General features: G+C 39.3%; 231 protein-coding genes, 1 other RNA gene and 1 pseudogene (2 of these 233 only partly in view). 51 read left to right on the top strand and 182 right to left on the bottom strand.

The window, feature by feature from the left end:
- Positions 1-588, top strand: partial view of a murein hydrolase activator EnvC family protein gene (locus tag P8610_RS09530; RefSeq protein ID WP_394604190.1) — the end only. It extends 741 nt beyond the left edge of the window; the window shows 588 of its 1,329 coding nt (coding positions 742-1,329); its start codon lies off the left edge, out of view; it ends in the stop codon at positions 586-588.
- A 44-nt stretch (positions 589-632) separates the two neighbouring features.
- On the opposite strand, the gene P8610_RS09525 is transcribed toward P8610_RS09530, so the two are convergent.
- The 3 genes from P8610_RS09525 to P8610_RS09515 all read right to left on the bottom strand — a co-directional run bounded on the left by P8610_RS09525 (position 633) and on the right by P8610_RS09515 (position 3,352).
- Positions 633-1,409, bottom strand: a complete 777-nt coding sequence (locus tag P8610_RS09525) for a protein-glutamine gamma-glutamyltransferase (RefSeq protein WP_394604188.1) — start codon at positions 1,407-1,409, stop codon at positions 633-635.
- 63 nt (positions 1,410-1,472) lie between these two features.
- Positions 1,473-2,498 carry an ABC transporter permease gene (locus tag P8610_RS09520; RefSeq protein WP_394604186.1) on the bottom strand — a complete coding sequence of 342 codons (1,026 nt, stop codon included), beginning with the start codon at positions 2,496-2,498 and terminating at the stop codon, positions 1,473-1,475.
- Complete coding sequence (locus P8610_RS09515; protein ID WP_394604184.1) at positions 2,495-3,352, bottom strand: ABC transporter permease subunit; 858 nt, start codon at positions 3,350-3,352, stop codon at positions 2,495-2,497. The genes P8610_RS09520 and P8610_RS09515 overlap by 4 nt, the downstream gene beginning before the upstream one ends.
- A gap of 257 nt (positions 3,353-3,609) precedes the next feature.
- On the opposite strand from P8610_RS09515, the gene P8610_RS09510 reads away from it, so the two are divergent.
- Together P8610_RS09510 and P8610_RS09505 are read left to right on the top strand one after the other, a co-directional pair.
- A complete protein-coding gene (locus P8610_RS09510) occupies positions 3,610-4,437 on the top strand; it encodes a hypothetical protein (RefSeq protein WP_394604182.1) in 828 nt (275 codons plus the stop codon).
- Between the two features lie 395 nt (positions 4,438-4,832).
- Complete coding sequence (locus P8610_RS09505) at positions 4,833-6,296, top strand: NAD(P)/FAD-dependent oxidoreductase (protein WP_394604180.1); 1,464 nt, start codon at positions 4,833-4,835, stop codon at positions 6,294-6,296.
- Between the two features lie 81 nt (positions 6,297-6,377).
- Here the strand turns inward: P8610_RS09505 and brnQ are convergent, their stop codons facing one another.
- The 6 genes from brnQ to P8610_RS09475 all read right to left on the bottom strand — a co-directional run bounded on the left by brnQ (position 6,378) and on the right by P8610_RS09475 (position 11,194).
- Positions 6,378-7,688, bottom strand: a complete 1,311-nt coding sequence (brnQ, locus tag P8610_RS09500) for a branched-chain amino acid transport system II carrier protein (protein ID WP_289494567.1) — start codon at positions 7,686-7,688, stop codon at positions 6,378-6,380.
- A gap of 185 nt (positions 7,689-7,873) precedes the next feature.
- Positions 7,874-8,419 carry a YhcN/YlaJ family sporulation lipoprotein gene (locus P8610_RS09495; RefSeq protein WP_289494566.1) on the bottom strand — a complete coding sequence of 182 codons (546 nt, stop codon included), beginning with the start codon at positions 8,417-8,419 and terminating at the stop codon, positions 7,874-7,876.
- A gap of 134 nt (positions 8,420-8,553) precedes the next feature.
- The gene (locus P8610_RS09490) at positions 8,554-9,168 is read right to left on the bottom strand and encodes a DedA family protein (protein ID WP_394604178.1); all 615 of its coding nucleotides are present in this window, start codon (positions 9,166-9,168) and stop codon (positions 8,554-8,556) included.
- 132 nt (positions 9,169-9,300) lie between these two features.
- Positions 9,301-9,816 carry a GNAT family N-acetyltransferase gene (locus P8610_RS09485; protein ID WP_394604177.1) on the bottom strand — a complete coding sequence of 172 codons (516 nt, stop codon included), beginning with the start codon at positions 9,814-9,816 and terminating at the stop codon, positions 9,301-9,303.
- 33 nt (positions 9,817-9,849) lie between these two features.
- Positions 9,850-10,764: a Nif3-like dinuclear metal center hexameric protein gene (locus tag P8610_RS09480; protein WP_394604175.1), complete on the bottom strand. Its 915-nt coding sequence runs from the start codon at positions 10,762-10,764 to the stop codon at positions 9,850-9,852.
- Positions 10,739-11,194, bottom strand: a complete 456-nt coding sequence (locus P8610_RS09475) for a GNAT family N-acetyltransferase (RefSeq protein WP_394604173.1) — start codon at positions 11,192-11,194, stop codon at positions 10,739-10,741. Before P8610_RS09475 ends, P8610_RS09480 begins: the two co-directional genes overlap by 26 nt.
- A 71-nt stretch (positions 11,195-11,265) precedes the next feature.
- On the opposite strand from P8610_RS09475, the gene P8610_RS09470 reads away from it, so the two are divergent.
- The gene (locus tag P8610_RS09470) at positions 11,266-11,577 is read left to right on the top strand and encodes an MTH1187 family thiamine-binding protein (protein WP_394604172.1); all 312 of its coding nucleotides are present in this window, start codon (positions 11,266-11,268) and stop codon (positions 11,575-11,577) included.
- Between the two features lie 268 nt (positions 11,578-11,845).
- On the opposite strand, the gene P8610_RS09465 is transcribed toward P8610_RS09470, so the two are convergent.
- Together P8610_RS09465 and P8610_RS09460 are read right to left on the bottom strand one after the other, a co-directional pair.
- On the bottom strand, positions 11,846-13,411 hold the full coding sequence (locus tag P8610_RS09465; RefSeq protein WP_289494560.1) for a flotillin family protein: 1,566 nt from the start codon (positions 13,409-13,411) through the stop codon (positions 11,846-11,848).
- A 14-nt stretch (positions 13,412-13,425) separates the two neighbouring features.
- A complete protein-coding gene (locus tag P8610_RS09460; RefSeq protein WP_394604171.1) occupies positions 13,426-13,959 on the bottom strand; it encodes an NfeD family protein in 534 nt (177 codons plus the stop codon).
- A gap of 234 nt (positions 13,960-14,193) precedes the next feature.
- On the opposite strand from P8610_RS09460, the gene P8610_RS09455 reads away from it, so the two are divergent.
- Positions 14,194-14,874: a DNA alkylation repair protein gene (locus P8610_RS09455; protein ID WP_394604169.1), complete on the top strand. Its 681-nt coding sequence runs from the start codon at positions 14,194-14,196 to the stop codon at positions 14,872-14,874.
- 13 nt (positions 14,875-14,887) lie between these two features.
- Here P8610_RS09455 and P8610_RS09450 read toward each other — a convergent pair whose 3' ends face one another.
- Positions 14,888-15,655, bottom strand: coding sequence for a hypothetical protein (locus P8610_RS09450; RefSeq protein ID WP_394604167.1), 768 nt, complete (start codon positions 15,653-15,655; stop codon positions 14,888-14,890).
- Between the two features lie 196 nt (positions 15,656-15,851).
- On the opposite strand from P8610_RS09450, the gene P8610_RS09445 reads away from it, so the two are divergent.
- The 3 genes from P8610_RS09445 to thrB are packed head-to-tail and all read left to right on the top strand — an operon-like array spanning position 15,852 to position 19,119.
- A complete protein-coding gene (locus tag P8610_RS09445; RefSeq protein ID WP_394604166.1) occupies positions 15,852-17,144 on the top strand; it encodes a homoserine dehydrogenase in 1,293 nt (430 codons plus the stop codon).
- A gap of 1 nt (position 17,145) precedes the next feature.
- Positions 17,146-18,204, top strand: a complete 1,059-nt coding sequence (gene thrC / locus P8610_RS09440) for a threonine synthase (protein ID WP_394604164.1) — start codon at positions 17,146-17,148, stop codon at positions 18,202-18,204.
- Entirely contained in the window at positions 18,205-19,119 is a 915-nt protein-coding gene (thrB, locus tag P8610_RS09435) for a homoserine kinase (protein ID WP_394604163.1), read from the top strand.
- Positions 19,120-19,144: 25 nt separating this feature from the next.
- Here thrB and P8610_RS09430 read toward each other — a convergent pair whose 3' ends face one another.
- The 5 genes from P8610_RS09430 to P8610_RS09410 form a co-directional block, all read right to left on the bottom strand.
- Positions 19,145-19,309 (bottom strand): hypothetical protein, encoded by a 165-nt coding sequence (locus P8610_RS09430; protein WP_394604161.1) that lies wholly within the window; start codon positions 19,307-19,309, stop codon positions 19,145-19,147.
- A gap of 214 nt (positions 19,310-19,523) precedes the next feature.
- Positions 19,524-20,702: a glycosyl hydrolase family 18 protein gene (locus P8610_RS09425; protein ID WP_394604160.1), complete on the bottom strand. Its 1,179-nt coding sequence runs from the start codon at positions 20,700-20,702 to the stop codon at positions 19,524-19,526.
- Between the two features lie 86 nt (positions 20,703-20,788).
- Complete coding sequence (locus P8610_RS09420) at positions 20,789-21,628, bottom strand: 2-phosphosulfolactate phosphatase (protein ID WP_394604159.1); 840 nt, start codon at positions 21,626-21,628, stop codon at positions 20,789-20,791.
- Between the two features lie 376 nt (positions 21,629-22,004).
- Entirely contained in the window at positions 22,005-23,240 is a 1,236-nt protein-coding gene (locus P8610_RS09415; protein ID WP_394604158.1) for an aminopeptidase, read from the bottom strand.
- Between the two features lie 109 nt (positions 23,241-23,349).
- Entirely contained in the window at positions 23,350-24,273 is a 924-nt protein-coding gene (locus P8610_RS09410; RefSeq protein ID WP_394604156.1) for a GAF domain-containing protein, read from the bottom strand.
- 436 nt (positions 24,274-24,709) lie between these two features.
- Here P8610_RS09410 and P8610_RS09405 point away from each other — a divergent pair, with 436 nt between their 5' ends.
- Positions 24,710-27,085: an immune inhibitor A domain-containing protein gene (locus tag P8610_RS09405; RefSeq protein ID WP_394604155.1), complete on the top strand. Its 2,376-nt coding sequence runs from the start codon at positions 24,710-24,712 to the stop codon at positions 27,083-27,085.
- 83 nt (positions 27,086-27,168) lie between these two features.
- Complete coding sequence (locus tag P8610_RS09400; protein ID WP_394604153.1) at positions 27,169-27,531, top strand: hypothetical protein; 363 nt, start codon at positions 27,169-27,171, stop codon at positions 27,529-27,531.
- 43 nt (positions 27,532-27,574) lie between these two features.
- On the opposite strand, the gene P8610_RS09395 is transcribed toward P8610_RS09400, so the two are convergent.
- The 4 genes from P8610_RS09395 to P8610_RS09380 form a co-directional block, all read right to left on the bottom strand.
- Positions 27,575-28,087 (bottom strand): DinB family protein, encoded by a 513-nt coding sequence (locus P8610_RS09395; protein ID WP_394604152.1) that lies wholly within the window; start codon positions 28,085-28,087, stop codon positions 27,575-27,577.
- Between the two features lie 441 nt (positions 28,088-28,528).
- A complete protein-coding gene (locus P8610_RS09390; RefSeq protein ID WP_394604151.1) occupies positions 28,529-29,551 on the bottom strand; it encodes an LLM class flavin-dependent oxidoreductase in 1,023 nt (340 codons plus the stop codon).
- Between the two features lie 97 nt (positions 29,552-29,648).
- Positions 29,649-30,647, bottom strand: coding sequence for an LLM class flavin-dependent oxidoreductase (locus P8610_RS09385; RefSeq protein WP_394604150.1), 999 nt, complete (start codon positions 30,645-30,647; stop codon positions 29,649-29,651).
- Between the two features lie 119 nt (positions 30,648-30,766).
- Entirely contained in the window at positions 30,767-32,002 is a 1,236-nt protein-coding gene (locus P8610_RS09380; RefSeq protein WP_394604149.1) for an EAL and HDOD domain-containing protein, read from the bottom strand.
- A 221-nt stretch (positions 32,003-32,223) separates the two neighbouring features.
- Here P8610_RS09380 and P8610_RS09375 point away from each other — a divergent pair, with 221 nt between their 5' ends.
- Positions 32,224-32,754 carry a general stress protein gene (locus tag P8610_RS09375; RefSeq protein WP_289494542.1) on the top strand — a complete coding sequence of 177 codons (531 nt, stop codon included), beginning with the start codon at positions 32,224-32,226 and terminating at the stop codon, positions 32,752-32,754.
- A 17-nt stretch (positions 32,755-32,771) separates the two neighbouring features.
- A complete protein-coding gene (locus tag P8610_RS09370) occupies positions 32,772-32,978 on the top strand; it encodes a CsbD family protein (protein ID WP_289494541.1) in 207 nt (68 codons plus the stop codon).
- A gap of 52 nt (positions 32,979-33,030) precedes the next feature.
- Here the strand turns inward: P8610_RS09370 and P8610_RS09365 are convergent, their stop codons facing one another.
- The 13 genes from P8610_RS09365 to P8610_RS09305 all read right to left on the bottom strand — a co-directional run bounded on the left by P8610_RS09365 (position 33,031) and on the right by P8610_RS09305 (position 44,768).
- Complete coding sequence (locus P8610_RS09365; RefSeq protein ID WP_394604148.1) at positions 33,031-34,461, bottom strand: LVIVD repeat-containing protein; 1,431 nt, start codon at positions 34,459-34,461, stop codon at positions 33,031-33,033.
- Positions 34,462-34,681: 220 nt separating this feature from the next.
- Positions 34,682-35,518, bottom strand: a complete 837-nt coding sequence (locus P8610_RS09360) for an undecaprenyl-diphosphate phosphatase (protein ID WP_394604147.1) — start codon at positions 35,516-35,518, stop codon at positions 34,682-34,684.
- Positions 35,519-35,684: 166 nt separating this feature from the next.
- Positions 35,685-36,746, bottom strand: coding sequence for a M42 family metallopeptidase (locus P8610_RS09355; RefSeq protein ID WP_394604146.1), 1,062 nt, complete (start codon positions 36,744-36,746; stop codon positions 35,685-35,687).
- A gap of 125 nt (positions 36,747-36,871) precedes the next feature.
- Entirely contained in the window at positions 36,872-37,624 is a 753-nt protein-coding gene (locus P8610_RS09350; protein WP_394604144.1) for a hypothetical protein, read from the bottom strand.
- 230 nt (positions 37,625-37,854) lie between these two features.
- Positions 37,855-38,215: a transfer-messenger RNA gene (gene ssrA / locus P8610_RS09345) on the bottom strand.
- A 140-nt stretch (positions 38,216-38,355) separates the two neighbouring features.
- Positions 38,356-38,823, bottom strand: coding sequence for an SsrA-binding protein SmpB (smpB, locus tag P8610_RS09340; protein WP_066239234.1), 468 nt, complete (start codon positions 38,821-38,823; stop codon positions 38,356-38,358).
- Positions 38,824-38,927: 104 nt separating this feature from the next.
- Positions 38,928-41,219, bottom strand: a complete 2,292-nt coding sequence (gene rnr / locus P8610_RS09335) for a ribonuclease R (RefSeq protein ID WP_394604238.1) — start codon at positions 41,217-41,219, stop codon at positions 38,928-38,930.
- A gap of 57 nt (positions 41,220-41,276) precedes the next feature.
- Complete coding sequence (locus P8610_RS09330) at positions 41,277-42,023, bottom strand: alpha/beta hydrolase (protein ID WP_394604143.1); 747 nt, start codon at positions 42,021-42,023, stop codon at positions 41,277-41,279.
- Between the two features lie 12 nt (positions 42,024-42,035).
- Positions 42,036-42,725 (bottom strand): alpha/beta hydrolase, encoded by a 690-nt coding sequence (locus P8610_RS09325; protein WP_394604142.1) that lies wholly within the window; start codon positions 42,723-42,725, stop codon positions 42,036-42,038.
- A gap of 142 nt (positions 42,726-42,867) precedes the next feature.
- Positions 42,868-43,107, bottom strand: coding sequence for a preprotein translocase subunit SecG (gene secG, locus P8610_RS09320; protein WP_066239244.1), 240 nt, complete (start codon positions 43,105-43,107; stop codon positions 42,868-42,870).
- Positions 43,108-43,196: 89 nt separating this feature from the next.
- Positions 43,197-43,526, bottom strand: a complete 330-nt coding sequence (locus P8610_RS09315; protein ID WP_394604141.1) for a hypothetical protein — start codon at positions 43,524-43,526, stop codon at positions 43,197-43,199.
- A gap of 54 nt (positions 43,527-43,580) precedes the next feature.
- A complete protein-coding gene (locus tag P8610_RS09310) occupies positions 43,581-43,835 on the bottom strand; it encodes a hypothetical protein (RefSeq protein ID WP_394604140.1) in 255 nt (84 codons plus the stop codon).
- Positions 43,836-44,066: 231 nt separating this feature from the next.
- Positions 44,067-44,768 carry an FHA domain-containing protein gene (locus tag P8610_RS09305; protein WP_394604139.1) on the bottom strand — a complete coding sequence of 234 codons (702 nt, stop codon included), beginning with the start codon at positions 44,766-44,768 and terminating at the stop codon, positions 44,067-44,069.
- 315 nt (positions 44,769-45,083) lie between these two features.
- On the opposite strand from P8610_RS09305, the gene P8610_RS09300 reads away from it, so the two are divergent.
- Positions 45,084-45,170 carry a putative holin-like toxin gene (locus tag P8610_RS09300; protein WP_225218726.1) on the top strand — a complete coding sequence of 29 codons (87 nt, stop codon included), beginning with the start codon at positions 45,084-45,086 and terminating at the stop codon, positions 45,168-45,170.
- A gap of 133 nt (positions 45,171-45,303) precedes the next feature.
- Here P8610_RS09300 and eno read toward each other — a convergent pair whose 3' ends face one another.
- From eno to cspD, 9 genes are all read right to left on the bottom strand, one after another.
- Positions 45,304-46,596 carry a phosphopyruvate hydratase gene (eno, locus tag P8610_RS09295; RefSeq protein WP_394604138.1) on the bottom strand — a complete coding sequence of 431 codons (1,293 nt, stop codon included), beginning with the start codon at positions 46,594-46,596 and terminating at the stop codon, positions 45,304-45,306.
- Positions 46,597-46,692: 96 nt separating this feature from the next.
- Entirely contained in the window at positions 46,693-48,225 is a 1,533-nt protein-coding gene (gene gpmI / locus P8610_RS09290; RefSeq protein WP_394604137.1) for a 2,3-bisphosphoglycerate-independent phosphoglycerate mutase, read from the bottom strand.
- Positions 48,222-48,980, bottom strand: a complete 759-nt coding sequence (tpiA, locus tag P8610_RS09285; RefSeq protein WP_394604136.1) for a triose-phosphate isomerase — start codon at positions 48,978-48,980, stop codon at positions 48,222-48,224. Before tpiA ends, gpmI begins: the two co-directional genes overlap by 4 nt.
- Positions 48,981-49,191: 211 nt before the next feature.
- A complete protein-coding gene (locus P8610_RS09280; RefSeq protein ID WP_394604135.1) occupies positions 49,192-50,376 on the bottom strand; it encodes a phosphoglycerate kinase in 1,185 nt (394 codons plus the stop codon).
- 126 nt (positions 50,377-50,502) lie between these two features.
- On the bottom strand, positions 50,503-51,510 hold the full coding sequence (gene gap / locus P8610_RS09275) for a type I glyceraldehyde-3-phosphate dehydrogenase (protein ID WP_066292564.1): 1,008 nt from the start codon (positions 51,508-51,510) through the stop codon (positions 50,503-50,505).
- An 81-nt stretch (positions 51,511-51,591) separates the two neighbouring features.
- Positions 51,592-52,614 (bottom strand): sugar-binding transcriptional regulator, encoded by a 1,023-nt coding sequence (locus tag P8610_RS09270; protein WP_394604134.1) that lies wholly within the window; start codon positions 52,612-52,614, stop codon positions 51,592-51,594.
- A 276-nt stretch (positions 52,615-52,890) separates the two neighbouring features.
- Complete coding sequence (locus P8610_RS09265; protein ID WP_394604133.1) at positions 52,891-53,136, bottom strand: glutaredoxin family protein; 246 nt, start codon at positions 53,134-53,136, stop codon at positions 52,891-52,893.
- A gap of 286 nt (positions 53,137-53,422) precedes the next feature.
- Positions 53,423-54,748, bottom strand: a complete 1,326-nt coding sequence (gene rpoN, locus P8610_RS09260) for an RNA polymerase factor sigma-54 (RefSeq protein ID WP_394604132.1) — start codon at positions 54,746-54,748, stop codon at positions 53,423-53,425.
- 274 nt (positions 54,749-55,022) lie between these two features.
- On the bottom strand, positions 55,023-55,223 hold the full coding sequence (gene cspD, locus P8610_RS09255; RefSeq protein ID WP_066245685.1) for a cold-shock protein CspD: 201 nt from the start codon (positions 55,221-55,223) through the stop codon (positions 55,023-55,025).
- A gap of 337 nt (positions 55,224-55,560) precedes the next feature.
- Between cspD and yvfG the strand changes: the two genes are divergently transcribed.
- Complete coding sequence (yvfG, locus tag P8610_RS09250) at positions 55,561-55,776, top strand: protein YvfG (RefSeq protein ID WP_066245683.1); 216 nt, start codon at positions 55,561-55,563, stop codon at positions 55,774-55,776.
- A gap of 218 nt (positions 55,777-55,994) precedes the next feature.
- Entirely contained in the window at positions 55,995-56,597 is a 603-nt protein-coding gene (gene clpP, locus P8610_RS09245; RefSeq protein WP_137791692.1) for an ATP-dependent Clp endopeptidase proteolytic subunit ClpP, read from the top strand.
- 58 nt (positions 56,598-56,655) lie between these two features.
- Here clpP and P8610_RS09240 read toward each other — a convergent pair whose 3' ends face one another.
- The 19 genes from P8610_RS09240 to P8610_RS09150 all read right to left on the bottom strand — a co-directional run bounded on the left by P8610_RS09240 (position 56,656) and on the right by P8610_RS09150 (position 73,826).
- A complete protein-coding gene (locus P8610_RS09240) occupies positions 56,656-57,633 on the bottom strand; it encodes a zinc-binding dehydrogenase (protein WP_394604130.1) in 978 nt (325 codons plus the stop codon).
- A gap of 148 nt (positions 57,634-57,781) precedes the next feature.
- Positions 57,782-59,314: an anthranilate synthase component I gene (gene trpE, locus P8610_RS09235; protein WP_394604129.1), complete on the bottom strand. Its 1,533-nt coding sequence runs from the start codon at positions 59,312-59,314 to the stop codon at positions 57,782-57,784.
- A 236-nt stretch (positions 59,315-59,550) separates the two neighbouring features.
- Positions 59,551-59,850, bottom strand: a complete 300-nt coding sequence (locus tag P8610_RS09230) for a hypothetical protein (RefSeq protein WP_394604128.1) — start codon at positions 59,848-59,850, stop codon at positions 59,551-59,553.
- A 142-nt stretch (positions 59,851-59,992) separates the two neighbouring features.
- On the bottom strand, positions 59,993-60,250 hold the full coding sequence (locus tag P8610_RS09225; protein ID WP_394604127.1) for an HPr family phosphocarrier protein: 258 nt from the start codon (positions 60,248-60,250) through the stop codon (positions 59,993-59,995).
- A 41-nt stretch (positions 60,251-60,291) separates the two neighbouring features.
- Positions 60,292-61,233, bottom strand: coding sequence for a DNA-binding protein WhiA (gene whiA / locus P8610_RS09220; RefSeq protein ID WP_394604237.1), 942 nt, complete (start codon positions 61,231-61,233; stop codon positions 60,292-60,294).
- Positions 61,234-61,273: 40 nt separating this feature from the next.
- Positions 61,274-62,224 (bottom strand): gluconeogenesis factor YvcK family protein, encoded by a 951-nt coding sequence (locus P8610_RS09215; RefSeq protein WP_289494517.1) that lies wholly within the window; start codon positions 62,222-62,224, stop codon positions 61,274-61,276.
- On the bottom strand, positions 62,225-63,100 hold the full coding sequence (gene rapZ / locus P8610_RS09210) for an RNase adapter RapZ (RefSeq protein WP_289494516.1): 876 nt from the start codon (positions 63,098-63,100) through the stop codon (positions 62,225-62,227).
- Between the two features lie 51 nt (positions 63,101-63,151).
- The gene (locus tag P8610_RS09205) at positions 63,152-63,610 is read right to left on the bottom strand and encodes an NUDIX hydrolase (protein WP_394604126.1); all 459 of its coding nucleotides are present in this window, start codon (positions 63,608-63,610) and stop codon (positions 63,152-63,154) included.
- Between the two features lie 581 nt (positions 63,611-64,191).
- Complete coding sequence (gene trxB, locus P8610_RS09200) at positions 64,192-65,148, bottom strand: thioredoxin-disulfide reductase (RefSeq protein WP_289494513.1); 957 nt, start codon at positions 65,146-65,148, stop codon at positions 64,192-64,194.
- Between the two features lie 84 nt (positions 65,149-65,232).
- On the bottom strand, positions 65,233-66,858 hold the full coding sequence (locus P8610_RS09195) for a tetratricopeptide repeat protein (RefSeq protein WP_394604125.1): 1,626 nt from the start codon (positions 66,856-66,858) through the stop codon (positions 65,233-65,235).
- Between the two features lie 242 nt (positions 66,859-67,100).
- Positions 67,101-67,313 (bottom strand): hypothetical protein, encoded by a 213-nt coding sequence (locus P8610_RS09190; protein WP_394604123.1) that lies wholly within the window; start codon positions 67,311-67,313, stop codon positions 67,101-67,103.
- Between the two features lie 53 nt (positions 67,314-67,366).
- On the bottom strand, positions 67,367-68,011 hold the full coding sequence (hisIE, locus tag P8610_RS09185; protein WP_394604121.1) for a bifunctional phosphoribosyl-AMP cyclohydrolase/phosphoribosyl-ATP diphosphatase HisIE: 645 nt from the start codon (positions 68,009-68,011) through the stop codon (positions 67,367-67,369).
- Positions 68,008-68,766: an imidazole glycerol phosphate synthase subunit HisF gene (gene hisF, locus P8610_RS09180; protein ID WP_394604120.1), complete on the bottom strand. Its 759-nt coding sequence runs from the start codon at positions 68,764-68,766 to the stop codon at positions 68,008-68,010. The genes hisIE and hisF overlap by 4 nt, the downstream gene beginning before the upstream one ends.
- On the bottom strand, positions 68,766-69,497 hold the full coding sequence (gene hisA, locus P8610_RS09175) for a 1-(5-phosphoribosyl)-5-[(5-phosphoribosylamino)methylideneamino]imidazole-4-carboxamide isomerase (RefSeq protein ID WP_394604119.1): 732 nt from the start codon (positions 69,495-69,497) through the stop codon (positions 68,766-68,768). Before hisA ends, hisF begins: the two co-directional genes overlap by 1 nt.
- A complete protein-coding gene (gene hisH, locus P8610_RS09170; RefSeq protein WP_394604118.1) occupies positions 69,494-70,135 on the bottom strand; it encodes an imidazole glycerol phosphate synthase subunit HisH in 642 nt (213 codons plus the stop codon). The genes hisA and hisH overlap by 4 nt, the downstream gene beginning before the upstream one ends.
- Positions 70,136-70,732, bottom strand: a complete 597-nt coding sequence (gene hisB, locus P8610_RS09165) for an imidazoleglycerol-phosphate dehydratase HisB (protein ID WP_394604117.1) — start codon at positions 70,730-70,732, stop codon at positions 70,136-70,138. It lies immediately after the preceding gene.
- Positions 70,733-72,004 (bottom strand): histidinol dehydrogenase, encoded by a 1,272-nt coding sequence (gene hisD, locus P8610_RS09160; protein WP_394604115.1) that lies wholly within the window; start codon positions 72,002-72,004, stop codon positions 70,733-70,735.
- Positions 72,001-72,645: an ATP phosphoribosyltransferase gene (gene hisG, locus P8610_RS09155; RefSeq protein ID WP_289494505.1), complete on the bottom strand. Its 645-nt coding sequence runs from the start codon at positions 72,643-72,645 to the stop codon at positions 72,001-72,003. The genes hisD and hisG overlap by 4 nt, the downstream gene beginning before the upstream one ends.
- Positions 72,642-73,826 carry an ATP phosphoribosyltransferase regulatory subunit gene (locus tag P8610_RS09150; RefSeq protein WP_394604113.1) on the bottom strand — a complete coding sequence of 395 codons (1,185 nt, stop codon included), beginning with the start codon at positions 73,824-73,826 and terminating at the stop codon, positions 72,642-72,644. Before P8610_RS09150 ends, hisG begins: the two co-directional genes overlap by 4 nt.
- Positions 73,827-74,079: 253 nt before the next feature.
- Between P8610_RS09150 and cax the strand changes: the two are divergent.
- Positions 74,080-75,136, top strand: a pseudogene (cax, locus tag P8610_RS09145) (calcium/proton exchanger).
- A gap of 249 nt (positions 75,137-75,385) precedes the next feature.
- On the top strand, positions 75,386-76,402 hold the full coding sequence (locus P8610_RS09140; RefSeq protein WP_394604112.1) for a peroxiredoxin family protein: 1,017 nt from the start codon (positions 75,386-75,388) through the stop codon (positions 76,400-76,402).
- 256 nt (positions 76,403-76,658) lie between these two features.
- On the opposite strand, the gene P8610_RS09135 is transcribed toward P8610_RS09140, so the two are convergent.
- The 19 genes from P8610_RS09135 to P8610_RS09045 all read right to left on the bottom strand — a co-directional run bounded on the left by P8610_RS09135 (position 76,659) and on the right by P8610_RS09045 (position 91,943).
- Positions 76,659-77,201 (bottom strand): histidine phosphatase family protein, encoded by a 543-nt coding sequence (locus tag P8610_RS09135; RefSeq protein WP_394604111.1) that lies wholly within the window; start codon positions 77,199-77,201, stop codon positions 76,659-76,661.
- Positions 77,198-77,686, bottom strand: a complete 489-nt coding sequence (locus tag P8610_RS09130) for an SRPBCC family protein (protein WP_394604110.1) — start codon at positions 77,684-77,686, stop codon at positions 77,198-77,200. Before P8610_RS09130 ends, P8610_RS09135 begins: the two co-directional genes overlap by 4 nt.
- A 24-nt stretch (positions 77,687-77,710) precedes the next feature.
- Positions 77,711-78,226, bottom strand: coding sequence for a hypothetical protein (locus P8610_RS09125; RefSeq protein ID WP_394604109.1), 516 nt, complete (start codon positions 78,224-78,226; stop codon positions 77,711-77,713).
- A gap of 69 nt (positions 78,227-78,295) precedes the next feature.
- Entirely contained in the window at positions 78,296-78,604 is a 309-nt protein-coding gene (locus tag P8610_RS09120) for a hypothetical protein (protein WP_394604108.1), read from the bottom strand.
- A gap of 72 nt (positions 78,605-78,676) precedes the next feature.
- A complete protein-coding gene (locus P8610_RS09115) occupies positions 78,677-79,117 on the bottom strand; it encodes a GNAT family N-acetyltransferase (protein ID WP_394604107.1) in 441 nt (146 codons plus the stop codon).
- A 115-nt stretch (positions 79,118-79,232) separates the two neighbouring features.
- On the bottom strand, positions 79,233-80,702 hold the full coding sequence (gene putP / locus P8610_RS09110; RefSeq protein WP_394604106.1) for a sodium/proline symporter PutP: 1,470 nt from the start codon (positions 80,700-80,702) through the stop codon (positions 79,233-79,235).
- Between the two features lie 401 nt (positions 80,703-81,103).
- Positions 81,104-81,694 (bottom strand): hypothetical protein, encoded by a 591-nt coding sequence (locus P8610_RS09105; RefSeq protein ID WP_289494496.1) that lies wholly within the window; start codon positions 81,692-81,694, stop codon positions 81,104-81,106.
- A gap of 89 nt (positions 81,695-81,783) precedes the next feature.
- Entirely contained in the window at positions 81,784-82,299 is a 516-nt protein-coding gene (locus P8610_RS09100) for an acyltransferase (protein ID WP_394604105.1), read from the bottom strand.
- Positions 82,300-82,941 (bottom strand): pyrophosphatase PpaX, encoded by a 642-nt coding sequence (gene ppaX / locus P8610_RS09095; protein WP_394604104.1) that lies wholly within the window; start codon positions 82,939-82,941, stop codon positions 82,300-82,302. It abuts the gene before it with no gap.
- On the bottom strand, positions 82,916-83,884 hold the full coding sequence (locus tag P8610_RS09090; RefSeq protein ID WP_394604103.1) for a nucleoside recognition domain-containing protein: 969 nt from the start codon (positions 83,882-83,884) through the stop codon (positions 82,916-82,918). Before P8610_RS09090 ends, ppaX begins: the two co-directional genes overlap by 26 nt.
- A 15-nt stretch (positions 83,885-83,899) precedes the next feature.
- Positions 83,900-84,715 carry a prolipoprotein diacylglyceryl transferase gene (lgt, locus tag P8610_RS09085; protein ID WP_394604102.1) on the bottom strand — a complete coding sequence of 272 codons (816 nt, stop codon included), beginning with the start codon at positions 84,713-84,715 and terminating at the stop codon, positions 83,900-83,902.
- A 22-nt stretch (positions 84,716-84,737) separates the two neighbouring features.
- A complete protein-coding gene (hprK, locus tag P8610_RS09080; RefSeq protein WP_066245618.1) occupies positions 84,738-85,673 on the bottom strand; it encodes an HPr(Ser) kinase/phosphatase in 936 nt (311 codons plus the stop codon).
- A gap of 74 nt (positions 85,674-85,747) precedes the next feature.
- Positions 85,748-86,254 carry a GNAT family N-acetyltransferase gene (locus tag P8610_RS09075; protein WP_394604101.1) on the bottom strand — a complete coding sequence of 169 codons (507 nt, stop codon included), beginning with the start codon at positions 86,252-86,254 and terminating at the stop codon, positions 85,748-85,750.
- A 63-nt stretch (positions 86,255-86,317) separates the two neighbouring features.
- A complete protein-coding gene (locus tag P8610_RS09070; protein ID WP_394604099.1) occupies positions 86,318-86,821 on the bottom strand; it encodes a cytoplasmic protein in 504 nt (167 codons plus the stop codon).
- Between the two features lie 355 nt (positions 86,822-87,176).
- Entirely contained in the window at positions 87,177-89,597 is a 2,421-nt protein-coding gene (locus tag P8610_RS09065; RefSeq protein ID WP_394604098.1) for an immune inhibitor A domain-containing protein, read from the bottom strand.
- Between the two features lie 299 nt (positions 89,598-89,896).
- Positions 89,897-90,268, bottom strand: coding sequence for a phage holin family protein (locus P8610_RS09060; RefSeq protein ID WP_394604097.1), 372 nt, complete (start codon positions 90,266-90,268; stop codon positions 89,897-89,899).
- Positions 90,269-90,457 (bottom strand): PspC domain-containing protein, encoded by a 189-nt coding sequence (locus P8610_RS09055; protein WP_394604096.1) that lies wholly within the window; start codon positions 90,455-90,457, stop codon positions 90,269-90,271.
- 14 nt (positions 90,458-90,471) lie between these two features.
- The gene (locus P8610_RS09050) at positions 90,472-91,551 is read right to left on the bottom strand and encodes a DUF4097 family beta strand repeat-containing protein (protein WP_394604094.1); all 1,080 of its coding nucleotides are present in this window, start codon (positions 91,549-91,551) and stop codon (positions 90,472-90,474) included.
- Positions 91,552-91,640: 89 nt separating this feature from the next.
- The gene (locus tag P8610_RS09045; RefSeq protein ID WP_394604092.1) at positions 91,641-91,943 is read right to left on the bottom strand and encodes a hypothetical protein; all 303 of its coding nucleotides are present in this window, start codon (positions 91,941-91,943) and stop codon (positions 91,641-91,643) included.
- A 180-nt stretch (positions 91,944-92,123) separates the two neighbouring features.
- Here P8610_RS09045 and P8610_RS09040 point away from each other — a divergent pair, with 180 nt between their 5' ends.
- Both P8610_RS09040 and P8610_RS09035 read left to right on the top strand, forming a co-directional pair.
- A complete protein-coding gene (locus P8610_RS09040) occupies positions 92,124-92,324 on the top strand; it encodes a hypothetical protein (RefSeq protein ID WP_394604091.1) in 201 nt (66 codons plus the stop codon).
- A 105-nt stretch (positions 92,325-92,429) separates the two neighbouring features.
- Positions 92,430-92,633, top strand: a complete 204-nt coding sequence (locus tag P8610_RS09035) for a hypothetical protein (protein ID WP_394604090.1) — start codon at positions 92,430-92,432, stop codon at positions 92,631-92,633.
- A gap of 289 nt (positions 92,634-92,922) precedes the next feature.
- Here the strand turns inward: P8610_RS09035 and uvrA are convergent, their stop codons facing one another.
- A complete protein-coding gene (gene uvrA / locus P8610_RS09030; RefSeq protein WP_394604089.1) occupies positions 92,923-95,793 on the bottom strand; it encodes an excinuclease ABC subunit UvrA in 2,871 nt (956 codons plus the stop codon).
- Between the two features lie 6 nt (positions 95,794-95,799).
- On the bottom strand, positions 95,800-97,776 hold the full coding sequence (gene uvrB, locus P8610_RS09025) for an excinuclease ABC subunit UvrB (protein ID WP_289497578.1): 1,977 nt from the start codon (positions 97,774-97,776) through the stop codon (positions 95,800-95,802).
- A 253-nt stretch (positions 97,777-98,029) separates the two neighbouring features.
- On the opposite strand from uvrB, the gene P8610_RS09020 reads away from it, so the two are divergent.
- Positions 98,030-98,902 carry a sulfite exporter TauE/SafE family protein gene (locus P8610_RS09020; protein WP_394604088.1) on the top strand — a complete coding sequence of 291 codons (873 nt, stop codon included), beginning with the start codon at positions 98,030-98,032 and terminating at the stop codon, positions 98,900-98,902.
- 16 nt (positions 98,903-98,918) lie between these two features.
- On the opposite strand, the gene P8610_RS09015 is transcribed toward P8610_RS09020, so the two are convergent.
- A complete protein-coding gene (locus P8610_RS09015) occupies positions 98,919-99,149 on the bottom strand; it encodes a DUF2198 family protein (RefSeq protein ID WP_289494479.1) in 231 nt (76 codons plus the stop codon).
- 244 nt (positions 99,150-99,393) lie between these two features.
- Here P8610_RS09015 and P8610_RS09010 point away from each other — a divergent pair, with 244 nt between their 5' ends.
- Positions 99,394-99,579, top strand: a complete 186-nt coding sequence (locus P8610_RS09010) for a hypothetical protein (RefSeq protein WP_066245589.1) — start codon at positions 99,394-99,396, stop codon at positions 99,577-99,579.
- Between the two features lie 26 nt (positions 99,580-99,605).
- Positions 99,606-100,400, top strand: coding sequence for a serine/threonine protein kinase (locus P8610_RS09005; protein WP_394604087.1), 795 nt, complete (start codon positions 99,606-99,608; stop codon positions 100,398-100,400).
- Between the two features lie 43 nt (positions 100,401-100,443).
- On the opposite strand, the gene P8610_RS09000 is transcribed toward P8610_RS09005, so the two are convergent.
- The 9 genes from P8610_RS09000 to P8610_RS08960 all read right to left on the bottom strand — a co-directional run bounded on the left by P8610_RS09000 (position 100,444) and on the right by P8610_RS08960 (position 108,764).
- A complete protein-coding gene (locus P8610_RS09000; protein WP_394604086.1) occupies positions 100,444-101,826 on the bottom strand; it encodes a DUF2254 domain-containing protein in 1,383 nt (460 codons plus the stop codon).
- Between the two features lie 166 nt (positions 101,827-101,992).
- Positions 101,993-102,478, bottom strand: a complete 486-nt coding sequence (locus tag P8610_RS08995; RefSeq protein WP_394604085.1) for a GNAT family N-acetyltransferase — start codon at positions 102,476-102,478, stop codon at positions 101,993-101,995.
- Positions 102,479-102,501: 23 nt separating this feature from the next.
- Complete coding sequence (locus tag P8610_RS08990) at positions 102,502-102,825, bottom strand: MGMT family protein (protein ID WP_394604084.1); 324 nt, start codon at positions 102,823-102,825, stop codon at positions 102,502-102,504.
- A gap of 78 nt (positions 102,826-102,903) precedes the next feature.
- Positions 102,904-104,523, bottom strand: coding sequence for an ABC-F family ATP-binding cassette domain-containing protein (locus P8610_RS08985; protein WP_394604083.1), 1,620 nt, complete (start codon positions 104,521-104,523; stop codon positions 102,904-102,906).
- A 577-nt stretch (positions 104,524-105,100) separates the two neighbouring features.
- The gene (locus P8610_RS08980; RefSeq protein ID WP_394604082.1) at positions 105,101-105,538 is read right to left on the bottom strand and encodes a Dps family protein; all 438 of its coding nucleotides are present in this window, start codon (positions 105,536-105,538) and stop codon (positions 105,101-105,103) included.
- Positions 105,539-105,547: 9 nt separating this feature from the next.
- Positions 105,548-105,997 carry a TlpA family protein disulfide reductase gene (locus P8610_RS08975; RefSeq protein WP_394604081.1) on the bottom strand — a complete coding sequence of 150 codons (450 nt, stop codon included), beginning with the start codon at positions 105,995-105,997 and terminating at the stop codon, positions 105,548-105,550.
- Between the two features lie 71 nt (positions 105,998-106,068).
- The gene (locus P8610_RS08970) at positions 106,069-106,611 is read right to left on the bottom strand and encodes a peroxiredoxin (protein WP_394604080.1); all 543 of its coding nucleotides are present in this window, start codon (positions 106,609-106,611) and stop codon (positions 106,069-106,071) included.
- A gap of 548 nt (positions 106,612-107,159) precedes the next feature.
- Positions 107,160-107,834: a TVP38/TMEM64 family protein gene (locus P8610_RS08965; RefSeq protein WP_394604079.1), complete on the bottom strand. Its 675-nt coding sequence runs from the start codon at positions 107,832-107,834 to the stop codon at positions 107,160-107,162.
- A gap of 75 nt (positions 107,835-107,909) precedes the next feature.
- Entirely contained in the window at positions 107,910-108,764 is an 855-nt protein-coding gene (locus P8610_RS08960) for a VOC family protein (RefSeq protein WP_394604078.1), read from the bottom strand.
- 205 nt (positions 108,765-108,969) lie between these two features.
- On the opposite strand from P8610_RS08960, the gene P8610_RS08955 reads away from it, so the two are divergent.
- Positions 108,970-109,095: a hypothetical protein gene (locus P8610_RS08955; RefSeq protein ID WP_394604077.1), complete on the top strand. Its 126-nt coding sequence runs from the start codon at positions 108,970-108,972 to the stop codon at positions 109,093-109,095.
- 25 nt (positions 109,096-109,120) lie between these two features.
- Here the strand turns inward: P8610_RS08955 and moaA are convergent, their stop codons facing one another.
- Complete coding sequence (moaA, locus tag P8610_RS08950) at positions 109,121-110,140, bottom strand: GTP 3',8-cyclase MoaA (protein ID WP_394604076.1); 1,020 nt, start codon at positions 110,138-110,140, stop codon at positions 109,121-109,123.
- Positions 110,141-110,516: 376 nt separating this feature from the next.
- Here moaA and P8610_RS08945 point away from each other — a divergent pair, with 376 nt between their 5' ends.
- Positions 110,517-110,717 (top strand): cold-shock protein, encoded by a 201-nt coding sequence (locus P8610_RS08945; protein ID WP_066397748.1) that lies wholly within the window; start codon positions 110,517-110,519, stop codon positions 110,715-110,717.
- 177 nt (positions 110,718-110,894) lie between these two features.
- Positions 110,895-111,782: an STAS domain-containing protein gene (locus P8610_RS08940; protein WP_289494466.1), complete on the top strand. Its 888-nt coding sequence runs from the start codon at positions 110,895-110,897 to the stop codon at positions 111,780-111,782.
- A 22-nt stretch (positions 111,783-111,804) separates the two neighbouring features.
- Here the strand turns inward: P8610_RS08940 and P8610_RS08935 are convergent, their stop codons facing one another.
- The 3 genes from P8610_RS08935 to P8610_RS08925 all read right to left on the bottom strand — a co-directional run bounded on the left by P8610_RS08935 (position 111,805) and on the right by P8610_RS08925 (position 114,538).
- A complete protein-coding gene (locus tag P8610_RS08935) occupies positions 111,805-112,428 on the bottom strand; it encodes a methanogen output domain 1-containing protein (RefSeq protein WP_394604075.1) in 624 nt (207 codons plus the stop codon).
- 127 nt (positions 112,429-112,555) lie between these two features.
- Positions 112,556-113,047 carry a GNAT family N-acetyltransferase gene (locus P8610_RS08930; RefSeq protein ID WP_394604074.1) on the bottom strand — a complete coding sequence of 164 codons (492 nt, stop codon included), beginning with the start codon at positions 113,045-113,047 and terminating at the stop codon, positions 112,556-112,558.
- Between the two features lie 90 nt (positions 113,048-113,137).
- Positions 113,138-114,538 carry an amino acid transporter gene (locus tag P8610_RS08925; RefSeq protein WP_394604073.1) on the bottom strand — a complete coding sequence of 467 codons (1,401 nt, stop codon included), beginning with the start codon at positions 114,536-114,538 and terminating at the stop codon, positions 113,138-113,140.
- 245 nt (positions 114,539-114,783) lie between these two features.
- Between P8610_RS08925 and P8610_RS08920 the strand changes: the two genes are divergently transcribed.
- Positions 114,784-115,683, top strand: a complete 900-nt coding sequence (locus P8610_RS08920; protein WP_394604072.1) for a LysR family transcriptional regulator — start codon at positions 114,784-114,786, stop codon at positions 115,681-115,683.
- On the opposite strand, the gene P8610_RS08915 is transcribed toward P8610_RS08920, so the two are convergent.
- The 14 genes from P8610_RS08915 to P8610_RS08850 form a co-directional block, all read right to left on the bottom strand.
- Positions 115,684-115,869 (bottom strand): Spo0E family sporulation regulatory protein-aspartic acid phosphatase, encoded by a 186-nt coding sequence (locus P8610_RS08915; RefSeq protein ID WP_394604071.1) that lies wholly within the window; start codon positions 115,867-115,869, stop codon positions 115,684-115,686.
- Positions 115,870-116,229: 360 nt separating this feature from the next.
- Positions 116,230-117,132, bottom strand: coding sequence for an AEC family transporter (locus tag P8610_RS08910; protein WP_394604236.1), 903 nt, complete (start codon positions 117,130-117,132; stop codon positions 116,230-116,232).
- Positions 117,133-117,251: 119 nt separating this feature from the next.
- Entirely contained in the window at positions 117,252-117,887 is a 636-nt protein-coding gene (locus tag P8610_RS08905) for an FMN-dependent NADH-azoreductase (protein WP_394604070.1), read from the bottom strand.
- 41 nt (positions 117,888-117,928) lie between these two features.
- Entirely contained in the window at positions 117,929-118,075 is a 147-nt protein-coding gene (locus P8610_RS08900) for a hypothetical protein (protein ID WP_394604069.1), read from the bottom strand.
- Between the two features lie 186 nt (positions 118,076-118,261).
- Positions 118,262-118,450, bottom strand: a complete 189-nt coding sequence (locus tag P8610_RS08895) for a small, acid-soluble spore protein, alpha/beta type (RefSeq protein WP_394604068.1) — start codon at positions 118,448-118,450, stop codon at positions 118,262-118,264.
- A gap of 536 nt (positions 118,451-118,986) precedes the next feature.
- The gene (locus P8610_RS08890; protein WP_394604067.1) at positions 118,987-120,531 is read right to left on the bottom strand and encodes a malate:quinone oxidoreductase; all 1,545 of its coding nucleotides are present in this window, start codon (positions 120,529-120,531) and stop codon (positions 118,987-118,989) included.
- 383 nt (positions 120,532-120,914) lie between these two features.
- Positions 120,915-121,493: a DUF4256 domain-containing protein gene (locus P8610_RS08885; RefSeq protein ID WP_394604066.1), complete on the bottom strand. Its 579-nt coding sequence runs from the start codon at positions 121,491-121,493 to the stop codon at positions 120,915-120,917.
- 105 nt (positions 121,494-121,598) lie between these two features.
- Positions 121,599-122,087, bottom strand: coding sequence for an HIT family protein (locus P8610_RS08880; protein ID WP_394604065.1), 489 nt, complete (start codon positions 122,085-122,087; stop codon positions 121,599-121,601).
- A 127-nt stretch (positions 122,088-122,214) separates the two neighbouring features.
- On the bottom strand, positions 122,215-122,730 hold the full coding sequence (locus P8610_RS08875; RefSeq protein ID WP_394604064.1) for a GNAT family N-acetyltransferase: 516 nt from the start codon (positions 122,728-122,730) through the stop codon (positions 122,215-122,217).
- 63 nt (positions 122,731-122,793) lie between these two features.
- Entirely contained in the window at positions 122,794-123,966 is a 1,173-nt protein-coding gene (locus P8610_RS08870; RefSeq protein WP_394604063.1) for an FAD-dependent monooxygenase, read from the bottom strand.
- A 242-nt stretch (positions 123,967-124,208) separates the two neighbouring features.
- Entirely contained in the window at positions 124,209-124,358 is a 150-nt protein-coding gene (locus tag P8610_RS08865) for a hypothetical protein (RefSeq protein WP_394604061.1), read from the bottom strand.
- Between the two features lie 230 nt (positions 124,359-124,588).
- Positions 124,589-124,735 carry a hypothetical protein gene (locus P8610_RS08860; RefSeq protein WP_394604060.1) on the bottom strand — a complete coding sequence of 49 codons (147 nt, stop codon included), beginning with the start codon at positions 124,733-124,735 and terminating at the stop codon, positions 124,589-124,591.
- Between the two features lie 269 nt (positions 124,736-125,004).
- Positions 125,005-126,204 (bottom strand): PDZ domain-containing protein, encoded by a 1,200-nt coding sequence (locus P8610_RS08855; RefSeq protein ID WP_394604059.1) that lies wholly within the window; start codon positions 126,202-126,204, stop codon positions 125,005-125,007.
- Positions 126,201-126,380 (bottom strand): hypothetical protein, encoded by a 180-nt coding sequence (locus P8610_RS08850; RefSeq protein ID WP_394604058.1) that lies wholly within the window; start codon positions 126,378-126,380, stop codon positions 126,201-126,203. The genes P8610_RS08855 and P8610_RS08850 overlap by 4 nt, the downstream gene beginning before the upstream one ends.
- 196 nt (positions 126,381-126,576) lie before the next feature.
- Here P8610_RS08850 and P8610_RS08845 point away from each other — a divergent pair, with 196 nt between their 5' ends.
- A complete protein-coding gene (locus P8610_RS08845; protein ID WP_394604057.1) occupies positions 126,577-126,738 on the top strand; it encodes a hypothetical protein in 162 nt (53 codons plus the stop codon).
- Positions 126,739-126,791: 53 nt separating this feature from the next.
- Here the strand turns inward: P8610_RS08845 and P8610_RS08840 are convergent, their stop codons facing one another.
- The 5 genes from P8610_RS08840 to P8610_RS08820 all read right to left on the bottom strand — a co-directional run bounded on the left by P8610_RS08840 (position 126,792) and on the right by P8610_RS08820 (position 132,539).
- Positions 126,792-128,252: a S41 family peptidase gene (locus tag P8610_RS08840; protein WP_394604056.1), complete on the bottom strand. Its 1,461-nt coding sequence runs from the start codon at positions 128,250-128,252 to the stop codon at positions 126,792-126,794.
- Between the two features lie 134 nt (positions 128,253-128,386).
- Positions 128,387-129,601, bottom strand: a complete 1,215-nt coding sequence (locus P8610_RS08835) for a murein hydrolase activator EnvC family protein (protein ID WP_394604055.1) — start codon at positions 129,599-129,601, stop codon at positions 128,387-128,389.
- A gap of 71 nt (positions 129,602-129,672) precedes the next feature.
- Positions 129,673-130,566, bottom strand: a complete 894-nt coding sequence (gene ftsX, locus P8610_RS08830) for a permease-like cell division protein FtsX (protein ID WP_289494444.1) — start codon at positions 130,564-130,566, stop codon at positions 129,673-129,675.
- Complete coding sequence (gene ftsE / locus P8610_RS08825; protein ID WP_289494443.1) at positions 130,556-131,242, bottom strand: cell division ATP-binding protein FtsE; 687 nt, start codon at positions 131,240-131,242, stop codon at positions 130,556-130,558. The genes ftsX and ftsE overlap by 11 nt, the downstream gene beginning before the upstream one ends.
- Positions 131,243-131,678: 436 nt before the next feature.
- Positions 131,679-132,539, bottom strand: coding sequence for a YitT family protein (locus tag P8610_RS08820; RefSeq protein WP_394604053.1), 861 nt, complete (start codon positions 132,537-132,539; stop codon positions 131,679-131,681).
- Between the two features lie 449 nt (positions 132,540-132,988).
- Between P8610_RS08820 and P8610_RS08815 the strand changes: the two genes are divergently transcribed.
- Positions 132,989-133,990 carry a nuclease-related domain-containing protein gene (locus tag P8610_RS08815; protein ID WP_394604052.1) on the top strand — a complete coding sequence of 334 codons (1,002 nt, stop codon included), beginning with the start codon at positions 132,989-132,991 and terminating at the stop codon, positions 133,988-133,990.
- A gap of 25 nt (positions 133,991-134,015) precedes the next feature.
- On the opposite strand, the gene tatC is transcribed toward P8610_RS08815, so the two are convergent.
- The 3 genes from tatC to P8610_RS08800 all read right to left on the bottom strand — a co-directional run bounded on the left by tatC (position 134,016) and on the right by P8610_RS08800 (position 136,755).
- On the bottom strand, positions 134,016-134,780 hold the full coding sequence (gene tatC / locus P8610_RS08810) for a twin-arginine translocase subunit TatC (protein WP_394604051.1): 765 nt from the start codon (positions 134,778-134,780) through the stop codon (positions 134,016-134,018).
- 127 nt (positions 134,781-134,907) lie between these two features.
- Entirely contained in the window at positions 134,908-135,093 is a 186-nt protein-coding gene (gene tatA, locus P8610_RS08805; RefSeq protein ID WP_197129014.1) for a twin-arginine translocase TatA/TatE family subunit, read from the bottom strand.
- Positions 135,094-135,123: 30 nt separating this feature from the next.
- On the bottom strand, positions 135,124-136,755 hold the full coding sequence (locus P8610_RS08800; RefSeq protein WP_394604050.1) for a PhoX family protein: 1,632 nt from the start codon (positions 136,753-136,755) through the stop codon (positions 135,124-135,126).
- 363 nt (positions 136,756-137,118) lie between these two features.
- On the opposite strand from P8610_RS08800, the gene P8610_RS08795 reads away from it, so the two are divergent.
- Complete coding sequence (locus P8610_RS08795) at positions 137,119-137,271, top strand: hypothetical protein (protein WP_394604049.1); 153 nt, start codon at positions 137,119-137,121, stop codon at positions 137,269-137,271.
- Between the two features lie 134 nt (positions 137,272-137,405).
- Positions 137,406-137,579: a hypothetical protein gene (locus tag P8610_RS08790; RefSeq protein WP_394604048.1), complete on the top strand. Its 174-nt coding sequence runs from the start codon at positions 137,406-137,408 to the stop codon at positions 137,577-137,579.
- Here P8610_RS08790 and prfB read toward each other — a convergent pair.
- Positions 137,558-138,656, bottom strand: a protein-coding gene (prfB, locus tag P8610_RS08785; RefSeq protein WP_394604046.1) for a peptide chain release factor 2 whose coding sequence is annotated in 2 segments (ribosomal slippage) — positions 137,558-138,592 and positions 138,594-138,656 — 1,098 coding nt in all. Because the reading frame shifts where the segments join, the coding sequence is not laid out codon by codon here. The genes P8610_RS08790 and prfB overlap by 22 nt on opposite strands.
- A 137-nt stretch (positions 138,657-138,793) precedes the next feature.
- Positions 138,794-141,310 (bottom strand): preprotein translocase subunit SecA, encoded by a 2,517-nt coding sequence (gene secA, locus P8610_RS08780; RefSeq protein ID WP_394604045.1) that lies wholly within the window; start codon positions 141,308-141,310, stop codon positions 138,794-138,796.
- A 214-nt stretch (positions 141,311-141,524) separates the two neighbouring features.
- Here secA and P8610_RS08775 point away from each other — a divergent pair, with 214 nt between their 5' ends.
- Complete coding sequence (locus tag P8610_RS08775) at positions 141,525-142,148, top strand: hypothetical protein (protein ID WP_394604044.1); 624 nt, start codon at positions 141,525-141,527, stop codon at positions 142,146-142,148.
- A gap of 365 nt (positions 142,149-142,513) precedes the next feature.
- Here P8610_RS08775 and P8610_RS08770 read toward each other — a convergent pair whose 3' ends face one another.
- Complete coding sequence (locus P8610_RS08770; protein ID WP_394604043.1) at positions 142,514-144,142, bottom strand: long-chain fatty acid--CoA ligase; 1,629 nt, start codon at positions 144,140-144,142, stop codon at positions 142,514-142,516.
- 213 nt (positions 144,143-144,355) lie between these two features.
- Between P8610_RS08770 and P8610_RS08765 the strand changes: the two genes are divergently transcribed.
- Positions 144,356-146,221: a dihydroorotate dehydrogenase gene (locus P8610_RS08765; RefSeq protein ID WP_394604042.1), complete on the top strand. Its 1,866-nt coding sequence runs from the start codon at positions 144,356-144,358 to the stop codon at positions 146,219-146,221.
- Between the two features lie 26 nt (positions 146,222-146,247).
- On the opposite strand, the gene P8610_RS08760 is transcribed toward P8610_RS08765, so the two are convergent.
- The 4 genes from P8610_RS08760 to P8610_RS08745 all read right to left on the bottom strand — a co-directional run bounded on the left by P8610_RS08760 (position 146,248) and on the right by P8610_RS08745 (position 148,590).
- A complete protein-coding gene (locus P8610_RS08760; RefSeq protein WP_394604041.1) occupies positions 146,248-146,730 on the bottom strand; it encodes a DinB family protein in 483 nt (160 codons plus the stop codon).
- 342 nt (positions 146,731-147,072) lie between these two features.
- A complete protein-coding gene (hpf, locus tag P8610_RS08755) occupies positions 147,073-147,627 on the bottom strand; it encodes a ribosome hibernation-promoting factor, HPF/YfiA family (protein WP_066245427.1) in 555 nt (184 codons plus the stop codon).
- Positions 147,628-147,950: 323 nt separating this feature from the next.
- Positions 147,951-148,151, bottom strand: coding sequence for a cold shock protein CspC (cspC, locus tag P8610_RS08750; RefSeq protein ID WP_034314312.1), 201 nt, complete (start codon positions 148,149-148,151; stop codon positions 147,951-147,953).
- Positions 148,152-148,392: 241 nt separating this feature from the next.
- A complete protein-coding gene (locus tag P8610_RS08745; RefSeq protein ID WP_066245425.1) occupies positions 148,393-148,590 on the bottom strand; it encodes a cold shock domain-containing protein in 198 nt (65 codons plus the stop codon).
- A gap of 397 nt (positions 148,591-148,987) precedes the next feature.
- Here P8610_RS08745 and P8610_RS08740 point away from each other — a divergent pair, with 397 nt between their 5' ends.
- Together P8610_RS08740 and P8610_RS08735 are read left to right on the top strand one after the other, a co-directional pair.
- Positions 148,988-150,022: an acyltransferase family protein gene (locus P8610_RS08740; protein ID WP_394604040.1), complete on the top strand. Its 1,035-nt coding sequence runs from the start codon at positions 148,988-148,990 to the stop codon at positions 150,020-150,022.
- 168 nt (positions 150,023-150,190) lie between these two features.
- Complete coding sequence (locus tag P8610_RS08735) at positions 150,191-150,454, top strand: YqhV family protein (protein ID WP_289497575.1); 264 nt, start codon at positions 150,191-150,193, stop codon at positions 150,452-150,454.
- Between the two features lie 140 nt (positions 150,455-150,594).
- On the opposite strand, the gene P8610_RS08730 is transcribed toward P8610_RS08735, so the two are convergent.
- Complete coding sequence (locus P8610_RS08730; protein ID WP_394604039.1) at positions 150,595-151,473, bottom strand: LysR family transcriptional regulator; 879 nt, start codon at positions 151,471-151,473, stop codon at positions 150,595-150,597.
- 118 nt (positions 151,474-151,591) lie between these two features.
- On the opposite strand from P8610_RS08730, the gene P8610_RS08725 reads away from it, so the two are divergent.
- Entirely contained in the window at positions 151,592-152,695 is a 1,104-nt protein-coding gene (locus tag P8610_RS08725; RefSeq protein ID WP_394604038.1) for a citrate synthase/methylcitrate synthase, read from the top strand.
- An 89-nt stretch (positions 152,696-152,784) separates the two neighbouring features.
- The gene (locus tag P8610_RS08720) at positions 152,785-153,579 is read left to right on the top strand and encodes an AAA family ATPase (protein WP_394604037.1); all 795 of its coding nucleotides are present in this window, start codon (positions 152,785-152,787) and stop codon (positions 153,577-153,579) included.
- 43 nt (positions 153,580-153,622) lie between these two features.
- Here P8610_RS08720 and P8610_RS08715 read toward each other — a convergent pair whose 3' ends face one another.
- Genes P8610_RS08715 through flaG form a run of 4 tightly spaced genes read right to left on the bottom strand, consistent with a single transcriptional unit; the run spans position 153,623 to position 156,292 of the window.
- A complete protein-coding gene (locus P8610_RS08715; RefSeq protein ID WP_394604036.1) occupies positions 153,623-153,973 on the bottom strand; it encodes a hypothetical protein in 351 nt (116 codons plus the stop codon).
- Positions 153,973-154,374, bottom strand: coding sequence for a flagellar export chaperone FliS (gene fliS, locus P8610_RS08710; protein ID WP_394604035.1), 402 nt, complete (start codon positions 154,372-154,374; stop codon positions 153,973-153,975). The genes P8610_RS08715 and fliS overlap by 1 nt, the downstream gene beginning before the upstream one ends.
- Positions 154,375-154,405: 31 nt before the next feature.
- Positions 154,406-155,932: a flagellar hook-associated protein 2 gene (locus P8610_RS08705; RefSeq protein ID WP_394604235.1), complete on the bottom strand. Its 1,527-nt coding sequence runs from the start codon at positions 155,930-155,932 to the stop codon at positions 154,406-154,408.
- A gap of 21 nt (positions 155,933-155,953) precedes the next feature.
- The gene (gene flaG, locus P8610_RS08700) at positions 155,954-156,292 is read right to left on the bottom strand and encodes a flagellar protein FlaG (RefSeq protein ID WP_394604034.1); all 339 of its coding nucleotides are present in this window, start codon (positions 156,290-156,292) and stop codon (positions 155,954-155,956) included.
- A gap of 260 nt (positions 156,293-156,552) precedes the next feature.
- Between flaG and P8610_RS08695 the strand changes: the two genes are divergently transcribed.
- Positions 156,553-158,508, top strand: a complete 1,956-nt coding sequence (locus tag P8610_RS08695) for an acyltransferase family protein (protein ID WP_394604033.1) — start codon at positions 156,553-156,555, stop codon at positions 158,506-158,508.
- A 45-nt stretch (positions 158,509-158,553) separates the two neighbouring features.
- Here P8610_RS08695 and P8610_RS08690 read toward each other — a convergent pair whose 3' ends face one another.
- The 10 genes from P8610_RS08690 to P8610_RS08645 form a co-directional block, all read right to left on the bottom strand.
- Positions 158,554-159,360, bottom strand: a complete 807-nt coding sequence (locus tag P8610_RS08690) for a hypothetical protein (protein ID WP_394604032.1) — start codon at positions 159,358-159,360, stop codon at positions 158,554-158,556.
- Entirely contained in the window at positions 159,347-159,958 is a 612-nt protein-coding gene (locus tag P8610_RS08685) for a PilN domain-containing protein (RefSeq protein WP_394604031.1), read from the bottom strand. The genes P8610_RS08690 and P8610_RS08685 overlap by 14 nt, the downstream gene beginning before the upstream one ends.
- Positions 159,952-160,935: a type IV pilus biogenesis protein PilM gene (gene pilM, locus P8610_RS08680; RefSeq protein ID WP_394604030.1), complete on the bottom strand. Its 984-nt coding sequence runs from the start codon at positions 160,933-160,935 to the stop codon at positions 159,952-159,954. Before pilM ends, P8610_RS08685 begins: the two co-directional genes overlap by 7 nt.
- A gap of 167 nt (positions 160,936-161,102) precedes the next feature.
- Complete coding sequence (locus P8610_RS08675; protein ID WP_394604029.1) at positions 161,103-161,507, bottom strand: type II secretion system protein; 405 nt, start codon at positions 161,505-161,507, stop codon at positions 161,103-161,105.
- A 32-nt stretch (positions 161,508-161,539) separates the two neighbouring features.
- On the bottom strand, positions 161,540-162,748 hold the full coding sequence (locus tag P8610_RS08670; RefSeq protein WP_394604028.1) for a type II secretion system F family protein: 1,209 nt from the start codon (positions 162,746-162,748) through the stop codon (positions 161,540-161,542).
- A gap of 1 nt (position 162,749) precedes the next feature.
- Positions 162,750-163,790, bottom strand: a complete 1,041-nt coding sequence (locus P8610_RS08665; RefSeq protein ID WP_394604027.1) for a type IV pilus twitching motility protein PilT — start codon at positions 163,788-163,790, stop codon at positions 162,750-162,752.
- Positions 163,791-163,798: 8 nt separating this feature from the next.
- Complete coding sequence (locus tag P8610_RS08660; RefSeq protein ID WP_394604026.1) at positions 163,799-165,463, bottom strand: GspE/PulE family protein; 1,665 nt, start codon at positions 165,461-165,463, stop codon at positions 163,799-163,801.
- Positions 165,460-166,869, bottom strand: coding sequence for a VanW family protein (locus tag P8610_RS08655; RefSeq protein ID WP_394604025.1), 1,410 nt, complete (start codon positions 166,867-166,869; stop codon positions 165,460-165,462). Before P8610_RS08655 ends, P8610_RS08660 begins: the two co-directional genes overlap by 4 nt.
- A 10-nt stretch (positions 166,870-166,879) precedes the next feature.
- A complete protein-coding gene (locus tag P8610_RS08650) occupies positions 166,880-167,617 on the bottom strand; it encodes a PRC-barrel domain-containing protein (RefSeq protein ID WP_394604024.1) in 738 nt (245 codons plus the stop codon).
- Between the two features lie 47 nt (positions 167,618-167,664).
- A complete protein-coding gene (locus tag P8610_RS08645) occupies positions 167,665-169,029 on the bottom strand; it encodes a hypothetical protein (protein ID WP_394604023.1) in 1,365 nt (454 codons plus the stop codon).
- A gap of 173 nt (positions 169,030-169,202) precedes the next feature.
- Here P8610_RS08645 and P8610_RS08640 point away from each other — a divergent pair, with 173 nt between their 5' ends.
- The 3 genes from P8610_RS08640 to P8610_RS08630 are packed head-to-tail and all read left to right on the top strand — an operon-like array spanning position 169,203 to position 171,875.
- A complete protein-coding gene (locus tag P8610_RS08640; protein ID WP_394604021.1) occupies positions 169,203-169,631 on the top strand; it encodes a type IV pilus modification PilV family protein in 429 nt (142 codons plus the stop codon).
- The gene (locus tag P8610_RS08635) at positions 169,621-170,094 is read left to right on the top strand and encodes a PulJ/GspJ family protein (RefSeq protein WP_394604020.1); all 474 of its coding nucleotides are present in this window, start codon (positions 169,621-169,623) and stop codon (positions 170,092-170,094) included. Before P8610_RS08640 ends, P8610_RS08635 begins: the two co-directional genes overlap by 11 nt.
- Before the next feature lie 2 nt (positions 170,095-170,096).
- The gene (locus P8610_RS08630; protein ID WP_394604019.1) at positions 170,097-171,875 is read left to right on the top strand and encodes a hypothetical protein; all 1,779 of its coding nucleotides are present in this window, start codon (positions 170,097-170,099) and stop codon (positions 171,873-171,875) included.
- A 30-nt stretch (positions 171,876-171,905) separates the two neighbouring features.
- On the opposite strand, the gene P8610_RS08625 is transcribed toward P8610_RS08630, so the two are convergent.
- The 14 genes from P8610_RS08625 to P8610_RS08560 all read right to left on the bottom strand — a co-directional run bounded on the left by P8610_RS08625 (position 171,906) and on the right by P8610_RS08560 (position 185,778).
- Positions 171,906-172,220 (bottom strand): DUF5658 family protein, encoded by a 315-nt coding sequence (locus P8610_RS08625; RefSeq protein WP_394604017.1) that lies wholly within the window; start codon positions 172,218-172,220, stop codon positions 171,906-171,908.
- A gap of 614 nt (positions 172,221-172,834) precedes the next feature.
- Positions 172,835-176,119, bottom strand: a complete 3,285-nt coding sequence (locus P8610_RS08620; protein WP_394604015.1) for a glycosyltransferase — start codon at positions 176,117-176,119, stop codon at positions 172,835-172,837.
- 82 nt (positions 176,120-176,201) lie between these two features.
- Positions 176,202-177,428: a flagellin gene (locus tag P8610_RS08615; RefSeq protein WP_394604014.1), complete on the bottom strand. Its 1,227-nt coding sequence runs from the start codon at positions 177,426-177,428 to the stop codon at positions 176,202-176,204.
- 157 nt (positions 177,429-177,585) lie between these two features.
- Positions 177,586-177,813 (bottom strand): carbon storage regulator CsrA, encoded by a 228-nt coding sequence (gene csrA, locus P8610_RS08610; protein ID WP_394604013.1) that lies wholly within the window; start codon positions 177,811-177,813, stop codon positions 177,586-177,588.
- Between the two features lie 3 nt (positions 177,814-177,816).
- The gene (gene fliW / locus P8610_RS08605) at positions 177,817-178,260 is read right to left on the bottom strand and encodes a flagellar assembly protein FliW (protein ID WP_394604012.1); all 444 of its coding nucleotides are present in this window, start codon (positions 178,258-178,260) and stop codon (positions 177,817-177,819) included.
- A gap of 26 nt (positions 178,261-178,286) precedes the next feature.
- Positions 178,287-178,841 carry a DUF6470 family protein gene (locus P8610_RS08600; RefSeq protein WP_394604011.1) on the bottom strand — a complete coding sequence of 185 codons (555 nt, stop codon included), beginning with the start codon at positions 178,839-178,841 and terminating at the stop codon, positions 178,287-178,289.
- A 62-nt stretch (positions 178,842-178,903) separates the two neighbouring features.
- A complete protein-coding gene (gene flgL, locus P8610_RS08595; protein WP_394604010.1) occupies positions 178,904-179,809 on the bottom strand; it encodes a flagellar hook-associated protein FlgL in 906 nt (301 codons plus the stop codon).
- 10 nt (positions 179,810-179,819) lie between these two features.
- The gene (gene flgK, locus P8610_RS08590) at positions 179,820-181,355 is read right to left on the bottom strand and encodes a flagellar hook-associated protein FlgK (protein WP_394604009.1); all 1,536 of its coding nucleotides are present in this window, start codon (positions 181,353-181,355) and stop codon (positions 179,820-179,822) included.
- Between the two features lie 20 nt (positions 181,356-181,375).
- Entirely contained in the window at positions 181,376-181,834 is a 459-nt protein-coding gene (locus P8610_RS08585; RefSeq protein WP_394604008.1) for a flagellar protein FlgN, read from the bottom strand.
- A gap of 10 nt (positions 181,835-181,844) precedes the next feature.
- Entirely contained in the window at positions 181,845-182,111 is a 267-nt protein-coding gene (flgM, locus tag P8610_RS08580; protein WP_394604007.1) for a flagellar biosynthesis anti-sigma factor FlgM, read from the bottom strand.
- A gap of 87 nt (positions 182,112-182,198) precedes the next feature.
- Positions 182,199-182,594 (bottom strand): TIGR03826 family flagellar region protein, encoded by a 396-nt coding sequence (locus P8610_RS08575; protein WP_394604006.1) that lies wholly within the window; start codon positions 182,592-182,594, stop codon positions 182,199-182,201.
- A gap of 82 nt (positions 182,595-182,676) precedes the next feature.
- Positions 182,677-183,387: a ComF family protein gene (locus P8610_RS08570; RefSeq protein WP_394604005.1), complete on the bottom strand. Its 711-nt coding sequence runs from the start codon at positions 183,385-183,387 to the stop codon at positions 182,677-182,679.
- Positions 183,384-184,880, bottom strand: a complete 1,497-nt coding sequence (locus tag P8610_RS08565) for a DEAD/DEAH box helicase (RefSeq protein WP_394604004.1) — start codon at positions 184,878-184,880, stop codon at positions 183,384-183,386. Before P8610_RS08565 ends, P8610_RS08570 begins: the two co-directional genes overlap by 4 nt.
- A 49-nt stretch (positions 184,881-184,929) precedes the next feature.
- On the bottom strand, positions 184,930-185,778 hold the full coding sequence (locus P8610_RS08560; RefSeq protein ID WP_394604003.1) for a DegV family protein: 849 nt from the start codon (positions 185,776-185,778) through the stop codon (positions 184,930-184,932).
- Positions 185,779-186,396: 618 nt separating this feature from the next.
- Here P8610_RS08560 and P8610_RS08555 point away from each other — a divergent pair.
- A complete protein-coding gene (locus P8610_RS08555) occupies positions 186,397-188,190 on the top strand; it encodes an ATP-binding protein (protein ID WP_394604002.1) in 1,794 nt (597 codons plus the stop codon).
- A gap of 465 nt (positions 188,191-188,655) precedes the next feature.
- On the opposite strand, the gene P8610_RS08550 is transcribed toward P8610_RS08555, so the two are convergent.
- Both P8610_RS08550 and P8610_RS08545 read right to left on the bottom strand, forming a co-directional pair.
- Complete coding sequence (locus tag P8610_RS08550) at positions 188,656-189,387, bottom strand: response regulator (RefSeq protein WP_137792006.1); 732 nt, start codon at positions 189,385-189,387, stop codon at positions 188,656-188,658.
- 12 nt (positions 189,388-189,399) lie between these two features.
- Complete coding sequence (locus tag P8610_RS08545) at positions 189,400-190,548, bottom strand: sensor histidine kinase (RefSeq protein WP_394604001.1); 1,149 nt, start codon at positions 190,546-190,548, stop codon at positions 189,400-189,402.
- 512 nt (positions 190,549-191,060) lie between these two features.
- On the opposite strand from P8610_RS08545, the gene P8610_RS08540 reads away from it, so the two are divergent.
- The 3 genes from P8610_RS08540 (at position 191,061) to P8610_RS08530 (ending at position 193,075) form a co-directional block, all read left to right on the top strand.
- On the top strand, positions 191,061-191,246 hold the full coding sequence (locus P8610_RS08540) for a hypothetical protein (protein WP_394604000.1): 186 nt from the start codon (positions 191,061-191,063) through the stop codon (positions 191,244-191,246).
- 16 nt (positions 191,247-191,262) lie between these two features.
- Positions 191,263-191,901 carry a YigZ family protein gene (locus P8610_RS08535; protein WP_394603999.1) on the top strand — a complete coding sequence of 213 codons (639 nt, stop codon included), beginning with the start codon at positions 191,263-191,265 and terminating at the stop codon, positions 191,899-191,901.
- Between the two features lie 148 nt (positions 191,902-192,049).
- Positions 192,050-193,075 carry an LCP family protein gene (locus P8610_RS08530; RefSeq protein WP_394603998.1) on the top strand — a complete coding sequence of 342 codons (1,026 nt, stop codon included), beginning with the start codon at positions 192,050-192,052 and terminating at the stop codon, positions 193,073-193,075.
- A 47-nt stretch (positions 193,076-193,122) separates the two neighbouring features.
- On the opposite strand, the gene P8610_RS08525 is transcribed toward P8610_RS08530, so the two are convergent.
- The 3 genes from P8610_RS08525 to P8610_RS08515 form a co-directional block, all read right to left on the bottom strand.
- Complete coding sequence (locus tag P8610_RS08525; RefSeq protein ID WP_394603997.1) at positions 193,123-194,184, bottom strand: glycosyltransferase family 4 protein; 1,062 nt, start codon at positions 194,182-194,184, stop codon at positions 193,123-193,125.
- Between the two features lie 160 nt (positions 194,185-194,344).
- Positions 194,345-195,436 (bottom strand): glycosyltransferase family 4 protein, encoded by a 1,092-nt coding sequence (locus P8610_RS08520; RefSeq protein ID WP_394603996.1) that lies wholly within the window; start codon positions 195,434-195,436, stop codon positions 194,345-194,347.
- A gap of 1,013 nt (positions 195,437-196,449) precedes the next feature.
- On the bottom strand, positions 196,450-196,635 hold the full coding sequence (locus tag P8610_RS08515) for a hypothetical protein (protein ID WP_394604239.1): 186 nt from the start codon (positions 196,633-196,635) through the stop codon (positions 196,450-196,452).
- Here P8610_RS08515 and P8610_RS08510 point away from each other — a divergent pair.
- From P8610_RS08510 to P8610_RS08500, 3 genes are all read left to right on the top strand, one after another.
- Entirely contained in the window at positions 196,610-197,311 is a 702-nt protein-coding gene (locus P8610_RS08510) for an O-antigen ligase family protein (protein WP_394604234.1), read from the top strand. The genes P8610_RS08515 and P8610_RS08510 overlap by 26 nt on opposite strands.
- Positions 197,274-197,927, top strand: coding sequence for a hypothetical protein (locus P8610_RS08505; RefSeq protein ID WP_394603994.1), 654 nt, complete (start codon positions 197,274-197,276; stop codon positions 197,925-197,927). Before P8610_RS08510 ends, P8610_RS08505 begins: the two co-directional genes overlap by 38 nt.
- A 287-nt stretch (positions 197,928-198,214) precedes the next feature.
- Positions 198,215-200,485, top strand: a complete 2,271-nt coding sequence (locus P8610_RS08500) for a cell wall-binding repeat-containing protein (RefSeq protein WP_394603993.1) — start codon at positions 198,215-198,217, stop codon at positions 200,483-200,485.
- Between the two features lie 51 nt (positions 200,486-200,536).
- On the opposite strand, the gene P8610_RS08495 is transcribed toward P8610_RS08500, so the two are convergent.
- The 9 genes from P8610_RS08495 to P8610_RS08455 all read right to left on the bottom strand — a co-directional run bounded on the left by P8610_RS08495 (position 200,537) and on the right by P8610_RS08455 (position 211,353).
- Positions 200,537-201,247: a DapH/DapD/GlmU-related protein gene (locus P8610_RS08495; protein ID WP_394603992.1), complete on the bottom strand. Its 711-nt coding sequence runs from the start codon at positions 201,245-201,247 to the stop codon at positions 200,537-200,539.
- 75 nt (positions 201,248-201,322) lie between these two features.
- Positions 201,323-202,438 (bottom strand): DegT/DnrJ/EryC1/StrS family aminotransferase, encoded by a 1,116-nt coding sequence (locus tag P8610_RS08490; protein ID WP_394603991.1) that lies wholly within the window; start codon positions 202,436-202,438, stop codon positions 201,323-201,325.
- 79 nt (positions 202,439-202,517) lie between these two features.
- Positions 202,518-203,645 carry a glycosyltransferase family 4 protein gene (locus tag P8610_RS08485; RefSeq protein ID WP_394603990.1) on the bottom strand — a complete coding sequence of 376 codons (1,128 nt, stop codon included), beginning with the start codon at positions 203,643-203,645 and terminating at the stop codon, positions 202,518-202,520.
- Positions 203,642-204,883: a glycosyltransferase family 4 protein gene (locus P8610_RS08480; protein ID WP_394603989.1), complete on the bottom strand. Its 1,242-nt coding sequence runs from the start codon at positions 204,881-204,883 to the stop codon at positions 203,642-203,644. Before P8610_RS08480 ends, P8610_RS08485 begins: the two co-directional genes overlap by 4 nt.
- Positions 204,884-204,911: 28 nt before the next feature.
- Complete coding sequence (gene wecB, locus P8610_RS08475; RefSeq protein ID WP_394603988.1) at positions 204,912-205,964, bottom strand: non-hydrolyzing UDP-N-acetylglucosamine 2-epimerase; 1,053 nt, start codon at positions 205,962-205,964, stop codon at positions 204,912-204,914.
- 192 nt (positions 205,965-206,156) lie between these two features.
- A complete protein-coding gene (locus P8610_RS08470; protein WP_394603987.1) occupies positions 206,157-207,494 on the bottom strand; it encodes a nucleotide sugar dehydrogenase in 1,338 nt (445 codons plus the stop codon).
- A gap of 32 nt (positions 207,495-207,526) precedes the next feature.
- The gene (locus tag P8610_RS08465; protein WP_394603986.1) at positions 207,527-208,540 is read right to left on the bottom strand and encodes a Gfo/Idh/MocA family protein; all 1,014 of its coding nucleotides are present in this window, start codon (positions 208,538-208,540) and stop codon (positions 207,527-207,529) included.
- 218 nt (positions 208,541-208,758) lie between these two features.
- Entirely contained in the window at positions 208,759-210,078 is a 1,320-nt protein-coding gene (locus P8610_RS08460) for a flippase (protein WP_394603985.1), read from the bottom strand.
- Between the two features lie 3 nt (positions 210,079-210,081).
- Positions 210,082-211,353: a glycosyltransferase gene (locus P8610_RS08455; RefSeq protein WP_394603983.1), complete on the bottom strand. Its 1,272-nt coding sequence runs from the start codon at positions 211,351-211,353 to the stop codon at positions 210,082-210,084.
- Between the two features lie 259 nt (positions 211,354-211,612).
- Here P8610_RS08455 and P8610_RS08450 point away from each other — a divergent pair, with 259 nt between their 5' ends.
- Positions 211,613-211,852 (top strand): cell wall-binding repeat-containing protein, encoded by a 240-nt coding sequence (locus tag P8610_RS08450; protein WP_394603982.1) that lies wholly within the window; start codon positions 211,613-211,615, stop codon positions 211,850-211,852.
- Positions 211,853-211,974: 122 nt separating this feature from the next.
- Complete coding sequence (locus P8610_RS08445; RefSeq protein ID WP_394603981.1) at positions 211,975-213,084, top strand: N-acetylmuramoyl-L-alanine amidase; 1,110 nt, start codon at positions 211,975-211,977, stop codon at positions 213,082-213,084.
- A 42-nt stretch (positions 213,085-213,126) separates the two neighbouring features.
- Here the strand turns inward: P8610_RS08445 and P8610_RS08440 are convergent, their stop codons facing one another.
- Positions 213,127-215,298, bottom strand: a complete 2,172-nt coding sequence (locus tag P8610_RS08440) for a N,N-dimethylformamidase beta subunit family domain-containing protein (protein WP_394603980.1) — start codon at positions 215,296-215,298, stop codon at positions 213,127-213,129.
- A 20-nt stretch (positions 215,299-215,318) separates the two neighbouring features.
- Entirely contained in the window at positions 215,319-217,037 is a 1,719-nt protein-coding gene (locus P8610_RS08435) for a cell wall-binding repeat-containing protein (RefSeq protein WP_394603979.1), read from the bottom strand.
- A 194-nt stretch (positions 217,038-217,231) separates the two neighbouring features.
- On the opposite strand from P8610_RS08435, the gene P8610_RS08430 reads away from it, so the two are divergent.
- Positions 217,232-217,666 carry a hypothetical protein gene (locus tag P8610_RS08430; RefSeq protein ID WP_394603978.1) on the top strand — a complete coding sequence of 145 codons (435 nt, stop codon included), beginning with the start codon at positions 217,232-217,234 and terminating at the stop codon, positions 217,664-217,666.
- A gap of 44 nt (positions 217,667-217,710) precedes the next feature.
- Here P8610_RS08430 and P8610_RS08425 read toward each other — a convergent pair whose 3' ends face one another.
- Entirely contained in the window at positions 217,711-219,129 is a 1,419-nt protein-coding gene (locus P8610_RS08425; RefSeq protein ID WP_394603977.1) for a cell wall-binding repeat-containing protein, read from the bottom strand.
- A gap of 219 nt (positions 219,130-219,348) precedes the next feature.
- On the opposite strand from P8610_RS08425, the gene P8610_RS08420 reads away from it, so the two are divergent.
- A complete protein-coding gene (locus P8610_RS08420; RefSeq protein ID WP_394603975.1) occupies positions 219,349-220,275 on the top strand; it encodes an LCP family protein in 927 nt (308 codons plus the stop codon).
- 33 nt (positions 220,276-220,308) lie between these two features.
- On the opposite strand, the gene rfbD is transcribed toward P8610_RS08420, so the two are convergent.
- The 10 genes in view from rfbD to P8610_RS08370 are tightly spaced (at most 31 nt apart) and all read right to left on the bottom strand, a layout consistent with a single transcriptional unit that may run on beyond the window.
- The gene (rfbD, locus tag P8610_RS08415) at positions 220,309-221,157 is read right to left on the bottom strand and encodes a dTDP-4-dehydrorhamnose reductase (RefSeq protein WP_394603974.1); all 849 of its coding nucleotides are present in this window, start codon (positions 221,155-221,157) and stop codon (positions 220,309-220,311) included.
- A complete protein-coding gene (gene rfbB / locus P8610_RS08410) occupies positions 221,157-222,167 on the bottom strand; it encodes a dTDP-glucose 4,6-dehydratase (RefSeq protein WP_394603973.1) in 1,011 nt (336 codons plus the stop codon). The genes rfbD and rfbB overlap by 1 nt, the downstream gene beginning before the upstream one ends.
- Positions 222,168-222,182: 15 nt before the next feature.
- A complete protein-coding gene (rfbC, locus tag P8610_RS08405; protein ID WP_394603972.1) occupies positions 222,183-222,728 on the bottom strand; it encodes a dTDP-4-dehydrorhamnose 3,5-epimerase in 546 nt (181 codons plus the stop codon).
- A 6-nt stretch (positions 222,729-222,734) separates the two neighbouring features.
- Positions 222,735-223,628, bottom strand: coding sequence for a glucose-1-phosphate thymidylyltransferase RfbA (gene rfbA / locus P8610_RS08400; protein WP_394603971.1), 894 nt, complete (start codon positions 223,626-223,628; stop codon positions 222,735-222,737).
- 16 nt (positions 223,629-223,644) lie between these two features.
- On the bottom strand, positions 223,645-224,799 hold the full coding sequence (gene cps2T / locus P8610_RS08395; protein WP_394603970.1) for a beta 1-4 rhamnosyltransferase Cps2T: 1,155 nt from the start codon (positions 224,797-224,799) through the stop codon (positions 223,645-223,647).
- Positions 224,796-226,187 (bottom strand): glycosyltransferase, encoded by a 1,392-nt coding sequence (locus tag P8610_RS08390; RefSeq protein ID WP_394603969.1) that lies wholly within the window; start codon positions 226,185-226,187, stop codon positions 224,796-224,798. The genes cps2T and P8610_RS08390 overlap by 4 nt, the downstream gene beginning before the upstream one ends.
- The gene (locus P8610_RS08385; protein ID WP_394603968.1) at positions 226,184-226,897 is read right to left on the bottom strand and encodes an acyltransferase; all 714 of its coding nucleotides are present in this window, start codon (positions 226,895-226,897) and stop codon (positions 226,184-226,186) included. The genes P8610_RS08390 and P8610_RS08385 overlap by 4 nt, the downstream gene beginning before the upstream one ends.
- A gap of 31 nt (positions 226,898-226,928) precedes the next feature.
- On the bottom strand, positions 226,929-229,325 hold the full coding sequence (locus P8610_RS08380) for a CDP-glycerol glycerophosphotransferase family protein (RefSeq protein ID WP_394603966.1): 2,397 nt from the start codon (positions 229,323-229,325) through the stop codon (positions 226,929-226,931).
- Positions 229,326-229,336: 11 nt separating this feature from the next.
- Entirely contained in the window at positions 229,337-230,266 is a 930-nt protein-coding gene (locus P8610_RS08375; protein WP_394603965.1) for a hypothetical protein, read from the bottom strand.
- A gap of 30 nt (positions 230,267-230,296) precedes the next feature.
- Positions 230,297-230,686 carry the end of an oligosaccharide flippase family protein gene (locus P8610_RS08370; RefSeq protein WP_394603964.1) on the bottom strand. Its footprint extends 882 nt past the window's final position, so 390 of the gene's 1,272 nt are visible here — the last part of the coding sequence; its start codon lies off the right edge, out of view — the gene reads right to left on this strand; it ends in the stop codon at positions 230,297-230,299.

Raw genomic sequence — 230,686 nt, 5'->3', positions numbered from 1 at the left:
GAAGAAGAACGTAAAAAGAGAGAAGCGGCAGCTAAAGCAGCGGCTGAAGCAGCAGCTGCAAAAGCAAAAGCTGATGCAGCAGCAGCGGCAGCTAGAGCGAAAAGCAGCTCGTCAAACTCAAGTTCTTCAGCAGCACCAGCACCTTCATCACCACCGCCTGCACCAGCACCAGCTCCTGTGCCTGTCAGCCGTGATTTTATCATGCCTTCTCAAGGAATGATTACCTCAGGCTTCGGTCACAGAAGTGCGGGAATGCACTATGGATTGGATATTGCAAAAGGCGGAAGCGCGGTACCAATCGTTGCAGCAGCATCTGGAACAGTAGCAAGAGCTTATTATTCAAGCAGTTACGGAAACGTTGTCTATATTACGCACTATATTAATGGGCAACTTTATACAACGCTATATGCACACATGAGAACAACACCAGCTGTTCGTCAAGGTCAATCTGTTTCTCAAGGTACGTTCCTAGGCTACCAAGGAAACACTGGTGAATCGAGAGGTCAGCATTTACACTTCGAATTGCACAAAGGACCATGGAACGGATCCAAGTCAAATGCAGTTGATCCAAGACCATATCTTCAATAAAAAAGTAAAAGACGCAGAGAACATGATTCTTCTCTGCGTCTTTTTTATATGACTCCAGCAAGCAGTCTTCGAATTGGATGACGAGTGTATTCGGACATTAAACGATAGTTTGGTCTGATAATTTCTGGTGTTAAAAAAGCTGAGACTGTAGCACCAGGCATTCTCTTTTTATTAAGCACTTCAATAACCTCTCCAATCGTACCCGTACCAATTCCGTGGCCGAAGAATTGCCCGTTTCCAAGATCAATCAAATTTTCACCTTGCCATTGAGGCGTGTTTGGGTGATGCTCTGGATTTTTAACATATCTCACATCTCCAGGCAAGGAATCTCCAGACGGTACCTGAATAATTTGAAGGTCCTCATCATGTTCTGTACTGTAGAGAAGCAATCCGTTAAACAATTGATCAAACATACTCGTTCCAATTGTTTCAAGAACTGCTTTATAAAACATGATCATAATGGCGGTTGTACATTCGAATCCGTATTTTTTCCCGTTAATGAAAATGTCTGAAATGGCATCAGAAGGACGGACTCCCGATCGAAGTAAAAAACCGCCATAAGCTGTTCTTCTCCAATATTGAGGATTACAGCGAGAATTAACAAACGTAGCAAATCCCGCTCCACTATCACGCATTGCGTTTGCAGCTGCAACGATATTTGCACGCATAACAACTTCAAATAAAAATTGGTGAGGACTTCTGTAATAGAACGATTCTCTAGAATTTTCAAGCTTTTCACCTATTTGTTTCTGAGTTGATGTAAGCCCATTAAAACCAGAGATTTGAGCTGTATTTACTGGATACCCATTAACAAAAATCATTTCTCTCCCCCCTGTCTGCACAGGATATGATATTGTATGGCAGGATGAGAAAAGTGGTGTTTTTTATGCTCCTCTGTTTTGTAAAAATGCAAAAGGTGTTTTAAGCGGTAAAGGTTTGCTTTCTTCTAGCGTCAAAATTTCTTTTTTATCCTTTTTTACATGTCTCATTTCAAGGTGCTGCTGAAATCCTTCTCCCATAAGCTGAAACGCATAGATGGCGATGGCGAACATGATGATGGGTCCTAACGCAATATATGGATTCGATTGGATCATGAAATAATAATCCCCTATTAATCCAGACCACTCATTTGATACCGATTTTGGAGGATCATTAACCATAGGCGTGAAATCAACATCTGTTCCTCCAAAAAAGAGCTTAAAATACCCAAGGTGTGTAAAGATAATTAATACTTGAACACATTGCTGACACCACACAATAATGAGTTTGGGAAGTGTATGAGGCAATACATGTTTAGAGAAGATTCTCCATCGGCTGGCTCCTAAAACCTTCGCACCCTCAATAAAATCTTCTTTTAAAGTTGCAGCCATCAAGTTACTGATCATAGAACCAAGCAGCGGAACCACAAGTACAGTTAAGATGATGATTTCAAGTCCGATTCGCAGAGCAAATGAATAAATAAAATATCCTTCCATTTCAGGAATTTTCAATTGTTCTCTTAGAATGGGTGTGAGGACAAATACAGCTATGATTGTAAGCGGGATAAAATAAAAAGAACTGAGCAATTGATCTAGACTTTTTCTGATTTTTTCAGGCATGTAAAAGGTTAAAGGGATTGAAGCCAGGAGACTGATAAGAACCCGTAAAAACCCAATTGCGATGACGCTCAATAATGTAAATTTCGCACCTTGCAAAACTTTTAATGCAATATCATAACCAAGGGGATCGGTACCCATCGGAAACCTAAAGGATGGTTCGAATGGAGCTGCCTTAATCGGACTCATATTTTCATCATAAAGCACTTGGACTTGACGGATTTGGCTATCAAAAAATACAGAAAAGATAAGGCTCGAAACAATCAATCCCGAAATAATGCTAAAACCGATCCAAAATTTGTAGCTTCTTATCATACCAACTCACCTCTATTCGTAAAACGCCTAATGAACCATTCGAATACGGCAAAGATAAGAAAAAACGGAATCACAAGTAAAATGAGACAAGCCGCAAGCATTTCAGGTCTGAAATCATGGTACATATAATGTGTGATTCCATGGATATTGAAAATGATCTCGACTAACAATAAGTTGGAGATCATGAACCAAAGAACAGATTTTGAAAAATGAAAAATGCCTTCACTTGTGTTTCTAGTTACATGGACGATCAAAACATAAATCCTTCGCATCCCCTTCGCCAAACTCGTTTCTACGTATGGTTTCCCCATCTCTTCTTCTGTCATAAGAATCATCATTTTGTAAAAATAAACGAAAGGCAAAATCATGAGACACGCAATTGGCACTAGGTAGATTCTGCTATCCCCTCCTAATGCGGCAACATTTGAAACAAGGATTCCTGTCTTTTTATAAATTAGAACGATCCCCATCTGTACAAGTGCGAACACGAGGAGATCCGGTAAAGATTCTAAAAAGGTGAGAACATTTTTAATAATTTTTCTCAAATACATAGGAAGCATAAGTGTCCCCCATGTCAATAACTGCGCAGCGCAAAAAGCGATGAACAGTGCACCAAAAAGAATCGTCAATGAGTAAAAGTAAGGACTCCAGATGTCATCCAAAAATAAGCGCTCTTTTCCTTGATTGAAATAGATCATCTCGTTCATTTTAAGTACTTCATTAAATACAACTGCAATCTTATCTCCATAAGCAGAAACATCTTTATTAATGATCAGTTCCGGTAGCCCGCTTATAAGAATAATGGAAATAATCGTTAATAATAGCTGCAGTAATAGTTTTTTTATGATTTCCATCTAGCTCCCCCTTCTCTTACTTACATAGACGTTTACGATGGAACAAATCATTCAACTCTTTTTATTTTTCTTAAAGAATATAGGTACAAAGCGACAGGGGGCTCACCGGACGTCACGCGTAAAGCGAGCATCTGGAACGGAAATCAACGACTTTAAAGAGCACCAAAGTGTACGAAAACAGCTTTTCTTTTTTTAAGGATAAAAAGGAAAAAACAATCCATATTAAGGAAGAGAAAACATGGAATCGAGGATTTAATATGTGGAATAAGATCATGATCGGAGTTCTGCTTGCTGCTAGTATCAGCTTTTTATCTCCCTCCACTTCTGAAGCAAAAGAACCCCTTACTTATTTCCCTATCGTGAAAAAGGGGGAGGTCTTGGAGTGGAATCAAGTTAACAAACTCATCCCTAAAGGTGCTACGTTTAAAGTCATTGATTTGGAGACCGGTTTTTATTTTCAAGTTCAAAGAAGGGCTGGCAACAAACACGCAGATGTACAGCCGCTGACTCATGATGATACTGCTGTTTTAAAGCATCTGTATAACGGTAAATGGAGCTGGAACCGGCGGGCCATACTGATTCCTGTTAAAGGCAGAATGTTAGCTGGGAGCATGCACGGAATGCCGCACGGAGCAGGAGCCTTAGAAAACGGGTTCCCAGGTCACTTTTGTATTCATTTCTTGGGAAGTTCTACACATCGTTCCCGTAATATTGACCCCTCCCACCAATACATGATTTTGAAAGCTGGAGGACAATTAGCAAAATTCGCTTCTGGTGCAAGTGCAAAGCAAGCGGTATCCATGTTTTTAGTCGGTATGAAACAGCAGGATATTAAAATTGCTAAACCTGTACTTTCATCCATATTACTACAGGACAGAAGCATCACTTCACTATTCAAAGGCATTACAAGCATGCAATATGAAATCAGGACGCCAAGCAGCAGATACCCTCCTATCGTAAGAACTGAAATAAGGGCGAAAATCAAAAAATACGGTGATGACGGCTTGCATTCTGATACCTACACGTTTTTATTAGAAAGAAAATCAATGACAGACGGTTGGAAAATCATAAAAATCAGACTTTAATAACCTTAAGATGTGTGAAGTCGCGTCTTGGGGTTTTTGTTTTTGGCTGTTTATTGGAAGTGGTTGATTTCCGTTCCAGGTGCTCGCTTTCCACGGGGCAGGACGGACAAGGAAGGCTACGGCAGCGAAACATCGCAAGAAGAAAATTTGAAGTTCAATTTTCGAGGAGTCTCCCACCTTGCACTCCAATCAACTGTCATAGAGGACAAAATTTGAAAGCAACAAACTTTTAGAAAAGAGCCTTTAGAAAAAACATTTTTCAGTTAAAACCGAATGAAAATAAAATATTTTAATTAATCGTTCGTATTTTACTTGAAATACCTTTGAATAATTGTTATATTTACCAAGGGAAAAACAGTTCAAGAAAAACTACCAAGAATTTCAAGGGGGATAATATGAATACCCATTATGATGTAATTATTGTTGGCGCAGGTCCTGCAGGTATTTTTACGAGCTATGAATTAACAAGACAGCTTCCTGAAGCGAAAATTTTATTAATAGATAAAGGGCACGATATCTATGCCCGATCATGTCCAATTTTAGAGAAGAAAATACAAAAATGTCCCCCTGCAGCAGGGAGAAAAGATTTTGCTGGCTGCTTACCTGCTTGCTCTATTACGAATGGTTTTGGGGGAGCTGGTGCCTATTCCGATGGAAAATTCAATATTACGAGTGAATTCGGCGGATGGATGACCGATTATCTTTCTGAAGAAAAAGTAATTGAACTTATTAAATATGTGGACGAAATTAATTTAGAGCACGGTGCAACGGATTCGATTACTGACCCGCTTACACCTGAAGTAAAAGATATCGAAAAACGTGGATATGCTGCATGCTTAAAGCTATTGCGCGCTCAAGTTCGTCATCTTGGTACTGAACAGAACCTTGAAATTCTTAAAAGCATCTATGAATTTTTAAAAACACGCATTGAGATGAAATATAAAGCCGAAGTTGAAGATCTTATAACAGAACGCGCTGCTGAAGGACATGTTGCAAAAGGAATTCTCTTAAAAGACGGAACTTCCCTTTCTGCTGAAAAAGTTGTAATCGTTCCCGGTCGTGATGGTTCTTCTTGGCTGACAAAGATTCTAAAAAAACGCCGCATTAAAATGACAGCAAACCAAGTCGATATTGGTGTTCGTGTAGAGACATCTAATCTCGTAATGGAAGAAATCAATAAGCATCTGTACGAAGGCAAATTTGTATTCAATACTTCTGTAGGCACAAAAGTGAGAACGTTCTGCTCAAACCCTTCTGGTCACGTTGTTGTAGAGAATCATTCCGGAATCATGCTTGCTAACGGTCATGCTTATAAAGATCCTAAGCTTGGCAGCGAGAATACAAACTTTGCACTTCTTGTTTCTCACCAATTCGCTGAACCGTTCGATCAGCCGACTGAATACGCTCATGAAGTATCTCGATTAGCGAATCAGCTTTCAATGGGCGGACTAGTTGTTCAAAAGTACGGAGATATCTTAAAAGGGCGTCGTTCTACTGATAAACGCATAAAAGAAGGTTTTCTGCGCCCTACTTTAAAAGAAGCTGTTCCTGGTGATTTAGGGTTAGTGCTTCCGTATAACACGATGAAAAGCTTAATTGAAATGACAGAAGCGTTAGATAAAGTTACGCCTGGTATCGCGTCAGAACATACATTGTTTTACGGCGTAGAAGCAAAATTCTATTCTGCACGTCCGAAGCTTGATGACAAGTTTGAATCTGAAATCAGCGGATTATATGTCGGCGGAGATGGAGCTGGAATAACAAGGGGTCTTGCACAAGCGAGCGCTTGCGGTGTTTGGATTGCTCAGAATGTAGCGGCTAAGATTAAAGAAAACGAAAGAATACCAGCGATGGTTTAAAATTTTTTGACCTTTCTGCTCAAAAGATTCTAAACAACAAAAAGCAAGATGCCTAATCTTCTGGCATCTTGCTTTTCTTGTTTATGTGGAGAAAATTACGATTCTTCCTCTGATCAGTGCAATAATGAATCCTACAACAGCTCCGATTAGAGCTGGTAAAAGCCAGCCGATTCCGTCTGCATATAAAGGGATATGAGAGTAGATCTGTTCGATTGAACCTAGATTAAAGCCAAATGCTTTTAATCCATCAGCAATAGAAATTAATGCTGTCGCAATAATTCCACCAAGGTATACTTCTTGTCTTCCTGAAAATGCTTCATGAAAATAAGACAAAATGATGAGCACGATTGCCACTGGATAAATAGCTGTTAATACAGGCACAGAAACTTTAATCAACTGACTTAAACCAAGATTCGCTACACCTGCACTAAAAATGCTTAATACAAGAATAACGGTTTTATAAGGTAGCTTCGGAAACATCTTGTTTGCAAACTCACCACAAGCAGTTACAAGTCCAACAGAGGTTGTTAAACAAGCGAGTGCTACAGCAAGACCTAGAAGTAAGTTTCCGGGCTGGCCAAACAGTTGTGAAACTACATTTGTTAAGATTTGTCCGCCATTATCTGATTTCCCAAGCGCTTGACTTGTTGCGCCAAGGTAAGCAAGGATTCCGTACACTGCTGCTAAACATAAAGCGGCAATAACACCTGCTTTGATAACCATTTTAGTCACTTGTTCTTTCTTCATACCAGGTTGCTTTACAGCTGTAATCACAACGATTCCAAACGCAAGTGCACCAAGTGTATCCATCGTTAGATAGCCGTCCATGAACCCTTTGATTAACGGACTGCTCGCATATTCTGGAGTTGCCTGTCCTAATTTCCCAACTGGTGTAATAATCGCTTTTACAAGTACAGTACCGATAATAATCAGCAATAAAGGCGTTAAGATATTACCGATACGGTCCACGAGCTTGGATGGATTTAATGCTAGCCAGTAAGTTAGAGCAAAAAATACGACTGTGAATAAGAATAATGGCAGTCCGCCATTCATACTTTCAGGCAAGAATGGCATAGCCGCCATCTCGTATGCAACTGTACCTGTTCTTGGAATTCCAAAGAAAGGACCGATTGCTAAATAAAGAATGATAGCAAATCCTGCACCAAATAGAGGGTTTACGCGTTCAGTCAGCGTCTGCAGTCCACCACCTGATCGAGCTAAAGCGATAACACCTAATAAAGGTAAACCTACCCCTGTTATAAAAAAGCCAATCATGGACTGCCAGACCATATCTCCTGCTGACTGACCCAAAGCTGGCGGAAAGATTAAATTTCCTGCTCCAAAAAACAAAGCAAATAACATTAAGCCCACCGAGAGCGTTCGTTTTTCCATGTTATATGTCCTCCTCCGTGGTCATTTATTTAAGATAGTATTTATCGAAATTTGTCGAAATATTTTAATCCATATGTATTTGTAACATGATATTTGATTGGAGTCAATATTCAGATATAATGAATTTTCTAATAAATTGTGACATAAGAAAAGGACTGAAATTTTCTCAGCCCTTTTTTAGGTAATTAACGGTTCGTTGGGAACACACGTTGAATCGTATCATTGAACTCTTTGATGAAACCTGAAACTGGATTTCCTTTGTTGATCTCATCTGCATAGCCTCTCATACGGTCCATAAAATCAGGGTTTGTGGATACAAACACATCATTGATGTCTTGATCTGTACTTCTTACAGCGTCCCCGATCTTTTTCTCTGTTTCCTTCGTAAGCTTCATGCTTTCTCCACCTTCAAGCATAGCAGCAACATAAGCATTATTATCTGTAACGATAACTGTAGCGTTCTGGACTTCTTTTAAGTCTGTAACTTTGTTAGCAGCCTCATCAGCAACATCCATTCGCGCATTTTCATCATAACGGTAGTTGTCTGTCCCCATATTCATGTTGTTGTTCATATCGTTCATGTTACGATCAGCACGATTGTCATAATTTACTTCTGTCATGTTATTACGCGCTTCTCTTCCCATGTCTTTATCGTTGTTGTTCATACCGCAAGCACCTAAAAAGGAAGCAAGCATTACGGCCATTGAAGTAACGAGAATAGTCTTTTTCATTAGATGACACTCCTTATAAAAATTTTTGACTGTCATCTAATAAAATTTGTAGGGACAAGAGAAAATATACATGAGGGTTGATTGTTGTTAGGAAATGGTTATAAAAAAACGCCTCCCAAAAAGGAAGACGATTTCTATTTAAAACCTTCGTTTGAATATGAACTTTTGTTTTTCGGTTTAAAGATTAGCCATGCAACAACACTTAAAATAACAATAGTGAATGCATACAACCCGATCTTATGGATCACATCCATCACAAGTGCCCATCGTCCTGCAAGCTGATAGCCAATTAGTATGAAAAAGGAACACCAGAAAATAGCTCCACTGTATGCGAAAAGTGCAAATTGCCTCAAGCTCAATGAATACATTCCTGCAAAATAAGCAGTCAGATGTCTAACACCTGGCATGAAGTATCCAAAAAACAAAGCAGCCTTTCCATATTTCAAGAAGAAATTTTGTGTTTTATTTATTTTATCTTCGGAAATTCCAATCTTCGGACTAAGTTTTTTTAACAAAGGCTTACCGCAGCTTGTTCCGATGTAATAACTCCCCGTAATACCTGTAATCGCACCGAAAAAAGCACTTAATATAGCAGGCACTGCTTCAAGATCTCCTGCAAAAATAAAGTAGCCTACTGTGGCCAAAAGGATTTCATCAGGAATCGGCAGCCCAATAATACCTAATGCCAATAATAAAAAAATGCCAAAATAGCTATATTGATGAATGATATTTATTAAGTCAAATTCCATGACGTCACCAACTTCTTTTTTTACACCTTCTACCATTGTAACGATAAATTGGGTAACTTGGGAAGGGGAAAATACATTTTAGTAAAAAGAACTCTATTTAATGTAGCATATGCTTGTGGGACGAGATGGACACTATGTGCATATCGTCGCTAAATCATCCCATCCAAAACATTCTTCTATCAGCTTTTGGTTTCCAATCATAATTTGTTCTTCATCTATTTTTTTCCCGCCTAATGAAAGATATGCTTGTTTTGACGGATTATCTTTCAAAACCCAAACAATCATACTGTTCTTTTCATTTGCTGCAAGTTCAGCCGCAAAAGTTCGTAGCATTTTCGTTCCATATCCCTTTTGCTGGACGTGTTTTAATAAGTAAAAGGCATATACTTCTCCCGCGTATGGATGATGAGATCGAATAGCGCCCCCAGAAATAAAACCGCAAAGATTTCTTTCTTCATCTTCTAAAACTAAAACAATGTGTGAGTCTCCTTGCCTCAGCCATTGTTCCCATTTTGCTGTTCGTTCCTCAACCGACATTTGTGACAAGTATTCTGAATCAACTAATCCTTTGTACGATTGCTGCCAGCTTTTCACGTGAACATGCGCAATGTTCGCTGCGTCTGTTAAAAGAGCCCGCCGTATGTTCATGTTGTACACCTCTTGTTAGAAATTTTTTATATGCTAAATCCACCATTTGCTCTGTGGCAATAGCGTTACAGGCAATTGAAATCGCTCTTCAAACCATGGTTTCATGTGCGTTACATGCACTAAATACTCTGAGGCTGCATGGGATACACCTATTAAACTCATAGATGTTGTATCGATAAAATCTTTCATTTGATCATATTTCTTTCTTCCATAATCATTATCGATATGACAATGCACTTCTCCAGTCAAATAAGCTTGTGCTCCCAACTTTTCAGCTTCTTTCATCGCATCCACTTTATCACCACAGCCTGCTATGATTGCTAGTTTTGTAATGTTAGAGCGTGAATTTCCATGTACATCTGCATAAGGAATAGAGAAAATTTCTTTTGATACAGCAATCAGATCTTCTGTAGATATGGGTTCAATCTCACAAATAACACCACATGCTCCTTTTTCATCTTGATAGAACTCACCAATTACTTTCGCATTGAGCGCTTCAGCTATTGCATCACTCGTACTGATCACTCTGGAATAATCCAGTGGAACATGAAGAGTATATACAGATAAACTCTTTTTCTTCATTTGTTGAATATAACGCGGCGGAATAGGAATAAACCCGCTTCCCCACTTCCCGCGTGGATCTCCACACTCCATGACGAGAGGGTGGTGCATAAATAAGAGATCGCCAGGGCTGCTTTTTTCAATAAAACGAGTTAATACTTCGTCCGATGGAAACACAGCCAGGAAAACACGGTTAACTTCTTCTTTTCCTCTTAACATGAGTCCGTTAAAAAGTTGTGTGAATTCTGTTTGAAATTCATTTCTCCAATCAAACCCGATTGGGTCATAAACCATTGGGATAAAACGGCTGAACGCTGGGTCTTTGCCGATCTCCCTATAATGGAAAAGCTCATCAATTGCGTTATCTATTTCTTTCAATTGAACCATGTTGTTCGGCACCTTTCCTATTAATAAAATAAATAATCTCAGGATCTCCCTCATCTAAGTTGTCAACCTTACCACTTTTACTAAACCCACTTTTCGTGAAGACCCTTTTCATAGACTCGTTTGATTCATTGGTTGAAGAAAACAGTTTTTCTGTTGGTGAAATCTGTGTCATGCGGCTCAGCAAGGAACTAGCCAGACCTTTTCTTTGATGTGCGGGATCAATCATAATGAGAGATATAAAGCAGCACTCAAAGAATTGAAGATGATAGATAAGAAACCCACATATTTCATTTCCAGAAGATATAATCAAACACCTTTCCTGTTTTATCGCTTGATCTATTTCTTCTTTTCTTCGGTCACTTCCGATCATTTTTTGATCTATATCTACTATTTCGTTAAGATCGTGTTCATTTGCTTGCCGAATTTCCATATGTATCATCCTTTTATTTGTGATTATGTATGGGTTTGCTACAATAAAGAAAAAGTAGAGGTGTTATTCTTATGGCTATTGTAGATATTACAATTATTCCAATCGGTACTGAAACGCCAAGTGTCAGTTCTTATGTAGCAGAGATTCAAAAAGTCCTTCAACAAAACGAAGATAAAGTAATCTATCAGCTTACCCCAATGAGCACATTGATCGAAGGAGAACTTTCGGATCTTTTTGATGTCATCCAACAGCTGCATGAAGTACCGTTCTCTAATGGCATTCAGCGGGTTGCGACAAACATCCGAATAGATGACCGCCGCGATAAGAAGTCCACGATGGCTGGAAAACTCCAAGCTGTTGAGGCACAGATGAATAAGAAGTAGTGGCTGGTTTACCCGGTGCAGTAAACTGAGTGTAAATCTTGGATGGCACTCGTATTTTTCATATGGCGCTCGTATTTTTCATATGGCGCTCGTATTTTTCATATGGCGCTCGTATTTTTCATATGGCGCACGTATTTTTCATATGGCGCACGTCCAGCGTGCTTGTCAGCCGCTGGACGAGCATAAAATTGCACCACCAGCGACTTATTAAGAAAAAAGCTTACTCCCCAGGGTAGTTTCATCCCGTTCGGAGTAAGCTTTACTCTATTTATTCTCCCTTTGAAGCTTTCACTTCAGCCTTTTCCTTTGTTGCTACCGCATTCGGCTGCTTTTTGGCAAAATCAATGCGAAGATCGTCAATGCTTTGACGCACGTTGCCTTTGCCAGAGAAGTTTTCTAGTAATTCTTTAACATCAATGCCAGATGAAGCTTTTAATGATTCTTGCAGAGAGGACATCAAGTTTGTCGCATAACCTGTAATACGGTTCGCTCCGCCGTTCTCACTGCCGCCTGTATCCACGACTGTGATTTTATCAATGTTAGAAAGTGGTGCTGCCACTTGCTTCGCGTATTCCGGAAGCATCTTAATCATCATATCCATCATCGCAGCTTGGCCGTACAACTCGAACGCTTCGGCAATCTTCTGCTTTGCTTCGGCTTCAGCAAGACCTTTCAGACGGATAACGTCTGCTTCAGATTCCCCTTTTGCACGTTCTGCTTCTGCTCTTGAAAGACCGTCTAAACGTACTTTTTCAGCCTCGGCTTTTGCCATTGCTTCAACACGATACTTATGAGCATCTGCCTCTGCAACTTGTTTGCGTTTGTCGGCTTCCGCGGACTGTTCAACCGCATAACGGTCTGCATCAGCTTTCTTCTTCACTTCTGAGTCATACTGCTTTTCACGGCGCAGAATCTCTTTTTCTTCAAGTTCAATCTGTTTTTGACGCTCGATGATTTTGATTTGCATCTGCTGTTCCGTAACTTGTTGTTTTGCGATTGCTTCTTCTAGATGGTAAGCCTGGTCAGCACGTGCTTTTGCAACATCTTGCTCACGGCGGAACTCAGCTACTTTTAACTGATTCATCTTTTCAGCTTCAGCTACTTCCGTTGCACGGCCTAGCTCTGACTGCTTCGCTTCTTTATCTGCTTCAGCACGCTTGATGCGCGTTTCTTTTTCCGCTTCCGCCATTGCCATATCAGCATCACGTTTAATTTGTGCGATACGCGGTTTACCTAGTGCGTCTAAATATCCATTCTTATCACGCAGATCCTTAATCGTAAATGAAACGATAATCAATCCCATTTTCGCAAGGTCTTGAGAAGCAACACGCTGAACTTCTTGCGAGAATTTTTCACGATTTTTATAAATTTCTTCAACGGTCATAGAACCTAGAATGGAACGCAAATGACCTTCAAGTACTTCACGAGCTTCGTTTTCACGATCTTCTTTCAACTTTCCTAAAAACTGTTCAGCTGCAGTCGCGATTTCGCCAATAGAGCTTCCGACCTTTATGATTGCTGTTCCATCAGCCATAACCGGAACCCCTTGCTCTGTATATACCTCAGGTGTTTGAACATCCAGTTTACTCGTTAACAAGCTCAGTGGCTTTGCTTGTTGAAATACCGGCAGAACGAACGTACCGCCACCGCGTACAATTTTAATCCGGTTTCCAGATTCGTCGATATTGACGTTCTTACTTCCTAAGAAACTTCCTGTTACGATTAATGCTTCATCAGGACTCGCTGTACGATATTTCGTAATAAAAACACTAATAAGAGCAACGATTAAAAATACAACAATCCCAATTACAATAAATAACGGTGAAAAACTCATAACAACCCCTCCAATTAATGAATATATGTTTGTTCCACTTGCTCATAGCGCATGACGGATACAACACCTTTTTGGATATCGATGATCAGCACTTTTTCCCCTTGTGAAATCGGCTTGTTATCCATGCTTATAGCAGATTTAGAGATTCTTCCGCTAATGCCTTCAATTAATATTTCGCCAAACCCATCTGGAGGAACAGAAGTTAGTACTGTGCCGACTCTTCCCTTTAAATCTTCGTCACGATATGCCAGTGATTCTTCGGAAGATCGAATAGGCATAAGAACGAAAACATTTAGAAGAGTAACGAGCAACAACGCCAGCAGCGCACTAAACACCATAATGAACCAGCTGTTAATATTGGTCATAATCTCTAATAAATATCCTGAAGCAGATCCAATTGTTAAAAAGGATAAGATGAGCGATGGATGTAAGAAATCCAATGCCGCTTCAAGCATGTCACCAAAAAGAATATACACAAAAGTAATGCATCCAAAAATGATAAAACTGCCCAAATAGATTGTAGACAACGGATACCCAAACAGCTCCATGGTCATCTCTCCTGTCTTAATAAACTTTTAAAACCAAAGATATTTGGAAACCACACCCCTCTTGTCAAACTTCTTCAACCTTAACAAAATGGACCTAAATATATTGTAATATTTTGTCGACTTATAAATATTTTCCAATATTGGATGTATATAGTTTATTACGTGAACACATCAAAAAAGTTTCAGTTTGTTAACAAAATTTTGTATAATTTTGTTAAGAAGGGTGGTATTCATTTGTATATTGATCGGTTAAGAATGACATTGGAAGCGCAGAAAAACCTAGAAGAAGCAGAAAAGATGAGTAAATATATGCGCGGGCAGTACGAGTATTTTGGGTTGCGTGCACCCATTATGAAAGAAACGATGAAAGCCTTCATAAAAGAAAACGGACTTTTAGCTCACAATGAACTTTTTCCCTTTTTAAAAGAAGTGTGGGCTATGCCGGAACGTGAAATGCAGATGGCAGGTCTATCACTTGCAGACAAGTTAAAAAAACAGATGACAATAGAAGATATCGAGTGGATTGAATATATCATTGTAAATAAAAGCTGGTGGGACACTGTTGATCATATTGCAAAACACATTGCCGGGTATTACTTTTTAAAATTTCCTGAAGAAATTACACACGTAACTGAACGTTGGATTGACTCTAAAAACATTTGGCTTATGCGTTCTGCGATTCTGTTTCAACTTGGGTATAAAGATAAAACGGATAAAGAGCTCTTGGCACACATCATCAAAGAAACGAAATACGAGCAGGATTTCTTTATACGTAAAGGGATTGGATGGGCACTTAGAGAGTACGCATATACGAACGGAGATTGGGTGTGGGAGTTCGTACATAAAGAAGAATTAAGTCCACTTTCATATAAAGAAGCCATCAAAAATATTAAGAAAACAAAGCAGCCGAGTTAATACGGCTGCTTCATTATTTTTCAAACCGGTAACCCAACTCGGCTACAACATACCGAATCGCATTGCGAAATGATACAAATGTTGGCTGATTCGTATGAACACCTAGTGAGACCATATTTTTGACCATGTCTTTAGGGAAGCCGCAGTACAATACCTTTGCCCCCATTAACTCAATAGAATCTGTCAGCTTCTGAATTTCCTGTCCTAGTTCAGCATCCTTAAGCGTCGTTACGCCAGAAAAATCTAATATGACATATTCAGCTTGATTGTTTAAACACTCGTTTAATAGTTTCGTTGTTAATGTTTCAAGCCGTTCCAATGTTAGTTCTCCGATTAATGGAACAAGAAGTGTATGTTCTGCGATTGTTTGCAGAATAGGCGTAGACAATTCATCGAACATTGCTTTCGTTCTTTCCTTTTCTTGTTCACGCTCCGTTACATCTTTCCACGTTAAAAGGTAGCCAAGTTTCTGTCTCTTCACAATTAGTTCTTTAAGAATTAATCGCGTTACATATGTACGGAAGAGAACGAGCTGCACATCAATTGGAAACTCACCGTTTAAAAACATATCTTTTTGATAAGAGGCCTTATAAAAGGTTGAGATAGGAGTGCCAATGATCTCTTCTGCAGAATGGAGTCTAAAATGTCCCTTTAAAGTTTCGAGTAATCTCTTGCCACTATTATTAACCCATGCTATTCGTAAATCTAAATCTATGAAAAAGATATTTTCTTCTAAACAATTCAGTGTATCTTTAACACTCTCATCTAACTGATCAGTCATTGTAAGGTCCCCTTTAATATCGTCCTCTCTCTATCATATCTAAGTTTTTGTAAATACTCTATCAATTCCCATCTCACTATGTAAGCGCTGTCTAAATCTTTACAAAAATCCCTGTTGTGCGATTGATAATCTCCATGTAATATGTCCATATCAAACAAACAAGTGTATTTTCCATAAAAACAAAGGGGCGGATAAAATGGTAACTCATGTTTCAGTAGGACTTCTAGGATTAGGAACAGTCGGCAGCGGTGTCGTTAGAATGATTGAAGGAAACCGTGAAGAATTACAGCATCGTGTTGGATGCCCTGTTTTTATTGAAAAAATATTAGTTCAAAACGTTGAGAAAGAACGGCTTGTCTCGATCAATAACGAATGGCTGACTCAACATCCGGAAGACGTACTTCAAAATCCAAACATACATGTAGTGATTGAAGTAATGGGGGGTATCGAGTTAGCAAGAGAATACATCTCACTAGCACTGCAAAATAAAAAGCATGTGATTACAGCAAACAAAGATTTGATGGCACTTCATGGAGCAGAACTTTTACAGCTCGCGCATGAAAATGAATGTGACCTTTTCTATGAAGCAAGTGTCGCAGGCGGAATACCGATCATTCGCTCACTTGTTGATGGGCTAGCGTCTGACAGGATCACAAAAATGATGGGAATTGTAAATGGCACAACAAACTACATCCTTACAAAAATGGATAAACAGCAGCGCAACTATGAGGAAGTATTAAAAGAAGCACAAGATTTGGGATATGCAGAAGCTGACCCCACTTCTGATGTAGAAGGAATCGATGCAGCTAGAAAAATGGCAATCCTGTCAACACTCGGGTTCTCCATGCACATTCATCTGGACGACGTAAAGGTTTCTGGTATCTCTAAAGTGACGCAAGAGGACCTAGAATATGCGCGTCAGTTCGGCTACACGCTCAAGTTAATCGGAAACGCTAAAAAGGACAACGGAAAAGTGGAGATCAGTGTTGAACCGACATTGCTTCCAGACTCCCACCCGCTTGCGAGCGTTCATAACGAATACAACGCCGTGTATGTGTATGGTGAATCTGTTGGAGAGACGATGTTCTTCGGCCCAGGTGCAGGGCAGCTCCCGACCGCTACATCAGTTGTTTCCGATTTAGTTGCTGTTGTGAAGAACATGCGGTTAGGGGTTAACGGAAAGAGCGTGATCGCTCCTCAGTTCGATAAACAATTAAAGCAGCCTAATGAGATCGACGGGAAATTTTTTTACCGATTGTACATTAAAGATGAGGCAGGTGCTTTCTCAGCAATCACTTCCCTATTCGCTCTGCATGACATCTCACTTGAAAAATTGATTCAAAGTCCTGTCGATCATAAAGGAGTCGCAGAAGTTGTCATCGTGACACATGGCACAAACAAACATCAAGACAATCAAGTATATAGCCTGCTTCGCGACTCAGAAGTTGTTCAAGAAATCAAAAGTCATTATCGTGTGGAGGGTGCTTAACATGCCATATAACGGTCTCTTACATCAATACAAAGAATACTTGCCAGTCAGTAAATCTACTCCCCTTCTATCCTTGAATGAAGGGCACACTCCACTCATTCAGTTAGAACATCTGTCAAAGGAATGGGGCATCAAGCTATACGCCAAATACGAAGGAGCGAATCCTACAGGTTCTTTTAAGGACAGAGGCATGGTGATGGCTGTTGCAAAAGCAAAAGAAGAGGGCAGCAAAGCAATCATCTGTGCATCTACAGGAAATACATCAGCCGCTGCCGCTGCCTATGGAGCGAGAGCTGGCCTCAGATGTATCGTTGTGATTCCGGACGGAAAGATCGCCCAAGGGAAACTCGCTCAAGCCAAAATGTATGGCGCTGAAATCTTTGCGATTGAAGGAAATTTTGATGAAGCTCTAAAGATGGTGCAGCAAATGAGCATCGAGGATGAATTCACACTCGTTAACTCAGTAAATCCATACCGTTTGGAAGGCCAAAAAACAGCTGCATTCGAACTAGTTGATGCACTAGATCAAGCACCTGATATTTTAGCCATTCCTGTTGGGAACGCAGGCAACATTAGTGCTTATTGGAAAGGCTTTAAAGAGTATGATGCTGTAAAATCTTCTGGCCTCCCTCGCATTCATGGCTTCCAGGCATCAGGTGCTGCACCAATCGTGAACGGATCTGTAGTAAATAATCCAGAAACGATCGCGACAGCTATTCGAATCGGAAACCCTGCAAGCTGGAAACTAGCATCAGCTGCATTAGAAGAGTCAGGTGGTGTCATCGATTCTGTAACGGACGAAGAAATTTTAGAAGCGTATCAGATGCTTGCCTCAAAAGAAGGTGTTTTTGCTGAACCGGCTTCATGCAGTACCATTGCGGGTTTGTATAAGCAATACAAACAAGGTGTTCTTCCGAAAGGAGCATCCGTTGTGGCTGTTCTTACAGGCAACGGTCTTAAAGATCCAGACATCGCCTTAAAAACAGTCGCACAAGAACCTGTCGTCATACCGAACGATCTTGAATTATTACGTCAGCAGCTAAAAGGATGTGTTGTATAAATGAAAGCAGAGCCATTTTCTATACATGTTCCAGCAAGTACAGCAAACTTAGGCCCAGGCTTCGATTCCGTAGGGCTTGCCATGAACCGATATTTAACCGTACACGTTCAGCCATTCGCACCAAGAAAAACGACTTTTCATGGTGAAGAACTGCAGGCGTTAAACAAAGACGAAAATAATCTTATTGTTCATGCTGCGCATTTTACAGCGGATGCTTACGGGCAGAAACTGCCTCCTTGCCAATTAGATGTCGTAAGCACATTTCCGACTTCAAAAGGAATGGGAAGTTCTGCGTCTGCAATCGTTGCAGGGATTGAGCTGGCAAACATCCTTTTAGATCTAGATCTTTCAAAGCAGGCAAAAGCACTTTTAGCGAGTTCCTTAGAAGAACACCCTGATAATGTGATTCCTGCCATTTTCGGAGGACTCACGATTAGTTTTTTCAATGGACAAGAACTGGAGACGGTGCATGTACCTGATGTCGCTGTTGAAATGATTGTTGCGATTCCTGATGGTGTTCTACATACCAAACACTCTAGGGGTTCACTGCCCAATCTTCTCCCCTTCAATAAAGCCGTTGAAGGCAGTGCGATCAGCAACGTGCTTGTTGCGGCTCTAATGAAGAACGACTGGAAAAAAGCTGCTGATATGATGAATCGGGATTTATTTCATGAGCCCTTTCGTTCAAAATGGGTACCTATGTATGCGGAGCTTAAGCAAAAAGCAGTAGAACTCGGGGCATATGGTGCGGCAATTAGTGGATCAGGACCTTCTATCGTCTGCTTTACACCTCATCAGAAGGCAGCTGGGATTACAGAACAACTGTCGCTGTTGTTTCCTCAATACAACTTTGAAACGGTTTTCCCTGACCGAAGAGGTGTTGTAGTGGAGAAATGTTTGTCAGCTGCTTTATAAAACGCTGTTATCGAAAGCTCTGTTGCTATTGAAAGTAGTTAATTTCCGTTCCAGATGCTCGCTTTCCGCGGGGCAGGCGGTGAGCCACATTCGTACGTTTCACTTTTAAGTGTCTCACCTGCCCGCCTGTCCCGCAGGACAAGGAAGGCTTCGGCAGCGTCGCATCGCACGAAGAAAATTTGAAGTTCAATTTTCAAGGATCTCGCATCTTACACTCCAATCAACAATCATAGAAGACAAAATTTGAAAGCAACAATCATTTAGATAAGAGCAAATAAGAGCTTTCTTAAATGGACGAAAAACTTACTGAACTCCCTTCAGATTTAGATGCTTTGAACGCACATAATTAAAACACATCTTTATTAAAGAAAGGATTAAGCTGATTCAGCTTAACCCTTCATTTTTTATTTATGTGCAATTTTAAATTCATCTCTTAACAGCGTCCAGTTCTCTGGGAATGGTTCACCTAGAACCCAATACGCAAGGCCTCTTAACTTATATTTCTTTACGAGTTTATTTTTTGCTTCTGCACTCTGTTCATTTTCAAACCATACAACGTGTTCTTTTCCTGCATCATCTTTGTAATTAAAGAACGGAGCTTGAGCATCGTTGTCATACTTTACAGTCGCTCCTTCTTTTAACGCCAAATCATGTGCTTCAGCCGGTGCCACGCGTTTAGCAAATTTATTGCCTTTTTTATAAGGAAGTGTCCAATCATAACCGTATAGTGGAGCTCCCATTATAATCTTTTCCGATGGAATGACCGATGTTGCGTATTTAACTACTTTTTCTACTTGTGGTACAGGTGCTACAGCCATCGGAGGTCCACCAGACCAGCCCCACTCATATGTCATTAATACAACAAAATCTGCAAGTTCTCCATGACGTTTATAGTCATGAGCACCATGCCAAGGACCTTTTTGCTCATCACTTGTTTTAGGAGCTAATGCTGTTGAAACCTTAAAGCCTTCTTTTTGTACGAGTGGAATAATTGTTTCCAAAAATCCGTTGTATAGCTCACGATCTTTTTCTTTAATATGCTCAAAATCAATATTTAATGATTTGTATCCTTTTTGTTTCATTGTGCTGATAACACTGCCAATCAGTGTTTTGGATGCAGTTTTATCAGTAAAAATGGTGTGCGCAATCTCAGGAGAGAAGTTTCCATCAATAAAGTTTGTTAACACCATCATCGGCATAGCTTTTGATTTCTTTACCTCTTGTAAAGCAGCATAATCCTTAATGGGCTTAAGAGAACCATCTTTGTTAACTTGATAGCTAAAAAAAGCTACGTACGTTAAATCATTTACAGCTTCTTTTACATCTTTCACGGATTGTTTCGCTTCTAGTGGTTCTAAAAACCCAAGCGTTTCAATCTTTGTTTTGCTGTGAGTAGTTTCTGCTTTTGAGATGTCCTGTTGTTTTTTCTGTGGCGAATTGATTTGTTCCAATCTTGGACTATTTCGCGTTTCGTTACTCATATTCTTTGGTGCTGCTTCGCTCTCTTTCATATTGTTGGAGCCACCGCCGCAACCGCCTAACACAATGGTGAATGCCGCTAATAGCGCGACTGCTTTTTTCATATACAAACCTCCTCAGTTTTCGTTATTTTTCCAAAAAGAGGTTTGTACTATTCTTATTTTTTTAAAGACTGTTTTCACATACTTTATCAATCTTTACATTGGCTGACTTTCAAGATGCTCTCTTTCCACAGGGCGTGCGGTGAACGACTCACATCCGGCGGCAGAGACTTAAAGCAAATGAATTGATTCTTAGACAGAATGGGAACGGTAGAACTCTTGTTATATTGCATACAAAAGTGTACATCTTCTTCAAAACCTCGTTCGATTAGCTCTTTTCCGCTTCCGCAGTTTTTAATGAGTGATGGCAGGTTGTGTTTCGATGCCTCGAAAGCTTGTTTGCAAACAAAAGCTTCAGGTGATAAAGATCCTTTTAGAAAAGAAATGATGGCTCCTGCACCTAAATAATCCTCTATTCCAGGTCGAAGCTCATTTTCATCATGAGCTGCATTTTCCCATCTTTCCCCACATGCGATCACTGAAATTGGTGCATTTAATTTATTCTTCATGAACATCGCAGCTTCTGCAACAGCCTTTGCATTTAAAAGAGATCCTGCAAAAAGAGCTGGTACTTTTTTAGAGACATCAACGCATGCCGCACCATTTAATGAACAAAGAACAAAAAATTCCCCTTTGCTTTTTCCTGAAAAAGATAAAGGGGAAAGTGATGGTTTTCCTGTTTTTATAGCTTCAGCCCTTCCCACCACTAATTCAGCTCCAAGTTCACCAGCGTATACTTTTGCTTTTTCATGTTGATTAGGCGGAAAAGGGTAAATGACTGCACCATTCTCAACAGCAGTGGTTACAGTTGATGAAAAGCTTAAAACATCGACGATTATGATGATTTCATTTCTTTTTGCAGCTTCTCTCGCGCCTTTCATTCCCCATTCCATTTTAATGTCGTAAGGTGATTGATCAAATACGTTCATTAGTTTCCTCCTCGCTATATATACAAAAATCTTAACGAGAATGTTTTAAAAAATATAGACTGTTTTTCTAAAATTCGGTAGAATTTAGATTGAGGTCTGTACATTAACTAATTAAAATAAAAAGGCTGTTTTCTAAACTTTGTTGTTATTGAAAGTGGTTGATTTCCGTTACTGATGCTCGCTTTCCACCGGGCAGGACAAGGAAGGCTGCGGCTGCGACACATCGCACGAAGAAAATTTGAAGTTCAATTTCGAAGAGTCTCGCACCTTTCACTACAATCAACTGTCATAGAAGACAATAAAAATAAAGTTGAGAACCTATCTCTTAGAAAAGAGCCAATAAAAAAGACTCCAAACAAATGGAGTCTTTTCTTCTTTATATCGCCCAGTTACCATTTTTAAATAACGGAATGCGTTTTCCATCTGCATACTCAGCCTCAATATCAAGATCTGCTGAGCCAATCATAAAGTCAGTATGCCCTCGGCTGAAGTTAATTTCCTTCTCTTCCATCTGTTCAGGCGTTAAGCTGCCAGCATCTTTAACAGACATCGTAATAGAAGTTCCGATCGCTAAATGACATGAAGCATTTTCATCGTATAATGTGTTGTTAAAAATGATGCCTGAGTTCGAAATTGGTGAATCGTGAGGAACTAATGCAACCTCTCCTAAATAACCCATTCCATCGTCAATGCTTAACAATTGCTTAAGCGTGTCGTACCCTTCCTCAGCAGTGAAATCTACCACTTTTCCGTCTTTAAACGTCAAACTAAAATTATTAATCAAATTCCCCATCGCTGAAAGTGGTTTAGAACTTGTGACCTTACCGTTCACACCATATTTTCTTGGAGTCGTGAAAACTTCCTCAGTAGGAAGGTTCGGAATATAGTACGTACCGAACGTAGAATGATGCCCTCCACCGATCCAAGTATGGTCAGGGTGTAAGTCGATGCTTAAATCTGTCCCTGTTGACTTATAATGAAGCGTCTTAAATTGCTGTTCGTTTAAGTAATTTACTTTATCACTTAATGTTTTTACGTGCTCATCCCATGCAGCAACAGGATCTGCCTGATCCACTCGAACTGTTTTAAAGACCGCTTCCCATAATGCTTCTACTGCTTCTTCATCTTTCATTTCTGGGAATACACTTTTCGCCCAGCCAACTGTAGGTACACCGGCAATAGCCCAATGCATATCTCCTCTTAATTGACCTGCAGAAAAGGCTTGGAGTTTTTCACCGCGGTTCTTTTGTACAAACATCATTCGCTCAGAAGGAACGCCTTTGTAAGCATTAGGATCGTTCCCTGTGATCATTAAAAAGCAATCATGATTTTCAACAAGGCTGTTATATTTGTCAATCTCCCATGATGGAAGATCGTCTTTCAGGATTTCTTCATCTGCATGAGTAAGATGGATGCGGTTTGTTTGTGTATCATTCCAATCCACCATCACTCGCTTACAGCCATTTTCATATGCATACTTCGTTACCTTACGTGTAAACTCTACAGCTTCTATAGGAGAACTAATTAATAACCTTTGTCCCTCTGATAGTCCTAATCCTATTTTGACAACCAACTCAGCATATTGATCTAACTTCTCTTCAAACGACTTCATACATTTCCCCTCCGATTGGTTAAACATAAAAACGACTGATAAGTTTATATTATTACTATTATATAAAAAAAAGAAAATTTAGACTACTATTTTTCTTCAAAATAAAAGATCACACGACAGGCTGTGATCTTAAATGTTTGTTCTCCGTTTTATTCAAGATAAACCCAATTTCAAAAAGTGCACTTTCTAAGTTATTCGTAATCATAATACCGTTAAAATCCACATCGATCTCGAGTGTTTTCATCGCTAAATCAGGCCTAAATCCTGTAAGAATCGGAGTTACACCGATTAATTTTAACAGCTTAACGATGTTTAAGAGATATTCACTAACCTTGTTATTGATTCTGCTCACTCCAGAAAGATCAATAATCATATACTCAAGTTCTAAGTTTGTACTGCTCTCCAAAGTGCTTTGAATAATGATATCAGCTCTATATTCATTGATATGTCCAATGATTGGGAGGATTGCAACGCCTTTCGTTAGAGGAACAATCGGTACTGATAAATCTTTAATCTCTTTGTTTGCCTTATCTAACTCTAGTACATACGTTAAGAGTGATGACATCGTCTGAAAAAGTTCGATATGCTGCTCCGTAAATTCAAATGACTCGGTATCTAAACCACAGATGGTTCCGTAGTTTTCACCATCTTCATAATAAATCGGAATAGCGATAAAACTTCCTCCACCTAAGCTCGCTGTGACATTCAGATGCTTAGTCTGTTCATTCTCAATAATATCTTCAATAAGCAGAATTTCGTTGCCTTTATCAACACTAACTTTACAAAAGGTTTCATCAAAAGGCAGAGTTGAACCTGTTTCGAGCAAAACAGCATTTTTGTTTACCGCTTTTTTTATTTCATTGGTTTGCTTGTCGTTTTTCGCAACAAATAAAGTATTGATGTTAATAAGCTTACTCATAAAATGAAGAATGTTTTCTGTTGCTTCTTCAAAGTTTCTGACTGATTTATTTTTAAGAGCAGAAGTAAGATGAATAGACAAAATATATGACCAACCTTTCATTATTTGTAACATTTTATTGATGGTCCACCCATTTACTTACCCTAAGCTTTATAAACTAAAACTTCTTTAGGTAAATCTTTCGTTTCTTCAAACTGAATTCAAGCCACCTAAAAAACTATTTGTATTTTAAAAGAATCGAACAGCAACTTAATGATTTATTTTAAAAATAATAGTTCTTCTTTTAAACAACTCTAACTCCAGAGTCGTTTTGTGTCTAAAGAACTAGTAGAAAACTCGCAAAAAAGAACACTTTTCTTCATTTTTCTCAAATAATCTTCATTTGAAAATAGTGCTTTAAATAGTAAAAAATCCCTATTTTAATATATAAACACGGGATAAATCACCTATTCTAGTATTTTACATTACGTGGTAACATTTTGAATACGCGGAATTATCCGACAATTTTTGTCGGATAACGGTTATTCCAATACTTCTAGGGGGGATTATGATGAAAAAAGGAAAATGGGTTTCTGCTGCCCTCGCAGCAATGTTGAGCTGCAGCGCTTTTTCCAGTGTAAGTGCAGCACCTGTTAATGTGCTGTCAGATGTAAAAGCATCTCATGATCATGAAGGACATAAGCATGTTGGTGGTCCGTTTGATTTAGGAATTGCGAACGATGAAAGATTAATAGAAATGCTCAAGAAAAAAGGCGAAATCAGCAAGAATGCATCCGAAGCAGATGCCCAGAAAAAGTTGCAACAATATTTACACAAAAAACAAGAGAATGCTTCTAAGTTCTCTGAAGGTTCATTAGAAGATGAACATAGTGAAAAACGTAAAGAAATTAGAAAAAAGCATAAAAAAGAAGGACTTAAAAAAGACGGTAGAAAAGAAGACAAGATCAAAAACGTGAAAGAAGAAAAGTGGAAAGGACAAAAGCGTGTAGATAACGTTCTTGTACTTTTGGTCGAGTTCCCTGACTATCCTGCTACAAACATAACAGCTGAAGAAACAGACATGTTCTACGATGAGTATACAAAGAAACATTATGAAGATTTAGTCTTTGGAAATAAGGGTTATGAAGGACCTAACGGCGAAAAGTTAATCTCTATGAAACAATTTTATGAACAGCAATCCGGCGGGAGCTATTCTGTAACGGGAAAAGTAGGCGGATGGTATAAGGCGAAACATCCAGCTGCCTATTATGGTGGAAATGATCCTGCTCCAGACGGCAATGACAGAGATGCACGTTCATTAGTAAGAGAAGCATTAGAAGCTGCTGCAAAAGATCCTAATATTAATTTAGGAGACTATGACCAAGAAGATCGCTACGATCTAGATGGTGATGGCAATACGCGTGAAGCTGATGGTTTAGTAGACCACCTTATGATCGTTCACTCAAGCGTTGGTGAGGAAGCTGGCGGAGGCGCATTAGCAGGAGACGCAATTTGGAGCCACCGTTGGAACCTAGGATCTGTTTTCCCGATTGAAGGTACAGAATCTGAAGTAGGTTATTGGGATGGTGCGATGGCAGCCTACGATTACACAGTTCAGCCTGCTGACGGTGCTGCAGGAGTATTCTCTCATGAATATGGTCATGATCTAGAGCTTCCAGATGAGTATGATACTCAATATACTGGTGCTGGTGAACCCGTTGCTTATTGGTCCATCATGTCAAGCGGAAGCTGGGCTGGTAAGGTTCCAGGAACTGAGCCAACTGGATTCAGTGCTTGGTCGAAAGAATTCTTACAATCATATGTTGGTGGTAACTGGTTAAGTGGAGAAACGTTTGTGTTAGATGAAATCAATAAAAAAGGCATTGACGTTCTTTTAGATCAAGCGAACACAAAAGGAACAAACAACGATGCAGTTCGTGTTGATCTTCCGCAAAAAGAAACAGTCGTTAACAAGCCGTATAGCGGTGAATATCAATATTTCAGCGGTAGCGGAGATGATTTAGATAACTCATTAGTCACATCTCTTGATCTATCAAAAGCTTCAACAGCTTCGTTAAACTTTAAAACGTGGTACGACATTGAAACAGATTGGGATTATGCTTCTGTAGAAGTTAAAGAAGAAGGATCTACAAAATGGGTAACAGTTCCAGGAAACCTTACAACTGAAACTGACCCGCATGACCAAAACCCTGGCCACGGAATTACAGGAAGTTCTAACGGTAAATGGGTAGATGGAGCATTCAACCTTTCTGCATACGCTGGTAAGAAAATTGACTTGAAATTCAACTATTGGACAGATGTAGCGGCAACAATGCCAGGATTCTTTGTGGATGATATTTCGGTAAATGTTGATGGATCAGAAGTATTGTTTGATGATGCTGAAGGCACGTCTTCATTTAAAGAAGAAGGATTTACAAAGAACCAAGGTAAGTTCTATTCTGATCATTACTACTTATTAGAATGGAGAAACCATCAAGGTGTTGATAAAGGATTAGCTCATATCGCTCGCGGTAAAAGCTTAATGTCTTATGATGGCGGTCTTGTGGTTTGGTACGTAGATAACAGCTATTCAGACAACTGGACAGGAATTCACCCTGGAGATGGTTTCTTAGGAGTAGTAGATGCTAACCAAGAAACGCTTAAGTGGAGCGATGGAAAAGTTGCCTCTACTCGATATTTAGTTCATGATGCAGCATTCAACATAGAAAAAGGTAAACCAATGTTTTTAGATTATAAAGCAGTGAATGGCACAACTCTAACAGATTACGCTGTACATCCAAATCCTGTTTTCAACGATAAAGACGATTACAGCAACCCTGGTTTATTAGACGCTGGACGTAACGTTCCACAATACGGATTAAAGTTTGAAGTGACAGGAAAAAGTAAAGATGATTCAGTAGCAAAGATTAAAATTTCACGTAAGTAATTGATATTTGTTAAGCCCAACTGTACATATGCAGTTGGGTTTTCTTTTAAAAGGGTAAACTGTATCTGTAAGGAGGGTGAATGATGAAAACGTTCATGCGGGTTTTTCTATTAATAAGTTTATCGTGCATTGTAGCAAGCTGCAGCTCTCAAACAGAACAAAAGAATTCCGTTCAACAAAATGAGAAAGAAGATAAAGAAGAAGCCGTCCATTCGTCGGATTCAGAAGTTAATAATGAGGTGAGTACGATGATTGCTAACGATGAAAAAATTATAGAAATGCTTAAGGAAAAAGGCGAGATTCCTGAAAATGCTACAGCTGAGGAGATCAATCAGGCTCTAAAAAAATATTTACAAAACAAGAATCCTGGGAATCTACAAAATGAGAAGGAAAAGAAGAAATATATTAATGACTTAAAAGAAAAAATCCAAAAAGGACAGAACTAGAAAAGGACATTCATCCGAACGTCCTTTCTTTTTGTGTTAAAGCCTAATTTTGATGCTGCAGTGAATAGAGATAAAAAATATAATCCGTTGAGGCTCCTTTATGTCCCAGTTGATTTAATATAGCAGATATATGGCCGCGGTGATATGTACCATGATTCACAATGTGCTGTATTAGATCATTATAGTTTGAGTGGAGTGTACCAAAGTAAGGGTGATGAACCGTTGTCTCTTGAGATAAATCTACTTTATGAAGTATGAACGTCTCGTAATCTGATCCCATCTTCTCAAATTTAATCTGCAGATCATTTAAATCCATTTCCTTTAATTCCTGGTATATAGGTTTGACAGAAGCAAGAATATCTTCAAACTTCTCCCCTTTTAATGCCTTAAGCCAAACATAATCCACTTGATACATGTGAATGAGAACGTCTGCCACAGAAGGAAAGACGCTATCTACTTCTTTACGATACACTTCTGCCGGAAGACTCTTTAACTGCTCAAAAACTTTACTATTTGCCCATGTATTAAATTGATATAGCTGTAGAGATTTATCCATTTCTACCTCCAACGGGTTTTGGTTATACATACACTTTAAAACTTCTAGCTTTTTTAAATAAATCCTTTAGATAATACCAATTAACCGAACAAACGTTTTATTATTGGAGCTTGCTTTGTAATAAGATTCATTTTGATAGATGCAATAATGAGGAAGTGCTTGAAATGTATTCATGGAACGTACACTTTGAGTATTTGTTTGTATAGAGAAGCCACTAAGATTTAATTACGAGGTAATTTTATTTTTTTACGAGGTAATTGCTAATAATTCCGCGCATACGCCTCATAATTCCGTGTATAAAAAAATTTATCCGATTTTCGACAAATTAAAAGATGACTAATCAAAACAACGAGTCATCTTCCTTCCATTACACCTACAAAATTAGCCGATACATTGCATCAAAAAAAGCGCACTCCAATATTTTAAAAGTGCGCCAACGTGCTAATTCTCTTTTACAATCTCAGCCAACATCTCAAATGAACGCAATCTTGCTTTGTGATCATAGATTTGGCCATTGACGATAATCTCATCAGCCTGAGTTTCATCTAAGAATGCTTGCAGTTTTTGTTTAACTGTATCTGGACTTCCTACAAATGTAGTACGTAATTGCTGATCAAGTGCAGCTTTTTCATATGGACTCCAGATGCCATCCATACTTTCAACTGGCGGCTTAAGTTTTGATGGCATTCCTCGAACTAAGTTTACGAATTGCTGCTGCAATGACGTAGCGATTTTAGCTGCTTCTTCATCTGTTTCTGCAACGACCACATTAGCACCTACCATTGCGTACGGTTCATCAAGAACTTCCGATGGCGTAAATGTATTTCGATACAACTCTAGAGCAGGAAGCGTATTATCAGGTGAAAAATGACTGGCGAAGGCAAATGGAAGACCTTCACGTCCTGCTAAACGTGCACTAAATCCGCTTGAACCTAGAAGCCAGATCGGTATATCTTGGCCTTCCCCTGGAACCGCTCTTATTTTCATAGGAGTTTCAGAGCGTTTAGGATCCAAATACGTACGTAATTCCTCTAATTGGTAAGGAAAATCATCCCCCATGCTGCCTAGATCACGGCGTAGTGCTTGTGCCGTAATTTGATCAGTTCCAGGTGCACGCCCTAATCCTAAATCTATTCTTCCTGGGTATAGAGCATCCAATGTACCGAATTGTTCAGCAATCACGAGTGGGGCATGGTTAGGAAGCATAATCCCACCAGAACCTACACGTATTTTAGAAGTACCTCCAGCCACGTGACCGATAACAACCGAAGTCGCTGAACTCGCGATTCCAGGCATATTATGATGTTCTGCAAGCCAGTAACGGTTGTAACCCCATTTTTCAGCATGCTGTGCAAGGTCTAGTGTATTTTTGAATGAATCGGATACCGTTCCGCCTTCTATTACCGGTGCCAGGTCAAGAACAGACCACTTTATATCACGTAAACGTTTTGTATTGGACATCATAACGTCCTCCTTATATAAAGCAATAAAAAATTAGCTACTATATTTTAATAATCGGTAATAGTATAACAATCTTGCTTGATGAAATAAAAAATTATGCTTACTTTCTTATTTCATTTGCAAGTAGCTCATAGGATCTGGTTCTGTCTTCATAACGATGTGTGATGGTAACGATCATCATTTCATCTGCTTCATAAATTTTTTGAAGCTTGTTTAATTCCTCTATTACCTCAGATGGGCTGCCAATAACCATTTTTCTTTTCGCCTCATGTAAAAGTTGAGTTTGTTCGTCTTTTGAAAAATGATTCTGAGCTTCTTCTATGGAGGGAATGCCTCTATCCCCTTTACCCTCTGCACTTTGTTTTTTCCAAAGAATCATCGGCAAAGCAAACTGTTCCGCCTTTTCGGTTGTTTCTGCACAGATGACAGAAACGGCAATAATGGTTTCTGGCATCTCTTGTGTTTTACTGTGATTAAATTGTTTTTTATATGACGCCACAATTTCCGGACCTGGTTTATCACTCATAAAATGACCAAACGCATAAGCAGTCCCGTACTCTGCAGCCAAATCAGCGCTTTTTTGACTCGTCCCTAGAATCCATGGAACAGGTGCAATTTCAGGAACTGGAGAGGCTTGTATCTTTGAAAATAGACCATCCGGCGGAAAGTCATGATGTAAAAATTGGAGCAGCTGTTTAACCGATTTCGGCATTTGGCGGACATTCTCCAAAAAGTTCTCAGATAGAGCCATAGTTGCTTCTGCAGAACCACCAGGAGCGCGGCCGATTCCAAGGTCAATTCGATCTGGGAAAAGAGTGGCAAGCATATTGTAAGTTTCTGCAACACGGTATGGTTTATAATGAGGCAGCAATACAGCTCCTGCACCTAAACGTATCTTTTCTGTATGCGCACCAATGTACCCTAACATCACTTCTGGAGCAGAACAAGATAAGCCTGAAAAGTCGTGGTGTTCAGCAATCCAATATCTCGAATAGCCAAGCTGTTCGCCTGTTTTAGCAAGTTCCATTGAAGCTTGTAGAGCTTCACGCGCATTTTTTCCGAAAGAGATAGGTGATTGATCTAAAATGCTCAATTTCATAAGTCTTCTCCTCGTTTTTTACTAAGTCATATTTTACTCCAAAACTGCTGATTTTACTTTGAACAAAACTTCTCTAAAAAACACCAAAGGACCTCTACCGAATTAGAGGTCCTTATAACTTATATGGATTCTATAATATTTTTCTCAGGTTCAGCTTGTAAAAATTGATTTGAAGCTACGATACTTGCTTGATACTGAGTTAATAGTTCATCTTCGGTCATTTTTAATGAACGGCATAAAGATTGAATTTCAATCCAAGCGCCACGTTCCATATGCTGTACGATAGTTAAAGCAAGATTGTACTTCTCATTGTTTCCAATGAGTGCCTCAGCAAGCTCATTCGTAATGGGGAGATCATCGATGATATCTTTCATATCCTTACTAAGAAGTGTATCTATGAAAGAAAACATGCCAAACATATAGAGATGATTTTTTGAGACACCTACAATGTGTGCAATCCGTTCAAAAAAGACAGCTCTCGTTAAGCTAAGTTTAACGATTTCCAGTTGGTTATCCGCCCTGTTCAAGCTGGACATCATGAGGATCATAATCAATTTCTTAATCTCGTAAAGTCCTACTAATACTACCGCTTGTTTAATCGATGTTATCTTGCTCTTAAAAAAATAGGTTCCGGAATTCATAACTTTTAACAGCTTGTACGAAAGAGATAAATCGCGCTGAATGAGACTGCTGATTTCATTAATATCAGGCTCTCCGCTGCTCAGCTTTTCTAAAAGCAAAATATAGTTTGTAGGAATAGGTGCTATATCTTTTCCTTGTAAGATGATAGGCTTGCTAAAAAAGTACCCTTGAAAATATTCGAAACCTAATCCTCGCGCCTCTTCAAATTGCTCTCGTGTTTCAATCTTTTCTGCTAAAAAAGTTATTTGGTCCTTATAGGTTTCTATCATATTCTTCATTTCTATGTAGTCCATCACTAAATAATCGACCTTAATAATATCTATGAACGGCAGCAGCGATTCCAGATCTTTGTTTACTGAAACATCATCAAGTGCAATGATATACCCTTTATTCTTCAACTCTTTACAGACGGTTAGTATCTCTTCACTTAAACGGACATCTTCTAAAATCTCTACCACAATATATTCTGGTGATATGTAAGTCGGAATTCGGTTTAGCAAAAGGTTTTCCGTAAAGTTGATAAAACACTTTTTTCGTTCCCCTACCTCTTTTATCCCGATTCCTGTGAAACTGTTCACCATGACATCGATCGTAGCACTGTCATGATCCAATCCTTCATATCTGTTTGTTGCACTATTTCTATATAACAGTTCATAAGCGACAACATTCTCATCTTTATCTAAAATTGGTTGCCTGCCAATAAAAATATCCATCTTAATCACCATTTCAGTATCTATTCTTATTTTCCTATATATAGACATCAAACCATAAATTGTAAACATGTACAATATTTGTTTTGTTGTTAAAATGTTCCAAATACCTGCAAAGTAGTACAAATGCCATATTTTTCTCTCAAACTGCATGGTTATGTTTCGATTTATAACACTGTGGGAACACAAACAAAGTAACAATCTTCTACAAAAGGAGGCAGTCCATGGATACACATAGTAAGGTGGTAGGCGTTTTCCGTACAGAAGATGATGCAATTGATGCAATCAAAGAGTTGAGACATCAAGGCTATGACGAAAATGATATCTCGGTGATTGCAAAAGACAGAAAAGAAATGAAACATATTCATGAAGAAACAGGTTCCAAAGCCCCTCAAGGCGCTGCGACTGGTATGGCTACAGGCGGTATTCTTGGCGGCATTGGCGGTTTACTGCTAGGTGCAGGTGCACTCGCCATCCCTGGGATCGGCCCGATCGTAGCAGCAGGACCAATAGCAGCCGCACTCGGCGGAGCAGCAGTTGGCGCTGGCGCTGGCGGAATTGTTGGAGCTCTTGTAGGGTTAGGAATTCCTGAAAATGAAGCAAAAGAATATGAACAATCTGTTGAAGCTGGGGACATTCTAGTTCTGGTTGATACAAATGAAGTAAGCAGACATAGGCAAGTAAACGATACATTCCGTAACTACCGTTCAACAAATGCACATCGTTATGAAGATTCATATTCCAACAAATATTAAAAGGAGGATGATTCAACATGAAAAACGATACAATGGAAGGTAAATGGAAACAGTTCAAAGGTGAAGCCAAAAAACAATGGGGCAACCTAACGGATGATGATTACGATCAAGCACAAGGTGACCGTGAAAAAATGATCGGCAAGATTCAGGAGCGGCACGGCAGATCAAGAGAAGATGCTGAACGTGAATATGACGACTGGTACAGCCGAGTTGGACAATATTAAAAAAGGACCCGCTAAGGTTAATACTTAGCGGGTTTTCCTATGTTTGTAATTCTTATTTAAATAAATCTGATTGTAAGTTCAACTTACTTACATTTTGATCAGCTTTTTTCTGCAGGACTTTTAACCCTTGGCCCATATCAGAAGCTAATATATAGTTTCGATCCACGAAAACTCCCCATACGTTTGCTTTGTCTGATACATATGAACCTACTTCTACCGGATTTGATGGATTTGTAAGATCAACCATACGTATGCCATCTGAATAATGAGATAAGTAAAGCGTGTTCCCCCTTACTTTCGGATCATGAACGGTATATGTTCCAGGTTTGCGCTCACCTGCTTTAATCTGCACCATTGAGTTTAACGTTCTAAAGGTACTTAGCAAAACAGGGTTGCTCTTATCCTTAATGTCATATACACGAACATATCCCCAACCTCTTTCAAATCCTGGATCATGAGGATCTGGATTAAACACTTCTCGTGTTTCAATCAAGATGTTTCCACCGTGTGCTAAAGCTGCCGAATGCGCTGCTCCTTGAACATCACGTTCGAATTTTGTTCTTCCTACAAACTTTGGATTTGCAGGGTCTTCAATATTTAAAATGATTGTACCTAAATCCCAATAAGAGAGATATGCATATTTACCTGTTTCATCTGTAATGATACTATGTAAAAATGCAGTTCGCTGTGCCCCTGTTTGGTCTTCATATTGATAATCACCATTAAAGTCATCGCCTACTTCTGTTGGATCCCAGTTTGAGAGTTCCTTCGGGTTACTAGGGTCTGTTACATCCACGATTGAAAAGTCATGAACATCGACCCCTTTGTCCTTATAGCGATGAGCTTGATAATTAGTAGCTAATAATAAGACTTTGTTATTTTGTTCGGTCAGCCAATGTTCATGCGTCCCAGTAGGCAAATTAGATGGCGTTTTCCAAAAACCCAGCTTCTTCGGCTCTTTAGGATTCGTAACATCGTATAACACCACTCCACCATTTTCAGAGGTTTCCCCCTCATAGCCATATCGCTCTTTATCTACTCGCTGAACACTCACAGCAGCTAAGTCTCCTTTAAATGACGGAGTACTTACAGATTGAACAATAACTTTTTCCTGCCATGTTCCAGGAATATCATTCGCAAGAACGGCAACTTCTTTAGGATTAGCAGGATCCTTCATATCAAAAATTCGAACGCCTTCATTTGTCATCTGACCACGGTGTGTACCCAGATAAGCATAACCCTTGTATGCATATACATCTGCCGTAGTAGCAGGTTTTCCTTTAATGTCTTTTAGAGGAACAGCAGCCACTTCTTTTAGATGCTCAAAGTTTTTGGAACCTTCCACTTTTGGAATACCGCCAAAAGTAGATTCTCCCGCTTCAATATAGCTTTTTTGCCCGTTTTCACAAGCAAGAGCGATTCCGCCTCCTGCCAAAGAAAGTGCAAGTGTACTTGATAAAATTTTTGATGTGAATTTGTTCATATCCCTATATCCACCTCCATAATATTAGTTACTAGAATATAGGAGTTGACTCTTTGATAGAAGTGGGAAATTGACTAAATATTACAATATTTCCTTGTGTACATTTACGTATTTTTATCAATATACATAAGGACTATCTACCTTGAAAAAGTAAATCATCCTAAATAAAAAACCTGAACCTAGGGACTTATTCTTAGCCCATGGTTCAGGTTTAACATTTTTACATAATTACGATAAGAATAACAGCCACTAGTACCAAACGATAAATCGCAAATGGTGTTAACTTTACTTTTTCAATAACATTTAAGAAGAAACGGATCGAAAGCATCGCGAAAATGAATGCACTGATGAATCCAACCACAAAGAACGGCATAGCGTCCATCTTAAAGTATTCCAGGTTCTTTAGAAGCGAGATGCCACTTGCTCCAGCCATGATGGGAACAGCCATAATAAATGTAAAATCCGCTGCTGCACGGTGGCTAAGTCCTAGGAGAACACCACCTGAAATCGTAGCACCTGAACGCGAGAATCCTGGCCAAAGTGACAAACATTGGATAAGTCCGATTGAAAAAGCTTGTTTATAAGTGATTTGATCAACACTATCAATAACAGGATTTTGATTTTTAGCAGCAAATTTATCTGCAAAAATCATAAGAACAGCACCAATTGCTAGTCCGATAAGCACAGTATTCGTAGTGAAAAGGTGCTCATCAATATAGTCCTCGAAAAGTAAGCCAAAAATACCAGCAGGCAGTAAACCTACGATGACTTGAGTTAACTTTAAGCGACCACCAGCAACTTCATTTGTCGCCTTATTTCTTCTAAAACCAAGCATGTCGATAAACCGCTGTCTGAAGACAACGACGACTGCCAAGATTGAGCCAAGCTGAATAACAACTTTAAATGTATTGGCCGGGTATTTCCCTAAAAAGTCCTGTGATTTTAGCCACATGTCATCGACAAGAATCATATGTCCCGTTGATGATACCGGAGCGAACTCCGTCAAACCTTCAACCATCCCTAAAATAAGGGCTTTTAACAACAATAGGATGTCCATAAAAATTACTGATCTCCTTTTACTACTTTTAATCTCATCTCTCTATAATAGACTTTTTTACCTCATTAGCAAAGAATGATGTGATTATTTTATAACACTTTAACATATTGCGTAAAAGGGAGAAACCCCGTTGGAAGCAAAAATCCAACGGGGTTTCTTTTAGAAATCAATAATCAAGCAGCGATTGAAGCTTTCCTTTGTCGAGAACCTTAACGAGCTCTACAAGTAGTTTCGCACTGTTTTCGAGGTCGCTCTTGCTGATCATAGACGTGTGGCTATGGATATAACGTGCCGCTACACCGACAACAAGACTCGGTATTCCCTTTTTATGGAGATGGAATTTCCCTGCATCTGTTCCTCCTCCAAGCATTACATCCACTTGGTAAGGGATATTATTTTTTTCAGCAACCTCAATGATCATGTCGCGGAATCCAGTGTGCGGTATCATAGACGAATCAAGGAACGTTAAAAGCGGTCCTTCTCCTAGCTTTGCTTTGTTCTGGTTTCCACCAGGTCCATCTTCTGCAACTCCTACATCTAGTGCAATCGCCACGTCAGGTTCCATGATAGCAGGTGCTGTTATTGCCCCTCGAAGCCCTACTTCTTCTTGAACCGTTGCACCGCAATAAACGGTGTTTGGGTGGTCTATGTTTTTAAGCTGCTGCAGAACTTGTAATGCCGTATAACATCCAGCTCTGTTATCGAGAGCTTTAGCGAGAATCGTATCGCCATTTGGCATTAGCTCAAAAGGACATATCGGAAGAATCGGATCGCCTACTTTAATTCCCCATTCTTTTACTTGATCCTTATCGTTTGCTCCTATATCAATAAACATTTCTTTCATCGGATACACTCTGTTTCGTTCATCCGCTGTTAAAATGTGAGGAGCTTTTGACCCAACAACACCTGTGAAGGTTTTACTTTTCGTTTGCACATGTACGCGTTGTGCAAGGAGAACTTGTGACCACCAGCCTCCAAGGGGAACAAAGCGAAGATAGCCATCCTTAGTTATTTCGCTCACCATGAATCCAACCTCGTCCATGTGACCTGCGAGAAGAATTTTTGGGCCATCACTGGCTGAACCTTTTTTCTCGCCAAATACACTGCCCAGGTTGTCTGTAACAAGACTTGCTCCTGTTTGCTCTATTTCACGTTTCATGATGTCCCGGATTGCTTTTTCAAACCCAGGTGCACCGTTTGTTTCCGTCAATTCTTTTAACAAATCCACCTACATCACCGTCCTATACATATAGGATGGGAATATTTTTATGAATTATTACAGGAATGATGAGAATTTCTTTACTAAAACGTGCAAAAAAATGCCCTGTTTTAAAAAACAGGGCATTAATCCTATTACAGTTTAAACCAACCTCTTGATTCTAAATCTTCACAACATCTTTCCTTGTGCTTTTTCTTCTTTTTCTTTTTCTTCCAATAATAATCGCTTGAAGAAGATGAAGATGATGAGGATGAAGATGATGACTCTTTTTTACACCAAAGAGCTATTGAGCTAGAAGATGAAGATGACTCTTTCTTACAGCAGCTAGAAGAAGATTCCTTTTTACAGCTGCTAGAAGAAGATTCTTTCTTACATTCTTCTTTCTTTTTTCCGCAAGGATTTTCTTTCTTACAGCATAAAATTCTGCAGTTGCTGCTCTCGTCGTCACCAAGTTCGCCAGCTTGCTTAATAAAGTTAATGGAACCAATCGGTACTAAAACAATATTTCCATCATCGATCTCAACGATTTGAATCGATTGTCTGTTAACCGAAGTAAGGACGCCTTCAATTTCTTCATCGCCACCATCGTTAACGGCTACCCTGCAATTAACCAATTTATTTAAAATTCTTCTGAAAGTATCATTACATACTTTCTTACGGTCTTTATTGCAACAGCTTCTGTCAGATACGACTGTAATGTTTCTGACATTGTTTAGCGGTAAGTAGAACACCTCTTTATCATCTGTTTTGATTGCGATAAAATCTCTTCCAACACAGACTAGCTTACCCTCTATTTCAATGTCGCTAAATCCTTCATTGGCTATTACACGCTTACATAATAATTGGGCAACCTCTCGTGCTGAGAGCTTGTTGTTTTTACAGCTCAAAAAATTTCCTCCTGAAAATTAAATATTGACTATTCTTGTCCATGCATTATATGTTAGAACACCCTAAAAAGGCATAGGTAACTCGTCTATATTTTGATTTTTTCAGGCATTTGGATTCTTTATCATGACTATATATACTTTACGTAAGCTAAGTTACGGTTGGAAGAAGCTTTTTTTGACATATAAAAAAGACCAACAAATGAATGCTGGTCTGTTATCCACCTATGTATTGGTGGAGACGGTGGGAGTCGAACCCACGTCCAAAGATATTGGCACTTAAGCTTCTACGAGTGTAGTCGGTTTATTCGCGTTTCGCGAATCCATCTGCCAGCCGACAGGCGTCCAGATCGCTAGCCTGATTATTCTCTTCCATCGTCCTCAGGCGGAGGACAACCGGCGTAGCCCACTAAGAGTGAGTCCCTTACCCTACCACATGGGCGATGGAGGGAGGAACAGCTAAAGTGCTATTACGCAGCTAAAGCTAAGTTGTTGTTTGTTTTGCCAGTTATTGGCTTTGGCGTTTTAACGAGGCCGACCCCCTCGACTCGCAACTTAAGCTCAAACTACCCCTGTCGAATCCGTAACGTCCCCATTATAAAATGGTAAGCAAGAAGTTAATCCTGCCGAACCTCGGAAAGAGATAAAAGCTTATTTGCTCTTATTCACTTGTAAACTCAGTATAACATTTTCACCCTACGGCCTCAATTGTAAGTTCCTGTAAGAAGAACCAATTATGCTTTTTGACGATCTCGGAATGCACGCTCAATTTCGCGCTTCGCATCCTTTTTCTTCAGGTCATCACGCTTATCGTAATGCTTTTTACCTTTTGCCAAACCAATCAATAATTTAGCAAAACCATTCTTCAGATACATTTTCAAAGGAACAATAGAGTACCCTTGTTCTTTTGTAGCACCTAACAGCTTGTTAATCTCTTTGCGATGCAAAAGCAGCTTACGTGTTCGCAGCGGATCATGGTTGTAACGGTTTCCCTGTTCGTAGGTGCTAATGTGCATGTTGTGTAAAAACAACTCGCCATTTTGCACACGTGCAAAGGAATCTTTTAAATTTGCCCTGCCTGCGCGAATGGATTTAATCTCCGTGCCCTGAAGGACAATTCCAGCTTCAAATGTTTCTTCAACGTGGTAATCGTGCCGCGCTTTCTTATTCTGTGCGACTACTTTCCCTTCTCCTTTTGGCATGTAAAACTCAATCCTCCCCACAGCAAGTGAACTTTAATTATAGCAATATGGTCAAATAACGTCAAGGTTCACCACTTGAGATGAACCTTGACAAGTCAACCTGCTTATTTCTTCTTTTTCTTGCCTTTCTTTTTAGCCACAGGCTTATAGAAAGGTTTTTTCTTGCCCTTCTTTGAATCTTGTGGACCGCTGGAACGGTCGGACTCATTTTTGCGATTCTTGCTGCGTCTGCCCCTGCCTCGTTTTGGAGTATCACCAATGTCGATTACCTGCTGACGATCTTTATGACGCTTGCGAGGCGTGCCTTTCATACCCACAATTTCAAAATCAATCGAGCGCTCATCAACGTTTACGTTTACAACACGAATGGAGATCTCATCACCGATACGGAATACGTTACCTGTTCGTTCACCGATCATCGCCATAAACTTTTCGTCAAAGCGGTAATAGTCGTCTGTTAAGTAGCTAACGTGAACAAGTCCTTCAATCGTATTAGGCAGTTCCACAAACAATCCGAAGTTTGTAACTGAACTGATGACACCATCAAACTCTTCACCAACTTTATCGAGCATGAACTGTGCTTTTTTGAGCTCATCTGTTTCACGCTCTGCATCAACTGCACGGCGTTCCATCGCTGACGAGTGCTTCGCGATCCCTGGCAGTTCTGCTTTCCAATGACTGACCGTTTTTGGGCCAGTATCTTTTTTGAACAGATACGTGCGGATCAATCGGTGTACGATTAAGTCCGGATAACGTCTGATTGGTGACGTGAAATGCGTATAGAACTCAGTTGCTAAACCATAGTGGCCAAGTGACATATGATCATATTTTGCTTGCTTCATGGAACGAAGCATGATTTTTGAGATTACCATTTCTTCAGGCTCGCCTTTTACGGTCTCGAGAAGCTGCTGAAGACTGCGAGGGTGAATATCGCTCGCGGTTCCTTTTAAAGCATAGCCGAACATGCTGATAAACTCTAAGAAACGCTCTAGCTTGCCTTCATCTGGGTCTTCATGAATTCGGTACATGAACGGAAGCTCGAGTTCATGAAAATGCTGAGCAACGGTTTCATTCGCACAAAGCATGAACTCTTCAATCAGCTTTTCAGCAACTGAACGTTCGCGTAGAACAACGTCTTGCGGATCGCTATTCTCATCAACAAGCACTTTTGCTTCTGAAAAATCAAAATCAATCGCACCGCGGGCAAAACGTTTTTTACGAAGAACTTCTGCAAGCTCTCCCATCAGTTTGAAAAACGGAATCAATGGTTCATAACGTTTTGAAACTTCCTCATCTTCATCCTGCAAAATCTTACGGACATCTGTATACGTCATTCGCTCTGTTGTTTTAATCACACTAGGGAATATTTCGTGTTTGATCACTTCACCGTCATGGTTGATCTCCATTTCACACGAAATCGTTAAGCGGTCCACTTTCGGATTCAATGAACAAATCCCGTTTGACAGGCGATGTGGAATCATCGGAATTACTCGATCGACTAAGTACACACTCGTACCGCGTTCTTGTGCCTCTTTATCAATCGGAGAATCCTCTGTTACGTAATGGGTAACATCTGCGATATGCACACCAAGCTTGTAATGGCCGTTTGGCAGCTTGATTACATGAACCGCGTCATCGAGGTCTTTTGCGTCCGCTCCATCTATCGTTACAATCGTTTCACTGCGAAGATCGCGGCGTCCTTCGATATCGTTCGGATCAATGACATCCGGTGTGTTATGCGCCTGCTCTAATGCTTCTTCTGGAAACTCCCTTGGCAGCCCGTGCTTAAAAATAACTGAGATGATGTCTACACCAGGGTCGTTTTTATGACCGATGATATGGATGATCTCTCCTTCAGCACTGTTTCTACCTTCCGGGTATTTCGTAATCTTCACTAAAACTTTATGACCTTCTACAGCACCATTAACTCCATCTGCTGGGATAAAGATATCATTTGGGATACGTTTATCATCAGCGACAACAAAACCGAATTTACGACTTTCTTGAAACGTACCTACGACTTCTGTTACGCCGCGTTCTAAAATACGGATGATGGTCCCCTCTGGACGAGAACCAGAAGAAGTTTGATTTAATCGCACCAGGACCGTATCACCGCTCATCGCACCGTTCATATCAGATTGTGAGATGTATACGTCTTTTTGCTCGCTCTCTTCAGGAATCAAAAATGCAAAGCCTTTTGCGTGGCCTTGAACGCGTCCTTTGATGAGACTCATTTTTTCAGGCAGTCCATAGCGGTTCGTGCGTGTTCGGACAACAGATCCTTCATCTTCTAGTTCGTTTAGTGTTAAAACCAGTTTCTTGAAAGCTTCAGCATCAGGAAGTTGAAGGGCTTCTTCAATCTCTGTCACTGTCATCGGTTTTTCCGATTCTTTCATGAGCTGGAGTATTTGCAGTTTATCCAAAAACTGACCTCCTTTTAAAGGGAAAAAGATCTATTCTGACCAGTCGAGGTCTTCTAAGAAAGCATAAACATCTTCATGCAGCTGTTCTTTTTCCTTATCTAATGTAATCACATGTGTTGAATTTTCATACCATTTTAGATCTTTCTTTTCACTTTCTACTTCTTCATAAATAATATTTGCAGAATCTGTGTTAATCATCTCATCATGTCTAGCCTGCACAACAAACGTGGGTGCGTATACGAGATCAACAGAATTTCTTACGCTTTGAATGAGATCTTGAAGTGCTTTTAACGTATTCATCGGTGTTTTCTTGAATTCTTCCATTTCCTGCTCTATCTGTTCAGGGGTTTTCTGTTCACGCTTTTTATATTCTTCGGCGTACTCGCAAACCCCTTTATACATCACTTCTTCACTTTTGATCGACATCGGTGCACACATTGGGATCACGGCTTTTACAGGCTGTTCAGTTGCCAGCTTAAGTGAGAATACTCCACCTAAAGAAAGCCCGCATACGGCAATTTCATCATATCCTTTTTCTTTTAGGTGATTGTATCCGCCAATCACATCTTCCCACCAGTCTTCAGGGCCAGTGTGTACTAATTCTTCAGGGGGAACGGCATGTCCTTTATACTGGGGGGCATGACACGTATACCCCTTTTTCTGCAGAAATCTCCCCATCATCCGTACATCTGCTGAACTGCCAGTAAACCCGTGCAGCATTAAGACTGCCCGCTTTCCTCCTTCAAAGAAAAACGGTTTTGGTGCTGTGATTTTCATGAAACTTCTCTCCTATTCATTCATTAAAAATTGATATACTTCATTGATTAATTGTTCTTTTTCTACGTCATGACAAATCATGTGCTTTGACTCTTTAAAGTAGCAAATCCGTTTATTGGAAGCTGCAATAGTTCCGTATAAAAACTCAGCACTTTTTCTTGGAACAAGGCCATCGCATTCTCCTTGAACAATCAATGTAGGTGCTGAAACTTGTGAAAATTCCGGTTTGATCAGCTTTACAAGTTTTCGAAACTCTCTTGTTGCACTAAAAGGTGTATCAAGAAATTTCTTTCTGTACCTTTTGTAAAGTTCATGATCCTTTAGCTGACCATTGAAGCCAGAGATCATCATATTGGCAAGATCTTTAATCATCTGTGCAGGATTTAAGTAATACGCACTTGCATTCAATAAGATTAATTTGTCGCAGCCATATTTAGATGCTAAGTAGCCCGCGATCATACCGCCCATCGAAAAACCGACGATATAGAGGGTTTCCACTTTTTCGCGAAGTTCTAAATAAGCCTTTTCAGCTTCATCAAGCCATTCAGTATGGGTTCTTCCTTTTAAAGAAAGCTCTGTTCCGTGTCCAGGATATGTAGGAACAGATAACAGCCAATCCGTATGTTTCTGTAAATACTCTGTGATTGGCTCGATTTCATAAGGCCCTCCTGTAAAGCCATGCAAACATAGACAACCGATCATGCTACCACCTTTTTGACTTTAGGTTACCCTTTTATCTACGTATCAAATCATATCACATCCACTCTGGGAAAGGGTGAGCGGCGTTTTTAGTAAACAAAAAAAACAACAAGCGGATTGTCCACCTGTTGTTTTTAGCTGTTCATTAGTTCATCGGAATGAAGTATGCTACTGAAATCGTTAAAATGAAGAACAACACTGCAAGAATGATCGTTAACTTACTTAGCAATGCGTCGATACCACGCGCTTTTTGTTTACCAAAAAGCTGCTCAGCTCCACCTGTAATCGCGCCTGATAATCCAGCCGAACGACCTGATTGAAGAACAACGACTACGATTAAAGCTAATGATACTAAAATAAGAAGGATTTTTGCTGCTGTTAGCATGTATGTTACACCTCCACCGTTCCTCGTTACATTACTATAAATGTATCATAACTAGAAGGGACGAGGCAAAGCTTTTTTCAGAACCTTCGTTAATTTGTTCCTAAGTAATTGATATCGAATTCCTTATGAAAAATATAAAGGCGTACAGCTTTAATTACATTTAGCCTTTTGTTTAACAGACCTACTACTTGAACGGTAGCACCTGGCTGTACTGCTTCATCTGGTGCAATATCGAGTGTTTTGTCCCCATCCAGGAGCTCTGTTTTGGAGTCCAGTTTTACGTTCATCACTATTTTTTTATGATAGATGGTAAATACATGGCCATTGGATTCTTTCACTTTTCCTATAAAGCTGATCGGGTTCAATTTTTCTTGTTTTTTTTCTGCACCATCCGAAGATTCTTGTTTAAGTGGCTGCATCATAAACATCCCCTCTTCGCATTTATGGGGACATCCCCCATATTCATTTTACTGTTACTTGTTTAAATTTATGTCTGTTTCTAGTGGTGTGTCTTCTTTAGAAGAGTAATAGTGGTCATTGAATATGGATTTCTTTATGACAACATCTTCATACGTTTCTGATTTCAAACGTCCTTTTTCACCATTTGTAATCTGCAGGTCATAGGTTCTAATCAATAAAATAGTAAATAAGAGAATGATAAATCCGCGATATAGTTTAAACCGATATACTTTGCCTCTGCGATGCTGTCTATTTTCCTCTACCCTCATATAACATTCACCACACCTATTTAGAAGAAACATCGTTTTTAAAGAGTTTTTTCCTTTTACTTAATTTACTCTCTTTTTGTCTCCTCTAAAATGGATTTATCATGATTTCTTTCTCATACGAACATGATAAGTTTCAGATAATTAATGGAACGTTTCATTAGGTGAGAGCGAAACGAAAAAAAACCTGCTAGAACGTGATGTTCTAGCAGGTTTTTGATTCGTTGATTTGATTTAATTGATTTGAAGCATATAACCATAACGCGGGACTGTAACGATTGAGTCTCCATAATGTCCCAGCTTTTTTCGCAGACGGTAAACAAGAGCATTGATCTCGTCGTTCCCAACGTCAGGTATTTCGTTTGATCCTGGAACCATTCTTTCTGGCCAGATGTGAATCTTTATTTCATCACTGCTGACGGCCTGGTTCTTTTTCCGATAAAGAAATACTAGTAGATCTGTGTGTTTTCCTGATAAAAAGAGTTGTTCACCGTCAATTGAGATTTGGCGGCGTTCAGGAATAATGTGAAGTCCATTCGTAATTTGTGTTTCTGCGGGCTGGAGGGGCGATGTGAATTCCATGGTGAGATCTGTTTCATCGGTTTGTGTATTCAAGTAGGTTAACAGGATAACACCTTTCGCTAGACTGATTACATCTCCAGATTGAAGCTGTTTTGGCATATTTGGTTCTAAAAGATTATTATTTAGCGCTGTCCCGTGTTTCGAGTCTAAATCTTTTATAAAAGGTACCCCATCTTGCAGATAGATTTCGGCGTGCAGGCGAGACACGTATGGACTGATAAACGAAACATCCGTGTCGTTCGTTTGTGATGACCGCCCAAAGGTTAACGTTTCACCATCGGGCTTAAGCGGCATGAGGCTCCCCGTGTCATATGGATCTCCCGCTTCGATTCTTATGTATAAACTATCTTTCATATATAATTCCCCCGTACATCAGACAAGAACTTGTTATAAGCATTTTAAATGATTTTCCGTAAAAATAGAAGGATTATGAGATTGTTTCTTTAAAAGCGAGTAATTTGGTTCATTGACGAACGTAAAACTTCTCGAATGAGCATAAATCTCGTGTGAGCGAGCATAAATCTCCGTGAGCGAGCATAAATGACTTCTTATAATAAACCTTAATCAAATTAGATATAAAACAAGCCTTTTTACCCATATTTTTCAATTTTTGAATAGGACAACCCTGCTTTTACGCACCTTAAAGGTAACAAGATTGGAGGGATCAAGATGACTGTTTTTGAAACGATGTCGCTCATGATCAGTTTCTCAATGCTCATTGTTACTATCCTTCATTCTAACAATCGCTCTCGATAATCAGCAGGGAATTCCTTTACCAGCCTGAAATGAAGACAGCCCCCAGATCGGCGCTTAATGCGCCTGATCCGGGGGCTGTCTTTTTCAGAAAGACAAAATGGCGAGTTTGTCTTTGTTTGGGGTCAGACCCCAATTATTTTTTTAGGTTGTAGAATGCGTTCATTCCTGGGTATACAGCTAGGTTGCCTAGCTCGTCTTCGATGCGAAGAAGCTGGTTGTACTTCGCTACACGGTCAGTACGTGAAGGAGCACCTGTTTTGATTTGTCCAGCGTTTGTCGCAACAGCGATGTCAGCGATTGTGCTGTCTTCTGATTCACCAGAACGGTGAGAGATAACTGCTGTGTAACCAGCACGTTTAGCCATTTCGATCGCGTCGAATGTTTCAGTCAACGTACCGATTTGGTTAACTTTGATAAGGATCGAGTTACCGATTCCTTTTTCGATACCTTCAGAAAGCTTTGTTGTGTTTGTTACGAACAAGTCGTCACCAACAAGCTGTACGCGGTCACCGATACGCTCTGTTAATAGCTTGAAGCCATCCCAGTCGTTTTCGTCAAGACCGTCTTCGATTGAAACGATCGGATATTTGCTAACAAGATCTTCGTAGAAAGCAACCATTTCTTCAGATGATTTAACAACACCTTCACCTGAAAGGTGGTATTTACCGTCTTCTTTGTTGAACAATTCAGAAGCTGCAACGTCCATTGCAAGGCGAACTTCTTCACCTGGCTTGTAACCCGCTTTTTCGATCGCTTCCATGATTGTTTGAAGAGCTTCTTCGTTTGAACCAAGGTTAGGAGCGAATCCACCTTCGTCACCTACAGCTGTGTTTAAGCCTTTTTCTTTAAGAACAGACTTTAGACTGTGGAAGATTTCAGTACCCATGCGAAGTGCTTCTGGGAAGCTTTCAGCACCAACAGGCATAACCATGAATTCTTGAATGTCTACGTTGTTATCAGCGTGCTCTCCACCGTTCAAGATGTTCATCATAGGAACTGGAAGAGTTTTAGAGTTGAATCCTCCAAGGTACATGTAAAGAGGTACGTTTAGGAAGTCAGCAGCAGCGTGAGCAACAGCCATGGAAACTCCAAGGATTGCGTTAGCACCTAGCTTGCCTTTGTTTTCAGTACCATCAAGCTCGATCAACGTTTGGTCGATTCCTACTTGGTCTAGTACGTCAAAACCGATAAGTTCTGGAGCGATGTTTTCGTTTACGTTATTTACTGCGTTAAGTACACCTTTTCCAAGGTAGCGTTCTTTGTCGCCATCACGAAGCTCAACTGCTTCGTATTCACCTGTAGAAGCACCAGATGGAACGATCGCGCGTCCGAAAGCACCTGATTCCGTGTAAACTTCTACTTCAACTGTTGGGTTACCGCGAGAGTCTAGAACTTCGCGAGCATAAATTTCAATAATTGCTGACATAATTGTCTCTCCTTTTTATAAGAAAATGTAATTTGAGAATAAAGCATTTCCGGCAATACGCACAAGGGCCCTTTGTACATATTCCATTAAAGTACCCTATTTAATTAACGTTTTACCTGTCATTTCTTTTGGCTGATCGCCGCCTAAAAGGTTTAAAACTGTTGGTGCAAGGTCGGCCAAGATTCCGTCTTGACGCAGTTCTAATCCTTCTTGCGTAACAATTACAGGTACAGGGTTCGTCGTATGAGCTGTCATCGGATTGCCTTCCATCGTAATCACTTCATCAGCATTACCATGGTCAGCTGTAATAATCGCTGCGCCGCCTTTTGCCAGGATTGCATCGACTACTTTTCCTAAGCACTCATCCACTGTTTCAACCGCTTTGATTGTAGGCTCAAGCATGCCTGAGTGACCTACCATGTCAGGGTTGGCAAAGTTTAAGATGATCGCATCGTGTTTACCTGCTTCAATCTCTCCAACAAGCGCATCCGTTACTTCATAAGCACTCATCTCTGGCTTTAAGTCGTACGTTGCCACTTTTGGCGAATCAATTAGAATACGCGTTTCACCAGGAAACTCTGCTTCACGCCCTCCGCTGAAGAAGAACGTTACGTGCGGATACTTTTCTGTTTCAGCAATACGAAGCTGTTTGAAGTTTTGCTGTGATAAAACTTCGCCTAAAGTGTTGTCTAGGTTCGTAGGTTTGAATGCTACGTCACCATCTACTGTTTCACTAAAGTGTGTTAAACATACGAAGTGAAGGTTTTTCGGGAACGCTTCTCCGCGGTCGAATCCACGGAAATCTTCGTTCGTAAACACTTGAGAAATTTGGATCGCACGGTCAGGACGGAAGTTACAGAAGATGACTGCATCTCCATCTTGAACCGTCGCAACAGGTTCTCCGTTTTCTTTTTTCAAAACAGACGGAAGAACGAATTCATCATGAACGCCGTTGCTGTATGAGTCTTCAACCACTTCAAACGGATCTTTGTAATCTGGACCCTCACCATAAACCATAGCGCGGTATGATTTTTCAACCCGGTCCCAACGCTTATCACGGTCCATGGAATAGTAGCGGCCAGAAAGTGTTGCGATCTCACCAACACCAAGTTCATTGATCTTATCCACTGTTCTTTGAATGTAGCCTTTAGCAGATTGCGGCGGTACATCACGCCCGTCCAAGAATCCGTGCAGATATACTTTTTCCACGTTCTGCTTTTTAGCTAGTTCTAATAGTGAAAGAATGTGTTCGATGTGGCTGTGAATTCCTCCATCAGAAAGCAACCCAAAGATATGAAGTGCTTTACCGGTCTTTTTCACATGGTCCATCGCATCAATAAACGTTTGATTTTCGTAAAAATCTCCTTCTTTGATCGATAGATTCACGCGAGTCAAACTTTGGTAGACAATACGTCCTGCACCAATATTTAAGTGACCCACTTCTGAATTACCCATCTGACCTTCAGGAAGGCCAACGGCTTCCCCACTAGCTGTTAGTTGAGCGTGCGGATACGTTTCCCAGTAGCGGTCAAAGTTGGGCTTTTTCGCTTGTGCAACAGCATTACCTTTGTCTTCATTACGGCAAGCAAAACCGTCTAAGATGATTAAAGCTACTGGTTTTTTACTCATCGGCTAACGCCCTCCAGAAGCTGAAGGTAAGATTTCGGCTCAAGGCTAGCTCCGCCAACCAAAGCGCCATCAATATCAGACATACCCATTAATTCTTTAATGTTGTCAGGCTTCACGCTGCCGCCGTATTGAATACGAACAGCATCTGCAACATCTTGTGAGAATTGCTCTGCTACAACACTGCGGATGTAAGCACATACTTCGTTTGCATCTTCAGAAGATGCTGTTTTGCCCGTGCCGATTGCCCAAACTGGCTCGTATGCGATTACTGTTTGTTTCATCTGCTCGTCTGTTAATCCAGATAAGCCTTTTTCAGTTTGTTCTTTTACAACGTCCTTCGTCTTGTCCGCTTCACGCTGTTCGAGCGTTTCACCGACACAAACGATTGGAGTCAGACCATGCTTAAATGCAGCATGTGTTTTTTGGTTAACCAGCTCATCTGTTTCTCCAAAAAGTTCACGACGTTCAGAATGCCCAAGAATAACATATTGAACGTTTAGATCTTTTAACATAACAGGGCTGATTTCACCAGTGAAAGCACCGCTCTCTTCGAAGTGCATGTTTTGTGCACCAATCGCAAGTGGTGTACCTTCCGCTTCGTCTGCTAAGCAGTCAAGGAAAAGAGCAGGTGCACAGATTACAGAGTCAACAGCTTCAGCTGAAGGAACAAGACCTTTCACTTCTTCTACAAAACTGCGTGCTTCTGACAATGTTTTATTCATTTTCCAGTTACCTGCAATAATAGGTTTACGCATTCTTTTCACCTCTTAAAAGTGTTTCTTTTAGAGTAGTACTAAAAGTCATTCTCAAACTTCATTGAAAAGTTGATTGGAGTGCAAGGTGCGAGACTCTCGGCTAGGACAAGCGGTCAGGTGAGACCCCGCCAGCGCAATACGCTAGGGAGGCTCACCGCACGTCCCGCGGAAAGCGAAGCACCTGGAGCGGAAATCAACCGCCCACGAAAGCTTACTTGTCGTTTAAAGCTACAACGCCTGGAAGCTCTTTACCTTCCATGAACTCAAGGGAAGCACCGCCGCCTGTTGAGATGTGGCTCATCTTGTCAGCAAGACCGAACTTTTCAACTGCTGCCGCTGAGTCTCCGCCGCCGATAACGCTGTACGTGTCAGTTGCTTCTGCTAATGCGTTTGCAACTGAACGAGTACCATTTGCGAATGCGTCGATCTCAAACACACCCATTGGCCCGTTCCATATTACAAGCTTCGATTCTTTAATAACCTTTACGTACTTTTCAATTGTTTTTGTTCCGATATCAAGACCTTCCCAGTCCGATGGGATTGAATCGATGTCGACTACTTTTGTGTTAGCGTCATTTGAAAAGTCGTCAGCTACTAGTACATCTTCTGCAATAAGGAAGTTTACGCCTTTTTCTTTCGCTTTTTCCATGAAACCGCGAGCTGTTTCAATCTTATCTTCCTCTAAAAGAGACTTTCCTACGTCATGGCCAAGCGCCTTAATGAATGTATACCCTAAACCACCGCCGATGATCAGGTTGTCAACTTTATCTAAAAGATTGTCAATTACGTCAATCTTGTCCTTTACTTTTGCACCGCCAATGATCGCAGTGAAAGGACGGTCAGGATTTGATAGAGCTTTGCCAAGCACTTCAAGTTCTTTTTCCATCAACAAGCCTGAAACGGCCGGAAGATGCTTTGCAATTCCTTCTGTTGAAGCATGTGCACGGTGTGCTGCTCCGAAAGCATCGTTTACGTACACATCAGCAAGTGCAGCAAACTTTTGTGCTAACTCAGGATCGTTCTTCTCTTCACCAGGGTAGAAACGAACATTCTCAAGAAGGATAACGCCGCCTTCTGGAAGGTTAGCAACTGCTTTTTCAACTTCTTCTCCGTATGCTTCATCCGTTTTAACAACTTCTTTTCCAAGAAGATCGCTTAAACGCTGAGCTACAGGATCTAAACGAAGCTCTTCAACAACCTGTCCTTTTGGACGGCCCAAGTGGCTTGCTAAAAGAACTTTTGCGCCTTGCTCTGTTAAGTATTTGATGGTTGGAAGAGCAGCGTTGATACGCGTTTCATCCGTAATGCTTCCATCTTTCATCGGTACGTTAAAATCAACTCGGCAAAATACCACTTTGCCTTTTAGATCGATGTCACGAACACTTTTTTTGTTCATAAGTATGCAGCCTCCTGACTAGTCAAAAAGATTAAAAGAATGACAATCCCAGATTTTACATGGGAAAGAGGAGTAGAAGCCTGCTTGAAAAGACTTCTCCCCCTCCTTATTGTTCTTCTCTATCTATTAAAGTCCTTTTTTAGCGATATAGTCAATTAAATCTACAACGCGGTTTGAGTATCCAGTTTCGTTGTCATACCAAGATACTACTTTAACCATGTTTCCTTCCATAACCATAGTGGAAAGAGCATCGATTGTAGAAGAGTGAGTGTCGCCATTGTAGTCAGTAGATACAAGCGGCTCTTCAGAATATCCAAGGATTCCTTTAAGGTTGCCTTCAGCTTCTGCTTTAAGTGCAGCATTTACTTCGTCAACTGTAACTTCTTTGTCTAATTCAACAACTAAGTCAACTAGAGATACGTTTGGAGTTGGAACACGCATTGCCATACCGTTAAGCTTTCCTTTTAGTTCAGGAAGTACTAGAGATACCGCTTTTGCAGCACCAGTTGAAGTAGGAATGATGTTCTCAGCTGCCGCACGAGCACGACGAAGATCTTTATGTGGAAGATCTAGAATTTGCTGATCGTTCGTGTATGAGTGAACAGTTGTCATCATACCGCGCTTCACGCCGAATTTCTCGTGAAGGACTTTTGCGAATGGTGCAAGACAGTTAGTAGTACAAGATGCGTTAGAGATAACATCGTGGCTAGCTGCATCGTACTTGTCTTCGTTAACACCAAGAACTACAGTGATATCCTCATCTGAAGCAGGAGCAGAAATGATTACTTTTTTAGCGCCAGCTTCTAAGTGTTTAGCAGCGTCAGCACGCTTTGTGAAGCGTCCAGTTGATTCAACAACTACTTCTACACCAAGATCTCCCCAGCCAAGTTGTGCTGGATCGCGTTCAGCTAGAACTTTAATTTCTTTGCCATCTACAATAAGTGCATTTTCCTTAACTTCTACAGAACCAGCGAACTTGCCATGAACAGTGTCATGCTTTAAAAGGAAAGCAAGTGTGTCTGCATCGGTTAAGTCGTTTACAGCTACAACTTCTACCTCAGGGTTGTTGAATGCTGCGCGGAATACATTACGGCCAATACGACCGAAACCATTAATACCAATCTTTGTTGCCATGTAAAATGACCTCCTTGATTTAAGAGAGAATTTATTTTTTATATAAAGGGAAAACCCCTTAATAACAAATTGAAAATGAACTTACGGGCGACCCAATAATTGCCGGGCAGCTCCTTCGTCCGTGATTAAAACCTTTTTGGGACCGTGTTTCATGAACGCTGCGATCGCATCGGATTTAGAAGATCCGCCTGCTACCGCCATGATGAAATCACTGTTCTGCAGCTCATCCAGCTGCAAGCCAATCGTACGAACGCGGTGAACCACTTCACCCTGCTGGTTAAAATAATAGCCAAACGCTTCTGCTGCGGCTTTTTCTTCGTCCAGCTTTTGAAGCAGTGAAGAACTAGAGTTCCTGCGTACCGCCATTGTTTTAGCATCGCCAATCCCGTGAAGCACTATACCAGCGGAATGTATGAGCTCCATGACTTCTTTGACACCTGGTTCAGCCATCAGAGAAAGATAAGTTTCTATGCTCAACTGATCAGGCAAATGAAGAAGCCGGTATTCCCCATTGGCTTTCTGAGCCATCGTGGAACAAATGGTGTTCGCTTGGTTTTCCACTTTTTCACCAAGTCCGCCGCGGGCAGGTACAAACAACAATTGCTGACCTTTTTGAATAGGTGACATCATTTCTGCTACTGAAGCGAGCGTTGTTCCGCCCGTTACTGCGATGATGTTACTTGCTGACAGCTGACGCTTCAATCGGTCCACCGCCGCCTTACCCATATCATTTTTCACCCAAGCATCTTGATCACTGTCACCTGGTACAACGATAACTTCTGACAGATTTAACATTTCCTTAAGATCTGATTCTAAAACATGCAAACCTGACAATTCTTTCATCATTTCAGAAAGTTCTACTAAAATATCATGCCCTTCTGAAGTTAATGACATGCCTGCGGTTTGAATGGTTAAAAGTCCTTGATCTTTTAGAAAGGAAACTTCTGAGCGCAGTACTCGTTCTGTCAGATTCAGGGTCGATGCTAAACTTCTTCTTCCAATAGGTTCATGGATTCTTACCACATTTAAAACGTTGTATCGTTTCCGCATTGTTTCCAAAAGATCTGGCAGCAATTTCTTTTGAACCTCTATAAGATTTTTCATTGCACATTCTCCTGATTTAATGGAATAACGATAGAGCTATCGGGATCTGACTAGATTCATTGGACAGTTTTTGTCCCGGTTAGTCATTTTTTGTCCCATTAACTCGTAAAAATAACTTGGTTTAAACCCAAGTTCCATATTACCTATTGTAGATTACCCTGAAAGTGTTTTTTTAAAACGTGCCAGCTTTCACTTTTTGTCATAAAAGTGTCAGATTTCTTTCTGGCAAGTTTATATTATCAAATACTTTCACTACATTTCAACAACTTTTACTTATTAAAAATTAGTAAGCGCTTTCTTTACTTTATCTTTAGAGATGATACCATAGTCAATTTCCTTACCGTCTACTTCAATTACAGGTATCATAAGCCCGTATTTTTCAAGAAGGACGTCATCTTGATAAATGTCGATCACTTCAATGGAAAAAGGAGATTCCCGCTGCAGCTCCTGTAATAGTTTATGTGCCTGATCACAAAGTGGACAATGTACTTTCGTATAAAAAAGGACTTCTTTTTCAACCATTTTTGAGGTCTCCTTCTGATTGGATTTCTTTTGTTATTTTATCATGTTTGAGTTGTTACTGTTTATTAGTGCGGTGTTTTTATAACATGGACACTGTTTCTGTTCGTTTTACATTTTTTCCGTGATGAACAGGTTTTTTCCTTGATAGAGAGCTTTTTTTCCGTGATTATGGTCGTGTTTTCCGTGATAAGAACGGATGAGACGAAGTGGTGTGCATCCCCTATGGAATCAAACCTCTAATTTCCTTGAAAAAGCAAAAGATTTTCTCCTAGTGGAAAAAATCTTTTTAAGAGGTATACCGTTTGCGTTTGGATGAGGAAGGAATATTGAGCTCTTCCCGATATTTCGCAACCGTTCTTCTGGATATCGATAGTCCGCTGTTCTTTTCAAGGAGTGCAGCCAGCATTTGATCAGATAAAGGTTTTTGTTTATCTTCGTTATCTACTAGTTTTTTAATCTCGGTTTTAGCTGAAGTTGCCGACGCACTGCCACCGTCTTGCGTAAAGATTTTTGCTGTGAAAAAGCTCTTGAGTTCCACAGCTCCTTTGGTGGTTTGCAACACTTTGTTCTTCACAGCACGGCTCACTGTCGATTCGTGGACACCGATTTCATCTGCTACTTCTTTTAAGGTAAGTGGTATAAGGTCTGATTTATCAAAGGTTAAAAAATACGTTTCCTGTACCCGTACGATCTCTTTCGTAATGTTAAGCAATGTTTCTCTTCTTTGTTCCAGCGCTTTTTTCAACCAGTTGAATTTTTGAAAAGAGTCATCTAAAAATTTTGATGTTGCACTTTTTCCGTTTAAAAGCGATCCATAGCTGTCGTTCAGTTTTAGAATCGGTGAGTATTGCTCGTTAACCGAAATGTGAAACTTACCATTTTCTTCAGTGACAGAGACATCAGGATATAAATACGACTGGTCGTTTACTGGTGAAAACGCCGCACCTGGTCGCGGTTCAAGCGTTTGCAGAAAATCTGCTGCCTTCTCCACTTCCTGCGGGGTTACGTTCAGGATTGACGCTAGCGTTTTCATTTTACGGTCAGCTAATCGATCCAAATGCTGATCGACAATTATGTAGCTTAACGTATGTTCAAGGTGTTGTTCACGCAGCTGAAGTAAGAGGCATTCTCTTAGATCTCTCGCTCCGATCCCAACAGGTTCAAGTGTTTGCAGCAGACTGATAAGCTCTTCACATTTTTCTACTGTTGTTTTAAATCTGGCTGCCGTTTCTTGAGCGGATACAGTTAGATAACCGCTTTCATCAATGCTTAAAAGTAAATATTGAAAAAGTTTGCGATCCTGTTCTTCAATTGGAAGAAGTATGGACTGCTTATATAGGTAGTCATAAAGGGTTTCTTTTTCGATGATTAAATGTTCAAGATGCTGATTTTCATCTGTACGGCTGTTGATTCCGTTTTTGCGCACACTTTTTTTCAAAGTTGTAAACATGCCTTTAGGTTCTGCGATCTCAATAAGCGGATTTTCTAATGCCTGCTCTTGAAGGTATGATGTCAGTTCAAAACTGGGAACTTGTAAAATGGCGATGGCCTGGCGCAATTCCGTTGTCATGACAAGATTCATGCTCTGTTGTTGAAACAAACCCATTTCCATCTTAAATCCCTCCCCTATTCTTTCATCATACTACAGATGAAAGCGCTGTACATCCTACAAAATTTGGGGTCTGACCCCAAACAAATACAAATTCGTTAAATTTGTATTTGTCAGAAATACACAACTTCCCTTCAAGCTTAAGTCTAATTAGAATCTTGATTAAGCACGTATGTTAAATTGTAAGGGGTCTGTCCCGGGGACAGACCCCTTACAATTTAGATACAAAAAAATGCCAGCACCGCCCGAAGGCAGTCTGGCATTCTAAACTTTACTATTAAAGTTTTGTTACGTTAGCAGCTTGTGGTCCGCGCTCGCCATCAACGATTTCGAAAGATACTTCTTGTCCTTCTTCAAGAGACTTGAAGCCTTCTGATTGAATTGCAGAAAAGTGTACGAATACATCGTTTCCACCTTCAACTTCGATGAAGCCGAAACCTTTTTCAGCGTTGAACCATTTTACTTTACCATTTTGCATGGGTGTTTCCTCCTTACAAACGCTTTTTGTAAGCGTTTTAACTCTTTTAACCGTCTTACTATGTAAATAAAAAGGCATAAAAAAATGCGCACTCATCTGAATAATTCAGAAGCGGATTCAAGTGTTCCACTTCTTATTCAAAAAGTACGACCGCTTTAAATCCAAAACATATTCACAACGTAAAAGGTTGAATTAACTATAACATGCCCAACCTCAATTGTCAAAACAAGGGATGAAATTTTCGATATCCTCTTGCTCGGCCACTTAAATAGGCTATGATAGATAAAGACCGGTATCATCTTTAGAAACTGGTTTATCGAGTGAAGGAGGATGAACTGTGAGCGAAGCGTTTTCAGTACCTTATTTTAAAGAAAATTTTCAGCAATATATTGAACGAAACAAAGATGTTTTTACAAAGACACATGCGATGAATGCTTATTATCGTTCGATAGTCGGGACACTTATCAATGATAATCTCAATAAAAACAGTGAGATCGTGCGCCGTATTCGTAATTTAGAAACCGCTTATATTGAAATTAAAAACGAAAACTAAAGCTTAATTATTCCTTTTTAAGGGTAATGTTTTCTAATGTAGAGGTTTAAAATCCTGCTTCTAGCGGGCATTATGATGATAGCCCATACATAAGGTGTAAGAAGGATATTTAGCAATGCTGGCGAAATGAGTTACATACAGCATATTGTTTGACCTTGTTTGACCTTTTTTGTATGATGACAGTACAGTTTAGTTGAAAAAGGAGAAGGAGGATTTCCATGAACTTAATTCCAACAGTAATTGAACAAACGAACCGTGGGGAGCGCGCTTACGATATATACTCCCGCCTGTTAAAAGACCGTATTATTATGCTTGGCAGTGCAATCGATGATAACGTTTCTAACTCAATCGTAGCACAGCTTCTATTTCTAGCTGCTGAAGATCCTGATAAAGACATCTCGTTATACATAAACAGCCCAGGTGGATCTATCACAGCTGGTATGGCGATTTATGACACAATGAATTTCATCAAGCCGCACGTATCCACAATCTGTATCGGTATGGCAGCATCAATGGGTGCTTTCTTATTAGCTGCAGGTGAAAAAGGTAAGCGTTATGTGCTTCCTAATTCAGAAGTTATGATTCACCAGCCACTTGGCGGAACACGCGGACAAGCGAGTGATATCGAGATTCATGCACGCCGCATTATTCAAATGCGTGAACAGCTTAACAAAATCTTGTCTGAAAAAACAGGTCAACCGCTTGAAGTGATTGAGCGCGACACAGATCGTGATAATTTCCTACTTGCAGAAGATGCTGTTAAATATGGATTAGTTGATAAACTAATCACGTCTGTAGACAGTACAGACATTAAAAAATAATATCATCACAAAAACAGGACTGCTTCATTATTGAGCAGCCCTGTTTTTTTATGTTCTTTTAAAGTACAGCAACAATTTTTCCTTTAACGTGCCTTTCAGCCAGCTTAGTAAGTGCAGCTGGTACTTCTTCTAATGTAATTGTTTCAGAAATCATAGCTGATAGTTTGCCCTCGACCACAAGCTTAGCCAATTCTTCGTTCATCAGAGCAAGATCTTTTTGTGCTTTTACTGAATTAGAAAAATGAACAGCACCTAGTGCAATCTCGTGAAAAGATAGAGCTTGGCTGAAGGGTTTTACAGCAGAATAATCCGGATTTCCAGCAATGAACGCAATCCGTCCATTAAACGCGATGCTTTTTAGCGATTCAGTAGCATTCACTCGGCTAACCGTGTCAAGAACGGCATCTACACCAACTTCGTTTGTTAGTTCCATAATGCGCGTGTGAACGTCTTCTGTCTTATAAAAAATGACGTGATCTGCTCCTAAGCTCTTAACGTATTCTTCATTCTCAGGCGAGCATGTTGTGATGATCGTTGCTCCGACCTGTTTAGCAAGCTGTATCGCAAAACCGCCAACGCCGCCTGCGCCTCCATGGATCAGAATCGTTTCACCTTCTTGCAGGTTCATCTTACGGAATAGTGCTTGATAAGCCGTCATTCCAGCACACGGAAGAGCGGCTGCTTCCTCAAATGACAATCCATCTGGAATTCTAGCTGCCGTATGAGCGGTAGTTAGCGCATATTCAGCGAATCCGCCTTTTTTCGCGAGGTTGCCATGATAGAATACACGGTCTCCTTGTTTGAATTCTGTAACTCCTTCACCTGTTTCTTCAATAACACCCGCTGCGTCTAGTCCTAAAATATGAGGATAGCTCCAGTTCGGATTTCCGTTAGTAGCCGTTTTATAATCCACTGGATTAAGTCCCGCTGCCTTCACTTTCACAAGAACTTCACCTGGTCCTGGAACAGGTTTTTCTGTTTCACTGACCTTCATTTCGCGCCACATGTTTTTGTCTTGTAACAATAAAGCTTTCATCTATTAAGTCCCCTTTACGAGTATTAAGATTATTAAAAATGATACAAGGGACAGTATATCCATTTTGATGCTGTGATAATAGAAAAATGCTCATGGCGGCTGGCTTTAAGCTACGAGTGTGTTTGGTTGTTGGGTGTGTTGGATGTCCTCACTGAATGGACAAAACAGGGATTTGTATTTGTCTGGGGTCTGTCCCCCCCTCGATTGCTTTCAGCATGGCTTTGGCTTTGTTGACCGTTTCTTCGTATTCACGTTCAGGTACAGAATCCGCAACAACACCTGCACCTGCTTGTACATACGCTTTTCCGTCTTGAAACACGATCGTTCGAATCGCGATGCACGAGTCCATCTGACCATTGAATCCTAAATAGCCGATAGCGCCTCCATATACACCTCGAGATTGCTTCTCCAGTTCTGAGATGATCTGCATCGCTCTGACCTTCGGGGCACCTGAAACCGTTCCAGCAGGCATGCACGAGCGCAAAGCATCAAAGAAATCTTTATCTTTCTGCATTCTGCCTTTCACGTGTGAAACCATGTGCATCACGTGTGAATACCGCTCGATTTCCATATAAGAATCTAGCTCAACAGAACCAAATTCACTGACTCGACCAACATCGTTTCTGCCTAGATCCACTAGCATGACATGTTCTGCACGCTCTTTTTCATCTGCGAGCAGGTCTTGTTCATACGCAAGGTCTTCTTCACGAGTCTTGCCTCTTGGACGAGTTCCCGCAATCGGCCTGTTTTCCACACATCCGTTATCTACTTTTACAAGAAGCTCGGGCGAGGCACCTACGATATACGTGTCGTTAGATTTGTAATAATACATATATGGCGATGGGTTCATGGAGCGCAGAAGCCGGTAAACATCAAACGGATCCGCTTCTGTTTCCTGCTCAAACCGCTGTGACAATACGACTTGAAAAACATCTCCAGATTGAATGTATTCTTTCGCCTGCTTCACCATGGAACAGAATTCTTCTGTTGTATGAGAAGAGCGAACTCCGCTGCTTGTTTTCACGGCAACCGGCTGTTCTGCGTTTACTGTCTTGCTTTTCGGGTTTTGCTGCAGCTCTTGATACGTTTCGCGAATTCTCCTGCAAACGTCGTTAAACTTTTTTTGAATGCTTTTATCATTGTCATCAGGTGAAACGTGCAGATTGCACAGGATTGTGGTTTTTTGTTTCAGATGATCAAATACAATGATTTCGTCTGTGAACAAAAATTCCATTTCATTTTCTTGGTTGGATGATGATTTTGGTTTCGGCACATTTTCAAACGTATGAATCAAGTCATAGCCGAAAAAGCCAACAGCACCTCCAGTGAACGGAGGCAGAGAAGAGTGTTTAGGAGATTTGTATCGCGACATATACTCTTTCACGATATCTAAAGGAGAACCTTGTTTCTGTATAAGTTCATCTTCTTTTATAAAATTAAGATCGACTTCGTTCCCTTTGGAGGAAACCACCAAAAAGGGTTTTCTACCGATATACGAGTATCTAGCCCAACGTTCTCCGCCTTCTACACTTTCAAGGAGAAACGCATGCTGCTCGTGTCGCACTCTCTCAAACTGAGAGATGCACGTTTCATGATCGGATAGATATGTGAAACCGATCGGAATCACATTATAGTTTTCTTTCGATAGAGATACAACTTCCTCTAACGTTGGTACAAACATGTATACCTCACCTCTTTCAAAAATATAAAAACCTCTCGCTTGTAACAGCGGAGGCTGATTTAAATGCATCATTAATAAACTAAGAAAGAGGTGTAATCCAGGATTAACTACTCTCAACTCAGCTCAAGCTATGCTCTCTTCTCTCCACTCATCTCAACTCTTACTATTCTCCTGATTAGTGATAAATATATAGGGTTACCCCTTATCTGTCAACCGTTGATTAAGCCTTCAATCTCTTACCGGTAAAAGGAGTGCCGAATCACCCAAACCCAGCAAACACTAAAAAATAATATGAGGCTGAAAATAATCGTAATCATGAAGGCCAAACCTAAGAACAAGCCTGAACTGTGTGGATACTGCAGCGTGTAACCTGCTAATGCCAAGGGATAAAGAAGAATAAAAATCAGCATGGAAACCCAGAAGATGAGCCTTATTGTACTTTTTCGGGGTCTGATCAAATATAGGGTTAAAAGCATGTTCAAGAGTGTTAAACCAGCGGCAAACGACCAGTCATGCATAAAGCTTGTATGATGCAAAATAATCGCCTCCCCTTTTCCTCTATTATCAGTATATAAGGAGATGTTTGTAGGCCAACCCTATAAAATAGAAAAAAACCGCTGTTTGTCCATTCGAGATGGACAAAACGGCGGTTTGTATTTGTCTGGGGTCAGACCCCAATTATTCTGCTTTTGAAACAAAAGCCGATAATGCTTCAATCGCTTCCTTCTCATCAGGGCCATCAACAGCTAATACAAGTTCAGCACCAGATCCTACGGCTAAACTCATAATCCCCATGATGCTCTTTGCGTTGACTTTCTTGCCTTCCTTCTCAACAAATACATCAGACGTATAACGGTTTGCTTCTTGAACAAATAATGCAGCTGGGCGTGCTTGCAGTCCGCTTTTTAACTGTACGGTTACTTTCTTCTCAACCATTCTACCTTACCTCCTCTAACCTTATCTCTCTATTTAAAACATCAATTGATGGGTTGACCGCTTCTAATTTTCGTTGCTATTTCATCAATCTTTCGTAATCGGTGATTTACACCTGATTTACTTACAGGGCCAGATGATACCATTTCGCCCAGTTCTTTAAGGGTAATTTCTTGGTGAGTCACTCTAAGCTGCGCAATCTCGCGTAATTTATCCGGAAGTGTTTCAAGTCCTACTTGTTCATCGATGAATTTGATATTCTCGACCTGTCTCATGGCAGCACCTACCGTTTTATTGAGGTTTGCCGTCTCACAGTTCACCAGACGGTTCACCGAGTTCCGCATATCCTTTAGAATTCGAATATCCTCAAAGAACAAAACAGCATGATGGGCGCCGATCAAGGTTAGAAACTCTGAAATCTTTTCTCCGTCTTTTAAATAGATAATATAGCCTTTTTTACGTTCCAGAACCTTAGCTTTAAGCTTAAATTTGTTCATCAGTTCTGCCAATGCAACCGTATGCTCTTCATACATTGAAAAAATCTCAAGATGATAGCTTGTCTCAGGATGATTCACCGAACCACCTGCTAAGAAAGCTCCTCTCATGTATGCACGGCGGCAGCAGCTTTTTTTATTAAATTCCTCTGCAATATTGCGGGTAAATGTAAACGCCCCGTCAATAATCTTCAAATCTTCCAACAATGCTCTTGATTCTTCTGAAACACGTACAATGTAGACGTTATTCTTTTTCAAGCGCATCTTTTTTCGTACTAAAAGCTCTACGTGATAAGGATAGACACGCTTGATCAGCGTATAAATTCTTCTTGCAATAGCAGCATTTTCAGTCGGAATATCCAGAATCAATTTTCTGTTGCTGAAAGAGATGGAACCATTCATTCGAATTAAAGCAGCCAGTTCAGCTTTTTTACAGCAATCTTTCAGTTCGAGCTGCGTTAATTCTTTTTTTGTATCTGCAGCAAAAGACATCTGCATCACCACCCCTCTTCCATCCATTACAAACCATTTACTATTTTTCTAAAAGTCCTAACAACAAGTCAGAGACCCTTTGAGCATCATGCCTTACAAGCGTACCGTATTGAATAATGTTGTCGCAGACCAGTCCGATTCCGAATGACTTTAACCGTTCCTCATCAAACTGAACCTGTGATGCACCTTCTTCCAAATAAAGGTCCAAAAATTCAGAAGGAATTGTTTCATTGTTCACGATCACAACATCGATAAAATTGTGGCCCACATGGTCAATCAATGCCTGAATGTGATCGCCTGCCGTATAGTCCGTTGTCTCACCAGGCTGCGTCATCACATTACAAACATACACTCTAGGTGCCGTTGCCTCGCGAATGGCTTTAGAGATTCCGTTAACTAAAAGGTTCGGCAAGATGCTCGTATACAGACTTCCTGGTCCGATGACGATTAAGTCTGCTTCTTGTATCGCTTTTACACTCTCACGAAGAGGTTCGATCTTCTCATCTGATAAGAAAACACGTTTGATTTTCTTATTCGACAGCGGGATCTTAGATTCCCCCTGTACAATCGTCCCATCTTCCAACTCCGCGCATAAAATAATGCTGTTTTTCGCAGCAGGGAGTACTTGACCTCTTACGTTTAAAACGCGGCTAAGTTCCCGAATTCCGGTTAAAAAATCACCCGTAATATCATGCATGGCAGCAAGAAGCAGGTTTCCTAGTGAATGGCCGGTAATCCCATCGCCCACTTTAAACCTGTGCTGAAACATTTTTTCCACAAGCGGCTCAACCTCAGAAAGAGCGGCGATCACGTTTCTTACATCACCAGGAGGAGGCATATCATAATCCCTCCTCAGCCTTCCTGAGCTGCCGCCATCATCTGCAACCGTTACGATAGCAGTGATATCAACTGGATAGCGCTTCAGTCCGCGGAGAAGAACAGAAAGCCCTGTTCCTCCGCCAAGCACTACCACTTTCGGCTGCTTTTTCATCTATACTTTATCCTTTCCCATATCTCTGTGAGAGCTGAATGTTACATATTCTTTGGAAAGTGCATTTCCGATATATTCAGCTAGAGCTACAGAACGATGCTTCCCGCCTGTACATCCGATTCCGATTATCAACTGGCTCTTTCCTTCTCTTTTATATTGAGGAACCATAAAATGCAGGAGATCCAGCAGTTTTTCTAGGAACATGTTTGTTTCTGGCCATTTTAATACGTACTCAGAAATATCTGCTTCAAGTCCTGTTCTTGGTCTCATGTGCTCAATATAGTGAGGGTTCGGTAAGAAGCGAACGTCAAATACTAAGTCAGCATCAATCGGCATACCGTACTTAAATCCGAAAGACATCACATTAATTGTAAAAGGGTGAGCCGCATTCGCTGAAAAACGCTGAATGATTCGCTCACGCAACTGAAGCGGTTTTAAGTCGGACGTGTCCAACACTTGCTGAGCTCTTCCCTTTAGTTCTTCAAGCATCTCACGTTCTTGTGTGATGCCTTGAAGAGGGTTTCCGCTTTTCGCCAGCGGATGTGAGCGGCGCGTTTCTTTATATCGACGTACAAGCGTTGCATCCTTACAATCTAAATATAAAATCTGCGGCTGAACATCGGATGAGACCGCTAATTGATCTAGCGTTGAGAACAACTGATCAAAAAATTCACGGCCGCGAAGATCCATTACAAGGGCCACTTTGTTCAGCTTTCCAGCAGATTCTTGCATCAATTCTACAAATTTAGGGAGTAGTGCAGGTGGCAGATTATCAACACAGAAAAAGCCTAAATCTTCAAAGCTCTGCATGGCTACCGTCTTCCCGGCCCCTGACATTCCTGTAATAATCACCATTTGTACATCATGTCTTTCCATGCCATTTCCCCCCAGTTAGCTATGTTCAATTCATATGCGGCTAGCCCAGAGTTATGCTGGGTCTAAGCGATATGCAAGCAATTCAAAATCAGGTGTATACGTAAACGTTCCAAAAATCATGTTGCTTCCATTTGTCATATAGTCAAGTATGTGATGATCCCCAGGTGCCATCGGAAGTTCACGAACCTCTTCAACAGGCTTCCATGAAAGAATTCCTTCTTCACATTCTTCTAATGCAACACCTTCTGATTCTGTTGCAAAAAAGGTAAACATCATCCACTCAGAGACGATTTTGTCGCCTTCTTTAATAATAAAATTAAAGACTCCCTTTAGTTGAGGATTCTTTAAGTAAATACCTGTTTCTTCTCGGTACTCCCGTATAACAGAATCCCGAATAGACTCGGTAGACTCCATTTTCCCACCGGGTGCTACCCACCAGCCCCGTCTAGGCTTTTGAAGCAAAAGCACTTGATTATCTCTAATTAACACACAGTTTGTTACTCTTTGCACTTGTTTCACCTCAGGGCTATGTCCTACTTGTTAGTATACTAAATTATGTAACCCCTCACAATACAGAGGCCTCAAGGGATTGACGTATTTTAGGATTCTAATTTATGGTATTGATCTTATTTTATTATGTGAGAAAATCACCTATTAAATTAATTAAAGCAATTATTTCAACATGTGCACGGATCTGTGCGACATTGACCTGAGAAGCTTCTGAGCAAAATACTCCGTTCACTATGACCGCTTGTTTAAAACTATGAGCATCCTGAAACTAAAAGCTAGCTTTCAGGCATTTACGATTCTCTTCATTGGCAAGGTTGATTGGAGCGCTAGGTTTGAGACTCCTGCGGGACAGGCGGGCAGGTGAGACACTTAAGAGTGAAACGTCCAAATGTGGTTCACCGCCTGCCCCGCGGAAAGCGAAACACCTGGAGCGGAAATCAACCCACTTTCTCTCATATATTAGCCCACAAAAAAAAGGACACGAAGCACAGCTCCGTGTCAAAGTCTTGCCTTTATAAAAAGGGGGTCAATTTCTTATTTTTATATTACCCCACAATTATTTCACCACTGTTACAATCACATTAATTGGAAGTTACGTTTTTTAGCTTTTCAGCTAAGCTCTCTACATAGTGTTGAGCCGCTTGTGCTGCAATACTTCCATCACCTGTTGCTGTAACGATTTGACGAAGTGTTTTTTCACGAATATCTCCAGCTGCAAAGATACCTGGGATTCGAGTTTCCATCTGCTCGTTCGTTTCAACATAGCCGTTTTCGTTCGTGATGCCAAGATCTTTAAATGCTGCGTTTAAAGGCAGCATTCCGATGTAGATGAAAACACCATCCGCTGAGAAATCTTGCTCTTCACCTGTTTCAGAATGAACAAGGGTTACTTTATTCACTTTGTTGTTTTCACCGTGAATTTCTTTTACAGAGTGATTCCAGATAAAGTCGATCTTATCGTTGTCAAACGCGCGCTGCTGAAGGATCTTTTGCGCACGAAGTTTATCACGTCTGTGAACGATTGTTACCTTTGATGCGAAGCGAGTTAAGTACACTCCTTCTTCAACCGCAGAGTCACCGCCGCCGACAACAACGAGCTCACGGTTTTTAAAGAAAGCTCCGTCACACACGGCACAATAGGAAACACCGCGGCCAGAAAATTCTTTTTCTCCCGGTACGCCAAGCTTCTTATATTCAGCACCTGTTGAGATGATGATCGAACGCGCTTTATATGTTTTGCTTCCAGCTTTAATCGTTTTGTACTCTTCGCCGTCGATGATTTCTTTTACATCACCATATGCGTATTCAGCACCGAATTTTTTTGCATGTTCGAACATTTTGTTAGAAAGTTCCGGTCCTAAAATGTGATCAAAACCAGGATAGTTTTCAACGTCTTCTGTATTTGCCATCTGTCCGCCAGGAATACCTCGCTCAATCATGATCGTATCTAGATTAGCTCGGGAAGTATAAACCGCTGCAGTCATACCAGCTGGCCCTGCACCAAGAATGGCAACATCATAAATTTTTTCTTCAGTCATTAAAGCCCACTCCTTATATAAGGAAATTCTTATTTATTATATCTTTATCCTATCGGCTCATAGGAGTAAAGTCCATCATTCTGCTCAGACGTCCCGATTTACCCAGCCGATCAGTTTTTTTATCCTTAATGACAGCATAGAAACCGAAATTTCATAATGCTCAGCCACGGCTTTTTGAGTAGATCGTCCCTTTTGTTTGCGAGCTAAGTGATCGATTGCTGCAGCGATTGCTTTTTGATTATCAAAGATTCGTTCTCCAGACAGTTCAGCAAATTTAATCGCTTCTGACCAATAAAAGAGAACGTGTTCATCAAGTGCTGAACCTTTTTCTTTTATGAAAAGAAGTACGTCTAGTGCCTCGCTGATGATTTCAGATGGGCTTCCTACTTCCACAAGTTCGCCATCATGAGCTAATTTGATAGAAAGTTCCGGTTGATGTTCGAGCATTATGTTTGCCGCAATCTCTTTAGCGAGAAGAGATTCTTCTTCACGCAGGCAAAAATCACGTAGGGTCGCATAAGCCTCTTCATTTTTATTCCCTCGCAAAAGAAATAAATGCGTAATTTTATTTTTTTCCAGTCCTTTACGTACCTGCTGAATATGTTCCATCGCTTTCATTTGACGATCTTTTTTCGGTTTGTTCTGATTGCTTGAAGGCACACGATATTGATAGTCTCCACCTGAAACAGTCAGCTCATCCTTCATCGCTTTTTCCATATAAAACGGCGCAACATGTCCTTCTGGATCAAGCTCAATCACTTTTTTCCACGTCTTTAAAGAGAGTTCTTTTTGTCCAAGCGCATAATGCGAGACCGCTAGCATATGTGTTGTAACAGGATCATAAACAAATGACGATTTTTTTAATGTTTGAAGCCATTTGTTAGCATAAATATGTTCTTCTAATAGCCCGAACGTATTACCAAGCTTGTAACGGTGCTCAGGGTGCATCGGGTGGACTGTCTTTAAACGCTCAACCAGCTTTCCGCCAGGCTCATCCATTCCTAAATGGAACAAAAAGATTGCTAAATTACAAAGAGCATTTAGGTTTCCTGGATTTTTTTCCAGTACATCCTGAAGAACATCCATCGCCTCATCAAATTCGCTCTTATAAAAATGAGTAAGTGCTAAGTTGTTATAAGCCGCCCAAAACTTCGGATGATCGGTGATGATTGATCGCAGCTGCTGCTGTGCAAGCGGAAGGTCTCCCCGTTCGATCGACTGCCTCGCTTCATCATGCAGTTTGATCAACTCCTCTTCTGTAGAAAGAGGCAAATTGGCAGACTTATTTCCTGTTTCAAGTGAAATAAGATCTAAGAGTTCTTGCGTATCTTCAACAAACTCGCCGTCCGGATCGTATTCGATATATAAAGAAGCATGTTTCTCCGCATCCGAATACAACCCTAAGTGCGCAAAGTTATTCGCGAGGAAAAAGTGACATTCTGAGAGTTCAGACCCCGCTTGCTCTAATGCGCTTAACAAATGTTTATTGGATTCTTCATATTCACCGATCTCAGCGAGCGTTGATGCAAGCTGACATAAAAAAGAGGGCTCTTCCGGCTGGAAGGTAACGGCCCGCTCAAACATTTTTTTTGCTGTATATAGATCACGCCTGTTATAGGCTTTTATTCCTTTTTCAAAAAAGTAATCCCCATCCTGGATAAAGGGAAGAACACGGCCGCTGACTGCACTGGCACTTTTTTGTTTATGCATAATTTAGTTCCTCCATCTACTATGTAAACTCACTTCATTCTTCATCGCACAGTTTACAAAGTTTTCAACCCAAAAATTATAACATAGGCTAATTCGAGTAACACCCCTTAAACTGTAAATAATGGGCAGGAAAGTTTCGACAAAAATGATGAAGGGCGGTGTAGTAGGCGATGAGGAGGGTGGGATAGCTTTTTGTGGGCGAGCTAAAATCTCCGCGAGCGAGCATATATCTCTGTGGACACTCATAAATTCCAGGAATCGCTCGTAAACGCCAAGAACCGCTCGTAAACTCCAGGAATTGCTCGTAAACGCCAGGAATTACTCGTAAAATCCAAGAATCGCTCGTGAAATCCAGGAATCGCTCGTAAAATCCAGGAATCGCTCGTAAACGCCAGGAACCGCTCGTAAACTCCAGGAATCGCTCGTAAATGCCAAGAATCGCTCGTAAACGCCAAGAATCAACCGTCATGTTCCAAATTCCACAAAAAAAACAACCGAGAGCTTACCCTCAATTGTCTTTTTTCGTATGTCTTTCTTTTAATGTAGTTAAAATCTCAGCCAATGGTACCTTTTGCTCCTGTAAAAGGACCAATACATGATAAAGAAGGTCTGAAACTTCCCACTTCAGCTCTTCAGGATCACGATTTTTCGCCGCGATGATGACTTCTCCGGCTTCTTCTCCTACCTTTTTCAAAATCTTATCGACTCCGTGTTCAAAAAGGTAAGTTGTGTACGCTCCTTCAGGCATCTCATGCTCTCGTTTTGCAATGACTTCTTGCAGCTCTGTCAAAATCGCATATCGATCAGCGTTTGGTGCATCCGCTTTATCATCAGCACTGTAAAGCGTTTCTGAAAAACAGCTGTATGATCCTGTATGGCAAGCCGGTCCTTGAGGCTCGACTAGAACGACTACTGCGTCTTGATCGCAATCGTAGCGGATGCTTTTTACTTTTTGAGTGTTTCCGGACGTTTCGCCTTTGTGCCATAATTCCTGTCGTGATCTTGAAAAGAATACCGTTTCACCAATTTCGATTGTTTTTTCAAGCGATTCTCTGTTCATATAGGCGACTGTCAGTACCTCTTTTGATTGATAATCCTGGACTACAGCAGGAATCAGTCCTTTTTCGTCAAAGTTCAGCTTTTCCAAATTCATCGTACAGACACCCCCAACTTTCGCAATTCTGTCTTTACCTCTGCAATCGATGTTTCTTTATAATGAAAAATACTAGCAGCAAGCCCAGCATCTGCTTTGCCATCTGTAAAAGCATCATAAAAATGCTTTGAAGATCCGGCACCGCCTGATGCAATGACAGGAACCGTTACGGCTTCACTCACGGCTTTAGTCAATTCCAAGTTAAATCCAGACTTTTCTCCATCTTGATCCATGCTGGTTAACAGAATCTCTCCAGCACCTCGGTTGACAGCCTCTTTCGCCCATTCAGTGACTTCCCACTGAGTGGGTTTACGCCCTCCATGGGTATATACGCGCCATGAGCCGAGTTCTTCATCATACTTTGCGTCAATGGCAACAACGATACATTGTGCACCAAAATAATCCGATCCTTCTGTGATCAATTCCGGCCGCAAAACGGCTGCAGTATTCACTGAAACCTTGTCAGCGCCTGCTCGTAAAACTCGCTTCATGTCTTGAAGTTTATTAATGCCGCCCCCTACTGTAAAAGGGATCGCTAGTTCTGCCGCAACTCGTTCAACTACTTCAACCATCGTTTCCCGTCCCTCGTGACTTGCAGAAATGTCTAAAAACACGAGCTCATCTGCTCCTTCTGAGTCATAAAAGCGCGCCAGTTCAACAGGATCTCCAGCGTCAACAAGATTGAGAAACTGAATGCCTTTTACCACACGGCCTTCTTTAACGTCCAAACAAGGAATAATTCTTTTAGTCAGCATTACTTCACACTTCCTAACGCATCTGACAATGTGAAACGATCTGTGTACAAGGCTTTGCCGATGATAGCACCTGCAATTTTACGATCATCATTTTTTAAGTTCACGAGGTCCTCGATAGAGCTTACACCGCCTGATGCAATGACTTCTTTACCTGTGATACCGGCTAATTCGCCGATTGCTTCCACGTTCGGCCCTTGCAGCATACCGTCCTTAGAGATGTCGGTGAAAATAAAGGTTTCCGCACCTTCTTCTACAAGTCGTTTCGCTAAGTCGATTGCTAAAATATGCGAAGTTTCTAGCCATCCTTCTGTTGCTACAAAACCATCACGTGCATCGAGTCCAATTGCCACTCTAGATCCACCATACTGAGCTAATGCTTCTCTAACAAAATCCGGGTCAGAAACAGCGGCACTGCCTAAGATCACACGGTCAACTCCAGCATCCAAGTAATAAGAGACATCTTCCATTGAACGAATGCCTCCACCAATCTGAACTTTTGCGGTAAGTTCTTTTGCAACACGCAGCACATGCTCGTGATTGATTTTTCGGCCGTCCTTTGCACCATCGAGGTCAACCATATGAATCCACTCTGCCCCTTGATCCGCAAACTGTTTGGCCATATCAAACGGAGAATCTCCGTAGATCGTCTCTTGATTATAGTCTCCTTGCATCAGCCTTACACATTTTCCGTTACGCATATCAATGGCTGGATACAGTATAAATGAACTCATCTTTGTTTTCCCTCCTCAACAAAACGGCAAAAATTTTGCAGCATTCCCATGCCCGTTTCAGAGCTTTTTTCAGGGTGAAACTGCGTACCCATAATTCTTCCGCTTCCTACAACAGCAGGTACTTCAACGTCTTCATAGTTAGCGACCGCTGCTAGAACTTCTCGATTTTCAGTTTGCACAACAAAGGAATGTACGAAATAAACATATCCTTCATCTAAGCCTCTCAATAACGGCTGTTCATTTTGTAAAAAGTTAAGATTGTTCCATCCCATATGTGGCACTTTATACGAAATGCCCTCACTCGTTGTTCCTGAAAAACGCTCTACTTTTCCAGGCAGAAGTCCAAGTCCTTTAGTTAAGCCATTCTCAGTACTTTCATCAAACAGCAGCTGCATGCCAAGGCAGATGCCCATGAGAGGCTTCCCGCCAGCTGCTTCTTTTTTTATAAAATCAGCGAGTCCCGTTTTCTCTAATTCAGTCATCGCATCTTTAAAGGAACCAACTCCAGGAAGCAGCAATCCATCGACTTCATGAAGTTCCTCAGGATTGCCAGAAAGGATATAAGGTTGGTTGATTCTTTTTAAAGCGGAACAGACAGAGTGAAGATTGCCCATTCCATAGTCGATAATTCCGATCATTTATAACATTCCTTTCGTAGAAGGCACTCCTTTAACACGTGGATCGATCTGTGTTGCTTCATCTAATGCTTTTGTAAAAGCTTTGAAGATGGCTTCAATAATATGATGCGTATTTGAGCCATAGTGAACGATCACATGAAGGTTCATTCTTGCTTCTAGTGCAAGTTTCCAGAAAAATTCATGCACGAGTTCTGTATCGAATGTACCTACTTTTTGACTCGGAAACTCTGCCCGAAACTCTAGATGAGGACGGTTGGATAGATCAATCACGACTTGAGCCAGCGTTTCATCCATCGGCACAAACGCATTTCCGTAACGTTTAATCCCGCGCTTATCACCTAGTGCTCCTTGAATGGCTTGTCCAAGACATATCCCTACGTCTTCTGTTGTATGATGGTCATCGATCTCAACGTCTCCTGCTGCATTTACCGTCAGATCAAAATGTCCATGGCGCGCGATCGCATCTAACATATGGTTTAGGAATGGGACGGGTGTTTGAATATCCGCTTGTCCTTCTCCATCGATATCTAAAGACAAACTGATTTGAGTTTCTTTTGTATTCCGTTCAATCGTATGTTGTCGCAGCTGCTTTTTCATTTACTTGTCCTCCAGTCGAAAATCGATCGCTCTCGCATGCGCTTCTAATCCCTCTAAGCGGGCAAATGCTGAAATTTTACGGCCATTTTCGTTAATTGCTTGTTCACTATATCTGATGACACTTGATTTTTTCGTAAAATCATCCACGTTTAGCGGACTTGAAAATCGTGCTGTCCCACTCGTAGGGAGTACGTGGTTGCTGCCTGCAAAGTAATCCCCAACAGGCTCTGAGCTATATTCTCCAAGAAAAATAGCTCCGGCGTGTTTAATTTTTCCGAGAAGACTCATTGGATCTTTCGTCATGATCTCTAAGTGTTCAGGTGCGATCTGGTTGATCACATCTGCGCCTTCTTGAAGTGAATTGACGATATAGATAGCGCCATATTCCTGAATTGCCTGCAATGCGATATCTTGTCTTGGAAGTTCAGCAAGCTGTACCTCCACTTCAGTTGAAACTTTTTCAGCAAGCTCTTTTGAAGTTGTTACGAGTACAGCTGCAGAACGCGGATCGTGCTCTGCTTGTGACAATAGATCTGCTGCAATATATCGTGCGTTTGCGGTTTCATCAGCTAATACGGCAATTTCGCTCGGTCCTGCAATCATATCAATATCACAGACGCCAAATACTTCGCGCTTTGCTAGAGCTACAAATATATTACCTGGCCCAACAATCTTATCTGTCTTTGGCACAGATTCTGTTCCGTATGCGAGTGCTCCAATCGCTTGAGCGCCGCCAATTTTAAACATTCGTTTAACACCGGCTATAGAAGCGGCTGCTAATACGGCAGCTGGAAGTTTTCCATCTTTTCCTGGAGGCGACACGAGAACGATTTCCTCCACACCTGCAACGCTCGCAGGAATCACACCCATCAATACTGATGACGGGTAAGCCGCTGTTCCACCTGGAACATAAACACCTACAGAATCAAGCGGTGTTACTTTTTGACCTAATAATGTTCCATCTTCACGGGTGAAAAACCATGATTGCCTTCTTTGTTTTTCATGATACTCACGAATGTTTGCGGCAGCTTCTGTAATGATTTCAACCATTTCTGAATCAAGTGAGGAAATAGCCTCATCAATTTCAGTTTTCGTCACTTGGAGTGATTGCAGAGAAACGCCATCAAATTTTTCCGTATATTGAAAAAGGGCTTCATCACCCTTTGTTTTTACGTTTTGAAGAATTTCAAGAACAGCTTTTCTTTGCGCTTCTGTATTTTGTTCTACGCTTCTTTCAAGGTTTTTCAATTCCGATACAGCTTGTATTTTCATTGAATACCCTCCTTGCTTTCAACGAGTGTGCGCATCCGTTCCACGAGATCGTTGATTTTTGCTGCATGAAGTCTATAGCTTGCAGGATTCACAATCAGACGTGATGTAATATCTGCAATTTTTTCAAGTTCTACGAGTCCATTTTCTTTTAGCGTTCGGCCTGTTGAAACGATATCGACAATTCGATCCGCCAGTCCGATTAACGGTGCGAGCTCGATTGATCCGTTCAATTTGATCACTTCGACCTGCTGTCCTTGCTCTCTAAAATAATGAGAAGCAACATTCGGATACTTAGAAGCAATTTTTGGTGCTACTCGCTGATCATTCCCGCCTGGCAGACCTGCAACAGCCAAATAGCATTCAGAAATTTTAAGGTCCAGCACTTCATACACGTCACGCTCTTCTTCAAGCATAACGTCCTTGCCGGCGATCCCGATATCCGCTACCCCATGTTCCACATAGGTAGGGACGTCCATCGGTTTTGCTAAAATAAATCGAAGTCCTGCTTCAGGTGCATCAATGATCAATTTTCTGGATTCATCAAATTCAGGAGGCAGCGGATAACCAGCTTGTCTTAGAAGTTCCACAGCTTCCTCAAAAATTCTTCCTTTAGGCATTGCCATCGTTAAAACCGTACTCATGAAAAGTCCTCTCCTTGCTGACTTCCGATTAGATAATGAACGTCATCGAAACGTTTGCTGAATTCATCTACGTTTTTTACCCCAGCCAGATCTTGCATCACAACAAGTGCGCCTTCTGCTCGTTTGGATTTTGCCATTTGCAGCGCTTCTTTTCTGCGCTTCCCTGTATATAAAATACACTGTCGGTTTTTATTGTCACCTTTATTTCCTAACGCTTCTATAAAATAGTCCATGCGGATCGCAAAACCGATCGCTGGTGCTTTGCGATCAAATTGGCTGAGCAGATCATCATAACGGCCACCGCTGGCAATTGGCGCACCGATGCCTGCTGCGTATCCTTCAAACACAATTCCTGTGTAATAGCTCATGTGACTGAACAATGTAAAATCAAAAACAATATTCTGTGCCGCATCATATTCTTCAAGTAGGTTGTATAACGTCTTTAATTCTTGGAGCGTTTGCTGTCCTTTCGAGTTCGGATTTAGAGCCAGCGCTTCATCCAGAACTTCAACACCGCCTCTTAAGTCCAATAGTTTCAACAAACGCTGTGTATCTATAGATGATAGCGGAAGCTGCTTCACATGTGACGTGTAGCCTACATAATTTTTTTCGTTCAGATAACGAAGCAGTTCACCTGCTCGGCTGTCATTTCCTAAAATATCGGCCAGGAGCTCTTGAACGAAGCCAATATGACCAACAGCTACTGTAAAGGAAGTGATGCCGCTCTTTCGAATCACCTCTGTCATCAGTGCGAGCGTTTCTGCTTCCGCACTTGCCGTTCCTTCACCGATCAATTCAATCCCTACTTGTTCGAACTCAGCTGGCCTTCCGCCTTCACGCTGCTGAGCACGGAAAACGGGAGAACTATAAGCTAGACGAAGCGGGTATGCGACATGTTTCATGCTCGATGATACGACCCTCGCAATCGGAGCGGTCATGTCCGGGCGGAGTACTAACGTTTTGCCTTCCATATCGAGCAATTTAAAAAGCTGCTGATCTAAAATAGCAGAAGCCTCACCAACTGTATCGTGATATTCAAGTGTAGGAGTCTGAATGAACTGATAGCCCCACGACTCCATCTCAGTTTTTATTGTATTTTTAATGTCTTCATTTTTTTGATAAAACGCGGGCAGCGTATCGCGCATTCCTGCCGGCTTTTCAAATACAAACGGTTTTGACATGTTCCTTCATCCTTTATATGTGAAGTGAATAATAAGTTATAAATCTTTATATGTGAAGTGAATAATAAGTTATAAATACTTTAGTCTGCTAATGTACTACCATGATAAAGATTTAGTTGTAAGTCTACACTTCCTATTGAAAACTGTCAACCAATTCACACGAATTTTCTGTTTCTTTTCAGGAGTTAAGAAAATGGATTTCAGGGAATAGTATGTAAAATAAATTCCTACATACGAAAGGACGGAATACGTCTTGTTTAATCGCATCTTTTTTATTGCCATTATTATTGGTGTACCGCTTTCTGTTATCGGAAGTATGCTGCATTGGCCAGCAGTCATACTTTTTGTTATCTATTGTGCAACGATCGTTGCCCTTGCTGGTTACATGGGCCGTGCCACTGAAAGTTTGGCGATTGTTGCAGGGCCTCGAATCGGGGGGACTGCTGAATGCCACTTTCGGAAATGCTGTCGAACTTATCATTTCTATTTTTGCCTTAAAAGCCGGTCTCATAAGTGTAGTATTAGCGTCATTGACGGGTTCTGTACTCGGTAATCTTTTACTAGTCGGCGGATTGTCCTTTTTTATAGGAGGATTAAAGTTCAAGCAGCAAAAGTTTAACGTCTATGATGCCCGCCATAACGCTGGATTGCTCATTTTCGCTGTTGTAGTCGCTTTTGTTTTCCCTGAGGTCTTTTCTTATAAACTGAACGATGCCGATTCACTTACATTAAGTGTTTGGGTAGCTGTAATCATGATCATTCTGTATATCGCTGCTCTGTTGTTTAAGCTCGTTACCCACCGCGGTGTGTATCAGTCAGAGCACGACGATGCGCATTCAGATGAAACGGCCGAATGGAGCAAATGGAAGGCTTTGATTATCCTTGCTCTTTCTACTGTTGCAGTTGCTTATGTTTCTGAAAAGCTCGTTCATACATTTGAAGAGGTTGGTGAAACATTAGGTTGGAGTGAAGTGTTTATTGGGGTAATCATTGTTGCGATCGTCGGAAATGCAGCAGAGCACGCTTCAGCGATTATTATGGCTTACAAGAATAAGATGAATGTTGCGGTAGAGATCGCAATCGGTTCAACGCTCCAGATCGCGATGTTTGTCGCCCCACTACTTGTATTGATTTCTCTGTTTTTCGAAAAATCAATGGCACTCGTATTTACATTGCCTGAACTTGTTGCGATGGTGTTATCCGTTTTCCTTACGATCTCTTTAACTAGCGACGGGGACACAAACTGGTTTGAAGGACTTACATTGCTAGCCGCCTATCTAATCATGGGTGTTGGGTTTTATCTTCTTTAAGATAGGTGAAGGCTATTTTGAGCCTTCACCTATTTTTTGTGTCTGGAACAGTGGAATTTCCAATTAAAGTTTACTTAAAATTATTTTTTCGGATATAAAGCTGTATGGACCAGAAGAACAGATAACTTATATGTCCTCCCTGTCCATACACAATTTCCTGATTTCCACCTAATAATGCAAAATAGGCATAAAAAGCATAAAAATTTGATACAGTTTAGAATAAAGGACAAGTTTAGGGCGGGTGTGATGATGGAAAATTACTTATCGATTGGATCTTTTCCAGTAAAAATGGTGTGGCTTGCGATTTTAGGTTCAGCTTTGATCGCTTATGGAGTTATTAGTCTGAAACTTAGAAAAGAAACGGATAAAAAACAGCTTTTGGACGTGTTAAGCAACGCTGTCGTTCTGTGCTGGTTGGTATGGAAGATCAGCTATGCGGTGCTCCATCCCCTTCTCATTGTTAAACAACCGCTTAATATTTTGTATTTTAACGGAGGAGAAACGGGGCTTGTTCTAGGTATTATTGTTGCTGTTGTCTATCTATTATGGACATCTGGAAAACAAGAGCTCGATAGAAGCAGAGTATTTTACACTGGAATATTAGCTCTCTCATTCTTCTTTTCGTTTTATTATGGAGCGCATTTTGCAGCTACGAAACTTTTAGCAGACGGATTAATCTCACTGTTTTTTACAATCCTCTCCATCTACTTATATACGGCAGGCTCTTTTGAGTTAAGAAAAACGGTGCTATCCATGCTTGTTACCGCACTCTTTTTTTCTGTCCTTACCAATACCCCGCTTGGAGGTAAGAAAGAGGAAGCTATTTCAACGGCTGCATCTGGCATCAAAAATGGAAATTCTGCACCTGATTTCGAATTAACAACGATCGAAGGAGATAAGGTGAAGCTTTCTGACTTAAAGGGCAAAGTCGTGTTTGTTAACCTCTGGGCAACATGGTGTCCGCCGTGCCGTGCAGAAATGCCAGAAATGGTTCGTTTTTATAAAGACCATTCATCGAAAAACGTTGAAGTACTAGCGGTAAACTTAACAGACAGCGATTCTGAAAAAGAAGTGAAAAAGTTTGCAGAGGAGTATAAGCTGAACTTTCCTGTTTTATTAGATCCAGATGGGAAAGTAGGAAATACGTACAAAACGGTCACCATTCCGACGACTTTTATTATCGATAAAAAAGGAATCATCAAACAAAAGCATATCGGACCAATGAGTTACGAGATGATGGAAGATTTTTATCAATCCGCTCAATAAAACAGCAATTACTAAGGAAATTTCACTGAACAATCGATCACATTTTTTAAAGAAGTACAAAAATGCTGGCTCACTCACCTGTTTGATAGGTGGATGAGCCAGCTTTTCGTTTGTGTTTGCAAGTGAAATTTAAAAATTTCACGGTAATCGATTTTTTATTCACGGTAATTCCAAATATATTCACGGATAGCAGCAATAATTTCACGGATAAAATGATTCAAACGATTTTCGACACACCTTGACAGGCAGGGCTGCGCTAAATCTTCTCAAACAAATATAGCTTCGCATTCTCCGGCCGACCTAACTTCGGTCCCTTGAATCCTCTTCGGATCAGTTCTTTTCTCATAAACATCATAAGTCCACCATGACTGACCACCAGCGCATTTTCTTCGCTTTCCTCTAATATGCGGTCAACTATATTGGCGATTCGTTTCTCCACATCTGTTCTGCGCTCGAGCTGTGATTTGTGGTTAAAAAACCAAGCTGTTCGAATACATAGTGGATAAAGAATCATTGGAATCTTGATATCTCTTTTGAAAAATGGATACACTGGAATTTCACGAAGCTCATCTGTTTTGATTAACTCGCCATCATATATTTTTTCTGCAGTAAATTCTGCTCGCCTTACCGTGCTAGAATAGCATTTTTGCCAAGTGATTCCGCCGAGATCCACATCCGTTTCTTCCACATCTGACGCTTCATACTCTTTCATCCATTGATCAAATTCAGACGGTGTGATCCATTTTTCAGTCGGGTAGCCTCGAGTTACTTTAAAATGACGTACCAGTCCAATCTTCATCGTTTATCACTTCTTCCCCACGTTATGTATTTATCCTCGTTTTCTGCTATCTCTTTTAATGCTTTAGCTCGTCTCACTAAAAATTTCGTCATGTATTTTTCTAAAAAGAGCCAATCTGCTAATCTGCCAATCACGCCAAACGGTGACGTGTAGTGGAAGTGGTCCACCATCACCGTTCCGCCCTCTTTCTGTTCAAAGGTGTGCGTATGAACGAATGAGTGAAAAGCGCCTTTTACCATCACGTCTACGAACATACGTGGACGATCCATCTTAATGATCTTTGCTGTAAGTCTTTGTTTCACACCAAGATGCACAGCCTCCCATGTAACAGAATCTCCTTTTTCCATTAGACCTGTCGTTACACCGCCCACCGCTCTTTCTTTCGTATGTGAAGTCGTCTGTGTATGTACATCAACGTTTCGAGCGAGGTCGAAACACAGTTCTGGTGAAGCTTTTATGAATTCATGATGTTCGATAATGGGCATAAAAAAACTCTCTTTCATAAAATTTTATTTGATAACCTTATAAAGCGTTAATTGAGAAGTTTCTTTTTCTATGAGTTGCTGATCAAAAGTAAAACTAAAACCAATAAAATAGGGCTTAAAATAAAGTGATTTTTTGCTAGAAAACTCTATCTTTATTCCAGCCGTATATGTAAGCTCCTCAGGGTGTGATTTTAAAGCACGTTGATATAAGGAAACACTCTCAACCTTCTCCCAGACCAAGACATGTGAAATGGGTTCCTGAAACATGCCTGAATTAAAAGCTCTTTTGTCATATGGGAGCTGGCCTGGTGATATAGATTCCTCAATTGATACTTGGTAATATTCATCATGGTTGATTTCACATTCCTGGCTTTTTAATAAAATAAATCCCTTTTCCATACTCAAAACCACTGTTTCAAAGATCTCGTACGTGTTTTCCTTTAAATTGTAATTAAGTGTATGACTATAAATGGCCTGAAGCTCTGTTTTGATGATTTTTCTTAGTACATCCAGTTCTTCCATTGTGAGAGAATAATCCATAAACATACACCACTTCCACATGTGAAAATAAAAAACACCCATTAAAAATGGATGCCTTTCTTATTCTAATTAACTATTCCACGCATAAAAAGAAATTCCTTCACTCACATGATCCTTAAAAAAAGAGATCAAGTCTGGCATTGTAAAATACCTTCTATAATCTTCGTTCATCCCGAAGACGTCTTTTACATAAACAATTCCGAGCTGCTCTTTTTTATCAAAAAGAATTAAACCGTAGCCGTCCCTCATCGTAAAGATGACCGGACACCCAAGGTTCAAACTGTAAGTGAATTGTTCCCGGCTATCAACTGGTATTAATGACTCCTGTGTATAAAGCGGCCCTAAAAACCACTGCTTCACTTTGTCTTTTATACCCATGTCATTCACCCCGCTTATACAATCATATGCGGGCGCTTCAGAAAGTTACTGACTTTAAACAATTGTTTAATTTCACAGCCTTTTTTCCAAAATTATTTTATGCAAACCTTCTTTATTCGTATACGTTTCAATCACATCAAAACCATTTTTAATATTTAAAAGTAACATGCCACGCCACTTGTTCATCGTTTTTGTTTGCACAGCAGAATAACCCTTTTCCTTTAGATACATATGCTGCAGATGCATTAACTTTGACGCGACTCCATATCCTCTATAATTAGAATCCACTCCTCCTAGCCAGCTGTAATAGTTGTTTTGATTTAGCTCATATCCAATTTTATAACCGATTACAAGGTCATCATGCTGTGCAACTACAATGGTTAACTGAGGTTTAGACTTCATTTTGGAAAGAAAATCGCTTGAATTCCCAAATATTTTATAATGCAGATCAAATATTCCTTTTAAGATATCATCTTGAGGCAATGACTCATGAAGTGAGTATCCAATCTTCAAGTTGATTCCTCCTCTATTTAGGCATTATAAAAAAACAGGGTGCTATCTCTGATAACCCCTACTCTAACAAAAAACTGACCAATATGAGCATATATTGGCCAGTCCCCTTACTCTATTAACTTACTAAACGCTTCGTTTCTTCAAACTCTTCTTGAATGACTGCACTTGGTGCTTTCGTCATAAGGCTAACCACTACAATGGTTAGTGTACATGCAATGAAACCTGGGATGATTTCATATACATCTGCAAATCTCGGGATCAGCTCCCAAACGATAACTGTTACAGCTCCCACTACGATACCAGCGAACGCTGCCCACTTTGTCATGCGTTTCCAATACAGACTAAGCAGTACGACCGGTCCAAACGCTGCACCAAATCCAGCCCATGCATAGCCTACTAGATTTAGAATCGTTTCACTCGGGTTAAGTGCCATCACAAAAGCGATTACAGCAACCGCCAAGACAGCTAATCGCCCAACCAACACGAGCTCCTTATCAGAAGCGGAGCGTTTTACGAATGCTTTATAAAAGTCTTCTGTCAGCGCACTTGATGTTACAAGCAACTGAGAAGAAATCGTACTCATAACAGCGGCTAAAATGGCAGCTAACAAGAAGCCTGTAATAATCGGATGGAACAATACTTCAGATAACAAGATAAATACCGTTTCAGCTTTTGCTTCCCCTAGAGGAGCACCCGCTTGGTTGAAATAAGCTATCCCCACAAGACCTGTAAACATCGCTCCAACGATAGAGAAAATCATCCAACCCATTCCGATTCGTCTTGCGCTCTTCATTTCTTTTACAGACGAGATCGCCATAAAACGAACGATGATATGGGGTTGGCCAAAGTAACCTAATCCCCATGCGAGCAGGGAGATGATGCCGATTAAGCTTGTCCCTGTGAATGCATCAAGCAGAGTCGGGCTGATGCTTTCAATCTCGTTAAAAGATGCATCCCAGCCTCCAACCTTTAAGATCGCTACGAGCGGAACTAAAATTAACGCAACAAACATGATGGCTCCTTGTACGAAATCCGTGTAGCTTACAGCTAAGAAACCGCCGAATAATGTATAAATAATAACTACTCCAGCTGTAAGCAAGATTCCCCACATGTAGTTAAGACCAAATGCTGTTTCAAAAAGCTGTCCGCCAGCTACCATACCTGACGACGAATAAAAGGTAAAAAAGATCACGATTACTAAAGCAGATGTAATTCTTAGTATGCGAGATGTGTCCTTAAAACGATTTTCGAAATAATCGGGAATCGTTATGGAATTGTTCGACACTTCTGTATACGTTCTGAGTCGAGGTGCGACGAATAGCCAGTTTAAATATGCACCTGCACACAAGCCAATTACAATCCATCCTGCACTCAAACCTGACACGTACATCGCACCAGGTAGACCCATCAACAGCCATCCGCTCATATCTGATGCACCTGCACTAAGTGCGGTAACGGCCGGACCAAGATTTCTTCCGCCGAGCATATAATCAGTGAGGTTGTCGGTCTTGCGATACGCATAGAGTCCGATCAGCACCATGCCAATCATATAAAGACTAATTGAAAAAATTACACCAAAATCCATATTCAGTTTTCCTCCTGTCTCATCTCGTTGTAAAACGCTTTCAATTTTTAAAAAATTAAAAAAAGGAACATTTTTATTATAAATACATTTTTCGACAAAAGGAATAGATTTTTTTTGGAAGACGTCTAGATTGGAGCTTCATAAGATGTCTAAACCAGTGGGTTGGATGCAAAAGGAACCATCAATCCACAAGTTTTGGTGATGAATCCAAAAGTTTTTAAGCTTAATCCACAAATTTGGGTGCTGAATCCAGAAGTTTTGACTGTTTATCCACGAGTCTGCAATACTCGACAAATTCGCGGAGCGCTCGCATTCTTATCGCCACTGCTATCCCCTCTCCTTCACACAACAAAAAAACTGGTACCCATTCTTAAGACGTTTGGGCGCCAGTTTTACTTATGTTATAGTTTTTTGCGTCTTAAACGCTTGACCTTAACAAATTGATTTGTAAACTGATCCAATTCTTCGTCCCGGTAGATGTAGAAGAATCGATGGTGATGGCCATCTTTCATTTCGGTCAGATCACACTTCATGTAGTCATCCAGTTCTTGACGCGTCAGTTCGACCGTATACATTTTGCCGTGACTTGGAATATCCAATTGGATCTCGTTTAAAAAATGGAGTTCTTTAAATAAATAAATAGAAGTATCAAGGAGAAATTCACAGATTAAGTCTTCTGTTCCAAAGTAGTGTTGAAAATGTTCGCGTGTAAACGCAATATGAGGTACGTTACGTTTGTAGGTAGAATAGTCGCCGTAAAAAACCAGCTTTGCCCGTTGGCTTTGAAGTTCATAATGCTTAACAAGACCGTGACCTTTCATTTTAGACACAGCTGTCCGGAAACGATAAGTATCGCGGGCAGCCAGCTGTTCGGCCTTATTTTGTGGATGTGATGCTTTCGGTGCATGCTGAGTCTGACAGCTGTCTTCTACTAGGTGTCCAATTTTAAAAGTATTCTTCAGAAAAACGATCGAGAATGATTTCCTTCTCATAGTATGCGCCTCCAGCTTTCGCTTTTTTGCCTGTTTTTAGTATACGACTAAATACAAGAAAACCCAAGAGGGGAACTTCCGACAAATTTCTATCTGTTTTCCATTTCCCTCTTTGAACGCTCTTCTTTTGTATAAATAACCTGCATCGGATTGCCGCCAACGAAAGAACCTTCTGGGACATTTTTGTGGACGAGTGTTCCGGCCGATACGATCGCACCATCACCGATCGTAACTCCTGGGAGAATCGTTGAATTCGCACCGATCATCACTTCATCACCCACAATCACATCACCAAGGCGGTATTCTTTTATTAAATATTCATGAGCTAAAATGGTTGTGTTGTAGCCGATCACACAGTTCTTCCCTACCGTAATTCGTTCAGGGAACATGATATCCGGCATGACCATGAGTGCAAAAGCCGTTCCTTCACCGACTTTCATCTTCAAGAAAGTACGGTACAGCCAATTCTTAACCGGCAAAAATGGCGTATAACGAGCGACTTGAATGGCAATGAAATTTTTCACAACTTTCCAGAACGGAACCGTATCATACACTTGGTACAACGAGTTCCTTCCTTTGACCGGATAACGCTCTGTATTACGCAATTATCTCTCTCCTAAAACATCCAGCAAATCCGTCATCTCATTTAGCATGAAATCAGGATTAAACTGCTGCAAATAATCATTTCCGCGAATGGTCCAAGCCACACCAGCTGTTTGTGTTCCTGCATTCTGTCCAGCTAAGATATCATACTTGCTGTCACCGACCATGATGGCACGTTCTGGAGTTGAATCCAGCAAGGCAAGGGCTTTTTGAATCGGCTCTGGATCTGGCTTCGCTTTTTCAACATCATCAAGCGTAACAACCGTTTGAAAAAATTTGTCAAGTCCAACAAGTTTTAGGCCCATCTTGACAGTGTTTCTCATTTTAGTCGTTACAATGCCCAGTTTATAGCCCTTTTTATACAATTCTTCTACCGTTTCAAAAACTCCTTTAAACTCTGTTACAAGTTCATCATGATGAGAGATATTATGTTCACGGTACGTTTGGACTAAATCTTGAACTTTTTCCTTATCGAACTGCTCCATCGTTTCAACAAGCGGCATTCCCATTAACGGAAGGATATGCTCGCGGTTGTATTGCTCTGGAAAATGTTTATCCAGTGTAAATAGAAAAGAAGCGATGATCAGTTCATTCGTGTTGATCAATGTTCCGTCTAAATCAAATAGTATGGTGTCGCGTTTCATGTTGTAATTCCTCTCTAGTTAAACTATTTTTCCGCTCCATCCTGTTCCAGAAATAAGCGACGACAACCGTAAGTACGATTGCGGTTACGACTCTAATAATCAAGAGCGGAAGCACCGGAATGCCGAGCGGAACAAAAACGAGCGTATCTTCTACAACTGCATGACAGCTTACTAGAAAAATAAAAGCAAGATACAGATCTTTCTTCGATACGCCGTCTTCTTTTGCTGCCTGCATCATAACACCTGCCCCATAAGCAAGACCGATCGTAAGTCCAGCAGCCATCGTCATGGACGTGTTTTCTTTCATTCCTAAAAGTTTCATAGCGGGAGCCATCCAGTTTGAAAACTTGTTAAGCCAGCCTTTGTCCTTCATATATTGCATGATAATCATGAGCGGTATCACGATAAGTGCCAGCTGCAGGATGCCAAGTGATGCTTTTTCGAGTGCAGTGAGTGTAATTTCTCCCCATCCGTTTGGTGCAGCTTCAGGCTTAGAAATAAAACCGTATTGTGCTTTTTCCGTTCCGCCATCCCATAATAGGTTGATCATAAAAGCTGAGAATAGCGCTAACCCTATACGCACAAGCAAAATCACCCAAAGCTTGATCCCAACGCTTGCCGCAACACCTGATTCTATAAACAGATTATGTGAAAACGAAAGCATAACAGCGAGGATAAATACATCCTGAACCGTTAACGAATCAAGTGTTAAAATACCGCCTATTCCGGCATAAAGGTTAAGGAAGTTACCAAGTACAAGCGGAATCGCCGCTTCACCCGGTAAACCGATCCATTTCATGGCTGGTGAAAGAACGGCGATCAGCCAATCCAATACAGGCGTATGGCTGAGCAACGTGATGATTAAAGTTACAGGAAAGATGATCTTTCCTAGCGTCCAAGTGGTTTTCAAGCCTGCAAGTGTGCCTTTTTTTAACGTTTCCACTTTTCATTCGCCTCCTTAACTTTCTAAATAACGTTTTTTAGCTAAGCCTACTTTTCTTCTATAGATCCAAATGATGACTGCCGCAGCAATCCACACTAAACTTACAACTTGAGCAATGCGAAGCGAAGTTCCCCATACAATCAAACTGTCCGTTCGCAATCCTTCTACAAAGAAACGGCCGATCGAATACCAGATGATATACGTTAAGAATAGCTCTCCTCGATGAAGATTTACTCTTCGCAAATAAAGAAGAACAATGACTCCGAGGAAACTCCAAAGTGATTCATAAAGAAACGTTGGATGATAATACGTACCATCAATGTACATTTGATTGATGATAAAGTCCGGAAGCATGAGTGACTCCAGAAAACTTCTCGTAACCTCACCGCCATGAGCTTCTTGATTCATAAAGTTGCCCCAGCGCCCGATCGCCTGACCGAGCAAGATGCTAGGTGCCGCAATATCTACGAGTTTCCAAAAAGAGATCCCTCTTTTTTTCGCGAAAATGAGTGCCGTTAAAAATGATCCAATAAGCGCACCATGGATTGCGATTCCGCCTTCCCAAACAGCAAGAATCTTACTAGGATTATCTTTATAAAAGTCCCATTCGAACGCCACATAATAAAGTCTCGCACATAAAATCGCAACAGGTACGGCAATCATAACAACATCAACAAAAGTATCTTTCGCAAGCCCGCGTCGTTCTGATTCTCTTACAGCGAGCCAAAGACCAAGCATAGCGCCAAAACCAATAATAAGTCCGTACCAATAAATCGTGATCGGCCCTAGCTCGAGCGCAACACGATTTAAAGGCTGAATCGTTTCTTCCACATTCTCCACTTCCTTCTAGTTTCTATAGATCGTCGTCATCTCCAGCTTCAATTACATCCGTCAAACGATCTGAAAATTGCTGTGCAGCGTTCATTCCCATTCTTTTTAAACGGAAATTCATCGCAGCTACTTCAATAATGACGGCTAAGTTTCGTCCAGGACGAACAGGGATCGTCAAAATCGGAATCTCTGTATCAATGATCTTTGTTGTCTCTTCTTCCAATCCTAGTCGGTCATACACTTTTTTAGAATCCCAAGCTTCAAGATTCATAACGATTGCGATCTTTTTGTAATTGCGGATCGCTCCTGCCCCAAAAAGTGTCATGACGTTGATGATGCCAAGACCGCGGATCTCGAGCAGATGCTGGATGAGTTCAGGCGCGCTTCCGATCAGCGTATCTTCGTCTTCTTGTCTGATTTCAACAGAATCATCTGCAACGAGTCTGTGGCCGCGCTTTACAAGTTCAAGCGCAGTTTCACTCTTACCAACTCCTGAGTTTCCTGTAATCAAAACACCGATACCGTAAATATCTACGAGTACGCCATGCTTGGCAGTCGTAGGGGCTAAACGGCTCTCCAAATAATTCGTGATACGGCTAGAAAGACGTGTCGTCGTTACTGGTGAACGCATGATCGGCACACCGCTTTTGTGAGAAGCTTTTAGCAGCTCTTTAGGAACTTCAATATCGCGTGAAACGATAATTCCAGGTGTTTCATCCGTACAAAGCGCCGTTAACCGCTCCATACGCGTTTCAGGATCAAGCTCCGAAATAAACGATAACTCTGTTTTACCTAGTAATTGAAGACGCTCTCCCGGATAAAAAGTAAAATACCCAGCCATCTCAAGACCTGGCCGTGAGATATCGCTCGTTCGAATCGTGCGGTGAATGCCTTCTTCACCACTAACGAGCTCCAATTGAAATTTTTTAATTAATTCATGAATATGTACCTTCGCCATAGGGTCCTCCTCGACATTTTCCAATGATTCTATTGTATCACTTCACCCATAGATTAACCAAAGAGTACATCCGGTTATTTCTTACTCTTTGTCCATGCGTATACATCTACTGGTATCGTGTTAAATGTCGTTTCTTTATGAAGGGTCATACCTAGTTTGGACGCGACTGAGATGGATTTTTTGTTGTTTCGCTGAATCAGGCAGATGAGTCGTGTGATTCCAAGTTCGTTAATTGCGTAATTTTTGAAGAATGCTGCAGCTTCTGTTGCGTAGCCGTGACCCCAATATTTCGTAGCGAACCAATAGCCGATTTCGTATTCTTTTTTGCCATCAACCGTTTGTTGAACCACTCCAGCGTGACCGATTGGAACCTTGAATTCTTTATGAACGATCAGATATAAGCCTCTTCCCTCCCTGTAACCAGGCAGAAGCCATTCTTGGAAACTTTTTTGTGCTTTTTCTTGCGACCGGGTTACACCTTTGCCGATATACTGGATGACGTTAGGATCAGACCATAACGAGGCGAAAAACGGAAAATCCTCATTAGTGTACCGCTTGAATTGCAGACGTTCTGTTTCCATTTTAATGAGCCCCTTTAAAAACAAGGACCGTTTGAAAAGTACAAACGGTCTTGGTTTTGTTGTTTATTTCTTTATAATTATTGAAATCTTATCATGAACTGCTAGCTTTTGACTTGGCTTTGTTAAACGATTGTTTAAAAGAATAGTGCCGCTTTTAATTCTCTGTGCGATTTCTGTACGGCTCCATCCTTCAATATGGTCGGCAAGCGTACGGTCTAAACGGAAGCTTCCATCAGCTCCTGTAATGTTAATTTCATAAGATTCGTGATCTGAAAGAGAAAGAGATATCTTTTCACCTTCCGCTATTGGCTTAAACTCAGAAGGAACAAGTGTCGCAGGATCCACATGATTGGTAAACGATTTATAAATATCGAGCTTTTTGTTCCACGAATGATTCTTCAGACACTTATAAATTGCAAACTGATAAATGTTTTTACCATTTGCGTTATGTCTTCGTATTGTTGTATCCGTAAAAATCGTGACCTTTCCACACATCTTGCATTGTTTTTTCACTGTGTCGGCTTTTTGATTTTTAATAAGTAATAAAGAGTATTGTTGAGTTTGCATATACATTCACCTCGTAATAGTAGCGAGGGAATACAACTTCTATTTGAAAGTCTTGCAGAACGCAAAAAAGCCCCCCTATAACTAGGAGGACTTGGAACGCATCGTTAAAAAACGCAACGGACTGCAGTTCGCTGTATTTCCTCTGTAATGGGATGTAGACAGACTTCTCCCGTGGTCAAAAACATGTTGTTTTTTAACGGCTGAGAAGCAATCCAGTTGTTTTCCATTACAGATTAAATGTTGGCATACAGGTCACTGAAGTTCCTTTCTTTCAAACAGATTAAAGTTATTTTACCACATATTAACTAATATGGATATAAAAATACCTCCCGCTTTTGGCGAGAGGTATTGATGGTTATTTGTAGATCACTACAGATCCTACAGACTTGTCTTTTGCTTGTCCGTTAACACGAACTTTCAAGCCGTAGTTCGTAACGTTACGTCCAGCGTCAGGCATATACGTGTTCATATACGACTTGCTGTCATCAAATAGAGAAACTGCTGGCTGACTTGCAAAGGATAAAGTTTGGGTAGGATAGATTAAATCTAATCCTGATGTTGGATTTAAACCAAATGCAGCATCAGCGATATGATAGCGGGTGCTCGCTTGAACTGGTTCTTTATCAAAAATATTCCATTGTAAATCTGTATTTACATGAGCATCTACTACACCAAGCATACCATCTCCTGGATGAAGGCCCGTCCAGTTATCTGTGTATGTCGGATCAACATACCAAACTACTAAACCACCATCATAGCTCATCAAAGATTGACCCCGGCGAATGTTTTTTAGTCCCTCGTCTACACCAGCATGGTTTCTCCACTCAAGTAAGTAGTAGTGATCAGTGTATTTGTTACCATCGTTCTTTGTAAAACCTTTTAAGGTGAAAGGAGTAGCCTCTGCTTCTCCACCATCTTCTACTAATGTTTGGCCATCTGCAACTACTTTAATATTGTCTGCAAAGAAACCAAGCTCGCTCCATCCCCAGTCAGTTGCATAACGAAGGCGAAGTTGAATCTCTTTTCCTGCATAACTGGAAAGGTCAAATGATTGTTTTTGCCATCCATCTGACTTACCTGTGAATCCAGGCATTGAATTGATAATTGTTGGGTATCCTTGAGAAGTAACATCTGAACGAGTATTTTCATTCCCAATGGATTTCCAAGTAGAACCATTATCTTCTGAAACTTGTACAAAAGCAAAATCCCATGTCTCTTCGATTTCATACCAAGCATCAAATGTTAATGTTGCTGATGTTTTTCCTTTTAAATCAACTTTAGTTACCATGTTTGTATCAATTTCATCCTGTTGCCCGCCCCAATACTGATAAGCACCGGTAACTGGTTGAGTTATAGGTGTCTTCTTTTGCGGAAGGTTTACCTTTACAGCCTGGTTGTTTTGACCATTAGGTGAATTACTTTGATCTAATAAGAATTGTGAACCTTTAGAGGAAACCTCATCCCAATTCACATTTACTGTAGATGTCCAGTTTCCACCCATTAAAGCTTGTAAATATGACTTAGCTGCCGGTGAAAAACCTGTTGGTTCTGTTCCTGGGATTTTTCCAGCCCAAGAACCACTAGCCATTATAGACCAGTAGCCTACTGCCTCGCCAGTTCCAGAATATTGGGTATCATATTCATCCGGATAACCAAGGTCATGTCCATATTCGTGAGCAAACACTCCTGTTGCTCCATCTTCAGGCATCATTGTGTAATCATAGAAACCTGGAAGCCCTGAGCCTAAGCCGTCTGGATCATAAAATACAGCTGAGCGGTGAGACCAAATTGCATTATCCCCTAGAGAACCTCCTCCAGCTTCTTGTCCCATACCAGCGTGAATAATCATTAAGTGATCAACAAGACCGTCTGGCTCACGTAAGTTTCCATCACCATCTAAATCATGTATATCTTCCTGATCATAGTCTTGTAAAGGAATACCAGCTGCTTTAGCTGCATCCAATGCATCTTTAACCAATTGCTTAGAGCCACCAGGTGTTACATTATCATGACCACCACTAGCCTTATCAGCCCCATAAAATGCAGCAGTACCTGGAACTTGTAACCACCCATAAGCCTTTCCTTCAACAGTATAAGAGCCTCCCGATTGTTGCTCATAATATTGTTTCATCGATACTAAGTTTTCACCATTTGGTCCCTTAACTCCATTACTGCCAAAAATCATATCTTCATAGTGACCTAGATTATAATCTTTATAATAATTATCTGTTTCCCCCTCTTTAATTGTATTATGAGGAACATCAGAGTACTCTACATTTAAAACAAGTACTTTATCTTTTCTAACAGGACCTGTGTATCCTGTTTCTTTTACCGGATCTGGATTACCCTTAAGGTGACCGTTTTTCTTTCCATTTCCATTTAATAAACCATTGTTAAAATCTTTGAACTTTTGTTCCCTATCAGCTTCAGCGGCTTTTGCCTTAGCAGCAAGCGGATCATGGCCTTTAGCTTCTTCACTCTTTCCCTTAACTTCTAAGTAGTTGTGAAGTGCTGCTTCCTTTTGTTTCGCAGAAGCATCCTTTGAAATCACCCCGCGCTTAATGAGTGATTCTAGTAATTTATCTTCATTCACAATGGCTAGGTCCAAACTAGAATGCGAATGATTGTGTATCCCCTTCAACACCTCATTTAAAGCTGTTTGTGCTTGTACATCCACAGCACCCACTGAACCCGCAAACAAAGAAGATGATGCTAGTCCAAGTGATAGACTTGTAGCTAGAACCGTTTTACCCCAAACTTTTTTCCCTTTCCCCATTACGTCCCCTCCTGATTGACTAATATGAATATTCAGATTTTTAACGCTACTAAAATGTACCATATCCCCAAATATTTGAAATTGGACCAATTTACTACATAAGCTGACATAATGATAGGTATTCCTGCTTATTTTTAAGTTAAAAACATTCCTTTTTGCTCCAAACGTTTGTTCAACGACTATTCATACATGCATCTTTTGTGACATTTTTGCATTTAGACGGATTTCATGCTTCACTACCCTGCCGTAAAATTACCCACAAAAAAAACACCTCTGTTTCCAGAGATGCTATTAACTCTTTATGTTCTTTTTCGTCTTTTCTTCAAAGGCTCTAACACGAAATTGGTCAGAAACATGTTAAGCAGAGATATGATGACGGCAGCGATTAAGGCCATACCGAAGCCATCAATATTGAAGGAGTCACCCATTAATTCTGCTGTTAAGGATAACAATGCGGCATTGATAACGATTAGAAATAAGCCAAGTGAAAAAATAGTTACAGGCAAAGTTAGCAGAACTAAGATCGGTTTTAGAAAAACGTTAAACAGTGATAATAAAACGCTTGCCAATAGGGCGGCACTAATATTTTCAATGTGAAAGCCTTCAAAATAACCGGCTACCACCATTAACGCAATCGTATTAATTATTAGGGATGCCAGCCAGCTCTTCATTTACACGTAATCCTCAGGCATGACGGCCATTGCGATAAAATACGCTAAGCCAACTGGTATAACAGCTGTAAATAAAGCAAGTGCAACTGTTCCAAGCCGGACTACTGTCGGATCGAGCTCCATATATTCCGCGATACCGCCGCATACTCCTGAGATTTTAGCGTCGTTCGAACGTTTAAGTTTTTTCATGATGTACGTCACCTCTATTTCGCTTTTAACACTACGACAGAGCCTGTTTTTGCTTCTGCTTCCAACTTAAATGGTGGCCAACTTGTGCCTTTATTCGCAATAAAAGAAAGAAACTTACGTGTTACTTCTTTCTTCTCTTCTCGCACTTCTACTGAATCAAAGTCACAGACAAATCCACCTACAATGGTCTTTAACACGGCATCAAGCTCTAACGTTTCTGGGAATTCAGTTTCTATTTTTCCCGTCACCGTCTTAAAAGATGCATATCCCTCTACAGCAGAGGCAAACCTGCAATAAATCGAACCATTGATCGTTTCAGAGCGAACTTGTGACGCATCAACAGTGAGTCGGACTGGACCATTCATTGTTTCTGCTTCAACATCTCTAAACTGACAATCGTTTAAAGTCAGCGAACCGTTAGCTGCAGTCGCCTTGACGTTCTCACCCGTACAATGGTTAATCGCAATGGCTCCTACAGTCGTTTTAATGGTTAGCGTTTTAGCATGAGAATCACTTATTTTAACTGGTCCATTAAATGTTGTTACTTTAATGTCATCATATGATTCTCTCGGGATCGAGATGACTGCGTTTACCTTTTGATGTTTGTTTCTTGAATAAAAACGCATCTTGGTCGCGTCACAATCATAGAAGGTTTCATTTCTGAATTTTGTTTTAGCTGAAGACCCTTCTGGCACTTTGTACACATGTGCATCGCATTCTACTTGCACATCTTTTCGATCCCAAGGCACAATCGTGACTGAGCCATTGTATACTTCGATGTCCATCGATTGAAACATTACGTGACTGTCTTGAAACACGTAGTGAACAGGTTCAGATGGCCCGAAGTTCAAATCAAAGTCAACCGTCTTAATACGTTTTACAACTCTGTCAAAAAACTTAGCTACTTTATAGCCGGATGTCGGCATTTTTACAGCAGTAGCTCCGTTAACGGCCTTCTTTTTGAGATTGAGAGAACCGATTGAAGTCAGTTGCATCTTTTTCTTATCATTAAGGGCATACAAAAGTTTCTCGGCTTCTTCAGCAGAGATTTTTCCTTCGTTCAGCATGTTTAAAATCATTTTGCGTTCTTCCATACTTTGACGCCTCCTTTTGGATTCCGTCACCGGCGTCGGCTGATTCTAAGATGACTGAGACTTTCCGGTATTACTTGTACTAAAGTTTGTTAGGATAGGATTACCTTTATTCCTTTAACAATATTCCAGATCATCACAATTAATGTCAGGGTACCGAAAATGAGTGCACTAATAATAATAGCGATAAGATGATATTGTGTTTCAAAAATAATAATAATGCCGAGTGGAACTGCGATAATTGGCAGCAGATGTGATAGAAATGATCTTTTGGCATGCTCCATTACTTCAGAGTCATCTGCTATAAAGTAAACAGCAATCGGAAATAGAAAAGGAGCAAAAAATAAACTGAAATAACAAAGTGCTGAAATTGCTTTTTTCGAGCCTTCCTTCATGAAACAAGACCTCCTGCTTTAATAAAAAACGATAGCTAAACGGGTATGCAAGCAAAAGGCATGTGCCTTTTTTACTTCGACCTCATAAAACAAACTTCCTTTATCTCTATAGCCATTCGACATAACTTCTAAAATTCCGTATCATAATGACATAAACAAACACCCAAAGGGAGCATAACATTGAAACAGATCAAAACGATAAGAATTCTCTTTATAGTATTGTCCACTCTTATGGTCACTAGCATTATATTCGGTGTGATAACGGAAGATGCCATGGAACTAAAAACATCAGATCGAGTGCTTGCAGGCCTATTCGGCTCGTTAATTGTTATTGGAATCAATTATGTAATCTATAAACTTCTTTCTAAGATATGGAAATAAAGACACCCATTTATTTTAAACGAAAAATGTCGTTTTGAGGAGAATTTGTTTAAAGTTCCATGGAAAAAGGAATGGATAAACAAATACGAACAGGAGTGATGTCTAATGGCTGAGACAAAAAAGAAGCAAGAAAAAAAGATGGACAATCCTGAACAATACAAAACAGATAAAGAAAGTTTGTTTGATAAATTTGAAAGTGAACAGAATGTCGACCCTATTCCGATGGAAGACTTAAAACAAGAAAAACGTGAAGAAAAGGATAAGAAGGGCACAAAGGATTCTTCTTCCTCAGAGGAAAAATACAAATAAAATCTTGGAGCACTTCCCGCTAGAGGGAAGTGCTTTTTTTATGCAAGTGGTTGATTTACATTTCTGGCGCTCCCTTTCCGCGGGGCAACCGGTGAGCCCCTTGCCACTTTGCGCCCTTAAGGGTCTCACCTGACCGCTCGTCCCGCAGGAGTGTCACACCCTACATTCCAATCAACTTATCAAAGAAGAGAAATGAACAAAACCACATAAAAGCATCAATCCTTTAGTAGAGTTCTATAAAAAAAGAGATCAAACCACGGATAATTTGGGTCTGATCTCTTTGCTTTCGCTATTTTACTGCTTCTTTTTCTTTTACCTTTTTAGTCATACGCTTCTTATCACGTTTTAAAATAGGCGCTAGATAACGGCCTGTGTGAGAAGCTTCGACTTCGGCAAGTTCTTCTGGCGTTCCTGCTCCAACGATTGTACCGCCCTTGTCCCCGCCTTCAGGTCCAAGGTCGACCAAATAATCACATTGCTTGATTACGTCAAGGTTATGCTCGATAACAAGAACGGAATCACCGTTATCAACAAGTCGCTGCAGAACAACAAGTAAACGAGAGATATCATCGACGTGAAGCCCAGTTGTAGGTTCGTCCAAAATGTAAATCGTTTTACCCGTAGAGCGCTTATGAAGCTGTGAAGCAAGTTTCACACGCTGCGCTTCCCCTCCTGAAAGGGTTGTAGCAGATTGTCCAAGTTTAATATATCCAAGACCTACGTCCAAAATCGTCTGAAGCTTTCGCTTGATTTTTGGAATATTGGCGAAGAACTCTACTGAATCCTCTACCGTCATATCTAAAATGTCTGCAATGTTTTTTCCTTTATATTTCACTTCTAATGTTTCACGGTTATAACGTTTTCCGTGGCACACTTCACAAGGCACATATACATCAGGTAAGAAATGCATCTCGATCTTGATAATTCCGTCACCACGGCACGCTTCACAACGTCCGCCTTTCACGTTGAAAGAGAAACGCCCTTTTTTATAACCGCGCACTTTTGCTTCGTTCGTTGATGCAAATACATCACGAATGTCATCGAATACACCCGTGTAAGTTGCAGGGTTTGATCGTGGTGTACGCCCGATTGGGGACTGATCGATATCGATAACTTTATCGATATGCTCAAGACCTTTAATCGATTTGTGCGCACCTGGTTTATCTTTTGCTCGGTGAAGCTTTTGAGCAAGAGCTTTATGAAGGATCTCATTTACGAGCGTACTTTTTCCTGACCCAGACACACCGGTAACACCAGTAAATAATCCTAAAGGAATCTTGGCTGAGACGTTTTTCAAATTGTTTTCTGTTGCGCCTTTTACCTCGATATATCGGCCATCGGGTTTACGTCGCTTTTTCGGAAGCGGAATAAACTTCTTCCCAGACAAATATTGTCCGGTTAATGATGCTGGGTCTTCCATAATCTCTTGTGGTGTACCTTGGGATGTAATCACACCACCATGTGCGCCTGCCCCAGGACCAATATCAATAACATAGTCAGCCGCAAGCATTGTATCTTCATCATGTTCAACGACAATTAGCGTATTACCGAGCGACCGCATTTCTTCAAGCGTTCGAATAAGCCGATCATTATCACGCTGGTGAAGACCGATTGAAGGCTCATCGAGAATATATAGAACTCCCATTAAACGAGATCCAACTTGTGTAGCTAAGCGGATACGCTGCGCTTCACCGCCTGATAAAGTTCCAGCTGCACGGCTCAGCGTGAGATAGTCTAATCCCACATTGATTAGGAATCCAGAACGATCCACGATTTCACGCAGAATCAGTTTTGCAATCGCACGTTCCTTATTTGTAAGTTCTAGGTTATCAAAGAACTCTTTTGCTTCTGTAATGGAAAGCGCCGTTGTTTCTCCGATATGTCTGCCATTGATTAATACAGACAGTGCTTCCTTTTTGAGACGATGCCCCTTACAAGTTGGACAAGGCCTTTGTGCCATATACCCTTCCATCTGTTCACGAATATAATCAGAGCTTGTCTCACGATAACGGCGCTGAATGTTACCTAGCACACCTTCAAATTGAATTTCATTCTTCCTTACTTGACCAAAGTCGTTTTTATAGCGAAACGTCAGATACTCTTTGCTGCCGTTCAAAATTTTATCCATCTGATCTTTTGGCAGATCTTGAACAGGAACATCCATATCAATACCAAAGTGGTTACAGATGCTTTCTAAAAGCTGAGGGTAATATTGAGAACTGATCGGTTCCCATGGTGCAATCGCGTTATCACGTAAAGAACGGCTCCAATCAGGAACAACAAGCTCCGGATCCACCTCAAGCTTAACGCCTAATCCATCGCATGATGAACAAGCCCCAAAAGGACTGTTGAATGAAAACAATCGGGGTTCAAGTTCGCCAATTGAAAATCCGCAATGCGGACAAGCGTGATTTTGAGAGAATAAAAGTTCTTCTTCACCCATTACATCGACTACAACACTGCCGCCGCCTAGATTGAGAGCAGCTTCTAAAGAGTCGGCTAAACGAGTAGCGATTCCCTCTTTAACAACAATACGGTCGATCACGATTTCAATAGAATGCTTTTTATTTTTTTCGAGCTTAATTTCTTCTGATATCTCACGCATTTCCCCATCAATGCGAACACGGACATAGCCTTGTTTCTTGATATCTTCTAACGCCTTAACATGCTCACCTTTTCGCCCCGATACAACCGGTGCCAAGATCTGAAGCTTCGTACGCTCAGGGTATTCTAAGATTCGGTCTACCATCTGTTCAATTGTTTGAGAGGTAATCTCTACGTTATGAATAGGACATACCGGCCGGCCGATTCGAGCGAACAGAAGACGAAGATAGTCATAGATTTCAGTAACCGTACCAACTGTTGAACGAGGGTTACGGCTTGTTGTTTTCTGGTCGATCGAAATTGCAGGTGAAAGACCTTCGATGGAATCAACATCCGGCTTATCCATCTGTCCAAGGAACTGACGGGCATAAGCAGATAGAGACTCAACATAACGGCGCTGGCCTTCTGCATAGATTGTATCGAAAGCAAGTGAAGACTTACCCGAACCAGATAAGCCAGTTAGAACAACCAGCTTATCACGCGGGATGGTAATATCTATATTTTTTAAATTATGGGCTCTTGCACCCTTAACTATGATGTTTTGATTGGTTGCCAACTGCAATCATCCTTCCGCTTTTAACTCAAGTATGAGGTCACGAAGCTCTGCTGCACGTTCGAACTGCAAGTTCTTTGCAGCATCTTTCATTTCTTTTTCCATACGCTCGATAAAGGCTTCGCGATCTTTTTTGCTCATTTTTTGCTTAGGAGCTTTTGATCCCGTATACGTTTCTGTTTCTTCCGCAGCTTGTGTTGCACGAATAACATCACGCACTTCTTTTTTGATGGTTGTAGGCGTAATACCGTGCTTTTCATTATGCTCCATCTGTTTCTGACGTCTGCGCTGCGTTTCATCGATTGCAATCTGCATGGATTTTGTAATTTTATCACCATACATAATCACGTGACCGTTCGAGTTACGCGCCGCACGTCCGATCGTCTGAATGAGTGAACGTTCTGAACGTAGAAATCCTTCTTTATCTGCGTCTAAAATAGCGACGAGTGATACTTCTGGGATATCAAGTCCTTCTCGAAGCAAGTTGATCCCAACGAGAACATCAAACACGCCGAGACGGAGGTCACGAATGATCTGAATCCGTTCGAGCGTCTTAATTTCAGAATGAAGATAGCGAACCTTAATACCTAGTTCAACAAAGTAATCGGTAAGATCTTCAGACATTTTCTTCGTTAACGTTGTAACAAGAACTCTTTCGTTTTGCTCGATTCTCTCATTGATCTCGCCAAGCAAGTCATCGATCTGTCCTTTAATCGGACGGACTTCAAGTGTAGGATCTAATAACCCAGTAGGACGAATAATCTGCTCAACAGGCTCTGGAGCATGTTCGAGTTCATACGGACCTGGTGTTGCAGATACATAAATATGCTGAAACTTTGTGTAACGCTCGAATTCTTCAAACGTTAATGGCCGGTTGTCTTTTGCTGAAGGGAGACGGAATCCGTGATCCACAAGCACCCCTTTTCTCGCTTGGTCTCCATTAAACATTCCACGAATTTGCGGAAGTGTAACATGCGATTCATCGATCACGATTAATGAATCGTCCGGAAAGTAGTCAAGCAATGTATAAGGTGTGGATCCTAATGGTCTCAGTGTCAGGTGAACAGAGTAGTTCTCAATTCCTGAACAAAAGCCCATTTCAGCCATCATCTCAAGATCGTACCTTGTTCTCTGTTCGAGTCGCTGTGCTTCTAATAGCTTGCCAGCTTCGTTCAGTTCTTTCAGGCGATCTTCCAGTTCCGCTTCAATGCGTTTGATCGCTACTTTCATTTTCTCTTCACGAGTAACGAAGTGGGATGCAGGGAAAATGGCAACATGATTGCGTTCCCCTAAAATTTCACCAGTTAGGGCGTCCACTTCTGTAATACGGTCGATCTCATCACCAAAAAACTCTACGCGTAAGCAATGTTCGTCACGTGAGGCTGGGAAGATTTCAACCACATCACCTCTGACACGGAACGTACCACGCGTAAAGTTAATGTCGTTACGGTTGTATTGAACATCGACAAGGTCACGAAGAAGCTGATCGCGGTCTTTCTCCATTCCTTCTCTTAAAGAGATCACCATGTCTTTGTATTCTTCAGGAGAACCTAGACCATAAATACAGGACACACTTGCCACAATAATAACGTCTTTTCTTTCGAATAACGATGAAGTGGCAGAGTGACGAAGTTTATCTATTTCGTCGTTGATGCTTGCATCTTTTTCGATGTACGTATCGGAATGAGCAATATATGCTTCTGGCTGATAATAGTCGTAATACGATACAAAATATTCAACTGCATTGTTTGGGAAAAATTCTTTTAACTCACTATAAAGCTGTCCGGCTAGTGTTTTGTTATGAGCAATAACAAGAGTCGGTTTGTTTACTTCCTGAATAACGTTGGAAACCGTAAACGTCTTCCCTGTTCCGGTCGCACCAAGCAAGGTCATACTCTTTTTCCCTGCATTAATATTCTCCACAAGATGCTTGATCGCTGCGGGCTGATCTCCTTGTGGCTGATAGTTAGATTTGATTTCGAACATCTGACTTTGACTCACAAAACCGAACCTCCGTTCCTAAAATCTGGTTACTCAAATTATAGCATAGCACCTAGCTAAAAACCTAATAATTACGAACAAATATTCGCAGAAGTTTCTGGAAAGAAATCAAAGTGTTATACTTAAAGATAGGCGCTTGTTGGGAAATAAATTGTGTGGGGTCTGACCCCATTTCCCGCAAGCAGTACCAAGGGTTGCGGGGAAATTGTAGCAGGTGTGTCCCCAAAAGGAGTTTAAAATGGAATTTTTCTATATACTGCTAGGTTTGTGCATCGGAATCTTTTCTGGCATTTTCGGTATTGGGGGAGGCTTTATTCTGACCCCCGTTTTAATTTTGTTCGGCATTCCGCCTCTTTCAGCGATCGGTACCAGTCTCATGTATTCAATCGGGACGAGTGTTTCTGGGGTTGCGGCGCATCTAAAATACAAGAATATTATATGGAAAACGGCCGCTGTTTTGGGATCAGTTGGAATTATCGCTACTCAAATCGCTCATCCGCTTGTGGTATGGCTTGAGAAGATGGGGTATGACGATACAGTAATCCCTGTGTTTTATATTGTGCTTCTTGCCTACTTTGCCCTTTCCCTGCTTTATAAGCAGTCAAAACGCAAGAATACAGCGAATGCATCCACTGAAATTCATTTTTCTTGGATCAAAGCAATCTTTATTGGATTTACAGGCGGGTTCATTTCTACAACATTGGGTGTTGGCGGAGGATTTGTAATGGTACCGATGCTCATCTCTTTAATGAAATTCCCTTCTAGAAAAGCTGTAGGCACGAGCTTAGTCAGTGTATTCTTGATTGTTACTGCTGGATTCTTGACGTATGCCTCATCCGTTCAACTAGACTATAAGCTCGGGATTTTACTCATTCTTGGCGCTTTAGTCGGTACTCAGCTTGGTGCAAAGCTTACGACTATCTATACAAGCGAACAGATACAAAAGTATTTAGGTGCACTATACATCACAATATTAATTTCAGTTGTCCTTAAACTTGTACACTTTGATAAAGTTGGACTTGGTGTAATTACACTTTATGTGTTAACGATGCTTGTTCATTTCTTTAAAAAAACGATTTCGCATACAAAAAGAAAGACGTCTACCTCGTGAAGGTGACGTCTTTTTTCTATCTTACTTTTCTTTTTTGTTTATTATAAATTTTGAGACCCAGGAAAAACCCTATGATCGTAAAAATGACAGCAACGATTTGGAGAGGTAAAGGCTGATTCAACCCATCAAAACCAAAAATTAAAATAATAATCGTTATTCCTAACGGCAAGTATTTTGTAAACAGCACTCTATTAAAAAGCAGCTGCAGAAATACAGGCAACAAAGCTGCAAAAACATACTCCAACATGAAACGAAAAACCCCTCTCCTTGAACAACCCAAAAACATAGCTTTTGTAAACGTTCATATATACCTCTCTAAATTTAACAAAACTCTCTAGACAAAAACAAGGAAATTATTGAGGGAAATAAATTGTTTGGGGTCAGACCCCATTTCCCAAGATGAAACTTTCTGTTTAAAAGTACGTACAGTAGGATATTGCTTAAAAGGCACGAATATCCTAAACAAACAGATCGAAGGAGATGGTTTAATCATGTTAATGAAGCTACTAAAATCGTTATTGGGACATAAAAGCTACAAAAAATACAGCAGTTCTGGTTACAAATACAAAAAGAAATATAAGAAATACAGCAGCAGTGATTTTGGAAAGAAACATTATGGCGGATACGGACACAAGCATTATAAGAAGAAAAAGAGAAGCAGCTTCTTTAGCAGCTGATCCTCATCTCTTATTAACAACTTATTATGATTACTGAATGGTGGAAAGGTCTTCAACGCTTGGTCTACGACAGGCCACTTAAGGCAGATTTCCTGATTCATGGCCGGTACAAAATTAAAGAAGTGCTTGGGATGGGTAGTTACGGGATAACTTATATAGCAGTTGATATTCAAACAAAGGAAGCAATCGTATTAAAGCAGCTCAGGACGACTAAAGCGAAAACAGACAGCGGTCTTCATTCTTTTCAAAGAGAGTCCCAAATGCTAAAGGCATTGCAGCACCAACACGTTCCAAAGCTTCTAGACGAATTTCAGAATGAACACGGCTTCTTTATCGCTATGGAATGGATCAATGGTGACACGTTTGAGGACTTGATTTTCCGAGATCAGAAAACCTATAGTGAAGAGGAAACGATACAACTATTGGTGGAGCTATTAAATATTGTAGAAAACTTCCACGAAAAAGGAATAATTCACCGCGATCTGCGAATCCCAAACATCATACTGCGCGATGGAAAGCTTCATATCATTGATTTTGGGCTAGCATGTTATGTAACTGACAAAGAAATTCAAGACCCAGATGATCATCCAGAGAAACTAAGAATGCGTGAAATATCCGTTATTAGTGATCTATTTGCACTCGGTCATTTTGCACTGTTTCTTCTTTATTCTTCCTATGAACCTCAATCTAGAAAGGAAAAAAGCTGGGAAGAAGAATTAGATATCTCACAGTCATTGAAAACCATTCTTCGCAAAATGCTGCAGCTGGACGAACCTTTCCACTCTGTTGAGAAGGCCAGAACCGCCATAACGAGTATTTAAAACCAAAAGCCCCCGAACCGTTTCAGGGGCTTTTTCGTGTGGACTAAGCTCTATTCTGTTTTTCTTTTTCCATGAACGCTTCAAACTCTTTTTCATGTTTTGTCGTTATCGCAAGATTATGCAGCGCACGGTGAAATTGCTGATCATCTAGTGTAAATAAGAAAAGATTTTCAAATCCGCTCGCTGTAAACACTCCGAATTCCCATACCGCGTTGTAATCACGCTTATTCAGAGATTTCGCCATCAAATCCAGGACTTTCAGTATTTCTGTGCACACAATGACATTATCTTTCGCATAGTGCCTGATATAACCAAAAGCATTATATAAATAATGATTAAAGTCTCTTTCCTCTAAAACCACACGCAGATTATTGTTTTCATCCACTAGATACTTTGAAAATATCGATCCCCGTGAAATGGATGCAAGTACTTCTCCAAGCTGATAGATAGCGTTAGTGGCTGTTTTTGGATCAAAATTCCCTAGTGATCTTATTGCGACTTCTACCAGTTTGTTTATACTGAACTCGATATCTTGAACTTCTGTCTGCCTTCTTCCAATACTTATTAGTGACAGATATTTCTGTTCATCTATTTCATTTTCACCTTTTTTCCAATAAGTGAGGAATGGTGTCGAAGCAAACACATAACTTCCGATCGTATACTCCAATCGGATAACAATATCATCCTTTTTAGCCTCTTTAATAATAGAAATAAAATCTACTAGTTGAATGAAGCCTGATTTTCCGGCTATTATCGTATTGCCCTTACTCTCACATATTTCACTGTTAACCGTAGTTAGATCGTTTACTTTATACGGATCCACTTCATCCTCTAGTGTACTTTTCACAATGGATAACGCTTCTTTTTTCATATCATGTGTCATCTGATTTACTTGCAGCCAGGCAACCGCGTGATTAATAAAAAAGATAAACGTCCCCATTGAAACGACAGCGATTAATGCAGCTATCACTGGAACTGCAAAATAATATTCTGCCATTCTTTTATTCAATAAGATAAAACTTAACAACATATAGACAAAACTGGATGTGAATATGCCTAACACTCGCTGTGTAGATTTACTCGCGATAAAATTTTTCAGCATCCTCGGTGAGAACTGTCCCGAAAATGTCGTAAAAACAACAAGGATCAAGTTAAATGTAAAAGTAGTTAACGTTAAGATAGCAGCAGTAAGTGTTCCAACCAGTGCCAAAGTTAAATCATAATCTACAGCAAAAAACGGTCTCATCTGGTTGCCTAAATCATATTTAAGATCAGAAGTTAAAGTAGCCGTTACTAATAAAGATGAAAAAAGGACGTAAAGAACAGGAGTGAACCACATGTTCGATTGAACCGTATGAGATAACTCTCTTTCTGACATCCTCGTATATTTTTTTAAGTAATTATCCAGCAAATTCATTCTAAACATATGTACATCCCCTTAAGAATAACAACCTTTATTTAGAAACCATTTAACCTATCCATTTAAGTTCCAATCCTATTGTGCCCTACTTCTATCAATTAAAATTCCCTAAGGTTTTGACCAAAAATAAAAAGCGGTTCTCAAAGGAGACCACTCTATACATAATCATTTATTAATTACAAAACGCTTGGATAATCATTCGCTCTTCCATTCTTTCCTCAAATTCGCTTTCTTTATAACTACCGATCACTTTTCTCCAAAAGATTTGAGCAGGTGTGTTTTTCTCGATCTGACATATTTCCCAGTTTCCTTTATGACTGTCAAACACTTGATGAGCAATCCGCTCACCTAAACCCGAACGCCGGAATTTTTTCATAATAAAAAACTCTGCGATCGACCAGTACTTCTGGTCTTCCTCCTCAACCTCTCTCACTAGAACAAAGCCCGCATATTCCCCGTTTGTTTCTATAAGATAAGGATACCTTCCGTCTTCTTCCCAATAGTGATCGAGATACGGATAACCATTAAACAAACCTGAATCCCCCACATTCATGTCTATGAACTCAGAGAAATCATAAAAGTAGAACTGCATTAAGTTACTTATGATTTCTTTATCTTGAATCGCCGCTTTTCTCAATATAGAACCTTTAACGCTCATATCATCGACTCCCCATGCATTCTCTAAATCGTCCATTCATCAACGGGTTGATAGCTGTACAATTCCATATCCATCTTGTTTTTCCCTTTAAACGTGACGCCTTCTTGTTCTAACAATGTTTTTTGCGTCATAAAAAATTCTTCATCCTCCATTGAAATCTCACCTTTTACGTTAACAACACGATGCCACGGAAGATTATACTTTTTACTCATCGAATGAAGAATGCGAACGACTTGTCTGGCACTGCGGGGATTTCTAGCCACACGTGCAATCTGGCCATAGGACATCACTTTGCCGTGCGGAATGCTTTTTATAATCGTAATCACATTTTCCGTAAAACGCTCCACACCTTTCTCCTCCTTTAAAAAAACATCTACAAAAAAGGAGTGCTAAATCTACGAACAGATTTAACACTCCTTACATTTTTATTGATACATAAGCTGACGCTGTTTTTTAAGATCTTCGTTAGCCAAGTACTCATCGTAAGACATTTGCTTATCAATGATTCCTTTAGGTGTGATCTCGATGATACGGTTTGCGATCGTTTCAACGAACTGATGGTCATGTGATGTGAACATCAATGAACCTTTGTAGCTGATTAAACCGTTGTTTAATGCTGTGATCGATTCTAGATCCAAGTGGTTCGTTGGGTCGTCCATGATCAACACGTTTGATCCGCTAAGCATCATCTTAGAAAGCATACAGCGCACTTTCTCTCCTCCAGACAATACGGACGGCTTCTTCATAACTTCTTCACCTGAGAAGAGCATACGGCCAAGGAATCCGCGAAGGAAGCTTTCTGTTTGGTCTTCAGGAGAGTATTGACGCAGCCAATCTACAAGAGTTGGCTCGCTGCCTTCGAAGTACTTAGAGTTGTCACGCGGGAAGAACGCCTGAGATGTTGTTACACCCCACTTGTAAGTTCCGCTGTCCGCTTCCATCTCACCCATTAGAATTTTAAATAAAGTAGAGATTGCGATCTCTTCTTTACCAACGAAAGCGATCTTGTCGTCCTTGTTCATGATAAAGCTTACGTTATCAAGTACTTTCACGCCATCAATCGTTTTTGTTAAACCATCAACACGAAGAAGGTCGTTACCGATCTCACGGTTGATGCCAAAGTTCACGTAGGGATATTTACGAGAAGACGGTCGGATATCATCTAAAGAGATTTTATCTAATAGCTTCTTACGTGAAGTGGCTTGCTTAGATTTTGATGCATTCGCACTAAAACGGGCAACGAACGCTTGTAATTCTTTAATCTTCTCTTCTTTTTTCTTGTTTTGATCTTGTGCCATACGAAGTGCTAATTGAGAAGACTCGTACCAGAAATCGTAGTTCCCAACATAGATTTGGATTTTACCAAAATCAAGGTCAGCCATGTGCGTACACACCTTGTTTAAGAAGTGACGGTCATGGGATACGACAATTACTGTGTTTTCAAAGTTAATCAAGAAATCTTCCAGCCATTGAATCGCTTGAAGATCCAAGTGGTTCGTAGGCTCATCCAGCAATAGAACATCAGGTTTGCCGAAAAGAGCTTGAGCAAGTAATACTTTTACTTTTTCAGATCCCGTAATGTCAGCAAGTTTCTTCGTGTGAAGATCTTCCTTAATGCCAAGACCTTTTAAAAGGATTGCCGCTTCAGACTCCGCTTCCCAACCGTTAAGCTCAGCAAACTCTCCTTCAAGTTCAGCTGCGCGCATGCCATCTGCATCAGAAAAGTCAGCTTTCATATATATCGCATTCTTTTCTTGCATCACTTCATATAGACGAGCGTGGCCCATGATAACCGTTTGAAGCACTTCTTGATCTTCGTATTCAAAGTGGTTCTGTTTCAAAACAGCTAGACGTTCGCCTGGCGTCATGTGCACGTCACCTGTTTGCGCCTCGATCTCACCAGATAGAATTTTTAAAAATGTAGATTTACCCGCACCGTTCGCACCGATTAAACCATAGCAGTTTCCTGGTGTGAACTTTATATTAACGTCTTCAAACAGCTTGCGGTCGCCGTAGCGAAGACCAACGTTAGTTACTGTAATCATATGGAAATCTCTCCTTTTATATAAAGCTGGCTGACGAAATCACTCAGCTTTCATAGAAATAATCAATCCGTCACATACAAAAATGCATACTTACTGATTGTATCATAAATCCACCATGTTTAACCTTACAATCTTGTACACTCTGTAAATAATTCATACTTCTTGAAACAAAAAAGCCATTTACCATTGTTTTAAGGCAGAAAGTCGACATTTGTCCCGCAAATATCGACTGCTATACCCTCAAAACCAACTAACAGTTATCACTCAAAATACGCTTATGCACCTTAAAGACGCTCTTTTCTAAAAGTGTTGCTTTCAAATTTTGTCCTCTATGATTGTTGATTAGAGTGTAAGGTGCGTGCCTACCACATGAGAAGCTTCTCGCTAGGCATGCGACGAGGAAGCTCACTGCGGAAGCGTAAACTTGTAGACGCAGGAGCAAGAATGCTATCTTGGGTGGCTCATCGCCTGCCCCGCGGAAAGCGAGCAGCCTGGAACAGAAATCAATCACCTTCAAAAACAACAATTGCAAATACAGCCATAAAAAAAGAGCGACCGAAGTCACCCTTTAACTGTTTTAGCTTACGAATGCACGAAGCATCCAGTTGTGTTTTGCAAGACTTTCACGAACAGATAGAAGCATATCATGTGTCACTTCATCGCCTTCACGCTCGGTTACGTCCATTCCTTCTTTAATTTCCTCAATTAATAGCTCGAAATCGTTAATAACGCTTTGCACCATTTCTTCAGCCGTTTCGCTGCCCTTCGCTTCTTGTACCGTAGCCAGATCCAAATATTCTTTCATTGTTGCTACAGGTGTTCCTTTTAGAACGAGCAGTCGCTCAGCCAGTTCATCTATGTTAGTTGCAGCTTCATTGTACAGCTCTTCAAACTTTTCATGAAGTGTGAAAAAATGCGGCCCTTTTACATACCAATGATAGTTGTGCAGTTTAACAAATAGTACATTCCAGTTTGCCACTTGACGATTTAGTACATCTTGAATTGTATTCATCATATCATCTCCTTATTTTGTTTCTTCATTTAATACACGGTTTAATCGTTTGCGAAGCATGTCCATACCGCTTCCGCCAGCTTGGAAGTGACGAAGCTTTCCTTCTTTATCAAAAACATAATAAGCAGGGACATATTTGTTTTCAAAAGCATCCGTCAATTTGTGCTCGCTATCCACATAGATCGGCTGCGTAATGTCATGTCCAATTGCCATCTGTTCGATGACACTCATGTCTAGATCGTTTTCAGATCGCGGCATGTGCACAGCCACTACGTTCAAGTCATCTTCATACTCGTCACGAAGTTCATTCACATCAGGCATCGCTTCTTTACATAGACCGCAGCTCACGGACCAGAAATGAATCAATGTAGCTTTTTCTCCAACTAATTCTTCTTTTGTTACTTCATCATTTAACCAAGTTGTAGCACCATCTAGTTCAGGCATTTGTTCACGTAATTTCATGTTCTATTCCCTCCAAAAGTAAACCTTTGTTTAAATTATTTATTAAGTAATTGCTAGATCTCAGAAAATAATTATAGTGTCTTTTGCCCTGGCTTCCAGTTCGCTGGGCAAAGTCCGCCTGTTTGTAATGCTTGCAGAACTCGCAGCGTTTCGTCAGCATCTCGGCCAATGTTGTTATGGAAGACGACTTGATACATCATTTCACCTTCAGGATTGATGATGAACAATCCTCTTAGAGCAACGCCTTCTTCTTCAATCAAAACGCCATAATCGCGTGAAACACGGTGATTCGTGTCTGCAGCGAGTGGGTAATTTAATTCACCAAGTCCATTTTCTTCTCGGCTTGTATTAATCCAAGCCAAATGCGTGTGTACCGTATCTGTAGAAACGCCGATCACCTCAGCATCCAGATCTTCAAATTCACCATAACGGTCAGACAATGCTGTAATTTCTGTCGGACACACAAAGGTAAAGTCCATCGGATAAAAGAAAAGAACCGTCCATTTCCCATTTTTCATGTTCTCTTCTAAGCTCACTTTTTTCGTTTCTTTGTTTGGCATGATCGCTTCCATCTCAAAGCGAGGTGCCTGTTTTCCTACCATACGTTCTGCCATTGTAAAATTCACTCCTTATATCTTTAAATGATAATGAAAATCATTATCATGTTTTCTTCACAACCTTTATTATACTGACTTCTTTTTTGAAGTCAATACTAATTTATAATAATTATTAACAAGGAACAAGTATTGTGCTCATAAACATTGTATGTTCTTGATAAATGGCTGTTTCCCTATATATTGTTGCTCTTGAAAGTAGTTGATTTACGCTCCAGGGCTGCACGCTTCAATCAACTTGCACTGGAAGAGAATAAGAAAACATTCAAAAGCCACTATCTTTTAAATAAAGGCTCATTTCTAAAAGATTGTTACTTTTAATTTCATTTTTCTTCTGTGACAGTTGATTGGAGTGTAAGGTGCGAGACTCCTGCGGGACAGGCGGGCAGGTGAGACACTTATACGTGAAACGACGAATGTGGCTCACCGCCTGCCCCGCGGAAAGCGAGCACCTGGAACGGAAATCAACCACCTCCACTAGCAACAAAGTTTGCGAAAACAGCCTAAATAAACAAACAAAAAACCTTGCTCATTGTTTAAGCAAGGTTTTACACATTATCTTCTTTATGGTGCTGCATTTGATTTGTAAGAAGTTCTTTGTTTTTTAAAAGAATCGGAATGCAAGCTACGAGAAGAACGATCCCTATAGCTACAGCAATCACAGCTCCATTTCCTTTAATGAAGCTATCACCTAGCAAATTGTATGCAAGAGTCCCTGGCAGAACACCTAATAGCGTGGCCAAAATATAAGAACGAAGCTTTAGACGTGAAATACCTGCAACATAGCTTACAAGATCAAAGTTTAGAACCGGAATAATCCGCAGCAGAAAAATATATACAAAACCTTTTTCCTTCAACTTGCTTTGCCATTTTTCAACCCTTGTAGGTGCATCCGATTTCTTTTTTAACCACCTGTCCCCTAGATGTTTCGCAATGTAAAACGTTAGTATAGCTCCTATAGTAGCGGAGAAAACAGTGTAGACTGTACCCCATATAACGCCAAAAGCCAAACCGCCAGCAAGGGATAAAACGGATATCGGAAACAATGTAAAAGGCCGAATTACATTCAATATGACATATATGATTGGTGCAACCATCCCGAAGGATAGCACCCAATCACGCAAAGACATTGGGGTTATTTCAAAAACAAAATGGTTCAGTGCTAACAAGGTTACAACTATTAGGAAAATCGCTGTTAACTTCACCAATGTTTTTTTCCTCATAATGACCCCTCTTTGCAGACTTTTTTATGAATCGTTTGTATTACAAACATTCCCTAAAAGATGTCAATCGTAAACTTAAAGAGGCTTAATAACCACTCCATTGCCTGCTGGATCTTTTAATGTTACGCGATCCCCTTCTACTATATATGGAATTTCATCTCGTTCTAGAGCACTTATCAATTTCTGATGCTCCTCTTTTCCAGGAACGATAATTTCATATTGCAATAGACCAGTAGCGTCATCTGGAGCTAGCACTGCGTTCGGGCCGTTCCAAATATTCAAAGCAATATGATGATGATATCCCCCTGCTGAGATGAACAGGGCATGGTGCGCCATTCGTGTTTGTTCTTCAAAACCTAGCACATTCACATAAAAATGTTCTGCTTCCTGTATATTAACCACGTTTAAATGAACATGCCCCATTACTGTGTTTTTGGGAAGGCCATTCCATGCATTTGTTTCTCTTTCTTTTAATAAACCCTGTACGTCTAATGGTTCGCTGACAGCTGGTAATTTTCCTCTTTCATCACGAACCCATTCTGTTCGATCAACATCTCGATACACTTCAATTCCATTATTTTCAGGGTCTTGAAGATAGATTGCTTCACTAAATTTATGGTTGGAAGCACCTGCAAGCTGGGTATTTGTCTCAATAAAATGATAAAGAATATTTGCAAGGTCTTTTCTTAATGGTACGAGCAAAGCCAAGTGATACAATCCTGCACTTTTAACTGGTCGCTGTTGTAGTTTTGAATTGCCTTCTAATATTACGAGCGGTGTTTTGCCATCTGCTGATAACTCAGCAACAGACTGAGTTTTAGTTAATATTTTTAAACCGATTGTTTCTGTATAAAAACGAACTGAATTTTCGAGGTTTCTTACCTTTAATGTTACACATCCAATATGTGTATCCTTATGAATAGGCGTCATTTGTTCATCCTTCTTTCATACCAAATTATTTAATTACTTTATGTAAGTAATTATAAAATAGTTATTAACAAACTTCAACTGTAAATGTAGTTATTTTTCACAGGGCTGAGTATAACGCCTCAAAAAGAACCCAACAAAAGTCTTTTTCTTAAGGATGATTGCTTTCAAACTTTATTTCTTCTGTGAAAGTTGATTGGAGTGCAAGGTGGGAGACTCCTGCGGGACAGGCTGGCAGGTGAGACACTTAAGAGTGAAACGTCCAAATGTGGCTCACCGCCTGCCCCGAGGAAAGCGAGCACCTGGAACGGAAATCAACCACTTTCACGAATAACACAAAACAAAAAGAGACTGATTCCTCAGCCTCCTATATAAGACATCTCTATTTTGTTTTGTTCACTAGCACCTTGTTCTCTTCTTTCATCAGAATAACGATCAGCACGATTGCCCCAAGTTTCCACAATCCGGTTAAAAAGATCCTCATCAGATGCTCCAGCACGAAGGAAATGTTTAAAATCAGTTCCTTTTCCCGCAAAAAGACACGTATACACTTTTCCGTCTGCCGATAACCTTGCTCTCGTACAAGTTGAACAAAAGGTATCACTAATCGAAGAAATGATTCCGATTTCACCTTGCCCGTCCCGATAACGATATCGTTTTGCGACTTCACCATAATAGTTTTGGTCTACCGGCTCTAGCGGAAACTCATCCCCGATTGTGGATAGAATCTCACTCTTGGATACAACATCATCCCAATTCCAGCCGTTTGAAGTGCCGACATCCATATATTCAATAAATCGTAATACGTAAGGTGTATCTTTAAAATACCGCGCCATAGGGAGAATCTCTCCATCATTGATTCCCTTTTTGACCATCATATTTACTTTGACTGAAAGGCCAGCTTGATGAGCAGCCTCTATTCCCTTTAAGACAGGCTTAACTCCTACTCCTCTTCCATTGATACTCCCAAAAAGACGATCATCGAGCGTATCCAGGCTAACCGTAACTCGATCCATACCAGCCTCTTTTAGCTGACCCGCTAGTCTTGGCAGAAGTACGCCGTTCGTCGTTAACGCGATATCACGGATACCATCTATCGCTCGCAAACGTTTTAAGAGCGTTGGAAGTCCTTTTCTGAGTAAAGGCTCACCACCGGTAATACGAATCTTCTCCACGCCTGCGCGTGCAAACTGTGAAGCGATTTGCTCGATCTCATCGAACGAAAGCAGCTCTGATTGTGATAAGAAGGGATAGTCCGAACCAAATATTTCTTTGGGCATACAATACGTGCAGCGAAAATTGCATTGATCGGTTACAGAGATCCGCAAATCTTGAAGCGGCCTATGCAAACGATCAGTGATTACATTACTCTTCTCCATATCATCACGCCATTTGTTTTAGTATTTTTATCAATGTACCACGAATAAAAGGAAGTTAAAACCAGAACCGCTTATAACTAGAGCGTGTGCCACTCAGATTCATTAGTTCTTAATCACTATCTCATTTTTTTACATAGACCATTTCTACCAAATTTCCATACATTTTTTTGCGTGTTTCCCTATTCCAGTGGCTTTTACCAATGTCCGCCATTAATAAATAATTCCCTTTTTTCATCAGCACTTGTTTATTGGTTAGTAAAGTGTTACGATAAATAGGAATTATTTTTGTTCGATTGTACAGGTAAACCTATTATCTTGATATTTTTGAGCAGAGATAGTATTATTGTGCGGTTTGGCACGACAGGAGGCAACAAAAATGGAACAAGGTAAAGTTAAATGGTTTAACGCAGAAAAAGGTTTCGGATTCATCGAGCGCGAAGGTGGAGACGATGTATTCGTACACTTCTCAGCTATCCAAGCTGACGGTTTCAAATCTTTAGACGAAGGTCAAGACGTAACGTTCGAAGTTGAACAAGGACAACGCGGACCTCAAGCTACTAACGTACGTAAAGCATAATAACCCTATAGATAAACAGGACTCTTTTATGAGAGGCCTGTTTTTTTTATGCCCTCAGCCCTCAACAACCGCCATTTCCTTTATTTCACACTTTTAAAAATTTTTCAATAAATTCAAACACTTGTCTATTATTTTTGTTAAAATAAGTTTAACGTCTTAAATTATTAGGAGTTCAAAATGGATCTTCAATTGAAGCAGAAACAAGATCAAATCGAAATTGGCACTCGAATTTCTGAAAATGCAGTACAACTCGCAGAGAAAATCATTTTCAACATGCAGAATAGCAACGCATATGTTTCACTTCAGCAAAGCTCTCAAATGAGTGAATACGAAGGACTCCAACAATCCATTTCCTTTATCCGATTAATTGGCGATGCCGTCTCAGGAAAAATTACTGATACGAAAAGCACGATCTTCGAATGGGGCGAAAATATCGGCATGCTTGCTGTTCACTCAGGACAGCCGCTCGATGTCTCACTTGAAAGCACCTCTTATTATCGGGAAGTAATATGGGACTTTATAAAAGAACAAGGGTCACTGCAATCCATGTCATTGGATTCGGTTTTGCATATATCAACAACCATCAATCCGATGATTGATCATGCTGTGCAAGCATTCAGCAAGTCTTACGTAAATAATTACAAAGAGATAACTCAAAAATTCCATTTATCTCTTCAAGAACTATCCGTTCCAGTAGTTCCTCTCTTCCCAGGTGTAGCCGTACTTCCAGTAGTCGGTGATATCGATACGAATCGGGCAAAACTCTTGCTTGAATCTACTTTAGAGCAATGTCTAGAGAATGAGATTACATCCCTCGTTATCGATTTATCAGGTGTAAGTTATATTGACACGATGGTTGCCCATCGCCTCTTTCAACTCGTTTCCACTCTAAAGCTGCTAGGAGTAAAAACAACATTAACAGGATTAAGCCCTGAAATTGCACAAACTTCTGTTAGTTTGAATTTGAATTTCGATGAGATCACATTAAAAGGAAACCTGCTTCAAGCACTGGCCGATTTTGGATACGGCAAACTGGAAGCATCTAATAAAAAGAACAGACTCTGACATAGGGTCTGTTCGTAGCATTTTAGGATTTTCCGCGTTTTAATTCTTCTAGTTCCTGTAATAGGGATACTACCATTTCATCACTTCTTCTTAACTCATTGTTAAGCATGTTAATGGTTTCTTCCTCCCAAGCGAAAGGATCTCCGTTTTCAGGGGTAATTGGAACGTTTTCGTAAATATCGCCTGTTTCTCGTTCATCTGGTTGAAAGTAAACAGCTACCTCACAAATTGAATGTCCTAAGGCAATTCTCTGGCGCAATGAAACTTTACCATAACCAAATTTTCGTGCTGCAATTCCCCCTAGAACACTAGATGTCATCTTGCATAAGTGCGGTGCATCCTTAACAAATTCCCCGAAAGGACACTCTTTTGCACGAACTATTACATGGTCAGGATTTACACTGACAATCTCAAAATGCCCACCGATTGAATTTTTGATATCCACAATAACATGAACGTATTCATCAACTGTCCAGTTCAACGGATCTTCATAGAAACTCTCAATCCATTCACCTGTTCGTAGACCTAACTGCTCAATGTATCTTTCAGCAGCGGGACCAATTGCTTTTCTATGGAGATAGGCATATTGAGTAATGAGTTTTGCTAAAAAAGTGTGTCCATTCAATTCACCTTTTGAAAGGTTCATACTGCATCTACCCTTTCTTTTTTCTTACATGCTGTTTAGCTGATTTTGGCAAGATATGGACAACACTCTTTGAATACCCTTTAAAACCGCTTTGAAACCTTATTTTGCTTATCCAAGTAAATAATTTTTAAATCTTTTCCCAATTGAGCATCTCGTCAGTTTTATTCATGAGTTTGAATCCTGATTTTTCTAATACTTTTGCAGAGGGAGTATTGGTAACCAAGCATTCTGCTGTAACTCTTTTTACTTTTGGATGTGCAGCAAGCCAGTCCGTTAAACCGATGACCATCTCTGTAGCGAAACCTTTATTGCGCGCTTCACTTACCATTCCATAACCGATCTCAACAGTTCCCTGTTCATTAGGACCACCTTTACATCCAATTTCACCGATTAATGTGCCGGATTCCTTATGAATAGCTATACGGCTCCAAATACTCTGTTCAGGTGTTTGATGAAGTTTGTCTTTTTTCATCTTAATCAATTTCAAATATTGAGGGCTCGGCCATTCATTAGATACCTTATAGTTCAGCACGTTTTCAAGATCTCGTTTCCCTTTAAGTGTAGCTTCAACTAATTCATACGTGTACGGCAATAAAAGAAGACGGCTTGTTTCAATCATTTTCCACATTCCCCCTAAATAATAGCTACTGATAGTTTAACTTATTTTCCCAACAAAAAAGAGGCTTTATTTTCAGCCTCTTTTGTTTCTTTAATTATTTAAGTGGGAGTGATTTTTAGAGTATATAAAGTAAACAGCAGCTCCAATGCCTAGCCATATAATAAATCTAATCCATGTGTCTGCATCTAGCTGCAGCATGAGAAAACCGCAAAACAAAATTGCTAAAATCGGAATATAAGGTACACCTGGACAACGAAAAGCTCGTGGAAGATCTGGCTGTGTTTTACGCAGTACGAGTACAGCTATTGACACTAAAATGAATGCCGATAACGTTCCTATATTTACCAGTTTCGCTAGCTCATCTAAAGGGATTAAAGCTCCCATAAGACCAGCAACAATTCCAAAGAACCAAGTGGATCCGTATGGTGTTCTATACTTTTTGTGAACCGTTCTAAAAAACTTCGGCAGCAACCCATCGCGCGACATCGCATAAGATACTCGGGTCTGGCCATACAGCATAACGAGCATAACTGTTGTCATACCTAAGATCGCTCCGACATCAACAATACCTGCCACCCAATTTTGTCCTGCAACTTGCAGTACAAGGGAAATAGGGTGATCTTCGTTTCCTTTAAAGTCAGGATACGGAACAACCCCCGTCATAATCCCCGTTACAATGACATACAAAAATGTACAAATTAAAAGAGAATAAATAATTCCCTTTGGAAGATCACGATTCGGATTTCTTGTTTCTTCCGCAGCAGATGCAATAGCATCGAATCCGATGAATGCAAAGAAAACCAGTGCGGCAGCAGCAAAAATCCCTTCAAAACCAAACGGTGTAAAAGGAGTCCAGTTAGCCGGTTTTACATAGCCAACTGCAACAACAATAAACAGAACAACAACCGCTACTTTAATAATAACCATAATGTTGTTTACGCGTTTGGACTGCTTTACTCCTACTGACAGCAAAAATGTAATCAGCATAACAATTAAAAAGGCAGGCAGATTAAAGTATGTAGTTACACCTTCTACCGCCCCAGGTGCTGCAGTAAAAGCAGTCGGAATGTTGATCCCAAACCCTTTTAAAAGAGATTGAAAGTACCCTGACCAGCCGACTGAAACAGCACTAACGGCTAAAAGATATTCTAAGATTAAATCCCAACCGATAATCCATGCGAGAAATTCTCCCATAGTCGCATACGTATATGTGTAGACTGATCCAGATACAGGTACAGTGGAAGCAAACTCAGCGTAAGATAGTGCCGCGAACAAGCAAGCGAGGCCCGCTATGACAAATGAAATAATGAGTGCTGGTCCTGCTGTCAGTGCACCTGCTCCAGTTAAAACAAAAATCCCAGTACCGATGATGGCACCAATACCGAGCATGGTTAAATCCAATGTTCCTAATTCTTTATTTAATGTTGTACCTGTTTTTGAAGCTGCTACTAGATCTGGAATGCTTTTTTTCCTAAAGATACTCATATTCATCCTCCAAAAATGTCAGTATGTATGGCTATTTTATAATTCGTAATTTTTAGAAATTTTATAGGGTGTATAGTATTTACGAACTTTATCATTAGTTATGCCCCAAATAAAAAATCACAAAAAAGAATGACATCTTTTGAAGTCATTCTTTTTTAATTTTTTCTATATTGCACAAACTTCCTATCATTTAAGATAAAATGAATATAAATAACATTTTGTTAACCATTGCTTAATTAAAGGAGATTCCTATGAACTTAGAACAAATGAAATACCTTGTGGAAGTTGCAAAAGAAAGCTCCATCACGAAGGCCGCTGACAAACTACATCTATCACCATCAGCTATTTCTCAGTCTATTTCACAGCTGGAAAAAGAGTTTGGTGTAACGATCTTCAGCCGATCTAGACATGGTACGATTCCTACGCCTGATGGAAAGTTTATTGTTTCAAAAGCCTATGAAATTCTTAAAAAGATGCAGGAACTGCACGAAGAACTCGCTTCTAAACAACAAGCCAAAAAGCATGTTTTAAATGTAGGGTGTGCTCCGGCTCTCATGTACATCGTTTATGATGCCTTCTTATTGTTTCATGAGGAATTTCCAGAAACGAATGTCATGATTAGGGAAATAGATCAAGATCATATTTTAGAGGAACTGAAGAACGGCCATATCGATGTGGGCTTAAGTCCGTTTATTGAGTATGAGTTATCTAACCTTCAACACGAAAAAGGAATAGGATATGACTTATTATACTCAGGGTATGTTTGTGTTTGTGCTGGCAAAAAATCTTCTTTGTACTATAAAGAATTCATTACACCTGATGAGTTAACAAACGAAAAAATAGTAATCTATAATTCCAAAGGCGGCAGGATGTTTAAAGACAAATACGCCAAAAATGGGCAAATCCTTTTTTCATCCAACAACATAGAAGTATTGCGTTCAGCTATTTTGGATGGCCACGCCTTTTCTTTTATATTTAATTTTACGTTCAAACATAACGCTGATGTAAAAAACGGCAATTTGGCTATTATCCCTTTTAAGAACCCAGAACTTATTTATCAAGACTTCTGGACACTATATCCTTTAACAAAAGGTCTATCACCAGAAGCAAAAGAATTTAAAGAGAAAGTGAAGTTTTTGCTAGATCAGTAATCATTCTTTTTCAGATTGAATGTGCTGCATGATTTGTTTTTGGTAGAGGTAAATCAGCTTGTCTAACTTTTGACTTTTACTTACAAGATCTGCATTTGAAAAGTCAATGGAACTTGGTTTGAGATCATACATCTCCTGACGGCATATTTTAATTTCATGCAATAATTTACTCAAATCTTCATCCATCGTGATTTCCTTTCTAAAGACAAGTTACTTCCAATTAAATGGGTATGCATTCATAATAGATGCTCCCCGTTTTTATGTAAATTAAGAAATATTTAATGAAGAATAAATATTTCTTAAAGCAACTTGTTTTGTGCATTTTCCCTCGAAAACATGCTAATGTGAATTCATTTAACGTGAATATATTTTTGCGCGTTTTCTCACACAGACAATTTACCTTTAATGTCCTTATTAGAAATACATTGCAACAAAAAAAGTAAATAAAGCAAGCAAAATAAGAACAGTTCTGCGCCAAAACTGCTCGTTATAATTCTTTATATGCAAAAAAATAACTTCAAAGCCCTTTTGAAGTTCTTTTTTTTATTACAATAAGACCACGAGCAAGAGTGGTAACGTAATTAACGAAAACAAAGTACTCACTAGCGTTGCGCTCGAAACAAAATCCGGCTCTGTACCAAACTGCAGAGCGTACATCGTTGTGTTTGCGGCTGAAGGCATCGCGGCCATCAAAATCATAATGGCTGCCAGCATTTCATCAACCGGTAAAAACAGCGTGATGATAAACGCGATGACAGGTGAAATCGCCAGTTTTAATATCAATGAATATGTCAACTTCTCCACCTGAACATTGCGCAATGAAATCTTAGCAAGCTGCATACCGAGGATAATCATTATGGTCGGAATCGCAGCGTTTGCCACTAAATCCAGTGCTTCTGAAACTGAACCTTCAATCGGGATGTTCAACTGCTGAAACACAACGCCAGCAATCGCGCCGTAAACGATCGGCATTCGTCGTACCGCTCTTAAGGCTGATGAGATGCCATCATTTTCAGGGCTCCCTTTTGCTGCATAATAAACACCAACTGTACACATCACAAGCTGCTGAATAACCATCAAGACAACTGCATAGTCCAGTCCCGCCGCACCGAACGCAAAAAGTGCAACAGGTGTACCGTAATTTCCATTGTTCATAAAGGCAGAAGCTAAAATCAAACCGCACGTTTCACGCATGCTATATCTTTTAAAATAACTAATCACATACACAAAGCCGATCAGCGTAAAACAAAGGATAAGCGTATAGATGAGCATATATCCATAGGTTGTCGTAAACGTCGTATCATAGAACGTACGGAAAACAAGAAATGGTGACATGAGATAAAGCGCCATTTTTGAAAGAGTTTGCGTTTCAAATCCCATACTTTTTTGTCCTATAAATCCGATGGCAAAGATCGCAAACACTGGGAGAATAATTCTTAGCAGCTCTATCATGTCTTACCCCTTCTTTCTTTTGGTTGCAACGAAAAAAGGCTGACCACGGTGATCAGCTCATTTTTAATAATCATAGCACAAGGGCCAAGACTTCTTCATGTTTTCAGTTTTAAAGATTAAAACGTATGCGCCTGATCCTTTGCACGCGCAATAGCATTTTCTTTGATTTCGTTCGCTTTATCAGGCATTGCTGCATGTCCTTCTACGAACAGTCCCTCAAACGACGGCACTCCGAAAAACTGCATGATTATACTTAAATAGCGATGCCCCATCTCCATAGCTGCTGCTGGTCCTTCTGAATAAATCCCGCCACGGGCCTGAATATGTATTGCTTTTTTATCCGTTAAAAGTCCGACTGGCCCTTGGTCTGTATATTTGAACGTCTTTCCTGCCACAGCGATTGAGTCAATATACGCTTTCATCACGGGCGGAAAAGAGAAGTTCCAGAGTGGTGTTACAAATACGTATTTATCAGCAGAAACAAACTGATCGCAGAGTTCTGAAAGCCTGCCCACTTTTGTTTTCTCTTCTGGCGATAGCTCTTCAAATCCGCTACCCGACTGAAGTTTTCCCCATCCACTAAATACATCTACATCAATATGAGGAATATTCTCTTTGTACAGATCCACGTGCACCACTTCATGAGACGGATTTACTTGTTTGTATTGTTCAATAAAAGCTTTTCCAACAGCCATGCTGTATGAGACTTGATCATCATGAGGATGTGCTGTAATATATAAAATTTTTGTCATGTATCTAAACCCTGCCTTTCAATTTTCATTGCCTTTTCCTATTATTCATTTTGGTTCATATAAGGGTTTCCGCTTATGTTCGCTCTCATCTCATCTGTTAAAACAATAGGTTCGTTCAACGAATCTTTTTCCAATTTATCGAGGTTTAAAAGACTTCCATCAAAGTGAAGCGGTTTATCTTCGTTCATTTCAACATTCACCTCCAGACAGTGATAGTTTAAACGGTTGTTTAAAAAACGATTCATAACTAAGGGATCGTTAATAAAAATATGCCGCTTGAGACTTTATTTAGCTAGAGAGTCAACACTAGAATTATGAGTGCAAAATAAAAAGACTATCTGCACGCAACAGATAGCCGTAGCCAAGATATTGTATTAGTAGCGTTGTCCACCTAAAGCTTGTGCTACAAGACGCTTCGTGATTTCTCCACCTACTGATCCGTTTGCACGAGATGTTGTGTCTGGTCCAAGATTCACACCAAACTCAGAAGCGATTTCATACTTCATTTGGTCAAGAGCACCTTGAGCTCCAGGTACTGATAATTGATTGTTGTTTCTAGCCATTCTATTCACCTCCCTGTCATTTCTATCCTTAGAATCCCACTAACCTATATTTCTATACATCACATTTTCATATTTTTTTAAAAAGTTGGTTTCGTAACATTGGTTGTATATGAACAAGAAGTTTAGAAGCATTTTTAAGGGGCAGGTAGTGAGCCACAATTGCACAATTCATGCTTATGTCGGGGGTATTTCAACATATTAAGAACGCCAAATTTGTCGAGGATTGTAGACTCGTGGATATATGTCAAAAATTTTTGGATTGAGAGCTGAATCTCGTGGATAAACAGCTAATATTTGTGGATTACTGGCCAAAACTTTTGGATTACATAAATCAAATGCCCCACCAGGTATATACAATAATCAGTTTCTGTACCCTAAATTGCACCTTCTAGAACTTAAACATCTCAGTAGCCAGCTAGATTTTAGATAATTACTTGTAATAGCTTACTGGGCCAATAAAAATAAGCAAAAGAGCCAGCACAATGCCTGCTCTTTTGCTTATTTTGTGAAACTCAATCTAGTGTTTTTGAAAATACTTAAACCTTTTCAGGCAATGCCTCTGTTTCACCATTTGAAAAATCAGCTAGAGATGGCTCTTTTTTGCTTAGCGCAAGCGCCTCTGCTGTTGAACGATGAATTTCCTGCAGAAGCTCTGGGTTATCCATTAGTGCTGCACCATAAGAAGGTACCATCTCTTTGATTTTCGGTTCCCACTCATCTATATAATCAGGGAAGCATTTTTCAAGAATTTCAAGCATAACCGTTACAGCAGTGGAAGCCCCTGGAGAAGCGCCCAGCAATGCTGCGATCGAACCATCAGCGGCTGTAATCACTTCTGTACCAAATTGCAGCGTTCCTTTTCCTCCTGCTTCGGTATCCTTAATAACCTGCACACGCTGACCAGCCACTACTAAATCCCAATCTTCAGCTTTCGCATTCGGGATAAACTCTCGCAACTCTTCCATGCGCTGTTCTTTCGATAAAAGGACCTGTTGAATTAAATATTTTGTCAGAGACATCTCTTTTGCGCCTGCCGCCAGCATCGTTAAGACATTATTCGGCTTAACAGAAGTGACTAAATCAAACATTGAACCCGCTTTCAAAAATTTCGGCGAGAAGCCGGCAAACGGTCCAAACAGCAATGATTTTTTATTGTCAATGTATCTCGTATCAAGATGAGGCACAGACATTGGCGGTGCACCAACTTTAGCTTTTCCATAGACCTTCGCGTGCTGCTGCTCGATAACATCCGGGTTTTTACACACCATAAAGATTCCGCTTACCGGGAATCCTCCAATATGCTTACCTTCAGGAATACCTGATTTTTGTAGTAAATGAAGACTTCCGCCACCGCCTCCAATAAAGACGAATTTAGCTGTCTTACGCTCGACGGTCCCAGTATCTACATTTTTCACTTTCAGTTCCCACGAACCATCGCTCGTACGTTTTAAATTTTCAACACTATGTTTATATTGAATATTTACGTTTTTCGTTTTTAAGTGGTCGAACAAGATTCGTGTTAAAGCACCAAAGTTTACATCCGTTCCAGAGTCGATTTTGGTAGCTGCAATTGCATCATCAGCAGGACGTCCTTGCATAATAAGCGGAATCCATTCCATAAGTTTCTTAGGATCATCTGAAAACTCCATACCATTGAACAGAGGATTGTTGGACATCGCTTCAAAACGTTTCTTTAAGAACGATATATTTTCTTCACCCTGCACCATACTCATATGAGGCAATGGCATAATAAAATCTTGTGGATTCTGGATCAGCTTACTGTTCACAAGGTAAGACCAGAATTGCATGGAAACCTGAAACTGTTCGTTAATCGTAATAGCCTTACTGATATCTACAGATCCATCTGGTTTTTCGACTGTATAGTTAAGTTCACAGAGTGCCGCATGTCCCGTTCCAGCGTTATTCCACTCATTAGAACTTTCCTCTCCTGCACTAGCGAGCTTTTCATAAACAGTAATTTCCCATTCAGGTACAAGTTCCTTCAAAAGAGTACCTAAAGTCGCACTCATGATTCCGGCACCAATTAAAATGACGTCTGTTTTAGTTTCTTTGTTGCTCATTTTTATCAACCTTTTCTTTTAAAATTTGCATAAAAATGTAGGCATCACCAAGCTAAGGCGCGACCTAGTCACACACTTGTTTTGTATCCATTAAAACAATATCATAATATATTACATTTATTGACAGAATAAATATTTACGCTTATATGATAATTATAAATTATTTGAAAGCTGATATAAAGTGACAATTCTGTACAGACAGTTTTGGAGCACATTTAAACGGTTATTACTCTTTACGCGGAGTGTGTGGTGATTTGCCTCTCATATAAAAATTTAAGCATTTGACTCCTCTCAATCCAATAAAAAAGCACACTTCTTCATAAAGAAATGCACTCGGTAATTAAAGAAATATTACTTGTTAAATTAGCTTTCTCTATAAAATATTATACCCGTAATGAGCCGCGAAATCCTCTGGCACCATAGTAAGAATCTGCACCGTTATGGTACAAAAATACGTGCCCATAACGCCAATCGCAAAATAGGGCACCACCGCGTTCTCTAATATCAGAGGGAGTTTGAACCCAACTTGATGTTTTCTTATCGAAATTTTCAAGCTTCTGAAGCGCACGGTATTGTTCTTCTGTTAAAAGTTCAATGCCCATGGCAGCTGCCATATCAATAACGTTATTTTCCGGTTTATGTTTTTTTCTTGCCTCTAGCGCTTCACGGTCGTAACAAGCGCTTCTGCGACCTTTAGGACTTTCCGCTGAACAATCATAAAAAATGTATTCGTCCTTGTCTTTATCGTATTCAACGACATCCGGTTCACCGCCCGTTATTTCCATTTCATTGAGAGACCAAAGTTTTTCAAGATTAGCTTCCAGCCTTGCTTGAACTTTAGCCCATTCTACATCTTCATGGCGGTGCATGTTCTTCTCAAAACGTTCTTTTAATACTTTAAATAATTCTTCACGTTGTTCTAGTGACAACTCCTTATTGCTGATTTCATTTGTCTTGGTCATATTCGTTTCCACCTTATTGTTTACACATTATAGTTTAAGATTAGTTATGTAATAAATCGATTAAATAGCCGTGTGAATCCAGTAACTTTCTATTGTGTTTGGATGTTAACTATTTACCATGTCGTTAGCTTGAAACCAAGCCCTGAGTTTTTCGGCAAAAACTAAACGTTCAGAGGAATCACTTATACTCCCATGGGTCATATAAAGATCATCATTGAAATATCTAGGGTATACATGAAGGTGGTAATGCCAAACATCCTGACTTCCACCTGGCTCATTATGTTGTCTTGTTGAGATCCCATCACATTCATAACATTCTTTGAGAGCGAAAGATACCTGCTGAGATAGCTTATGTATCCGAGTGGCTATTTCTATCGGCAAATCAAATATATTTTCATAGTGGTGATTCGGAATGATGATCACATGACCTTTATTATTCGGCCACCATAATGTTGCGATCAAAGCCGTTACGTATTCGTCTTTATAAATAATGTCTTTCTGCTTAGTCTGAACTAATTTGTTTTCTTCGTCCTCTTTCCCATTAACAGCCAAACAAAAAGGACATGTGTAAGTAGAAGGCATATGTTTATACACTAATTTTTCTCTCCTAAAAGTAAGTTGCTAAAATATGTTTTCGACACAATACCTCAACCTCCTACTATCTATATAAAAAAGAGCACTTCTCTTTCTTGAAGAAAAAGCACCCGATCGCCGAATGTATTCAGGGTTGATCTACCACGTTATTGCTATATGTAATAAATGTTTGAATAGGGCCATCCCAGTCATCTCTTTGGATTTCAGTATAGTTTCTATTTGTATAATCAGAAATAACCTTTACCCAAAATTTCCGAGCGGGAATATTCTCTTTTATTTGCGCAACCTCCCATTTTCCAGGGAACCTATCAAACAGATAGGTGGCTGCATGCTTACCTACACCATGTTTACGATATTTTTTCATAACAAAAAATTCTGCCATTGACAAACAAAATTCATTGGTCATATGATCCTGAGTCTTTTTTCGAACTAACGCAAAACCAGCATACTTGTCATCTACCGTAATTAAAAAAGGAAAACGTTCTGGTTCAGTCCAATAATGATCAAAATACTTATAACCATATTCACCATGTTCATTAACATCCTCAGGATCATATTCACTAAAATCGTATTTGTACAGTTCTAATAAATTTCGCAATACTACTTTTTGCTCAACTGATGCCATCTCAATTTTTATGTTCATCATTTATACCAACCTTTGAGTATCCATAATGCCAACTTTTAATATTAAAGCAGTCCGTCTCTTTTACACCTCATATCCGATCAACCATTCTAAACGCTTCATTTGAAGTGAGCTAGGCATTGTACGCAGCAATAGGTTCCTAAGTTGGATGGATATAGGATTCTCAAGTTGCATAAGCCTCCCCATAGCTCTAGACCCCCTAACAACTTGTGTAGTTCGTGGAATTCTTATTTTTTCATACATCCTAAGTGCTTGCTGAATGTCTTCCGGGTGATTCACAAGGCAACGCGATAATACTAAAGCATCCTCCAAAGCTTGTGCACCTCCTTGTCCCAGATTTGGCAGCATTGGGTGCGCCGCGTCTCCAAGTAAGGTAGCCCTGCCCTGACTCCATGATTTAATGGGTTTCCTATCAAAAATTTCATGAGTGAGAATATTTGTTTCCTCAGTTGACTCAATTACCGCTTCTATAGGTCCCCACCATCCCTTAAAATGCTCCAAAGCAGTTGTTTTTTTGTTCTCCGTTGCCTTCAGTGTTCCAAGTGGGGTATTAATAGCTGCAAACCAAAAAATTTTCCCTTTACCTAAATGAGAGTATCCGAACCTTTTGCCGGGTCCCCAAGCCTCAAAACCTCCTCCCGTTTCAATCGGAAAGCGTTCATCTTCAAAATGGGATATGCCGCGAAAAGCAGTAAACGCAGAATAACGAAGTGGTGTTGAGCCAAATAAGGATTTCCTCAATTGAGAGTGAACTCCGTCGGCACCGATTAAAAGATCACCTTCAACTACCTCCTTGTTCTCGAATATCGCCCTAATCTTCGACGCATCCTGTTCTTTACGAACAAGCTTTCTTCCTAAAAAAACAGTACCTGGCTTTAAATTTTGATATAAAATGCTCTGCAAATCTGCTCGATGAATCAAATAACTGTAAGTCCCATATCGCCTTGCCTGTATATGAACTGGTAAATCCACCAGAAGTTTTCCATCCCAAGTTCGTATTTCTGCTTTTTTAACGGATGATCCCCTTCTACGAACCTGTTCGCCGATCCCCAACTTGTCCAATGCTTTCATAGCATTTGCAGCCAAAACAATGCCTGCACCCATTTCCTTAAGTTCCGCAGCCCTCTCGTATACAGAAACGTCCATACCTACCTGCTGCAAGGCATTTGCTACTGAAAGTCCGCCTAACCCACCACCACTAACGATTACTTTTGGGGGAGTGCTTGATATCCCCATATTGATCACCCTTCCCTGCAATAAACTTTGAAGTTTATTAATTATAACAATTTGGGATAGCGTAAGAAAAATACGAATTTACAAAAGTAGGATTTTTAATATAAAAAAACCAACTACTCAGAATTTAAAATGAGAAATTGGTTTTTTTGCTCTGTAGCAGCACTGGATTGCAAGATAGTGAAAAAAACTTCGAATAAGAAAAACATAGGGAGAATTTAATCTTCCTATGTTTTCAATTCATATTATTTATCTTCTTGCTTTTGCTTCTTTTTCAAATACTCCGCACGAATTTTTTCAAGATGTTTCTTTTTATCAAATTTGGCAGGCGCTTGCTTTTCATGAAACTTTGTCACAGCTACCTGACTTTTGGAATCCAATTGATATTTTCCCACTTTGTTCACCTACTTTTCTTATCTTTAAAGAGAATCTATTCAACAATTATAATAAACCTTATTTAACTGAAGTAAACCTTATTACTTTATTAGTATACTGCAAACTGTGCACATATCAGTAAAAACAATAGAAACTTAGAAAAATTAATTAACATTGTTTTTAGAGGCGAATGTCTTAAATTTATCCAAGGTTATTGAAATGCACCGTATTGTCGAAGAGTCTCACACCCCTACATTTTGTTCATATCCTTACGCTGCATACAAGTTTCTCCTGGTATTCTATCAGGGATTTTTCGCTTACCATTTTTTCTATCAATTATAAATCCAATGATTAATGAAATAAGAATTATTCCAATAAACACGACCAATAATGTCATACGAACACCTCCAAAGCATTATTAACCAACCTGCTACCTTCTTGAGGAATTTTAACTGCAACCACCTTATGCTTACTTGTAGCGTTACAAAAAATTTCAAAACGTTTTATAAAATACCATATTTACTCAATTTTATATATATATCTTATTCCACAATCTGACCCGTTTGTTGAATAATAAAAAAAAGAGTTTACCCATTGGAAAACTCTCATAATTTTAGCTAAAGATTATCCGAAAAATTTTGACCAGATAATTATGAAAAACTACAATTAATCCCCTACAGCTGCGTTCCGGTCCACAACATCATGAACAAGAAGCACACCAAGCTGATGGTGCTCGTTCTGGTAAAGCGATCCTTGAACGAAACGAATTTCACCGTTTAGATCTAGCACTTCAAGCTTACAATACGCAGCATTAATTTGAAGTGCTCTATATAGACTAGAATCATGCGAAAGCGTTACACCGTTTACTTTTACGATTACTTCGCCAACTTTCAACCCCATTTTTGCAGCAGGTGTTCCTGGTACAACAGAAAGTATCATTACCCCTCTGTCACGCGGGACAAAAAATGAAGGTCTCGTGTCATCGCGCTGACTGGTTACCAGCGTAATAAGCTCACGACCCGCAAGACCCCCGGCAATCGCAATTGCAACAAGAAGCGGCAATTCATAAAAATGCCCAACAGCCGCAATCCCTGTTACGATGACACCTAACAGTAAGACTTGCTTACCGAGGTGTTTGATCGCTTCAGCCGGAAGTGTATGTGTTACAAGCTGACGATATCCTATCGCAAACGGAACGAGAAAGAACGAGAAACCGACGGCTCCCATCGGAAACAATGGCCACCAGTCCAATACAGGAATCGAACCGACAGGCAGAACGAGAAACTGAGGAACGATCCAAAATCTTGTTGCCTCATGAGCTCCGATATAATGCCCTCTTTTTCCTTTAAACAGACGAGGTGATGTACGATCTGCACCTTTCCACATGACCAATATACCTTCTTGAACCAGAAGCACACCGATAATAACGGCTAATGAATCAAGTGGTGTTTCTTGAATATCCAAGATCCATTTGTCTAAAAATGAAATACCAGATTCAAAGGGCGGTAGAACAAGACCAACGACTGCCGCTAAACTTAAGGCATACGCAGGGTTTAAAAATCGCGTTTTAAATGTTAAGCCTAGAACAAGATACATAAGGCCGATTAAAGCGATCATACCAAGTGGCAATGTTACACCTGCAGCTACAAAGATCACTGAGCCTATAAGTCCGATCAGTATTCCTGGCAAAAGAGAAAAGATAAGATTATCAATTACAGGGTGCACCCTGACTTTAAATTCTTTTCGCTCCCGTTTTACACGTTTTAAACCGATTAAAAAAGCCACTAGTATAAAACCATAAAAAAGCGGGTGTAAAAAAAGCAACCCCATGCCCTGAAGCAATTCTTTCACAAAGGTGTCTGTCATGGGCGTTCTCTCCTTTTCTCGTCATTTAATTCATCCACTTTTTCTTCAATTCTTTTCAGCCTTCGATCCGTAGCAACAGCTCGTTTCACCAACAAACCAACTCCGGTAATAATCGCAATAAGTACTAAAAAAGACATCAGCTGAAAAACAAGATCTCCAACATTCATTGATTGCATTGTTTTTACCCCTTTAACAATTTCAAAGGTTTTTCTCTAATTAATTATAATCTAATTGAAACATAGTGTTTAGTTAACCAAAAGCTCCAAGGAATACAATCTCTACCGAAAATCACATTCACGAAGATTATATTTAGTAAGGTTGATCTTTTGAATTCTTTCGTAAGACTCCCTGAGAAGTTGATTGGAGCGCAAGATGCGAGACTCCTGCGGGACAGGCGGGCAGGTGAGACCCTTAAAGGCGCATAGCGGCAAGGGGCTCACCGCCTGCCCCGCGGAAAGCGAGCAATCTGGAGCGCAAATCAACCTCTCTCAAAAGCTACATAGTATTTACCAAAAAAAAATCCGCAGAGAATAATTTCCTCTACGGATAGTATTCGTGTTTCAGTTGTTTTTTCCTGCCATAATCCCTTATTTTGCAAGCAATTCGATAGCAGTTTTACGCTGAACATCATTCTTATCATCACGAATAGAATCAATAACCTTAGACTCCATCTTGCCAGCTGTCTTCGCATCTACTTTCCCTGTTGCCGGCAAATTGTTGGCACGCTGGAATGCCGTTACAGCAGACTGTGTCTTTTCATCAAAGTAGCCGTCTTCTCTTCCTGTTTGGAAGCCTAGCCCGTTCAGCATAATTTGAGCGTTCTTCACTTGTTCGTTGTTCATATCGAACTCCAGTGATTTTTTCTCAATCGCAATCGGGTTCGTGTAGAAATATTCTGGCTGCTTCACTTCGTACGTTGGTTTTACCCCTTTTTTGTGAATCCAGTTACCATCAGGCGTTAACCATTTAAACAGCGTCAGCTTGATGTTCGATCCATCTCCAAGGTCGATCGATTGTTGAACGGTACCTTTACCAAATGATTTCTCACCAACAAGTTCGTAACTTCCGCCTTCTTGTAGAGCAGCTGCAAGGATTTCAGAAGCGGATGCACTTCCTTTGTCGATAAGACCAACGATTGGATAGTCTTTCTTTTCTTTTAACGTGGAAACGTAGCGCTCTTTGTTTCCTTTTCGGTCTTCAATCTGAACAAAAGGTTTGTTCTCAGGAATGATCTGGCGAAGAATGCTGTCAACCGCTTCTAAGTAGCCGCCAGGATTTCCACGCACGTCGATCACAAGTCCGTCGATCTTTTGTTTTTCAAGGTCTGTTAGGTGCCTTTTAAAATCAGATCCTGTTTTTTCAGAGAACGACGTAATTTCAAGAACACCAATCTTTTTGCCTTTTACTTCTTCAATATCAGAATATACGGTTTCGATCGGAATCTCGTCACGTGTTACTTTAATCGGCATCACATCGCTAACACCGCTGCGCTTCACGCCAAGTGTAACGACAGATCCTTTTTCACCTCGAATTTTTAATACGGCTTTATAAAGATCAAGGCCTTCCACACTTTTCCCGTCTATCGTGATAATTTGGTCGTTCGGCTTAAGACCTGCTTTTTCTGCAGGGGAATCTTTGAAAGGCGCAACGATCGTTACTTTACCGTCGACCATGCTCACTTCTGCACCGATTCCTTCAAAAGAAGAATCCAGCGATTGTGAAAACTGGCTAGCTGTTTCTTCATCCATATAAACCGAATATGGATCTTTTAGTGTTTTGACCATTCCTTGAATGGCACCTTCTAGCAGCTTGTCACGATCAACGTCTTCCACATAACGAGAAGAGATGATCTCATACGTTTTTTGGAGCTTGGCGAACTCTTCGTCACTGTTAAGCTTCGTTTTCGCTTTCGGCAGATCGTTTACTTCACCATTCTGAACATACTTTGAATCGTTACCAAACAGTGCCATCGAACCATACATTCCACCAGCACCAACAAGCAAGGAAAGAACAATCAGCAGGGCCAACATTTTTTTATTTACGTTCATTCTGCTCACCTCGTTTTTGCAGGAAAAGGCATCACACCCTGCAAAGTGCGATGCCTTCCATTGTAAGAGTCTTTAGGCAACAGCCTGTCTCCTACTTCACTATATGAATAGCTTGTTTACTTTATGTGTTTATTTTACCAGTATGCCGCAGGATTTACAGCATTTGTTTTTCCTGCATTCCAAGGTCCTTTGTGAAGCTCAAAGTGTAAATGCTGACCAAACGAATGTCCTGTGTTCCCCATGTTTCCAAGGAACTGGCCTTTTGAAACAGATCCACCCTGTACAGCACGGCTGCTCATATGAGCGTATACCGTCGTCCATTGCTGTCCGCCGATCGAGTGAGAAATATAAACAACGTTTCCATAAGATGATGAGTATTCTGATTTAATAACTGTTCCATCAGCTGCTGCATAGATTGGAACTGTTCCAGCTTGTGCGATATCAATTCCTTCATGCATACCACTGCTTCTCATTCCAAAACCAGATGTAACTCTTCCCGCAGCAGGTTTTACAATCATGCCGTTTCCAGAAACAGGTCCCATTGATGGAGCTGAACCACTAGATGAAGATTCACGAGCTGCTTTTTCTCTTGCTGCTGCACGTGCCTGCTCAGCACGGAATGCGTCTTCCTGTGCTTTTAGAAGAGCACCTTCATTTTCGATTTTGTGTGCTTCTGCATGCAATTTATTTTCTTCCTTTTGAAGAGAAGCCATCAAACGATCTTTTTCAGCCATTTGAGCTTTTAGCTGCTGCTGAAGTTTTTGCAATTCTTGCATGGCTTGTTGAAGATTGTTTAGTTTCTTCTCAACAGAAGCCATCTTTACTTCAAGAAGTTCTTTATCTTTCTTCTGCTCTTCTAAAAGCTGACGGTCTTGTTCTGCGATCATGTTCAATGCTAGAACACGATCTAGAAAATCACCAAAGTCTTTTGAACCTAGGACAACTTCTAAGTAAGAAACGGCTCCGCCAGATTCATACATCGAATTAACACGTTCTTTTAAAAGTTTGTCACGCGCGTCGATTCGCTTTTGAACGACTGCGATCTCACCTTTTAATACTGAAATCTCTTCTTTTGTTTTCGTTATCTCAGTTTGCTTTGTCTGAATTTTTAAATCTGTATCAGTAGAAACCTGATCAATTCGTGCGATTTCTTTTTCAACAGCTGCTTGACTGCTTTTGTTAGCATCCAGCTTAGCTTGTGAATCCTTAGCTTTCTTTGCATTTTCTTGTTGTTTTTTCTTGATGCTTGATAAAGATTCCGCGTGAACGACGGATTCAGAGTGATACACGGTAAAAGCGCCCAGTGCCAAACTTAACGACAGCACTGTTCCAACCACTTTCCTTTTCATTCGTTTTCCTCCCCTAACCCCTATTGAGTTGTTTCGTTTTTCTTGGATCTCTTTATTTCTGCGATCTTTACTTAAATTTTCAAGAATTTACGGACAGACGTTAAGCTTCCCCATACGCCGATCACTCCACCGATCAACAGCATCAATAGTGATAGCTGAGGGATAAGCGGTGTTACTGGCAATAGCTCAATAAATACTGTCCCTAATTTTTGATTCACGATATCGAAAATGGCTTGATATCCAACTGCGATCACGATAATCGGAAGGAAAGCACCGGCTACACCTAGAGCAAATCCTTCAATGAAGAACGGCCAGCGGATAAATCCATTTGTCGCACCAACGAGTTTCATAATTTCAATCTCGCGGCGTCGTGTAACAATCGTTAATTTTATCGTATTTGAGATCAGGAACATCGCTGTGAATACTAGTCCTAACACGAGTACAATCCCAACGTTGCGGGCAACATCCGTAACTTTAAATAGTTTTTCGACGGTCCCTTTTCCATACTCAACTTTGTTTACAAATTTAAGCTTATCAACTTCTTTTGCAACTGCTGCCGTATCTTGCGGCTTTTCCGTATAAATGATAAACGCATCTCGCAATGGGTTCTCATTTTTTAGTGATGAAAAGGCTTCCCCTTCATCTCCAAGACTTTCAATCAATTCATCAAGACCTTCTTCTTTTGATTGGTACTCTACCGTTTTCACTTTATCAAGTTTCTCGAGGTCTTTTTGGTAAGCCGCATAGTTCTCAGGCTTTTCCGTTCTTTCGATATACGCTCTAATCTGAACATCGTCTTCTATCTGACTTGCAATAAAGTTAATGTTCAAAAGAATGGCTAAGAATACACTAACTAAAAGCAATGTTACCGTTACTGCAGAGATGGAAGCAAAGGACATCCAGCCGTTTCTTCCCATGCTCTTGAATGCTTCAACAAAATGTCGTTTTAATGTTCTAATCTTCATAGCCGTAATCCCCCTTCGCCTCATCACGTACAATTCGGCCGCCTTCAATGGCAATTACGCGCTTTGTGATTGTATTTACGATTTCTTTATTATGAGTTGCCATAACAACTGTCGTTCCACGGGCATTGATCTCTTTAAAGATGTCCATGATCTCCCAAGCTGTTTCAGGATCAAGGTTACCTGTCGGCTCATCCGCTATAACAACTGGCGGGTGATTCACAATTGAACGTGCAATGGATACACGCTGCTGCTCTCCACCAGATAGCTCGTCCGGGAACATGCGCGCTTTGTTTTTCAGTTTTACGAGATCAAGAACTTCCATAACACGTTCTCTGATCACTTTTGGCGATTCTTCGATAACTTCAAGTGCAAATGCTACGTTTTCATATACCGTTAAACGCGGTAATAGTTTAAAGTCCTGGAAGATTACGCCCATCTTTCTGCGTACTTTAGGAATTTGTCTTTCTTTTACTTTAGCAAGGTTCGTGCCGTTAATAATAATAGAACCCTGTGTTGGCTTTTCTTCTCGATACATACATTTTATAAATGTAGATTTTCCAGCACCACTTGGTCCGACTACATATACAAATTCACCTTTATCTATGTAGACGTCAATTCCGTTGAGTGCCATAACACCGTTCGGATATGTTTTCCATACATCAATCATTTCTATCAATCTAAATCACTTCCTTACTACCCCAAAAAAATATTTCCCTATCCATCAACTATATATAAAAGTCTTTCGACAATAGCGCGATAAATGTCAGTTTTTTTCCGCAATAACTATTATAACATCTGTAACTGACAATTTTATTACAGTTGTGTTTCATCTTCCCTCATTCAAGGGACAATGGTCATGATTTCTAGATTCTGTAGTATCAAAAATACGACACAATTCGCTGTAATCCTTCATAATCACTAAAAACCTGCAGATAAACTTTTCGACACTCAGGTCCTAAAGTCGACCATTGAAATAAGATTTAGTCCTAATTTAATGTGTTGCACGCTGTCTTTTATCGGTTAAGACGGGGTGATTTGTAGTAAGAAGGACATATTCATGACAAAAGTCCCAGTAAAATAGAAAAACCAGCCGAGTTGCGTTCGGCTGGTTTTTAACCGCGTTTGAATCCTTCTCCCAGCACCTCGTTCGCGTTAACAACGATAACAAAGGCGGATGGATCCACGCTTTTTACATATTGCTTTAATTTCGTAACTTCGTATTGTGCCACAACCACCATCAGCATCGGGCGTTCATCTTGCGTATAACCGCCAAAAGCATTAATCTTCGTAACGCCGCGATAAATGTGTGTAAGAATCCCCTGACGCAGCTCATCTTCTTGATCAGAAATAATAAGCGCCATTTTCGTCGTACCGAGTCCGACCTGAACCACATCTATGGTTTTCGCCGTAATGAACATCGCGATAAGAGCATACAGTGCTTGTTCGATTCCAAAGAAAAGTGCTGATGCTGTAACAATCGTTCCGTCAATAAGAAGGATGATTGATCCAAGTGATGCCCCAGTATACTTGTGGACGATCTGTGCAAGCAGGTCAACACCACCCGTGGAAGCTTTTCCTCGGAATACGATTCCAAGTCCCGCTCCAATCCCAAGTCCGCCGAAAATCGCTCCAAGCAACGGATCTTCCGTCGCCGCCCCCCACTCTTCAAAAATAAAGACGAAGAAAGGAAGCACGATCGTTCCAACAAGCGTTTTCGCGCCGAATCGTCTGCCTAGAAAAAAGAGCCCCGCAAAGAAAAGCGGAATGTTTAAACTCCACTGCACAATAGAAGGTTTCCATTGAAAGAGTCCGTATAGGATCGTCGATATCCCGCTCACTCCGCCAGAGGCTATCTGGTTTGGCAGCAAGAACACCGAGAACGCCAGTGCCACAAGCCCTGATCCAATCACTACATATACATATTCTAAAATAAGTTCAACCGTTGGGTGTAAAATCCCGCGTCGTTTTCGCATTGCCATCATCATCGCTGTCTGTTAACCCTCAAACTTTCATTCATCATTAATTTAAATCGAAAAAAGTATACCAATCACAGTATACCCTTGTAAATGCGACCTTAGTGCCGCGGTGATGGGGTGAAGTGGGTTTGTTGTGGTGATTGTGATGTGGGTAAGGATGGAGTTGGGATGCGGTTGGAATGCGAACTTGCGGGGCAAGTTCGACTAATTTGAAGATACTGCGTCTAGGACTTGTTTGAATATGTCGTTTTTTGCCGATAATCGTTTAAATTAATTTATCCGTGAAATTATCGATTCTATACGTGAATATAATTGAATTTACCGTGAATATATAGGGGATTACCCTGAAATTATTAAAAGAACTCTTCTATTTTTGTCTTTTTGTTCTTTGCAACTCTATTCAAAAGCTATCAAAATGTAGAAAACACGTTAGGAGAGGTTAAAATTTGATTAAAAAACATCGTTCAATGCCAATTATCATTAATAAATTACAATCACTTTTGAAGAGAGCTCCCTTATATTACGGTAAACATGAAGAGATTCAGAATGCCCTAAAAAAACATATATCAGGATACAGGGGTGAACAGTCACTCGACTATTTTTATCGTTATTTGCCTCAAAACAATCTAATTTTCCTTCACGGAATTAGAATTCTATATGAAGACTACTACTTTCAGATCGACACACTTATAATCACGTCATACTTCATACTTATTATTGAAAGTAAGAACATTGCCGGCCATTTATATTTTGAGAGTCCATATGACCCGATGATTCGTACACTAAATGATCAAAGAGAAGCTTTTGACAACCCCGTTGAACAAGTAAAACGACAGTCTTTTCATCTGATGGCTACTTTAAATAACCTTATATCTTCAAGCATACCTATCGAATCTCTTGTGGTGATTACGAACCCAAAAACGATCACAGAGTTCTCTCCTACATACAACGAAGCTCGCTTGAAAGTAATCAAAAGTTCTGGTTTAGTAAGTAAATTTGCGGAGTTAAGTAATAAACACAGAAAAGAGATCCTTCAACCCAAAGACTCTAAAAGAATAGTTAAATACCTCATCAAAAATCACACAACAGAAGACCCAGATGTGTGCAGCAAGTTTCAAATCCAACCAAACCATTTACTGAGCGGAGTATTTTGTCCAAGATGCGAGATTGAAGTTTTACTGCGTCGTAAGAGGACTTGGTACTGTACAGTTTGCAAACAAAACTATAATAAAGCTCATGAAGCCGCATTAGTTGATTATGCCCTGTTGATCTCCCCCTCCATATCTAACAAGTCCTGCAAACAATTCTTAAGCCTTACATCGACCAGTCAATCCTATCACCTGCTTCATTCACTCAACCTCCCTTTCACCGGCAATCGAAAATCTCGCATCTATCATCTAGACGAACTCGTCAAAAAAATAACCTCCAAAGAAGACATGCTTCCTTAGAGGTTAATAAATCCTGTATTTCTAGCTATGAAGGACGTTTCATCTGTACTACTTTATTTTCCTCATCCATTGCAAGCTGTTCTTTCACAAGCTTCTTTTTATATACTACGCGCGACAGCATGATGCTGATCTCATAAAGCACGAGAAGCGGAATAACGACAAGAAAATCCGAAACTAAGTCCGGTGGTGTGATCAAGACGGCAACCACCACGAGTCCGAAATATGAGACTTTTCTCGCTTTGGTGAGCACGTGAGGGTTTAGGATGCCGAGTGATGTCAAGAACATCACCACAAGTGGAATCTCAAAGAGAAATCCGAACGGCAGCGTTAGGTTCATCATGAACTTGAAGTACTTTTCCGATGTGAAAAAGGTTTGAAAATGACCTTCTGACAAACCTAGCAAAAAGTTTAATACCATTGGATACACGATAAAGTAACCGAACGATAATCCTAACAAAAACAAGAAAAATAGTGCGGGAATATACGATAGTGTGACCTTTTGCTCTCTTTTGCTGAGCGCTGGTTTAATAAACATCCACGTTTGATGCGCAGCGACTGGGATGGTGAACGCGATGGCGATCACACCCGAGATCATAAAATACACCCAGAGAATTTCGCTTGGTCCAAGTACGGCAAGCTGTTGGTCAAGGTCACGAATCAGCCAGTCATAGATGGGCTGTACGTAAAAAAATGAAACAGAAAGTATTGTTATGAATACGGCGAGTGTGATAATGATACGCTTTCTGAGCTCCCCTAGGTGTTCGACAAAATACATCTCTTCTGCTTTCATCCAAAAGGCCTCCTTTCTTTTAATAACGGTGCTAGATTGGGAAGTTTCGACTCGCAGCCCTCATGGTCAATAAGAAAAGATGCGGACTCTTAACCGCGCCCGCATCTTTTCTCACAATTACTACTCTTTATTTAGACTGCGGCTTTTCTTCTTTTTCATCAGAAGACATGAGATCTTTTGCGGAATGCTTAAACTCGCGAAGCGTGCTTCCGAATGCTCGTCCGATCTCCGGCAGCTTAGATGGCCCGAAGATAATAAGGGCGATGATTAAGATCAGAATCAATCCTGGTACTCCAATGTTAGTGAAACCCATGTAGATCGCCTCCTTGAAATTTGTTACTCATTAAAACTTAAATCCAGTGATCGCTACAACAGATGGTCGTGGCATATTGCCTCCGCGTACTTGCGGCCATGTGCTTGTAGGGTTTGCTTTATCTTTCGTTTCTTCTCCTGGATGCTGGATGCTCAAGAACAATGATTTTTCGTTTGGTGTGAAAGATGGTCCTGTCAACTCAGCTTCTTTTGGTGCTGATGCGAACTGGAATGCTACGCCTTTATCTGGTCCAACCGTTGGAATCATGAACATTCCGTTGTTACCAAAGCTTGTCCATGCATCAGAATTCAGCTTGCTTGAAGAAATATCTGTAACCGTCCAAAGGTTTGCATTTGAATCAAACGTTAAGTTATCTGGAGCACTGAATCCGCTTTGACGTCCGCCTGCTGCAAAGATTTCAAAGTCAAAATTTGCTGCGCCATGATCTCCGTCTTTTTCAAAAAAGCGAGTGATATGTCCGTGAATGTTACCATGCTTGTCGTTGTTTGTGTGTGCGATGAATACCGTTCCATCAAGAGGAGAGATCTCCACGTCTTCAGGACGGTCAGTTGGTGTAGCACCTAAAAGGATGGCCGCATCATGTGCGTTAACAACTACATCACCTTGTGTTTTAAACCTTTCTAATAGAGCTGTGTTGCCTGCTGCTTTTTCACGAACCGCTTCAATCGTTAACGCTACCCATTTTCCTTTTGCAAGGTCAGCCGCGTAAAGCGTTCCTTCTTCTAAAAGCTTGCTGTTGTCTTTACCTTTTGCTTCAACATACTTCTCTTTACTCACAAACTTGTACACGCAAGCATCTTTTTTGTCGTCTCCCATATAGACAACAACACGTCCGTCTTTGGAAATTCCAACACTTGCATTTTCGTGATTGAATCGACCAAGAGCTGTATGCTTTCTTACTTTAAAGTTTGGATCGAAAGGATCGACTTCTACTACCCATCCATAATGAGTTTGGTCTAAACCAGCAGCTTTGGAAGTATCTTCAAAGTTCTCTTCACAAGATAAAACGGTGTTCCATGGCGTGCGTCCTCCAGAACAGTTTGCAAATGTACCTTGTGCTGAAGTTGCACCAGATACAGCTGCCGTTCCACGAGCTGGACCTGTTAGCGCGAAAGTAGTTAAACCTGTTACTCGTCTAGCGTACTCCGAATTCGTCTCCATCATCCACTTGCCGTTCTGTACTTTCACTTCAATAATCGAACCGCCTTGGTTGTAAAGCATCTTTTCAATTTGTGCCGGAGTATATTTGCCGTTTACTTTTTCTCCTTCAACATATAAAGGGTTCGTGTATTCGTGGTTTACCCATAGCAAGCCATGTTCGCTTGATTCGTTGATCGGAAAGTACATCGTAAAGTCATTATTAAATCCAAATGTATCGCCTTTTTTGTTGATCACGTCACCATAAGATGCGATGACTTCATATTTATAACCTTTTGGAAGAACAAGGTCGTCTTTGTCAGTTGGTGCGATCGGGTGAAACTTAAATCCTTTTTTTCGAGGTTTCATGCGCATTAAGCTATCAGATTGTGCGTTAGCCGTTTCCGTTAAAGCACCTAATCCAGTTGTTGCAGCAGCAAGAGCCGTTGCGCCTGTTCCTAAATACGTTAAAAAGGTTCTTCTATCCAATGGTTTCTTTTCCACTCCGTTTTCCCCCTAGACACGATAAAATTGTTGTTGCATCTATAAGAATACTGTCGAACTATTAAGCCACTATGTAGGTAGTTTAAACAAACGTTTAAGAGTTTTTTGTTTTTTTATAAAATTGCACTTCATGCGGACATATAATGGAAATGCTTGGCGACATCATTCAAAAGAGTTTTCCACATGAAAAATCCTCCCGTAAAATCTTTTACCAGATGAAGATTTCCTCTATCAAAAATATAAGTTGGGAAAATAGGGAAATTTACTTTATACTAATAGATAGAAGTTTCCTTTGTTTTTCCCAATATACATTCCATTTTTAATAGGTATAATTATCTAGAGAGCTTTATTAGAGGTGAAGTGATGCAGATAGAAGTGGGGAGTTTCGTCGTTTATAACGGTGAAGAGTATCAAGTGGTTTGGATTTATGGAAATGGCAATGTGGAGATCGTACAAGACGGACAACATAGAAAGATCGAGCTCGTACAAAAGGGAGATCTTACACACATACGATAAAAAAACTTCCGGAAGCAGATGCCCCGGAAGTTTTGTTTTATTTTACTTGTTTACATCATTTTTATTGAAGCTTGCTTGTAATGAAAAAGTTTTTTGATCTTATTACACCTTCGACAAATTGATTGGAGCGCAAGGTGCGAGACTCCTGCGGGACGAGTGGGCAGGTGGAGACCCTTAATGGCGCAAAGCGGCAAGGGGCTCACCGGTCGCCCCGCGGAAAGCGAAGCACCTGGAGCGCAGATCAACCTCTATCAAGAGCCTCGAAGAAAAAGCAAAACAAGTTTCTTTACAGCTTAGATCTCAAATAAGCATCAATAAACGGCGTGATCTCGCCATCCATCACAGACTGCACATTCCCTACCTCGGTATTCGTTCTGTGATCTTTTACAAGGCTATAAGGATGGAAAACATAAGAACGAATCTGGCTCCCCCATCCGATCTCCTTCTGCTCACCACGGATTTCTGCAAGCTGTGCCTGCTGTTCTTCCAAACGACGCTGAACAAGTTTCGCCATCATCATCTTCATCGCACGTTCACGGTTCTTAATTTGCGATCGCTCCGTTTGACAAGAAACTACCGTGTTCGTAGGAATATGTGTCATACGAACAGCCGAGTCAGTCGTGTTTACGTGCTGCCCGCCTGCTCCAGACGCACGATACGTATCAATCTTCAGATCCTCTGTACGGATTTCGATTTCAGTATCGTCTGTAATTTCCGGCATCACTTCACATGACACGAATGACGTGTGGCGGCGGCCTGACGAATCAAACGGCGAAATACGGACCAGACGGTGAACCCCTTTTTCCGCTTTCAAATAACCGTAAGCGTTGTGCCCTTTAATGCTAAGTGTAACGGATTTAACACCAGCTTCGTCACCTGGCAAGTAATCCAATGTTTCGACTTTATAGCCTTGGCGCTCTGCATAACGCGTATACATACGAAGAAGCATGGACGCCCAGTCTTGAGATTCCGTACCGCCCGCACCTGGGTGAAGTTCCAGAATCGCATTGTTTTTATCATAAGGCTCGTTTAATAAAAGCTGAAGTTCGAAGTCGTTCAATTTCGCGATCAGATCTTTCAAATCTTTCACAAGCTCTTTTTGCATATCAGCATCCGCTTCTTCTTTCACGAGCTCATGCGCAACTTCTAAGTCTTCATACGATGAAGATAATGCTTCAAACTCGTTCACTTGTTCTTTTAATCCGTTTGCTTCGTTGATAACAACTTGTGCAGCGTTTTGGTCATCCCAAAACGTTGGGGCACTCATCTGCTCATCAAGTTCAGCGATACGTGCTTTCTTTGAATCGAGGTCAAAGAGACCCCCTAAAGTCGTTGATACGTTTTTCAATCACGTTGAGTTCTTGTTTTACTTCTACTAAATCCATATTCACTGCACCTCATTTTATATTTCTTCCACTTTTTAAAATATGCGGTTTCCTTGCAAATTAAACCCTGTTACATCTGATTACAAGCGTAAAGAGAGCTCCATTAAAGAACTCTCTTTTAGACACGCAACCCTACATTATTCCTGATCTGCTCCGTGACATTGCTTGTATTTCTTTCCGCTTCCGCATGGACAAGGATCATTGCGTTTAATGTCCTGTGTTTTGCGAACCGGTTTCTTTTTCGATGATTCCTGTTTATCGCTCGGAACAACAGCTTTACCTTCAGCCACTTGTTCACGCTGCATGTTTTGCTCGATCTGTGATTTTAAAATGTAAGTCGTAACTTCCTCTTCAATCGCAGCAACCATCGCTTCGAACATTTCGAAGCCTTCAAACTGGTATTCACGCAACGGATCATTTTGACCGTACGCACGAAGATGGATTCCTTGTCGGAGCTGTTCCATCTGGTCGATGTGATCCATCCACTTGCTGTCAACCGAACGAAGGATAACGGCTTTTTCAAATTCAGCGATCTGTTCTGCAGGAAGCTGTGTTTCTTTCTCAGCAAACGCAGCATGCACTTTCGCTTGAATCTTCTCGATAATCTCTTCACGATCAAGACCGTAGAAGTCTTTTTCCGTGAACACAGGCTCAGTGAACATAACGGCGTTCACATAGTCTGCGATTTCCTTCGTGTTCCACTCTTCTTGCACTTCCGCTTCCGGTGTGTGAACCGTAACGATACGATCAATCGTTGAATCGATCATGCGCAGAATGATATCACTTAAGTTCTCAGCATCCAGTACATCTTGACGCTGCGTGTAGATGATCTCACGCTGCTGACGCATAACATCGTCATATTGTAAAAGCTGTTTACGCGCATCAAAGTTTGATCCCTCAACACGCTTTTGTGCAGATTCAACGGCTTTTGTAACCATTTTAGACTCGATCGGCGTATCTTCATCCATGCCAAGACGCTCCATCATCGTCATCAAGTTATCTGAACCGAATCGACGCATCAATTCGTCTTCCATAGAGATGTAGAAGCGAGATGAACCCGGATCTCCTTGACGTCCAGCACGACCACGCAGCTGGTTATCGATACGGCGTGATTCGTGACGCTCTGTACCTAGAATGTGAAGGCCACCAACTTCAAGAACACCTTCGCCAAGCTTGATGTCCGTACCACGGCCCGCCATGTTTGTTGCGATCGTAACCATGCCAAGCTGACCTGCGTTTTCAATAATCTCTGCTTCACGCTCATGGTTTTTCGCGTTCAACACGTTATGCTTAATTTTACGCTTCGTTAAAAGCTGTGAAAGAAGTTCAGACGTTTCAACGGCAACCGTACCAACAAGGATCGGCTGACCTGTCTTATGGCGCTCTTCGATTTCAGCAGCAATCGCCTTGAACTTGCCTTGCATTGTTTTATAGATAAGATCTGATCTGTCATCACGCGCGATCGGACGGTTCGTCGGAATACAGATAACATCCATGTTGTAGATGTTGCGGAATTCCTCTTCTTCCGTTTTCGCCGTACCAGTCATACCAGCAAGCTTGTTGTACATACGGAAGTAGTTCTGGAACGTAATCGTCGCGAGCGTCATGCTCTCACGCTGAATCTCAAGACCTTCCTTCGCTTCAATCGCCTGGTGAAGACCATCGCTGTAACGGCGGCCAGCCATCAAACGTCCAGTAAACGGGTCAACGATTACGATCTCGCCGTCTTGAACCACGTAATCAACGTCACGATGCATGATGAGGTTCGCTTTTAACGCCTGGTTGATATGGTGGTTAAGTGTAACATGCTGATAATCATAAAGGTTGTCGATCGAGAACATCTGCTCCGCTCGGTTGATTCCATCTTCCGTCAGCTGAACGTTCTTCGTCTTTTCATCAACCGTATAATCCGTGTCTTTTTTCAGCTGGCGTACAAACATGTTTGCCATTTGATAAAGCTGGGTAGATTTCTGTGCAGAGCCAGAAATGATCAACGGTGTACGCGCTTCGTCAATTAAGATGGAGTCAACTTCATCGACTATCGCATAGTTAAGGCGCTGAACCATTTGTTCTTTATAAACCACCATGTTGTCACGCAGATAGTCGAAGCCGAACTCGTTGTTCGTACCATATGTGATATCTGCAGCATACGCCTCACGTTTTTCTTCTTTTGAAAGATCGGATACGTTAAGGCCGACCGTCATCCCAAGAAAGTTAAATAACGGACTATTCAGCTCAGCATCACGGCGAGCCAAATATTCATTGACGGTTACAACGTGCACACCTTTTCCTTCAAGTGCATTGAGGTAAACAGGCAAAGTCGCAACAAGCGTTTTACCTTCCCCCGTTTTCATCTCAGAAATGTTACCTTCATGAAGCGCAACCGCACCCATGATCTGTACAGGGTAATGGCGCTTTTCTAAAACACGAGCTGATGCTTCACGCACAGTCGCAAATGCTTCAGGGAGAAGGTCATCCAGAGATTCTCCTTTTTCGATACGGCTTTTGAACTCAGCTGTTTTATTCGCTAAGGCTTCATCATTTAAAGCCTTAAACTCTTCAGCTAAAGCCTCTACTTTTTCCGCAATTCTCTCATATCTATTTAACGTCCGGTCATTGGAACTTGGAAAAATCTTTTTCAAAATGCTAATCATCCGAATAAACGCTCCCTGTTTTCGAAAATTATATACCACTTCTATTCTACCAGTTTGTGAATCGAGCCACAAGAAATCCCAAATCTTTTCAAGATGAATTGTATCATTATTCATGCTGGGAACGATTATTTATGTGAAAAATTCAATAATTTACAGCAGACAACAACCCTAAATTTTGGTAAAATAATAAAAAGATGGATTGGGGAGGTTCTGAATGGTAAACGGAGAATTAGACAGGACAGACAACACGAGACAAGGACAGGACCTGGAGCTGCAAAAACAGCAGCGCAGTGAGAAAAGCAAAACCATCATTCTTACGCTCGTTTTAAGTTTCTTTATTATAGGAGGCTTTGGAACGTGGGGATATTATTACCTGTTTGGCGCAAAATCGGCATCTGACGTGATTCTTCCTACAAATGAAGAAGTAGAAGAAGCTGAAAAGTCAAGCGGCATTGAAATTTTCAAACCGACCATAGAGGTTCCTAAGACCGAAATACAAAGACGATTAAATGTTATGCATGAGTATTGGAATAGCAGGCTCGGGTACGACCAATGGAACAACTATAAAGTCGACACCCATACTTCCGAATTAAAAAAAGTAGAGAACGATATACGAGAAAAAATCTTGCCGTATGTAGGCGGTCCACTAAAGACAGATATTGAGGTTGCCATTGGGAAGATTGAGAGAAGCATAGAAACGAAGAGTGTGGAACCGCTAAAAGGTGTGCACCGAATCTTTCATGATCTCGATATCACGCTTAATGATTATCAAGATGCCTCCGATTTTTGGGAAGTAACGGAAACGTTTGATTGGTATCAAAAGAATGCTGTGCAATGATGAAAAGAACACTGTCCTCGATTAATGAGGATGGTGTTTTTTTGTGTGGATTTAGGTAGGTATCTCCAAGCGGCTACAGAAACGCCAGAATTTGTCGAAAATCGGATAAATAATTTTATACGCGGAATTATTGGTCTTATACGCGGATATATTTCAAATTACCTTGGATAAAAAGTACTTATCCGCGGATATATTTTGATGTGTACTTTTGATAAGCACAATATTGAACTATGTACACGCTAAACACACACTGAAAGCAGCGGCTGTCCTTATAGCCCACTTTAAGATCCAGTTGTAGAGGTTTTTTCCTAAAAAACCACAAAAAAGACCCACTCATCAAATTTGAGCAGGTCTCTCACCTAATTTTACGATTTCGCCGTCGTCATATAGTGATCCTTCAGCTGATCGCGCAGCGTTCGCTTCAAAAACTTCCCTACCGACGTTTTTGGAATTTCATCCATGAACACGATATCGTCTGGAATCCACCATTTCGCGAACTGCGGTTTCAAATACTCTATAATATCTTCTTTCTGCACTTTTCCCTTCATATCAGGCTTCAGAACCACACATGCGAGTGGCCGCTCCTGCCACTCCGGATGCGGAACCGCAATAACGGATGCCTCGAAAACATCCGGATATGCCATGATTGCATTCTCTAAATCTACCGATGATATCCACTCACCGCCGCTCTTGATGAGGTCCTTCGTCCGGTCGACGATCTTCACGAACCCTTCTTCATCAACCGTTACAACATCCCCAGTATGAAGCCAGCCGTCAATAAACGCCTCATCCGATCGGTCGTCTTTATAATATCCATCCGCAACCCAGTTCGAACGGAGCAGCAGTTCGCCCATCTCGTTTCCGTCCCACTTCACATCCCCATTCCCGCCGATTACTTTCATTTCAACACCCTGAACCACATAGCCCTGCTTTGCTTTGTAATCTAGTTTCGTTTCTTCATCCATATCCATTTGATAGGTTTTTAGACGCGTTGCAATAACGAGCGGACTCGTTTCCGTCATACCATAAGCATGCATGAATGGTATGTTATGTTTTTCCTGGAACGTTTTGATCATCCCTTTAGGTGCAGCGGATCCTCCGCAAATAACTGCTCGAAGACTAGAAGTATCATAGCTGTTCTGTTCAAGTTCTTGAAGCAGCCCCATCCAGATCGTTGGCACACCTGCCGCAAAGGTTACTTTTTCCATCTCAATCAGTTCCGCTAAGAGCTGTGGCGTGAATCGCGGTCCAGGCATCACTTGCTTCGAACCGAACCAGGTTGCCGCATACGGAAGTCCCCAAGCATTTACGTGGAACATCGGCACAACCGGCATAAGAACGTCACTTTCCGAAACAGAACCGCCATCAACTAGTCCCAGTGACATGGAGTGAAGCACAGTCGAGCGGTGTGTGTACGTTACACCTTTAGGATTCCCAGTTGTTGCAGATGTGTAGCACATTCCAACAGGGTCATTCTCATCTACATTTTGCGGAAATTCATAAGCTGGATCACCTGTCTCAAGAAGTTTTTCATAGTGATAGAGAGGCTGAAGAGGTGACTGAGGCAGCTCGTCCTCATCCGTCATCAAAATATACGCTTTCACATTTGGTATATGGTCTTTTATGGCTTCAACAAGAGGAAGAATGTCCTGATCTACTAATAAAATCTGGTCATCGGCGTGATTGATAATGTATGCGATATGCTGAGGAGAAAGTCGAATGTTAATCGTGTGAAGTACAGCTTCAACACCCGGGATAGCAAAATACGCTTCCAAATGGCGATGGTGGTTCCATGCAAGTGTTCCAACCCGCTCACCTTTTTTAACACCAAGACGTTTTAGCGCGCTCGAAAGCCTGCGTGTTCGTTCACCAATCTCCCGGTAACTGAACTTCCTGATTCCCGACATCGTGCGGCTCGTTACCTCTTTTTTAGCAAAATAACGCTCCGCATGCTCCAGCATACTTGTCACTCGAAATGGCACATTCATCATCATAACTACTTCTCCTCCTTAAATAGTAAACATAGTCATTAGTGTAAGCGTTTTCGTGTTATTGACTAGTTCACCTAAAGTCTTAAGAAATCCTGCTCATAAAACAGATTCTGATGGAAGAAAACAAATATTACGATGTTAGCCGAAAAAAATTCAATTTCTAACCAGTTTTTACGTTAAACTTATAATAAAAATGGCATAAAAGGGGTGTCACATATGCCAGATTGGTCTTATCATACATTTTTCAAACCGCTGCTGTTTAGGATGAAACCAGAAACAAGCCGCGATCTTACGCTGCATACGATGAACACGCTCGCTAAGCTGCCGTTTGGTGAAAAAATCATACAATTTTTTGGTCACATGAAGCCGAGTGAAAAGTTAGCGCAAAACGCGGCTGGCATCACCTTTCCATCGCCCGTTGGAATCAGTGGTGCGCTAGATCCTAGACTAAACGGAACGTCTGCTTTTCCTAACCTTGGTTTTGGTTTTATCGAGATTGGTCCTGTATCGGTTAAACCTCAGTCTTTGGAGAAACCGATTTTACGCCATATAGATGAAGAAACGTTGTGGTACCAGCATTTGAATAGCAATTTGGGTCTTGATGCTGCTCTCGAAAAACTGAAGACAATTAAGAGAAGCGTACCGATCGGAATCGCCATACACGGGGAAACGGAAGCGGAGTTCGTAGAGCTTGTTCAGAAGCTCGGTGATTATGCTGATTTTTTTATTCTTAAAGAGAGTGGAAGCCGTTATTTACAATCGATTCGCGCTAGTATCTCCAAACCTCTTTTTATGGAGTTCACTCATGAAACTTTGAAATCGGCAGACAAAGATATAGAAGCAGATGGTTTCTTAATCCGTGAAGGCATTGAAAAAGACGGAGGTGGCTTCACACTCGGTAAATCGGAAATGCCATCATTAAGAGAAAGCATCCAGCAGCTATTACCCTACAACAAGCCGATCATAGCATCAGGCGGCGTTCATGATCCGAATGACGCGATGGAACTTTTCAATTGCGGCGCTTCCCTCATACAGCTTCATAGCGGTTTTGTTTATTCAGGACCAGGTCTGCCGAAAAGAATTAACGAGCGTTACCTATATGAAAAAGATGATGAGGTCGCAGCGGAACAGTCAACTGGATGGATATCTTTTTTCCTGATGGGACTTGGCGTTTTTATCGCTGGCATCATCGCATTAATCATCGGTCTGACAGAAGTTCTTTTACCGTATGATGAGCATTACTTAAGCATTCAAAAAGAAGAAATCATGGCATTTAACCATCACTTGTTTCACTTCATGTCTCATGACCGGATCTGTCTGGCCGGGGTCATGATCTCAGCCGGTTTTATGTTCACGCAGCTTTCCTACCACGGCATTCGAAAAGGAGAGCATTGGGCGAAAAAAGTATACGTGATTGCCGCATCCCTCGGCTTTTTAAACATTTTTTACTTTATGGGCTTCGGCTATTTCGACAAGCTGCACTTTATTTACTATTTAATCATTCTTCCTTTTTTTCTTTACGGACTTTATCGATCTAGAAATTTCCCTATCGGAAGTAAAGCCGTAAACCTTCACAATACGGCAGCGTGGAAACGAAGTCAGCTTGGACAAAGTCTTTTTGTGATTTCAGGCATCTGTTTGCTCTCTGCAGGCATTGTGATTTCAATCATCGGAATGAACGGCGTTTTTGTAAAAGAGGATTTAATGTTCTTTTCGCTAACACCTGATCAAATTTCATCGTTCAATGATAAGCTGATACCACTGATCGCGCACGATCGGGCTGGATTTGGCGGGGCTTTGATTTCAGAAGGCTTTCTTTTGCTGACGATCGCGTTATGGGGTTATCGAGAAGGCGCAAAATGGATCTGGTGGACACTGGCGCTTGGCGGTTTGCCAGGTTTTCTGACCGGAGTGGGCACGCACTTTATGATCGGATACGACAACCACTTCCACCTCTCACCTGCTTATCTGTTGTTTGTCTTCTACCTGGTCGGTTTGGTGTACTCGTATTCTTTTTTGAATATGAGAGGTGAACGGCGAACGCAAAATATTTCTAAGTTGGAAGCAGCAAAAAAAGTGTAGACATAGCGTCTGCACTTTTTTATTCGTTATTTCAGCTGTGTCTGTTTTTGAAGGGAGATTGCTTTACGAATCGCGATGATTGTACCCATGTGAAGACCTTCATGATAAAACGTGCGAGGCAGCACTTCTGCAAATGTGCTCATGCCAAGTTCAGTCGGTTCATCCAGTTCTTGATCAAGACGGTGGCCAAATTGCTGCTGAATCACTTGAACTTGCTCCATCAACCGGTGGCGCAGTTCCTGAAGCGTCGGAGGGGTCTGCTGCCAATTCTCAGGCTTCGTGCCATAACCGAATAGCTCGCGATAATGTTTAGGTGCAGGATTGTCCTCGCGCGTCTTATGAAACAGCCAATCATATTGATCAAGAAAGATATGCCCCAAGTTCCAGCGGATGTTGTTATTGAATCCTTCTGGTACAAAATCAGCTTCCTCTTCCGTCAAGCCTTCCACCGCGCTCAACGTATTATGGCGAAAGGCAGTTAGTTGTTTTAAAAGGATTTCGTTTTTCATTTGGAATGCCTCCTAAACGGTGATTTGTTTTACCTTTTCGCTTGGAAAGTGAGGAAATCCTCTCATCTTTTATGAAAAGGAGCAGTTTTGATACCAAAACGGACACTATTTCGTTATCGCTGACCTCATATAAACACTCGAAAAGACCTTATCCGAATTAATTCCACGTTAATCTCATTAATTCCACGTTAGCGGCACATATATCCACAATAAATGAATTATATCCACGTTAATTAAGTTTTATCGAATTTTCGACAAACCTGACACCGATAGCGGTATTTTATCGTTCAAAAAAAAACACACCCCTCACATAACGGAGGGGTGTGCGATACATTTTATTATTTAGTTAGTTCCAGCAATCAGTCCATATTTGCCGTCTTTACGTCTGTACACGACGTTCATCTCACCAGTTTCGGCATTGTTATAGACGAAAAAGTTGTGGCCGAGTAAGCCCATTTGGAGAATGGCTTCCTCTGTGTCCATCGGTTTCAGATCGAATCGCTTTTCACGAACAATCTCGAAATCGTCTTCTTCCTCTAACAAAGCCGTTGATACGCCTTCTGTACCGTTAGCAAACATGTGCTTTGTGCCTTCAGCATTTCTAAATTTGCGGTTCACTTTTGTTTTGTGTTTTCGAATTTGACGCTCTAATTTTTCTACCACCAGATCAATCGCAGCGTATAAATCCAAATGACGTTCCTCTGCACGAAGCAGCAGGCCCTTCATCGGTATTGTTACCTCAATGGATTGTTCATTGTTGTACACTTTTAGATTGACGTGTACTTCAGAATTCGGAGTTTCGTTAAAGTACTTTGTGAGTTTTGTCACCTTTTTTTCAACGTAAGCCCTAATGGCTTCTGTCACCTCGATGTTTTCTCCACGAATGTTAAAATGCATAACTTAACTCCTCCTTTCGGTGATGTATATATATTTCGATATACCCCAAAAGAATTCCTCCGTAACATTTAAAATATTTTGACAATTTTTTAACACTGTCGACAAAATCTTTACAAATCAAAATGACATGGTATAAATCTTGGTAACATGCAGATAATCACAATTTGTATGTTATACTAGTAATTAACCTTTGAAGCTTTAAAACATTTACATTACCTGTACCATCTCCCTGCTCGAAATTTGAGCGGGGGTTTTTTATTGTTTTTTTATACGCAAAAAAACAGGCTCTTCTAAGAAGAACCTGTTTTTATTACAAATGAAGCTTATGCTTTTTGAACGTTAGCAGCTTGAGCGCCACGAGCACCTTGCTCAACTTCAAAAGTTACTTTTTGACCTTCGTCTAAAGACTTGAAGCCTTCAGATTGGATTGCTGAGAAATGTACGAATACATCGTCTCCGTTTTCGCGCTCGATGAAGCCGAAACCTTTTTCTGCGTTAAACCATTTTACTGTACCTTGTTCCATGTTTGTTGCCTCCTAGTGCGTTGCCACACAATATATTACTACTCTTGCCCATAGTATTTTTAAAGAAGAAAAGTCGAAACTCATACAATCTTTTACGCCGAACAAAAATAATTGTAAGTTCATCATAACAGGGATTGGCGTATGTTGCAAATCACCTATTGGCTTTTAGCTAAAATCAGCAAATAAAAACCCGCCAGAAACCAAATGGCGGGATCACAATTATGGTCATGTTGCCTATGATTTATAGTTTAGTTACGTTAGCCGCTTGAGGCCCACGTGCTCCATCTACAATATCAAACTCGACTTGCTGACCTTCGTCAAGGCTTTTGAATCCGTCAGTGTTGATTGCAGAGAAGTGTACGAACACATCGTCTCCGTCTTCGCGCTCGATAAATCCAAAACCTTTTTCTGCGTTAAACCATTTTACTTTTCCTAACATGCCTTTCACAATCCCTTCATCATGCGAATCTTTGTATAGTTTTTCTATACACTTTATAGTATGACATATACCCAAAAAAGTTGTCAAAGGCTTAAGATTAGCGAAAATTAAGAAGTTTTGTCGAATAATCTTCTTTCGTAAAACATGCATAAAAATACATAATAAACCGATTATATTCAATCGGTTTATTTATTTATTTTTTAAATACTATACAAATTATGAAAAAATCCCCTTTATCTCCATAATATGTGCCAGCTTTTACATTAACGTTGATTTCCGATAACAAACAAGTTACAAATGGAGTTTTATGGTTCTTACTTAAATCCCTTTCTGTTACAGTAGCGGATGTGTTTCTAAAACATCAACCACAAATCAAAACTAAACTGAGGGATTTATTATGATAAAAGAATGGAACTTATTACGAGTTATTGCCTGTTTATCTATCGTATTTTTGCATAGCACATCACAAATAGGAATAGCCACAGGGTTCCCCAAAACAGAATATTATCAGCTGTTAAGAACGATACTATGTTATGCAACTCCTACATTTATCGTTTTATCTGAAATTATCTTAGCAAATCGATACCCAAATAAGCTGCCCGAAAAATTTTGGACGAAACGTCTTAAATGGATTTTTGCTCCATACGTTTCATTTGCAATTATAGATGCCTTAGTGAGTTACAAATTGAGCCCTTCTACAATAGACTTAAAGCAAATGATATTAAATAACATATTTTTAGGTCAATTTGAGGGATATTTTATTCTCATCATTTTTCAATTTTATGTACTTCATTATTTTGTTACTAAATACCGGATTCCTATAAATGTGTTAATACCTGTGAGCATTCTTCTGATGATCTTCCATTTTAAAATTCTTGATGGAAACATTGCTTTTGTAAAAGAAAACATGGGCATTTTTAAAATTCCATTCACGGCATGGTTTGGATATTTTACAATTGCTTATGTGATAGGAAAACATTATAAAAAAGTATCAGCACTTCTTTATAAACACAAATGGCTGACCCTTGTTGGCGTTATCGTTTCATTATTCGGTGTGTTTGTCTTTTTTAAAGCAGGATATACTGGCGTTGGTTCAAGACGAATTGATTTGTTACCATTATCAATCGCAGTAAGTGCGGCAGTCATAGCATGGGGCCAACGTATAAGAAACTTTAAGATCATTAATATCATTAGCAATTATTCGTTTGGTATTTATCTTATTCATTGGCAGATTCAAAGATATTTTGGAAGTGACATCGCCCAATACTTTGAGGGTACATTTACAAGAGTGATTGCGCTATTTTTCATATCATTAGTAGTATCTATGGCAATCATTAAGATTGTATCCATGCTGCCATTCGGCTCCTACGTTATAGGAAATGTTAAAAGGAAACAGTCTTCAAAATTGAAAACATTACGAACTGCAGCTTGAAAATAAAACCCAAAAGGATTAATCCTTTTGGGTTTTATTTTACAAAGAATTGAAACCGCAGCAACTTTTTTTACACTTCTAATCCATGCTTGGCCACATATAATCCAATATACAGCGCTGGAAAATTAAACAGTTGTTTAAAAAAGGAGGCAATGGACGTTGCTGCATATGATTGAAAAAGTCGTCCTAGCTATGGCCGCAATTCGTATTCTATCTGGTACACTCGAAATTACAGCAGCACTCTTCATGCTGCATTACAATACCGTTGAACGCGCACTCGTCATCAATTCCATGCTCTCAATCGTTGGTCCTATCATCTTTTTCTCTACCATGACACTCGGAATCTACGGATTATCTACTAAATTGTCATTCGGAAGTTTGATTTGGATCATGTTAGGAGTTGTTTGTATTGTTTATGGGATAAAAAGATAGCTAATTTCTTAGTGCTGCGCCAGAATGCCCCTGACTCGCGTGTACTTTTATGAAAACTGCGCGCAAACCGCCATCTACTGCGCGCAAAGTCTCACTGCCTGCGCGAATGTGAAACCGATAAAAAAACTCTCACACGAAAATCAAAACCGATATCCAGACAAATACGCTAAAAACTCTCTCTGTTTTTCATGATTGTACTTCGTTAGTGCATAGGTATCCGCATCAGGTAAGTCAAGCGAATAGCAGTCCACTTCAAGCAGCCTGCCTTCTAACAGTTCTCTTCTAACCGTTGATAATGGTAAAAAGGAAACTCCGAGCCCCTCAGTAATAAATCTTTTCGTGATGTGAATCTGCGAAACTTTCATCATCCGTACTCCAGGATAGAGCAATTTTATACCTCTAGAGAGATCCTCCCAATATCCTGGATGGTTATGCGTCAACAAATAGTTAGAGAGCAGAACTTCTTTTTCATCCAGTGGCGGTGCAGCCTCAAAGTCCAAACCATCGTGAGGCGCAACCAGCACAACTTTATCTTTATAAAGCAGCTGACTCGTAATTTCAGAATGTGAACTTCCCAAGCACGACAGCCCTAGATCCACCTCTTCGTTTAAAACCGCAGATTCAATATCTTCTGATTCAATAATTTTGATGGAAATCTCGACTTCCGAATGCACTTTTACATATCGTTTTAAAACCGATGGCAAAATCGTATCCGCGATAAGCGGTGAGATGCCTATGCAAAGTTTAGAGTGATACCCTTGTTGAAAAGCATTGAGATCCTCTAACCCGCTCTCATACACTTCCATCAATTTCTTCGCGTTCTGCAGATACCGCCTGCCTTCTATGGTCAACTTCACTCGTCTTCCTTCGCGTAGAAACAGAGACATGCCCAATTCTTCTTCAAGCAATTTGATATGAACCGTTACAGAAGGCTGTGAAACATGGAGTATCTCTGCCGTTCTTCTAAAATTTTCGCATTCCGCTGCGGTAATAAACGTTTTTAACCAAGTAAATTCCATTGCCCTGAATCTCCCCACTGATTAGTTTTTATTATTAAATCAATTAAAAACAATCAATATCATAAATTAATTATATCTTATACAATGGTACTAAATAATGGAAGGAGTGAGAAATCATATGCAAAAAGGACTTAAAGGAATCGTTGCAGCGGAGACAGGGATCAGCCACATAGATGGAATAGAAGGAAAGTTAATCTACAGAGGGTTTGAGATCGGTGACCTTACTTCTCGTTTTTCGTTTGAAGAAGTTGCGTATTTGCTGTGGTACGGCAAACTTCCCGATCAAGAACAGTTGCATACATTAAGTAATGAGCTTATCAAGAATCGCGTACTCCCACTCCATATGAAAAACATTTTAGATCACCTTCCAAAAGACATGGATTTGATGAGCGTAATCCGAACAGCGGTTTCGTCTGAAGGTTTAACGAGCTATGGATGGAAGCCAAGTATAGAACAGGCGATCAGATTAACAAGCTTAGTGCCTACGATTATTAGTTATTGGAAACGTCGTATAGAAAGCAAATCATTTGTTGCACCATCTGAAGAATTAGCTCACGTTGAAAATTACTTATATATGTTAAATGGCGAAATACCAAGTAAAGCCCATACGCTTGCTCTCGAAACCTACATGATTCTAACATTAGAACACGGCATGAACGCCTCCACTTTTTCGGCCCGTGTGACAGCATCTACCGAATCCGATATGGTGTCTGCCGCAACATCAGCGATTGGAACGATGAAGGGCCCTCTTCATGGCGGAGCACCTTCAGCGGTCATTGATTTGCTGGACGAGGTTCGAAGTGTAGGAAGTGCTGAACAAGTACTTCGCCGCAAGTTGGAGAATGGAGAAAAACTTATGGGGTTCGGACATCGCGTTTATAAAACACATGACCCTCGAGCTGTAGCGTTAAAAGCTAAACTGTTAGAAAACGCTGGTGAAGATGAGTGGTTAGATCTCGCGTTAGAGGTGGAGAAAACAGCTATTGCGTTGTTGGAGGAATACAAGCCAGGCAGATCATTGTACACGAACGTTGAATTTTACGCTGCGGCCATTATGAAGGCGATCCAGCTGGACCCAGCTCTGTTTACACCAACATTTACGGCAAGCCGAATGGTCGGATGGACCGCTCATATTTTAGAACAAGCCGAAGACAACACGATTTATCGGCCGCAGTCGATTTATACGGGGCAATTTCATGATACAACTTCATTAAACACTTAAACCGGACAATAACGTTCGGTTTTTTCATGCTCTCTTCTCTAAATTACTCATGATAAAATAAACAGAGACATGCTTTAAAAGAGGAAGAGGTGTTTAAAGTGATTTTAAAATCGATCTCATATAGAAACGATAAGAAAAAACAAGGATATCCTTTTCAATTACCACTGTTTCAATCCTTAGAGACTCTTCACTTTCGAAAGCCCATTACTATCTTAGTAGGAGAAAACGGCACGGGAAAATCAACACTGCTCAAGGCCATTGCAGATCAAGCAGGTTCTGTTCGAATCAATCGATCAGAAGAGGAGGATTCAGACCTACCTTCATTATCAAAGCAGCTCAAATTGACTTGGAGTGTGAAGACAAAGAAAGGTTTTTTCCTAACCGCAGAAGACTTTGCAAACTTTGTGAGACGTGCAGCGGAAATGAAAGAAACCGCGCGTAAAGAATTAGAAAACATTGAAGTTGAGTACAAGAACAAGTCTGCTTATGCTAAAAGTTTAGCTTCCCTCCCACATAACCGCACATTGCATGAACTACAAGAACTTTATAACGACGGTCTTGAGTTTCGATCACACGGCGAACGGTTTCTGGACTTTTTTCAGTCGCGCTTTCGACCAAACGGATTGTATATACTCGATGAGCCTGAAGTTCCACTATCACCTATGAAACAATTAAGTTTTATCTCTATTTTAAAAGAGATGGAGCAGCAGAATGCGCAATTCATTATCGCAACTCACTCTCCTATCCTGATGGCGTACCCCGGTGCAGAGATCGTTAATATTGATTCGTTGCCACCAGCTCCAACATCCTACGAAGACCTTGAACATGTGCAGATCACTAAAACATTCTTGGATAATCCTGAACGGTACTTGAGGCATCTATAGAGCAAAAAAGGCACTCAGCCGATCGTCAGCTGGTGCCTTTTCGTCACTTCTTCTTATCGAAATACATCCCGTCACCCGACAGCGTCTGGTACGGGTTTGCATACTGAACATTCTTCTCTTTCTTTTTCTTCATCATTGAAAGATTGTGTTTAATCTCTTCAAACTGGCGCGCTAAAAGTGGATCAATCGTCTCGTTCATTTTCAGAATCAACCGGCCCATTCGCTGCTCGTCTTCTGAATACGTGAGCGGTAAATTTTGAATCGCCACCTGACGCTGGTCGAGCAGTTCGTTCAACCGCTCGATATACGGCTCACGATCGTCTTTGGGCAATCCTGCACTTACATGATCATAAAGATTTTTTGTAATCTCCAGCAAAATTTTAACTGCAGGCATTAAACGCGTCCCGTTTCACCGTGCTGCAAACGACGATTAATCTGAATCACTTCTTTCCACGTATTGCGGAAATCGATCACATAGTCTTCCACTTCATCCAAAATCGCAGCATCACTATGAATGTTTGCTTCAATCAGACGGCGATTGATGTAATCATACATCTGCATAAGGGACTTAGACACTTCAAGGTCCATGTTTAGCGTGACCATCAATTCCTGGATGATCTTTTGCGCTTTTAAAAGATTCGTATTCTTCTGTTCTGTATCTTTGAGCTCGATCGCCGTGCGAGCGAGACCGATAAACTTTAAACAACCGTTGTATAGCATGAGCGTCAACTCACCGGGAGACGCCGTTTGGACTGAGTTGTTTTGATACGCTTTGTTCGCGTTAAGTATGGACATGTAAAGGTAACACTCCTTTTTGGTTTAGAAATTACTGTCCGCCGCCAAACTGTTGCATTAAGTACATGGATTGCTGGTTGGAACGCTGGATCGCTGATTCCATCGCCGAAAACTGGCGCCAATAGCGGTCCTCCACCTGTTTTAAACGATCTTCGAAAGCCGAGATGCGCTTGTCCACGTCCGTTAGTTCACGACCAAGTGTGAACTGAGCGTTCGTACGAAGGGCGTTTCCTGCTTTTAGTTCGATCTTATCGACTGTTTGGTCAATCGATTTTCGTAAACTCTTAGCAATACCGTCAATATTATTGGTACTATCTCCAGTAAACAATTTCATCACGGCATCTGGATTCGTGGCTAACGCATCACGAAGTTTCTTTTCATCGATTTCAAGCTTACCTTTGTCTAGGTAGTTACGTGAAGTCGTAATCCCAATCTCAGAAAGCTGATCAAATTTCGCATCGCCCGTATTAAAATTGGCATACAATATGGAACGCATCGCATTAAGTCCGCTTGAAAGGATGGAGTCACCGCGCAGCATCCCGCTCTTCGCCTTCTCATCCCAAAGCTCTGCTTCTTTTTCAGATAAATCCTTACGCTGTGCATCCGTTAAAGGAGGAAAATCACGATATTTCGTTTCAGCCGTTTTTTTATTGATCGCTTCAATCGTTTCGTTGTATTTTTTAACGAAGTCTTTAATGGAAGTCACAACACCATCTGTATCTGTGGTTGAACTGATTGTTGATGCACCTTGTCCTTTTAACGAATACGTCACACCACTGATCGTAAAAGTGTTGGATGTTCGCTCCAAACCTGTGAGTCCATTCAAGTCAAACTTTGCATTGCCTCCATTATCTGTATCAACTGCACCAAGTTCTGTTCCATCTGCTGTTGTGTTTGTAAAAAAACCGATGTTCCCAAAAAAAGAAATGGTATCCGGAGTTCCAAGTGTAATCTTAGAACCTTCTCCCGTTAAATTGTTTGATATAACAAATTTTCCAGTAAAGTCATCATAAAACGCTGACATCTCTAATCCAGCTTCTGAAAACTTTTTAGCAGTCGTTTCCAATGTATCTTTTGTTGGATCAATTTTTATGGTCTTAGTTACTTCAGTTCCATCTGGTTTTGTTACCTTAATTTCAAGAGGAATTTCAGCAGTGCCAAAAGCTGAATTCATGGTCCCTAAAGCCGTTTTTCCGCTCGGTTTGTTGCCACCTTGATCTATAACTTGTTCTGAGACCCAGCTTCTCGCAGTTGCCAGCTTAGTAACGTTAATGTCAGACGTAATATTTGAAGCACTTCCTGCAACAGTCGCAGTTACCGCATTTGGATTCGTGCTTGAAACCGTCTTCTTATTAAACGTCCCTTGAAGTGCGACTCCGTCTAAAATAAATCGGTCAAGCTCGTCCAGCAGCTTATTCATCGAACGGTAATCGTCTCGCTGCCACTCTAGCGTCGTCTTTTTCTGCGCTAATTTATCTAATGGAATACGCTCTGCTTTCATCAGATCGCCTACAAGCGTATCGATATCCATCCCGCTGGCTAATCCGCCAATTCTCATGACCACGGTTCATCACCGTCCCTAAATTTTTTTATCTACGAATATGCCCATAAAGTCGATCATATCAGCATACATATCAAGAAACTTTTTGTTTGGAATTTCTTTTAGCACTTCTTGCGTCACTTCGTCCACGACTTGAACGTAATAATCATTCAACTTCTCGTGAAGAACAAACTTAGATGAAGTATGCGCAGGCTTCAGCATATCGTTCATCGCATGTATCACTTTTTCCAGTGATTCTTTTGTTGGTTTTGCTTGTACTGGAGCTTCGGCTTGAGTAGTTTGTTCTTGTAGGTTTTGGCTTTTAAGCACAGGCTCAGATTTTTGAAAAACAGGAGAACCTATCGATTGCAGTTCCACCTTCATCGCCCCTTTTATTTTCTCTAAAATTTATATCGGATTGTACAATTAATTGTTGAGGAAGAAGAGAAAAAGAAAAAGGCCAAAAAAAAATTATTACAATTCTATGAAACTACTCAAACGGTTGAATTTTTATTGTAAAATAGTAGATTATAAAGAAGAAAATTGTAGAAAAATGACCACTAATTGTCGTGGCATATTTATATAAAAATATATACAGAAATCATTGGAAAATTGAAAACGAGAGGATAATGGCAGTAATGAAAGACCAACGCACGAAGCAACGAAAGAAACTCAGCCGACAGCCGAAATCCGGTGTAACGCAAAGTAAAGCCATTGAACAACCTCTAGAAAAAGGCAGGTACATAACTGGACTTGATGGACTGAGGGCCATAGCCGTACTAGCCGTTATCGCTTATCATTTGAACTTTGAATGGGCAGCGGGCGGATTGCTCGGAGTTACCGTCTTTTTTGTTTTATCAGGATACTTAATTACAGACCTTTTAGCAGCAGAATTTGTTACTACAAACACAATTAATTTTAAAAACTTCTGGATTCGCCGGGCAAGAAGACTTCTTCCCGCTATGTTCACCATGCTGCTCGTCGTCATTACGTATGTCACGCTATTTGAACCGACCATGCTTCAAAAGCTTGAAAAAGATACCGTTGCAGCCATTTTATACGTAAGCAACTGGTGGTACATATTTCAAGATCTTTCGTATTTCGAAAGCTTTGGACCGCCTTCCCTTCTAACCCACTTTTGGTCGTTAGCCGTGGAAGAACAATTTTATATCCTTTGGCCGCTCATCATCATTGTGATGTTAAAGCTGAAAGTTCGTGAAGGCTCTCTATTTTCTATGATACTAGTAGGTGCACTTGTATCCGCAGCGGCTATGACATTGTTTTACGAACCAGGAGCAGACCCGAGCCGTGTTTATTACGGAACAGATACACGCGTATTCTCCTTATTACTTGGAGCAAGCCTGGCAGTCATCTGGCCGAGCCGAAAACTGTCTAGCAATCTTCCTCCAGAAATTCGTTGGAAACTAGATTTTGTCGGATTGTCCGCACTCGCTTTCGTGTTTTACATGTTCTGGAGTACAAGTCAATATGAAGACTTCCTCTACCAAGGAGGAATGGTCGCTATTTCTGTTGCTTCTCTGCTCGTAGTGGCCGTCATGGTTCACCCATCAAGCCGATTGAACACGTGGTTGAGTTTTAAACCGCTACGCTGGATTGGTGTCCGCTCATACGGCATCTATTTGTGGCATTTTCCAGTAATCGTGCTGACGAGCCCACAATGGGGAGCGGATGCGCCGAGCTTAGTAAGAACATCATTGCAAATCGTTTTAATTTTAGTGCTTGCCAGTCTCTCATGGACGTTTATTGAGAACCCGATAAGAAAAGGCGCATTAACGAGATTTTGCCGGGTGGTCAAGCGAGGTGAATGGAGACGTGAACGATCGTTTATCGGAAGGTTTGTAACGATTGCCAGTATTCTAGCTATGTTCATGTGCGTATCCGCAATTGGCTTCACGACAACTTCAGTAGCGTTAAGTAAAGATAAAGTGATTACCGCTATTCAGGATAAAGTAGGAAAAGAAGAACCACCTGTAGAAAACACGGTGAGACCAGAACCAAAACCTGAAACTCCTAAAACAGAAGAGAAGCCTACCGAAGATCCGACAGACAAACCTGCGGAAGAGACACCTTCAAACGATGCACCACCTGAAGAAGAAAAGCCGCCTGTTCAGGATTCGCGCTCACTGTCTGTCATTGGGGACTCTGTCATGATTGATGTTACGCCACATTTGGAAGATGCTTTTAAAAAGGTAGATGTGGATGCAAAGATTGGCCGTCAGTTTAGAGAAGCAGAAGATATTGTTCAGCAAAAGAAAAGCTCTGGTAGCCTAGGTGAGATAGTCGTCATCGAGCTCGGGGCAAACGGACCGCTCGCTGAGAAAAAAATGCATGCACTAATTGAAGAAATCGGTGATCGAGATATTTACATGATTACGACACGTGTTCCAAAACCGTGGCAAAAAGAAGTCAACGACACAATTAAGAGTGTTGCTAGTCAACACGATAATGTTAAAGTTGTCGATTGGTTCACGAAGAGTGAATCTCATCCTGAGTACATCGGGAAAGATGGCGTTCACTTAACGATAACCGGCGCGAAAGCTTATGCAGACTATTTAATAAAACATATTGATTAAGATTAAAAGCCAATCATCCTAATACGGGTGGTTGGCTTTTCTGCATTAATTTTCTTGAATAAGTGGGTTTTCTTTTCCATTTGGAGCAGGAAATTCTCCTCTAGGAAGGTCTTTTAGATAATCGGTGAGCTCGGGTAAGTAATACGCTGAAATGGTGATTTCGTATTTAAGTTGATTGGTAACAGCGTCAGCAGCTGCCATCTCCAGTTCGTCCATCCCTGAAAACGTAATGGCTTCCACGACAATTACACGTTTCAACTCTTCGACCGTCTTAATAAATTTCAGAATGCCTTCATAGTCTTTAGATACCACTGACATTTCAGCTGTAATTTTCTTCACGCCTTGAGGCAGAACTTCAGGTGCAGGCGGCGTTGTTGTTTCACTTGTATCAATATCGTCATCTGTGTTTGAAACATTTTCTTCAGCAACTTCTGTACTTTCGGTATTTTCGCCTTCAGTATTTTCATCAGGTGCTGTTTCCTCAGTATTCTCTTCTTCCACCGCTCCTACTTCATCTTCTGACGCTTCTCCATCACTAAAGTCCATCGTTAAAATCAGACTGTCTGATAGAACTTCCGCTTTTTCAAACTGCAGCATGAGTTGATCCACAAGTGGTTTGACAGGAACTTCTTCTTGAAGTGTAAAAGTGTTTTCACTATTTTGTGTTGTAACAGCTGCCGGTGTTGCCATATTATCTAAGAATGTTTTTTGCTGCTTCATCTCCGCATCAACCGATTCAATCTGCTGGTGAAGTGGAGATAACAAGCCAAAATAACCATAAATTCCACCCATTAAAAATAGAAGGATGACGCCAATTGACACATAGGATAGAAGTTTTTTATTCTGTGTCATTCTCTTCACCTTTTAACTCCAGAATTTTCTCTTTCTCAAATTCAATTTTGTACAAACTTCGGTAACGAGGCAGGATGTTTTGCATCGCCGTCATATCCTCGCCTTCATTGATTTCTTCAAAGTTCGTCGTTTCCATTTTCTCAATGGTCGCTGTAGCTAAATATGGAGAATTCGTTAGTTCATATAAATAGTGCGACGTTTCCGCCAGCGTATCAAACTGTGCTTCAACGAGTATCGTTTTCTTATCTTTATATTCGTATTTCATAAAAAAACCGCGTTCAGGCAGAAGTGCGACAAGGTGCTGAAGGAGATCGGTAGCCGCAATCTTCTTTCCACGTATGTACTCAATCTTTTCAGCAAGCGGTGCCGATTCCACAATCGGTCCTGACTGCTGCTGGTTCTTCAACTGCGTTTGTACCAACAGCTTCTCTTGCTCTAACAACCGTTCTTTTTCTTGTAATTCACCTGTACTAACATAATAGTCAAGACCTAGCCACGTTCCCGATCCTAAGAGCATGGCAACAGCGACAATTAATAGAATGGTAGTCTTAAACGATTTCTGTTCCTTGACGGGTAACAGATTAATGTCGACTAACATAGCTGCACCTCTTTTAAACCAAGTCCTAAAACAACATCAAACTGAGACGGCAGCTGCTGATCCGACTGATCGATGGTGAGTACAGGCACGTCCAGTTTTGAAGCAAGTCTCTCTTGTATGTACGCTAACTCAGGGAGTTCACCCGATAAAATCACTTTTGTCACACCCTGTTCACCATGATTAATCGTGAACTTGTAATAGTTAACGATGCGCTCAATCTCAACAAGTTTATCTTCAATCAATCCGTGAACGTATCCAGAATCACCTTGCCAAATAATCTTCTGAACACCTGTGGAATGCTGCTTAAAATTCCAGCTTTTATAGTCCGTTTCCATCTTTAAATGATTAAAGAAATAAGGCTTATGATGATGAAAGATACTTAATTGTACGGCAGGAATATCAAACTGCAAACAAAGTGTATGATCTTCTTCTGATACGAGATTTTTTATAAAAATAAGCCGATAAAGAGATACGCAAGAAGCATCCGCAACAACAGGTTTTAACTTCGCATCTGTGAGCAAAGATGAATAATCATGTACCATATTTTCAGAAGCTGCAAAAAGAAGAATCTCTCGCTTTTCCTGATCCGTTTCGAGCAAAACATAATCAAATACTGGATCCTCAAAAGGAAGATGAATGGTATTCCCTAGCTCCATGTAAAGATAACCTTTTATCTCTTCATCCTTATGATTAGTGGGAATCTGGTGTTTACGGATGACAAGCTTGCTGTCAGGGATCAAGAATTGTACTTCACGCCCCTTAATACCCCATTCATCCACACACTCTTCTAGTATATTTAGGAGAGTGTCTCGGTCGGTGATGATGCCATCTTGGATAAGACCATCAGGAAGATAACGTTCACCTGAGCTTCTTACATCAAGGTCTTCAGGTTGGCGGTATTCTAAATAGCGGATGACGTGGTCTTGTAGTATTAAGTTGATTCGTGTTTTACTAAAAAGAGTTAGATTGAATTTCATGTGAAATCATCCTCTGTCTTGAATAAATTCCTATAAAAAAACTTAGGTATAGCAATACCTTGACCATTTCACTAAACTTAATGAAATCGTAAAAATATTGTTATTTATTTAAAGTACCCTCCTATGAGAAGGGTACTTGGATTATGGATCATGTGTTAAGTATATAATTAATCTAAATATTGCGTTAATACAGACTCTTCTACTTCAGCGTTTGCAGTTTTACCCACAACTACATCTGAATCATGTTTAGTTATAGTATAAACCTTTGATGTTTTATTCCATTTGACTGTATAATCATCGTCTTTTACATTACTAACATACTCTTTTAACTGTTCGTTCCCCCATCCAGTATCTGGGATACTTCCTTCAGTTGAGTGTTTTAATTTAGCCGCATTAATAATTTGGACAGCTTCAGTAACTTTCGCCTTACCTTTTGTATCCCCAATGATATTACCGATACTAACCACAGCAATCGCCGCAATAATCCCTAAAATTACGATAACAACTAACAATTCAATAAGCGTTAAACCCTTCTCATTCTTCGCATACTTTTTTAATAGTTTGTTTACCATTCTTCTCTTACTCCCCTTTATCATGTTTTTAATTAACCAATTGTCTTATAGATTTCAAACATCGGTACCATAACAGAAACTACAATCGTCCCTACCACTGACGCTAAAAACACAATCATCAACGGCTCAATCATTGCTTTCAATCGATCAGTCCCGGTTTCTACTTCTTTCTCATAAAAGTCAGCCACTTTCGAGAGCATTTCATCAAGTGACCCTGTTTCTTCTCCAATGGAAATCATCTGCGTAACAAGCGGCGGAAAGATCCAATGCTTTTTCATCGGTTCTGTTAACCGCTGTCCTGTTTCCAAAGAGCTACGGGACTCTCGAATCACCTTTGCCACTACCTCGTTCTCTACCACTTTTTCTACAATCGATAGAGACTGCAGAATTGGAACGGAGCTAGAAAATAATGAGCTCAACGTACGTGTCATTCGTGCCAAAGCTGACTTTTGAAGCAGTTTACCGAATACGGGTACTTTTAAAATCACATAATCAAAGTAATACCGGCTGGATTTATTTTTGCGAATAATCAAGAGTGCTAGATAAAATAGTACAAAAAGAGTGATCAAAAACCACCAAAACTCTTGTACAAAGTTACTTGCTGCTAGGACAAACAGTGTGATTGCAGGCAGCTCTCCTCCTGCATCTTGCAACATGGCCGCAAACGTTGGTACGACCTTTGCAAGCAGGAAGATGACAACAAACACCGCCACCACTCCGACAATCATCGGATACATCATAGCTGAAATGATTTTTTGCTTCGTATAATGCTGTTTTTCAAAATAAGTAGCTAGCTGGTCGAGTGTATCGTCCAAACTACCACCAGCTTCCCCTGCGGACACCATATTGATGACCATCGGAGGGAAAACATTTCGGTGCCGGCTAATTGCACTAGATAAAGGATTTCCTTGACGAAGCTCCTCTTCCACATCCGCTAACACCTTTTGTAACGCCTTACTTTCTGTTTGAGCGGACAAAATGCTCGTGGAATCAACGACAGATACACCTGCTCTCAACAATGTCGCAAACTGTCTTAGAAAAATAACAAACTGCTGCGACTTTACTGGGCTGCCTAACGAAATTTCTTTGTTAAACAGTGTTTGCTTCATTTCTTGCACTTCTGTAACAGCAATTCCTTTTTCTTTCAACTTCAGAACCACTTCACGTTTTGAAAGTCCAAGAACTGAACCTGTTCGTTTCTTTCCGCTTTTGTCACGGCCCACATAACTAAACTGTGCCATCTTAGCCTCCCTTCTCCAGGAGATATGGCTCCACGAACTCTCTTGAAACTTCATTGCGTTCAAGAGCTTCCTTGGCCGACATTTCGAACGTATGCATCCCAGCGTTCTTGCTCGTCTGCATGACACTATGAATCTGGTGAATCTTCTCATTGCGGATTAGGTTCGCTACTGCAGGCGTGTTCACCAAAACTTCGGTGATTGCCTTGCGCCCTTTTCCATCCATAGTCGGAAGCAGCCTTTGCGACATCACACCGACTAACACAGATGCTAATTGAATACGAATCTGACCTTGTTGTTCTGGCGGAAACACATCGACAATCCGGTCAATCGTTGACGATGCATTCGTCGTATGTAGTGTACCTAAAACAAGGTGACCTGTTTCCGCAGCTGTAATGGCGGTCGCAATGGTTTCCAGATCCCGCATTTCCCCAAGTAAAATTACATCAGGGTCCTGGCGGAGTGCTGCGCGAAGACCGTTTGCAAAGTTATTGGTATCAAAACCAATTTCTCGCTGGTCGATCACGCACGTTCGATGGCGATGCAAGTACTCGATTGGGTCCTCTAACGTAATGATGTGCCGGCTCATAGTCCGGTTCATAAAATCGATCATCGAGGCAAGAGTCGTCGACTTCCCGCTGCCAGTAGGTCCTGTAACTAACACGAGCCCCTGGTGTTTCGTCGCCATTTTCCTAACACTTTCCGGAAGACTCAAATCCTCCATGCTGGGAATGGACGTCGGAATGATCCGAAAAGCGAGACTCACGCAAGAACGCTGGCGATACGCGTTCACCCGGAATCGAGACAACCCTTGAATGCCATATGAAATATCAATTTCTCCTACTTCTTCAAACTCTGGATAATATTTTTCATCAATCACGATTTGCGCCACTTGGAGTGTGTCTTCAGGTTTTAAAGACTCACTTCCGTAACGTTTCAGTCCCCCGTTGATACGAAAAACGGGAGGCATGCCAACGGACAGGTGAACATCTGACGCTTTTAATTGAAAGGCCGCTCGAAGCCATTGTTCCAGTTTCTCTTTCATGTTTGCACCTACTCGTTGATTGCTACACGCAAGACTTCTTCAGTCGTAGTTAAGCCCTGTTTTACTTTTAAAAAACCGTCATCAATCAAGAAAATGGTTCCGTTTTTCATCGCATAATCTCGCAACTCAATGATCGGTCTGTTGTTCATGATCAGCTGACGAATATGTTCATCAATCACTAAAACTTCATGAAGCGCAAGACGCCCTTTATAACCTGTACTGTTGCACATGCCACAGCCTTTCCCACGCGAAACGGCTTCAATCTTTATGCCACGTTTTGCAAAGATCTCTTTTTCCCGTTCCGTTGCTTTAAACGTTTGTTTGCAATCTCGGCAAACTCGCCGAACCAAACGTTGAGCAATAACTCCAGAAAGAGAAGCTGCTACTAAAAAAGGTTCTACTCCCATATCCGTCAGACGGGCAATCGTTCCGATAGAGTCGTTCGTATGCAGCGTACTTAAAACCAAGTGACCGGTTAATGAAGCACGAACCGCAATTTCGGCAGTTTCTGTATCACGAATCTCCCCGATCATGACGATGTCTGGATCTTGACGAAGTATGGACCGCAGCCCGCTTGCAAACGTTAATCCAACATTAGAATTCACTTGAATTTGATTGATACCAGCGAGCTGATACTCAACAGGATCTTCAATCGTAACGAGGTTCACTTCTTCTGTATTCAGCTTGTTTAGAGCTGCATACAAAGTTGACGATTTTCCTGATCCTGTTGGTCCAGTGATTAAGATAATGCCGTTCGGCTGTTTGATTAAATTTGTAAAACGCTGCATGTTAAGCTTATTAAATCCAAGATTCTCTAAATGGTTCAGTGAACTTCCGAGATCGAGAATACGCAGAACGATCTTCTCACCATATATCGCTGGCAACGTCGATACACGCAGATCCACCGGATGCATATCAAGCGTCATCTTAATTCGGCCATCCTGAGGCAAACGACTTTCTGTAATGTTTAAGTTCGCCATAATCTTGATACGTGCGGTTAGCATATTTTGCATATGCTTTGGAAGACTGCGTTCGGTCTTCAGCATGCCGTCGATTCGGTACCGCACAACGAGTTTTGTTTCGTGCGGATCAAAGTGTATATCACTCGCTTTTTGCTGAACACCTTGCTGAATGATCTGGTTGACGAGCTTTACGATCGGAGAGTCTTCTTCCGTCATTCGGCTGTCATCTTTTAGTGACGCACCTTGCGGAATCAGATCCAGAAACTCTTCCATAGAATCTTCAATATCGTAAAACTTATTGTGAGCACGAATGATATCGTCTTTTGCAGATATGGCGCGTTCAATTTGAAATCCTGTAGTGAGCCGCAGATCATCTATGACGGTAAAATCCATCGGATCTGCCATCGCGACGAAAAGCTTGTCTCCTTCTTTTTTAACTGGCATCAGAAAATGCCTGCGAGCAAACTCTCTAGGAACGATAGCTACCGCCTGTTCGTCGATCGGATAACGGTACAAGCTGATATGCGGAATGCCCAGCTGGAACTCCAATACCTCTATCAGCTGCTGTTCCGTCAACAATCCTTTTTCGATCAGCGCATCCCCGAGCTTTTGGTTGCTGCGTTTCTCTTTTAACGTTTGCTGCAAAACCTCATTGGAGATCAAACCAGACTCTACTAACAAATCCCCAAGACGTTTTTTAGGAACGATCATTCTGCATCACCATCGCTCTCTTTTTCAGGATTACTCGTTGTCGTTTCCTTACCTTTTTGTGGGACAGGAACAGGTGCAGTTTGAATTGGTTTATCACTCGGGTCAGTTCCAGGTATACCAGGAAGAGTAGGCAATGGATTAGCAGGATCCGGATTGTACGGGTATGGATATGGATACGGATATGGGTACGGATACGGCGTGACAGGCGTGCCTTCTTCTAGCGCCGTTTCAGTCGACTCTTCTTCCTCTACCGGATAGCCTCTTTCTTCAATGCGATGTTTCGGCGGATAAAAGTCTTCTGCTAACTTCTCAGATGCGACTTCTTCCCCACCTGATCCAAACGATTTCCGGGTCACAGTAGCGAGATAACCTTCACTGCCGCCATTTACTGTAACGGCACTAAAAATAGACGCCAGTTGATCATTAAAATGGATAATGGTTTTCGGTTTGAAAACTTCTTTGTCCACTTTCACGGTATATGTATAAGGCAATGGCACCCCAACGATGGAAACCGTTAAGTTACTATCCGTCACGACAAAGTTCAATTTATAAGGGGACGCATTCGGATTTTTAAAAGCAAAATCCATATCAGCTGGTTTAACGAAAGCTTCAAATCCAAGAGACGCGTATTCTGGCAACTCTCTTGATGTATGACGTTCAATAATCGTGAAGTTTGTTTTTTGAACAGCTGAATAAATACTGCTCGCCAGCACATTCAGATCGATGGAGTCTTGTGCTGTCAAACCCACATTCTCAATCGCTCCTATAAGAGAAAATACCTCTCCAGGGTTGATTTCATAGTTTTCAAGTCCATTCACCCATTCTTTTAACAGCACATTTTCACTCGGAAGTTTTATAGCACTCTCACTCACAATTTCTTCTGCTTGACCAAATGTCGTGAGAAACTCATTGATCGGAACTTCAGTATCTGTTGTTTGAAGGGTTGAACCTATTCTCTTCAAATGTGCATACAGCATATCTTCATCTAGTAACTCCTCAATTCCCGAAACTTGAAGCTGCTGTAGTGACTGTTGAACAGCCTCTTTGTTCAGAGTTACAACCATTGGCGATGATGCATCTGAAATGTTTTTGAGACTTTCTTCATTCTGAAACTGCCAAACTTCAGGCGATAGTTTCACTTTTTTATCGTTATACACAAGATGCACAGGATGTTCATTCTGCCACTGAGAGACTCTATTGTTTACTACTGTGATAGCCTCTGACTTCACAACACCTTCTAACGGTATGGAGGCTAAAACGACCCCCTCACCATACATATCTGCTTCGAAAAAATTAGAGTATACTTTTGTCCCTAAGTGACTAACAAAGAAAAGAAAAAGAGCTGCAAGGCTAAGGGATGCAAAGATCGTAAGAAAATTTTTATAGTTGAATTCTCTTTTAGCCATCGCTTTTTCTTTAGCCTACAACGTTCATGGAAAGTTCAGCTAATACAGCAGGCCCTTTTTCTTGAGCTTTCCTAACATCCTCTTTCTTTAGCGTTGTTCCGTTCGGAAATAACAGCTCACCGTTTCTTTCAAAAATATCTTTTGTTGTTGTTCTTCCCGTCAGCAGTGTTAGCTGTTTTTCTTGAAACTCTGACAGTTCTTGTGTTTCTTCTGGTTGTTCCACTGTTGCGGCAACTTCACTTAAATTACCAAACAACATTTCCGCTTTATCTAAAAAGTTTAATTGCGCTTCTTCTTTAATAACAATCAAATCACGTCCGTATGTAATGAGCTGTTCAGAAGAAAGAATGACTTTTTTAGAACGCAGAGATAGCTCAATACCTAAAATAGCACCTGTGTCTTCATTAATGAAAAACTCAGTTGTTTCCCCAATTAACTGACCTTTACGATCTATCAGCTTAGCACCCACTACGTTAATTTTCTTTTGTACAAGTTCGTTCGCAATCGGAATTTCAGTTAGATCAAAAATAGAAGTACTGTCCTCAATCATGACCGCAAACTCGCCAACACCAACGATCTTTTTAAACGGAACAGCACGTACGCTGATCTGCCAATCCGCATGTTCAACCGTTAGAAAATCAACCATTCCTTCTTTCGGATTTACTACTAGCGACTTTACGTGCCCAACTTCTGCTCCATCTGCAATACTGATAATAGGTAGCCCAACAAATTGATTACTCTTTTTCATAACACTCACCCAGTCCTTTTATGTTTAAATAATATGCTGTAATAAAGTTATTGTTTTACAAGAAAAACATCATTGTACCGTTCTAGCTCTTCTGCAATTACAGGATATGATTGTAACTTTGTTTCCATAGCAGCTAACAAATTACGCACTCTAGTAAATTCATTTGATGCTGCATATGAATCTAGCAGAAGTTTTCCAAACAGATAATAGTCTTTATCAGATAGAGATTGATTCAATATTGTTTCTGTCATCACTTGATAAGACTCGTAATCACCTTGGTCCTGATAAGAAAATAATGTGTTAAGTAGCATGTCCTGCAAATCAGCATTCATATCGGGTATTGCAGCTTTACCCTTTATTTCTTCTACTTCTTCTATCTCTTCTGCTATATCGATTTCTTCAACAATGGCTTCGATTTGATCTGGAGTTGTATCAACGTGTTCTGGATCTTCTATGAGGATTTCTTCTATGATGATTGGTTCTTCAATGAAGTGGATTTCTTCTGTGACAGGTAATTCTTCTGTTTCAATAATAACTCCCTCCGCTACATCAACTTCTTCAACAAAGGCAGGAGTACTTAACGCTGGAATTTGAGTTTCCTCATTTTCGTCGTTGCGAGGAACGTCATCTACCGTGTCACCGACTTCTTCTAGTAAAACAATTTCTTGCTCTCGAGATAATTCTTCAACCGTTTCTTCTTCATCTAGTTCTTCCAAAATAGCAGAACGTTGCAAGAAAATGTCCACATCATCTATATCGGTGGCAACAGGCAAATCCGTAACATCTTCTTCAGAAATTTCTCTTGTTTCGGTGAGGAAGGCAAACTCATCATCGGTAAGCTCGACAAGTTGATTGTTCAGCTCTAATTCCTGTACAGGATCTGCTGCTTCTATTTCAACGATTCCAGCTTCCTCAATTACGAACTCTTCTAATTCCATATCTAGAAGTTCAATGACGTCTATCGGTTCAGTCGAGTTAACCTCTGGAAACCCTTCAACATTTAAATTTTCAGACGTCACTTCTTGCTTCAATTCAATTTCTTCTGTAGTGGGTAATTCATCAATAGTTACAGCGATTTCAGAATCCAAAGCACCTACGTCCACTTTAGAATCAAATAGATTCAACTCTGATTTATTTGGCACTAATTCTTCTGCAATTTTCCCACCTGCAACAACTGTGACAAAATCCATTCTTTTTTCAGTAACATAAGAAATAACGAAAGCGATGCCTAGGATAGCAGCAAGTGTTAACCCATACGATAAGTGATCTAATATAAACAAACCTCCTAAAGCCAGCAAAAAGGCCAGCCCTAACAGCGTCATTTTAAACTTCAATGGAATGTTTGGCGGATAAAAATACAGCACCGTACCTGCAATCAATGTAAAAGTGAATAAAACAATAAATTGTATCATTGACCTCTCTCCTCTCCCCCATTCCAATATTCGCTAATTAAACCTATAATACTACAAATTTACTAAAAAACATCCAATAATATCAATTTTTTCTAAAAATATTGTATAATCAAGTAGAACACAAGAGATTAATAGTACTTTTATACCGATAAAAAGGTCGGAGGTTGTGTGTGATGCTTTCAGAAAAAGGATTTTCATTAATAGAAGTGCTCATTTCACTAACAATCCTCTCTGTTTCGGTGATCGGTATTTCGCAATTTTTTAATCAGGCGAACCAAATATCTGCTGGAAACAACAACAAACTAGTCGCAACTAATCTAGCACGAATGACATTAGAACGGTTACAGAACGATTATGCTGCATACGAGATTAAAGCTTCTCCTCAAACATACGATAAGAACCAATGTACCTCTTCAAATTGCAGAGATTTATATGAAACGATGATCAACAACAACAAATACGAAACAATAATCACAGTAATATCACAACAGGATGAAGAAACCTCTATTAAACTTTTTCCTGTTAAAGTAACCATCCACTATAAAAGCAACCAAAAAGATCAAGTCACATTTGTAGAGGGATATGTGAAAAATGTTAAATAACTTACGAAATCAAAAAGGGCTCACCTTAATTGAATCACTCCTCTCCCTCGTTCTTTTTTCTATTATCGGTACAGTCGTTTATTTTGTTTTGCTCAGCGGATTAAATACGGAAAAAAAGATTTACAATGAAACACTCATTCGAGATGAAGCAGATCTCGTTATGTCACAAATCATTGATGCTCTTTATACGGCACCTGTATCCAAAGTAAAAAATGCTTCAACCAGCAGCCAGAATGTGCTTGTATACGAGATTAATCAGAACTCCTCAAAAACAGTCGGTTTTCTCGACCACGTACCCGTCATAGACGGTCAGCCCATTAGTTCTGGAGATTATGACTTTAAGGATTCATCTATCGTAAAAACAGGGAAAAGCGTAAAAGTCATCTTGAACGTTAAAAGCAAAAAAAATGGACAAGCGAAGCCCCTAACACTACAAAGTCAGTTCGGACTATTGGAGGAGTAGAAATGAAGAGTCTTTTATCTGAAAGAGGAAATACACTCATCATTGTTCTCTTAATGATTGTCATTTTTACCGTAGCTGGACTCTCTTTAGTAACGACTACGTTTAACGGTGCGAAGAAAACAGATGCGCGCGAAACACAAATTCAGTCCGTAGAGCTCGCTGAAAAAGGCATTGATTATCTTTCTACCCTGCTAGAAACGAAAACACAGCCACTCGCCGGTCTGCCAGCAAGAGATTTTAATGACTCACTAAATACAATAATAAAAAATTACAAAGTCTCGAATGCCAATGATCACTTTTTGCCAACTGCGACCCTCCCTGCAGAGAACGGTACGCTTAAAGTTAAAATCTATAATCTAAAAAAACTAAATAATGACCCAGAAGATTTAACCCAAACGATGACATTACATAGTCAAGCAACCGTAAACGGAAAAACGAAAACCCTAATCTCAACCATTAAACTTGGTGCAAAACAAGTACCCGAAGCATTAAACTATGCACTCGGCGCCTATAATCCGTGTAAAGGAAGAAATGGATGTACCGAACGAGACGATGACGGCAACATGTTTCTCCATGGCGGCGTAGCCATTAAGGGTGATCTCTATGTAGAGCGAAACCTGATCACGAAGAGTAAGGGGATTGTAGGAACAGACAACGACTGGATTTCCTCAGATTTGCCAAGTGTTGAAGGAGAAAATGGAAGAAAAGCACATTTAATTCTTCCAGGAAGCCTCTATAAAATGACGTCGGATTTAAAATATAGCAATCACATTAAAGAAAAGAACTTTGACAACAAGACACCTTACCAAAAAGTGAACAAAGAGAATGTTCGTGAAGCCTTTACCTCTTTTACAGAGGTAAACAAAGAATACGTTCCGATTGTGGATACACGCACACCGCGCTTTGCGCCGATTGATATAGAAGGACAGCGGAATCAATATTACTTTCCTGAGTTCGGCAACTCATTTCCTGTGACCGCAGTTAACGACGCAAATTTTAATAATAATCCACACAAAGACCACATTAGAGACCAATTTGCCTCTTCTAACGTTTTCGTGGACTCTAAGAATGATATAAAGTTTAGAGGAAGCTTTGTCTTTAACCGTTTTAGCTCCAGAACATACGCTGAAAATAGAGACATTACCATCAGTAATGGAAAAGACGGATGGAGTAAACTATCGTTTAAACAAGGGGCGTACTTTGACGGAAACGTTGTAATTGGGGATAAAAGTACAAATCATTATAACTACAACGACTATGAACAGTTTGAAATAGACGGTCCGATCTTTGTGGATGGTGACCTAACGATATGGGGCTCTCATATCAAGTTCAACTCAACTGTTTATGTAACAGGAAAAACGACGATTCGCTATTCTCGATTACAAGGTATTAATCAGAAAAATATTGAAAAGTCACTCGTGCTTTTTGGTAAAGACTCTATTTTAATTGCGAATAACAACGTGTATGGAGACAACGCTAACATCATTCGAGGCTTCTTCTATTCAGAAGATTTAATGGAGATTTACGGTGTTGGGTCGAACGTAGAAATTCAGGGTGGTGTTTTTGGGAGGAAAGTCGTATTAAATGCCACACGTGGAAAAGTGAATATGAATAACGGCAAACTTGGAACATATATGTTTGAAACAGGACAAACTCAGATGTCGCCAACCAAGTCTCGTTTAAAAATCATATACAACCCAGAATTAATTAAAAATCCACCAGAAGGATTACCTACCGTTAGAGATTTATCCGTTTCACAACTCGATCGGCAACTACAATAAAGAAGCCTCCCAAATCGGGAGGTTTTTTATTTATTTTACAAGCCATACATTAATAATTATATGCCAAGAGATTACAATAAAGTAAACAAGCAAAGCGATGTTCAAGAGAACCTGGACTCTTCTTTTCAAAGGTATAAATCCGATCGCAATAATCAAATAAGTAAAAAAGAATTTAACGAGGAGAAAGATAACTGGATCATATTCATACAAACTGCGCATTAGAGGGTTGAGCTCGATTCCGCCTTTTTGCAACAGCTGATGAGTGAACAAAGCATCTGCTGCATTTAAAAGTCCTAAACACAAACAAACCCATAGATGCTTCTGTATCCGAAATACTCGATCCATCTCAGCTCACTCCTCTCTCTAAATGAAGTATACCCATAAGTAGAGAGAAAGTTTACTAGAAAATGTGTTGCAAAAAGCGACTGGGGGAGTCAATGAAATAAAAAAGGAATGTTTTCATCAAGTACTAAGCCTAGGACATCACATAATAGCAGCAGTTTCGTTATATCTAAGAAAATTAAAATTAACAAAACCTATCAAATAATGGCCTAGCATTTATAGGGAAGTAAGATTGATGGCTCCCCATAAACCATTTTGTAGTTTTTCGTGAATTAAAAGCTACTTTTAGATGTATTAACTCTTCAAGTAACTTATTATACATACTTACCACTTTATATGATTAATAAAAGGCAAAGAACAAATTTTACTTTCATAGTCAAGCCACCATTTCAATTTATTCTTTTTATATTGGGTTATGTTACTGTGTTTCAAAAGCCTCTTCTTCACCTGTAACGTTTATGTTAATTTTATTTTCGAATAAAAAAAGACTATAGACAAACACAATGTTATTGAGTTCGTTTACAGTCTGTGTGTACCCCAAATGGGCCTTTACTAAATTTAGTGAGAACACTAATTGAAATTATTTATAATATTTACACATTCTTTTTAGAATACAGCTAATTCGTTATACATTTTTTTTTACATACAGCAACTAAGTACGTTGGTAGTGAATCTTTAATTTCCCCTAATGAAATTAATTTATGCCCTACAATTTTTTTTGAATTTTTAGGAATATAGTTTACGTCTTTTTTTCTTAATTGTCTCATTATATTTGTGTATGGAATATCTTTATCATTAACAAATGTTTGACCGTATAATTCAATTATGTCATATTTCTTTAATAGTTCACCAATAAACTCTTGAGTGTTATATTCAAACTTATGAAAGCTATTTAAGGGTTGCTCTTCATGATAGCTTCCTGGGTTAGTTACATCTCTGTTTGGAGTAGATACAATGAATATCCCACCATCATTTAATACTCTAGAAGATTCCTCAATCCATGTTAATCCTTTATCAATATGTTCAATAGTTTCAAAAGAAACTACCACGTCATAACTTTTATTTGGAAATGGAAGTTGATTAACATCACCATATTCAAAAGTAATATTATCTCCATAATATGTTTCTCTTGCATTATTTAGACTATCTTCTGATATATCAATACCAGTAACTTCTTCTGCACCCGCCAACTCTAACATTTTTGTACCATAACCAGCCCCACAAGCAGCATCTAGAACTTTCAAATTTCCCACAAACTTACTTGCAAGTCTATACCTCTCAATATGTTCCTCAAAAACATTATTATGTTTTTCCTTCACTTCATTGTTTATAACTAATCTTTCACCTGTAAAGATGACGTTATCTTGATTATTCTCCATAACATCATTTAGATTGTTAAACATAGACAATTCTTTATGATTTATTGAATTAGGATCAAATCCCCACTTTTTCTTAAATTTCTCACGATTATCATGTAATATTTTGTTATATTCAACAGGTGACTTTTTAAATGAAGTACTGCCAAAATGATGAATAAATGAGTCTTTACACAACAATAACTTATATCCTATTTGCCTAATCCTATAAGAGTAATCATCATCCTCAAAATTTCCAGGAGTGAATATTTCGTCAAGTAACCCAACTTTATCAATAACTTCTCTCTTTATAAGCATACAAAAACCAACAAGCCGTAGTTTTTCAATCCAACTAAATTTATCACTAATATTATTTTCCCTTGAGAACTCAATTAGCTGGTCTAAATTATTATAATTTGCGTTTATTACTTGATTATTAGAACAATTATTAGTAACAGCACCTACAGCTCCAATAATACTTTCGCTATATAATCCTATTTTTAGATTATCTAACCAGTTAGGAGTAACCACAACATCATTATTTAATAACAAAATATCATTATCTTGATTAGCTATTTTAATTCCTTGATTACAGCCTACTGGAAAACCTACATTTTCCTTATTATAAATTGTTACTAAATCTTTTTGTTCCTTCAACCATTCTACTGTTCCATCAGTTGAATTATTGTCAATAACGATAATTTCATATGTATTTTGCAGAGTGTATTTCCTAATACTTTCAATACATAACTTATTGTATTCAAGATTATTATAAGTTAGGATTACTATACTTGTTTTGGGCTTAATTGTCGCTACAGGATTCTCAATACCTAACCCTTTTAAACTATTAATAATTAGTTCTTTTGTATCGTTATCTTCTACAATCTGCAATGCTCTCATATAGTACTCAGCAGCAATTTCTTGCTCGTTTGTAGTTTCGTATAAATATGCACTATTAAATAATAAATCAAAATTATTATTATCTAATTCAAGTCCTTTTTTTAATATAACTTCTGCCTCTTTAAAATTATTCTCTATTATATAAATAATTGCTTTAAATGAGTATACTTCGATATCGTTTATAACAATATTCTCATACTCTAATATTAACTTGTTTGCTTCGTTAATTTGATTATTATCTATAAAACTTGTTATGGTTTGTTTTATTTGTTTTTTATAAGTTTCGAATTCTTCATTTGGATTCACCTTTTTAATTTCTCCTTGATTAAAACTTTTTATATTTTTCATCATATACTTTATTTTCTTTTGAGGATTGTTCTTAAAAAATTCTTTTCGCTCTTCAACTTCCAACAAATTAACTATCATCCCCGAAAGTAATTCATTATTAATAGACTCTGAAACTTTTAACAAATATAATTTATCTTTAAGCAAGTCTTTTTCATATAGTTTTAATAGAAATTCAAAGACATTTTCTACTTGTTCATTTTTTAATAATATATTTGTTAGGATATATAAAGTATTGTAATCATATTTATCAACTTTCAATATATTAACTGCAAGTTTAATTACTTCATCATAATTTTTATTTGCTATTTGCAAATTAATTATTGTTCTATATATATTAAATACCTCTGTTAATACTCTTGATTCAAAATTATAATTATACAGATTTATTTTATCTAAACATTTATAAAATAACTTCATAGCTTTAGAGTATTCTTTTAGTTCTAATTCTCTTAGTCCTAAAAAGAAATAGAAATCCGGGTAATCTTCATCTAATTTGATTGCCCTATTATAAACCTCGTAAAAATGCGTAATATCTCTTTTTTGTTCATACATGCATGTCAATATATTAGAAAAACACCTGTAGAGTAGTCCATTAATAATACCGTTCTTTAATTGAATGGCTTTTTCCAAATGAAGAATTGCTTTATCATATTGCCTATCAATCATTAATGATTCAGCAATATAAAAATTAAGATCTCCATTCTTCGGATCAGAACCTAATTCTTGAAACAGAATTTTTAAGTTCCTTTCTGATTTATTTTTACTTTTTATAACTTCTGGTGTATAACCTGTATGAAAAATACTAATTGAATCAGCAACATCCAAATACTTTAAAGGTCCCTTTGACGAGTAAAGGGTTTCATGTATTTTACCTCTATACTTTATAGACTTTTCATTCTTAAATATTCTTATTGTCTTAGTACTACTTTGAAAATTCCCACTTGAAGCATTAATATTTATTAATCCAGTTAAAAGGGTATTCATCCCCTTATTATTTGCTTCTTGTATGTATGTTTTTATTAGAGATGCTTGATTTTTATCTATATACTCATCACCATCAAGAAAAATAATCCAATCTCCATTTGTTTTTGAAATTGCATAGTTTCTAGCAGCAGAAAAGTCATCCATCCATTCAAAAGAATATGTTTTCACACCTATATTTTTGACTATTTCAATAGTACTATCATTTGATCCAGTATCAATAACTACTGTTTCATCAACAATCTCCTTGATACTTTCAATACACCTTTCGATGGTTGCTTCTTCATTTTTAGTTATTAAGCATAATGAAATTAGCATAACTACTCTCCTTACAGTTTATTGAAATACTCAAAAAAATAGAAGAGAGAGTAAAGTCATACTCTCCCTAACTAAACTAATATTATCTTAGTAATTGTAATACTCCTTGAGGTTGCTGATTAGCTTGTGCTAGCATAGCTTGAGCAGCCTGTGAAAGAATAGAATTTTTAGTTTGATTCATCATTTCTTTCGCCATATCAACGTCACGTATACGAGACTCAGCAGCTGTCAAGTTTTCCGAAGATGTACCAAGATTATTTATTGTGTGTTCCAAACGATTCTGATATGAACCGAGCTTTGAACGTTCTTCAGATACTTTTTGGATTGCTGTATCAATAACCTTCACCGCAACATTTGCCTGGCCTTGATTACTAATACTTAGTTGATTAACTCCTAGAGCCGCACCAGACATATTTTCAATACTAACATTTAAGTTCTGACCTGTATTGGCTCCAATTTGGAATGTTAAACTACCATCAGTACGAACATTTTTTGCTGCAGTAGTTTCATTAAAACTAGATAATGCATTTGTAGCTGCTTGATTAATGACACCAGTACTATTTTTCACTGTCATTGTAATACCGTTAACTGCGTTAGTTGTACCACCTGTAGTTGAAGTGAAACTAATTTCCCCATTTGTAATAGATGCTGTTCCAGCTGTAATTTTACTAGTTAAATCTTCAACATCAGTCGATGTAGTTAGAGTTAAAGAAGTTGTCACTGTAGAATTGTTAGTAACATAAGAAATTTCAACAGTATCTCCAACAGCTAGTCCAAGACTATTTGTATTTGAATCCGTTAAATTTATTAAAGTAGTAGTTGAAGCAGTTGTAGATGCAAGACTATCATTTTTGTTAACATTACTTACTGCAGATGTTACTGCTGATCCAGCAGATCCGTCTAAAAGTTTTTTTGTATTGAACTCAGTAGTTTGAGAAATTCTATCAATTTCTTTCGTTAACTGATCCATCTCATCTTGAAGATTATCTCTATCTTGATTGGTATTAGTGTCATTTGCTGATTGAACAGATAATTCACGCATACGTTGAAGAATAGAGTGTGTTTCATTTAAGGCTCCCTCAGCAGTCTGTAGTAAGCTTACTCCATCCTGCGAATTTTTAGAAGCCATATCCAATCCACGAATTTGTCCACGCATTTTTTCAGAGATTGCTAGACCCGCTGCATCGTCTCCCGCTTTATTAATACGAAGACCTGAAGATAATTTTTCCATAGATTTAGACTGTGCACCAGCAGCTGAGTTTAACTGACGATAAGTATTAAGAGCCGCGATATTGTGATTAATTCTCATTTTTTATTTCCTCCTTGAATGTGTTCCGCCCACGTCCATGTGGTTGGTTGGATGTGTTTAATTTTCTTGGGAACATACAGACTTTTACGGCCGTTAAAAGTACTGCTTGTTCCTACATTCGTTATATCGGAGTAAACAGTAACATCTTTAATGAGTTTTACGTGTTTTTTAACTTTTTTAATGCTTGGAATGTGCTAATTGAAGTGCTTGATGCTTGGTTGTTCTCTTGTTGGATGGAAAGAAATACTTCTTTACGATGAATCTCAATTTGTTTTGGAGCCGAAATTCCTAATTTCACTTGATCACCATCAATGGATAGTACTGTTAATTCAATGTCTTCACCGATTTTAATCGCTTCTTGTAACTTCCGGGTTAATACAAGCATTTCTTAACCCTCCTGTCCGAAAAAGCTAGATTCTAATAATTCGTGTCTTGTTCGGTATTTGTTATCGGTTAGTACCACTTGCTTTGCCAAGTTTTCTTTCACATTAATTACTACAGGTGCCTGAAGATTACCTGTCGACTTTTCTAAAGGTTTTTGAATCGTTAAGATGACCTGAACCAACACATCAGATTCTTCTTTTATTTTTAATTGTTTTTGTACAGATTCTACTAATTCAAAATCATAGTTCTTAAAGAATAAGAACGGATTTGTTGTAAAAAAAGCTAGTTCTTTCGTGGACACCGATTGCAGGGTTGAAAATGGAGTCCCTTCCATAGGCAGAAGAACAAATTGTTTTTCGTCTTCAAAACCAGGTAAACCTTGTTCAAAATGTAAAATATCTTCATCAGAAATCTCTATTGTTTCTTCAAATTTTGTAAAAAGTATCATCGCAAACATCCTTTACTTTTATTATCCTATGTCGTCCAGTTGATTGTTAAAGAAGACATTTGTTCCATACTAACGTTTACCTTACCAGGTGTGTATTGATGTTGAGGTCTATTAATTTTAATATCGATCTCTGGTTTGTGAGTCTTCCAATTTAGTTGCACTTCGCTCGGCCGATAATCAATTTTCACACTGTTCGCTGATGGAATAAAGCCTATGTTTAATTCATAAATCAGACTTTCACTGTTCATTTTGGCGTGATCAGCAATTGGATTACCACCGTTCTCTACTCTCATCAAGTCATCCCCTTCTTGAGACATTCGAGCTAGACCAGATAGCCAATCTTCATAACCTTTTTGTGCAAACTCTTCAATTCTGCGTGAGATGTGTTTTAAATCCATATCAGCCCAAGCCTCTGTTTGATCAATCGTTAACTGACTCGGTGTTCGGTTCACTTCTAGTTCTGCTTTTGGCTGTTTGATTTGCAGATCGGCGGGGGCTTGTTGTATTTCTTGTACAGGCTGCTGTATGTCTAGTCCTATTTTAGCATTTGTTGACTCTAGTCTAAGTTGAGGAACATTCATTATAAATCCCTCCTATAGTTTTTATTGCAAGAAAAGAGCTATCACAAGGATAGCTCTAAATTTTATCGTAAAAAGTCCATTAATGTTGGCTGCATAATTCGTGATCCTACACCAAGGGCTGCACGATGAAGGGATTCTTGCATCTTCAAATCTGTAATCACTCGCTCAATATCTGCGTCTTCGTTGTCAGAGAGAATGCGGTTAGCAATAACTTCTTGCTCACTCACTCGTGCATCAATCAGTTCTACACGATTATATCGAGCTCCTAACTCAGCTCGCTCAGCTACTAAGTTATCGATGTGGGAATCTAGTTTGTCTAGGAAACCATTGATGGACTCATTTGAATTACCTTCTAATGACTTCATCAATTCATTAATATCTCCAAACAAACCACCCTCTGGAGAACCAGCTTCATGAGAAAAAACGTTAACAGGATTAATGTTAACTGCAATTTCAATTCCTTGAGAAAGTTCCAATTTAACGGAGTTCTTGTTATCTGAAACGGGCAACTTTCCAGCTGGTCTATTAAAATCTACAGGTTTATTTGTCGTATCATTTCCATTAAAGATGTATTTACCTGCTACTTGCGTGTTTGCAATAGAAACCAAGTGCTCTTTTAACTGATCAATTTCTCGACCAATCATTTCAAGTTGAGAACCCTCGTATGTTCCATTGCTTGCCTGTACAGTTAGTTCACGGATACGCTGCATCGCACTTGTGGCTTTATCAAGCGCTGCATCGCTATTTTCCATCCAGTTATATGCTTCAGACAAGTTACGCTTATATTGCTCAACTTCTGTTAAGTTTGTTCGGTACGTCATACCCTTCATGGCAACGACTGGATCATCGGATGGACGGCTGATTTTTTTACCTGTTGTCAGCTGTTCTTGTGTCTTCGCCATACTTTCGTAGCTTTGGCTGATATGTCTCAGCATATTATTGGATAACATGGATTGTGTGACTCGCATTGTTAACTACCTACCTTCCGCCGACACCTAAGCCATTAATAATTTTATCTAGCATTTCATCTATTACCGTTATATTCCGAGCAGATGCGTTGTACGCATGCTGAAACTGAATCATGTTCGTCATTTCTTCATCTAATGAAACCGCGCTTACAGACAAACGACGCTGTTGAACGGAGTCGGTTAACACAGAAGAATTGTTTGTTAAACGAACGGCTTGTTGTGCATCAACTGCCATCTTTCCAATTGCCCCTTCGTAGAAGCTTTGTAAAGATGACTTACTTCCAGGAAAATCTAGAGGCGCATTTTTCACATCCGCTAAAAGTAAGGCATTGCTTCCGTCTCCACCAAACGGGTTGGTTGCTGCCGCGATGTTATCAAGCTCATCCATATCATCGTGAAGTTCAAGCAACTTTGCCGCACCCTTTGGATTAGCTGGATCAATCGTTCCTTTAAAATCAAAAAATTCATATCCTGTATGAGCACCTGCCTCAATCTCAGACAAGCTCCATCCTGCAGAATGAACTTTATTAAACTTATCCGCAAACTGATAGGCCATCTGATCCAAGTTTACAAGCATATCTGGATAGATTCCCTTTACAGAGCCTGCATCGTTATAACCATAGGACTCTATCAGACCTTTTAGTTTCCCGCCTGCAAACTTACTTACATCAACTGTCGTACCGGTTACTTCAACACCGTTTGCTAAACCATTGCCACCCGTTGCATCATCATATTTAATCGCAAGATGGTTAACCGTTCCAGTTGCAGAATCTACTAAAGTAAATTCATTTCCATCTTTGTCTTTCATCTTAATATCATACAGTCCAGCAGCTAACGGATCAGGTTTACCGCTGCTTAATTTTGTTGAAACTTCCACATTTAATAGGGTGGAAAGACGATCTACTAAGTTATCTCGCTCGTCATATAAGGTATTTGGAAGATATCCATGTGGCTCGACTTCACTAATCTGCTTATTGATACTTTGAATATCGTCTAGTAAAGCATTAATTTCTGTGCCTGTTAGATTAGCTTGTGATTTCAAATCCTCTTGAATAGAAGTTAATGAGTTTGCTAGATAATTAAACGTTTCAGCGACAGCTAGACCACGTTGGCGCACAACCGAACGTGCACCTGAATCTTCAGGGTTAACGGATAGATCCTGTAGTGACTGCCAAAAACGATCAAGCGTTTTTGCTAAGCCATTGTCAGACGGTTCGTTCATAATGTCTTCCATCTTCTCTAACGCGTCACTTCTCGCATCCCAATACCCAAGTTTGTTATTTTCACCCCTAAACTGTGTATCAAGAAATCCTTCGCGAACACGCTGTACCGATCCAGCTGCTACACCAGTCCCCATCTGTCCTGGAATTTGCGGGCGGTTCATGCTCGCAGCGGGATACGCCTCTGTTTGGACAAAGTTCACTCTTTGACGACTATAACCAGGAGTATTCGCATTTGCAATATTGTGCCCTGTCGTTTGAAGAGCTGTTTGTTGCGTAAACATTCCTCGACGGGCTGTTTCTAATCCATGAAAGGTTGAGCGCATTGTAATTTCCTCCGTAGGTGTTAAGCTTTTGAATCAAAAAGTGATGCTGCGTTATTGCCATAAGGGTTTGTTTTCGTTTGATTGTATGTTACCGGTTCACTTTGAGGCTGCATCATGCTAAGGGACATGTTCACGTATTGCAAAGATTGCTCTAACAATTCCTGATTGAGTTGGTTTCTGCTTTTCAAAGCATCATACATTTCTATAAGTTTGTTTTGAAGAACCAATAATCTTTCTTTTTCGGGTTCCTCCGCTTGCTCTAAAACGTCACCTAATGTCACGTTCGCAAACTTAAGCATTCTTTCTTTTTCGATGATTTGAAGCTTCTTCACTTGCAGATCTTCTTCTTTTAATAAAACATCAAGCGTCTTCATGTCTCCTGACTTAAGCACTTCTGTTTTTCGTTCCCCTAAAGCCAGGAGATCACTATGCGATTTAAACAAACGTTCAAGCAGTGATGTCATTTGTGCCGTTTCCATGAGATTCTCCTTACGCCTTATTGTAGTAACTGATAATGGATGCAGCGGTTTTTGAAGCATTTACTTTATATGTTCCGCTATCCACTTGTTGTTTAATTTCGTTTATTTTATCCGTACGATCTTGTTCAAATTTAGAAGACAATAATAATTTCTTCGCTTCATCTGAAATTTGAATCTCGTCTTTCTTGTATGCAGCCTTAACATGAGTATCTTTCATATGTGGCACCTGTTTTTTGTATGGGTTGTTTTGTATCGAGTTAAAATGATTAATTCGCATCGTTCGTCACCTCATTTAGAGACTTTTATTCTTAGTTTTTATATCGGCTATCTTGAATAAATCTTTAAAGAATGAAAAGAAATTAGGTTAATTGTCACCTGTATGGTAAGAAGGTGATGCTTCTTCTTGTTTTCGCTTAATAAAGTCCTCAATGGAGAGCTCTGACTTCAGTTTGTCTTTGCATATTTGGCAGAGACGTCCATCATTTATTGGATTTTGGCATCCATCACAAGGATACGTAAAGTTTGGATATCCCTTTACCCTAATCCTTCCTTGATGGATGAAGTAGATGATCTTATTTTCCGACACCTTTGTCGCATCACTCACGTCAATGATTGTAGCGTTACGGTTTTCACTTCTTCTAATATATCGGTAAACCTTGTCATAATCCTGTTCTTCTTCTCGAAAACATACATCGCACTGTTCACGAATGTACTTTACAAAAAGTTTCCCGCACTGCGGACAGTTCATTAAATTGTCCATTACGCATTCCGCTCCTTAACAACTCTATCTTTTATTTATATCGGAGTACGATACGGAGGTTTTAACAGGTCATTCGTTTTATTTATCGAGCTAGGGTGATAGAGGAGACTTCGTTAGCCCCCGCTTCTAACAGGACTTTAGCCGCATATCGGAGTGTGCTGCCTGTTGTGTACACATCATCGACTAATAAAACGTTCTGTTTCTGGACTTTTTCTGTCTCAACCACTTCAAATGGATTCTCTTTTTGCAGCATTCTTCCTTCACGATTCTTCTTGCTTTGTTTTTCTTCATGGGTTTTTCTTTTTAATAGTAGATGAGGTTGTGCGCTAATTCCTCTCGCCAAAAGTTGAGCCTGGTTAAATCCTCTTTCGTATTGTCTCTCTTCGCTTAATGGAATCGGAACGACGATTGCATTTCGGGAAATCTTACTAAATGCAGTTTTAGCGACTGGGTAAAACGTTTTAACGACTTCAGCATCTCCACGGTATTTCAACTTCGCAATAACCTCTTGTAAAAAGTCGTTATAGACATAAAGTGACCGATTTTGCTGTAGAACACCGTTCCATGTTGGATCTTCCTCCCACCGAATGCAGTCAAAGCAGCAGTCACCCTGTCGATATTGCTCGGGAAATAATGAAAAGCCACGACCACATATTCTACAAATCTTTCCTTTAATCAACTCCAACTTACCTTCACAGTCCTGACATAACAATGGTGAATTCACTAAGCCAAACAGAGCTTGCCATGACCAGGTCTCAGAGTATGATTCATGGCAAAATAAACAATAACTCAAGATTCAGCCTCCTTGTTCATTTCTTTTATATGCTTACTCGCTCTCACCATACTCAACGATTTCCCATAGTGAAAATAGAGTACTTGCCCATCGTGCTCGTCTTTACTTCTACCTGCTCTTCCTGCTATTTGAACAAGAGCACTCTCAGAAAACACATCATGATCCGCACCAAAGACGGCTACATCTAATATGGGAATTGTAACCCCACGTTCCAAAATAGTAGTCGTAACTAAAAGCTGTATATCTTTTTGCCTGAATTTCTGTACTTTCTCTTTTCGCAGTGGGTCCTCAGCATGAACACTATCTACCTGAATAGATACGTGTTTTTTTATGATGTCAGTCACTGTATCGAGCATCGATACAGATGGAACAAAGATCATTGCTCGTCGCCCACTCTCCACCTGTTTCTTCAACCACTTCTCAAAAACAGGCGGCAAATTTCCAGCGGCTATTTTCTTTCTCCGCTCTCCACTCCAAACTATCTTTGGTACTGGCAACGGGTAGCCGTGAAATCGCTGTGGAATTTTCACACAAGAAAGCTGACCTTTTTTTGCAGCTTTTTTCATTACATTAGATGGCGTTGCGGACAAGTACAGAGTGAAGTGCTCTGGAGTCACGGCCTGAGAAACAGCATGTTGAAGGGTTTTATCGTAGGAAAACGGAAAGGCGTCCACCTCATCTACGATCATAATGTTAAACGCTTGTTTAAATCGATACAGTTGATGTGTAGTTGAAATGACAAGTTGAGCCGGTGTTTCCATCTCATCTGATCCGCCATAATAACTGGCTACTAACGTTTCAGGGAATACGGCTTTTAGTCGAGGAGCCAATTCTAATACAACATCTGTTCGAGGTGTTGCGATACAAACTCGTAATCCCAACTTCAATGCTTTCTCAATTCCTTTAAAGAGCACTTCTGTTTTACCCGCTCCACACACAGCCCATATTAAAAGTTCCCCCTCACCACCAACTCCATCAACAAACCTCTGTGACGCAACTTGCTGCCCACTCGATAACTTGCCATCCCACAAAAGATTATTTTCTTCATACCAATACACTTTAGGCCCCGTCCACGACAACAAAGGCGTACACTCGCTCACTCTGCCCATCATGATACAGTTTCGGCAATACACACATGCATCACTTTTACACCGAAAACAAGAAAAAGAAGCAAATAAGTGATTTTTCTCATTACCACACCGACTGCACGTATAACCATACTTGGTTTTTCTTACACCATCTGAATAATTCAAATATCCATTTTCATAATGCTCTTGAATTCTTTCTACTATAAAGGGAAGTTCATCAAACAGAAGTGACTTACCATGAAGGATTTGCTGAAGGTTTTCATCAAACGAAAATGCTGGATTTAAGGTTGGCTGATTAACTGATGGAAGCTTACTAAACGGAACTGCTTTTATACTGGGGTCATTCACGAGGTGTTCAGGAGCGATTGTTAAACGGTTGTTTAAAAAAAAGGAGACAAACCTCATTGTGTTGTCTCCCGATGTGTTAGAGATTTCATTTTCATCTCTCCAATGATTATTCTTTTATCCACGTAATTCCGAGTGAACCTTCGCCTAGGTGAGTACCGATTACAGGTCCAAAGTAGCTAACCCAAACATCCGCGTTCACAAACTTTTGGCGAAGCTCTTCAGCAATTTCTACGGCTTCATCCTCACGCTTGGCATGAATCACACTGATTTTTATTTTGTCATTAGGCTTTACATCTTCATCCATGATGTCGAAAATGCGCTTTAATGCTTTTTTCTTTGTACGAACTTTTTCAAACGGAACGATCTTTTTGTCTTCAAAGTGAAGAATCGGTTTGATCTGCAACAGGTTCCCTACAAAAAGCTGAGCTGTGTTCAAACGACCGCCGCGATGCAGATGGTTTAAATCATCTACCATGAAGTACGCTGGAATTCCATTATTCTTCATTTGCAACAAGTGATTCATAATGTCATAACCGTTCGAACCTTCACTTGCTAATTCAGCAGCTTTCAATACGTAAAAAGCTTGTGGTGAACAGCTGATCTCTGAATCAAACACATGAAGTTTAATTCCTTCAACCATCTCTCCTACCGCAACGGCACTTTGGTACGTACCGCTTATGCCACTCGATAACGTAATCATTACTGCTTCATCATAATTCTTTGAAAGCTCTTCTAATAGTTCGACGAGTTCGCCAATCGCTGGCTGAGATGTTTTTGGCAGAGTTTCCTCTTTACTCACCATATCGTAAAAATCGTCTGCTTTAATTTCGGCTTCTTCTTTGTATGTTTCATTGTCGAAAACCACGTTGAGCGGAATCATTACAATATTTTTTTCGTTGCGGATATGTTCGGGTATGTATGAAGTACTGTCTGTAATGACGGCTACCTTGCTCATATTTTTAGTCCTCTCTTGTGCAAAAATCTTGTTTTATCTCATCTAACAGTGTACACCATCATTAAAACTAATTCACTAAATTCACTTTTTCCTAGAAGTTGTTTTCCGTACTCAATGTAGATTTTGAAAGTAGTTGATTTCCGTTACAGGTGCTCGCTTTCCGGGGGGCGTGCGGTGAGCCTCCTGCCGCTCTGCGCCATATGAGTCTCACCTGTCACACTCATCCCCCAGGAGTCTCGCACCTTTCACTGCAATCAACTTGTCAATGAAGTAAATGAATATACCAAACTGTTGAAGAGGAATCTTAAACTAATTATTCGTCTTCTCCTCTTCCTATCCTTCAAAAGGATTCAGTACGGTTTTATTCATTTTGTTTTGACTACATAAAAATGTTGGTCATTTACTTAAGGGAGTTTAATAAATTCCGAAATAATACATGAGCTCTTTTAAGCATTTATATATTTTTTTAATAGCTATAAAAGTGATACATTTAGGGTGTTCATTATTCAGCACGCGAATACTTAAACTTTTTAAAAGTTTTTTTCGAAGTAAGAAGGAATTTGTCGGAAATGGAAGAATTTACAATGTGAAACAGGATTTCAGGGAGGGTTAGGACCATTGGATCATAATCTATATATCGTAATATTATCTCTATTTGTTTGCTTTCTGTTTGCTCTAGTTTCTATAGACTGGGCATTAAGTCACATAGAAAAGCAAAAGTCGCAGCTCTATTTCTTGTTAGTAGGTTCCGTTACAATGGGTATCGCTGTGTGGGCTACGCATTATATGGGAATGTTATCTATCCAGAGCCCTGTTCCGTTTGTCTATAAATTGCCGACGATGGCTGCCGCATTTGCTACTGGCATCGTTTTTTCCTACTTGGCTTTTTTCCTATTCACCTCACCAAAAGCTCAAAATAAACGATTGGCACCTGCTCTTATTTTTGCCAGTGGTCTTATTTCCGTCCATTCGATTGGGATGTTTTCCATGCACATTCCTATGACGATCCAGCCAAATACATTTTATATCGTCCTCTCTGTTGGTTCTGCTATTGTTTTTTCAGCTTTAGGTTTTTCGATTTTATCCGCTCCCCACTTACCATTCAAAAAAGTTCTTACGAGTTTGTCATTCACAACTGGAGTCAGCCTTATGCACTATATTGGAGAAATGGCATTAATAACTGTTAGTCCAACTTTTAATTGGCATAACGACTTTCCGTTAAATAATATAAATATGGTCGCTACGCTGCTTGTTTTCGGAGCGACGATCGTCGTATTAATTTTATATATTTTAGAACAGCACAACCAAAAAAAGCTCGTTCAACAACAGATCGAACTACTAGAATCGGAACATCGTTATAACTCACTCTTTGAATTAAACCCTGAAGGTGTATACGTAATCGGGCCAGACAGATACTTTATAAAAGCCAATTCTTCCTTCTTAAGTATGACCGGGTATACACTTCAAGAGTTACAAAACATGCCCTATACAGATCTCATAAAAGAAGAAGAAATCGAAACGTCTCTTGGTTTTTTAAAACAAGTTCTGCAAGGTGGCACTGCAAAGCGTGCCCTCACGATTTTTAATAAGTGTGGACAAGAAATAGAGCTCGAGGTTACAAGCATTCCCTATTCTACAAGAAATGATATTACCGCTGTTATCGGGATCGCAAAAGACATGACTGCCATAAATGAAGCGCAAAACTTTAAGCAAAGAGCAAATACTCTTGCTTATGTAGGAGAACTTGCCGCAGGTCTTGCACACGAAATACGTAATCCACTCACTTCTATCAAAGGCTTTGCACAGCTATTCAAATCTCAAAATACAACAGAAGAAACACACCATTTCTTAGGCATCATGCTTCGAGAAACCGAACGCATTAACTTTATCATCAGCCAGCTTATGATCTTGGCAAGACCGCACATGATCCTAAAAAACGACCATGACTTAAATGCCGTTATTAAACGCTCGCTTAAATTCATTGAAGACGAAACAGACTTTCACACAACTTCACTGGAATTGAATCTGCCCGATCAACCGGTAATTTTCAAATGTGAAGAAAATTTGATGACACAGCTCTTTTTAAATATATTGAAAAATGCTATTGAAGCCACACCATCATGGGGAAACATCTCTGTTCAGTTAGAACAGGATGAGGAAAGCATTCATATATCTATCCAAGACGATGGCCCAGGCATACCCGATCACCTTTTATCTAAGCTCGGGCAGCCTTTTTACACAACAAAAGAAGGCAATCCCGGACTAGGCCTGCTGATTTGCTATCAAATCGTCGAAAACCACGGCGGAAAGATGCAGATTGAATCAAAAGAAGGCAGTGGAACGAGGGTCTCTCTTGAATTTCCACTTAATGTGCCCGCTGAGGATCGAATTCTTGAGATGAGCATGAGTTAACATGTTAAAGGACTCTAAATTAGTTTTTACTTCTGACTCTTTTTGTTTTTACTCTTCACTGACAAGTTGATTGAAGTGAAAGATGCGAGACTCCTGCGGGACAAGCGGGCAGTCCGAAAAGTGGAAGTGGCTCGTTCAGCCCCGACAAGCAAAAGGTGAATGGGCTAGGAAGGCGCACTTTGCCTTCTGGACCATTTAACTTTTGACCTCGAGGGGCTAGCCACTGCAACTAGACAGGTGAGACACTTATACGTGAAACGTACGAATGTGGCTCACCGCCTGCCCCGCGGAAAGCGAGCATCTGTAACGGAAATCAACAACTTACACTCCATCCCTGCTATAACCAAGTAACTTTGTCCACAATAAAATTTTCATATAGAGTCTTCGCATCAAGCACCACGCCATACAGCTCTTCATAAGAAAAAGACCTTCTCACTCGAAGGTCTTTTTCATCACTACTATCAATTAACGTACTTTTACCCAGCCATTCTTAATCGCTTCAACTACCGCTTGCGTACGGTCGTTGACATTCATCTTTTGAAGAATGTTACTCACATGGTTTTTAACCGTCTTCTCGCTGATATACAGCTCTTCCCCAATCGTACGGTTGCTGCGTCCATCAGCTAACAACTGAAGCACTTCACACTCTCGACGCGTTAAGATGTGCAGAGGCTTGCGGTATTCTACTTCAACGAAACCAGCCTTGTTTTGCTGTGTTTTGTTAGATGTTGATAAACGACGGAACTCGTTCAGAAGATTATACGTGATCTTCGGATGAAGATATGCTCCACCATCTGCTACCACTCGAACCGCTTCAATCAATGAATCAGCGTCCATCTCTTTTAATAAGTAACCCGATGCACCAGTCTGAACCGCATGGGACACGTATGTCTCATCATCATGGATCGATAGAATGATTACCTTCGTATCTGGAGATTTCTCAACCAAACGGCGAGTCGCTTCAACGCCATTTATGTTCGGCATGTTGATATCCATCAAAACAACATCAGGATTGTGGTCGCGGACGATGTTTTCCGCTTCTGATCCATCATCACCTTCAGCAACAACAGAGAACTGATCTTCCATATCTAGAATGCGTTTAACTCCTTCACGGAACAAACGGTGGTCGTCGATAATAGCTATTCTTGTTTTCTCAGGTGCTGAGGCGTTATTTTCGTACACATTAACATTATTCATGTGTGAACCCTCCTAGTCTTGAATGGGAATTTGAATGTAAACACTTGTACCGAAGTTTATGCGGGATTTCACTTTTAGCGTACCTTCGAGCAGTTCTACCCGCTCCCTCATCCCCATCATGCCAAAGGAATTGGACTTTGCAGGCTTGGCCATATCGAATCCTTTGCCATCATCTCGGATATATAAAGAAATAAATTTCTGGGTAAACTCGAGTTTCACTTCAATCAGCTTTGCGTCAGAATGTTTGACTGCATTGTTGACTGACTCTTGCACCAATCGGAAAATCGCGATCTCCATCTTATTCGGAAATCTTCTTGTTTGGCCGAGTGCATGTAAATCTACCTCTTTACCTGTGCTCTCTTTCACGTTGCGCAAATACTTGCTAAGTGTCGGAACGAGGCCGAGATCATCTAATGCCATCGGACGTAAATCATATATAATTCGGCGAACTTCTTTTAATGAGTCGCGAACCATAACTCTTAAGTCTTTTATTTCGGCACGGGCAGCATCAGTTCCTTTTTCGACATAGATTTTCTCTAAAAGCTCTGATCGAATGAGGACGTTTGCCATCAGCTGTGCAGGACCGTCATGTATTTCTCGGGATACCCGCTTCCGCTCTTCTTCCTGTGCCTCTATGATTTGAAGACCGAATTCCTGCTTTTGTTTCGCATCTTGAACGAGTTCGTTAATTTTTCTTAAATCTCCATTAAGATAATTTAAAACAACAGAAATCTGTCCTGCCAGAGATTCAGCCTTTTGTACAGTATCGTTCAGTGCACCGATTCTCCGCTCCAGCTCGTCTCTTTTTTCTCGAAGCTGTTTTTCGGTCTGACGGATGATAGAAAGCTCGATTTGATACTTATTCGCATTCTCATACGCATCACGAATATCAGACTCGCTATACTTTTGAAAATGCTTGCTCACCTCAGCTAAACGTGTACGGGCTAGCTTCGCATACTCTTCAGTACGATCCGACTTATGGATGACCTCTATCACTTGCTGCTTCACCAATTCAAGCTCTCGGTGCAGTTGCTGGAACTCTTGCCGTGATTGTTCGCTGATTTCAAAGATCTGAGACTGACTTTCTGTAACCGTATCGATGGTTTGATTTAATATTCCGTCCAACAAATGTGGATCTATCGTTAACTTAGCTGCAGTCATGTAAATTTCCCCCAATTAAAACGATAAAGAAGTATAAACGGAAGTTCTAGAACCATCTTGCCTAATTTGCATATAGGACTTCTTAACCACCCTTAGCACTAAACACAAGAAGACTTAAATCCTTCTAATATACTACATTCGCCAAGATGTGGAATTTTATGACTTTTCTTGCTAAAAAAATTTTTAAGAATTTGAATGCTATTTAAAATCACCTTATAATGAAGGATATCATGTTCTACTAAAGGAATGAAGATTTTTCGACAATTTTGACATCAATTTTCACCTCTTTTTGAGGTTTGATGTTTTTCCTTGTTTAATATATGGCTTTTGTACACATCATTAACTAATAATTAGGCGTGCAAATTACAAATGTGTATTCTAAATAAGCGAGTATTCTCTTATGTAACTTATTGTCTTTAAATATCTACAAATGTTAGCGAAAGTTTTTAATTAGGTTGTTACTTTCAAGTCGTTTTGTACTATCTTCACTGACAAGTTGATTGGAGGGTAAGGTGCGAGACTCCTGCGGGACAAGCGGTCAGGTGAGACACTTAATGGCGCAAAGCGGCAAGGGGCTCACCGCCTGCCCCGCGGAAAGCGAGCAACCTGGACCGGAAATCAACCACATTCAAGAGCAGCATAGCATACCAAAACTGCCATATCAGCTGAGAAATCCCTTAATCATACCACCACATTAAAGGAGCAACCCCATACATGTTATCCAACTATCTTACTGTAAAGAAAACCGGCCAGCACGAAATCGTCATCGAAAAGTCGCGCTTTATCGCCCATATTGCACGAGCAACAACAGAAGAAGAAGCCATTCAGTTCATCCAACAAATCAAAAAAGAACACAACAGCGCTACACACAACTGCTCTGCCTATTTGATCGGAGAAACCGACAATATCCAAAAAGCAAACGACGATGGTGAACCGAGCGGCACAGCGGGTGTTCCGATGTTAGAAGTCCTCAAAAAACGGGAATTGAAAGACACGGTTACTGTTGTGACCCGTTACTTCGGAGGGATCAAGCTTGGTGCGGGAGGATTAATCCGCGCATACGGCAAGTCCGTCTCAGAAGGCCTCAACCATATTGGCGTAGTTGAACGCCAACTTCAACAGATCGTTCACATCACCGTGGATTACACACTTCTCGGCAAAATGGAAAACGAGCTGCGCAACTCCATCTACCCCATCAAAGAGATGACCTACATGGAAAAAGTAGAGATTCAAATGTATGTACCGATAAAAGAAAGAGACTCATTTAAAGAGTGGATTACTGATCTTTCAAACGCCCAGAGTGAAATTGTTTTTGGTGAGCAGGAGTATTTGGAAGATGATGTGAAATCCTAAAGTATACCCATCAAATTTTATGAGCACCCGAAAGCTATATTGTCGTTTTTTAGACAATTGTCTATTTTTTTCTCATACGCTATTATGAAAAAAGAGCTAAGTACCATTAATACTTCCAATTCTATTGGACTAAGGGAGTTTATTTTTTATGAATCATCAAATGAAAAATACAAGGGCACGAAGAAGAAAGCGTAAAAGAAGTCCTTTCCGTCGACTTATGCGTTTCGTACTAGTCGTTTCCCTTTTATTCGTTCTAAGTGCCGCTGGCTACGGTGGTTATTTAGCATATAAAATTAAAGCCAATGCAGATAAAAGCTTTGTTGATCTTGATAAAGATAAATCCGATTTAAGAATGGACGAAGTGAAGCTTGGAAAAGATCCAGTCACCATCTTATTGGTTGGAATTGAGAACTATCAAGCAAATGATGTAGGACGAGCAGATGTCATTAAACTAATAACAATCAATCCAGAAACAAAAGAAACAGCAATGATTAATATCCCTCGTGATACTAGAACGTATATACCTGCTATTGAAGAAAAAGATAAAATTAATCATTCGTATGCATATGGTAAAAAAGGCATGCGTGAACAAGCAGTAATGGAAGCTACCGAAGAACTGCTTGGGGTTCCTATCGATTATTTTGTTTCCACAAATTTTGATGGGTTTGAAGATGTAGTAGATGAACTTGGTGGAATAACGGTAAATGTACCGTTTGATTTTAAACAAGCTTCCTTCAATCGAATGATTACGTTTAAAGAAGGTCCAATGGAGCTTGATGGCGAAGAAGCATTGGCTTTCGTAAGGATGAGGAAACAAGATCCACGTGGTGATATCGGAAGAAACGAACGTGAGAGTGAAGCAATTCGAGCGATCATGGATAAAGCGATCTCTGTACAATCTTTCTCTAAAGCCGACAATGTCATTGATCAACTGGGAAGTAACGTAAAAACAAACATTTCTACAACAGAAATGTTTGCTATGAGAAATTTCTATAAAACGTTAAAGAATAAAGAATTTGAAACCCTACAACTTAAAACGTATCCTGAAACAATCAATGGGGTTTCCTATGAAATTCCAACTGATGAATCTGTTCTTGAAATTAGAGAAAAGTTATCTAAAATACTTGATATTGAAAATGAGTTACCGAATGCAGATAATGATTACAATCAATAAGTTTATAAGAACAAGCAAGACTCCAGATCAACATAATCTGGAGTCTTTTATTTATTTTTCGGATTTAGTTTTTGCAATATATTTAAAAATGGGGTAAATCGTTCATTCACTAAACCAATCTTTTCAGCTAAAAATTGTAAAGAGACGATGAGTAAAACCATGATTACAATGGTGCCTCTCAGTGTTGTTAAAGGGAGTATAATTGCAGTTGTGCTAAAGATCAATCCCATTCCATATATAAATAACACCGTATTTCTATGTGACAATCCCTTTTTTAACAATCTGTGATGCAAATGACCTTTATCGGGCTTAACAATTGACTGTTTATTCGCGATTCTTCTAATGATGGCGAAGGCTGTGTCAAATATAGGTACACCTAACAAAAGAATGGGTACAATGAAGCTGAATAAAGTAACACTTTTATAAAGTCCTAAAAGAGAAAGGATGGCAATGCAATACCCTAGAAATAGTGCTCCTATGTCCCCCATAAAGATTTTAGCTGGATGAAAATTATAAAATAAGAACCCTACAACGCTTCCAAAAATAATAACTGAAAAGGTTAGAATCATTTCTTTACCACTTAAAAATGCTAAAACACCAATAGTGGCTACTATAATCGCTGAAGTCCCTGCCGCTAATCCATCTAGACCATCGATTAAATTGATGGCATTCGTAATCGCGATAATCCAAAAAATAGTTAAGGGGTAAGAGAGATAACCAATATCAAATGTTCCGATAAAAGGGATGTTAATGACTTCAATAACTAAGCCGCTCATCACAACTAATAAACCTGCAAGAATTTGTGCCGCTAATTTTTTAATCGCTGATAATTGATAAATATCATCAGCAAATCCCAATATGATAATGACCAATCCTCCTAAAGAGATTCCCAAAACTTGTTCTTCAAATATACCACTCATGAAATAGCCTACAGTTACTCCAATGATAATACTGAGTCCACCTAATCGAGGCATCACTTTCGTGTGAACCTTCCTTTGATTCGGTTGATCCACAGCATTTATCTTTATGGCAAGTTTTATAACAAAAGGAGTGATCAGCACCACTGTTAAAAAGCAAATGACTCCGATGAAAAAAGGATTAGTTATCATATGGATTCCCTCTAAAGTTAATTTGTTGTGCCTTTCATTAGATTTCCTTTAACAGGAGCCATTTACTAATGGTTTTTTTTTCCGTTTGATTCAAGTGCATGATTGCATCATCTTTAAAATGGATAAAATAATAAAAAACTTGCCTAAATAAGCAAGTTTTTTAAAAGTACTTCTTTTCAATTTTAACTTGTTGTCCAGAATTAGGACTGAAGACTTTTTTCCAAATATACAACAGTGGTCGATATTTGTGATGAACCAGTCCAATTAATTCCGCAATGATTTCCAGCAGAACTAACAAACCAGCAATAATGGCAATCGCTCCCCAAACCGTCGTGGCCGAAAACAGAGCAGCTGCAACACTAAACAGAATGCTTAGTGCGTATATAACTAGCACAGTGTTTCTGTGCGACAATCCGAGTTGCAGCAAACGATGGTGAAGATGACCTTTATCAGGTGCTGAAATCGGCTGTTTATTTGCAAGTCTTCGAATGATTGCAAAGGTCGTATCAAATACCGGTACTCCCAGAATGATGATTGGAACGACAAAACTGAACAGAGTAACACTTTTGTATAGACCTAATAGTGAAAGCACTGATATACAATAACCTAAAAACAGAGAACCTGTATCACCCATAAAAATCTTTGCTGGATGGAAGTTGTAAAATAAGAATCCAACCGTTGAGCTCAGTACAATAAGCGACAGCGTAAGGATTAGAATATTTCCATTCAAGCCAGCCATAATCGCAATGGTTGATATGACAATTGCAGAGATTCCTCCTGCAAGTCCATCTAAGCCATCAATTAAATTGATTGCATTGGTAATCGCTAAAATCCAAAAGATTGTAATAGGATAAGCCCAAAATTCAAGCTCATATCTGCCTAGAAATGGAATGCTTATAAAATCGATTGTCAAGCCAGTTCCAACGATGACTAGAGCTGCAAGAAGCTGACCCGCAAGTTTCATTTTTGGTGAAATGGAGAACTTATCATCGATTAACCCAACGATCACAATGATGATACCTCCAACTGTAATTCCAGTTACTGCATTATATTGAAGTCCTGCTGTTAAGTAGCCTGCAATTACTCCAATGACTATAGCAAGTCCGCCTAATCTAGGCATCACTTTTTGATGTACTTTTCTTTTATCTGGTTTGTCCGTTACGCCAATTTTTATCGCAAACTTTATTACTAACGGTGTTACAAGTAATACGGTTAGGAACGATATAAAGCATGTTAACAGCAATGTTTCCATGATATCCCCTCTTTAGAACAATTCACAATTTTTAATTTTAAGAAAGACTGTGTACCTAAGATGAAAGTATATAGATTATCAGTAAATTACACAACCAATAACACTAAAAGTTCACATTCTCTTTACACTTTATATTTCGACAATTTTTTATGTTAACTGACCGTTTCTGTCCTACCGATTTCTTCCCGATTTTTTATGTAATCAAAACCCTATAACTGTATTTCTATCAAATATTTTGAAGAAAAGTTACAATATTTTTAATCTAATGTAAATGCCTTAAATAAAGGCTGAATACAGTATCATTTATGATATACTCAATACTTGTGATAGGAGAAAAAGAAAGGAGTCTATGCGCGCTACATGTTATATTTAAAAGCCCAAAAAAGTATCATTTATCAAATTATCATAGCATTACTATGCTCAGTCATTTTAGGATGGATCTTAACTGGCGGCCTATTGTCAATAGACTCAAAAATTGTGCTCCTAGGTTTCATAGTAATCCTTGGCTGCTTGTTGATTTTTATTATCTTTAAACCCTTAATATACAGTTATACAGCCTTGGAGAACTTACTCTATTTATTGATTATCAGTTCATTTTTCGGTCCTGCTATAGCAAGCGTAAATGTAGGTCCATTCAGCCTCTTTCCTTATCGGTTGTTATTCTTAATTGTCCTTCCTCTATTTTTAATAAAATACTTTCAAAAGGACAGCCTTACACCATGGTCAAACATTAATGTAAAAAATATCATTATGTTTCATATCATCTGGATAATTTACGGCCTTACATCGCTAGTCTGGGCCAAGTCCATAAAAGCGGGTATCATCGATTTAATCTTTTTAATAATTGGAATAAGCTTAATTCTCTTTGTGACTTTTATATTAAAAAAAGAAAGACACTACGTGAATCTATTCTATATTTGGATTTTCATGTTTTTCCTTCTTCTTGTATTTGGTTTAATCAATAATTTAACGTTGATCCACTTTCCGGTTTCAAGATTCTATGGAATTGATACTTACCAAAAATCGATACCAACTTCTGTTTTTGCTAATGAAAATGATTTTGCCAGCTTCATTTCAATAAGTTTCTTTTTTGCTCTGGCACTCTTAATAAATTCTAAGAGGCTAATCGTTAAAGCTGGGTCTGCCGGCTTGTTATTGTTTGCACTGTACATCATGTCTTTAACATCATCACGTGCCAATTACATTGCAATACTACTCGGTTTGATATTCTGGTTCCTCTTTCTAACGTCACGCCGTGTAAAGAGATATATAATTGTTCTCTTATTAATTTTCAGTACATTAGCAATAATATTAGTACCTCAAAAAATATATAGTGGCTTCAATTCCATTTTTAGTCTTCTTTCTACTATTTCGAATGTAACTGAAGGAAGCTCGATGCAAATAAGAATTAATTTAATAAAGAACTCGATGCAATTCATTGCCGAATCATTTGGTTTTGGAATCGGTACAGGTAATTCAGAACATTACATGCAGCTTTTTGGTAAGTATCCTACACATACAATCATAAATATTCACAATTGGTGGATTGAAATGATGGTCAATTATGGTATTTTTATATTTATAGGTTATTTACTCATCTATTTTGGCTTGATCTTTTACTTGTATAAGATCTTTAAAGACGCCGCTGGAAATAGCCGTATGATTGCAGAAGCCTTATGCTCAGCTCTGGTAGCATTTTTCCTGGCGAGCATCAGCCCGAGCTCACAGATTACTTTAAATTATTTATGGCTTCTCTTTGCGTTTGCAATAGGTTTTATTAACTATTGGAGATCTGCGAACCTGTCATCCATCAATCCTATTAATCGGAGGAAAACAAATGAAAGAAACGTTAGAACGAATATGGAAGAGATTTAGAAAGCTTGCAATATTATTAATTCTGCTGCCCTTATTGACTGCTGGAGCTGCTTATCTCTTCCAAAAAGAAGGACCAGCATCATATACTGCAAGTGCAGATATTCAGCTTGCTAGATTTGGTAAAGAAGTTGTGGAATTGGACTTTACTGATTTTTCCGATGCTGAATATGCTAAAATTTATATGACGAGTGACGATTTCATTAAAAACATAAAAACAGAGAATAAAGATATTGATCCTGAAGAATTAAAGGCTAATATTAGTTTTGTAATTAAAGCTGCTAAGGTTCTTAGTATTAGCTACACAGGCGATACCCCAGAAGAAACTGAAAAAACCCTTAAATTAGTGATAGACCAATACATTAATGAATCAATAGACAAAAAGGACGATTTGGCTAAAATATTGGAAAAAGCTAAATCACAAGCATCTGATTCAGATAAAACAGCAAGTGATTACGACCTCATCATTTCTGGCTTAAGAGAAGTTACTGTATTAAAAGATGTTCAGCTGGATCAGGTTGAAGAAAGTACAAAAAATAACGTGGCATTCGGCTTCTTAATCGGTTTAATTCTTAGCTTTATGATTCTTCTCTTGCCAGAAGTATTTATAAAAGAATAACGTCTAAAGTCTAAAACACCTTCCTGCTTTTGAAGCAGAGAGGTGTTTTTTAATTCCCCCTATTTCCCTCACTTTTCTATCTCACCTTTAAATTCCCTATTAAAAATTTCAATTTTTTTCCGATATTAGTGGAAAGATTACAAAATACCTATTCAAAAATAATGAATTTATGTCATAATTTTAAAGTAATTGTAATTTTTTATAAAATAATCTCTTATTTTGTATTTTTTTGCGGATTACGCATTTTCATTTTAGGTATTTTCAAAATAGTATTAGGGGGAGATTTTTTGAAGTTCAATAGGAAAATTAATAGATTATTTGTTTCTACTCTATTAATTTCATCCATCGCATTTACATCTGTAGGGAAAAGTTCGGCTGCTGAACCCACGGTTTCAGTTAAGCTCCAGAATTACATAGGAAACAAAACTTCACTTGCAATTAGTACAAAAGGACAATACAGAATCAAAACAAATAATTCCTTACGACTCGATGGAGCTAACCGTTTTGTCGTTGCCTCAAAAGTTGCAGCTAATAGCTGGGGAAATAGTGCAGAAACTGTCATATTAGCAAACTATAGTGCTTTTGCAGATGCACTTTCAGCTGCACCACTGGCTTATAAATACAAAGGTCCGATTCTTTTAACCCAAAAAGATTTCTTAACCGGTGAAGCAAAAAATGACATTAAAAATATAATGCCTAGTCAAGTAATCATTGTCGGAGGAACAGGCAGTGTATCAGATAATGTAGTAAGAGATATTAAAAGTATCAGCAGCAATATCTCTGTAAGAAGAATTGGCGGTGCTGACCGTTTTGAAGTTGCTCAAAAGATTTCGAGTGAATTAGGAACACCTGGTACATCAATCGTTGCAAATGGAATGAACTTTCCAGATGCACTCGCGATAGCACCTTATGCAGCAAGAAAAGGGTATCCAATCCTTTTGGCACAGCCAAACAAGCTGCCAGCAAAAACAGAAGAAGCACTACGATCAAATAAGACTACTAAAACAATTGTCGTAGGTGGAGAAGCTAGTGTCGGTCCAACGGTTTACTCAAAGCTACCAGGAGCTGACCGTATCGGCGGAGCTGACCGTTTTGAAGTTGCAGCAAATATTCTAAAAAAACTAAACATGTCATCTAATAGAGCTTTTGTTGCCACTGGTCTTACCTTTGCTGATGCTTTAACAGGTTCAGTATACGCAGCAAAACAAGATGCACCACTGCTTTTAACGATGCCAACCTATGTGCCATCAGCTACTAAGAGTGTAATAGATTTAAAAGCGATATCTGATTTTACTGTCTTAGGAGGTACAGCATCCGTATCAAATGGTGTTATGTCGAACCTTCCTGCCGTCCTAAGCCCTGACACATCTTACACAGTTAAGAAAGACGGCAGCGAGCTTTGGCTTTATAAAGATTCAACAAAAATTAAAGATTTCAACGCATCAACATTTACATTAGGACCTGATGCGTATAGCACGTCATCTGTAATTAAAATTGATAATAATCTCTCCTATCTTGGAGACATGAAATTTACGATTGAGGGCAATTACATCCGTCCAATCAATCAAAACGTCCCGATAGAAGATTATCTAAAGGGAGTATTGCCAGCTGAAATGAGCTATACGTGGGAAAAAGAAGCACTGAAAGCTCAAGCCGTGGCAGCTAGATCGTTTGTTTTTAGAAAAGGAAATATGGCGATTGATGATAGTCAGGCAAACCAGGTATATAAAGGATATACATGGGGACCTAGCTGGTATGCGACAAGTAATCAAGCTGTTGCTGAAACAAGAGGGTTAATTCTTACTCATCCTTCTGAAGTAACATCTATCAATCCAAACGGTGTAGCTCAGACTTTCTATTACTCTTCAAACGGAGGGAAAGTTTTAACAAATAAAAACTCATGGGGTTCTGCTCGTTTATCTTATTCAGTTTTAACAAATGACCCCTATGATTTAAGAAGTCAAAGTACTTTGAAGGATTGGTCATATTCAATCAAGAAAAAACAAATTGATATTGAAGCATTAAAGACGCTCGACCATACAAAAACAGCAGAACTTGATAACTGGTGGAACAATGCCAAGGAAGCTGACAGCTTTATGGTAAATTTCAAAAACTATTTAAAAGCATATAAATATATTAATCAAACGTCGGATATCCGCATAGCAGATGTGCAAAATGTTAACTTTACAACTTCATTTAGTGCAGACCAACTGATTAATGGAAGCATAACGTTTACTTATTACGAAAAAACAGCAAATGGCTATGTGATGGAAACAAATGATGAAAATAAGAATGTATTAAAACTAAATACGATGACAGTCAGCAGACGAGCATATGATATAAGGTCCATGATCGGATCTAGTAAAATGTACAGTCCTTATATTAAGAGCTTTGGTGAAAATACTGACAAAACTGCTTTTGTTATTAATGGTGGAGGATTTGGCCATGGCATCGGGATGAGCCAGTATGGTGCCAAACAGATGGCTAGAGAAAGTAAGCCATACACCGATATCCTTAAGTTTTATTATCCTGGAACTACTGCAAAAAAATTGTATTAAACTAAAAAAAGCACACGATGCGCTTCGTGTGCTTTTCCTTTTAACTTTTTATTAATCCTGATTTCTCAAAAGCTGATTCTCAGGAACTTTTCTTAACACACGTGCTGGTGAACCAACCACTAGATCTTCACTTTGCACATCTTTTGTAACAACACTTGCTGCTGCAACTGTTCCGTCTTCTTCGATCACTTTACCAGGAAGAATTGTAGAGTTAGCTCCTACTCTTCCTCCGTTTTTGATCGTAACACCTTTAAATTTATCGTAACGCTCTTTTGATCTTGCCATGTAGTTATCATTTGTTGTCACGACGTAAGGTGCGATGAATACATAATCACCAAGTTCAGAGTAAGCTGTGATATAGCAGTTTGTTTCAAGCTTACACTTCACTCCTACTTTACAATCGTTCTCAACAGATACTCCACGCCCTACAATTGTTTTCTCTCCAATTGTTACACGTTCACGAACTGTAGCCAGGTCTGCAACAAAAACATCGTCAGCAAGCTCTGCATTCGCATAGATGATAGCAGAAGTACCAATAGTAACACCTGAGCCGATAACTGTTGGCGGTAATGTTTTAACCTCTGGCAGAATGGAGTTTTTTGCACGTGTAGGCTGCTTTCCTATAACCGCGTTATCCTGAATAATACAGTTATTTCCGATCGTAACTCCATCATAAATTACAACATTGTGCCCAATGATTACGTTATCACCTAATGTAACGTCATTACCGATTACAACATTTTGACCTTTTTGTACTGTCATGTAAGACACCTTCTTCCGTAAGTATGTAAAGAGTGTTCACCCTGTCACAGTCAAGGATGAACACTTAATGGAATATTAGTTTTTGCTGTAGAATTCAGCAATTTTCTCAACAACATATTGCTGCTGCTCAACCTTTAATTCAGGGAACATTGGTAAAGAGATTGCCTCAGCCGCTGCTTTTTCTGTTTCAGGCAGGTCTCCCTCTTTGTAACCTAGCTCAGCAAATACGGGCTGTAAATGAAGAGGTTTTGGATAATAAATCATTGTAGAAACCCCTTGCTCTTGTAAAAACTTCTGAAGTTCGTCACGGCGCTCTACACGAATCGTATATTGGTGGAAAATATGGTGGCTGTAATCAGCAATGAATGGTGTCACCACTTTATCACCTAATTGTTCATTCAATAGTTTTGTATAGTTATCTGCTTTTTCTCTGCGAAGGTCGCTCCACTCATCAAGGTGTGGGAATTTAACATTCAGAATAGCAGCTTGTAGCTCGTCCAAACGGCTGTTGTATCCTAATACATGGTGATAATACTTTGGCTTACTTCCATGAACGCGAATAACACGCATTTTTTCAGCTAGCTCGTCATCGTTCGTAACGACCATACCACCGTCACCGTATGCACCAAGGTTTTTAGTTGGGAAGAAACTGTATGTTGCAGCAGTTCCAAGCTCACCAACGCTTTTACCTTTATATTTAGATCCGATTGCTTGTGCAGCATCTTCAACGATTCCTAAGTTATGCTTCTTCGCGATCTCAACAATGGCATCCATATCAGCCATTTGTCCATATAAATGAACAGGAACGATAGCTTTTGTTTTATCCGTTACAGCAGCTTCAATTTTAGCTGGATCGATGTTAAATGTCTTCGGATCACAGTCAACGAATACTGGTGTTGCACCTGCACGTGCTACAGCACCTGCTGTTGCAAAGAATGTGAAAGAAGGAACGATAACTTCATCTCCAGGGCCCACACCAATCGCAGACAATGCGATATGAATAGCATCACTTCCGTTTGCTACTCCAATTCCGTGGTTAACATTGCTGTACTTCGCTACGTCAGCTTCTAATTTTTTTACGTTGTCACCTAAAATGAATCTTGCATTAGACATAACGTCTTCCATTGCCGGAAGGATTTCAGCTTTTAGGTTTTGATATTGTTCTGTAAGATCTAACATAGGTACTTTCATTTTTTAGCCTTCTCTCTAAAATATTTAGTATATACACTTATCCTCAATCAGAATATCCGATTGATATACGTTAATCAAGCTACGAAATTCTTTCATACAATTCGATAAGGCGTTCACTTTCTTTTTCCCAATTGTATCGGTCTTCAACAGCTTTTCGTCCATTTTTGCCCATTTCGGCTGCTTTTTCAGGATTCGTTATAATACGATCAATCGCATCTGCAATTTCTTCTATATTAAGTGGGTCCACACAGATGCCGCATTCATTTTGTCTCACAATGTCTTCCCATAATGGAAAGTTTGAAGCTATGACGGGCAAGCCGGCAGACATGTATTCAAAAAGCTTTATCGGGTATGAAACCACAAAGCGCGGTTCGGGATGCAGCAGAACCAATCCGGCATTTGCGTTACTTAATTCTTCTTTAACTTGCTGACGATTTAAGAAACCAAGAAAGTTAACATGTTTCCAACCGCTCATCTTTTTTACTTCATGCTCTAGAGATGCAGGAGCAAACGAACCTCCTAAACTGAACTCTACATCGTGCTTATCATTTACCTTTTCAACAGACTGAATCATCTCTTTAATTCCACGCAATAGATAAATTCCACCAAGATAGACTACACGTTTTTTGTTACCGTTTAATGGAACGGTTTCATCATCTTGAACATTTCCACTCATTAATTCTTGCAGCAATGGATAGTTATGAATCGTTAAAGAATTATCATTGTATGTTTTGAAGCGTTCATTTATATAAGGTGTTGCCGTTACAACAGCATCAAAGCGTTTTGACGCATATTTTTCAAGGCTTCTCGCTCCTATTGCAACGCTTTTTCTTAAAGGGCCAGGAATCCACTGTTTGGAAAGGATTTGCTCTGGTAAATCTTCATGAACATCGTAGATTACTTTCTTGCCCTTTGATTTAAGCTTCAAGCCAATGGGAATCAGCTCGGAATCGTGAAAATGATATACATCAGCATCTTGACGAATCGCTTCTTCATAAACAAGAGAGGTTGTATTAACCATTCGTTTTAAGCGATTAGATGCTGTAGAGTAAACACCTTTAATTTGAACACCAAACTGGACAGAGTCTTCTGCATTCGGCACGATATAAACTACTTCATGACCAGCCTTCTGAAGGGACTGGCATTCTTTAATAAGAATTCTTGTATCCATAGCGGAATGCACAGAGGTCAAATGACAAATTTTCATTCGTATTCCCTGCCTTTTTTAAATTCCTGAACATTCTCCAGTAGATCATCCACAATTCTTGACCAAGAGAACTCGCGGCAAACAAATTCTCTGCCGTTTTTAGAATATTGGCTGTATGCAGCTTCATCTAAACTCGCGCAATGAATGATTTTTTTCGCGATATCCTTTTCATCTTCAGGAGTTGCGATAATTCCGCTGCCGCTGTCTTCAATAAGCTTCGCGCTTTCCCCTACTCCACAGTAAAGAACAGGAACCCCAGATGCTAAGGCAGGGAAAATTTTAGATGGTCTCGCACCTTGAAACAGAGCAATATTTCTTAAGGAAACGATGCTAAAGTCAGTAATAGAAAAGATATTTGGCATTTCTGTTACTGGGACGGAATCATGAAAAACTACGTTCTCAGCTTGAATACTCTCTTTTAACTGTATGAGCTCTTCTTTTTCAGGACCGTCGCCTATGAAAAGAAACCTGATTTCTGGATTTGTACTTTCAACTATTTTGGCTGCCTTAATGACGGAATCCAGCCCTTGTGCATAACCAATACGGCCTGCAAAGGTAAACACCTTTTTACCTTCAAATCCTAATTTCTGCAGCCAATCTGTGTTCTTATCTCTCGGTTTAAAAGTCTCTGTATTAACCCCATTCGGCAAAAGAAAAACAGATTCTTCTTTTTTCCCCTTTTTCAGCATGTAATCTGCAATACCTTCTGTAGCAGTCGCAATCTTCCATGCTTTTTTGTATAGAAATGACTCCAGTTTTTCAGCCATTTTAATAAATTTTTGGTTTTTAAGAATTCCAAGCTCTACAGCAGACTCTGGCCATATATCAGCTACATTAAAAACAAACTTTGCTCGTTTGAATTTGGAAGAAAGGTAACCCGTAATTCCTAAAAACAAAGGTGGAGACGTACAGATGATTACATCCGTTTTCTTTGCTTTTACCATCGAATAAAAGGCACTGAATGTAAAAGAAAAATAGGACATCAGTCGTCTCCAAAAACTGCCCTTAGGACTTGGATAGATCCAAGAACGATGCACGGGAATTCCTTCATACTCCTCAAATTGATAGAACTTCCCTTTATATTCATCAGGAATTATGCCATGAGGATGATGCGGAAATGCCGTCACAACTTCTACTTGGTGACCTCTTTTGATAAGTTCTTTACTGACTTCATACAGACGAATCTGTGGCGCACCTACCTCAGGAGGGAAATGCTGACTTAATAAAATGATTCTCATATGTTTAACCTCATTTTTAAACAAGCGATTAATTAAAATAGTTCGCTATTTTTTCAGCTGCCTTTGCGTCACCAAAAAGATTTTTATAGGTCGGCGTAACCTCTTTGTTTACGGCGGCTAAGATTTTTTCTTTATCCGTTCCAACAAGAATGTTAGCTTCACTTTCTAGCGTTTCTACCCATTCTGTTTGTTCTCTAAGCGTGACACATGGAACTTCCATAAAGTATGCCTCTTTTTGTACACCGCCTGAGTCTGTTAAAATCTTTTTGGCATTGCTCTCAAGTTTTAGCATGTCCAAATAACCTACAGGCTCAACGATCATTAAGTTAGGAATTTCATCTAAACTTAAATTCAAGCGTTCGATCACGTGCTTTGTACGAGGATGCATCGGCCAAACTTTCACTTCTTCTATCTCGGAAAAAGCAGCAAGGATTGAAGAAATCTTTTCAGGATCATCCGTATTCTCTGCACGGTGAACCGTAATCAGGTGATACTCTTTCGATGTTAATCCGAATGTATTCAAAATATCAGAGTTGTTTTCTGCAAGTTGACGGTTATATTCTACTGCATCATACATAACGTCTCCTACATTGATTACATTATGTTTCATGTTTTCATCTGTAAGGTTTTTAATCGCTGTGTCTGTTGGACAAAAAAGATATTCAGAAACGTGATCCGTCATGATGCGGTTTATTTCTTCAGGCATTCTTTTGTTAAAACTTCTAAGTCCTGCTTCAATATGCACAACAGGAACATGAAGCTTAGCAGCAGCGAGTGCACCTGCCAGCGTTGAATTGGTATCACCATATACCAATACATAGTCAGGTTTTTCCTGAAGGATGATATCTTCTATTTTAGCGAGCATTTCACCCGTTTGTTTGCCATGAGAAGCCGATCCGATCCCTAGATGAAAATCCGGTTTAGGGATATGTAATTCTTCAAAGAAAATATCAGACATATTTTTATCGTAATGCTGACCTGTATGAATAATTAACTCTTCGTGATTTTTTCGTAATTCTCGAGAAACGGGAGCCGCTTTAATAAACTGTGGTCTCGCTCCTAATACAGTTAAAAACTTCATCTTATTATTCTCCTTCAAATTTACTCTTCGCTATTGCTTACATAACAGTTTTCGATCATGCATTTATCAAGGTGACCATTCATATGAAAGGACGGTGTATAAACATTTACCAATTAGTATGGACCAGTAAAAACCGTTCTAAAATCAGGAAAAGAGATAGCCATATGAATGGTTATCTCATCCTGTCACTTTTTATAGTAAATGATATTTCTTGATTGAAGGAGCCTGGTTCTTAAGTGCATTACGAGTATCAAAGACTACAGGGCTGTTTTCTGCGATCATATCGTAATCAAAGCTAGTATGATCTGTTGTAAGCATTACGAGGTCAGCACCTTGTAAAAGTTCCTTTGAGATTTCGTGCGTTTTATGCATTTCACCATTTAGCTTAAACTCGGTTACATGCGGATCTACTACAACCCAATCAGCGCCAGCAAGTTCAAGCTTCTCAAGAATTGGCAATACAGGAGACTCACGCATATCATCGATGTCTTTCTTATAAGCAACACCAAGTAATACAACCTTTGCTCCATTTAATGCTTTCTTGTCTTCGTTTAGAATTTTCATTGTACGTTCAAGTACGAAATCTGGCATTTGGTTGTTGATTTCACCAGCTGTTTCGATTAAACGTGTATGGTAGTCATACTCACGAGCTTTCCAAGTTAGATAGAAAGGATCGATCGGAATACAGTGTCCACCAAGTCCTGGACCAGGGTAGAACGCCATAAAGCCATATGGCTTAGTTGCCGCTGCGTCAATTACTTCCCAAACATTGATGTCCATCTTATTACATAGAATCGCCATTTCATTAGCTAGTCCAATGTTGATGTTACGGAACGTATTCTCAAGAATTTTTTCCATTTCTGCTACTCTCGGGCTAGATACTTCATGAACATCACCTTCAAGAACAGAACGGTACATTGCCGCTGCGATTGATGTACATTCAGCAGTCATACCACCAACAACTTTTGGTGTGTTCTTTGTGTTGTATACTTTGTTACCTGGGTCAACACGTTCAGGCGAATAGGCTAAATGAAAGTCTTTACCTGCAACAAGGCCGCTCTTTTCTAGGATCGGCTTCAAAACTTCTTCTGTTGTTCCAGGGTATGTTGTACTTTCAAGAACAATTAGCATACCAGGGTGAATAAATTTCGCAATCTCTGTAGCTGAACTTTCAACATATGAAGTATCTGGCTGCTGATACTTGTCCAACGGTGTTGGTACACAAATAGCCACAGCGTCAACTTCTTTAATTAGCGAGTAATCCGTTGTAGCAAGAATTTGTTTTGATGAAGTTAATTCTGCTAACTCTGCGTCAACTACATCACCAATGTAGTTAATGCCGTCATTAACCATTTGTGTTCTTTTTTCTTGAACATCAAATCCGATTACTTTATATCCTGCTTTTGCTTTTTCAACAGCAAGAGGAAGACCTACATACCCAAGACCTACCACACCGATTGTTGCAGTTTTTGATTCGATCTTACCTAATAATTCTTTTGAAACTGTGCTTAATTCTAATTCGTTAGACATTCAATATTCCTCTCTTTCAGGGGGAGATTACTTTATAGTTTAACTGGTTTGCTTGTATCAGCAGATTCATATAGCGCAAGCACAAGACTTAACGCACGTTTTCCGTCTTCACCCGTTACAATGGGTTCACGGTTTTCTTTTATTGCCTCTACCATATCTTCAATGATGCACTGATGACCAGGTTTTCCAAACGGATCGGCTTTAACAGATTCCATAAGATCTGTTACCTGACTTTCATCCATTTCTTTCACATCCCAGTGCTGGACATAATTAGCCGTTTTTCCGCCAATCTTAATTGTACCTGTTTCACCAAAGATACTCAAAGATTCTTCATAATTTGATGGATAAATCGTCGTTGCCGCTTCAATAATTCCTAATGAACCGTTTTTAAATCGCACAACACCCGTGGAAACATCTTCTGCTTCGATGTTACGCAATCTTGTAGCTGCCATGCTGTATACCTCATCAACCTCTCCCATCGTCCATAAAAGCAAGTCAAGGTTATGAATAGCTTGATTCATTAAAACTCCGCCATCAAGAGACTTAGTACCTCTCCAAGGTGCTTGATCATAATATTCTTGGTTTCGATTCCAGCGAACTGTCGCATTGGCATGACTAAGCTTTCCAACTAAGTCTGCATCAAGTGCCTTTTTCAATTCCATGATCGCTGGACGGAAACGATTCGGATGAACAACCGATAATTTCACATCATTTTCTTTACATGCTGAGATAATAGCATCTGTATCCTCGATCGTAAGTGCAATCGGCTTTTCAACTACAACATGTTTTTTAGCATTTGCAATCTGAATAGCAATCGGAGCATGATACCCGCTCGGAGTACAAATGTTTACCACTTCTAGGTCATCTAATTTTAAAAGCTCGGCTAAATCAGTAAAAGCCTGAACACCATATTTCTCTGTATAGTACTCCATGTTCTCTGGAATCATATCGCATACTGCAATGAGTTTTGCACCTTCTGCGTTATCAATTGCCTCTGCATGTTTCTTTGCGATATGTCCGCAACCAACAATGGCGAAATTAGTCATCTAGGTAACTCTCCTTTTAACTAAATGTTTGTTAACTAGTTAAATCCAATCAATATTTTATACTAATTAACAATAATATCAATAAATTTCATTCTCTCTCTAGTACTACTAAACATCATTTCGTTAAACATTTCACATTTTTGACTTTTTTAGTTTACCCGTTTTGCAGGTATTTCCTTCCTCTTTTGAACAAATTTATGATAAGTAGAAAATTCTTATCATGCTCTTAACTTTTGCAGAAGTGTTTTATAGATAAGGAAATCACTCTTTTTCACGACCAAGAAGTTCAAATACCCTTCTCCAGTAAGCCTCTTAAAAATAATGATTTTCAATATAAAGCTAAAGAAATAAGTAATGGTAGTCGATACAGCAGCACCTACTACCCCAAATGCAGGAACCATAAATAAGTTTAAAATAACATTGAAAATAACGTTATAAATAGAAAGATACATATTTAATTCAGGTTTACCTCGTCCTGCAATGTCATTTGAAAGAACCTTCTCTACTGCAAGAAGTGCAAAGCCTGGAAGCATTATCTTTAATAATAGCGGTGTTTCTGTAAAGCTCTTATTAAAGATGGTATAAACGATAAAATCAGACAGCACAAAAGCAACCATAGCCATAAGAATGGTAATTAAAAAGACATTACGGCTTACGATTGATGTGATTCGATTCCGATCGGCTTCAGAATTCGTTGAACTGATTTTGGGATATAAAACACTTGAAAAGGATACAGCGAAAATAGACAATCTCTCACCTAAATTCATCGCTGCACTGTATCTGCCGACAGCACTTCCCGTTGAAAAATAACTTAAAATAAAAACAACGGTCCGGTAGTTCAGAAAGCTGGCAAAGTTACTTACATGTGCCTTTAAACCATAGTTAACAGACTTCTTAAAGTATTCCCATGAAAAGCTATTCCACTTAAAAGATACGCTATGATGACTTACGAGCTTATAAATCATCGTAATAACTGTAATGGCGTTACCGATGATAAAAGCAGATAGTGCACCCTTGAGTCCATAATCTAAGAAAATAACAAAAACGACAGCAAGACTAAGAATTGACAGCTGGTTTTGAACCATAAGTGTATTAAATGCCTTGAAGTCTTGAAGCCCTTGAAAAACGGTTTGAAAATACTCTCTTAAAAATAGGAATGGAACCGCAAGCAAGCTCAGATACACTAAAGATAACGGTGTATCTTTAAACAATTGCTCCGAAAAAAAGATAACCGCTATCAAGCCCACAAGTACACTTATTATGCTTAACAGCGTTCCAATAATAATGTTGTTGTTAAAAACCGTATTTAAATCTACTTCTTTTCGGCTGACAAAGTAGATCGTTGATGTATTTACCCCTAACGTCAGGAAAGTAAGCAATACAGTAGGAAAAAGAGTCAGGAGGGTATAATCTCCAAACCCTTCATCTCCTAAATACTTTCCTAGAACAGATAACAAAAGCATACCTATTACAATGTTTGATATCTGTCTCGTAAAGGTAATAAAACTATTTTTAATAAAACTGCGGTCTGTACTCATAAATTATATTCCCTCAAATTCTCTTAACAACTTCGCAAATTGTGAATAATTTGTTTCAGAAAAGAAGTCTTCTTTCCATTTTTCATAAGCAGCTGTTCGATAACTTGCTCTTTCATCTACACTTAATGAAGCAAAGTGATCTATTTCTTTAGCAAGTTCCTCTGTATCGAAGTCTTTTTCAATAAGCTTCCCGTTATTTGAGTCTACTAATTCTTTTGTTCCTCCTACATCCGTTGCAAAGGATGGAATGCCGTAACTATAGGCTTCCATAATGGAAACAGGTATTCCTTCGCTGGAGCTTACATTAATAAACAGATCTATTGGGTGTGTTTGATAATATTTCAGAACTTCTGCATTCTTCTTTCGGCCAAGAAATTCACATTGAATGTTAGACGGCAATTCTTGGTGTACTTTCTTTTCCAATTCTTCTTTTAAAGGTCCATCTCCAATATGTGACCAATAAATCTGCTGTTTACACTTCTTCAAAGTATCAATAATCAAATCTAAACGCTTAACAGGAAGCATGTTTGAACAGGAGACAACTCTAAGTATTCCATCACTTGAAGCAATAGACTTCCCTTCAGCCGATCTTGTACCGAGTCTGCTCACTGCAATTTTTTCTGAGACCTCTGGATAGGATTTCTTTAGATAGTCACTTCCATCTTGAGAAATCACAAATACTTTGTCTAACCAGCGGACTGTTTGCTTTTGAGCTGGCATATAAGGCGTACTATGCCTATATGCATATAGGTCTCCCCCATGTGCCCTGCTGATTATTTTAATAGAAGGTTCGATTTCCTTCAACATAGCTAACGCGGTAGCAGAAGGTCCTAGCCAGTAAGAATAAAATACGGTTTCAGAAAGGTTATATTGATTATCTTTTAATATCTTTGAAAGTTGATTTCTTATCTGGACAGCTAAACCAATCCAATTGGCCACTTTAAACATGGCTGATGTGTATTTAGGTATAAAGTATTTACATTCTTTTATAAACCATGTTTTCCCTTGAGAATCTCTAAACAACTTCTTCATTAAATCTGTTTTCTTTAGCGAGGAAGGAGAGGGTGTAAAATTAAAAACTTTAGTATTACTAGGTGTTTCCCTCGCGTCCACAGAGTAATCATTAATATTCACAGGAATGATGTGAACTTTTTCAAATTGATTACATAAGTACTTAATTTCTGTCTCTAGAAATTCTTCTCCCGGTGGAAAAGGAAATCGGCTTGATAGGATAACTAATTGTTTATTTACTCTATCTAGATTAATTGAATTCATTTCTATAAACTCCTATATCTTAAATAATTTCAACTATCATAACATATCAAGGCTTGTTCACCTCACTATTATACTTTATCCATACGTAAGATTTGTTCAAACCATAAAAATTACCATTTGTCTAAATAGAACGAAAAACCTATAAACATGTAGAATTTTGCTCCGATATTATTATCGTAAAAAAAAATTCCTACCTATATAAGAAGGGAGTGTATTTCTTCGCAGGACTATGTCGGACAAAAATAACAGGAGTGTACCTATGTTACGTAAAATCATTTTAACGATAGTTTTAGCCGGAATCTTCCTTCTTCTTAATATCCCTCAAACGGAAGCAGCTGAAGTACGTCTTGATGGTAAGAATCGATTTGAAGTTGCCGTGAACGTATCAAAAAAGGGATGGTCAAATTCTAATACGGTAATTTTAACGAATTACCTTGCATACGCTGATGCACTATCTGCTTCACCTTTAGCATTTAAAAAAATGCTCCCATATTATTAACGCAAAATCAATATATTACCCCGGCTACAAGGAATGAGATTATTAGACTTAAAGCAAAAGAAGCTGTCATTATTGGTGGTACAGGGAGTATTTCAAATCAAGCGGCAAATGAATTAAAATCAATGGGACTAAATGTTACAAGAATTGATGGAAAAGACCGCTTTGTCGTTGCACAAAACATTTCTAAGCAGTTAGCAAACAAGGGGAAAGCTGTTATTGCTTATGGCTTAAACTTCCCTGATGCTCTCGCGATTGCTCCTTATGCTGCTAGAAATGAATATCCGATCTTACTGACTGGCAAGGACTCACTGCCTTCAGCAACAAAGGCGGCATTAAAAGAAAAACAGATTACAAGTACATTTATTATAGGCGGTGAAGGAAGTGTAAGTAATTCCGTAAAGAGCCAACTTCCCTCTCCTTTAAGAATTGGTGGCGCAAACCGATTTGAAGTTGCAGAAAATGTAATACGTCAGCTTAATCTTCCCACACAAAATGTGTTTTTATCATCAGGGATGGATTTTGCAGATGCACTGACAGGGTCAGTATTAGCAGCAAAAAAGAATGCTCCTTTGTTACTAACTATCCCAACAAGACTACCAAATGAAACAAAGAGCATTATTAAGGATAAAACGATTCATGCATTTACTATCTTAGGAGGGAATGCTTCAGTAAACGGAACCAGCACAGCACTCTTAGGAAAAACGATTGTTCTTGATCCGGGACATGGTGACCATGATGCAGGAGCAAGTGGTAATGGCTTACATGAAAAGGATGTTGTATTAGACGTTGGATTACGTACTCGTGACAAAATGGTGAATGCAGGTGCTAAAATTGTTATGACGAGAACTACAGATACTTTCTTGGCGTTAAAAGAACGCTCTGCTATCGGTAATAATTCTGGTGCGGATTCGTTTATCAGTATTCACTCAAATGCTGCCGACAATCCTTCTGCTCACGGTACAGAAGTATATTATGATACTTCTTTTAGCAGTTTTGAGAGTAGAAGGTTAGCTGAAGAAATACAAAAAGAACTGGTTAAACGTATAGGGACAAGCGACCGCGGAGAGAAACAAGCTAACTTTCATGTTATTGATGCTACAAGAATTCCGAGTATCTTAGTTGAACTTGGTTTTATTACGAATCCTACTGACGCAGCAAAATTAGGTTCTCCCACTTATCGTCAAAGATCAGCTGATGCTATCTATTACGGTACTGTTAACTTTTATAACTAAAAAAAGGATCTCGGGATAATTCCCCGAGATCCTTTTTCATTTTTAGTGACCAAATCGCTTCAATACATTGTTTACCATTTTAGTTAATTGTGAATCAACAGCTAAGCTGCCTCCAAAAGTAATTGATCCCGTAGAGAATACGCCTCCTCCGCCTGGATGATCATAATAGATCATATCAGCTCCAGCACCTGATGTATTTGTTCCCTTAGCCAATAAAACATAATTCTTTGGTGTATAACGATCAACTTGATCTGTTTCCCAGCCTGAAGCACCACCATTTGAACCATTTACTTTATTTAATCCAGTCCGTCCAATCAGCTCTCCTTTTTTAATGCCTGTGTTAGAAAAAATCCAGTGAGAGTTGTTTATGACTTTATACGGAGCAGGGATTGAGAACCCTGTAGATCGGTAACCTACTCCGACTAAAGCTGTTTCTGGCATTCCTATTTTATAAAGATTTCCACCTTTTTCAGAAGTAAATGAATGATTACCACCGTCTTTCTTTACTTCAATTTGGTTCCCTTTTAAAGCAACCTTCCAGTAGATTCCGTTACCGGATAAATATAAGACGTTTCCGCCACGTTTAAGGAAATTCTCCAAGCCTTTATACATTGAGGTAGACCAGTATTCACTATGTGTACTAATAATTAAAGTCTTGTAAGAGTTTAATAGTGAAGGGTAATTATGTAAATCAAATTCAGTAATCATGCTATATGGATGGTTGTTTTTTTCAAGCCACGACAAAATATGCCGCTCTCCATTCGCTAAATGCCCTTCATTTCCGGTTGGAATGGCACCTGGATTTGGCCTGTTCGAACTAACCACTTCATTGTATTTCCTTGTGCCATTTACATAGCTGTAGCTGTATAAGCTTTTTCCTCCCCAGTTATTGTATGCTTCCCAAGTGTTAGTTGAGGCTAATACAGCAATATCATCTCTTTGTGGAGTTTTCTCTTTAATAATAAATGTTACATGGAATTCATTTGTCCCATCTGATAACTTTGCAGAATACATACCGGTTGGCCAATTCGTTGGTAATTTATAAGAATAGCTCGTTTTCCAAAATGCACCTGCACGATAGGAGTCCGTAAAATATCTTTGAGAGTTTCCTGTCATGTAACCAGTTTGAAAATAACTATTTATTTCTTCACCATGCCTGAAAAAAGAAACAGAATATCTGTTGTTTGGCGCATGTACTTTTAGTTGAACAGTTTCTCCAGGAAAGTAACTGATTTTGTCACTGTAACCCTCTAAAGTATGAGTATTTTCTACAGGTCTTAGAATATTTGCAACTCCCCCTTGAACGGAGGCTGCTCCTCCTAAAACTGTAAAACTTTGAATATCTTTTTCTATTATTATTTCTCTAGTCGTATCAGGAATCGCATCAGGTCTTGTCAGTAACATAGGTGCATTGTTTTTAGCTGCTAGAACAGATCCTGTTAATGCATCTGCAAACGTTAAACCGGTAGAGATATAGCTGCGGTCAGAATTCATATTTAACGCGCGAATAATATTTGTGGCTACTTCAAATCTGTCCTTACCGCCTATTCTTTGTCGATTTGGAAGCTGGTTAAATACAGAAGGACCTACACTTCCTTCTCCGCCGACAACCAGTGTACTGTTTCGGCCCGTTAACGCATGCATCGTACTCTCTGGAATGCTGTTTTGCAGCGTTAATAAAATAGGGATGCCATTTTTAGCTGCATAAGGAGCAATGGTTAATGCATCAGGAAACTTTAGGCCATTAACTACAACAGCTCTCTGTTTATTATCAAGCTTCTTTGAAATATTCAGTGCAACTTCGAATCGGTCCTTGCCACCGATCCGTTCCACAGAAGGAACTATTGCTTTAATCTCTCGCAATACAGAATCGGTTACACTTGCCGGCCCACCGACAATAGTAACTTTCTGAGGACTTAATCTAGTAATCTCATCTTTCGTTGCTTTTGTTAAAATATTTGCTTGTGTTAAGAGAATTGGCCCATTCTCTTGTAAAGCGAGAGGAGAGGACGCAAGAGCATCAGCAAAGGTGTTGTAGTTAGCTATTACAACAGTATCTGCACCGCTTCCCCAGCCCTTTTTAGAAACGTTTACAGCTACATCAAACCTGTCTTTTCCGTCCAATCTTTCAACAGAGCCTGCGGCATAGACTGGACTTTTAATTGTGAAAAACATGCAGCAAATTAAAACTGCAGCAAAAACTATTTTTTTCATAACTCTACCCCTTAAATCAATTAGTGATGAAACTTTGTATACATAGACTTTTCTAATGAATTAAACTGCGAAGCGACAGAATGATATCCAATCGCATACCGACCCTGTTCTGGATGATATTCTTCATACGATTCCATTGCATTTAAAATAAACGGCTTATCAAATTCCTTTTCTACTACACTCGTATACTTTTGAAATGGAATATTAATTCTAGCAAACCGATCTGTATAAACTGAAACAAAATACAAAGTCTTAAAAGGACTAACAACGGCATCCTTTTCAAACGATTTTAAAGTTTTTCCTATTTCAGCATGCGGCTTATGAACGTCATATATAGACATAGTACGAAATTCTGCATTAGGGAACATTTTAATGTACTTATTCACAACAGGTTTAATATTCTCTTCCGTAAACTCATTTAAAGGTACAATATCCGAAAACACCTGATTATCCGGAACTCCAATTGCCTTAGCTGCATGAAGGAAATCCTGTTCCCTCGCCTCTCCAAACAATTCTTCAGTCAAGTATCCATGTAAGTATTGTTCTGTTATCGGATCATGATAAGTTTTGTGAATGGAACAATATGCTTTATGACCCGATAAAAGATTCGATGAAGATTCCCCATCATATACTCCGTTTAATATTTCTCTGGCACCCGAATCTTCACCCTTTGAAAGCAAAACTAGATACACTTTTCTCCCTTTTGATATTTGGTTTCTTATGTCAATCGCGTATGTTAATACCTCGTCATCTGCATGAGGAACAAAGTAAACTACTGGATTCGTTACTTTTAAGTTTGATAATATAGTTTCTGTTTTTTCTTGAATCGAACCTTTACCTCCCAAGATTACAAAATCTTTTATTTGTTTTTCGTTTATTATAGTATTGCTTGCTGCCGGTAAAACTTCTGGCCGCGTTAACAGTAATGGTGCATCGTCTTTTGCAGCCGTAACCGAACCTGTTAATGCGTCTGCAAATGATAACCCTGTTGCCACGTAAGCTCCATCAACCCTTGTATGTAATTGCCGTATTATATTTGCTGAAACTTCGAATCTATCATCCCCCCCTATGCGTTTAGGAAGAGGAAGTTTACTATAGACTTCTTTCCCAACACTTCCTTCACCACCAATAACAAGCGTATTCTTTTTGCCTACCAATGCTCTCTTGGTGCTTACAGGTAATTTTTTTTCAGTTGTAAGCAGGATGGGATATCCTTTTTTAGCTGCATAAGGAGCTATGGATAGCGCATCGGGGAATTTCAGGCCATTTGTAATGATTGCAGTTTGCGTACTCCCAATTCTTTTTGCCAAATTCTCCGCTACTTCAAATCGATCCTTTCCCCCTATTCGCTCTACCTCCCCAACTAAATGATCAACTTCACGTAATACACCGTCTGAAACACTGCCGTTTCCGCCAATTATGTATGCTTTTTTAGGATGAAGACGAAGAATCTCATTCTTTGTAACAGCACTTAGTTGATCCTTCTGAGTTAAAAGAATAGGTCCATCTTCTTTATAGGCAAAAGGTGAAGCGGCCAATGCATCAGCAAAAGACGTGTAATTTGCTATTAATATAGTACTTGAACCTTCTGGCCATCCCTTAATGGAAACATTAACAGCAACCTCGAAGCGGTCTTTTCCAGCTAGTCGTTCCAATTGATTCCCAGCCGCTTCAACAGACTCTACAAAATAAACCCAAGTTGATATCGTAATAAATAGATACGCAAATAACCTATACAAATTTATAACCTCTTTCTAGATGTTTTTCCAAGTTTTCACAATAAAATATTATAGCAGAAAAAGTTATTGAAATGTACATAAAATGGAAATTATTTATATATATTTTCCAACACTTTTATCCATATGTTGACATTTCAATGTTTTAGAAATATAGTTATATAATGCTAGTTTGTAGAAGTTTAGGAGTGTAAAAGATGAAAGAATTTATTAAACTAACAGCCGAGGCTGTAAACCACCTTCACGACCTTTTAGAAGACTTCTCTGCTGAAATGGGATATCAACTAACAGATAAAGATCTTCATTTTTGGATTTTCGGGGTATTAGGAATTTTATTTTTTATATTTGTACATTTGCTATTTATATGGATCTCTACTTTAAGCATGACAGCCATATCTTTCTTATACACGTTTACGGTTTTACTTGTAGTAGTTTTTGCAATCGAAATTCAGCAAAAAATAACCGGAAGAGGAAATATGGAATTTGCGGATGCCATTGTAGGTTTATGGGGCTTTCTGGTCTTCTTTTTTGTTTTTTTGGCTGTTAAGTTTTCATATATGCTTGTTTCCTATATGATTAAAACAAAAAAACAGGAAACAAAAGAAACAAAAAGATTTCGAAGTTCTGCATAATAGGATGAAAAAAGTGCTGACCACATGGGACAGCACTTTTTATATTAAAAGATCTGGTCTTTAATTTTATCTGTAACCGTAGCAGGTCCGCCTAACATCCAAATTCTCTTTAACTCATTGCTTAAATAAGCCACTGAATGTGCAGGTACATAATCTTTTTGTATAAGTACAACTGGTCCCTTATTAATCCACGCATGGCGAGATCCGGATAAAGCATCAGCAAAAACCAGACCGTTCGCTAAAGCAGCATTATTCGGAGTGGGATAAAACTTTTTGGCTATTGCCAAAGAAGTTTCAAATCTATCTTTCCCGGCAATTCTCTCAACATTTATAACTCCAAATGATTTCAATTCGCCTTCAACAGACACGGGAACCACTCCCGTTCCACTCACAACATATACCTTTTTAATCGTCGGGTGCTTCTTAAGGTATTCCTTGATTTCCGGTTTTAATGTATTGCCCCACTGTAGCAATATCGGTGTTTGGCGCTCTGTTGCAACAGGTGCCACACTTAATGCATCACTAAATACGAGACCATAGACAAGGAACAATTCAGTTGGAGCTGGATTAGTTATTTCAGCTATTTTAAGAGCAACCTCCAACCTGTCTTTACCGCCTATACGTTCTACAGGAAAATGCTTTTTAAATTCTGATTCTATTTTTGTTGATACAGTCCCGGTTCCACCTAAAATATATACTTTTCCAGATGGTTTTAATAACCGTTTGGCTTCAACTATTTTAGACTGAATGATTGCATCATTGTCTGAAATCAGCAAAAGTGTACCGTTTTTCTTTTTATTTAGAACCGAACCAACCAGTGCATCGGAATATTTCAAACCGCTCGTTATAACAACGGAATCCAGACTTTTGTCAGGAATTTCATTATTTAAGTTCTTCTCGACCTCAAAACGATCTTTCCCGCCATACCGAATAAAGTTATTGTTTTCATCATGTTCAAATAATAAATCATATGTATATTCTTTATCCAAATGAGAATATCGTTTCATTTCAAAAATAAATTTTCCAGTTAACTCACTGATTCCACCATGTTTTTTAATTTCATCATGGCTACTTAAGTATCTCTTAGAATACGTATACAGTCCATCATCATGGGGAGGATCAACAAATATCTTTATGTATTGACCGTTTTTTAACTGTGCATAAAGGGTGCTTTCTATATCTACATTATTCTCACTGCTATCCCAGCTGCGTTCCAGTTTGAAACTCACATACCCAGAAAGCCCTTTTTCACCTGCCGTAAATTCAAAGCGGTCTAGTTGTTCATTAATAGACCATTTTTCTTCAGCAGCGACACTCCACATCCCAAATTGATTTTCTGTCATTTTAAGTCGTTGATCATCTGGATCTAAGAATACAGTTGTACTGTGAGCGTTTACACCTATTGCTGAAAAGCTAGACAATACTATGGCTGCCCCTAAAAATGATGATATGAATCTTTTCATTTTCGACAATTCCTCCTTTGAATTTACAAATTCATACATATTTTTTATCGGTTAAATCCATTTAGTTTCAAGAAAAATTTTCCTGTTGTAAAACTTTTTTCTTTCAAATTAGCCCCTTTTTACTAAAAATAATTCATTATTTATACATACAATTTATGGATTAAATTACTTATAATGATATAATGAAAGTTGTACATTTTAGAGATTGGGGATTCAATGATGAGAGAATCACGCATTAAAAAAAGAAAGAAATGGAAGAAAATTTTACTTTCAGGATTTATAGTTTTTGCAGTTTTACTTGCAGTTGGATTAGGCTATGCATATAACCTCTACAGTCAAGTAAACCAAGCAGCATCAAAAATGCATGAAAAGATTGATTGGCAAGGATCTGGTAACCAAAAAGAAAAGATTGAACAAAAAGAACCACTAAATATTCTTTTAATGGGAGTAGATGAAAGATCTGGTGACAAAGGACGATCTGATTCACTAATCTTAATGCAATTAAATCCAGAGAATGATTCTATGACCATGTTAAGTATCCCTCGTGATACGCGCGTTGAATTAGCAGGTCGTGGAAAAATGGATAAAATTAATCACTCTTATGCTTTTGGCGGAACAAAAATGACAGTAGAAACAGTAGAGAATTTCTTGGATATTAAGCTAGATTACTATATCAAAGTTAATATGGAAGCTTTAAGCGAAATTGTTGATGCACTTGGAGGAATTACTGTAAATAATAGCTTAACTTGGTCAGATGAAGGCTATTATAAAAAAGGCTATGTGTATAAAAAAGGTGAAATAAATCTAAACGGACCAAAAACGCTTGGATACGTAAGAATGAGGCATCTTGATAATAACGGAGATTTTGGACGACAAGCCCGCCAACGACAAGTTATTAATGCTATCGTTGATAAAGGAGCTAACGTGTCTTCTATTAATAAGGTAGATAATGTTCTAGATGTTCTTGGTGACCGAGTTAAAACCAATATGACTTTTAATGAAATGAAAGATATTCAAAAAGGATACATTGGTACTAGAAAAAATAAAGCAACATTAGAATTAAAAGGTAGCGGTTCTAAAATTAATGGAGTTTATTATTGGGTACCATCTGACGAATCTTTAAATATTATAAAAAGTTCACTTTAATAGAAAAGAGATAGCAACTATGCTATCTCTTTTCTATTGATTATTTATATATTCTTTAAGTGCTTCTTTCCAATGTCTCATAGGAGAAAAGTTGTTTAACCTCAATGCCATATGATCAAAAACAGAATATTTTGGCCTAGGTGCTGGTCTTGGAAACTCATCCGTAGTACAAGGATTTAATTCTACTTTAATACTAGCTTCTTCAAATATAGTTTTTGCGAATTCATACCATGAACATGAACCCGAGTTTGATACATGATAAATACCATATTTTGAAGTTCTAATTAATTCAAAAATACAGGCTGCTAAATCCAAGGTATAAGTAGGAGCACCCAATTGATCATTAACCACCGATAACTTATCCTTTTCACTGCCTAACTTAAGCATAGTCTTTACAAAATTATTACCATGCTTCCCATACACCCAGGATGTTCTTACAATAAAAAATTTATTATGAAAATCTCTAACAAATTGTTCTCCGGCTAATTTTGTTTTACCGTAAACTCCAATTGGAGATGTTTGCATAAATTCATCGTATGGTTTTACTCCAGTGCCATTAAATACATAATCGGTGCTGATATATACCAATTTCGCATTAATATTTTCTGCAGCAACTGAAATATTTCTGGTTCCAATACCATTAACTAAATATGCTTTATCTACATCGGATTCTGCTAAATCTACTTGGGTATAAGCTGCTGAATGGATGACTAAATTGGGCTGAATTTTGAAAAACTGTTCGTCCACTTGTTCTTGGTTTGTAATATCTAAATCGTCACGGCCAAAACCATATACTTCAAAACCATTCTTGTCAGAAAAGTATTGAACTAACTCTTTTCCTAACTGCCCATTAGCACCTGTGATAAGTACTTTTTGTACCATTACTTTTCACCGTATTGTTGATGATAATAATTTAAATAATCACCTGATTTAATATTTTCCCACCATTCTTGGTTATCCATGTACCATTGAATAGTCTCAACAATTCCAGTGTCAAATGTATATTTCGGTTTCCAACCAAGTTCTATTGTTAATTTAGTTGGATCTATCGCATAACGACGATCATGACCAAGTCTGTCTTCTACGTACTTTATTAATTCCTTAGGAGCATTCAATTTCTCTACAATAAGATGTACGATATCGTTATTTGTACGTTCATTATGACCACCTACATTGTAAATCTCACCTGGTTTACCTTTGTGAATAACAAGATCAATTGCCGAACAATGGTCTTTTACGTGCAGCCAGTCACGAATATTTTTACCGTCACCATAGATAGGCAAATCTTTTCCTTCTAGTGCATTTGTTACCATAAGAGGTATTAGCTTTTCAGGAAAATGATATGGCCCATAATTGTTTGAACATCTTGTAATATTAACATTCATGCCAAAGGTTTCATGATAAGCACTAACTAATAGATCTCCACCTGCTTTACTTGCAGAATAAGGACTATTAGGATCCAATGGAGTCTCCTCCGTAAAGTATCCCGTTTCTCCTAATGAACCATAAACTTCATCAGTAGAAACTTGTACATATTTTGTGATATTATTCTCTCTCGCTACATCTAATAAGGCTTGGGTACCTAATACATTACTTTTAACAAAAATTGCAGGGTCCGTAATACTTCGGTCAACATGAGACTCGGCTGCAAAATTCACGAGTACATTTATATTGTATTTTTTTATTAAATAGTCTACGAGTTCACGATTATTAATATCACCTTTAACAAAAGTATATTTCTCATGACCTTCAATATCTATTAAGTTCTCTAGATTACCAGCATATGTAAGTAAATCGTAGTTTACAATATGATAGTTTGGGTAAGTTTCAATCATATGTCTAACAAAGTTACTTCCGATAAATCCTGCCCCACCTGTTACTAAAATGTTCATACTTTTGCACTCCTATTAAAAATTATTTTCAGCTTCTGCTAAAGTTGGATGTTGTTTATCCTTATCCGAGAGAATAGGATTGTTAACAGGCCAATCAATACTTAATGCAGGATCATCCCAAGCGATTCCGCGATCATGCTCAGGCGAATACAATTCATCAACTTTATATTGAACCTCGGTATCCTCAGTGATTGTACAGAATCCGTGAGCAAAACCTTTCGGAACAAGAAGTTGGCGTTTATTTTCAGCTGATAAAATGAACCCTTGCCATTGCCCATAAGTTGGCGAACTCTTTCGCATATCAATTATTACATCATAGATTGCTCCGCGTGTTACACGTATTAATTTAGTTTGTGCTTTAGGTGCTAACTGATAATGCATTCCACGTAAAGTGCCTGACTGTTGTGATAGTGAATGATTATCTTGAATAAAATTCATATCTATCCCATGTTTTTTATAAGTTTCTTCGTTATAGCTTTCCATAAAAAAACCTCGGTGATCCCCAAAAACTTTTGGCTCTATAAGTATCGCATCTGCAAATTTGGTTTCAAGTATATTCACTGTCAATCACCTGCTCAACATTTTTTCTAAAGTATTTTGATTTGCAAGCCTTAACATGTACTGTCCATATTCATTTTTGCTCAACGGTTCTGCTAGTCTAATTAATTGCTCTTTGTTGATATAGCCTTTTCTAAATGCGATTTCTTCTAAACATGCAACCTTCAAACTTTGTCGTTTTTCAACCGTTTCAATAAATGTCGAAGCTTCCAATAAGGATTCATGTGTACCAGTATCCAGCCAAGCAAATCCACGACCTAATAATTCAACTTGAAGTTTACCCCTGCGTAAATACTCTTCATTGACTGCTGTAATTTCTAATTCACCGCGGTCTGAAGGTTCAATAGATTTAGCAATCTCAACAACATCATTATCATAAAAATATAAACCTGTTACTGCATAAGTTGACTTTGGGTCAAGTGGTTTTTCTTCAATTGAAATGGCTTTACCACTTTCATCAAACTCTACTACTCCAAATCGTTCAGGATCTTTTACATTATAGCCAAATACTGTTGCACCTTCTGTACGAGATGCGGCACGTTCTAGTGTTTTAGTAAAACCATGACCGTAAAAGATATTATCTCCCAAAACTAAAGCTACAGAATCGTTTCCTATAAAATCTTCCCCAATAATAAAAGCCTGAGCTAATCCATCTGGAGAGGGTTGTACAGCGTAAGATAGATTAATACCTAGGTCACTGCCATCACCTAATAATTGCTCAAACCTCGGAGTATCACTAGGAGTAGAAATAATTAAAATATCCCTAATACCAGCAAGCATTAGTACGGATAAAGGATAAAAAATCATTGGTTTATCATAAATAGGTAATAACTGTTTTGATACAGCTCTGGTTAAAGGGTACAGTCTTGTACCACTTCCCCCAGCAAGTATAATTCCTTTCATTATGTTCGGCTCCTTTTTAATTTAAGAATAATGTCTCGTAATCATTTACTATCTTTTCCCAAGAATATTCATCAGTTATACGTTTTTTTGCCTTTGAAGACAATTCATTTATAAAGTTAATATCATATTGATCTACTTCATCCAAAAGAGCTGCTAAACTATTTTTTTCCTTATCAAAATAAACTGCTCCATTACTGCCTACTTCTTTATTAAAAACTACATTTAACAACAAATTTAATTTTGTTGAAGCTAACGCTTCTAACAGTGAGGGATTTGTACCACCAACTTCATGGCCATGAAGATAACCATATGCTTGCTCCCGAATTTTTTCTAATAAATCCTGGTCGTAAATGGTACCAACAAATTTAATACGCTTATCTTTTTGAAATTGTGTTTTATTTAATAAATCTTTATAGAAAGTATTTTCTTCTACATTTGATATTATCACTAAGTCTTTATTAGAATTAGATAGCATAAATTCACGAATCATAAGTTCATAATTATTCTCTGGAACAAATCTTCCAACAATTAAATAATAGTTCAATGGCATTACTTTATGTTTGTTTTGCCATTCTAAAAGCTTACTAGAATCATCAGATAAAACCGAGTTCTTTACAGTTGCTCCGTAAGCTATAAAAGTAGTTTTTGGTGAATAAGCAGCATAATCCTTTTTAATATATTCCTCAATGCCTTTTGAATCACATACTAGTAAATCTCCATGTTTAACCATCAGTCGTTCTGAGTATTTCCAATATTGTCGAATATAATAATTCCACTTACTTCGTTTCCATTCATGCCCATCAGGATTCACAAATAATGTAACCCCCAATTTCCTTAATTGTTTTTTGTAAGTTGAAATGAAAGGGCCAATTCTACAAGCCAAAATATAAATAATCGCATTTTCTATATTCTTTTCTTTTATATAACGTATACATTCTTTCAAGCTTAAAACATCATATAAGACTGCTCTAGCACTACCCATATTGGGTACCTTAACATTAAAGCAGCGAACATTTTGATAATAAAATTCACTGTTTTCAGAGCTCATACAAGAAACATGATATGATATGTTCTCGTTAACTTTGTAACGTGTTAATAGTTCAACAAACGTTTCAAAGCCTCCATACCGTGCAGGAATCCCTTTAGAGCCTATTATAAATACATTCTTCATTTCTTTTCTCCTAAAACTGAATCGTACAGTCCTTCAATTAATAGATGATGATCCTTCATAATAGAACTGAAACTTTCAGAACAAATATTAGAATTCCAAATTTTAATTTCATCCCGATTATGAATAGCATATTTAATTGCAGCAGATAATTGTTCTTCTACGGGATCTACGATTAATCCTGTAGAATTATGCTTAACGAGATCCTTAAAACCCACATAACTTGATACAATAGCGGGAACACCATGAGATAAAGCTTCTAATCCAATAAAACCAAATGTTTCTTTCCAAATACTTGGAATAACCAATATATCAATTTTGTTGAAAATATTTGTTAAATCCTTGTGTTCGTATCTCCCATAAAAAGTTATATGTTCTCTATCTTTATCTAATCTAATATTTTCGGCGTTGCCATATACATGTAAGTGCCAATTATATTCATCTTCTTCTAAAAGCTTTATCAAGCTATTCCTTAATAATGGAAAACCTTTATACTTGTCTATAGGACCCAAAAATCCAATCTGTAAAGGTATTTTCTTATCATACTTTTTTAATACTCTATTATCTTTTATATCTGAATGAGTTATTGAAATCACATCACTTTTTGTAGTTAAATGCTGTTCATAAACTTGTTTTGAAATCTCACTATTAAAATGAATTTTATCCATTTTAATCAACATATTTAAATAATAATTTCTTAATTGTATGAAGTTCTCTCCATTTGATTTTTGCTTTTTGTTATTTTTATTTTCTTCAGAAGAACGAATATTATTTTCTTTTATTCTTTGTTTTTTATTTGATTTTAATTTCGATATTATTTTATTGTTTTTAAAAGTTTTATATAAATGTGATTGCATCAGGTAAATCAATGGCAGACTATAAGAATTTAAATTACAGGTTTCGCACTTTAACCCCTTATCATAATCCCTACATGCATTTCCATTATGATCTATAAGATTTACTTTAGGGCATATTCCATAATAATCGTGTGAGCTGAAAATTAACTTCACACCCATGCTTTTTGCTAAAATAAGAAACTCATCATGTATACCCATTAGCGTGTGAAAATGAATAATATCAGGTTGTAACTTTGATAAAAAGTTATGATAGGCATTCTGTTCTTTTAATTTCTCCATAAATATAGAAGGATTTGTAATACCGCCTAGTAAAGGCACTGGTAATGGGTTAATTAATTCAAATATTGAGATGCCATTGGAGCTATCATTACTTTTAATCTTTGTTTTTTTTATTACAGGATTTATTTGCCCAGGGTAAAGCAAATTAACAGAGTGACCAGCCTCTACTTGAGATATCATTAAATCTATAGAATATTTGGTAAGACCACCGGTGCGATAAGGAGGAAGTCCTAAACTGTAATGAAGTATTTTCATTTTACTTTTAAAATCTCTTTTCGGTTTCTAATAATTTTTACAGGACTACCAACAGCTACACTATATGCCGGTATATCTCTATTAACTAGAGTATTTGCCCCTATTACACAACCTTCACCAATAGTAACACCATCTAAAAAAACACTTCCTGCTCCTATCCAGCAGTCATTACCGATTTTTATCCCTTGATTTGTAACGCCCTGTTCTCTAATTGGAATATCTAAACGATCAAATACATGATTTTCCGAATGAAAACGAATATTTTGCCCCATAATTACATTTTCACCTATACTAATTCCACCTGCAGCTCCAAAATATGAAAATTCTCCACAACCACTATTTTTACCAACTGTTAAACCTTTACCTAAATTCCTTATAGTTCCTGTACACTTTATTTTTGAAAAAGCTCCAATTCGAACATTATCTCCTAACTTTACTCCGTTTTTTGAAAGAGCATCAATTTCTACACTTTCTTCAAGGGTTACAGATCTTCCTAAACTAATTAATCTTTTATGATATAAAGTTACATTGCTTCCAAAAAAGACTATCCCGCTTTTATTCTTTATTCCAAATGATTTCAGTAATCCTTTTAACAACATGAAAATTCTTTTAAAGATAATACTTAACATATCAAGAAAATAAATATCTTTGTCTATTTCAAAATTGTCCTTTTTTACCGTACTAATAATTTTATTAATAACCTTATGCATCCCACACCTCAAATCAATTAGAATTAGAAAGCTATTTTTCTAAGAATTCTAATATTAATTTCCATATTCTTTCTGAAGCTTTTCCATCAGGAAAAGTATAATGATTATTCAGGCATTCATTCCTTCTATTCACCCAGTAATCACTATCATATTCTTGCTTAAAAAGTAGATTTATGGATTTAAATAGTTGATTACTATCCGTAACAACTAATCCTGGAGATAGACTTTCGTCATTGAAATCTAGCTCAATACCTCTTTTTTCTTTATATTCTTCCTCATCAAAGACAAAAGATATTATTGGCCTATTTAAAGGAAGAAATTCAATACCAATAGAACTATAATCAGTTATTAATGCATTTGAGACACACAATGATCTAAATGTATCAAGTTGGTACCTCTTAGTTAATAAAATTCTGTCTAAATTCAATCTATTAACTAAATCTTCATTAATAGTCCCACCTAATGGATGTGGACGATAAAGCATGTAAGCATTATTCTCTGACAATAATTTATTAATTTTTATAAGTACTTCTTTACTTAAAGGGGATTCTTTTAGAGAATAATCTCGGAAAGTAGGTGCGTATAAGATTAAATAATCAGATGGTAATACTCCTAGAGTTTCTCTTGCCTCTAAATTTACTTTATTGACTTTATCTAGATTAAAATAATAGTCGTTTTTAGGTAATCCTAGAGGTAAATAAACATTTTTAGAGTCTTTGTCTAATATTGGATTTCGAAATTCTAATTCATTTTGTCTCTCACTAGTTGTAATAAAATAATTTGCAGATTTTACAGCCCTAAATAATTTTAAATATTTTTCGTTTTTCAATTCCGCATCAGATGGAAACTTTTTAATAGCAGTACCATGCCCCATTGCAATGCTAATCTTTTCACTCTTTTCTAATAAAGTAGTAGGATAGTCTGATAAGATACCATCAAATTTTTTGAAATAAGTATAAAAAACTTTTTTAATTTTAGTTTTAAGGTCATCATTTGCTTCTAAAATAATTAAATTAATGTTTTTATTTAACATATTATTTTTAAAGAATTGAATGAATGGTTTCATATTACTTATATTCATAGAATGTACAATAAAGTTGTATTTAACTATCGGCATTTCCTTATTACTAAATAAAATAAAAGTAGTAATCAGAGCCGCCCAAAAGTAGATATAACTCACATAATTTAATGTAGCAGCAATAGGATAAGTCATTAAAAATAATACTAATCCCTGAACATAAATTTGGTTTTCATTATCTTTATTTTTAATATAATTTAATGATTTGAATATAATCCAAATATAAATCCCTTGCATAATAATATAAGATAATAAACCAATATGACTAACTATGGATAATAAGTCATTATCTATAACCCATTCCTTTGATGGAACAATCCCTTTTCCAAATAACGCACTAAAAATATTGTTATTATATAAATCACTTACTCTTTCATAGGTTTCGATTCTACTATTAAAGGTTTCAATATTATAATTTGGAAATAAAAAGGTAGCCATATTATAAATTTGTTTTGTAAAACCAATATAGAGTATACTTAATGACCATTCAGCTATAAATAATCCCTTAACAATTTTTATGCCTTTCTCTTTAAAAAAAATTAAGAGAAAGTAATATAAAAGCAAATTAAAAAGAGTTAAATATACATTTCTTGTTAGTGTCATATATATAGTAATTAAAAATACACTTAATAAAACCACGGTATATGAAACTTTCACTTTATTTAAATTAACAGTTAGATTCCTAAATATATTCTGTGAACTTGAGATACATAGACTTAAAGCAAAAACACATAAAAGACCTAATGTTAAACCACTATTTAAAAGTCCGAAAGCTCTGACTTGAGCGCCCATATTAAATAACCATTCATAGGACGAACTGATCCCATTTAAATAATAGATTGCAAAAGAAATCGGTTCTGATTTGTACATTGTTTGAATTATAGGATCACGAGTTAAGTATTGAAATATACCGAGTAATGAATTTAAAAATATAAAAGAAATAGTAATATTTAAGAGTAAAGTCATATTGATTTTTTTTATTTTCAAAAAAAATATTAACCCTATAAAATATATCCAATAATATCGTATTACTATTTCACCAATTACATCTTTGGGTGGTAGGTCTGTTTTCCAAATTATTATAAAGGCTTGCATAGAAATGGTCACAAAAACTATAAGTGCAACTATAAAACCCAGTTTATCAACTGTTTTTAATTTATCCCGTTTAAAAGTTCCTATTAATAGTACGAGACCTAAAATTAATAATATTTTCCAATCGGTTAGAAAAGAAACATTATCTGATAATAGCAGTGAAAATCGTACAATTAAAATTTCTGTAATCATTAGTAACATTAACATTGCAATTGTTATTGTGTAAATGTTACTAGATGATAATATTTTCCCTTTCATTATAAGCCCCTTTAAAAATATCTTTTACTTTTTTTGTGCAGAAACATAAATTTTAAAAACACTTTACTACCGTAAACAAAATGTTTGTACATTTTGTTCTTAATAGTTCTTTTACAATGTAAGAATAAAAAATCTTTTACAAATATTGCTTTGTTCAATGGCTTTTTGTTTGTTTTTGAAACCTCTTTTATATAGTTTAAACGTGCTTCTAAGTAAATTTTATAACGGTGAAGTGGAACAGATGGAAAATCAAAAAAGGATAAGTCATGATTAATCATTGTTTCTAATACATAAACTTGATAACCCTTGTTTTGTATTTCCCAAAATGTAATATGATCTAAATAGTCAATTGGAAAATCTTCATTAAAATCATTTATTTTTTTAATAGCATTTAAATTTATATAGCTGCAACTATTTATTCCAGTAACTCTTTTTTCTTGTATACCTTTTATGTTTCTTTGAGGTTCTTGAAACTCAAAAGGTTTTCCAATTAAAAGTGGAGATACAATTTTTTGTTTGCATATAACTCTTGGCATAACAATTCCAATATTATTCTTCAAATATTCTTTATCATTTTGTAAGAAGCTTGCAAATAAATCTTTTGTTAACGTTGAATCTTGGTCCAATAATAAAATCCAATTATTATTAGACAAATTTTCTAATTCAAGAATATTAACAGCCCAATTATAAGCTTTAGCAATTCCTATATTCTTTCCATTACCTAAATAGAAAACTTTAATAACTTCATCATTAAAATCCCCAATTTTTTTCCTATTATATTTAAATATGTCTTCATTATCTGAATTATCTACTACCAAGATTTTATTTATGTGATTTATTAGCTCTATGTTTTCCTTTAATATTTTGTATAAAGAATTAAATGTAATACTTTTGTCGATTTTTTGATTATATAAAACAATAGTGGGGTTAATTTTAGCCATTTTTTTATTACCTGTGCCTTCTATAAATCTTTAATTATAAATAGTTACATTTTCATTCCATTTGTTCTGCTTGGAATATTTCACTAAATAAAAAAACATTGATAAAGCTACTACAAATTCACAAATTAATACTGAAGTTCCCATTCCGATAACCCCAAAAATTAATGTTCCTGCCGTCCCAAGAATCAGATTAAGAATAGCACCCTTGAATATTGAATTTCTTACACTTACTCTTTCATTAAGTGGTAAAAGAGATTGAATACCCAGAAGATGGCCAAGGCTAATAGCAAATGGAATAAAAATCATTATATTTAGCAGAGATATTTGTCCATTTGGAACATCACTTCCATTTACTAGTTCCAATATCCATTCACTATTAAAATTTAACACTAAACTCACCACAAGAATAAAGGGTGGAAA

The organism is Fictibacillus sp. UD, assembly GCF_043558025.1.
Lineage (GTDB): Bacteria > Bacillota > Bacilli > Bacillales > Fictibacillaceae > Fictibacillus.
The sequence above is the reverse complement of the archived record's forward strand: the minus strand, read 5'-3'. Positions and strand labels throughout refer to the sequence as shown.

Excerpts from the sequence above, each read along its gene's own strand:
- P8610_RS09015 (WP_289494479.1), bottom strand. The coding sequence starts at position 99,149 with ATGTTGGAGTATGTTTTTGCAGCTTTGTTGCCTGTATTTCTGCAGCTG.
- flgK (WP_394604009.1), bottom strand. The coding sequence starts at position 181,355 with ATGCGCTCAACCTTTCATGGATTAGAAACAGCCCGTCGAGGAATGTTT.
- whiA (WP_394604237.1), bottom strand. The coding sequence starts at position 61,233 with ATGTCTTTTGCTGCAGATACAAAAAAAGAATTAACGCAGCTCGAACTG.
- P8610_RS08930 (WP_394604074.1), bottom strand. The coding sequence starts at position 113,047 with ATGATTGAAACAAGCCGTCTTCTTTTATTGCCGTACACGTATGAATTA.
- P8610_RS08760 (WP_394604041.1), bottom strand. The coding sequence starts at position 146,730 with ATGAAAAACGAAATCCTTTTAAAACAACTAACTGCCTTTCGCCATAAT.
- P8610_RS08980 (WP_394604082.1), bottom strand. The coding sequence starts at position 105,538 with ATGATGAATACAATTCAAGATGTACTAAATCGTCAAGTGGCAAACTGG.
- P8610_RS09140 (WP_394604112.1), top strand. The coding sequence starts at position 75,386 with ATGGAAAATTACTTATCGATTGGATCTTTTCCAGTAAAAATGGTGTGG.
- P8610_RS09035 (WP_394604090.1), top strand. The coding sequence starts at position 92,430 with ATGGCTGAGACAAAAAAGAAGCAAGAAAAAAAGATGGACAATCCTGAA.
- P8610_RS08945 (WP_066397748.1), top strand. The coding sequence starts at position 110,517 with ATGGAACAAGGTAAAGTTAAATGGTTTAACGCAGAAAAAGGTTTCGGA.
- P8610_RS09215 (WP_289494517.1), bottom strand. The coding sequence starts at position 62,224 with ATGAAAAAGCAGCCGAAAGTGGTAGTGCTTGGCGGAGGAACAGGGCTT.
- P8610_RS08665 (WP_394604027.1), bottom strand. The coding sequence starts at position 163,790 with ATGAAAGAGAAACTGGAACAATGGCTTCGAGCGGCCTTTCAATTAAAA.
- P8610_RS09515 (WP_394604184.1), bottom strand. The coding sequence starts at position 3,352 with ATGGAAATCATAAAAAAACTATTACTGCAGCTATTATTAACGATTATT.
- wecB (WP_394603988.1), bottom strand. The coding sequence starts at position 205,964 with ATGAAGTTTTTAACTGTATTAGGAGCGAGACCACAGTTTATTAAAGCG.
- P8610_RS08535 (WP_394603999.1), top strand. The coding sequence starts at position 191,263 with ATGTTATCCAACTATCTTACTGTAAAGAAAACCGGCCAGCACGAAATC.
- P8610_RS08860 (WP_394604060.1), bottom strand. The coding sequence starts at position 124,735 with ATGACATTATTGGTCGTGTTTATTGGAATAATTCTTATTTCATTAATC.
- trxB (WP_289494513.1), bottom strand. The coding sequence starts at position 65,148 with ATGACTGAAGAAAAAATTTATGATGTTGCCATTCTTGGTGCAGGGCCA.
- P8610_RS09045 (WP_394604092.1), bottom strand. The coding sequence starts at position 91,943 with ATGAAGGAAGGCTCGAAAAAAGCAATTTCAGCACTTTGTTATTTCAGT.
- P8610_RS09395 (WP_394604152.1), bottom strand. The coding sequence starts at position 28,087 with ATGGATAAATCTCTACAGCTATATCAATTTAATACATGGGCAAATAGT.
- pilM (WP_394604030.1), bottom strand. The coding sequence starts at position 160,935 with ATGAAATTCAATCTAACTCTTTTTAGTAAAACACGAATCAACTTAATA.
- P8610_RS08675 (WP_394604029.1), bottom strand. The coding sequence starts at position 161,507 with ATGGTAAACAAACTATTAAAAAAGTATGCGAAGAATGAGAAGGGTTTA.
- hisA (WP_394604119.1), bottom strand. The coding sequence starts at position 69,497 with ATGAGTTCATTTATACTGTATCCAGCCATTGATATGCGTAACGGAAAA.
- P8610_RS08745 (WP_066245425.1), bottom strand. The coding sequence starts at position 148,590 with ATGTTAGGAAAAGTAAAATGGTTTAACGCAGAAAAAGGTTTTGGATTT.
- P8610_RS08510 (WP_394604234.1), top strand. The coding sequence starts at position 196,610 with ATGTCTTTAACATCATCACGTGCCAATTACATTGCAATACTACTCGGT.
- uvrB (WP_289497578.1), bottom strand. The coding sequence starts at position 97,776 with ATGTTCGAAATCAAATCTAACTATCAGCCACAAGGAGATCAGCCCGCA.
- P8610_RS09075 (WP_394604101.1), bottom strand. The coding sequence starts at position 86,254 with ATGGAAACAGAACGTCTGCAATTCAAGCGGTACACTAATGAGGATTTT.
- flgL (WP_394604010.1), bottom strand. The coding sequence starts at position 179,809 with ATGCGAGTCACACAATCCATGTTATCCAATAATATGCTGAGACATATC.
- P8610_RS08855 (WP_394604059.1), bottom strand. The coding sequence starts at position 126,204 with ATGACAGACACCTTTGTGAAAGAATTGCTTCAGGGCATGGGGTTGCTT.
- P8610_RS08545 (WP_394604001.1), bottom strand. The coding sequence starts at position 190,548 with ATGACTGCAGCTAAGTTAACGATAGATCCACATTTGTTGGACGGAATA.
- P8610_RS08965 (WP_394604079.1), bottom strand. The coding sequence starts at position 107,834 with ATGAGGAAAAAAACATTGGTGAAGTTAACAGCGATTTTCCTAATAGTT.
- P8610_RS08740 (WP_394604040.1), top strand. The coding sequence starts at position 148,988 with ATGATAAAAGAATGGAACTTATTACGAGTTATTGCCTGTTTATCTATC.
- hisF (WP_394604120.1), bottom strand. The coding sequence starts at position 68,766 with ATGCTGACTAAAAGAATTATTCCTTGTTTGGACGTTAAAGAAGGCCGT.
- P8610_RS09380 (WP_394604149.1), bottom strand. The coding sequence starts at position 32,002 with ATGGATATTTTTATTGGCAGGCAACCAATTTTAGATAAAGATGAGAAT.
- P8610_RS08575 (WP_394604006.1), bottom strand. The coding sequence starts at position 182,594 with ATGGACAATTTAATGAACTGTCCGCAGTGCGGGAAACTTTTTGTAAAG.
- P8610_RS09330 (WP_394604143.1), bottom strand. The coding sequence starts at position 42,023 with ATGAAAATCACAGCACCAAAACCGTTTTTCTTTGAAGGAGGAAAGCGG.
- P8610_RS08425 (WP_394603977.1), bottom strand. The coding sequence starts at position 219,129 with ATGAAAAGATTCATATCATCATTTTTAGGGGCAGCCATAGTATTGTCT.
- P8610_RS09495 (WP_289494566.1), bottom strand. The coding sequence starts at position 8,419 with ATGAAAAAGACTATTCTCGTTACTTCAATGGCCGTAATGCTTGCTTCC.
- ppaX (WP_394604104.1), bottom strand. The coding sequence starts at position 82,941 with ATGAAACGCGACACCATACTATTTGATTTAGACGGAACATTGATCAAC.
- P8610_RS09065 (WP_394604098.1), bottom strand. The coding sequence starts at position 89,597 with ATGGGGAAAGGGAAAAAAGTTTGGGGTAAAACGGTTCTAGCTACAAGT.
- moaA (WP_394604076.1), bottom strand. The coding sequence starts at position 110,140 with ATGGAGAAGAGTAATGTAATCACTGATCGTTTGCATAGGCCGCTTCAA.
- P8610_RS08430 (WP_394603978.1), top strand. The coding sequence starts at position 217,232 with ATGAAAGAATTTATTAAACTAACAGCCGAGGCTGTAAACCACCTTCAC.
- fliW (WP_394604012.1), bottom strand. The coding sequence starts at position 178,260 with ATGATACTTTTTACAAAATTTGAAGAAACAATAGAGATTTCTGATGAA.
- P8610_RS09055 (WP_394604096.1), bottom strand. The coding sequence starts at position 90,457 with ATGAAAAAACTTAAACGTTCGAACGACGCTAAAATCTCAGGAGTATGC.
- P8610_RS09460 (WP_394604171.1), bottom strand. The coding sequence starts at position 13,959 with ATGGAGCTGTTTGGGTATCCGTTGTCTACAATCTATTTGGGCAGTTTT.
- P8610_RS09315 (WP_394604141.1), bottom strand. The coding sequence starts at position 43,526 with ATGCAGCCACTTAAACAAGAATCTTCGGATGGTGCAGAAAAAAAACAA.
- secA (WP_394604045.1), bottom strand. The coding sequence starts at position 141,310 with ATGATTAGCATTTTGAAAAAGATTTTTCCAAGTTCCAATGACCGGACG.
- P8610_RS09445 (WP_394604166.1), top strand. The coding sequence starts at position 15,852 with ATGGTAACTCATGTTTCAGTAGGACTTCTAGGATTAGGAACAGTCGGC.
- P8610_RS08730 (WP_394604039.1), bottom strand. The coding sequence starts at position 151,473 with ATGGAATTTACTTGGTTAAAAACGTTTATTACCGCAGCGGAATGCGAA.
- P8610_RS08385 (WP_394603968.1), bottom strand. The coding sequence starts at position 226,897 with ATGCATAAGGTTATTAATAAAATTATTAGTACGGTAAAAAAGGACAAT.
- P8610_RS08390 (WP_394603969.1), bottom strand. The coding sequence starts at position 226,187 with ATGAAAATACTTCATTACAGTTTAGGACTTCCTCCTTATCGCACCGGT.
- P8610_RS08420 (WP_394603975.1), top strand. The coding sequence starts at position 219,349 with ATGAGAGAATCACGCATTAAAAAAAGAAAGAAATGGAAGAAAATTTTA.
- P8610_RS09305 (WP_394604139.1), bottom strand. The coding sequence starts at position 44,768 with ATGAAAGATAGTTTATACATAAGAATCGAAGCGGGAGATCCATATGAC.
- P8610_RS09370 (WP_289494541.1), top strand. The coding sequence starts at position 32,772 with ATGAAAAACGATACAATGGAAGGTAAATGGAAACAGTTCAAAGGTGAA.
- cspC (WP_034314312.1), bottom strand. The coding sequence starts at position 148,151 with ATGGAACAAGGTACAGTAAAATGGTTTAACGCAGAAAAAGGTTTCGGC.
- P8610_RS09125 (WP_394604109.1), bottom strand. The coding sequence starts at position 78,226 with ATGGATTATTCTCTCACAATGGAAGAACTGGATGTACTAAGAAAAATC.
- secG (WP_066239244.1), bottom strand. The coding sequence starts at position 43,107 with ATGCTAACAGCAGCAAAAATCCTTCTTATTTTAGTATCATTAGCTTTA.
- P8610_RS09300 (WP_225218726.1), top strand. The coding sequence starts at position 45,084 with ATGACTGTTTTTGAAACGATGTCGCTCATGATCAGTTTCTCAATGCTC.
- P8610_RS08470 (WP_394603987.1), bottom strand. The coding sequence starts at position 207,494 with ATGTCTAACGAATTAGAATTAAGCACAGTTTCAAAAGAATTATTAGGT.
- P8610_RS08685 (WP_394604031.1), bottom strand. The coding sequence starts at position 159,958 with ATGTTAGTCGACATTAATCTGTTACCCGTCAAGGAACAGAAATCGTTT.
- P8610_RS08375 (WP_394603965.1), bottom strand. The coding sequence starts at position 230,266 with ATGGCTAAAATTAACCCCACTATTGTTTTATATAATCAAAAAATCGAC.
- P8610_RS08975 (WP_394604081.1), bottom strand. The coding sequence starts at position 105,997 with ATGAAATTACGTGAACAAATGCCTGAACTAGATGGTGCTACAACTTGG.
- P8610_RS08615 (WP_394604014.1), bottom strand. The coding sequence starts at position 177,428 with ATGAGAATTAATCACAATATCGCGGCTCTTAATACTTATCGTCAGTTA.
- P8610_RS09400 (WP_394604153.1), top strand. The coding sequence starts at position 27,169 with ATGAAAACGTTCATGCGGGTTTTTCTATTAATAAGTTTATCGTGCATT.
- P8610_RS08995 (WP_394604085.1), bottom strand. The coding sequence starts at position 102,478 with ATGAGCGTTAAAGGTTCTATATTGAGAAAAGCGGCGATTCAAGATAAA.
- P8610_RS08765 (WP_394604042.1), top strand. The coding sequence starts at position 144,356 with ATGCCAGATTGGTCTTATCATACATTTTTCAAACCGCTGCTGTTTAGG.
- P8610_RS08915 (WP_394604071.1), bottom strand. The coding sequence starts at position 115,869 with ATGGATGAAGATTTGAGTAAATTATTGCATGAAATTAAAATATGCCGT.
- P8610_RS08465 (WP_394603986.1), bottom strand. The coding sequence starts at position 208,540 with ATGACTAATTTCGCCATTGTTGGTTGCGGACATATCGCAAAGAAACAT.
- P8610_RS08630 (WP_394604019.1), top strand. The coding sequence starts at position 170,097 with ATGAAGAGTCTTTTATCTGAAAGAGGAAATACACTCATCATTGTTCTC.
- P8610_RS08840 (WP_394604056.1), bottom strand. The coding sequence starts at position 128,252 with ATGAACGTAAATAAAAAAATGTTGGCCCTGCTGATTGTTCTTTCCTTG.
- hprK (WP_066245618.1), bottom strand. The coding sequence starts at position 85,673 with ATGGCGAAGGTACATATTCATGAATTAATTAAAAAATTTCAATTGGAG.
- P8610_RS09225 (WP_394604127.1), bottom strand. The coding sequence starts at position 60,250 with ATGGTTGAGAAGAAAGTAACCGTACAGTTAAAAAGCGGACTGCAAGCA.
- P8610_RS08445 (WP_394603981.1), top strand. The coding sequence starts at position 211,975 with ATGGGACTAAATGTTACAAGAATTGATGGAAAAGACCGCTTTGTCGTT.
- P8610_RS08890 (WP_394604067.1), bottom strand. The coding sequence starts at position 120,531 with ATGAGCAACAAAGAAACTAAAACAGACGTCATTTTAATTGGTGCCGGA.
- P8610_RS08625 (WP_394604017.1), bottom strand. The coding sequence starts at position 172,220 with ATGGATCGAGTATTTCGGATACAGAAGCATCTATGGGTTTGTTTGTGT.
- P8610_RS09120 (WP_394604108.1), bottom strand. The coding sequence starts at position 78,604 with ATGGGTATAAAAGACAAAGTGAAGCAGTGGTTTTTAGGGCCGCTTTAT.
- cspD (WP_066245685.1), bottom strand. The coding sequence starts at position 55,223 with ATGCAAAATGGTAAAGTAAAATGGTTCAACGCTGAAAAAGGTTTCGGC.
- P8610_RS08485 (WP_394603990.1), bottom strand. The coding sequence starts at position 203,645 with ATGAAAATTTGTCATTTGACCTCTGTGCATTCCGCTATGGATACAAGA.
- cps2T (WP_394603970.1), bottom strand. The coding sequence starts at position 224,799 with ATGAAGAATGTATTTATAATAGGCTCTAAAGGGATTCCTGCACGGTAT.
- P8610_RS08935 (WP_394604075.1), bottom strand. The coding sequence starts at position 112,428 with ATGAACCTTTCAAAAGGTGAATTGAATGGACACACTTTTTTAGCAAAA.
- tatC (WP_394604051.1), bottom strand. The coding sequence starts at position 134,780 with ATGAAAGCAGAAGAGATGTATTTTGTCGAACACCTAGGGGAGCTCAGA.
- P8610_RS09005 (WP_394604087.1), top strand. The coding sequence starts at position 99,606 with ATGATTACTGAATGGTGGAAAGGTCTTCAACGCTTGGTCTACGACAGG.
- P8610_RS09360 (WP_394604147.1), bottom strand. The coding sequence starts at position 35,518 with ATGGACATCCTATTGTTGTTAAAAGCCCTTATTTTAGGGATGGTTGAA.
- hisB (WP_394604117.1), bottom strand. The coding sequence starts at position 70,732 with ATGAAAAAGCAGCTGCGACAACATACGATTGAACGGAATACAAAAGAA.
- P8610_RS08920 (WP_394604072.1), top strand. The coding sequence starts at position 114,784 with ATGAACTTAGAACAAATGAAATACCTTGTGGAAGTTGCAAAAGAAAGC.
- flgM (WP_394604007.1), bottom strand. The coding sequence starts at position 182,111 with ATGCGAATTAATCATTTTAACTCGATACAAAACAACCCATACAAAAAA.
- P8610_RS09520 (WP_394604186.1), bottom strand. The coding sequence starts at position 2,498 with ATGATAAGAAGCTACAAATTTTGGATCGGTTTTAGCATTATTTCGGGA.
- tatA (WP_197129014.1), bottom strand. The coding sequence starts at position 135,093 with ATGGGTTTCACTAACATTGGAGTACCAGGATTGATTCTGATCTTAATC.
- brnQ (WP_289494567.1), bottom strand. The coding sequence starts at position 7,688 with ATGGAAAAACGAACGCTCTCGGTGGGCTTAATGTTATTTGCTTTGTTT.
- P8610_RS08845 (WP_394604057.1), top strand. The coding sequence starts at position 126,577 with ATGCGAGACTCCTGCGGGACAGGCGGGCAGGTGAGACCCTTAAAGGCG.
- rnr (WP_394604238.1), bottom strand. The coding sequence starts at position 41,219 with ATGAAAGAATCGGAAAAACCGATGACAGTGACAGAGATTGAAGAAGCC.
- P8610_RS09525 (WP_394604188.1), bottom strand. The coding sequence starts at position 1,409 with ATGATTTTTGTTAATGGGTATCCAGTAAATACAGCTCAAATCTCTGGT.
- P8610_RS08380 (WP_394603966.1), bottom strand. The coding sequence starts at position 229,325 with ATGAAAGGGAAAATATTATCATCTAGTAACATTTACACAATAACAATT.
- P8610_RS09425 (WP_394604160.1), bottom strand. The coding sequence starts at position 20,702 with ATGAAAAAAGCAGTCGCGCTATTAGCGGCATTCACCATTGTGTTAGGC.
- P8610_RS08820 (WP_394604053.1), bottom strand. The coding sequence starts at position 132,539 with ATGCGAAAACGACGCGGGATTTTACACCCAACGGTTGAACTTATTTTA.
- P8610_RS09130 (WP_394604110.1), bottom strand. The coding sequence starts at position 77,686 with ATGCCCATTATCGAACATCATGAATTCATAAAAGCTTCACCAGAACTG.
- P8610_RS08520 (WP_394603996.1), bottom strand. The coding sequence starts at position 195,436 with ATGGAAACATTGCTGTTAACATGCTTTATATCGTTCCTAACCGTATTA.
- P8610_RS08650 (WP_394604024.1), bottom strand. The coding sequence starts at position 167,617 with ATGAAAAAGAGTAATCAATTTGTTGGGCTACCTATTATCAGTATTGCA.
- P8610_RS08585 (WP_394604008.1), bottom strand. The coding sequence starts at position 181,834 with ATGGAAACGGCACAAATGACATCACTGCTTGAACGTTTGTTTAAATCG.
- P8610_RS09060 (WP_394604097.1), bottom strand. The coding sequence starts at position 90,268 with ATGAAGAGCTGGCTGGCATCCCTAATAATTAATACGATTGCGTTAATG.
- P8610_RS09310 (WP_394604140.1), bottom strand. The coding sequence starts at position 43,835 with ATGAGGGTAGAGGAAAATAGACAGCATCGCAGAGGCAAAGTATATCGG.
- rfbB (WP_394603973.1), bottom strand. The coding sequence starts at position 222,167 with ATGAACATTTTAGTAACAGGTGGGGCAGGATTTATCGGAAGTAACTTT.
- thrB (WP_394604163.1), top strand. The coding sequence starts at position 18,205 with ATGAAAGCAGAGCCATTTTCTATACATGTTCCAGCAAGTACAGCAAAC.
- P8610_RS08885 (WP_394604066.1), bottom strand. The coding sequence starts at position 121,493 with ATGACCAAGACAAATGAAATCAGCAATAAGGAGTTGTCACTAGAACAA.
- P8610_RS09410 (WP_394604156.1), bottom strand. The coding sequence starts at position 24,273 with ATGTTACAAATAATGAAAGGTTGGTCATATATTTTGTCTATTCATCTT.
- P8610_RS08775 (WP_394604044.1), top strand. The coding sequence starts at position 141,525 with ATGGTAAACGGAGAATTAGACAGGACAGACAACACGAGACAAGGACAG.
- P8610_RS08770 (WP_394604043.1), bottom strand. The coding sequence starts at position 144,142 with ATGATGATGAATGTGCCATTTCGAGTGACAAGTATGCTGGAGCATGCG.
- clpP (WP_137791692.1), top strand. The coding sequence starts at position 55,995 with ATGAACTTAATTCCAACAGTAATTGAACAAACGAACCGTGGGGAGCGC.
- hisD (WP_394604115.1), bottom strand. The coding sequence starts at position 72,004 with ATGAAAATACAAGCTGTATCGGAATTGAAAAACCTTGAAAGAAGCGTA.
- P8610_RS09470 (WP_394604172.1), top strand. The coding sequence starts at position 11,266 with ATGGCTATTGTAGATATTACAATTATTCCAATCGGTACTGAAACGCCA.
- fliS (WP_394604035.1), bottom strand. The coding sequence starts at position 154,374 with ATGTCCATACTTAACGCGAACAAAGCGTATCAAAACAACTCAGTCCAA.
- P8610_RS09265 (WP_394604133.1), bottom strand. The coding sequence starts at position 53,136 with ATGGTTGAAAAAGAAGTCCTTTTTTATACGAAAGTACATTGTCCACTT.
- P8610_RS08695 (WP_394604033.1), top strand. The coding sequence starts at position 156,553 with ATGAAAGACCAACGCACGAAGCAACGAAAGAAACTCAGCCGACAGCCG.
- P8610_RS08460 (WP_394603985.1), bottom strand. The coding sequence starts at position 210,078 with ATGAGTACAGACCGCAGTTTTATTAAAAATAGTTTTATTACCTTTACG.
- P8610_RS09240 (WP_394604130.1), bottom strand. The coding sequence starts at position 57,633 with ATGAAAGCTTTATTGTTACAAGACAAAAACATGTGGCGCGAAATGAAG.
- gpmI (WP_394604137.1), bottom strand. The coding sequence starts at position 48,225 with ATGAGTAAAAAACCAGTAGCTTTAATCATCTTAGACGGTTTTGCTTGC.
- P8610_RS09195 (WP_394604125.1), bottom strand. The coding sequence starts at position 66,858 with ATGCATAAACAAAAAAGTGCCAGTGCAGTCAGCGGCCGTGTTCTTCCC.
- P8610_RS09070 (WP_394604099.1), bottom strand. The coding sequence starts at position 86,821 with ATGCAAACTCAACAATACTCTTTATTACTTATTAAAAATCAAAAAGCC.
- hisIE (WP_394604121.1), bottom strand. The coding sequence starts at position 68,011 with ATGAATTTGGAAAAGCTGAACTTTGACGAAAAAGGACTGATTCCTGCT.
- P8610_RS08505 (WP_394603994.1), top strand. The coding sequence starts at position 197,274 with ATGAAAGAAACGTTAGAACGAATATGGAAGAGATTTAGAAAGCTTGCA.
- trpE (WP_394604129.1), bottom strand. The coding sequence starts at position 59,314 with ATGTTTGTACCAACGTTAGAGGAAGTTGTATCTCTATCGAAAGAAAAC.
- P8610_RS08530 (WP_394603998.1), top strand. The coding sequence starts at position 192,050 with ATGAATCATCAAATGAAAAATACAAGGGCACGAAGAAGAAAGCGTAAA.
- rpoN (WP_394604132.1), bottom strand. The coding sequence starts at position 54,748 with ATGGAAATGGGTTTGTTTCAACAACAGAGCATGAATCTTGTCATGACA.
- putP (WP_394604106.1), bottom strand. The coding sequence starts at position 80,702 with ATGGATTTTGGTGTAATTTTTTCAATTAGTCTTTATATGATTGGCATG.
- P8610_RS09280 (WP_394604135.1), bottom strand. The coding sequence starts at position 50,376 with ATGAACAAAAAAAGTGTTCGTGACATCGATCTAAAAGGCAAAGTGGTA.
- P8610_RS09420 (WP_394604159.1), bottom strand. The coding sequence starts at position 21,628 with ATGAACGTATTTGATCAATCACCTTACGACATTAAAATGGAATGGGGA.
- P8610_RS08735 (WP_289497575.1), top strand. The coding sequence starts at position 150,191 with ATGATTGAAAAAGTCGTCCTAGCTATGGCCGCAATTCGTATTCTATCT.
- P8610_RS08835 (WP_394604055.1), bottom strand. The coding sequence starts at position 129,601 with ATGAAAAGGAAAGTGGTTGGAACAGTGCTGTCGTTAAGTTTGGCACTG.
- P8610_RS09365 (WP_394604148.1), bottom strand. The coding sequence starts at position 34,461 with ATGAACAAATTCACATCAAAAATTTTATCAAGTACACTTGCACTTTCT.
- P8610_RS09405 (WP_394604155.1), top strand. The coding sequence starts at position 24,710 with ATGAAAAAAGGAAAATGGGTTTCTGCTGCCCTCGCAGCAATGTTGAGC.
- P8610_RS09000 (WP_394604086.1), bottom strand. The coding sequence starts at position 101,826 with ATGTTTAGAATGAATTTGCTGGATAATTACTTAAAAAAATATACGAGG.
- P8610_RS09105 (WP_289494496.1), bottom strand. The coding sequence starts at position 81,694 with ATGAGAAGGAAATCATTCTCGATCGTTTTTCTGAAGAATACTTTTAAA.
- P8610_RS08655 (WP_394604025.1), bottom strand. The coding sequence starts at position 166,869 with ATGGCTAAAAGAGAATTCAACTATAAAAATTTTCTTACGATCTTTGCA.
- P8610_RS08560 (WP_394604003.1), bottom strand. The coding sequence starts at position 185,778 with ATGAGCAAGGTAGCCGTCATTACAGACAGTACTTCATACATACCCGAA.
- rapZ (WP_289494516.1), bottom strand. The coding sequence starts at position 63,100 with ATGGAAAGACATGATGTACAAATGGTGATTATTACAGGAATGTCAGGG.
- P8610_RS08490 (WP_394603991.1), bottom strand. The coding sequence starts at position 202,438 with ATGAAAGTACCTATGTTAGATCTTACAGAACAATATCAAAACCTAAAA.
- P8610_RS08440 (WP_394603980.1), bottom strand. The coding sequence starts at position 215,298 with ATGAAAAAAATAGTTTTTGCTGCAGTTTTAATTTGCTGCATGTTTTTC.
- csrA (WP_394604013.1), bottom strand. The coding sequence starts at position 177,813 with ATGCTTGTATTAACCCGGAAGTTACAAGAAGCGATTAAAATCGGTGAA.
- P8610_RS09505 (WP_394604180.1), top strand. The coding sequence starts at position 4,833 with ATGAATACCCATTATGATGTAATTATTGTTGGCGCAGGTCCTGCAGGT.
- P8610_RS08850 (WP_394604058.1), bottom strand. The coding sequence starts at position 126,380 with ATGCAATCAATGAATGTTGGAGATCTTGTTTTTCAGCTGATGTCTTTT.
- rfbA (WP_394603971.1), bottom strand. The coding sequence starts at position 223,628 with ATGAAAGGAATTATACTTGCTGGGGGAAGTGGTACAAGACTGTACCCT.
- rfbD (WP_394603974.1), bottom strand. The coding sequence starts at position 221,157 with ATGGTACAAAAAGTACTTATCACAGGTGCTAATGGGCAGTTAGGAAAA.
- P8610_RS09270 (WP_394604134.1), bottom strand. The coding sequence starts at position 52,614 with ATGAAAAATCTTATAGAGGTTCAAAAGAAATTGCTGCCAGATCTTTTG.
- P8610_RS08875 (WP_394604064.1), bottom strand. The coding sequence starts at position 122,730 with ATGAACATAAAAATTGAGATGGCATCAGTTGAGCAAAAAGTAGTATTG.
- thrC (WP_394604164.1), top strand. The coding sequence starts at position 17,146 with ATGCCATATAACGGTCTCTTACATCAATACAAAGAATACTTGCCAGTC.
- tpiA (WP_394604136.1), bottom strand. The coding sequence starts at position 48,980 with ATGCGTAAACCTATTATTGCAGGTAACTGGAAAATGAATAAAACATTG.
- P8610_RS08940 (WP_289494466.1), top strand. The coding sequence starts at position 110,895 with ATGGATCTTCAATTGAAGCAGAAACAAGATCAAATCGAAATTGGCACT.
- P8610_RS08715 (WP_394604036.1), bottom strand. The coding sequence starts at position 153,973 with ATGCCTGCAGTTAAAATTTTGCTGGAGATTACAAAAAATCTTTATGAT.
- P8610_RS08565 (WP_394604004.1), bottom strand. The coding sequence starts at position 184,880 with ATGAGGTTTGTCTCCTTTTTTTTAAACAACCGTTTAACAATCGCTCCT.
- P8610_RS08960 (WP_394604078.1), bottom strand. The coding sequence starts at position 108,764 with ATGACGCCTATTCATAAGGATACACATATTGGATGTGTAACATTAAAG.
- P8610_RS08640 (WP_394604021.1), top strand. The coding sequence starts at position 169,203 with ATGCTTTCAGAAAAAGGATTTTCATTAATAGAAGTGCTCATTTCACTA.
- gap (WP_066292564.1), bottom strand. The coding sequence starts at position 51,510 with ATGGCAACAAAGATTGGTATTAATGGTTTCGGTCGTATTGGCCGTAAT.
- P8610_RS08900 (WP_394604069.1), bottom strand. The coding sequence starts at position 118,075 with ATGAACGAAGATAAACCGCTTCACTTTGATGGAAGTCTTTTAAACCTC.
- P8610_RS08450 (WP_394603982.1), top strand. The coding sequence starts at position 211,613 with ATGTTACGTAAAATCATTTTAACGATAGTTTTAGCCGGAATCTTCCTT.
- P8610_RS08600 (WP_394604011.1), bottom strand. The coding sequence starts at position 178,841 with ATGAATGTTCCTCAACTTAGACTAGAGTCAACAAATGCTAAAATAGGA.
- hisG (WP_289494505.1), bottom strand. The coding sequence starts at position 72,645 with ATGAGTACGGTTTTAACGATGGCAATGCCTAAAGGAAGAATTTTTGAG.
- P8610_RS09010 (WP_066245589.1), top strand. The coding sequence starts at position 99,394 with ATGTTAATGAAGCTACTAAAATCGTTATTGGGACATAAAAGCTACAAA.
- P8610_RS09480 (WP_394604175.1), bottom strand. The coding sequence starts at position 10,764 with ATGGTTCAATTGAAAGAAATAGATAACGCAATTGATGAGCTTTTCCAT.
- P8610_RS08905 (WP_394604070.1), bottom strand. The coding sequence starts at position 117,887 with ATGACAAAAATTTTATATATTACAGCACATCCTCATGATGATCAAGTC.
- P8610_RS09465 (WP_289494560.1), bottom strand. The coding sequence starts at position 13,411 with ATGAGTTTTTCACCGTTATTTATTGTAATTGGGATTGTTGTATTTTTA.
- P8610_RS09385 (WP_394604150.1), bottom strand. The coding sequence starts at position 30,647 with ATGAAATTGAGCATTTTAGATCAATCACCTATCTCTTTCGGAAAAAAT.
- P8610_RS09510 (WP_394604182.1), top strand. The coding sequence starts at position 3,610 with ATGTGGAATAAGATCATGATCGGAGTTCTGCTTGCTGCTAGTATCAGC.
- P8610_RS08870 (WP_394604063.1), bottom strand. The coding sequence starts at position 123,966 with ATGGGGATATCAAGCACTCCCCCAAAAGTAATCGTTAGTGGTGGTGGG.
- ftsX (WP_289494444.1), bottom strand. The coding sequence starts at position 130,566 with ATGAAGATTAGAACATTAAAACGACATTTTGTTGAAGCATTCAAGAGC.
- P8610_RS08670 (WP_394604028.1), bottom strand. The coding sequence starts at position 162,748 with ATGGCACAGTTTAGTTATGTGGGCCGTGACAAAAGCGGAAAGAAACGA.
- P8610_RS09450 (WP_394604167.1), bottom strand. The coding sequence starts at position 15,655 with ATGACTGATCAGTTAGATGAGAGTGTTAAAGATACACTGAATTGTTTA.
- P8610_RS09415 (WP_394604158.1), bottom strand. The coding sequence starts at position 23,240 with ATGAAGTCGTTTGAAGAGAAGTTAGATCAATATGCTGAGTTGGTTGTC.
- P8610_RS08635 (WP_394604020.1), top strand. The coding sequence starts at position 169,621 with ATGTTAAATAACTTACGAAATCAAAAAGGGCTCACCTTAATTGAATCA.
- P8610_RS08660 (WP_394604026.1), bottom strand. The coding sequence starts at position 165,463 with ATGATCGTTCCTAAAAAACGTCTTGGGGATTTGTTAGTAGAGTCTGGT.
- P8610_RS09020 (WP_394604088.1), top strand. The coding sequence starts at position 98,030 with ATGGAATTTTTCTATATACTGCTAGGTTTGTGCATCGGAATCTTTTCT.
- P8610_RS09135 (WP_394604111.1), bottom strand. The coding sequence starts at position 77,201 with ATGAAGATTGGACTGGTACGTCATTTTAAAGTAACTCGAGGCTACCCG.
- P8610_RS09375 (WP_289494542.1), top strand. The coding sequence starts at position 32,224 with ATGGATACACATAGTAAGGTGGTAGGCGTTTTCCGTACAGAAGATGAT.
- P8610_RS08925 (WP_394604073.1), bottom strand. The coding sequence starts at position 114,538 with ATGAATATGAGTATCTTTAGGAAAAAAAGCATTCCAGATCTAGTAGCA.
- P8610_RS08620 (WP_394604015.1), bottom strand. The coding sequence starts at position 176,119 with ATGCTAATTTCATTATGCTTAATAACTAAAAATGAAGAAGCAACCATC.
- P8610_RS08970 (WP_394604080.1), bottom strand. The coding sequence starts at position 106,611 with ATGGCAGAACGTATGGTAGGAAAACAGGCACCTCGCTTTGAGATGGAA.
- P8610_RS08480 (WP_394603989.1), bottom strand. The coding sequence starts at position 204,883 with ATGAGAATCATTTTATTAAGTCAGCATTTCCCTCCTGAGGTAGGTGCG.
- P8610_RS09325 (WP_394604142.1), bottom strand. The coding sequence starts at position 42,725 with ATGATCGGTTGTCTATGTTTGCATGGCTTTACAGGAGGGCCTTATGAA.
- P8610_RS08705 (WP_394604235.1), bottom strand. The coding sequence starts at position 155,932 with ATGAGAATTGGCGGATTAGCCAGCGGGATGGATATCGATACGCTTGTA.
- hpf (WP_066245427.1), bottom strand. The coding sequence starts at position 147,627 with ATGCATTTTAACATTCGTGGAGAAAACATCGAGGTGACAGAAGCCATT.
- P8610_RS09150 (WP_394604113.1), bottom strand. The coding sequence starts at position 73,826 with ATGTCAAAACCGTTTGTATTTGAAAAGCCGGCAGGAATGCGCGATACG.
- smpB (WP_066239234.1), bottom strand. The coding sequence starts at position 38,823 with ATGCCAAAAGGAGAAGGGAAAGTAGTCGCACAGAATAAGAAAGCGCGG.
- P8610_RS08550 (WP_137792006.1), bottom strand. The coding sequence starts at position 189,387 with ATGAATAATGTTAATGTGTACGAAAATAACGCCTCAGCACCTGAGAAA.
- P8610_RS09475 (WP_394604173.1), bottom strand. The coding sequence starts at position 11,194 with ATGGAAATTCGGCAAGCAAATGAACACGATCTTAACGAAATAGTAGAT.
- P8610_RS08495 (WP_394603992.1), bottom strand. The coding sequence starts at position 201,247 with ATGACAGTACAAAAAGGTCAAAATGTTGTAATCGGTAATGACGTTACA.
- P8610_RS09485 (WP_394604177.1), bottom strand. The coding sequence starts at position 9,816 with ATGAACATACGGCGGGCTCTTTTAACAGACGCAGCGAACATTGCGCAT.
- eno (WP_394604138.1), bottom strand. The coding sequence starts at position 46,596 with ATGTCAGCAATTATTGAAATTTATGCTCGCGAAGTTCTAGACTCTCGC.
- P8610_RS09050 (WP_394604094.1), bottom strand. The coding sequence starts at position 91,551 with ATGGAAGAACGCAAAATGATTTTAAACATGCTGAACGAAGGAAAAATC.
- P8610_RS08725 (WP_394604038.1), top strand. The coding sequence starts at position 151,592 with ATGCAAAAAGGACTTAAAGGAATCGTTGCAGCGGAGACAGGGATCAGC.
- P8610_RS08645 (WP_394604023.1), bottom strand. The coding sequence starts at position 169,029 with ATGATACAATTTATTGTTTTATTCACTTTTACATTGATTGCAGGTACG.
- P8610_RS08455 (WP_394603983.1), bottom strand. The coding sequence starts at position 211,353 with ATGAATTCAATTAATCTAGATAGAGTAAATAAACAATTAGTTATCCTA.
- P8610_RS09490 (WP_394604178.1), bottom strand. The coding sequence starts at position 9,168 with ATGGAATTTGACTTAATAAATATCATTCATCAATATAGCTATTTTGGC.
- P8610_RS08525 (WP_394603997.1), bottom strand. The coding sequence starts at position 194,184 with ATGATAACTAATCCTTTTTTCATCGGAGTCATTTGCTTTTTAACAGTG.
- hisH (WP_394604118.1), bottom strand. The coding sequence starts at position 70,135 with ATGATCGGAATTATCGACTATGGAATGGGCAATCTTCACTCTGTCTGT.
- P8610_RS08690 (WP_394604032.1), bottom strand. The coding sequence starts at position 159,360 with ATGACACAGAATAAAAAACTTCTATCCTATGTGTCAATTGGCGTCATC.
- P8610_RS08795 (WP_394604049.1), top strand. The coding sequence starts at position 137,119 with ATGCAGATAGAAGTGGGGAGTTTCGTCGTTTATAACGGTGAAGAGTAT.
- P8610_RS09390 (WP_394604151.1), bottom strand. The coding sequence starts at position 29,551 with ATGATGTCCAATACAAAACGTTTACGTGATATAAAGTGGTCTGTTCTT.
- P8610_RS08985 (WP_394604083.1), bottom strand. The coding sequence starts at position 104,523 with ATGATTACAGTAACTAACGTTGGTCTTCGCTACGGCGACCGCAAGCTG.
- P8610_RS08895 (WP_394604068.1), bottom strand. The coding sequence starts at position 118,450 with ATGGCTAGAAACAACAATCAATTATCAGTACCTGGAGCTCAAGGTGCT.